Origin of the sequence: Salinicola avicenniae, assembly GCF_023736115.1 — a bacterium.
GTDB classification, from domain to species: domain Bacteria; phylum Pseudomonadota; class Gammaproteobacteria; order Pseudomonadales; family Halomonadaceae; genus Salinicola; species Salinicola avicenniae.
In genome coordinates this window covers 399,318-606,412 of sequence record NZ_JAKQZC010000004.1, presented here as the reverse complement: position 1 = coordinate 606,412, position 207,095 = coordinate 399,318, and the positions used below count along the sequence as shown (strand labels likewise).

Sequence of the window (207,095 nt, the reverse complement as noted above, 5' to 3'; positions counted from 1 at the left end):
CGGCAACCGCCACGGGCGCATCGTTGGTACCGGTGACGGTGATCGTCACCATCACCGGGGCGCTGCTGGCTCCGGCATTGTCGGTAGCGGTGTAGCTGAACGTAACATCGCGGCTTTCGCCTGCGGCGAGGACATCAAAGTCGGCGCCCGGATCGAAGGTGTAGGAACCGTCAGCATTGAAGGCGAGCGAGCCGTTGCCCTGTCCCACATCAGTCTCGAGAGAGTAGCTGGCGATGGTGCCGTCGACGTCCGTCGCCGCCGGCACCTGGCCGGTGAGAACCGTGTTCTCGCTGGTGGTCTGAGTATCCGCAACCGCAACCGGTACGTCGTTGGTGCCGGTCACCGTAATGGTGACGGTCTGCGGCGCACTGACCCCGCCATCGTTGTCCGTCGCGGTGTAGGTGAACGTGACGTCTCGACTCTCGCCTGTGGCCAGAGCATCGAAGTCCATGCCCGGCGTGAAGGTGTAAGAACCGTCGGCGTTGAAGGCCAGTGAGCCATTGCCCTGCCCCACGTCGGTTTCGAGCGAGTAGCTGACGATAGAGCCATCGACATCGATCGCGGCCGGGACCTGACCGGTGAGAGCCGTGTTCTCGCCAGTCGTCAGAGTATCCGCCACAGCGACCGGCGCATCGTTGGTACCGGTCACGGTAATCGTGACCGTCTGCGGCGCACTCACCCCACCGTTGTTGTCGGTGGTGGTATAGGTGAACGTCACGTTGCGGCTCTGACCCGCCGGCAGGGCGTCAAAGTCGGTGCCCGGCGTGAAGGTGTAGTAACCGTCGGCATTGAACGCCAGTGAGCCGTTGCCCTGACCCACGTCGGTGTCGAGCGCATAGCTGGCGATGGTGCCATCGACATCCGTTGCCGCCGGGACCTGGCCGGTGAGAACGCTGTTCTCGCCGGTGGTCTGGGTATCCGCCACAGCGACGGGCACGTCGTTGGTGCCGGTGACGGTGATCGTCACCGTGGCAGGTGCGCTGCTAGCTCCGGTGTTATCCGTCGCTGTAAAGGTAAACGTGACCTCACGGCTCTGGCCGACAGCCAGCGCATCGAAGTCCGCACCCGGCGTAAAGGTGTAGCTGCCATCAGCGTTGAAGTTGAGGCTGCCATTGCCCTGACCCACGTCGGTCTCAAGCGAGTAGCTGGCGATGGTGCCATCGACATCCGTCGCCGCCGGCACCTGACCGGCGAGGACCGTGTTTTCACCGGTGGTCTGGGTATCGGCAACCGCCACTGGGACATCATTGGTACCGGTGACCGTAATGGTGACGGTCTGCGGCGCGCTCACCCCGCCGTCGTTATCGGTCGCGGTATAGCTAAACGTGATGTCGCGGCTCTGACCGGCGGCCAGGGCGTCGAAGTCCGCACCCGGCGTAAAGGTGTAGCTGCCATCAGCGTTGAAGTTGAGGCTGCCGTTGCCCGTGCCAACGTCGGTGTAGAGCGAGTAGCTAACGATAGTGCCATCGACATCCGTCGCCGCCGAAACCTGGCCAGTGAGAACCGCGTTCTCGCCAGTGGTTTGGGTATCGGCAACCGCCACTGGCGCATCGTTGGTGCCGGTAACGGTGATCGTGACGGTCTGCGGTTCGCTAACACCGCCGGCGTTATCCGTCGCGGTGTAGCTGAATATGACATCGCGGCTCTCGCCCGTAGCCAGCGCTTCGAAGTCGGTGCCCGGCGTAAAGGTGTAGCTGCCGTCGCTGTTGAAGGCGAGCGAGCCATTACCCGCGCCGACATCCGTCGCCAGCTCGTAACTCGCAATCGTGCCATCGACGTCCGTCGCCGCCGGAACCTGGCCGGTGAGAACGGCGTTCTCTTCTGTCGTTACTGTCGACGCCTGAGCCACCGGCACGTCGTTGGTGCCGGTCACGGTGATCGTGACGGTCTGCGGTGCACTCACCGCACCGCTGTCGTCGGTCGCGGTGTAGGTGAACGTGACGTCACGGCTCTGGCCCGCGGCCAGCGAATCGAAGTCGGTGCCTGGGTTGAATCTGTAGGAGCCATCGACGTTGAAGACCAGCGAGCCATTGCCAGCGCCGACGTCAGTCTTGAGTGAGTAGCTGGCGATGGTACCGTCGACGTCCGTCGCCGCCGGCACCTGGCCGGTGAGAACCGTGTTTTCGCCAGTGGTCTGGGTATCGGCAACCGCCACGGGCGCATCGTTGGTACCGGTGACGGTGATCGTCACCATCACCGGGGCGCTGCTGGCTCCGGCATTGTCGGTAGCGGTGTAGCTGAACGTAACATCGCGGCTTTCGCCCGCAGCGAGGGCGTCGAAGTCAGTGCCTGGATCGAAGCTGTAGGAGCCGTCGGCATTGAAAGTCAGCGAGCCATTGCCCGTGCCGACATCGGTGTCGAGCGCGTAGCTAGCAATGGTGCCATCGACGTCGGTCGCGGCCGGCACCTGGCCGGTGAGGACCGTGTTCTCGCCGGTGGTTTGGGTATCCGCAACCGCGACCGGCGCGTCGTTGGTGCCGGTGACGGTAATCGTGACGGTCTGCGGCGTACTGACATCCCCGGCATTATCCGTCGCGGTATAGCTGAACGTGACATCGCGGCTCTGACCCGCGGCCAAGGCATCGAAGTCGCTACCCGGATCGAAGCGATACGAGCCATCTGCGTTGAAGCTGAGACTGCCGTTGCCCTGACCCACGTCGGTATCGAGTGAGTAACTGGCGATGGTGCCATCGACATCGGTCGCCGCCGGGACTTGGCCGGTGAGAATGGTGTTCTCTTCCGTCGTAGCCACCGCAGCCTGTGCCACCGGCGCGTCGTTGGTACCAGTCACCGTAATGGTGACGGTCTGCGGCGCACTCACTCCACCATCGTTATCCGTCGCGGTATAGCTGAACGTGACGTCGCGGCTCTCGCCCGCAGCGAGGGCGTCGAAGTCCGTACCCGGATCGAAGCGATACGAGCCATCGGCGTTGAACGTGAGGCTGCCATTGCCCGTACCCACATCGGTATCGAGCGCGTAGCTGGCGATGGTGCCATCGACGTCGGTCGCCGCCGGCACCTGACCGGCGAGGACCGTGTTTTCACCGGTGGTCTGGGTATCGGCAACCGCCACTGGGACATCATTGGTACCGGTGACCGTAATGGTGACGGTCTGCGGCGCGCTCACCCCGCCGTCGTTATCCGTGGCGGTATAGCTAAACGTGACATCGCGGCTCTGGCCGACAGCCAAGGCGTCGAAGTCCGTGCCCGGGTCGAAGGTGTAGGAACCGTCGGCGTTGAAGCTGAGGTTACCGTTGCCAGTGCCAACGTCGGTGTCGAGCGCATAGCTGGTAATCGTGCCATCGACGTCGGTCGCCGCCGGAACCTGGCCGGTAAGAACGGTGTTCTCGTCGGTGGTCTGGGTGTCGGCAACGGCCACCGGCGCATCGTTGGTGCCGGTCACCGTAATGGTGATGGTCTGCGGCGCACTCACACCGCCATCGTTATCCGTGGCGGTGTAGGTGAACGTGACATCACGGCTTTCGCCTGCGGCCAGCGCGTCGAAGTCAGTTCCCGGCGTGAAGGTGTAGCTGCCATCGCTGTTGAAGGCGAGCGAGCCGTTGCCCGTGCCAACATCCATCGCCAGCTCGTAACCCGCGATAGTGCCATCGACGTTGGTCGCCGCCGGCACCTGACCTGTGAGAACGGTGTTCTCAACGGTCGTCTGAGTATCCGCAACGGCCACCGGTGCATCGTTAGTGCCGGTGACGGTGATAGTAACGGTCTGCGGTTCGCTAACACCGCCGTCGTTATCGGTCCCGGTGTAGCTGAACGTGACGTCGCGACTCTCGCCGGCGGCCAGCGCATCGAAGTCTGTGCCCGGCGTGAAGCTATAGGAACCGTCAGCGTTAAAACTAAGGCTACCGTTGCCCGAGCCAACATCGGTGTCGAGCGCGTAGCTGGCGATGGTGCCATCGACGTCGGTCGCCGCCGGAACCTGACCAGTCAGAACGCTGTTCTCGCCCGTGGTCTGGGTATCGGCAACCGCCACCGGCGCGTCGTTGGTACCGGTGACCGTGATCGTGACGGTCTGCGGCGCACTGACACCGCCGTCGTTATCCGTGGTGGTGTAGGTGAACGTGACATCGCGGCTCTGGCCGGCGGCCAGGGCGTCGAAGTCGGCACCCGGCGTGAAGGTGTAGCTACCGTCGCTGTTGAAGCTGAGGCTGCCATTGCCCGCGCCGACGTCGGTGTCGAGCGCGTAGCTGGCGATGGTGCCATCGACATCGGTCGCGGCCGGGACCTGGCCAGTCAGGACCGTATTCTCTTCCGTCGTAGCCGTCGCAGCCTGCGCCACCGGCGCGTCGTTGGTGCCGGTGACGGTGATCGTCACGGTCTGCGGCGCACTCACCCCACCATCGTTATCCGTGGCGGTGTAGGTAAACGTGACATCGCGACTTTCGCCGGCGGCCAGCGCATCGAAGTCTTTGCCCGGCGTGAAGGTGTAGCTGCCGTCGCTGTTGAAGGCGAGCGAGCCGTTGCCAGTGCCCACGTCGGTATCGAGCGAGTAGCTGGCAATCGTGCCGTCGATATCCGTTGCCGCCGGGACCTGACCGTTGAGAACGGTGTTCTCGCCGGTGGTCTGAGTGTCGGCAACCGCCACCGGCACGTCGTTGGTACCGGTCACAGTAATGGTGACTGTCTGCGGCGCACTGACCCCGCCATCGTTATCCGTCGCGGTGTAGGTGAACGTGACATCCCGACTCTCACCCGCGGCTAGGGCGTCGAAGTCCGTGCCCAGCGTAAAGGTGTAGGAACCGTCGCTATTGAAGCTGAGGCTACCGTTGCCCGGCCCCACATCGGTGTCGAGCGAGTAGCTGGCGATGGTACCGTCGACGTCAGTTGCTGCCGGAACCTGGCCGGTAAGAACGGTGTTCTCGTCGGTGGTCTGGGTATCGGCGACCGCCACCGGCGCATCGTTGGTGCCAGTGACGGTGATCGTCACCGTCTGCGGTTCGCTCACCCCACCATCGTTATCGGTGGCGGTGTAGCTGAACGTAACGTCGCGGCTCTCGCCCGCGGCCAGGGCATCGAAGTCGGTGCCCGGCGTGAAGGTGTAGCTGCCATCGCTGTTGAAGCTGAGGCCGCCGTTGCCCGTGCCGACATTGGAGTCGAGTGAGTAGCTGGCAATGGTGCCATCGACGTCGGTCGCCGCCGGAACCTGGCCAGTGAGAACCGCGTTCTCCCCGGTGGTCCGGGTGTCAGCGACGGCAACCGGTACGTCGTTGGTGCCGGTGACGGTAATGGTCAGCGTCGAGGTGGCGTTGCCACCTTGTCCGTCACTGACCGTGTAGCGAACCTGCGTGGTTTCGGTCTGCCCCACCGCAAGACGATCGAACGCCGTACCCGGGTCAAAGCGATAGGCGCCATCGCTGCTTAGCGTGAAGGTACCGCCGTTGGAGCCGACGACCGGCTGGCCGATACCGCCGGCGGCGCCGTTAACAGCGCTGACCACCAGCGCCTCGCGAGCCGTATCGGCATCACGATCATTGGCCAGAACCCCTTGGTTGGCCGTCATGGAGAGAACGCCATTCTCGTCGATGCTACCGACATCCGCCGCCGCAACCGGTGGTGCGACATCGATACGATACCCGTGCGTCGTCTCCGCCTGGCCGATGTTCCCCGCAGCGTCGGCGTGAGAGACAGCGGCGCGAATGCTGCCAGCGCCGGCATTGGTCAGCACGCTGCCAGGGATATTGGCGGCGAAGGTGCCATTAGCACCGACCGCAACGGTATAGCTCTGTCCGCCCACGCTGATCGTGACGGTATCACCTTGAACGACATCACCGCCGACACGACCGGTAACGCTGACGCTGCCTCGCGCTTCGACGGCATTGACCAGGTTGTCGCTCGTCACACTGTCAAGCGTGATGCTGACTTGTGGTGCCTGGGTATCAACCGCATAGTTCGCGGCGATATTGGCGCTACCGTTATTACCGGCGGCATCGGTGTGAGAAACGACAGCGCTGATGGCGCTGTTCTGCGAAAGCTGGCTCCCCGGCACATTGATGCTGAATGCACCGCCAGCATTGAGCACGCCGGTATAGCTCTGGTTGCCAACCGTCACCGTGACGCTGTCGCCCGCGGCGTACTCGCCCGTCACGCGGCCGGTAACGGGGATCGTCTGATTGGCCTCGGCCGCGTTGATCACGTCATCGCCGCTAACGGCGTCCAGTGCGATGGAGAGCTGCGGGGCCGCCGTATCGACTGTATAGGCCCGGCTGCTGGTAGCGGTGCCGACGTTGCCTGCCGCATCGGCCTGCGAAATAACGGCGGTGACCGCGGCGCCCGAATTGGCGGCAAGAGTTGAGCCAGCCACGGCGACCCGGAACGTCAGATCGGCGTTCACAGTTGCCGAGTACGACTCGCTCCCAACCAGCAGAGTGACCGTATCGCCGACACGCGCATCCCCGCCGACGCGCCCGGACAGAATCAGGGATTGGCCAGCCTCGCTGGCATTCAATAAATCATCACTGGCAATAGCATCGAGGCTGACACTAAGCACCGGCGGCTCAAGATCGACAGCGTAAGGCCGGACGGATGTCGCGGTAACCGTCGTATCCCCTACCCCGTGCGTCAGCGTGGCAGTCGCCGAAAGGTTGTCGGCGAGCAGACCGCCGGGCACGGTGATCGAGAAACGCAGATCCTGGCCGAGCACGGTTTCATAGGCTACCCCGCCGATCGTCACAGTGACACGGTCACCCGCGATCGCGTCACCGCCTCCCTGCCCCGCAAGCACGAGTGGTTGACTGGACTCCGCGCGATTGACGATATCGTCCACCGCGATCGCATCCAGACGAATCGTGATCGTTGGCTGGACGCTGTCCTCTGGCGCGACGCTGTCCTCGTCATCGGGCAGCACTGGACTGGCCGATACGGGCGCCGCGCCACCCTGTGGAGAGAAGCTGGCAGGCGTGACGGTGATCTCGGGGACCGCCCCCTCGAACGCGGCGTCATAGCGATAGCTGCTGGCTTCCACACGCCCGACGCGGGCCAGATCGAAGGGCGACGAAAAGCCACCACCGTCTGCGAGACCGCCGCCACCTTCAGCGCCGGCACCGGCAGCCGGCGCTTCCTGAATGGCGCTAGGGTCGGCACCGGCCGCAATTGCCGCCTGCAGCGCGGCGACCTCTTCGTCGACAGGCATCCCAAGCGGCGCAGTCTCCCAGGTCGCCACACCATCGACAATCTGCAATGTCGCCGATTCCCCGGCAGCCAACGGCAGGACGCCACCATCAGCCAGGACAAGGCGCCCACCATCCGCAGACAGCAGCACGGCGCCCTCAGGTATGGCCATACCTTGGACTACCAGCTTTCTAGGTTCCGTCAGGAAAACGGTGCCATCTACCCGAACGACAGTAACAAGCGCAGCCATCGATATTGACCTCGGCAAACCAAAGAAGACGAATCCGGCCTTATGTCGCGAAAAGTAACCGTTTGGTGTCCCGTTTCAATACAATTTTCTTAATCAACCGGCACATTTTCATTAATCGTATCGCATGCTTTACAAGGCCTAGCAAATTCGAAGTGTTAATTATTGTTAGCGGCAACTTGACGTTCCCCGCGCCCGGTTAGCATGCCCATCGTGTCCGTTATATGATCGAGTCATCGCCACCTTCCCCCTGCCACCCGCTACGAGCCGCCCATGTCTGACGTTATCCCCGCTACGCTAAGTGCTTTCTGTTCTTCTCGTGTCCAGCACATGCCGGACAATCAGATTGTCGCGGTCGCGGACCTCGCGCGGCACGATGCCTCGGTGGTCAAACTCTGGATCGGAGAGGGAGACCTGCCGACACCGGATGTCATCAAGCAGTCGGCCGTGGATGCCCTGAGTGCCGATGACACGCGCTATAGCTATTCCCAGGGGACGCCGGAACTGCGCCGAGCACTGGCCGACTATCACCGGCGCCATTGGCAGGTCGACGTGGCGGCGGAACGCTTCTGCATCTCGATCGGCGGCATGAATGCCGTGGTCATGGCGATGCAGGCGATTCTCGACGAGGGCAGCGAAGTCATCATGCCGACCCCCGCCTGGCCGAACGCACGCCAGGTGATCGAGATCGTCGGTGGCGTCAACGTACCGATCGCCTTCGATTTCCATGATGACGGCGAGATCGTTCTAGACCTGGACAAGCTTTTCGCCCGCGTCACCGAACGCACTCGCGCCATCTTCATCAATTCGCCCTCCAACCCGACCGGCTGGCGCATGCCGAAGGCGGATATGGTGCGACTGAGAGATTTCTGTCGAGAGAAGGGACTGTGGATCGTCGCCGACGAGGTTTATAACCACTTCGTCTACGACGGAGGCGGCCCGGCAGATTCCTTCCTGCAGCTCTGCACTCCCGAAGATAAACTGCTGGTCACCAACACCTTTTCCAAGAACTGGTGCATGACCGGTTGGCGCGCCGGCTGGGTTGTCTTCCCCCTGGGCATGGATCAGCTGTTCGCGCGCCTCTGCCAGTACAACACCACCGGCGTCGCGCCTTTCATCCAGAAGGCGTGCTACACCGCCCTGACCCAGGGAGACGACTTCATCCGCCAACAGGTCGAACGCTGCCGGCAATCACGAGATATTCTGGTGAGCGGGCTGTCGGCGCTGGAGAACGTGACCGTATTTTCTCCTCAGGGCACCTTCTATCTCTTCTTCAAAGTGCATGGCCTGGTCGGCTCGAGCCTCGACATGGCCAAACGCATTCTCCGTGAAGCGAAAGTTGGCGTGGCGCCGGGCAGCGCTTTTGGTCCGGAGGGCGATGATTATCTCCGTATCTGCTTTGCGATCGATCCCGCACTCGCCGAGGAAGCGCTCGCGCGTCTGACACCGTTTCTTGCCGCGCTGTCGAGCCGGACCGAACAGCCGCTTGGCGTCGAGTGACGGCACGGCATCTTACCGCCCTGTACAACCGGTAACGACACGCTCGCGCTAATGGGCCTCGCCTAAGAACCGCAGAACGAAAAGGCCCGGCCGATTGGCCGGGCCTTGTGCTGTGTAACGGCAACGTATCAGCAGGCGGCGAGCTGCTTGAGCAATGCCTGACGCCGCGATTCCGGCATGAAGGCCACCTCGATGGCATTGCCTGCCAGCTGCCGGAAGGTGTCACGATCCCAGTCGAAGGCTTCCGCACAGGCCACGAAATTATCCAGCACGCCTCCCCCGAAGTAGGCCGGGTCATCCGAGTTCAGCGTGATCTTCACGCCATGGGCCAGCATCGTCGGCAGCGGATGATCGCGTAGCGTCTCGACCACCTTTAGCCGAACGTTGGAAAGCGGACAGACCGTTAACGGCACCTGGGACTTGCGCAGGCGCTCGACCAGCATCGCGTCCTCCAGGCAGGCGACACCATGATCGACCCGGCAGATATCCAGCACATCCAGCGCCTCGCTGATGTAGGCTGCCGGCCCCTCTTCACCGGCATGCGCCACCCGCGGAATGCCGAGTGCCTTGGCACGCTCGAACACCTCAGCGAATTTCGCCGGCGGGTTGCCCATCTCGGCACTATCGAGGCCAACCGCATCGATCACCTCATAATACGGCGCGGCCTTCTCCAGCACCGCCATCGCCTCTTCGGCATCGCGATCCCGCAGGAAGCTCATGATCAGTGCTGTGGTCATTCCCCAGCGACGCTCGGCTTCACGCATCGCCAGACGTAACCCCTCGAACGGCACCGCCAGCTCGACGCCACGACTCAGATGCGCCTGCGGGTCAAAGGAGAGCTCGACATGCACGACCCCCTCGCCATGGGCACGCTCGAGATAGGCCATCGCCAGATCGTAAAAATCTCGTTCGGTTCGCAGCACGCGCATGCCGAGATAGTAGAGATCGAGAAAGGATTGCAGGTCGCTGAAATCATAGGCGGCCTGGACATCTTCCACCGAGGCATAGGGCAGCGCGATATTGTTGCGTTCTGCCAGCGCGAACATCAGCTCGGGCTCCAGAGACCCTTCGATATGAAGGTGGAGTTCGACCTTGGGGAGAGCTTGCAACCAAGTCTTCACGAACGATCCTCGTCTTGTCGATGGTCGGCCGATGGTATACACGGCCTATTGAGTGGATGCGTCTCAGGATGCCGAAAACGGCGCCCAGGGGAAAGTCGACGGCATGAAATCCTTGGTGCTGATAGTTAGTACTTATAGTTAGTGCTTATAGTTAGTGCTTATAGTTGGTGTTTATAGACGGGTCGTCAGCACCTTGATCCCCAACGCGATCATTGCCACGCCGAGCACGCGATCGATCCAGTGGCTGAAGCGCTGAAAGGCACGATGGATCGGCGGCGTGGAAAGCAGGAGCGCCACCGCCGAGAACCAACCGAGCTGAAGCAGCATGATCCAGGCACCATAGATCGCGAGCTGATAAAGCGGCATGTCGGGCGACAGTACGATAGTGAACAGCGCGACGAAGTAGATCGGCGCCTTGGGATTGAGCGCATTGCACAGAAACCCCATGCCGATCACTCTCGGCACCGAGCGCGACGATCGACCGGTGGAGGCAGCAGCGGCCGGCTCAGCATCGGCCGGACGCGCACGCAGCCCCAAGATGCCCAGATAGAGCAGGTAGGCGCCACCCGCCAGCTTGATCGCCCACAGCAGCGATTCGGAATTCGCGATCACCGCGGCCAGCCCGAATGCCGAATAGGTGATATGCACCAACAGCCCCAGCGCGATGCCAAGACTGCAAAGCAGGCCAACGCGCTTGCCGTGATTGAGCGTCTGCTGCGTCACCAGCACGAAGTCCGGCCCCGGAGAGGCCGCCGCCAGCAGATGCACCAGGGTGATGACGATCAGACCATGCAGCATTTCCATAAGCGCTCCCGTGAAGCAGAGTGAAAAGAGAACCGGTGACCGCCGATGATCGCCCTTTTCCGTCAGCAAGCCTACGGCAATCCACGCCCCGATAACTGATCGCAGCAGCCTAGGCTGTAGGTTCAACCACCGTCGTCATCGAGCAGCCGCATCGCCACCTGTAGCTGCAGGCGCATCTCCGGGTCATTGAGATCCATGGCGAGGGCGGCTTCCAGCCGCTCGAGACGATAGCGGAGCGTGCTGATGTGGATATCGAGTGCGCGGGCCGCCTGGGCCAGCTGGAAACCACTTTGCGTCAGTGCGTTCAGCGTTTCCAGACGGCTCTGCCGCCGGCTCCCCTCTCCCAGCGCTCGCGAAAGGCGCGCCAGGAAGAGCTCCCTGGCGGCGTGATCGCCCTCCAGTACACGGGAAAACAGCAGCGCTTCGAAATCCCGTCGTTCCCCGGGACGAAGCGACGGCAGTAGCCGTGCCACATCATCGGCGCCTTCGGCGATCGCTGCGGCCCCCTGCACCTCACGGCTGACCGCCATTGCCGCCTCACCGTCACTGAGCTGCTGCCACAGGTCCGCGGTGGACATTTCCGCCCGCACCAGGAACAGCAGCTGATTTAGCGAGACCGAGATCAAGGGCGGCAACCCCAACGCCTGCAGACGATTGCCCAGCAGCTGTTCCCAGCGTTCACGTCGCAGCAGCCCATCGCGGCTGAGCGGCACCGGCTCGTTGAGCAGGATCGCGCAGACATGATAGCGGACCTCGGGGTCCCACCCCTGCAGCGCGGCGCGTTCGAGCGCCGCCGGGGTGGGCTCGAAACGCCCTTCGAGCAGGGAGTCGACGAAGGCATAGCCGAGCCGCGTCTCCTGCGCCTGCAGCGCGCGCTGATGAGACAGGTGCAGCGCGGAGATCAAGGCGGCCTGCTCCGCCGCCCGCTGCTCCAGCTCACTGACCCGGGAGTCGGACTCATCGATCCACAGCGTCGCGGCAGGGACCTCCTGAATGCGCACAGGACAGGCAAGCATGCGTTGATCGGGCGGTTCGCCAAGAGAACGCCCGGTCATATCGCGCGTCCGCCGGGCAGCGGCATGCATCGCTGCGCTCGGCAGACGCATCGCATCGCGTGCGGCGCTACCGCCCAGCCACTCGCCCTCCCAGCCGGTAAACAGGACGTCGCGCTCGAGCAGCCGACTGAGTGCCGTTGCGATATCCCCCAGATTGCGGGCGGTCAGGGCCGAACGCGTCAGATCCCGGTGAATCCGCTCCGCCCGCGCGATCAACTGTCCCTGACGCGCGATCAGCCAGGCGTGCACCTCCTCGGTGATCTGGCTGAACGGTACGTCCCAGGGAATCTCCAGCAGCGGGAAGTCGAGCTCCATGGCGGCCTGACGCGAGGCCTCGGGAAAGGCAGAGAGGAAGCGCGGTACGGCAAGTGCCACGCCGGCCAGCCCTTTCTCCACCAGCGCCTCGATCAAGGCGCGTTCGGCGGCGGGCTCTTCGGGCCAGTGATAGCCGGTCGTGAGCAGTAGCTGCCCCTGCCGTACCCAGGCGGTGATATCGGGATGATCGACCATGTGTACCCAGCGCAACGGCCGGTCCAGCGAGCGCTCGCCGGCCACCACGCGGGCATGGCGCAGGTTCGTCTCAACCAGCGCCGTCGCCAGATCGAGCGTCACCGGCAATCGTGCCGGTGACGTGTCGTCGTCCCTTCTGGCCATCAGCCGTCCAGACGCGTGGAGACGAACTTGGTATCGAGATACTCATCGATGCCGTAGCGACCGCCTTCGCGACCGATACCGCTGTCCTTGACGCCACCAAACGGCGCCTGCGGCACGGAGGGCGCACCGTCGTTGACGCCGACGATGCCATAGTCCAGCGCTTCCGAGACACGGTGCGCCCGTCCCAGATTGCGCGTCCACAGGTAGGCTGCCAGACCGAACGGGGTGTCGTTGGCAGCGGCAACCGCTTCCGCTTCGTCGTCGAAGACCACCAGCGGCGCCACGGGGCCGAAGGTCTCTTCCTGCATGATCTGCATGGCTGGGGTCACATCGGCCAGCACCGTCGGTGCCACGAAGAAACCCTCGAGATCGCGCGCCGCAGTCAGCCGGCGAGCGCCCTGCGCCAGGGCATCGTCGATATGCGACTGCGCCTTGTCGCGTCCGGCCTGACTGACCAGCGGGCCGACCTGGGTCGCCTCGTCCTCGGGCTGGCCGACGCGCAGGGCATCGGCGGCCGCTGCCAGACGTTCGGCGAAGGCCTCGAAGATGCCACGCTGCACATAGACGCGATTGGTGCAGACGCAGGTCTGGCCGCCATTCCGGAACTTGCTTGCCATGACCTCGGCCACCGCGGCATCGATATCGGCATCATCGAAGACTAGAAACGGCGCATGGCCACCCAGTTCCAGCGACATGCGCTTCATCGTCGCGGCGGATTTGGCGTAGAGATGCTTGCCGACCGGGGTGCTACCGGTGAATGTCACCTTGCGGATACGCGCATCCGCCATCAGCAGATCGCTGATCTCGGCCGGACGCTCTGCCGTGATGACCTGAAAGACCTCCGCCGGGCCACCGACCTGTTGCCACAACTGTGCCAGCAGAATCGCGGTCACCGGCGTCTGCTCGGCCGGCTTGACGATGACCGAACAGCCGGCCGCCAGTCCAGGGGCTACCTTGCGCGTGATCATGGCCGCCGGAAAATTCCAGGGCGTGATCGCGAGCACCGGGCCAACCGGCTGGCGCAGCACGGAGAGCCGCTTTTCCCGATGCTGTGCCGGCAGGATATCGCCGTCGATACGCTTCGCCTGCTCGGCATACCACTCGAGGAAGCTGGCAGCGTAGTCGACTTCGCCCCGCGCCTCGCTGATCGGCTTGCCCATCTCGCGGGCCATGGTCAGCGCCAGCACGTCCTTGGCCTCGAGCATGGCTCGGTGCCAAGCCTTGAGTAGCGTGGCCCGCTCGAAGGCCGTGGTCTGGCGCCAGGACTCGAAACCGCGCTGAGCGTTGTCGGCTGCCAGCTTCGCCTGCTCGCTGCCGCAATCGGCGATCTCGGCGATAACCTCGCCGGAGGCCGGCGAACGCAGTGCATAGCGGCCGACGTCAGCGGCCTCGAAGCCGACAATGGCAGCGGGATAGAAGGCCCCGTCGGCCGGCGCCTGGAGAGGGAGATTCTGTGTGGACATCGTTTTCTCGCTTAGTCTGTTCGATAGGAAGTCCGGCTATCCTACCCCTGCGACGCCCTGAATTCTCCATATTGAAAATAGGAAAAATGACGCAGAAAGACCTATTAAAAAACGAAGACCTAGACCACGGTCACCCGCGACGCGGGTGCATCGATGCCTTTTTCCAACCAGGCCCGTCCCGGCGCGCCGCTGATGAGGATATGATCGAAATCGACAAGATCGGCAAAGAAGGCCGCACGCATGACGTCGAGCTTGCTTTCATCGGCCACCAGAATGCGGCGCTGCGCATGCTCGATAGCCGCTTGCTTCGGCGCCACCTCATGAAAGTGAAAACAGCTGGCCCCTTTCTCGGCATCGACCCCGGCGGCGGAGATGAAAGCCTTGTTGATCCCCAGCCGACGAATCGCCGCGGTCACATCCTGTCCACCGAAGGATTGAGAGGCGGAATAGTAGAGCCCTCCCAGCACCACGAGGCGCATGTTGGGCATGTCGCGCTGACTGAGTACGTTGGCGACATTGAGCGCATAGGTGACGATGGTGACAGTCATCTCGCGAGGGAGGCGCGTACACAGCGGCATCAGCGTGGTGCCGCAGTCGATGAACAGGGTATCGCCCTCTTCCACCATCGCCAGCGCGGCATCGCATAGCCGCTGCTTGGCCTGCGCGTAGCGATCCTGCTGGGCACTGAAATTGTAGGCGGCCGCAAATTGCGGGTTGTCGGCCATGACCAGATGACCGCCGAACGAAACGATGGCGCCATTGCTCGCGGCGAGATCACGCCGAATGGTCATTTCCGAAACCCGACACAGCCGCGCAGCTTCCGCTAGTGGCAGCGCGCCCCGCTGTCGGAGTTGCTCACGTAGCTGCTCCAGTCGTTCGGCACTGCGTCCGTTCATCGCCCACCCACTGCCTGCATTTGGATCGAATCCTGCTGGAGATCGACCACCGGCTTCGGTCGAATTGTCTTTTGGGTCAAGATGTTGAGTCCTGCCATGGAAGACGCCAGTAGTGCATGGCTCCCGGGAGGAGTCAATGGCTCGGGCAGCGCCGCAGGCCAACCGATGGTGACGCACCCATAACAATCAAGGCGAGGAGCCTTACGGCGCCCCGCCTCTGTCGAACCGACGATGCATGAACAACGGAGAATCCATGCATCGAAAAGCGCCTGGGCTCAGAACTGCCAACCGACGCCGAAGTAGTAGCCCCAGCCCGTGGAGCGCAGTTCGAAACTGTCACCATGACCGTTAGGGAACGGCGCCATTTCACCGTCGTTCCACTGGCCGCCGTTGTGGAAGTAACGAGCCACGGCCATGAAGCGCAGATGCGTGAACTGATAGAGCAGCACGTTGGTCGCGACCGTCGACTCGTTGGTACGTGTCGGGTCGCCATCACCCAGGTCAGAGCCGAAATCGTGATTGGTGAAGCCGACATAGACCAGCGACGCACCGTTATCGAAAGTCCCTAGCGGGTAGGAGTAGTTGAGCTGTGCACGGTAGCCATCCCAGGAGTGCTCGTTGGCGGCGCCATAGTTTTCCCACTGACGGCGCTTGTAGAGATTGAACGAGAGCCCGAGCGGCGAGCCCGTCTCGATATCGGTACCCAGGCCGGCATAAAGCGTATTCTGGCGATTCTCGGTGTTGTGGCCCCAGTCGAAGATATAGTCGAAGGCGACGAACCACTCCTTGAACGGGCCAAAGCTCAGATCCTGCCCCGTCATGTCGTCGATCGACAGACGCGGTTCCAGCTCCATGAACACCGGCGACCCTTTATCGAAGATGCCGCTATCCGCCTGGTTGCCTACCCCGAAGAACTTCGGAAAATCGATATAGCCGTAGAGGTCCAACGGCCCCTTGCGGCCGAAAAACTCGTATTCGAGATAGATATCGTCGATCTGCTGCGGTCCGAAGCGAATGTTCTTGCTGCCAATGACCGTCAGGTTCTGGTGATACCAGTCGGAGAGATAGGGACCATCGGCGGTCTGGTCTTCGGCGCTCGGGCCCTCGGCGGGCGTTTCCTGCTCGATGACCGGCGCTTCGCCCTCTTCCTGCGCCCAGACGGGTAGCGCGACGCTTGCCAATAGCATTCCCAGCGTGAGCCGACGGGCTCTTCCGGTAAAGCGTGACGCGGACCGATAAGTCGCGCGCTCGGAACCTTCCATCATGCCATCCCCCTACTTGTTGTTGTGGCAGGTACGGTTGAGATTGTGATTTTTCTGACATCGCCATGATTGCCTTCTGGCATATGCGAAGCGCCTTGTCATAACCGCGCGTCGCCCCGCCGCCAGACATTCCCGCCATGACGCCCACAGGTCACGGCAGTACTAGCCAACTGACCAAAGTTGTCCGATCAGTCAACCTTTCGGTACTCTAAGTTTGGCTACCGTTAAAAACAAGAAGTGACTTTCAAAACACAAAAATGATAGAAAACTCTCACTATTGGTGAGGCCGACATCGCGTGTCGTTCCCAGGCTGGATGTCACGCAACATCGCAGCAGTCGCGAGCCAGATTTGACTCGCAAGCCGAGAGGCGAGCGGGTCGCATTGCCACCCACTTTTGTCGCCTAACGGTCTGAAGTGGCCAGGGTTCACCATGGCACTGTCGGAACATCCGCTTGACCAAGCGGTCCATTCACGAGTTTTACCAGCAAGGTCAATACCAAGGACAACAACATGACACTTCTCATGGGTCTGATCGGCGTGGTCGTACTCCTGCTGATCGCGCTGCTTTTCTCGAGCGCACGCAAGGCGATTCGTATTCGTACCGTGGCCGGTGCCTTTGCCATTCAGGCCGGCATCGGCGCTTTCGTACTCTATGTGCCCTTTGGGCAAGATGTGCTCGGCGCCATCTCCGGCGCCGTCAGTCAAGTCATCGGCTATGCCAACGACGGCATCGGTTTTCTGTTCGGTGATCTCGCCGATCCGGCCAATGTCGGCTTCGTCTTTGCGGTGAAGGTGCTGCCGATCATCATCTTTTTCTCTTCACTGACGGCCGTGCTCTACTACCTCGGCATCATGCAGTGGGTGGTACGCATTCTTGGCGGCGCCCTGCAAAAGGTACTCGGCACCTCGCGTACCGAATCACTCTCCGCCACCGCCAACATCTTCGTCGGCCAGACCGAAGCCCCTCTGGTCGTGCGCCCCTTCCTGGCCAGGATGACCCAATCCGAGCTGTTCGCCGTCATGTGCGGGGGGCTCGCTTCCGTCGCGGGATCGGTACTGGCTGGCTACGCCCAGCTCGGCATTCCGATGGAGTATCTGATCGCGGCCTCGTTCATGGCCGCGCCTGGTGGGCTGCTGTTCGCCAAGATTCTGATGCCCGAGACCGAAACGCCGGACGATCATACCGGCCAGGTAAAAGACGCCATGGATGCCGAAGACAAACCGGCCAATGTGCTGGACGCCGCCGCTTCCGGCGCCTCTTCCGGTTTGATGCTGGCCGCCAATGTCGGCGCCATGCTACTGGCTTTCATCGGCCTGATTGCGCTGATCGACGGTATCCTCGGCGGCGTCGGCGGCTGGTTTGGCGTCGATTCCCTGAGCCTGTCGATGATTCTTGGCTGGCTCTTTTCGCCGCTCGCGTTCGTGCTTGGCATTCCCTGGAACGAAGCCACGCTGGCCGGCTCGTTCATCGGTCAAAAGCTGGTCGTCAACGAGTTCGTCGCCTATATCAATCTGGCGCCCTACATCAGCGGTGATGCCATGGTCGCCGAGACCGGACAGGCGATGTCGGCGCATACTGCGGCGATCCTGTCGTTCGCGCTGTGTGGTTTCGCCAATCTGTCGTCGATCGCCATTCTGCTCGGCGGCCTCGGCATCATGGCGCCCAGCCGCCGACCGGAAATCGCCCGTTACGGCATGAAGGCCGTACTCGCCGGCACCCTTTCCAACCTGATGTCGGCGACGCTGGCAGGGATTTTCCTGTCGCTGGCCGGCACCGCCTGACCCTGGGGCGTCACGCCACGCCGCTACGCGGGTAGCGGCGCTTGCTCCCTGCCCGGCCCTGATGCCGCAAGGCGCGGCGCCCGAACCCACCTTACCGGGAGATAACGCAATGACACCCTTGGAGCACGCTGCTCGCCAGGCGCTCAGCCTGATGGACCTGACCTCGCTCAACGATGACGACACGGAGACACGGATCGCCGCGCTCTGTGCGCGCACGGCGACGCCTTTCGGCTCGCCCGCTGCGGTCTGCGTCTATCCGGATTTCATCGCGACCGCCGACCGAGCCTTGCGTCAGGCCGGTACTCGCGAGGCGGTCAAGATCGCGACGGTGACCAACTTTCCCGATGGCTGCGTCAACGTCGAGCGCGCGAGCCGGGAGACCCGGGCCGCTGTCACGGCCGGCGCCGACGAGATCGATGTCGTCTTTCCCTATAAGGCCCTGATTGGCGGTGACGCCGAAGCCGGCCGCGCACTGGTCAGCGCCTGTCGCGACGCCTGCGCGGGCCGGACGCTCAAGGTCATTCTCGAAACCGGTGAGCTGCAGACGCCGGCGCTGATTCGCCAGGCCGCCGATATCGCGCTCGACGCCGGCGCCGACTTCCTCAAGACTTCCACCGGCAAGGTCGCCGTCAACGCCACGCTTGAAGCCGCCGAGCTGCTGCTCACCGCGATCCGCGACAGCGGTCGTGATGTCGGATTCAAGGCCGCCGGCGGTATCCGCACGGCGGAAGATGCCCGCGCCTATCTCGATCTCGCCACCGATATCATGGGCGAGGGCTGGGCAACGCCGGCACATTTCCGCTTCGGCGCCTCGGGCCTGCTCGATGCCCTGCTGGCGACGCTCGATGGCCGCGACGCCGGCGCCGTCGATACGCCTTACTGAAGCCGCCCACACTGACGTTTCCGGCTACGGCGGTCACGCTTCCGCGATCGACCGCAGCCCACCGAGCGGAGGACACCATGCTGATCCAGGAGATTATTCGTCGTAAGCGCGACGGCCAGACACTCGATCGGCAAATGCTTGACCTGATGATGCGCGGCATTGCCGACAACAGCATCGGCGATGCGCAAATTGGCGCTTTCGCCATGGCGATCTATCTCAACGGCATGGCTCACGACGAAGCGGTGGCATTGACCGAGTCGATCCGCGACTCCGGCCAGGTGATGCGCTGGGACGGTCTCGATCGGGCAGCCCCCGTGCTCGACAAGCACTCCACCGGTGGCGTCGGCGATCTGACATCTCTGGTGCTAGGCCCCTGGATCGCGGCCTGCGGTGGCCACGTACCGATGGTCTCCGGCCGCGGTCTCGGGCATACCGGCGGTACGCTGGACAAGCTCGAATCGATTCCCGGCTACGACGTGGCCCCCGCCGACGACAGCTTCCGCCGTCTGGTCAGTGACGTCGGTATCGCGATCATCGGCCAGACCGGCTCGCTCGCCCCGGCCGACAAGCGTCTCTACGGGGTGCGCGACGTTACCGCCACGGTGGAGTCGATCCCGCTGATTGTCGCCTCGATCCTGGGCAAGAAACTCGCCTGCGGGCTGGGAACGCTGGTGATGGACGTGAAAGTTGGTAGCGGTGCCTTCATGCCGACCCCGGCAGCCTCCCGCGAGCTGGCCGACGCGATCGCCGCCATCGGCTGCGGGGCGGGGACACGTACCAGCGTCTTGCTCACAGACATGAATCAGCCGCTCGCCGACTGCGCCGGCAATGCACTCGAGGTCTCCGAGGCGCTGCGTCTCCTGCGCGGCGAGGGGCAGGACAGCCGCCTGTATCCGGTCACGAAGGCGCTCGCCGTGGAGATGCTGCTGCAGTCGGGGATGGCCCACGACGCCGACGACGCACAGCGGCGTCTCGATCACGCCCTGGATAGCGGCGAAGCGCTGGAGCGGTTCTCGCGTATGGTTCACGGGCTCGGTGGCCCCCACGATCTGGCGCAGCGTGCCGAGCACTACCTCACGGCGGCGCCTGTTGTCATCGATCTCGAGGCGGATCGCAGCGGCGTCATCCAGACGATCGACACGCGCCAGCTCGGCCTCGGCGTGGTCGAGCTCGGCGGCGGTCGGCGCAATCCCGGAGACGCCATCGATCACCGCGTCGGACTCTCGCGGATCGCCGAGATCGGCCGGAAGGTCGCACCCGGCCAGCCACTGCTGCGAATTCACGCGGCAAGCCGCAGTGACGCCGAGGCCGTAACCAGGCGCCTGAGGGCGGCCTTCACGCTGGGCGACGCACCTGTCGAATCGCCGCCACTGATTCACGCGACCGTCTCCCCCAACCCGCGTGCTCCGATGTCGCGTGACGTCCTCTCGCATGATCTCACTTCGCATCAAGAGGACCTGTCATGACATCATCCACATCACCCCGTCGCGCCACGCTCCTAGTGCTCGACTCCTTCGGCATCGGCAATGCCCCAGACGCCGCGGCTTTCGGCGACGACGGTGCCGACACCCTCGGCCATATCGCCCGCTTTCGCGCCGAGGCCGGTCGGCCGCTTGCCCTGCCCAACCTGGCCAAGCTCGGTCTCTTCCACGCGCATCGGCTGGCGACCGGCGAATGGGCGGCCGGCTTCACGGCACCGACGGGCGAGGGTCACGAAGCCGTCGCCGGCGCCTGGGCCTGCGCACGTGAAATCTCCTCCGGCAAGGACACACCCTCGGGCCACTGGGAGATCGCCGGCGTACCGGCGCTGTTCGAGTGGGGCTACTTCACCGAGCCGGAGAACAGCTTCCCACCGGCGCTGCTCGCGGCCCTGGTCGAACGTGCCGGACTGCCGGGCGTGCTCGGGAACTGTCACGCCTCCGGCATGCCGATCCTCGAGGCGTTGGGCGAGGAACACATCGCCAGCGGCAAGCCGATCGTCTACACCTCGGCGGACTCAGTCTTCCAGATCGCCGCACACGAAACCCATTTCGGACTCGAGCGGCTCTATGCCCTATGCGATATCGCCCGCGAGCTGCTGATGCCCTACAACATCGGCCGCGTCATCGCGCGCCCCTTTATTGGTGAACCCGCGGTCGGCGAGACGGCGAACACCTTCGAGCGCACCGGCAACCGCCGCGACTACGCGATCGAACCGCCCTCCCCGACCGTGCTGCAGAAACTCCATGACAGCGGTGGCACCGTGCTCGGCGTGGGCAAGATCGGCGATATCTACGCCCACTGCGGCGTCACCGAAGTGCGCAAGGCCCACGGCCACGACGCCCTCTTCGAGGCTACGCTGTCCGCGATGGACGATGCCGCCGCCTCGAGCCACCACACCTTGGTGATGACCAACTTCGTCGATTTCGACACCCTCTACGGCCATCGCCGCGATCCCGAAGGCTACGCCACGGCGCTGGAAGCCTTCGACCGTCGCCTGCCTGAGATTCAGGCGAAGCTCGCGCCTGGCGATCTGCTGATCCTGACGGCCGACCACGGCAACGATCCGACCTGGCGTGGCACCGATCACACCCGTGAACAGGTACCGGTGTTGATCGCCGGCGATGCCCTGCCTGCCGGTCGCTACGGCGCCCGCGACACCTATGCCGATATCGGCCAGACGCTCGCTGACTACTTCGGCTTGAGCGCGATGGACTACGGCCGATCACTCTTCGAATCCGCTTCACAGGGAGAAACCTGATGCCCACCCCGCATATCGAAGCCCGCGAGGGCGATTTTGCCGACACCGTGCTGATGCCCGGCGACCCGCTGCGGGCCCAATTCATCGCCGAGACCTTCCTCGAGGACGTCACCTGCGTCAACCGCGTGCGCAATATGCTGGGCTTCACCGGCATCTACCAGGGACGAAAAATTTCGGTCATGGGAAGCGGCATGGGCATTCCATCGCTCTCGATCTATGCCAAGGAGCTGGTGACTGAATACGGGGTCAAACGCCTGGTACGCGTCGGCTCCTGTGGCGCGGTGCGCGACGATGTCGCGGTCAACGATATCGTCATCGGCATGGGCGCCTGTACCGACTCCGGCGTCAATCGCACCCGTTTCAACGGTCACGACTTCGCCGCGATCGCCGACTTCGATCTCACCCGACACGCGGTCGATGCCGCTCGCGAGCGGGGCACAGCCGTAAAGGTCGGCAACCTGTTCTCGGCGGATCTGTTTTATACCCCGGACGGCGAGTTCTTCCAGACCATGAAGCGCCTGGGCATCCTTGGCGTCGAAATGGAGGCCGCCGGTCTCTACGGCGTCGCCGCCGAGTTCGGCGCACGCGCGCTGACGGTCTGCACCGTCTCCGACCATATCCTGAAGGAGGAAGCGCTCGACGCGCAGACGCGTCAGACCGGCTTCGCCGAGATGATGACGGTGACGCTGGAAGGTCTGTTGAAAGACGATGGGGAGCACAGCGCATGACTGACGCTATCCAGGTGCCGGATGCCATTCGTTGGGCCGCGCTCCGGGTGCGCGACAATGCCTACGTGCCCTACTCCGACCACCCGGTCGGCGCCGTGCTGATCAGTGAAAGTGGCACGCACTACGCTGGCTGCAACGTCGAGAGCGCCAACTACAAGGGGCTCTGTGCCGAAGCCAGTGCCATCGCCGGACTGATTTCCAGCGGCGAACGCCAGATTCGCGCGATCTACGTGATCGGCCCCGGCAGACATCTCTGCACGCCCTGCGGCGACTGCCGCCAGCGCATCCGCGAATTCGCTACCGCCGAGACCGAGATCATCGTGCTAGATGGCGATGGTGCTCCTCTCAAGCGCTACACCATGGACGCCCTGCTGCCCGATTCCTTCGGCCCGGAAAATCTCGACCGTTCCTCCGGTATGACCTGAGTCGATTCGCGCCACGCGCACGCGCGCAAAACGGGAGCGAACCCGGTGCTTCTCGGGAGACCATCTGGGCAACGGTTTGGTTATACTCGGTGACAAATAACCCTCATTCGATGTGTCCGCGTCACATCATTCGGGATCACCGATGGCCTTAGCCCGTTTTTCGCCCTTCGAAACGCTGCTGTTGAAAAGTCAGGATCAGCGCCAAAGCGCCGAGCTGCTGCTGCTTGCCTGGGTTTTCGTCAACAAGTACCAGGCTCTCGACGAGGATCGCCGCTACCTCGAGAGCCTCGCTCGGCGCGTGCACCACGTTCAGGATCTCGTGACCCTGATCGAAGCGGCAAGACGAACGGACCTGGGCGATATCCAACTTGCCGCCGAAGTCCTGCTGCGCGATAACGCGGCGACCCGGCCGGCCTTTCTGCGTCAGGCAATCGTGCTGGCCACCAGCGATGGGGCTCTGAGCCTACGCAATCACCATATCCTGCGGTTCCTGGCCGACCTGATCAGCGTCGCGCCCGGGGATTTCTCGCACCTCTATCAGGAAGTCACAGGCCATCCTCTCGAAGCGCCAGGGGACCCGAGCCGCCACGCCTACTGGGCCGACGCCCCGAGCGATAGCAACGAGGCGGCCTCAGCGGAATCCTCGAGCGCCACGGCAGACACCGAAAGCGCGATCCGCAGCGGCTGGCGCGAGCGGGCCCGGCAACGGGCGGAACGCCAGCGCGAAGCGCGTCAGCACAAGCGCGACCAGGAACGCCAGCAGGCCGAAGCGCGCCAGCGCCAGCAGGAAGCCGAGGCCCACGCCGCGCATGAGCGCGAACAAGCGCGCCTGGCACAAGAACGCGAGCGTCGGGCCCGCGAGGAGGCCCGGCGGCGAGAGGAGCAGCGCCAGCAGGATCAGAAACGCTACGAAGAAGCCCGTCAGCGGCAGCGCGAACAGGCGCAGAGCGGTGCCCATGGCGACCATCCGCCTTATCGGGTTCGGTTGGCACTACTAGAGCTTGAGCTCGACAACAGCGCCTCCCGCATCGATATCAAGCGCGCCTATCGCCGTCTGGCTCAGCGCCATCATCCGGATCGCTTCCACGGCCAGAGCGAGTGGCGCCTGCGCCTCGCCTCTCAGCGTTTCCAGCGTATCAAAAATGCCTACGATCTCCTGATGCGCGATGCGTGACCTTTATCGCCGGCTCGGTATTGCCAAGGATGCCTCGCCCGCCGCACTGGAAGCGGCGCTCAAACGCTGCGACCACCAATCGCTGAAGGCGGACGCCGCCGCAGTGCTCGGCACGACATCCCGACGGATGCAGTACGACGAGCTCCATGCACTGCTCAACGACCTGGGCAGCCTGCGTGTCGGCCTGGGCTTGACGCATGCGCCGCACTGGCAGGGGGATGTGGCCAGCGACTTCACCCAGCCACCACCCACCGTCTCCCGACAACAGCAGCTGATACAGAAACTCGAGGCCGTGCTTACTCAGCGCCAGCGACGCTGGCGCCTGAGACTGGGCCTGCTGGGCGTGGTCGCTCTGCTGATCGCCGCTTTTCTGTTGGGTCGGCTCACGGCGTAAAACCTTGCGTCGTTTCTATCGCTGCCGAAACCGGCAGACACGCCTTCGTTCTCCCGCCCGCCTCAACGCTTGACGCCATCTCGGCGTCCCCGCAGGGGCTCCAACAGCGGCGACAGGCCGTTATGGTCGATTTCCTGCATCAGGGCCAGCAGGCGACCTAGCTCGCCATTCGGAAAACCTTCACGCGCAAACCAGTTGAGATAGGGGCCGGGAAGATCCGCCAGCAGCCGCCCCTCGTACTTGCCGAATGGCATCTTCCAGGTCACCAGCTTCTTGAGGTCTTCAGGTTCCATTCGGACACTTTCCTTCGGGTGAATGACAACCAAGCGCCAGGCTTGTCGCGCTTGAGCTATGCGTAGAAATCATGACCCCATTCACATCCAGCGTTTGAAGTGTGGGGGCCATCAACGGTTAGGGTATAAAGCCATGACTCAGATGCATGCGCCCCCTTGCTGCGGGAACGCATGACGCTCAATGATAACGATAAGCAGGAGATGGGTAATGCAGACTTCGCTCCGGCCATTGGTCTTCTGGCCGACCTTCCTGGTGCTACTGGTGGCGGTGGTGGCCAGCTACATCGATCTGGACGCCTTCCTGGCGACCGCCAGCGCCCTCAACTCGGCCATTCTCGATAACTTCTCGTGGCTTTTCAGTCTCGGCAGCGTCTACCTGCTGGTGCTCGCGGTCATCGTCTACTTCTCGCCGCTCGGCCAGATCCGTATCGGCGGCCCGGACGCCACGCCGCTGCTCTCGCGCCTGCGCTGGTTCTCGATCACGCTATGCACCACGCTAGCGGTCGGCGTACTGTTCTGGACCACCGCCGAACCGCTCTACCACTTCATGGGGCCGCCCGCGTCCTCGGGTCTCGAGGCGGGGTCGGGCGACGCAATGCGCTTCGCGATGTCAACCATGTTCCTGCACTGGTCCTTCACGCCGTACGCGATCTACGCGGTGCCGGCGCTGATCTTCGCGCTCGCCTTCTACAACCTGCGTCTGCGCTTCTCGATCTCGAGCATGTTGGAGCCGATCCTCGGCCCCCGCGTGAAACGCTTCGGCGGGCTGATCGACGCCATCTCGCTCTACGCGCTGGTCGCCGGTATGGCCTCCTCGCTCGGTACCGGCGCGCTGACGCTGGCCGGTGGCGCGGGCCAGTACCTCGGCGGCGAAACCACGCCGCTCCGGCTCGGCGTCGTCATTGCCATTATCGTGGTGACCTTCGTCATCTCCGCCGCCAGCGGCCTGCAGAAGGGGATCGCCCGACTGTCGTCGCTCAACGCCGTTCTGCTCGCGATTCTGGGCATTTTCATGTTCATCGTCGGGCCGACCGTGTTCTGCCTCGCGCTAGGTGTGGAGTCGTTCGGTCTCTATCTCGATAACTTCTTCACCAAGAGCCTGTTCACCGGCGCCGCCGGAGAAGATCAATGGCCGCAGTGGTGGTCGATCTTCTACTGGGCGGTATGGTTCGCCTGGGCACCGGTCGCGGCACTGTTTCTGGGCAAGATCTCGCGCGGCTATACGGTGCGCGAGTTCCTGCGCGTCAACCTGCTTTATCCCGCGCTGTTTGCCTGCGTATGGATTCTGATCTTTTCCGGCACGGCACTCTATTTCCAGGCCCATCTCGACACGCTCGGCGGTACCGACCTCCACGCCGTGCTCAATGACCGCGGCGTGGAGAACGTACTCTATGAACTCTTCCGCCAGTTGCCGCTCTCCGGCGTCTGGATTCCGCTACTGCTGTTCATCGCCTATGTCTCTTACGTCACCGCGGCCGACTCCCAGACCGATGCCATCGGCAACCTCTGCACGCGCGGCCTGACCGCCGACTCCGACCTTAACGCCGGGGTCACCATGAAGGTGATCTGGGGCGTGATCGTTGGCGTGGTCTCCTGGGTGATGGTCAGCTTTGTCGGCATCGACGGCGTCAAGATGCTCTCCAATCTCGGCGGTCTGCCGGCGATGCTGATCGTGCTGCTGGCGACCGGTTCGATATGGCGTTGGTTGCAGAATCCCGCTCGCCTCGTCGGCCCCACGAACACCGCCGCCGACCCGACACCCGCTCGCAACGAGAAGCCTTCATGAAGATCAAGCAGGACTTTCCCCACCGCGTTCGCGAAATCGAAAACCAGTGGATTCCGCTCGCCGACGGCACCCGCCTGGCCGCGCGGATCTGGATGCCGGAAGGCGCCGAGAACCAGCCAGTACCGGCCATTCTCGAATATCTGCCCTATCGCAAACGGGATGGCACGGCGGTCCGCGACGAGCTCACGCACCCCTATTTCGCCGGCCACGGCTATGCCTGTATCCGCGTCGACATGCGCGGCAATGGCGAATCCGGTGGTTTGATGGAGGATGAGTACGCCCCGCAGGAACAGGCCGACGCGCTCGAGGTGATCGACTGGATCGCCGCACAGCCCTGGTGCGACGGCAAGCTCGGCATGATGGGCATCTCCTGGGGCGGCTTCAACAGCCTGCAGCTCGCCGCGCTGCGCCCCGAGCCGCTGAAGGCGATTATAACGCTCTGCTCCACCGACGACCGCTATGCCGACGATATCCACTACAAGGGCGGCAACATGCTGCTCGAGAATCTCGGCTGGGCCGCCACCATGCTCGACTTCTCCGCCGCGGTGCCGGATCCGGCCCTCGTCGGAGAGCGCTGGCGCGAGATGTGGCAGCATCGGCTCGACAACATGCCGCTGCTGGCCGAGCCCTGGCTCACCCATCAACACCGCGACGACTACTGGAAGCACGGCTCCATCGGTGAAAGCTATCACCAGGAGTTCGGCCGAATCGACGCCGCGGTCTATATGGTCAGCGGCTGGGCGGACTCCTACATCAACACTATCCCGCGAATGATGGAACACCTCTCCTGCCCGAAGAAGGCGCTGATCGGGCCCTGGATGCACAAGTATCCGCACTTCGCGATTCCCGACCCGGCGATCGGTTTCCTGCAGGAGGCGCTGCGCTGGTGGGATCATTGGCTCAAGGGTACCGAGACCGGCATCATGGCGGAACCACCGTGCACCTTCTATCTCCAGGATGGCGTGCCGCCAGCGCCGAAGTATCTCGAGCGTCCGGGCGAGTGGGTGCGCACTTCTGCCTGGCCAGCGCCGGCCGATGAAGTCGCGATCGAGCGACTGACGCTCGGCGACGACGGTCTGGGCCAGGGCTCGCTGACCGCCGCGCGCCGTATCGCCTCCCCGCTGACCGCCGGCTCGCTGCAGGGCGAGTACATTCCGCTATGGTTCGGCGCCGACTTCCCACCGGATCAACGCCGCGACGACGGCCTCTCGCTGACCTTCGACTCCGCTCCCTATCACGAGGGGCTCGACATTCTCGGGCAGCCGACGCTCGACGTGGAGATCGCCAGCGACGAGGATTGCGGCCAGCTCCACGTGCGCCTGTGCGACGTCGCGCCAAGCGGCGAAAGCGCGTTGATCACCTACGGCACTCTCAATCTCAATCTGCGCGACGATCCTGGCACGATCACGCCGCCGACGCCGGGCGAGACGATGCGCGTGCGCGTACCGCTGGACCTGATCGGCTACCGTCTGCCCAAGGGCCACCGGCTGCGCGTGGCACTCTCGAGCGCCTGTTTTCCGCTGGTCTGGTCGCCGCAAAAGCGCGCCGATCTGACGCTCGCGGCAGGCACGCCGACGCTCGAACTACCGCTCTGCAAGGCACCTTACATCCCGATGCCGTTCGAATCGCCGGAGAGCGCCACGCCCTGTCGCGTCGAGACGCTGCGACCGGGTCAACCGAAGCGCACGATCAGCGAAGACGTGGGCTCGGGCGAAGTGACCATCACCGTCGAGGACGACATGGGCGACATCCGCTTCGAGGACCACGGCCTGCGCGTCGAGCAGAAGGCTAAGGAGATCTATACCAGCCACCCGACAGAGGCCTCGCGTACCCGTGCGGAGATCGAGTGGGTCTACCGCGCCCGCCGCAACGAAGGCGATCCGGCAGCACAATTTGCGGTGGAAGTCATCAGTCGCTACTGGCTCACATGCGACGCCACGACGTTCTACCTGCGCGCCGAACAGATCGCCTGCGAGGGACACACAGAAGTGAGTCACAAGACGTGGGAAAGAGACATTCCGCGCACCGCGATCTGACGCCGAAGCGACGCACCGAGACGTCGAGGGGCGACAGCGGCCGAGCATGTTATGCTCCGGAGCCGATAACATCGGCTCCGGAGACACTCATGTCCACGCGCGACGCCCTCCCGCCGCTGGCGTGCCTGCGCGCCTTCGAGGCCGCTGCCCGTCACGCGAGTTTCACCCAGGCAGGCAGCGAACTGCATCTCACCCAGAGCGCTGTCAGCCGCCAGATCAAGCGGCTCGAGGATGACCTCGGCCGGCCGCTGTTCGAGCGTCAGTACGACGGGCTACGCCTGACACCGGCCGGCGAGCACTATTTCCGGGTGGTCCAGAGTCTGCTCCGCGAGCTGCGCGACGAGACCGCCCGCTTGCGACGGCGTGGCGACGACCGCCAGCTGACCCTGGCGTCCAGCCCGACCATTGCCTCGATCTGGCTCGCCCGCCAGCTGCCGGACTTCCAGCGTGCCCACCCGGGCATCGAGATCCGCATTCTCACCGTCGAAGACCCGCGTCGTCTCGACCTCGCCGAGTTCGACCTCGGGATCTACTACCACGTGCCCGGCGAAGTCGATCCGCCCGGCCTCCAGGCTGATGCCATCTTCGACAGCGAGACGGTCGCCGCAGTCTGCAGCCCCGCCTACCTGGCACGCCACGGCGGCATCGCCGATCCCGCCGACCTGCTCGCCCGTCATACGTTGATGGTGGTTGAAGATCATTATCACGACTGGCTGACGTGGGAACTGTGGTATCGCACGCTGAGACTGGAATGGCAGCCGCCGGCGCACACCCTGCGCGCCAACAGCTTTCAGCTGCTGATGAATGCGACGCTGGCCGGCCAGGGCGTGACGCTCGGCTGGACTCGATTGCTCGCCGCCGAACTCGCCCAGAACAACCTGGTCTACGCCTTGCCGCAAACCTTGCCCAGCCGCGGCCGCCTGTCCCTGCTGGCACCGCGCCACCGCCATCTGACCGAGCCGATGCGCGCCTTCCGCGAGTGGGTACTGCAGGGCGAGTCTCGCGACAACGCGGCTCGCTGAACCCCGCCCGGAACGACGCGCCAGACCTCGACGATCCGCCACCAACGTTCATGGATTCAGTCGACAATGAAAAGCGTCGCCCCCTGTTCGGTCGAGGAGCGGTGCGCCTCGGCGTGGTCGGCAACCTGATAGCTCTGCCCCGGCGTCAGTCGAAACACGCGGGCATCTTCCAGCTCGGTCACCAGCTCGCCTGCGAGGCAGAGCAGTATGTGTCCTTTCGAACACCAGTGATCGGCGAGATAACCCGGCGTGTATTCGACCATCCTGACGCGTAGATCACCGAAATGGCGGGTTCTCCACAGCGCCTTGCCGGTCTCGCCCGGGTGTTCGGTCGGTTCGATCTCGGACCAGTCGGTGGTACCGAAGGGAATTTCATTGAGTTGCATGCGGGCCTCCAGGCGATAATAGCGCCGTTACCTTGCCACAATTGGCCACCCGATGCCGGAAACGGCGCCGCCCCGGCGCTGCCACCAGCGGTTCCTGGCCCGGCGCCAGCTGTTCTTGCCCGGGAAAAGCGGCGACACTGATGCAGGCATAGAGACCGCGCGACAATTTCAACGAGAGATCGCCGCCAGCACCTGCAGGAGTCCGCAAGATGTCACCGAACACGCGGTCCACCACCGCCGGCCAGGCGATCTACACGCGCCGTAACCTGCGTCTTTACGATCTACTGGTCGTGCACGCGTCCAATCGCCTGCTCTGGCGCTGCCCGGCGACCGTCCTGCTGGCGGACTACCAGCGTCATGTCAGCGGCAACCACCTGGATATCGGTGTCGGTACCGGCTATTTCCTCGACCGCTGCCGCTTCCCCGTGCCGCAGCCGCGTTTGCACCTGCTCGATCTCAACGCCGACTCGCTGGCCCATACCGCCAGGCGGGTCGCGCGTTACCGGCCAACTTCGCATCGCGCGGATATCCTCGCCGGCCCCGTTCTTCCGGACGAAGCGCCCTTCCGTTCGATCGCCATGAACTACCTGCTGCACTGTCTGCCGGGGCCGATGAGGGAAAAGGCGCGAGCGTTCGATCCTCTTCGCCCGCTGATGACACCGGATAGTGTTCTGTTCGGCGCCACGATCCTGTCGGAGGGGGTTACCCGCTCAGCGCTGGCCAAACAGGTGATGGCCCAATACAACGCGCGCGGTATCTTCGACAATGCGTCGGACGACCTGACAACGCTGCAGGCGGCGTTGCATGAGCGTTTTCATCACGTGGAAGTCGCGGTGACGGGCTGCGTCGCACGCTTTGCCGTCAGCACATGGCGCTAGAACGCTCGTGGCCGCTGCCGAGAAAGGCAGGGACGGCACGACAGGAATCGGAACGACAAGGCAATAGAACGACGGGAAAGATAACGCGGGAGAACGATAGAAGAGCGTTGCGACAACACAGACGGCAGCGCTCTGGCTGCCGACCGATTATTGGGAGAGAACCGGGCAACGGACCCGTCAGATGCGATGCCCCACGCCGTCCGTCGGCGACACCGGCTCCTGCACCCGATCGCGCGCCGTCGGCGGTGCCTTATCGCTGCTGCACAGCCGCAGCGCGACAAACAGACCGAAAGCGACGAACCCCACGATGATGCCACCCAAGGTAAAAAGACTCATTGCGCACCTCACCTGTTTCAAGTCGTCAATGACCGGATGGGACCGCCTATGGCGCTGTTGTCGTCCGCTGCCGGCATGATTCGGGTTACCATGCGCCGCCCCTTCAAACGGTCGCTGACCACCTCGAAGCGGGAGACTCCCGCACTGTTCATCTTGGTGCTGCACGGCGCTTGGAAAGCCCGGCATCAAAACACTTCAGAAGACATACCTAAAGTTACATTTTGTCTATCTGAAAATCAATAGATACTTTCTGATTACCTAATAACACAAAGACTAATTTAGATGAGATCACCTCGCCATTGGCGATTGGTGGACGAGACCTAAGGCTAAACAAGGCTAAAGACGTGCGACACCGGGCAGGACCACGCAGCGACGAGAGTGCTGAAGACCGAGAGTACTTAAGACCGGAGAGTACTGAAGCGCCGGGGTAAGGACGATGAACATCAGTATGCAAGCCGTGCCAGCGGCGTAAAGACTGAAATCTCTCCGCCTCGCGACGGGAAACCCGTCATGATGTTCAGCGCGGCATCACCCTGACGTCGGACAGGGTCTCCAAGGGCTGGGGGCGGTCGATCAGATACCCCTGGGCAAAATCGACGCCTAGCTGCGCCAGTTGCGCCATGATGCCCGGCGTCTCGACGAACTCCGCGATCGTCCTCAGGCCCATGGTATGCCCCACCGTATTGATCGACTCGACCATTGCCCGATTGATCGGGTCGCTGTCGATATCACGAATGAAGGCGCCGTCGATCTTCAGATAGTCGACCGGCAATTGCTTGAGATAGGCAAACGAAGAGAGACCGGCCCCGAAGTCATCCAACGCGAAAAGACAGCCCCAGCGCTGCAGCCGTCGCATCAGCTGCGTCACCGCGCAAAGCCGGGCGATAGCGGCACTCTCGGTAATTTCGAAGCAGAGGGTGCCAGCGGGCAATGCGGCTTTCTCGACCCACTGCGCCAGGTCCGCGCAGAATCGCTCGTCGGAGAGCGATGCCCCCGACAGATTGATCGACCAGGTATCCCCGGACGTTGGCCCCTGGCGCCGGCAGCGATCGGACAGCCAGGCCAGCGTATTGCTCACGACCCAACGATCGATGCGCACGATCAGGTTGTAGCGTTCGGCGGCCGGCATGAAGCTGCCGGGGGCATAGAGGCGCCCGTTTTCCTCGAGACGTACCAGAATCTCGCGGTGATGCGGGGCCTGCCCGCCGGCCACCGACACGATCGACTGCGCGTAGAGCCGCAGTCGATCCTGATCCAGCGCGGCCTGCAGGCGAGGGACCCACTGCAGCTCACCGTGGCGGTCGAGCAGCAGGCGATCGTCCGGCTGGTAGACATGCACGCGATTACGTCCCGCCTCCTTGGCCGCATAGCAGGCGGCATCGGCGGCGCCCAGCAGATCGCCCAGTGTGGCGGTGCCGTTCGCGTCCAGCGCGACCAGCCCGATGCTCACGCCGAGCGAGAATGTCCGCCCCTGCCAGCCAAAGCGAAAGTCCTCGATCGCTTCGCGAATCGTCTCGGCGATGCCTACAGCCTTTTCTACCGGGCAGTCGAAGAACAGGATACCGAACTCGTCGCCGCCCAGCCGAGCCAATAGATCACACTCTCGCAACCTGCCGACGATCAGGACCGCGAGCTGACGCAGCAGCTCGTCCCCTGCCATATGGCCACAGGTATCGTTGACGATCTTGAACTGATCCAGGTCCAGATAGCAGAGCACGTGCCGGCCGGTGGACGGCACCAGCGCCAGCTGCAGGCGACGCTCGAACTCGCGCCGATTGACCAACCCAGTCAGGGCATCGTGACACGCCTGATGATTGAGCTTGCGCGTCAGCTCGCGGGTCTGGGTCTTGTCCTGAAAGACCACCACGGCACCGATGGTATAACCGCTGCGGCTGCGGATCGGCGCCGCCGAATCCTGTACGGGCCGCCGAGTGCCATCCCGCGCGACCAGCAGACGCGACTCATGTCCGACCAGTGGCTTGCCACTGGCCAGCACCTGGCGGGCAGTATTGTCGACATGGCGTTCGCTCGCTTCGTCGAGCAACGAATAGATCTGCCCGACCGGCTGCTGACGCGCCGCCGCCAACGTCCAGCCTGTCAGACGCTCCGCCTCGGCGTTGAGAAAAGTCACCAGGCCGCTGTGATCGGTCGTGATGACGCCGTCACCGATCGAGGCCAGCGTTACCAGCGCCAGTTCCCGCTCGCGATTCAGCTGCTCCTCGATTCGCTTGCGGTCGGTGATGTCTCGCACCATGCCGGCGAACTCCGCGTCCGACCCGGAGGCACCTTCACTCACCTGAATCTCCAGCGAGCGCGTGCCGCCTGCGGTACGGATACGCAGCTCCCGACGCTGTCCCGGACTGGGCACCTGCCCACGAATCAGGCCCGCGACCGGCTTGCCGATGGCCTCGCCGGCACTGACACCGAACAACGCCTCGGCGCCCGGGTTAAGGGCCGTCAGCACGCCGTCGGCGCGCCAGGTCAGCATGCCGTCGCGTAAATTGCGCATGATCACCTGCGTTCGGGCCGTGGCCCGCTCCAGTGCTGCCGAGACGCGATTGTAGCTGGATGCGATCTGCCCCACCTCGGTGAACGGGTCGGCAGCGACCCGCCCCCCGATCTCGCCGCTCTCCTCATGCTGACGCATGGTTTCGAGCAGCTCGAAAAGCTCAGTGCGGGCACCGTGCTCGGCCATGTTGAGCCCCATCTCCTCCGCCTCGCCGGACACGCGCAACGGTAGCCAGCGCCCGATCAGACCGAACAGCAGCCAGCTCACCAAAAAGGCCCAGAGTCCGCAGACGATGATCCCCAGCAGCTGCACGCCACACTGCGCCAGCCAACCTAACCCGGTGCCGAGCCGCTCAGGGTCGCCAAACAGCCCGACGGCGAGCGTGCCCCAGATCCCCGGCACCAGATGCGCCGGGATCGCCCCCACGGCATCGTCGATCTGCCACTTGAGCAGCCACTCGCTGGAGAGCACCATCAGCACCCCACCGAGCGCACCGGTCAAGACCGCCGCCGAGACAGACAGCTCATGCGCCCCGGCCGTGATCGCCACCAGACCGGCAATCGCGCCGTTGAGCGCATAGAGAACCTCCGCAAACCCGCGCAGCCGCCACCCCAGCAGCAGCGCGGCGGTGACACCCGCCACGGCGGCGATCACGGTATTGATCAGCACACCCGGCACGGTGGCATCGAACGCCAGCGTGCTGCCGCCGTTGAAACCGAACCAGCCGATAAACAGAATCAGCACACCGAGCATCGCCAGCGGCAGATCGCCGGCCGGCATCAGTTTCGCGGGTTCTCCGGCGACAAAGCGCCCGCGCCGCGGCCCGATGCGCAGCACTGCCGCCAGGGCGACCCAGCCGCCGACGCTATGGACCACGGTCGACCCCGCGAAATCGATGAAACCTAGTCGCGCCAGCCACCCGGGATCGCCGGTATAGGCCCCGCCCCAGGCCCAGTGACCAAAGACCGGATAGATGAGTCCACTGACCAGCAGCGCAATGACCAGATAGGCCAGGAAAGGCATGCGCTCGGCCACGGCACCGGAGACGATCGTTGCCGCCGTGGCACAGAACATCACCTGGAAAAGAAAGAAGACGGCAAGCCAGAAGGTGTCGCTGCCGCCGAACTCGGGAAAGTAGAAGCTGCTCCCGAACCAGCCGCTGTAGCTGGCGCCAAACATGATGCCAAAGCCGACACACCAGAACACCAGCATCGCGACCGCGAAGTCGCAGACGTTCTTCATCGCCACGTTGATGGCATTCTTGCTACGGGTCACGCCGGCTTCCAGACAGAGAAATCCGGCCTGCATCATGAATACCAGAATGGCACTCAGGATGACCCACAGCGCATCGATCGCCGCCACCGATTCGCCCATCATGTCGCTCCTGCCGAGCTTTTTTGTTGTTAATCGGCGAGTCTATCGACCGTTTGGCGCCAAACTTAAGGGTGCCGACCTATTCGGGGTCCGGCGCCCGGGGCGCCGTGACCGGCTCGCGCGTGCCACTGTCTCCCCCAGCCGGCTTCGCGTTCTGCTCCATGACCACGCTCATCCTCGGCATCGCCAGATCATAACCGGCCTCGTCGAAGTGCTGCTTGAGCCGAAGATTGAAAGCGCGCGCCACATCCCACTGCATGACCGGGGCGGTACGCATACGGATGCGCAGGATTGCAGCACCGGCATCGAAGCTCTCGATACCCTGCACCTCGAGCGCGGACCAGATGTGGTGACGCATCATCGGGTCGTTGCGCAGATCGTCAGCCACCTGGCGCACGATCTCGATCGCCTCGTCGATCCGAATGTGATGCGAAACACGCACGCGCATCAGCGCCACCCCGAACTCGCGCGAATAGTTCTGGATCCCCTGAATCTGGCTGAAAGGGATGATATGCACGATGCCGTCGAGATCACGTAACTTCACCGTACGAATACTGAGGGCCTCCACTGTGCCCATGTGAGCCCCCAGATTGACGAAGTCGTCGATCGCCAGCGAGTCCTCGATCAGGATGAACAGGCCGGTAATCAGGTCCTGTACCAGGGTCTGCGCGCCGAAGCCAACCGCCAGACCGATCACCCCGGCGCCTGCCAGCAGCGGCGTCACGTTGACCCCGAGGTTGGCCAGGGCAATGATCACCGCGATTACCGCAATGGTGATGAAAACGGTATTGCGCAGCAGCGGCGTGATGGTCTGAGCCCTCGCACTGGCGTTGACACGACGGCCGTGCCGCCGGCTGCTGCGAAGCAGCGCATGCTTGATGGCGGTATCCGCCAGAATCCACACCAGCCAAGCCAGCAGAAAGGTCACACCCAGCCCGATCACGCTCTTGGCGATCTGCTGGCTGATGCCCGCCGAGCCACCGACCGCCCACAGCGACGACCCCCAGACGCGCATGGCCAGTTCGGCGAAGACCAGCCAGCAGAGCAAATGCGCCAGCGTGAAACCGAGTCGCAGCAGCCGCGTCCAGTATTCGGAGGCGCTCTTGTCCATCGCGCTCTCTCGGCGCCGATGAATCAACCCCGCGACGACCAGCGTGGCAATCATCAGCCCCGCCGTGACCACCGCACGCAGGAAAGCGCTACGGGAGTCTTCCGCCGAGAAGATCATGGCGACCAGCGATACCGCCACCATGATCAGAATTGGAATGTGCCAGACGCGACTGAAAACGCGGATCAGCTCAGTGGTCGTGCGCCGCTCCTGGCGCTGGCTGTAGGGGCGATTGCGGATCAGATGGCGAATCGGGCGACGGAAGATAAGCACGAAGGCGCCCAGCAGCAGCGCGGCGCAAACGTTGGCGAACAGCGATAGAAAGGCCGTGATCCCCTCGCCCAGCGGCCCGACCAATGCCGACGCGTTCGCCGCATCGCCCAGCGCGACCAGTGCGCCGAGCGCGAATAGCCAGCGTGCCCCGCGCCGGCGTAGAATCCGCAGCGCCGTCTGGCGATGCCCGTTGGCGAACAGAGAAAAGACGATCTCGCAGATGGCCGCGAAGACCGTGCCGCAGAGCGTCACGTACGCCAGCACCATCGCCAGCGTCACACCGACCGAGTCATGTGAAAAGCGGTGCACGGCCACCAGCGCGACGGCGAAACCGATCCCCAGCGGCACGACACGCCGCACGATATGGCGGATCAGCATCCACGTCGACGGCTCGGCCGGCATCTCCAGCGAGACGCCCAGGCGGCGCACCACCGCGCGCCAGACCACAGCGAGCACCAGCGTCACCCCGACCCACAGTGCCGTGACCCAAAGCAGGTCGAGTAGCAGTCCGGGCAGGTGGTCACGGCTGCTCAGCAGCTCGACGATCTCATCGTTCGCCTGACCAGCCCGATCCGCCCAATAATAGAGCGGGCTTTCGACGCTCTCGGCCTCAAGCGAGGAGAACGATTGGGCAAGCGCTCCGAGCAGCCCACCAGCAGCGGGATCGCGTTCAGCCTCCGCCGCGGTGGCCTCGCGCAGCTGCTTGAGATTCTCCAGCAGCGCCTGACGCTGATCGCCGTCTTCCAGCGTGGCGATGATCTGATCGAGCGAAGCGCGCAACTCCTCGGGTGAAGCCACGGGCGCCTTGCCATCGCTGGCGCTGGCATTTTCACCGCTGCCACCGCCCATCAGCGACGTCAATGACTGCGCCATCACCGGCAGACTCACCGCCAGCAGCAGCACCACTAGGAGCGCGCTGCCCCAAGTCCGGATTCCTCTCACGTCGACTCCTGTCCCTGTCCTCGTCGTCACCGTCGATGATTGCCGTCCGCCATGATGCTACTCGAGACGACACACCACAACGGACAGGCGACAGCGTGAGACCTTGGTCCTGTGCGCCAAGCTGCTCTACCTTCAGAGAGAGGGCGCTGGAAAGACGGCACCCGTCGACGCGACGACCCGTGACTTGATAACCCATGGCGCGTGGGCCTCGAACCCGGTCGGACGCGGTCATCGCCGAAAGGCGCATACTACCCTTGTCACTTCCCTTCCGCGCTCACCACCGCGTGTCAGCCATGACGCCGTGGCGTGGGCGTCAACAGCAATCGGCAGCGGACTCAAGGAGAGAGCCATGCAGCTTACAGGCAAAGTCGCCCTGGTTACGGGCAGCACACAAGGTATTGGACGAGCGGTCGCTGAACGACTGGCCGCCGCGGGGGCCGATGTCGTTGTCAGTGGCAGCCAGCCCTCGGCACGTGCGGATGAGACGGCCGAGCGCGTGCGCGCCCATGGTCGTCGTGCGGCCATCGTCACCGGCGATATCGCCGACGTCGATACCAACCGGCGGTTGATCGCGGAGAGCATCAACGCGATGGGCCAGCTCGATATTCTGGTCAACAATGCAGGACTGGAAATCGAATCGCCGTTCCTGGCGGTCGAGGAGGCCGACTACGACCGGGTGATGCAGACCAACCTGAAAGGTGTCTTCTTCACGACCCAAGCGTTCGTGCACCATCTGAAAGACACCGGCCGCGGCGGGCGGGTGATCAACATGAGTTCGGTGCACGAGGATCTGCCCTTTCCCGGCTTCACCAGCTACTGCATGAGCAAGGGCGGTCTGCGCATGCTGACGCGCAACCTGGCGGTGGAACTGGCTCCTCTCGGCATCACCGTCAACAGTGTGGCTCCCGGCGCGATCAAAACGCCGATCAATGCGGCGCTGGATGAAGATCCCGAGAAATTGCGCCACCTGCTCGGCAACATTCCCCTCAACCGGCTCGGCCGGCCCGAGGATATCGCCGGTGTGGTGGCCTTTCTCGCCTCCGACGACGCCGCCTACATGACAGGCGCCTCGCTACCGGTGGACGGCGGCCTGCTATGGCAGTACGAAGAGTGAGGCAGTGGCCGGCCATCGACGGCCCTCTCGAGACACAGGGAACTTACCGATGCTAGACGCGCCCCACACGCCCTTTTCTCCGGATGCCCGCCACCAGGAGGCGGCTGTCACCCCCCATGACCGCTACGGCGAGTTGTTCGAGGCCGTGGCGCTTGCCCATATCTTCCAGGACTCCAAGACGTTCGCCGACTGCATCCCGCGCCGGTCACCGGCGGAGATCATGGCGGCCTACGAGGCGGCGCGCGACCGCCCCGACTTCGATCTCGAACGCTTCGTCGCCAGCCACTTCGACAGCGATCTGCTGCCCGGCCAGGGCTACGAATCGCAGCCAACCGACGGGCTTGCCACACATATCGACAAGCTGTGGCCGGTGCTGACACGCAATTCACACCAGCATCCACGCTGGTCGTCACTGCTGTCGCTGCCGCACGACTACGTCGTGCCTGGCGGTCGCTTTCGCGAGTACTACTACTGGGACTCCTACTTCACCATGCTGGGGCTGGCAGCCAGCAACCAGACCGAACTGCTGTGTGCGGTGACTGACAACTGCGCCGAACTGATCACACGCTATGGCCACATGCCTAACGGCAACCGCAGCTACTACCTGAGCCGCTCACAGCCACCTTTCTTTTCGATGATGGTCGAGCTGCTGGAGTCCCGCCACCTGCGACAGGCCCTCGACTATCTGCCGCAGCTCGAGCGCGAGTATGCCTACTGGATGAACGGCGAGGCCGAGCTGGCGCCGGGAGCGCGCCATCGACGCTGCGTACGAATGGACGAAGAGAGCTGGCTCAATCGTCACTGGGATGATCGAGATACGCCGCGCGAGGAGTCCTATCGCGAAGACATCGAGATGGCTCAGCGCTGTCGGCGCCCCCCGGAAACACTGTTTCGCGACCTGCGCGCCGGCTCCGAGAGTGGCTGGGACTTCAGCGGCCGTTGGCTGGACGACGTGCAGGACCTGAGCACGATTCGCACCACCGATTTCATTACACCTGAACTCAACGCCCTGCTCTACCACCTCGAGAACAGCCTAAGTCGTCTGCACAGTGCGGCCGGCGACGATACGCAGGCCGCGGCCTATCGCCGACGCGCCCGGCGGCGGCAAGCAGCGATGGATCGCTACCTGTGGAGCGAGGAACGTGGCGCCTACTACGACTACGACCTGGCACGCGGCGGCCACAGTCCACATCTGACCGCCGCTTGCGTCGCACCGCTGTTCGTCGGGGCGGCCTCGGACGTTCAGGCCGAGCGCGTCGCCAATATCATCGCCAACCGCCTGCTGTCCCCGGGCGGCCTGGTCACTACCGAGATCACCGAGAGCCATCAGCAGTGGGACCATCCCAACGGCTGGGCGCCGCTGCAATGGATGGCGATCGAAGGACTCCATCGCTATGGCTTCACCGCTCTGGCGGAGACGCTGACGGACAGCTGGCTCTCCCTGGTGCAGGAGCTGTACCAGCGAGAGCACAAGCTGGTGGAGAAGTATGTGCTCTACCCGGGCGCGGATTTCGCCACCGGCGGCGAATATCCACTCCAGGATGGCTTCGGCTGGACCAACGGCGTGACCCGAGCGCTACTCGCCCGCCGCACCGGCCGGCAGCAGTAGTACCACCCCCAGCGGCGGCAGGGTCACCACCAGTGACTGCGCCTCGCCATGAGCGGCCACGCGCTCGCTCTCGAGGCCGCCGCCGTTGCCCACGTTGCTGCCACCGTAGCGCACGGCATCCGTATTGAAGCGTTCCTGCCAACGCCCCGGCAGCGGCACGCCGATACGGTAACCTTCAAGGGTCCGCGGCGTCAGATTGGCCACGGCCAGCACCCGCCCACCGTCGGCGGCGTGACGCCACCAAGCGTAAACGCTGTTGTGACGGTCGTCGCCGATGATCCAGGAAAAACCATCGGACTCGCAGTCCCGTTCGTGTAGTGCCGGGCACTCGCGGTAGAGCGAATTGAGGTCGCCGACGAGCGTACGGATACCGGCATGTTCCGGCTGCTGCAACAGCTCCCAGTCGAGCTCGCGATCATGGCTCCACTCCCGCCACTGCGCGAGCTCGCAACCCATGAACAGCAGCTTCTTGCCGGGATGGAGCCACATGAAACCGAGATAGGCACGCAGATTGGCGAAGCGCTGCCAGATGTCACCCGGCATCTTCTCCAGCAGCGAGCCCTTGCCGTGAACCACCTCGTCGTGGGAAATCGGCAGCACGAAGCGTTCGTCGAAAGCGTAGATCAGGCCGAAGGTCAGCTGATCGTGGTGGTGCCCGCGATAGAGCGGATCGCGGCCGATGTAATCCAGGCTGTCATGCATCCACCCCATGTTCCACTTGTAGCTGAAGCCGAGCCCATTGGACGACACCGGAGCAGTCACGCCCGGCCAGGCCGTCGACTCCTCGGCGATCACCATGGCCCCCGGCACCTCATCGTGGACCACCTCGTTGAGGTGTTGCAGAAAGGCGACCGCCTCGAGATTTTCAGTGCCTCCATACCGGTTGGGTATCCACTCCCCCTCTTGGCGGGAGTAGTTGCGATAGAGCATCGACGCAACCGCATCCACGCGCAGGCCGTCGAGATGAAAGTGGCGCAGCCAGTGCAGCGCCGAAGCGAGCATAAAGCCGTGGACTTCGCGGCGGCCGAGATTGTAGATGTAGGTATTCCAGTCCTGGTGATAGCCCTCGAACGGATGCGCATACTCGTAGAGTGCCGTGCCATCGAAGCGAGCTAACCCATGCGAATCGGAGGGGAAATGTCCGGGCACCCAGTCGAGAATGACGCCAATGCCGGCCACATGACACGCATCGATGAAAGCGGCAAAGGCCGCGGGCGAGCCGAATCGCCCACTAGGCGCGAACAATGACAGCGGCTGATAGCCCCACGAACCGCCGAAGGGGTACTCCATGATCGGCATCAGCTCGATGTGCGTGAAGCCCATCTCGACCACATAGGGAATCAATGCCTCGGCCAGCTCCTGCCAGCGGTAGATAGCGCCATCGTCGCCGCCATGCTTGCGCCAGGAACCGGCATGTACCTCATAGATCGAGATAGGCGCCGACGCCCCTTGCCGGTCGTGACGCGATGCCATCCATGCCTCGTCGTGCCAGGTCAGCGGCGCGGCATCGGCGACCACCGAGGCAGTCAACGGTGGCGGCTCGGTCGACAGCGCCACCGGGTCCGCCTTGAGCAGGTGTTCACCGTTGACGTCGATCAAGGCGAACTTGTAACGCTCGCCGGGTCCGATGCCCGGCACGAAGATCTCCCATACGCCGGCCGGGAAACGACAGCGCATCCCATGGCGCCGAGTGTCCCAACCGTTGAAATCGCCGACAACGGCAACGCGCTGGGCGTTAGGCGCCCATACCGCAAACCTCACACCGTCGACACCCTCGAGACACATCGCCTGAGCGCCCAGACACCCGCCAAGCTGTCGATGGCTACCCTCGCCGATAAGATAGAGGTCGGTCTCGCCCAGCAGCAGTGGAAAGGCATAGGCATCGGCGACGACCTGCTCGTGATGCGGCCAGCAGATCTGCAGTCGATAAGGCGCACCGGGCTCGAGCTGGCCGACGAACAGGCCATCCAGCGACGTCGACTCGCACGCCCCTAGTAAGCGGTCACTCTCGCGCGCGAGCAGTGACACGGCACTGGCACCGGGCACGTAGACGCGCACCTCGACGCCACCGTTGGCGCGAGCGTGGGGCCCCAGTACCGAGAAAGGATCACCGTGGGTGGCCTGCGACAGCGCTACCAGATCCGCGGGATCGATCGTCGGCGCAGACCGTGTGTCCCGCGTGGAATTCGACGTTCGTGTCGACATCAGCAGCCCTCCGCATCGGTCGCAACGGCACGATCAGGCGTGTAGCGGGCCATCGCCGTCCTCCACCAGTTCGAACAGCGACAGGCTCCGCTCTCTCACCAGATACTCGCTGCCCATCGCACAATGCACATCGGCTGCCCCCGGGTCGAAGGTCTCTACCCGTCGTAGCCATTCGTTGCCGCCCGGCACATCCGGGAGCGTGAAGGTCACGTCCTCATCGCTGGCGTTGATCGCGAGCAGCACCGTGACATCGTTGCCGGGACGACAGATTCCGGTGGGCTGTGCGTGCCCGTTGAGAATCACGCCGATCGCCCGGCGAGCGTCATCGTGCCAGTGCTGGACCGCCATCTCCTCTGCCTCGGGCGTCAGCCAGGTGACATCCTTGATGTCCAGATTTTCGTTGAGCGCCCCGGTCATGAAGCGCCCTCGCTCGAGAATCGGATACTGGCGCCGCAGCCGAATCAGGAAGCGAGTGAATGCCAGCAGGCCTTTCCCTTCCTCGGAGAGATTCCAGTCCACCCAGCCGATCTCGCTATCCTGACAGTAGGCGTTGTTGTTGCCGCCCTGCGTGCGCGCGAATTCATCTCCCGCCAGCAGCATCGGGGTCCCCTGGGAGAGCATCAGCGTCGCCATGAGGTTACGCATCTGGCGCAGCCGCAACTCGCGAATCTCGGCATCGTCGGTATCGCCCTCGACACCGTGGTTCCAGGAGACATTGTTCTCGTGACCGTCGCGGTTCTCCTCGCCGTTGGCCTCGTTGTGCTTGTCGTTGTAGCTGACCAGATCACGCAGGGTAAAGCCGTCATGGGCGGTGATGAAGTTGATCGACGAGAACGCCTTGCGCCCGCGGTGATTGAACAGATCCGCCGATGCCGTCAGCCGGTTGGCGAACGCCGGCAGCTGGCCATTGTCGCCGCGCCAGAACGCGCGCATGTCGTCACGGAAACGGTCGTTCCACTCCGCCCAGCCTGGCGGGAACTTGCCGACCTGATATCCCCCGGGGCCGCAATCCCATGGCTCGGCGATCAGCTTGCACTGCGACAGCACCGGGTCTTGTCGGCAGGAGTCGAGAAAGCCGCCACCTTCATCGAAACCATCGTCCTCGCGCCCCAGAATGGTCGCCAGATCGAAGCGGAAGCCATCGACACGCATCTCCTCGGCCCAGTAGCGCAGCGAGTCGGTCACCATCTGCAGCACGCGCGGATGGGATAGATTGAGCGTGTTGCCGGTACCGGTATCGTTGATGTAGTGACGCGGCGAATCGGGCATCAGGCGATAGTAGGACGCATTGTCGATCCCGCGTAAGGAGAGCGTCGCGCCGTTCTCGTTACCCTCCGCCGTATGGTTGTAGACCACGTCCAGCAGAACCTCGATACCTGCGGCGTGATACCGTGCGACCATCTGCTTGAACTCGCTGACATCGTCGGTCGCCATGTAGCGCGGATGCGGCACGAAGAAGGAGAGCGTGTTGTAACCCCAGTAGTTATGTAGCCCGAGCTCCTGCAGGTGACGATCATCGACGAACGCGTGCACCGGCATTAGCTCCAGCGAAGAGACGCCGAGCGACTGGAGGTACTCGATCACCTCCGGGACCGCGAGCCCCGAAAACGTGCCGCGCAGCGACTCGGGCACCGCCGGATGGCGCATGGTATAGCCACGGACATGCGTCTCGTAGATAACCGTGTTGCTCCAGGGCACCAGGATTTCGCTCGACCGCCCCCAGGTGAAAGCGGGATCGATAACGCGGCAGCGTGGCATAAAGGGGGCGCTGTCACGCTTGTCGAAGCTCAGGTCGCCGTCGCGATGACCGATGGTGTAACCATAGACCGCATCGTCCCACTTCAGCTCGCCGACCAACTGCTTGGCGCAAGGGTCGATCAACAGCTTGTGTGGATTGAAACGATGCCCGGCCTCGGGCTCGTAGGGCCCATGCACGCGGTAGCCGTAGAGCTGCCCCGGACGGGCGTCCGGCAAATAGCCGTGCCACACTTCGTCGGTGTACTCGGGCAGCGTGATGCGCTCGATCTCCGTGTCGCCACTCTCGTCGAACAGGCAGAGTTCGACGCGGGTTGCATTGGCCGAGAAGAGGGCGAAGTTGACGCCCAGGCCATCCCAGGTCGCGCCCAACGGATACGGCAGTCCCTCGCGAATGCGCGAACGCTGCAGCACACCTCCCTGGACCGCCTTGCTCTCGGCCGACTCCCGGCCCCACCGCATGTCGCTCATATCGTATCTCCAAAACCTCGTCGGACAGCCCAATGCCGTCGACAGGCAACTGCCTAGACGTTCTTGTCACCCTCCCCCGAGGGCGACCGCTTGCGCGGTTTCGCCACGGGCTTGCGCTTCTCGCCGCCGCTTTCCTCTCCCGTCTTGCTTTTCATCGACTGACTCGCTGTCGACTTGCCTCGACCCGCGCGAGTCTTGCGTGGCGGTGTCGGCTCGACACCGGTATCCGCTTCCTTGCGCGCCTCCGTCTCGGGGTCGTCGAGCGGCAGCCGTGACTCGTCGATGCCGATCTCGTCAGGCTCCGCCGTGGGGTCCTCGCCCTCCAGCGGCGATGGCTCATCACGGACCGCTTGCCACTCCTGTTCCTCTTCGCGAGCGTTCTCGGCCTCGACGATGCGCTCCGCCATCACCCAGTGGCGCGCCTCCTGTCCATCGGGGCGGCCCTCCGACTCCCACAGGCGATAGGCCAACATCCGTACACGCTGTTCGCGACTGCTCATCATGATCGACTCCTCTGCATGGTGCGCTCCTTGGCAAGATCTTTAGCCATCCCTGTCGTTTCCCTATCGCGCTCCCCATATCGGTGTGCCCGGCCTCTCTGCCGGCTGGCTCACGCCGCCGAGACGCGGTGTTCGACATACCCGCTCTTTTCAGCGTCGCGGTTTCAACGCCTTGTCACCCAGACACCACAGGGAAAACGAGCCAGATGGCGTGACAAAGACAGTTCGCCGCCTGTCATCGTCCAGGCATCGTCGGTCAGCCATCCTTCGAGTTCACCGGCGGACATGCCCGCGGCGTCATGGAGCCCCGCTAGATCGATGACGGTGTCGCCCCAATCGAGCTGCCCGGCAGCAGATTCGTCTGCGATAACTTCGGGCTCGGCGCCCAGCAGGCCGCGGGAGAAACGCGGAGCGACCACGATCATCACGAGATCCTGCCAGCATCGGGCAAAGGCGATGACGTGTTGAGCTCGGCTGCCACGGGCTTCGAGTGCCAGGTAGTCGCCCGCGCGAAAGAGATCGGTATGATCCCGACGCAACGTCAACAGGCGCTTTATCACCGCCTGCTTGACGCCGCCATCCCGCCAGTGACGCCAGGCAGCGGCCGGCGATTCGGCCTGGCTCAGCGCTTCCCGGCGTGCCGCCATGTCGACGGGGCGGCGATTGTCCGGATCGACCAGCGAGAGATCCCAGAACTCAGTGCCCTGATAGAGATCCGGTACGCCGGGGGCGCACAGGCGCAGGACCGTCTGCGTCAGGCCATTGATCGCCCCCGGCAGATCCAGCCAGGCCGCGCGCCCGGCCAGGGCATGGGTCAGCTCATCTCCCGCCAGCGCCCGGCGCACGGCATCCTCGCCGGCCTGTTCGTAGGCCGCGTCCGGCGCCAGCCAGTGGCTTGCCAGCTTGGCCTCGCGCATCGCCTTGCGCTGCCAGGCCACCAGTCGCTCGGCAAAGGTCTCGAGCCCTTCCCGATCATCACGCCGGAGCCCGATCGGCCAGGCCGCCAACAACAGCTGTAGCAGCATCAGCCGGTCTCCGCCGCTTGGCCGCTCAGGCGCATCGTGAAGTCGGCCGTCACTGGCCCAGTCACGCAACTGCGGCGCCAGCTCGTCGGCATATTCACTGATCGCGGCAAGCCGGGCGCGAACGTCTTCGCCGCGCTTGTGATCGTGTGTCGCGGTGGTCAGCAGCGAGAGCGGAAAATGTGCCAGACGGTCCCGATTGGCCCGGTGCAGCCGGCTGATCGAATAGGCAAACGTGTCCCCTTCACAGCCAACATCGTTGCGCGACAGCAGAACCGCCGAGCGATAGCCGGCGGTATCCTCGACCGCCTTGGCCGCCAGCGGCGAGGTCAGCTGCTGAAACCGCACGATGGCCGTCAGCCGCCAGTCGCTTTCAGGTGCCTCGACAACCTCCGGCGCCCTGGCGCCGAGCCAGTCGTCGAGCGTCGGCAGCCAGGCGGCATCTGCCGCGGAGAGTGCCGCCTCGGCGCGGCGCAGCGCGACCTGAAAATCGCCTTCGTCCGCTGCCGGTCGGCCGTGTCGATCGGCATAGCCGCGGTAGACCGGGTAGCCGACCGCGAGTGCGCCCAGCACGCGCCGTATTGCCGGCACGCTGAACTCGCGTGTCGCCGGTTGCGACATGGCCAGCACAGCAATCGCCGCCACTGCACGCTCAAACTCGGCGGTCAACGGCCCGGCGATCATCTCGCGTCGTGCGCGTGCGATCTCGACGGCGAAATCCGCCGGCCGGCCGCTGACCGACTGCCACAACGCCTGCAACGGCGTCTGCCCGGCCGGGTCATGCTGCACCCCGGAGACGAGATCGAGAAATTCGTAGCCAGTCGTGCCATCCACGCCCCAGTCGTCATGAAGCGCCTCGTGCCCGCCGAGGATCTTCTCGACGAAGATCGGCAGCGAGTCACCGTCGCGGCGCTGCGCCGCGATACCATCCAGCCGCGCCCGCAGGCGACGACAGTATCCCTTCGGATCGGCAAGGCCATCGATATGATCGATGCGCAGCCCGTCGATCCAGCCACGTTCGACCAGCGACAGCAGATAGACATGAGAGAGATCGAACACGCTCTCGTCTTCGACGCGGACACCGGCAAGCTCCGTGATATCGAAGAAGCGCCGCCAGTTGAGCGCGTCGTTGGCCGTACGCCAGTGGGCCAGCCGATAGGCCTGGCGCTCGAGCAGCGCATGCAGGCGTGCGCGGCCCTCCGTGTGGCTCGCGTCGTGGCGCAGCAGCGCCGTCCGGATGCGAGGATCGTCCTCCCGCAGACCGGAAGCCGGCACCTCGGCGTCGATCACCTCGGCCATCTGGTCCGGGGCGATCGGGAAGCGATGGTCGTGATAGACGACCTCGAAACGCTGCCGGCTCGCCGCCCACGAGAGCACCAGCTCGCCCCGCGACAGCACCTCGGTGTAGCGGTCGCCGAGAAACGGCAGCAGCAGCTTGCCGTCGCAACCCGGCTGTGCCCAGTCGATATCGAAGCAGCCGGCGTATCGACTCTCGCGGCCCAGCGCCAGCACATCCTGCCACCAGGGGTTGTCCGCACCGACCGCCAGATGGTTGGGCACGATATCGGCAATAATGCCCATCTCGCGCGCATGCAGGGCTGCGACCAGTTGCTCGAGCCCGGCCTCTCCGCCCAATTCCGGATCGACGCGCGTCGGATCGATTCCGTCATAGCCGTGCGGCGAACCGGGTCTCGAGGCAAGAATCGGGGACAGGTAGTAATGGCTGACGCCAAGCGCCGCGTAGTAATCGACCTGCGCCTGTGCGGCGGCAAAATCGAACCCGGCATGCAACTGAAGACGGACCGTCGCCCGCAGCGCCCTCATCGCGTCGGACTCCGGTGTCGGTTCACTCTTGCCAGCCGCTCGCGAATACCGGGCTCGGCCAGCGAGCGCTCCGCGGCCACCGGCAGCCGACGCCGCCAGTTGGGATGAGTTTCCAGCGTTCCGGGCAGGTTCGCCTGCTCTTCCAGCCCCAGCACATCTTCCAACGGCAGCAGTGCCAGTGCCGTCGGCGTGGCCGCCACATGTTCCAGCGCGGCATCGACCACCGCCTCGGCCGGGCTCTGCGACTTCAGTCCGTGACCCAGGCAGCTCACCAGTTCCCGACGATCGCGCTCGCGCATCGCCTGCAGCGACTCGGCGCTCTCATCCGGCGCCAACAGGTCCAGGCGCTCGCGCCACGCCAGATCACGGCCCTCCCACCAACCGGCAACGGTCGGCAGATCATGGGTACTGGTCGTCGCCGCGGTATCGCGCCGCCAGGCCTCTCGAGGCAAATAGTGGTCGCCCTCGCGCTCGAACCAGAGCACGCTCATGCCCAGCACGCCACGCGCGGCGAGTCGCTCGCGCAGTCCCGGCTCGACCGTACCGAGATCCTCGCCGATCACGATGGCTCGATGCCGCCAGGACTCCAGCGCCAGCAGCCGCATCAGATCGTCGAACGGGAAACGTAAGTAGGCCCCGGCGTCGGCGGATGCCCCTTCGGGCACCAGCCATAGCCGCGAAAAGCCGAGAATATGATCGATACGCACGCCGCCGGCATGGGCAAAGCCGGCGCGCAGCATGTCGATAAAGCCACGGTAGCCCGAGGCACGCAGGCCGTCCGGCGAGAACGCGGCCACCCCCCAGTCCTGTCCCAAGGCATTGAAGGCATCAGGCGGCGCGCCCACGCTGAAGCCGCCAAGCAGCGTCTCCGGATGGCTCCAGGCCTGGCTGCCGGCAGGATCGGCGCCCACGGCGATATCCGCAATCAAGCCGATGGCCATGCCCGCCTCGAGCGCATTCTGCTGGACACGCTCGAGCCCAACCGCCGTCAGCCACTGCAAAAAGGCGACAAAGGTCACCGCCTCGCGATGCGTCTCGGCAAAGGCCTCGATCTCGGCGCTGTCGGGACGCCGCCAGGCATCGGGCCAGCGGCGCCAATCCGGATCGTCGGCATGGGCAAGCAGTACCTCGAAGCGGCAGTGGCGTTCCAGACTGTCGCCGCCATCGCGGCGAAAGGCGACGAAACGCGAGCGCCATTCGATCGCGGACTCGTCGCGCTGCAGCTGCACGAACAGGCGCTCGAGCACGGCCATTTTCAGCTTGACGCTGGCCGGCCAGTCGATCAGATCGCCTCTCGCGGCCGCCGCCATCTCTTCGACGAAGGGCGCCGTGGCCCGCGCCACCGTCTCGTCATCGAAAATGCCTTCGGGGGCGGCGTGCCAGACGTTGTAGAACAGCCGGCTAGAGGGGGAATAGGGACTGAAACGCTCCGGATGCGCACCGAACAGGGCATGAACCGGGCTGATGCCCAGCGCATCCGCGCCCTGCGCGGCCAGTGCCTGCGACAGCGATGCCAGGGCCTGCAGGTCGCCGATGCCGGCATCGTCATCCCGACGCAGCGCGTAGAGCTGAACCGTGATGCCCCAGGGTGCGCCAGCTGGCGATGGGGAAGCGGAAGAAGCAGAGGGAAGATCGGCGATCCCGAAACAGCGCGATGGCGCCACCGCCAGCGTCAGGTTCACACCCTCTTTACCATCGCCTTGCAGCAAGGTCAGCCGGTGGTAACCCGGTACAGCCACCGGTGGCAGGCATCCCGTCGCGTCCAGTCGCCCCTCCAGCGTCGCGCCATCCTCCTGGTGCAGGACGAAATGGATGCCCTCAGGGCGAGCCAGACCGATCCGGTAGCCGCAACCCTGGTCGGCGATCAACAGCGGCGGCAACTGCTGTACCTGCGTGGGATGCCGCGCGGCGTACCAGCGATCCAGACTCTCGGCGACCTCGGCATCGCTGCTCGCCGGCCAGCCGAGACGAGTCAGCATGTCACGCTGACGCTCCGGTGGCAGTTCGCGAGGCTGCTCGCTGCTGTCGGTCCACGTCAACATCAAACCCACGTTCTCGGCCAGCGTTCGCAGCGTATCGTCGCGCGTCGTCATGCGCCCTCCTCCGTCCGGGTTACCTGCCGCACCGACGCGGACTCGGCCGGCTGGGGTGCCAACCAGGCCACAGCACAGCGCGCCGGTAGACCGCCAGACAGCGAGACCGATGGCGCCGGTTCGCGCGAGCACGCCAGCAGGCGGCCTGCGCCGGGCTCGGCAGGTACCCGGTGGGCACTCAGATTAAGCGCAATGGTCAGCCGGCTGCCGTCGCCCAACTGCCAGCTCGCCTGAACCGCGTGCTCGTCCAGGACCGTCGCGCCCAGCGCGCGACTCCCCGCCAGGCGCGGCACGATTTCCGCGTGGCGCAATGCCAGCCAGGCGGCAAACCGGGTATGCCAGCGCCGATGTACCGGCAGCGCCGCTTCGCCCGTGTCGAGCCGCGAGGCATCGAAGGTTGCACCGGCGTTGGGATCGGGAATCCGCGCCCGCTGCTCGGGATCCTCGAAGGCGCTGAAATCGGCAAATTCGCGCCGTCGCCCTTCGCGTACCGCATCCGCGAGCGCATCGCGATGATCGGTGAAGAACAGGAAAGGACGCGTCGAGCCCCACTCTTCACCCATGAAGAGCAGCGGAATACCGGGCGAGAGCAGCAGCAGCAGGGTCGCGGCCGCCAGCGAATCCGGGTCGGCCAGGGTCGACAGCCGATCGCCAAGGGCGCGATTGCCGATCTGATCGTGGTTCTGCAGAAAATTGACGAACGCGGTCGGTGGCAGGTGGGCGCTCGGCTCGCCGCGCGCTTCACCCTTGCGTGACGGTTGCCCCTGAAACAGGAAGCCCTCGCCCAGCACCGTCGCCAGTTTGGCCGTGGCATCATCGGCAAAATCGATGTAGTAGCCTTCGCGCTCGCCGGTCAGCAGCACGTGCATCACGTTGTGCCAGTCGTCGGCCCATTGGGCATCGAACAGCGACGGATCGAGCAGGCTGGCCTGATTGTGCTCGTTCTCGAGAATCAGGTGGCAGTGCCGATCCTGGTCGACCCGCTCGCGCAGCGTGCGCGCCAGTTCGACCAGAAAATCGCGCTCGCTGATCGCATGGACGGCATCGAACCGCAGGCCGTCGAAGCGATACTCAAGCAGCCACATCAACGCGTTATCGATGAAGAAACGCCGCACCTGAGGCCGACGGAAATCGATCGCCCCGCCCCAGGGCGTCTCGAGATCGTCGCGAAAGAAGGCACTGGCATAGTGGGGCAGGAAATTGCCATCCGGCCCGAAGTGGTTGTAGACGACATCGAGGAAGATCATGAGCCCGGCTGCGTGCACATCGTCGATCAACGCCTTGAGCGCCGCCGGCGTCGCGTAGTGCGAGGCCACCGCGTAGGGCTGGACACCGTCGTAGCCCCAGTTGCGACGCCCCGGGCACTCGGCAATCGGCATCAGTTCGATCGCCGTGACGCCCAGCTCGCGCAGGGCGGGCAGGCGCTCGCGCAGTCCCTCGACCCCACCACCGGCGCCGAGATGAAACTCGTAGATCACGCTCTCTTCCCACGACCGACCTCGCCAGGCCGTCTCGCGCCAGACATGGGCCTGCGAATCGACCACCAGCGAAAAACCATCGACGTCTTCGCGCATCGCGCGGGAGGCCGGATCGGGAACGGCCATGCCGGCCCCGTCGGCATCGACATGCACGCGATAGCGATAGGCCGTACCCGGCTCGCACGACAGCGTCAGCTCGAAGTCGCCCTCACCGACGGGCCGCATCGGAAGCGGTCGTTCTCCTTCGCATTCGAGCTCGACCTTCACGGCGTCCGGCGCCCATAGCCGAAACCGGAACCGGCCATCGGCCAGTCGATTGGCACCATAGGTGGGTAGGAAGTCCGACACTGACGCTCCCGAAGGCAGGTTCATGATGCCGCTCCGTGCCATACCTCGTGACGCAGGAAGAGCGTCGCCATGGGCGGCACGCTCACATCGAGCGAGTGCGCATGACCGTGGCTGGGGATCGGCTCCGCGCGCACACCACGGCCATTGCCGATGTTGTCACCCGTATAGAAGACGCTGTCGCTGTTGAAGATCTCGCGCCACCAGCCGGCATAGGGCACGCCAAGGCGATAACGCTGATGCACGCAGCCCTGGAAGTTGCTCAGGCAGATCAGCGTGGCATGCCCGCTCTCGGCGTGGCGCGCGAACACGATGACGCTATTGTCGCGGTCGTCGTCGATCAGCCATTCGAAGCCGAGGCGTTCGTCCGGCGGTACCTGCAACGCCGGCTCGTTGACATAAAGACGATTGAGGTCCGCGACCAGCCGGAGCACACCGGCATGGGCATTCTCGAACAGCAGCGGCCAGTGCAGCGGACGATCGCTTGGCGGCGCCAGCACCTGTCCCAGTTCGACGCCCATGGCCAGCAACTTGTCGCCGGGCAACGCCCACATCAGTGCCAGACAGGCACGCAGCGCCGCGAACCGCTGCCACGAATTGCCGGCCACGGAGAGCCGCCACTGGCCCAGCGCCAGCGGTGTTTCCGGCAGCTGCATCAGGATGCTGCGGTCGGCATCGCCCGGCGTCAGCGCCGCGACCCACGCCTCGTGCTGTCGCGAACGCCCGCCCGGACCATCGGCCAGATAACGGAGACAAGCATTCGCCCAGCGGGAACGAACGCGGAGCGCGACCGTATCGCTGGCAGCGGCATCGAGAAACAGTCGATAGTGATCGGGTGGGGCACTCTCGGCGGCTAGAGCGCCCTCCCGCCCGTCGAGCCCGCTGTCGGCCGCCGCTTCCTCGCTACCATCGACATGGCACTGACGACACCAGCGCTGCCAGGCCAACGGCGCCATCGTGGTCGGGCGTCGCACCAGCACGCCGACACCCGCCACGTGGCAGGTTTCGACGAACTGGCAGACGATGGCGGGTGGCTGTTCGATCAGCGCCGCATCGAGCACGATATGCGTGAACCCGAGATCGGCGACGTAGGGCACCAGTTCCTGTGCCAACCGGTCCCAATCGAGCGGCAACGAGAAGCGCGAGGCATACCAGTCGGCGGCATCCAGGCGGTAGAGCGACAGCGGCAGGTCTCCGCCGTGCCGGCCCGCCCGCGAGCGCATCCAGGCATCGTCGTCCCACGGCCAAACGTCGCCCGCCTGGCCCGCCCCCGTCGGTACGCTCGCTGCCAGCAGCACGGAGATCGCCATCGCGCGGGCGTGACCTTCCCGACCGGGATCGCTGGTGGCGACAACGTCTTGCCTCATCAGCGTAGCTCGACGGTATCACCGCTACGTACCGTCGCCTCCGACAGCAGCTCCGCATAGAGACTTCGGTAGGGAACCACCGCCTGGCGCCAGTGCAGTCGGCCGGCCATCGCCGCCCGCCGCATGGCATAAAAGAGATCCGTGGCCCGGAATAGATCGAAGGCGCGCGACACCGTGGTGCGGTAGCTCTCGAGCGTCATCTCGTCGAACAGCAGGCCATTGATGCCATCTTGGATGGTATCGGCAAGACCGCCGGTACGGTGGGCCACCGGCAGCGAACCGAAGCGCTGAGCGTAGAGCTGGCTCAGGCCGCACGGCTCGAAACGCGATGGCATGAGAAGGAAGTCGCTGCCCGCATAGATCTGGCGCGCCTCGCCCTCGTCGAAGCCGATATTGACCCCGACTTGACCGGGGTAGCGCGCCGCCATCTCGATCAGCGACTGCTCGATGACGTACTCGCCGCGACCGATCACCACCAGCTGCCCGCCGCGGCGCACGATAGTCTCGGCAACCTGCGCGGTCAGATCCAGCCCCTTCTGGGCCACCAATCGGGAGACCACGGCAAACAGCGGACCGCTGCTGGGCGCGAGGCCGAACAAACGGCGTACGCGCTGGGTATTGGCGCGCTTGCCGTGCCAATCGTTGATGCCGAAGTTCGGCGACAGGTGCGGATCGGTACGCGGGTCCCAACGGTCGTCGATACCGTTGAGCAAGCCGCTGAGACGCCCTTCGAGCGCCCGTTTTGCCAGCAGTCCCTCGAGCCCGCAGCCAAAAGCCGGTGTCGTGATCTCGTGCGCATAGTTGCTGCTGACGGTCGTGACCTGGGAAGCGTAGGAGAGGCCGGCCTTCATGAAGGAGAGCTGGCCGTGGAACTCGACGCCATCGATATGGAACGCCGAGGCCGGAATCCCCAGCGCCGACAGCCGCTCGACCGGAAAGACCCCCTGATAGGCCAAGTTGTGAATAGTGTAGACCGAGGGAACGTAGCGCTTGCCCAACCACCTCACGTAACCGGCCGTGAGCCCCGTTGCCCAGTCGTTGAGATGCAGCAGGTCCACCTGCCAGTCCAGCAACGCAGGGTCGTTGACGATGGCTGCCGCGGCCATGGCCAGCCTGGCAAAGCGGATATCGTTGTCGTCCCACCCTTCGCCCAGTTCGTCGCCATAGGCATTGCCTTCGCGGTCATAGAGCGACGGGCAGAGCACCACATAGATCACCAGGCCGTCTTCGCAGAGCAGGCGACCGATCTCGCAAGCGGGGAGATCGTGAACGGCGGGCAGCCTGGCGACCGTCACGATGGGGCGGCCCGATGACAGCAGCTGTCGGTAGCCGGGCATCAGCACGCGAACGTCGTAGGTGGGTTTGAGCGCGCGCGGCAGCGCGGCGGAGACATCCCCCAGCCCACCAGCCTTGATGAAATCCGCGATCTCGGTGGTCACGAAGAGCACGTGACGACGGTGGGCCGACATCGGCGCGACCGAAGGGCCGGTCGATGAGCGCGGCTCCGCGGGGTCGGCGGGTATCGCGTAACCGGGTACGCTCTCCCCCTGCCGGCTGGTTTCCTTTCTTCTGACTCGAACTGCCGCCTGCGTCATGTCCAGCCTCCTGAACAGCCAGTCACCAGCATGTAAGTGCATTAGCCAACACCGATTCGACATCCTGCGCCGGCTGTCCCCACTCTTGCCATAACGCGCGTTAACACGTTGACAGGGTCCGCGTGGCGTCGACCTCGAGTGTCGCGAACGCGAAGAGGATCTCTTGTGCCCGTGGGCGCGCAGGTCGGATGATGTCGATCGAGACGGGCCGGCCTTAACAGCACCTTCCTCTGCGGCCCTCCTGAACAGATATATGCCAACGCTTCCGGGGCGTCAAAGCGCGCGCTGTCACTCGGTCCGCTATGCCTGTCGTCGGCACAAAAAAAAGGCAACCCATTTAGAGGGTTGCCTTGGCATGACCAGCCGAGTGGTTAATTTGTCGCACCCACTCGGCGGATCGCGCGGTACGGACGCGAGCGGATCAATGGCTTTCGATCTGCTTCTGGTCGTCGTCCTTGTGTGTTTTCGACCGTAGCCACATCGTGACGCGCATGATCAGCACATAGGCGCCCGGCACGAAGATCGTGGCCAGCAGGGTGATCGAGATCATGCCGCCGACCACCGGCGTACCGATCTGATTACGGCTTGCGGCACTCGCGCCACTGGCCAGTGCCAGCGGCAGCGTACCGCCAATAAACGCCAGCGAGGTCATGACGATCGGGCGGAAACGTTGGCGCGCGGCGGTCTTGGCCGCTTCGATCACCGAAAGCCCTTCGTTCTGGCGCTGCTGTTCGGCGAATTCGACGATCAGGATCGCGTTCTTCGCCGCCAGTCCGACGACCACGAGCAATCCGACCTGGAGGTAGACACTGGTCGTCAGTCCGGCCAGGTGTACCGCCAGCACGGCACCGATGAAGGCGAACGGTACTGCCGTCACGACCGCCAGCGGCAGTGTCCAGCTCTCGTACTGCGCCGCCAGGATCAGGAACATCATGACCACGCCGAACGTCAGGGCCAGTGCCGCACCGCTGGCAACGTTGACCTGCTGATAGGCCTCGCCGGACCAGCCCATGCCATAGTTGGCCCCGAGCGTCTCGGAGACCACTTCCTGCATGGCCTGGACAGCCTCGCCGGAGCTGTAGCCTGCCGCCGGGCCACCCGAGAACTGTGCGGCCGGGTAGACGTCATAGCGCTGCATGACGGTCGGCGCCTTGCTGCGGGTGAGCGTCACCAGCTCGGAGAGCGGGATCCGCTGGCCATCGCCGCCGCGCACGTAGACCTTGTCGATATCTTCCGGGTTGCGACGGAAATTGTCGTCCGACTGCAGATAGACCTGGAAGTTGCGGCTCGAGCGCGTGAAGTAGTTGACGAACGAGCTACCGAACGTGCTCGACAGCGTGGTGTTCAGATCGCCGATATCCACGCCCAGACTGCGTGCCTTCTCGATATCCACGTCAGCCTCGTAAGAGGGAACGTTGACGTCGAGCGTCGAGAACGCCTGCCCGATTTCCGGACGCTCGCCGGCGGCCTGCATCACCTTGTTGGCCGCATCCGACAACTCCTGCGGTGAGGCACCGTCGAAGGACTGCAGATAGCCGGTGAAGCCGCCGGTCGGCGATAGCCCCTGGATCGGCGGCATGTTGAAGGCGATAGTCTGGCCACCGGGAATCTCGGCGCCCATCTGCATGACCCGACCGATCAGCTGATCGACACTGATGTCACGCTCCTCCCACGGCTTCAAGGCAATGAAGATGACGCCCTTGGCCGTGTTTGGCGAACTCGACAGAATATCGTAGCCGGGCACGCCCACGGCGTACTCGACCCCGGGCACCTCGTCCTGCAGACGCTGGCTCAACTGCTGGATGTAGGCATCCGTCCGGGCCACCGATGAGCCGGCCGGCAGCGAGATCGAGGCGATCGCGATGCCCTGGTCTTCGGTCGGCAAGAGCCCGCTCGGCAGGTTGCTGTAGAGCGACCAGGAGATAACCGCGACCGCAGCCATGCCGACGACGACCAGCCACACCTGGTGAATGACCAGGTTGGTCAGCAGCATGAAGAAGTCGGTGATCTTGTCGAATATCTTGTTGAACCAGTCGAACGGCTTGCGAATGACCTGCACCAGCTTCGACTGCTTGGCCCGCTCCTGATGCTTGAGGAACAGGGCGCTGACCGCCGGGGTGAAGGTCAGGGCGACGATGGCCGAGATGGCGACCGACATCGCGATGGTGATCGCGAACTGCTGGTACATGCGGCCGGTCATGCCGCTCATGAAGCCGACCGGCACAAAGACGGCGGTCATGATAAAGGCGGTCGCGATGACGGCCCCGGAGACCTCCCTCATCGCCTCCAGACAGGCGCTGAACGGCGTCGCCTCCTCGTCCTCCTCGAGTATCCTCTCGACGTTCTCGATGACCACGATCGCATCGTCAACCACGATCCCGATCGCCAGTATCATGCCGAACAGCGACAGCAGGTTGATCGAGAAGTCGAGCAGGTACATGCCGGCGAAGGTGCCCACCACGGCGATCGGGACCACCGACATCGCCACCAGCGTGGAGCGCCAGCTCTGCAGGAAGACGAACACGATCACCGCGACCAGCAGCAGCGCCTCGACGAAGGTGTGTTCCACCGACTCGATCGACGCGTTGATGAACAGCGTGGTGTCGTAGGGAATCTGATAGTCGAGCCCCGGCGGGAAGCGCTCTTTCAGCCGCGCCATTTCGTCCTTGACTTCGCCCGCGACCTGCAGTGCGTTGGCACCCGGCTGCAGATAGATCGCGATCGGTGCGATCGGCGCGTTGTTGACGTAGGCCTGAATGCCGTAGCTGTTCTTGCCGAGTTCCACGCGCGCCACATCGCCCAGGCGCAACGACGAGCCATCGGCATTGGTACGCAAGACGATGTCGCGGAACTCGTCGACGTCGCTGAAGCGGCCCTGGGTGGTGATCGTATAGGTGTAAGGCGCCGGATCACGCTGCGGCTCGCCCCCCACCTTACCCGCGGCCACCACCGTATTCTGCACCTGGATCGCCGAGGAGACCTCCGCCGGCGTCAGGTCGTACTGAGCCAGCTTGTCGGGGTTGAGCCACACCCGCATCGCGAATTCCTGACTCCCCAATACCTCGGCCTGCCCGACGCCCGGCAATTGCTTGAGCGAGTCGGTAACGTTGATGTTGGCGTAGTTGGTCAGGTAGAGCGAATCATAGGCATCGGAAGTCGACGTGATCCCGATGAACATCAGAACGCTGGAGGAGCGCTGCTCGACCGTGACGCCCTGGGACTGGACCTCGCTGGGCAATTGCGACAGCGCCCGCTGCACCCGGTTGTTGACGTTGATCGTCGCCGTCTGCGGGTCCGTGCCTATCGCGAAGTAGACCGTCATCGACATCTGACCGCTGTCGGAGCTCGACGAGGTCAGATAGATCATGTCCTCGGTGCCGTTGATCTCCTGCGCCAGGGTCGAAGCCACCGTTTCGGACACCGTCTGCGCACTGGCGCCCGGATAGCTGGTCGATACGCTGATGGTCGGCGGGACCACCTGCGGATACTGCTCGATCGGCAGCACCCGCATCGCCATCACGCCGACCAGCGTGATGATGATCGAGATGACGGTCGCAAAGATCGGCCGCCTGATGAAAACGCTGGAGACATTCATGCGTTACTGGCTCCCGTCCTGCTGCGAACGCTCAGATGCCGACGCCTGACCTTCACTACCTTCGACGCCCTCGCCACCCTGGGCGCCGTCGACCTGTGACGGATTCTCGCCGGCGTTGTCCTGCGGCTCGGGCACGTCACCGCTGAACGACTGGGCATCGACCTTGTCACCCGGGGAGACGCTGGCAATGTTGGTCGCGACGACCCGATCGCCGGACTCGAGACCACCGGTGATGATCTGCCAGTCGCCAGCAACCTCGCCCAGCGACACGAAACGCGCCTCGACGTTGCCTTCGTCGTCGACCACATAGACCTGCGGGCCCTTCAGGCCCTCGGTGACCGCGATCGCCGGCACGGCAAAGACGTCGTAGCGCTTGACCTGCGGCAAGGAGACGCGCACGAACTGGCCGGGCAGAAACAGCTGCTCGTCATTCTCGAACACGGCTTCGGCCTGCACCGTGCTGGTCGCTTCGTCGACGCGCGACCCCAGAAAGTCGACCGTGCCCTCGAGCTCCAGCGCATCCTGTGTCGCGCTTTCGGTACCGGGCGCCGTCAAGACTGCCATGTTGGCCGCCTCCTCATCGCCCTGCTGACGCTGACGACGAAGCGCAGCGGCATCGCTGGCCGGCAGCGAGAAGCGCACTTCGATAGGATTCAACGGCGTGATCGTTGCCAGCTCCTGCGGCGGCTGGACCAGATTACCGACATTGACCTCGCTCAGGCTGATCATGCCACTGACCGGCGCATTGACTTCGGTATAGCTGAGATCGATCTCGGCACTGCGCAGTGCTGCCTGCGCCTGGGCCTGAGAGGCACGCGCGGTGCGCAGGTCGGCCTGGGCCTGATCGCGCTGCTGCTGACTCACGGAATTCTGGTTGTAGAGACGCTCGTAGCGGTCAGCATCACGCTGGGCACGATAGACTTCCGCCTGGGCGCTCTGTACGTCCGCCTGGCGCTGCTCGACGGTTGCCTGATATGGCGCCGGCTCGATGGTGAAGAGTTTGTCGCCCTCCTCGACCAGGCTGCCCTCGCGGTAGTGACGCGACTCAAGGATACCCTCGACGCGGCCCATGACGACGACTTCACGATTGCTGCGGATCTGCGCCGGATACTGCTTGGAAAGCGCGATATCCCGCGACTGTACCTGCAGGACCTCGGCCGGAGTGGGCGGCTGTTCCTGACCGCCTTGCTGCTGACTGCTTTGCTCCGACGGGTCGTCACCGCCACAGGCCGACAGAGCAAAAGAGAGCATTATCGCGCCACCGAGAGCCATGGCACGATTCATCTTGTAAGGGCGCATGTGTATCCGTCCTGGAAGGTTATACCTAGGTTGATGATAGAGAGCTTACAAGCATACATACGTGAATGTAAACTTGTGACGAATGCGGTATGCTGCTTCGACACGGCTGCAAGCACTATTCAACAATTCGCTGTCAGACGCCCTGTAGCCAGTCAACGCCACGCTCACGAATCGACAGCCCATGCCCAAACGCACCAAGGCCGAAGCCGAGGCCACCCGAGAAACGCTGCTGGACGCAGCGGAAGTCATCTTTCTCGAACGCGGCGTCTCCAAGACCTCGCTCGAGCAGATTGCGCGCCAAGCCGGTATGACCCGTGGCGCCGTCTACTGGCATTTCAAGAACAAGTCCGACCTGTTCCATGCCATGCTCGAGCGGGTCAAGACCCCCCTGCGCCAACTTCTTGACGAAGTCGAGGATCCCAACTGCCCTTACGTGCCGTTGGAAAGCCTGAGACGGGCCACGCTGCACGCCATCGAGCGACTCCAGCGCCCCCGCTCCCGCCGCGTTCATACCATTCTGTTCCATCGTTGCGAGGTCGCCAGCGACGTCGACGTGCAGGCGCTGCACGAAAAGCTCGCCAGCGAGTGCTACGACACCATGGTCGAACGCTTCGAGCAGGCCCGCGAGCGCGGCACGCTGACCGAGAGCATCTCGCCGGAGATCGCCACCCGCATGTTGATGTCGATGTTCGCGGGGCTCATGTACGACTGGCTGCGCGATCCGGAAAGCTATGATATCGGCGACGTCGGCCCGCGCATGATCGACACGTTCTTTGCCCGCATACTGCGCACCCCACCCACCGCCTGATACCCGGGCGCTAGCCTCACCTTGGCGCTAGCCTCACCTTGTAGGCCTGTAGGTCCTGGCTTCAACTCAGGCGTCGAGCACGCGCGACACCGCTCGCTCGACGCCACGTCGATAGCCTGTCCCGAACACAGATGAGGTGGTTGAGTAGCGGATAGAGCTGAAACAACGCTTCCCGGCGCGACCAGTCGTCCGGGCAATCACCATCCCAGTACGCTTCGTGAAAGGCCGCGCCGGGATCGCCGAACAGCGTCAGCATCGCCACGTCGACCTCCGCATAGTGACGATATACCGCCGGATCGATCATCGCCGGCCCCCGGGGCGTGAAGATCACATTGCCGGACCACAGATCACCGTGCACCAGACAGGCGGGGGTGTCGGGCAACCACGATTCGAGCGTCTCGGCGACCCGTGCTATCCGCGCCGCCAGGGCCGCATCGAGCAGACCGCGCTCCCGGCACAGGGCCATCAGCGGCCACAAGCGTCGCTCGCGCTGAAACCGCCGACCGTCGTCCAGCGGCGCATTGGGCTGCGGCGTCAACCCACAAGCATTGTCCCTGGGCCAGCCGTGCCCCTTTTCCGAGCTTCGCGAGTCGACGTGCAACTGACGCAGACCCTCGCCGAGCGCCACGGGATCCCGTCGGCCGCCGCGTTCCAGCGCAGTCATCACCAGCAGGTCCGCGTCCTCGGCGAGCACTTCCGGCACGATCAGGCATCGACTGGCGGCCGCCAGCGCCCGTAGCCCATCCGCCTCGCCGGCGATACGCGCGGGCTCGTCGCGCTTGACGACCAGGTCACGCTCGCCCTTGGCTCGCCACACGCTGGCACCGCTATCGCCGCCACCAAGCGGCGCCAGTTCATCGACAGGCAGCTCAAGCGCGGCGAGGCGTTGTATCAGCGTCTGCATCTGTCTCTGGGTCGGTTTCTGAGTCTGCGTGGTCATCATTGTCCTCCGAAGCTGCTGGCGGCGCCTCGTCGGTCACGCCTGCCATCGCTCCCTTCTGGCGCCCCCGGTTCAGTTCCTGCTGGAATAGCGACTTCAGCTCGGCCATCGCGGCCTTCTCGGTCGCCATCAACTGCTCGGTATCGTTTCGGTGCGTATAGGTGTCCTTGAGCAACTGGTTATCGAAATCGCGGAAGGTACGGACCGCGTTGATGGCGTTGCCACTTGGATAGCCCAGCCCCTTCAGCACCTCGACACTCATCTCCATGCTCGAGGCGAAGGTCTCGCGAACCACGCTGTCCACACCAGCCTCCATCAGCTGCCAGGCATGGTGACGATTACGCGCCCGCGCGCACACGGTGAGATGCGGAAAATGCGTCTTGGCCACCCGGGCAATCGTCAACGCCGCGTGCTCGCCGTCGACGGCAATCACCAGCAGCCGAGCCTTGTCGATTCCTGCCGCCCGCAACAGGTCGGGCCGCGTGGCATCCGCGTAGAAGATCCGCGAGCCGAAGCGACGAATGAACTCGACCTGGGCAATATTGGGATCGAGCGCCGTGAAGCTGACGCCTTGCATCTTGAGGGTACGCCCGACCATCTGGCCAAAGCGCCCCAGTCCGGCAATGATCACAGGCGGGGTATCGTCACCGAAATCGGTATCGTAAGGCCGGCTTTCGCGCAGCCGATTGCCGACCTTCTCGCCGAACTGATAGAGAAAAGGTGTCGCCGCCATGCTGATCGTCACCGCGGCGATACAGAGGCTGGCAATGCGCTGGTCGATCACGCCCGCCGTCACTGCCGCGGTCAGCAGCACGAAGTCGAACTCGCCGCCCTGGGCGATAATGGTAGCGAGTCGCGGGATCTCCGTACGCGGCAGTTTCGCCAGCCAGCCGATCAGCCCTAGTACCAGCATCTTGGCGATCGTCATCGCCACCGCGAGCCCGGCGACCAGCAGCAGATTCTGCATGACCAGCGACAGATTGACCGACATGCCGACGGCGATGAAAAACAGCCCCAGCAGCAGCCCCTTGAACGGCTCGATATTGGCCTCGAGCTCATGCCGATAGGGCGTATCCGCCAGCATCACCCCCCCCAGGAAGGCCCCCAGCGCCATCGACAGACCGGCCCATTCCATGACCATCGCCATGCCCAGCACCAGAAACAGCGCCGCGGCGGTGAAGATCTCGTGGGCATCGCTGCGTGCGATCAGCGACAGCACACGCGGAAAGACCAGTCGCCCAAAGGCGATCGCCGCGATCACCGTGCCGATGCTGCGGGCAATGACCCAGCCATCGTCCGGCGCGGCGTCGGCTCGGCCGGCCAGGAACGGCAGCAGCGCCAGCAGCGGAATCACGGCCAGATCCTGAAACAGCAGCATGGCGAAGGCGCTCTGACCATGCGGCGTTGCCAGCTGGCGGCGCTCGTTGAGCACCTGCAGCGCGAATGCGGTCGACGACAGCGCCAGCGTCAGACCGAGAAAGATCGCGATACTCGGCGGCAGATCCAGCAGCAGACCGATCGGCGTCAGCAGCGCTGCACAGCCGGCAAGCTGCGCGCTCCCCAGCCCCAGCAGCCGCTTGCGCATCGACCACAGCCGTCGCGGCTCGAGTTCCAGGCCGATGATGAACAACAGCATGACGACGCCGAACTCGGAAAAATGCAGTACAGCATCCGGTTCGGAAATAAAGCCGCTGATCGAAGGACCGACCAGCAGCCCGATGCACAGGTAGCCGAGTATCGAGCCGAGGCCTAGGCGCTGGAAGAGCGGAACCGCGATGATCGCAGCCCCTAGCAGCACCGCGGCTTCATTGAGAAAATCCATCGGGTTGGTGTCCTTGATCGCGACAATCCGCCTGGCACGGCGAGCGGCTATCGAGCATAGCATCCCGGCACACGTCTGCGCTCAGGCGTCGTGCGCCTTGAAGGGTAGCCGCTGTCGGCAGGCATCAAGGTAAGCCTCGACGTGGGCACGTTCCTCGTGACAGAAATCCTCGACCGCCTCGCGAAAGCCGCTGTGCTCGAGATAGTGCAGCGAACGGCTAAGCGTCGGTGCGAAACCGCGAAACAGCTTGTGTTCGCCTTGGGTACCGGGATCGAAGCGGACGAGCCCGCGCTCGAGGCAGTGCTCGATACCCTGGTAATAACAGGTCTCGAAATGCAGGAAATCGGCCTCCACCTCGCTGCCCCAGTAGCGCCCGTAGAGGGTATCGCTGCCTTCGAGACACAAGGCTGCCGCCACCGCCCGCCCGGCCACGCTGGCACGCACCAGTAGCAGGCGCGAGGCCATGGCGTCGCGCAGTCGCGTGAAGAACTCGAGGTTGAGGTAGGGGCGCTGCCCGCGCTCGAGATAGGTCATGCAGTAGCAGCGGTAGAACTGCGCCAGGGCCGCATCATCGATCGCCTCGCCACGCAGGCGCTCGAAGGCAAAGCCCTGTTCGGCGACCCGGCGTCGCTCACGCCGAATCTCCTTGCGCTTGCGCGAGTTCATCCGCGCCAGAAACCCGTCGAAGTCGCCATAGCCATCGTCGTGCCAGGCGAACTGAACGGCATTCCTTTCCATCAGCGGCGCGCCGAAAGCAGCCTGCCAATCGTCCACCTCGTCACCGTCGGCAAACAGCAGATGCCAGCTTGGCAAGCCACGTTCGCGGATCACGGGGGCCAGCGCCTCGACCACCGCACGCCGATCGACGCCCTCGGCCACCGCCAGTCTGGGGCCCGTCGCAGGCGTGAACGGAATCGCCGACAGCGACTTGGGGTAATAGTCGCCCCCCGCGTTTTCCCAGGCGTCGGCCCAGGACCAGTCGAACACGTATTCGCCGCGGGAGTGCGCCTTGGCGTAGCGTGGCAGCACCGCGACCGGCACTGCATTGGCGAGCACCACCAGATGATCCGGCGCCCAGCCGGTCGCCGCCGTGGCGCAACCGCAGGCCTCCAGCGCGGCAAGAAACTCGTGGCGCAGAAAAGGGTAGCGATCGCCGACCACGGCGTTCCAGCCCTCGGGCGCCACCGTGGTGAGACTGCCTATACGCTCCACCTGAAATGTCATGCCGTGCCTCCGCAGAATAGCGATTCCCGCCCACGCCCATCACACTTGCCATCCAGCGTGATTAGCCAGCTTAGCATCTTGAAAACTTCGAGCCCCGCGAGCAAGCATGCGATACTGTCGCGACAGTCAAGATCGAGAGATGCTCCGCCCATGACCCCGGCTCCGTCTCCCCCTCAGCCACCGGCCCCGGCCGGGCCGACCAATCTCATGGCACTCGCGGCCTTTGCCCTGAGCGTGCTGGGCACGCTAGTCCCACCTGCCGCCCTGGGCGGCGTGGTCTGCGGCCATCTCGCCCGCCGTCAAATTCGTCATCGTCGCGAGTCCGGCGACAGTTGGGCACTGGCGGGCTTGATCCTGGGATATCTGCTGATCCTGCTCTCGCTGGCCGGACTTTTGCTGTTCGGCGGTTTCGTGGCGACAATGTTCGGCGTCATGGCCTTTCTTTAAAGCCGCCCGGGACCGCGGGGTGCCCTCTCTTCTTACCCGCGCGACTTTCGCTCATGCTGATGACGAGTTTTCATGCTGACTTCGCTTCTCGATAACGATTTCTACAAGATCACGATGCAGAATGCCGTGATCAAGCGCTTCCCCTATGCGCAGGCCCGCTACGCCTTCATCAACCGTGGCGACCACGCCTTTCCGCCGGGGTTCGGCGAAGCCCTGCGCCGAGAAGTCGACGCGATGGCCGAACTCACGCTGAGCGACGCCGAGAAACGCTACCTCGAGGAGACCTGCCCCTACCTCGACCCGACCTATCTCGACTTCCTCGCCGGGTTTCGCTATAACCCCGCCGAGGTGGTCATCGAGCAGGAGGGCAGCGCCCTGTCGGTGGTGATCGAGGGGCTCTGGTATCGCACGATCCTGTGGGAAGTGCCGCTGATGGCGCTGATCAGCGAACTCTGGTATCGCCTGCGCGGCATCGAACGCACAGCCGATGACACCGTGGCGCAGCGCACGCGGGAGAAGATCGAACACTATCGTCGACTGGGCCTGAAGATCGCCGAATTCGGCACCCGCCGACGCTTTTCGTTCGATGTCCACGACCGCGTTGTCGGTGCCCTGCGTCAGTATGGCGGCAACGCCTTCAGCGGCACCAGCAACGTGCTGCTGGCGATGCGCCACGGCGTCAAGCCAATCGGCACGCATGCCCACGAGTGGTTCATGTTCCACGGCGCTCGCTTCGGCTTCAAGATGGCCAACAGCCTGGCGCTGGAGCACTGGGTCGACGTCTATCGCGGTGATCTCGGTATTGCACTGACCGACACCTTTACCAGCCGGGCCTTCTTCGAAAGCTTCGACAAGAAGTTCGCCAAGCTCTTCGACGGCGTGCGCCATGACAGCGCCGACCCCCTGGATTTCGCCGCCAGCACCATCGCCCACTACGAGCGCCTCGGCATCGACCCGCGCAGCAAGACGATCATCTTCTCCGATGCCCTGACACCAGAGCGTGTCGAGCGCATCCAGACGTTCTGCCAGGGTCGCATCGGCATGGCATTCGGTATCGGCACCAATTTCACCAATGACGTTGGCGTGACGCCGATGAACATGGTTATCAAGATGGTCGAGGCCAAGCCGGAGGGGCAACACTGGCTGCCGGTGATCAAGCTCTCCGACGTCCCCGACAAGCACACCGGCGAGCCGGAGATGATCTCACTGGCCAAGCGAGTGCTCGCGCTCAGCCATGCCCCCTGATCGCTCGACCCAGGGCGCTTGACGGCGGTCACGCCAACGCAAAACGCCAGCGACATCTGTCGCTGGCGTTATTTCGCGAGGCGCCCCGCTTCGCAAGGTAACCTCTAGGAAAACCTACTGATTCAGCGCCTTGTCCAGGGCCAGCAGCGCGGCCTGCCAAGAGGCGGCATCGGCAGCAGCATCGTAGCCAAGCGGCAGGTCGTACTCGGCCGCCAGCGCATCCGCTTCCGGATTGGTAAACGCATGCTTCGCCCCCGGGTACTGCACCACACGGACGTCGGCACCCTGCGTTTCCAGCTCGCCGGCCATGTCGGCGAGCGCCTGCGAATCGACCAGCGGGTCAGCGGCGCCGTTGTAGATACGCACTAGCCCCTCGAACGGCTGAGGATTGGAGACCGCCTGCGTCGGGCTGCCATGGAAGCTGATCACCGCGTCCAGCGGCATGCCGGCCAGCGCCATGTTCATCACCACGCCACCGCCAAAGCAGTAGCCGATCGCCGCCATATCGTCCTCGCGCACCGCAGGATGCTGGCGCAGCGCCTCCATGGCAGCTTCCAGGCGTGCGCGCGCCGAGGGCCAGTCCGACATCACTTGGCTGGAAAAGGCCTGCGCCTGATCCGGGTGATCGGCCACCTTGCCGTCCCCATACATATCGACCGCCAGCGCCACGAAACCCAATGCCGCGAGCTGGTCCGCCTTGTGTTCGATATAGTCGTTCAGGCCCCACCATTCATGAACCAGAAGCACCGCCGGACGCGGCTCGTCGTCGGCCGCGTTATAGGCGAGATATCCCTGATAGGTCTGGCCTCCGGTCGAGTACTCGAAGGTTTCTCCCTGAACATGGGGACCTTCGACTTCATCGGCCCAGACGGGCAGGCAGATCAGGCTCAACAGTGCGACCAGCAACAGTCGTCCCATGCATTTTTCTCCTTCATTCAGACTGTCACGACGCGGACGTCGACTCGGTTCAGAGCGCCTGTTGCACTCGATCACGCCCGTGCGCCTTGGCGCCACGCAGGCCACCGTCGGCCCGCTGCAGAAAGCTCTCCGCGGACTCGTCGGCACGCCGCTCGGCAACCCCCAGACTAACCGAGAAGGAGAGCCAGTGACCATGGAACTCGACTCGGGTGGAGGCGAACCGCTCGCGAAGGCGTTCGGCGATCGACGCGGATTCCTGCAGCGACTTGCCGCTCAGGAGCAGGGCGAAAGTATCGTCTTCGAGCCGGCCGAAGCTGAAACGCTCACGCAGCGTCGCCCGGCACATCTCGCCGATGCAGGTCAGCACGAGATCACCGCCCTCGCGGCCCCAAGCTTGATTGATATCGCATAGGTGGTCGACGTCGAACAGTATCAGCGTCAGGCGCAGCTTGCCCCCCTCGAGCGAAAGTGCATGGCGCAGCAGCCCCATGAAGGCTTCCCGATTGAGGGCGGATGTCAACTCATCGGTCGCGGTGTAGGCGTCCCACTGCAGCGACTGATGGCGACGCTCGGTAATGTCCCGGGCGATGGCGACCCAGCCTGGGGTAGCCGCCGAGACCGTGGCATACGGGGAGAAGTGGATCTCGAACCAACGATAGCCGCCACGCAAATGACGCAGGCGAACTTCCAGCATCGCGGATCGCCCCTCCGCCGCGTGGTCGAGCAGCGTACGCTGTACCCGCGCACCGTCCTCCGGCGCCATCAGGCCAAACAGCGACTGGGACTGCAGCTGTGCTGCCGGCATACCCAGCAGCTCGCTGGCGGCTCCCAGCGCCTCGACACAGTGAAGCTCGTCGTCGAGCGTCAGCACCAGATCGCCGACATGGGCCAGCAGCGAGCGCTCGTCCGGCGTATCGGCCTCGTCGTCGCTCCGCTCCGAGGCCTCTCGCAGTAGACCCACCAGGGCTGTGATGCCGCCGCCGGCATCGCGCTGAATGGAGAGCGAGTCCTCGATCTGGCACTCGGAGCCGTCCGGACGCACGAGCCGATAGCGCAGCGTCACCCGGGCTTCACCGGTGACCTGGGCGTTCTGCAGCTGCTCGAGCGCTGCCCGACGTGCCAGCTCCGGAATCTGATCCAGCCACCGTTCGGGATGCGCGAGGAACTCCTCGGAGGGACGCTGCGCCAGTGTCGCCACCGAATGCCCGAGGAACGAGACCTGCCCCAACCACCAGCCGGCGTCGGTGACATAGGCAGTCGCCGGCAGCGCCTGCAACCACTGTTGCGTCTTCACGCCCAGCGCGCTATCGCCGGTCTCGAAGGCATCCGATCGTTCCATGCACTCCGGTCTCATCAAGCCGCGGCATGGCGGCAGGGAAATGAACTGACGCCGCTAGCGGGAACCCACTCGGCGCCGTGAAAAAGTGCGGGAAGCGTCCGCGTCGTCGTGCTGATCGACCGTCGACTCGCGTCGGGCTCCTCGATCCTGTCTTTCGATGCAGGCCTCTGCCAACTGCCCCAGCTCGTCGAATGTCAGCTCGAAGCGGTGGATACCCTCCTGCCCCTGCCAGATCACAAAAATGACGGGCTGGGCGCGGTACTGATCCACCCCGACGATACGGCCACAGCGCGCCTCGCCGGGTTCACGAATATTCTCGCCGATCAGGCGATGGGCGTTGGTGATCGTGTCCTGCATGACGACGCCGACCTCGATGGAAAGAGAAGATAGATGGAAAAACCGGATCTTGCCGACTCCACCTTAGAGCGTCAGCCCGGTCAGTCCAAGCCCGCGGCACACTCGTCATGCGACATGGGCTCATATCCTACAGGGCTTATCGACGCTTGATCAGCCGACTTGAGCGCGAAAAATACACCACTTCGTCCGACGGGCAAAATCGTCGGCAATTGGCGACAGGCGGGCAGTCAATGCCAAGAGGGCTCACACACCCTTTAGCACCGTCGAGAACGGGCCAGTGGTGGCGATGAACAGGCGACAACAGAGGTTGTCGCCGGAGGGAGGCCGGAAAGGCTCGGCGGCCTTTCCAGCCAGGTATCGAATGGCGCTTAGTTGGCAGCCTGCATGGCCAGAGCGGTATCGAGCATGCGGTTGGAGAAACCCCACTCATTGTCGTACCACGCCATCACCTTGACCAGGCGCCCGTTGACACGCGTGTGGTTGGCGTCGAACGTCGATGAGTTCGGATCATGGTTGAAATCGATCGAGACCAGCGGCTGGGCGTTGACCGCGAGAACCGGGGAAGCCGCGGCCGCCTTCTCGACGATCTCGTTGATCTCTTCCTTGCTGGTGTCGCGCCCTGCGGTGAAGGTCAGATCGACCAGCGAGACATTGATCACCGGCACACGCACGGCCAGACCATCGAGCTTACCGTTGAGTTCCGGCAGCACCAGGCCAACCGCCGCCGCGGCCCCTGTCTTGGTCGGGATCATCGACTGGGTCGCGCTACGCGCCCGGTACGGGTCCTTATGATAGACGTCGGACAGGTTCTGGTCGTTGGTGTAGGCGTGGACGGTGGTCATCAGGCCGTTCTCGATACCGACCGAATCCTGCAGCGCCTGCGCGACCGGTGCCAGGCAATTGGTGGTGCAAGACGCGTTGGAAACGACACGATGCTCGGCCTTGAGCGTGTTCTCGTTGACACCGAAAACGATGGTGGCATCGGCATCGCCGCTGGGTGCGGAGATCAGCACGCGTCCGGCACCCGCCTCAATGTGCTTGGCCGCGGCGTCGCGCTTGGTGAAGAGGCCGGTGCACTCCATGACCAGATCCACGTCGAGCGATTGCCACGGCAATTGTGCCGGATCACGCTCGGACAGGATGCGGATGCTGTCACCGTCTACGCTCAAGGTATCGCTGTCGTGGGAGACCGCGAAGCCGAAGGGACCATGCACGCTGTCATGACGCAGCAGGTGGGCGTTGAGCGCGGGGTCCCCAAGGTCATTGATCGCCACGACCTCGACCTTGTCGCGGTAACCGTTTTCGTAAAGGGCGCGGAGCACGTTGCGGCCGATGCGGCCAAATCCGTTGATGGCGACACGCAAGGTCATGCTGCTCTCCTTATGATGACGTGACTACGGCAGTGAGATAGAGGCGGCACGCCGGCCGGGTCGGCCGGCGACAACCGCCAGACTACCCCCAGTCTAGAACATTGAAACGTGAAAGAATATTACTTCTAAAGCCTAAGACTAAGGACGTATCGGCAAACAACTGGGCATTTTTTTGGTAAGTTTACCAAATACCCTGACAGCTCGATGAGGCAGACCATGACGCTCAACCCCACCATCGACCGTGTGACGCGGCGTATCGAGGATCGCTCCGCGGATCGTCGTCGGCTCTATGAAGATCGCATGGCGCAGCAGCACCGCCGCGGCGTGCACCGTGGCGAGCTCTCCTGCGGCAACCTGGCACATGGCTTCGCCGCCTGCGGCGCTGCCGATAAGAACAGTCTGAAGCTGATGAACAGTGCCAACGTGGGGATCGTCTCCTCCTACAACGACATGCTCTCGGCCCACCAGCCGCTGGAACACTTTCCCGAGCTGATCAAGGAAGCGGCCCGCGGCATGGGCGGCACCGCCCAGTTTGCCGGTGGCGTACCAGCAATGTGCGACGGCGTCACCCAAGGCCAGCCGGGCATGGAACTCTCGCTGTTCTCCCGCGATGTCATCGCCATGGCGACCGCGGTCGCGCTATCCCACAACATGTTCGATGGCGCACTCTATCTCGGCGTCTGTGACAAGATCGTGCCAGGCCTATTCATCGGTGCCGCCCGCTTCGGCCACCTGCCGGCCATCTTCGTCCCCGCCGGGCCGATGCCCAGTGGCCTGCCCAACGCCGAAAAATCCCGTATCCGCCAGCTCTACGCCGAAGGCAAGGTCGGCCGTGACGCCCTGCTCGAGGCGGAGTCGGAGTCCTATCACAGCCCTGGCACCTGCACCTTTTATGGTACAGCCAACTCCAATCAGCTGATGCTCGAGATGATGGGCCTCCACCTGCCCGGCACCTCGTTCGTCAACCCCGGCACACCGCTGCGCGACGCGATCACCAAGTTCAGTACCGAGCAGGTGATCCGCAACAGCGAACAGGGCGGCGATTACCGGCCTTTCTATCGCCAGATCAACGCCCATGCGATCGTCAACGCGATGATCGGTCTGCTGGCCTCCGGCGGTTCCACCAACCATACCCTGCACCTCGTGGCGATGGCGGCGGCCGTCGGTGTGACCATCACCTGGGATGATTTCTCGGAGCTGTCGAGCGTCGTACCGAGCCTCACGCGCATCTACCCCAACGGGCAGGCCGACGTGAACCATTTCCATGCGGCCGGCGGCGTCAGCCTGCTGGTGCGCGAACTGCTGGACGCTGGACTGATGCATGCCGATGTCCACAGCGCCTTCGGCACCGACATGCGCGCCTACACGCAGGAGCCGTTCCTCGACGAAGGGCGCCTGACCTGGCGCGAAGGCACATCGCAGAGCCTCGACGAGGAGGTCGTGCGACCGGTGGCTCGCCCCTTCGCCCCCACCGGCGGGCTGGCGGTACTCGATGGCAACCTGGGGCGCGGCGTGATCAAGGTCTCAGCGGTCAAGCCGGCGTTCCGCCTGGTGGAAGCCCCGGTGCGCATCTTCGACGACCAGAGCCAGGTCAAGGCCGCGTTCGAGAGTGGCGAACTGGATCGCGACATCATCGTGGTGGTGCGTTTCCAGGGCCCCCGCGCCAACGGCATGCCGGAACTGCACCAGTTGACGCCTTTCCTTGGGGTCCTGCAGGATCGCGGCCACAAGGTCGCGCTGGTCACCGACGGGCGCATGTCCGGCGCCTCTGGTAAGGTACCCGCTGCCATTCACGTCACGCCGGAAGCTGTCGACGCTGGGCCGCTGGCCTACCTGCGCGACGGCGACGTCGTTCGGCTCGATCCGGACAACGGCGTGCTCGAGGCACTGGTAGATGCGCAGACCTGGTCCGAGCGGGAACCGGCGAGCTGCGATCTGGATCACTATCATCACGGCATGGGGCGCGAGTTGTTCGCCGGCTTCCGACAGCTGGTGGGCGGCGCCGAGGATGGGGCAGCCACCTTTGGGGGCTTCGACGCCGCCGATCTGCCCGGAGGGCATACATGACAACTCCCGCCTTGATTGGCGATATCGGTGGAACCAACGCACGATTTGCCCTGGTGATGCCAGGCAGCGTGGAACTGCAGTCCATCGAGACGCTGCCCTGCGCGCGCTACGCCGGGTTGGTCGAGGCCATCCAGGCCTATCTCGAGCGCGTCGGCGCCGAGACACCGAGCGAGGCTTGCCTGGCCTTCGCCTGTCCGGTGCACGAAGACAGGGTCAAGATGACCAACAATGACTGGGCATTCTCGAAGCGTGAAGTCGCCGAGACATTGGGCATGGCGACGTTCAAGGTGATCAACGATTTCACCGCGCAGGCGCTCGGCGTGCCCCATGTCGACGAGAAGGACCTGGTCAAGATCGGCGAGGGCGAGGCCGAACCACGCAACCCGCGCCTGGTGATCGGTCCCGGTACCGGCCTCGGTGTCGCCGGGCTGGTCCCCAGCCAGCGCCACTGGATTCCGCTGACCACCGAGGGCGGTCATGCCACGTTCGCTCCGACCGACGAGCGCGAGCGGCAACTACTCGACTACTTTCGCGCCCGTTACGGCCGGGTCTCGCTCGAGCGCCTGCTCTGTGGCCAGGGGCTTCTCGATCTCTATCTCGCCCACGCGGCCCTGCTCAACGTGACCGCGCACTACAACACCCCGGCCGAGGTGACCGGTGCCGCGCGCGCCGGCGACCGCGTCGCCCGGGAAACCCTGATGCGCTTTCTCAAGATACTCGGCAGCGCCAGCGGCGATGCGGCCTTGATGCTCGGTGCGCTCGGCGGCGTCTATCTGTGCGGCGGTATTCTGCCACGACTCCTCGAGTGGCTCCCGCGCAGCGATTTCCGCCGCGCCTTTGCCGACAAAGGGCGCCTGAGTGCCTACAATGCCGGCATCCCGACATGGGTGGTGACAGCGCCGTGGACCGGCCTACTGGGCGCGGCGGAAGCTCTGCATAACGAGGAAGTGACATGATCCCCGATACGCTCCGAGAGCTGATCGAGACGACCGATGGCCAGCGCGAGGCGGAGTGGGAAGGTCGCACGCTCCTGCTGATCAACGACACCTGGGGCGAACTCGCGATCTCGCTGCAAGGCGCGCAGGTACTGCATTACCGTCCGGCCGACGACGACCATGGCTGGCTCTGGGTGACACCGACTCCGCAGCCGCTGCCCAAGGCCATCCGAGGCGGCATTCCGCTCTGCTGGCCATGGTTCGCCGATGAATCTCCCGATGGCCAGGGGCCGATGCACGGACCGGCACGCACGGCCGACTGGCGTGTCGATGCGGTCGACGAGGACGTCAGCGGCGACGGCGTGGAGATCCATCTCTCGCCGCTGACTCGCCTGCACGACGAACTGACGCCTAGCGCAGTGGTCCATGCCAATGCGCGTCATCTCAGCGTCGAGCTGGTTACCCGCCACACCGGGACTACGCCAGTCAAGATGACCGGCGCGCTGCACACCTATTTCGCGGTTGCCGACACCCACCGATGCCGCGTGGAAGGGCTCGCCGGCGCCCGCTATCTGGACAAGCTCGAGCGCTTCGCCGAGAAGGATCAACTGGGCGAGCTCGGCATCCGTGGCGCCCTCGACCGGATCTACCAGTCGCATCGACCGGTCGTGCTCGACGACGGCCAGCGGCGCCTCACGATCACCAAGCAGGGCAGCGACTCGACGGTGGTGTGGCACCCCGGCAGCGACCTGCCGAGCGATACGCCAGCCGATGCCGGCCAGCGCTTTCTCTGCGTCGAGGCCGCCTGCACCCGACTTGACCCGGTGTGGCTGGTGCCGGATGCTCAACACTTGCTGGCCACCACCATCGCACGAGAGGCGACCTCGGCGTGAGCGACGACCTGATCTTCGACTCCCCCTTCATCCTCGGCATGATGCGGCTCAACGAACGCCCCGAGTTCGACGACGCCGACCGCTTCGGCGACTGGCTCGAGTCCCGCGTGGAGCGCGGGCTGCACTGGTTCGATCATGCCGACAGCTACGGCAATCACGAGGGCGAGAAGCGCTTCGGCGAAGCCTTGGCCCGCCGCCCGGGACTCAAGTCCCGCGTACGCGTGGTCACCAAGGGCGACATCGTGCTGCCCAGTCGCGACCGATCGCCGTTCGGGGTCAAGCACTACGACACCTCGGAGCGCTATCTGACAAGCGTCATCGACGGCTCGCTGTCGCGGCTCGGCGTCGAGCGTCTCGACCATTTCCTGCTGCATCGCCCCGATCCGCTGATGGATGCCGAAGCCACCGCCCGCGCGCTGGACGATGCCATCGATGCGGGCAAGGTCGGCGCCGTCGGCATCTCCAACTTTCTCCCCGAGCAATGGCGGCGGCTGCAGGCGACCATGCATCACCGCCTGGGCGTGCATCAGCTGGAACTGTCGCTCGCCCATCCGGACGCGCTGTTCGACGGCTTCTACGACGCCATCCTCGCCGACGGACTGGCGCCGATGGCGTGGTCGCCGCTGGGCGGCGGCTCGGTCTTCGAGGATGTGCTGGGCACGGCGCTGTCGCGCCTGGCCGAGCAGCTCAACTCCACGACCGCCGGGCTGGCGCTGGCGTGGCTGCGTCGCCTGCCGGGCTCACCGGTCCCCGTGATCGGCACGTTGAACGAGCGTCGTATCGACAACCTGCTATTGAGCAGTAATCTCGAGATCGATCGCCCCACCTGGTTCGCGCTGCTCGAGGAAGCCCGCAGCCACCGGGTGCCCTGACCGCGACGGCTTGCCGCCCCGTCTCGAGGGCCTGCGCGGTCATCCCGCATCTCGACAGCGGGACGTGACGCGCACCAGGCGACCGAAGTGCATCGATGCCGACCGCGATCACGACCCGGCCTCACGCGAGGCCTCGGTATCCAGACTGCCTCGGCATCCAGACAGAGAGAACACGGTGGTACTGCGCATCGCCGCACCGCGGGCCGGTGCCTTCACCGGAACGGAGGGCTCCGTTCCACCGGCAAGAGTCGAGGAGAGAGTCGACCTATCATGACCCCTATCATCGCTTTCGGCGAAGCCCTCGTCGACATGTTGTCCAGTCGTCTGGGCGACGATACCGCGCCCGAGACCTTCACCCCCTACGCGGGTGGCGCTCCCGCCAATGCCGCCGTGGCCTGCGCCCGCCAGGGGCTGCCGAGCTGCTTTCTCGGCATGATCGGCGATGACCGCTTCGGCGACTTCCTGGTCGAAGAGCTCGAACGCTACGGCGTCGATACCCAGCACATCGTGCGCACGCGAGAAGCGCGTACGGCACTCGCCTTCGTCTCTCGCGACGCGCATGGCGAGCGCCAGTTCGACTTCTACCGCCCCCCCGCGGCCGACCTGCTCTACCGGCGCGAACACCTGCCGGCCGGCATTTTCACCGAGCCGGCACTGGTGCACCTCTGCAGCAACAGCCTCACCGACACCCCGATCGCCCGCACTACACTGGATCTTGCCAGCATCGCCCGACGTGGCGGCTGTTTGATCAGCGTGGATGCCAACCTGCGCCCACCGCTCTGGCCGCAGGGGCAGGTCGATATCGCCCTGGTGGAGCAGCTGCTGGAGCGCGCCCACCTGGTCAAGCTCTCTACCGAGGAGCTCGACGCGCTGCGCGGCGAGCAGAGCGCCGAGGCGTGGATCAGCCTGCGCCTGGCGCGCGGCACGCGCCTCATCGTGGTAACTGATGGCCCGGGGCCGGTGGTGGCACACCTCGCCGACCGCCAGCTTCAGGTCACGCCACCGAGCGTTGCCGCCGTGGACACGACCGCTGCGGGAGATGCCTTCATCGGCGGCCTGCTCGCCTCCCTGTCGCGCGACGATGTCACCTGCGAGACCCTGACCGCCTGGCTGGCCGACGAGGCGAGACTCTCCGAGGCGCTGCGCTTCGCCGGTCGCTGCGGGGCGTTTGCTGCCACCCGAGCCGGCGCCTTCGTCTCGCTGCCCGGCGAGGCCGACCTGGAAAACCTGCCGACCTGATCCCGACCGACTCGACCATGGGGCGGCACCTGTGCCGCCCCATGCCGGGCCAGCGCTCGCCGTTCGCCCTCCCTACGACGCCCGCCGCATCGCCATTGTCGAACCCGCCATTCCCTGCCACCTTGAGATAGCGCCCTGCCGGCATGAAGCGCCGCTGACCGCCCAAGGTATAACGTCGTCGCTTCATGCAAACTCGTAAACTGGTTTGGCGCCATAATGCTCCTTGGCGACGCCGAGAACCCCAGAAGCGAGAAGCATGATGAACAAATGTTTTCCCAGCGCCGGCGAGGCGCTCGATGGACTGATCGAGGACGGCATGACATTGGCCGTCGGCGGCTTCGGCCTCTGCGGCATTCCCGAGGCGTTGATCGGCGCGCTGCGAGATAGTGGCAAGCGCGACCTGACCGTCGCGAGCAACAACGCCGGCGTCGACGGCTTCGGTCTCGGTCTGCTGCTCGAATCACGCCAGATCAAGAAGATGCTCTCTTCCTATGTCGGTGAGAACAAGGAGTTCGAGCGCCAATACCTTTCCGGCGAGCTAGAGCTCGAATTCTGTCCTCAGGGCACGCTGGCCGAGCGGCTACGCGCCGGTGGAGCAGGCATTCCGGCCTTCTTTACCCGCACCGGCTACGGCACGAAGATCGCCGAGGGCAAGGAGGTGCGCGAATTCGACGGCGAGCACTACGTGATGGAACGCGGCCTGCCGGTCGACGTGGCACTGATCAAGGCACAGGTCGCCGACCGCGCCGGCAACCTGCGCTTCAACAAGACCGCTCGCAACTTCAACCCGCTGGCGGCGATGGCCGGCAAAATCTGCATCGCCGAAGTCGAAGAGATCGTCGAGACTGGCGCCATCGATCCAGACGACGTTCACCTGCCGGGCATCTTCGTGCATCGTATCGTGCACAACCCGACCCCGGAGAAACGCATCGAGAAACGCACGCTCAGGGAGACGAACTGAGATGGCCTGGACCAAGGAACAGATGGCGGCACGCGCCGCCGACGAGCTGCAGGACGGTTACTACGTCAACCTCGGTATCGGCCAGCCGACTCTGGTCGCCAACTACATTCCCGAGGGCATGGATGTCTGGCTGCAGTCGGAGAATGGCCTGCTCGGCATTGGACCCTTCCCCACCGAGGCGACGGTCGACCCCGATCTGATCAACGCCGGCAAGCAGACCGTCACCGCCCTGCCCGGCTCCAGTTATTTCGATAACGCCGAGTCGTTCGCGATGATTCGCGGCGGCCACATCAATCTAGCGATTCTGGGCGCGATGCAGGTGTCTTGCCATGGCGATCTCGCCAACTGGATGATCCCCGGCAAGATGGTCAAGGGCATGGGCGGCGCGATGGATCTGGTTGCCGGTGTTCAGCGCGTGGTCGTGCTGATGACGCATACCGCCAAGGGCGAGCACAAGATTCTCGACGCCTGCTCCCTACCGCTGACGGGCGTTGGCGTGGTCGACCGCATCATCACCGACCTGGGCGTCATGGATATCACCGACGAGGGCCTGACGCTGATCGAACTGGCACCTGACGTCACGCTCGAGGAGATCCGCACAGCCACCGGCTGCGAGCTGCTCGATCAGCGGGAGGTGACACATGCCTGATGCCACTGCAAACAGTCATCGCGATGCCGTGATCGTCGCCGCCACGCGAACGCCGATCGGCACTTTCCAGGGCGGGCTTTCCAGCGTCCCCGCCGTCGATCTCGGCGCGACAGTCATTCGCCGCGTGCTCTCGGAGATCGACCCCACCACGGTCGACGAAGTCATCATGGGCCACGTACTGCGTGCCGGCCTGGGACAGAACACGGCCCGTCAGGCGGCGATCGCCGCCGGCCTGCCCGAGGGCGTTCCGGCCATGACCATTGATAAGGTCTGCGGCTCGGGACTGAAGGCGGTGCATCTTGCCGCACAGGCGATCCGCTGCGGTGATGCCGAGACCATTGTCGCCGGCGGCATGGAGAGCATGAGCCTCGCGCCCTATGTCCTGCCCAAGGCGCGGACGGGACTGCGCATGGGCCATGCCGAGCTGCTCGACAGCATGATCCACGACGGCCTATGGGACGCATTCAACGACTACCACATGGGCATCACCGCCGAGAACGTCGCCGCACGCTGGAACCTCTCGCGCGAGGCGCAGGATGCCTACGCCGCCGAGTCCCAGCGACGCGCGCTGGCCGCGCGCGATGCCGGACGGTTCGACACCGAAATCACCCCTGTCGACGTCCCGCAACGCCGTGGCGATCCGGTGACGGTCGCCCGCGACGAGCAGCCCCGCGACGGAATCAGTGCCGAATCGCTGGCCAAGCTGAAGCCAGCCTTCCAGCGCGACGGCACGGTCACCGCCGGCAATGCCTCCTCGATCAATGACGGCGCCGCCGCGCTGCTGATCATGAGCGCCGAGCGCGCCCGCGCCCTGGGCCTGCCGGTACTGGCCACCATACGCGCCTGCGCCAGCGCGGCCGTCGATCCGGCGACCATGGGCATCGGCCCGGTACCGGCGACCCGGCGTTGCCTTGCCCGGGCCGACTGGTCGGTCGAGCAGCTCGACCTGATCGAAGCCAACGAGGCCTTCGCCGCGCAGACGCTGGCGGTCGCCAGCGAGCTCGGCTGGTCGCCCGAGCGCGTCAACGTCAACGGCGGCGCCATTGCACTGGGACACCCCATCGGCGCTTCCGGTGCCCGCGTGCTGGTCACGCTGCTCCATGAGATGCAGCGTCGGGATGCCAAGCGCGGCGTGGCGACCCTCTGCATCGGCGGCGGACAAGGCGTGGCGACCGCAGTGGAGCGCACCTGATTTCGCGCAGGCCAGCGTCGATTCGCGACTGGAGCGTCGCGCCAGGATAGACCAGACTGTCTGCATCACTTCAGGCAAACGGCAGGAGGCCACTATGAAGCCAGAGACACTATGGACACTCGTGGGAACCGGCACGGCGGTACTGACCGGCGTGCTGGCGCGTCAGAGTCTCAAGCAGGGCGCACGCCGCGGCGCACTCGAACCGCCGGTCAACCCGGATCGCGACGACGTCCAGTGGCGCCAGGCGCTACTGTGGGGGGCCGCCTCCGGCATGGCGGTTGGCGTAGCCCGCGTCGTCGGCTGGAAAGTGGCATCCGCCGGGATGCGTCGCACGCGGCGATCGCGGCGCGGGCAAAGGATTCTGTCACGCCTGGAGGACTGACGGCAGGAACACGAGCGGTCGAGCGCGGCAGGGCCTCGTCGCCCATCACGGTCGGTCGCCGCTGTTCGGCCGGCCCGGCACCCGCGCCGGGCCGACCCGTTATCAGCGCGGGTAGCGCTGGGTAGCCTGGCGCGTCAGCTCGGTGATGCCGGCCCAGTCTTCCTGGTCGATCAGTGACTGAGGCGCCATCCAGGAACCGCCCACGCAGATCACATTGGGCAACGCTAGATAATCCGCCGCATTGTCCACCGTGACACCGCCGGTCGGGCAGAACTTCACTTCGGGCAACGGCCCACCGAAAGACTTGAGCGCCTTGGCGCCCCCATTGGCTTCCGCCGGAAAGAACTTGAAGCGACGAAAGCCGAATTCACGCCCCGTCACCACTTCGGAAACGGTCGCCACGCCCGGCAGCAGCGGCACCTCACTGTTGGCGGCGTAAGCGAACAGCGCCGGCGTGGTACCCGGCGTCACGACGAAATCGACACCGATCTCCTCGCACTGCCGATACTGATCGACGTCGAGGACCGTTCCCGCCCCGATCGTCGCCTGCGGCAGCGCCTCCCGGATCTGCTTCATGGCCTCGACGGCACAGTCGGTGCGCAGCGTGATCTCGAGCACACCGAGGCCGCCGTCGACCAGCGCCTTGGCCAGCGGTACGGCGTGTTCCAGCTTCTCGATCACCAGCACGGGAATAATGCTGGTCGAGGCACAGATGGCATCGAGACGTGCGGTCTGCGATGCGGGCAGTTGGGTAACGGATGACATCTTCGACTCCTTGTTGGCGAGACACGCAAAGGCGCGCGCCACACCGCGTTATGGTGCCCAGTAGAGCGTCAGCGGACAGGTCAGAAAGGCGCGGATCGGCAGCTCGCGCACATCGTCGCCAGCAAGAGCCTGACCTAGCACGGCTTTCTGGGCTTCGCCGACGATATGCAGGGCATGACGATGCGCCGAGTGCAAGCGCGCAGCGCTCAGGGTAATGCGCGGATGCGCCGCACTGGGGGAACGCGTCGCGACCACCGCTTCGTCACTGCTGAGCGCAAGCGACAGCTCGGCACTGTCCGGAAACAGCGAGGCGGTATGACCGTCGCTGCCCATGCCGAGTACCACCAGGCTGGCCGGCCACGGCAGTGCCTCGACCCGTGTCGCGATCGACGCCACGCCCTGCTCGGGGGTGGCGTCGTCGCTGATCAGCGAATGAAAACAAGCGGCGGCGGCGGGCCCCACCAGCAGCGATTCACGCACCCGGCGCGCCTGGCTGTCGGCATGATCCTCGGCGACCCAGCACTCATCGGTGAGCGTGATGTCGACCCGTGACCAAGCCAACGGCTGCTGCGCCAGATGGCGAAAGAAAGCCAGCGGCAAGGTGCCGCCGGCGACCACCAGCAGCACCCGCTCGCGTTCGGCGAGATCCTGACCCAGCGCCAGCGCGGCACTCTCCGCCAGTTGCCGGGCCAGTTGATCCCGAGCTCGCTCAGTAGTCTTCATACCAGGAGCGGCCGTCCTGGGTGATCATGGCGATCGACGCCACCGGCCCCCAGGAACCAGCCGGGTAGCGGCGCGGCGGAATATCGCGCTTCTCCCAGCCATCGATCAGCTGATCGACCCACTTCCAGGCGTACTCGACCTCGTCGCGGCGCACGAACAGATACTGCTGCCCTTTCATCACCTCCAGCAGCAGGCGCTCGTAGGCATCGGGGATACGCGCCTTGGGGAAGGCATGGTTGAAGTCCAGATGCAGTGGACCGGGGCGCAGGCGCATGCCCTTGTCGAGCCCGCCGTCCTTGGTCAGCACCTGCAGCGCAATCCCCTCTTCCGGCTGCAGTCGGATCACCAGCTTGTTGGCGGCCAGATTGCGCTGATCGGGATCGAAGATATAGTGCGGCTGCTGACGGAAGTGGATGACGATCTGCGACAGCTTCTCCGGCATGCGCTTGCCGGTGCGCAGATAGAACGGTACGCCCGCCCAGCGCCAGTTGGCCACCTCCAGACGCATGGCCACGAAGGTTTCGGTGGTGCTCGAGGTGTTGGCTTCGTCTTCATCGAGATAGCCAGGCACGTTCTCGCCATCGATGGCACCGGCCACATACTGCCCGCGCACCACATGTCGATTGAGCGCCTCGCCCTCGAGCGGCTTGAGCGCCTTGAGCACCTTGACCTTCTCGTCACGAATGGCGTCGGCGTCGAGATTCGCCGGCGGATCCATGGCCAGCATGGTCAACAGCTGCAACAGATGGTTCTGCACCATGTCGCGCAGCTGACCGGCCTTGTCGAAGTACCCCCAGCGCCCCTCGATACCGACCTGCTCGGCGACCGTGATCTCGACATGCGAGATCTGGCTCTGATTCCACTGATTGCCGAACATCGGGTTGGCGAATCGCAGCGCGATCAGGTTCTGGACCGTCTCCTTGCCGAGATAATGGTCCATGCGATAGATGCGGGACTCGGGGAAGACCGCACCGATGGCGTCGTTGATCTCGTGGGAGGACTCCAGGCTGTAACCGATCGGCTTCTCGACCACGACCCGTGACTCCTCGTCGAGGCTGCCGCTCTGCTCGAGGTTGGCGCAGATCGCGCCATAGATGCTCGCCGGTACGGCCAGGTAGATGGTCAGCGGACAGGTCTCGTCCGGGCTCTGCGCATGCCAGTCGCGAATCTTGTCGTAGCCGTCCACCGTGTCGAAGTCGAGCTGGACGTAGTCAAGCCGGGCGAGAAAGCGCTCGAGACAGGTCTGTTCGAGCTCGTGGCTCTTGACCCGCTTCTTGAGCATTCCCATGACGGTATCGCGGAAGCTATCGGCATCGTGCTCGCGCCGCGCCAGGCCGAGAATTCGAGTCTCGGTGCCGAGCAAGCCGTCCCGATCGAGGTGGTAGAGCGCCGGGTACAGCTTGCGCAGCGCCAGGTCGCCCAGCGCTCCGAACAGCGCCATGTCCACATTGGGCGTTGCCTCTCGAGTCATTGCCTCCCTCCGACAAAGTCGTTAATTTACGAATAAAATACGCCATTCCCGCACATTTTGACACGCGACCGCGTAACAAAATTACCGCCGCGCGCACCAGTATAGCGCGCGTCGTCGGCCTCGGGTCATGCCCCTGCCGCCATCGACTTGGCGCACCCCGCCTCGCAGGCTAGGATGCAGGGCCTGCGCCGCTCGATCCGACCATTCGCCTCTAGGAGAGACCCCGCCACATGGCCGTCCATGATCTCATCGCCCGTATCCGCTCGCGGGTCGACGAACTGAATCGCTCGGAGCGCAAGGTGGCAGACGTCATCCTGCAGGATCCCGACGCAGCGATTGGCATGAGCATAGCCACTCTGGCACAGGCTGCCACGGTGAGCGAACCCACGGTCAACCGTTTCTGTCGCAACTTCGACACCAAGGGGTATCCCGACTTCAAGATCCAGTTGGCGCAGAGTCTGGCGGGCGGCACGCCCTACGTCAGCCGCAGCGTCGAGAGCGACGACGATGCCGCCGCCTATACCGACAAGATCATCGGGGCGACCATCGCCGCGCTGGACGAAGCACGACGCGCCATCGATCCCAAGCGCATTGAGCGAATCGTCGATCATCTGTCGCAGGCGCGCCAGATTCACTTCTTCGCGCTGGGCGCCTCAGCACCTGCCGCCTTCGACGCGCAGAACAAGTTCTTCCGCTTCAACCTGCCTGTCGCTGCGCACAATGACGTCCTGATGCAGCGCATGATCGCCGCCGCCGCCCACACCGGCGACGTCATCGTCGTGATCTCCTACACCGGGCGCACCCGCGATCTGGTCGACGTCGCACGCCTGGCACGCGACAGTGGTGCGCTGGTCATCGGCCTGACCCGCGAAGGCTCGCCGCTGGCGGAGGTCTGCACCGAACTGCTGCCGATCGACCTGCCGGAAGACACCGAGGTCTACATGCCGATGACCTCGCGCATGATCCACATGGCCTTGATCGATGTGCTGGCCACCGGCGTCACCCTGCGCCGAGGCGAGTCCTTCCTGCCGCATCTGAAGACCATCAAGGAGAGCCTGCGGCCGACCAAGTTTCCACCGCCGACGCCATGACGGCAGTGCCGAACCTGTCAGCGATCACTTACAACCACGATCGGCTTAATCCGCGCGCAAGAATCCGGTTATCATAAGCCCCCCCCTGAACGGATCGAGGTTCCCTCCATGTTTCGCTGGATCGCTGTCTTGGCCCTGATGACCGTCGGCTCGCTGGCCCACGCCGACACGTTCCGCTTCACCGCCATTCCCGACGAGGACCAGTCGCGCCTGGTCGAGCGCTTCTCGAAGGTCGCCGACTATCTCTCGGCGCAGCTCGGTGTCGACGTGGAGTATGTCCCGGTCACTTCCTACGGCGCGGCCGTCACCGCCTTCCGCAACGATCAGGTCCAGCTGGCCTGGTTCGGTGGGCTCTCCGGCGTCCAGGCGCGCCAGCTGGTGCCGGGCTCGCAGGCGATTGCCCAGGGCGAAGAAGACGCCGCCTTCAGCAGCTACTTCATCGCCAACACCGAGACCGGCATCGAACCCGAACAGGACAACCTGCCGGACGCGGTTCGGGATCACTCGTTCACCTTCGGCGCCAAGACCTCGACCTCGGGGCGCCTGATGCCGGAGCACTTCATCCGCCAGCGCTTCGACGAGGCCCCGGAGGAAGTGTTCTCTCGCGTCGGCTTCTCCGGCGACCATTCGCGCACGATCGCGCTGGTCGAATCCGGCACCTACGATATCGGCGCGGTCAACTTCACCGTCTGGCAGGCCGCCGTCGAGGATGGCCGCGTCGATACCGACAAGGTCGAAGTCATCTGGGAGTCGCCCACTTACCCCGACTACCAGTGGACGCTGCGAGGCGACGCGGACGAGCGCTACGGCGAGGGCTTTACCGACAAGGTCCAGCAGGCACTGCTCGACATGACCGATCCGGCACTGCTCGAGAGCTTCCCCCGCTCCGGCTTTATTCCCGCCAGCAATGACGACTACGCGCCCATCGAGTCGGTCGGCAAATCGATCGGTCTGCTGCGCTGAACCAATGCCACTACTGAGGTTCGAACAGGCCGACCTGGGCCATGGCGCCCAGGTCGTGCTGCCCTCGCTCGACCTGACGTTCGACAACGGGGAGCATGTCGCCCTGCTTGGCCAGAGCGGCGCCGGCAAGTCGACCCTGCTGGGCGAAGTTCGTCGGCGTCTCCACGCGCGCGCAGCCTGGTGCCCGCAGGGTCACGGCTTGGTACCGCTGCTGTCGGTCTATCACAACGTCTACATGGGCCGTCTGGAGCGCCACGCTGCCTGGCGCAATCTGCGCAATCTGCTGCGCCCCTACCCGGCGGATTGGCAAGCGATCGAGACACTGTGCGATGAACTTGGCCTCGAGGGCCTGATACGCCGGCCGGTGGAGACGCTCTCCGGCGGTCAGCGCCAGCGCGTGGCCATCGCCCGCGCCTTCTACCAGTCCCGTGAGCTGTTCCTTGGCGACGAACCGCTGGCCAGCGTCGATCCGCACCAGGCCGTGCGCCTGCTCGAACGCATTCATGATCGCCACGCGACCAGCCTGATCGCCCTGCACCAGCACCGTCTGGCGCTGAGCCATTTCGACCGCGTCATCGGCTTGCGCGACGGCCAGGTCGTCCTCGACGCCCCCAGCCATGCGCTGACCCTGGCACAACTGGACGCCCTCTACCCGGATGCCGCCCCCGCGGCGTCGCACGACGGCGCCCGGGCAGTATCCCGATGAGCCGCGCGCCCGGCTGGCTGCGCGGCGACAGCCCCGGCCTCGTGCTCGCCCGCCGCTCGCTGGCGCTGGTGGCGCTCTGCGTGCTGCTGCTGCCGCTAGCCGATCTCGACGTCACCGCCGCAGACCCATGGCACGAGCTGCAGCGCATGGCGCTCGGCTTCGCCTGGCCGAACTGGCTGGCACTGGAAAGCCCACTGCAAGCCATCGCGCTCACGGTCAGTGTCGCCCTTTGGGGGACCTTCCTCGGCGCTCTGCTGGGCTTTCCGCTGGCGCTGTTGTTCCATCGGTCGCGACTGTTGCGGGGGTTCTGTGCTTTTATTCGCGCGATTCATGAACTGTTCTGGGCGCTGCTGTTCCTGCAGGTGTTCGGCCTCTCCGCCATCACCGCGCTCGCCGCGCTCGCCATCCCTTACGCAGGAATCTTCGCCAAGGTCTATGCGGAGATTCTGGAACTGACGCCGAAGGCACCCGGCGATGCGCTCCCGCCTGGCGTCGATCGGCTCTCGCGCTTTCTCTACACGGAGCTACCATTGGTGTGGGGGCGGCTGGCGAGCTACACCCGCTATCGCTTCGAATGCGCCATGCGGGCCAGTGTGCTGCTCGGCTTTGTCGGCCTGCCGACACTCGGGTTCTACCTGGAGAGCGCGTTTCGCGAGGGTCGCTTTGGCGAGGCCGGCGCCTTGCTGTGGCTCTTTTATCTGCTGATCGCCACGCTGCCAGTGTGGGGGCATCGACGCCTGCTGCCTTTGCTCCTGGTCGGGGCACTCTTCTGGCTAGGGCCTTGGCCGGCCGTCGATGGCGACCTGCTATGGCGCTTCGTCAGCCACGATCTCTGGCCAGCACCGCTACTGGAAGGCGATATCGTCGGAATGGGCGCCTGGCTCGCCGACATCCCCGATCTGCTACCGGCGATCGGTAACACCCTGCTGCTGGCCCTGATGGGAACGGTCGGAAGCCTGGTGCTCGCGCTACTGCTATGGCCGCTGGCCAGTCGGCATTTCGGCCACCGCTGGCAGCGGGCCGGCGGGCGGCTGCTGCTGGTCGTGCTGCGCTCGACGCCGGAACTGATGCTGGCGTTCATTTTTCTACTGATGCTCGGCCCATCGATGCTGCCGGCGTGGCTCGCGCTGGCGCTGCACAACGGTGCGCTGATTGCCTTTCTCGTTGCCCGCCACGCGGATGGACTGACGCCTGGCATGCCGGGGCTGCCCGCGAGTGGCCGCTACGCCTATGAGCTGCTGCCGCGACTCTATCCCAACCTGCTGGCGCTGATCTGCTACCGCGCCGAGGTCATTCTGCGTGAGACGGCGATTCTCGGCATGCTGGGTGTGGCCACGCTCGGGTTCTACATCGATTCCAGCTTCGAATATCTGATGTTCGACCAGGCCTTCTTCCTGTTGCTGATCACAGCGGCGCTCAACATCGCGGTCGACGCCCTCTCGCGTCGCTTCCGCCCGCGTGAAGCACCGCTGGACGACCCCTGCAGCCGCTAAGCCCCTCACCAGTAAAAAAAACTAAGCCCCTCGCCAATAAAAACAACGCCCAGCGGCTGCCGGGCGTGTCGGGGGCGTATCATCAAAAACGGCTTCCGATGCGAGTGTGTGGCGTCCTGCCGCGCGCCGCTTCCCTGCCGATACCACCTTCCTTGGTGATTGGCGTCCTGCCATCTGGTCATCCTGACCCGACGATACCTAACCAAGATTAGCAATCAGTACAGGAACTGTACAACTATTTTATTGCCTCGCTTGGCAAGGCCAGGTCGCGTCAGTAGGCTTGTCACTATCAACAGCAAGCCACGCACGCAAAATAACGCCCCCGAAAGTGCGCCACCGAAAGGGGCGGCTCTGGGAAAACGGCGAAAAAAGCCGTAGATTCACCGAGATAACTCAATAATTAGCATGGGTTAAATCAGTCGGCGGGAGCCGGCGGTACGCTATCCTGACTCGTGGAATCGTCCTTCCCGAGTGCGTCGGGCTCCGGTCCGGCGCTTTTATGTGACGCGCTCGGAACCTGCATCCCGGCGCAGCGATCCGCACCGCCCCCTCCCCGCCGACCATGACGACTGCCAATCTCGCCGAATGCATATTGCTTGCACGGCGTCGCGGCCCGAATCCGTTATGATGCGAAAACCCGTGACCACTGGATGTTCGATACGGCGTGATGACGGATCTTTATCTACAGGACTGGCGAGGCTGGACACCCCATCGCGATGCGGCGGGCAACACGCGTCTGGACACGCGGGACAAGCCCGCCGGTACGGCCATTCCCGCGATGCTGCGGCGGCGCCTGAACCTGATCGGCCGCGCGGTCTGCGACATGCTCCTCGAGCTCGACCCGGCGTCGAACCACGTGGTGCTGCACGCCTCCCGCCACGGCGACGGCGATCGCACGCTGGAGATGCTCTACGCGCTCGATGACGGGGATCCCCTGTCGCCTGCGCGTTTCGGTCTCTCCGTGCACAACGCCACTATCGGTGTCTACTCCATCGCCAGCGGCAACCGCCGCAGCCAGCAGGCGATTGCCGCCAGCGGTGCGGAGTGGGGTGCGCTGATGGCGGAGGCCCGGGGCTATCTGGCCGACGGCGAATCCAGCGTGCTGGTGGTCTTCGGCGATCAACCGGTGCCCGAACGCTTCGCCGCCTATGCCCCGAATACCCTTGCCGCCGCCGTGGCGTTGCGCCTAGGGCTCGTGCCCGGCGCCGATACCCGGCGTCTGGTCGACAGATCGCTCGAGACCGGCCCCGATCACGCGTTGCTGCCGGCGCCTCAACCACTCGATATCATCGACTGGCTGACCGGACAGCAGGCGTTCATTCGCTGCGCGCGAACGCACCGAGAATGGTGCTGGGAGCCCGCCAGCGACACGCAGTAGCGTACCGCAAGACGCCAGGTAACCAAGGCGCTAGCGGCAGCCTCCGAGCCAGGAGCCCCGAATCGGCCCGCGATCACCGGGCCCGGGGCTCTCTTCGGAAACAAGACCGGCAAGGAGCCGGCGGCGTGCCGGTGGTTGCATCGGCCCCGATCGATAACGACTCAATGAAGGACCGCAGATACGATGACGACGACCGCGCTGGAGCACGAACTCAAGGAACTGATCATCGAGACGCTTGAGCTCGAGGACGTTACCGCCGACGACATCGACCCACAGGAGCCGTTGTTCGTCGAAGGCCTGGGGCTCGATTCGATCGATGCGCTCGAGCTGGGACTGGCGCTACAGAAGCGCTATGGCATCACACTGGAATCGGACGCCGAATCCTCGCGTCAGCACTTCGCCAACCTGAAGAGCCTGGCCGCGCTGGTCGAAGCACGGCGCGTCAAGTAAGGCGTGTGAGACGCATGCTTGCCGAGACACCAAGCGACGGCCGCAAGCGCCTGCTGCTGATCGTGCTGGGCGCCCTGGGGCTGCTCTGGCCATTGCTGGTGCATTATCTGCTGCCCCGCTACGGTGCCTGGCCACTGCTGATAGCCTTGGCGGCGCTGGCCTGGTGGCGACTGCCGTCGGCCCATCGCCGCTGGGGCTGGGCGCTGGCAGCCCTGATCGGCCTGCTGCTACTGACGGGCAGCGCGGAGCTCGGTCTACGCCTGTGGCCGTTCGTGATCAACCTGGCCCTGCTGCTACTGTTCGCGCATGGGTTACGCCACCCGCCCCCCTTGATCGAACGACTGGCCAGACGCCAGGAACCGGACCTGCCGCCCCACGCCGTGCGTTATACCCGCCGCGTGACTCAGGCCTGGTGCCTTTTTTTCGCGCTCAATGGCGGTATCGCCTTGGCCACCGCGCTCTTCGCGGACATGGATCTGTGGACGCTCTACAACGGCATCATCGCCTACGGGCTGATGCTGTCGATGTTTGCTGGCGAATGGTGCATACGCCAACGCGTCAAACGCCGCGCCGAGGCTCACCAAGATGCCCTATAGACTCGACCAGCGCCCTTGGCGCCAGCGTCCTGCCGAAGACGCCTTTGCCTGGCAGCCACCCTCGCCGGGGCAGCCGGCAGCGACGATCACCGTCGCGACCTGGCAGAGGCGCATCGGCGCCTGGCAGCAACATCTCGACTCGCTCGCCAACCCCGATCGCACGTGGCTGCTGTTCGAGCCCGACCCGATCGAATTCAGCGCCGCGATGGTGGCGATCTGGGAGCGCGGCGATCAGCTGGTACTGCCCGCTGACAACCAACCGGCGACGCTCGCCTCCCTCGCGGCCAGCGGCGTCGCGCTGGGCAGTCTCGGCAGCCAACCCGCGCCGGGCTCGGGAACGTCACCCACCTGGGGCACGGCGCCCCTGCCCTCGGTCGCCGTCTCGCTCTATACGTCGGGGTCGACCGGCGACCCGCAGCGCCTGGACAAGCGCTTCGACCAGCTCGATGCCGAGCTCGAGGCGCAGGTCCGACTGTGGCCACTGGAGCAGCGTCGCGTCATCAGCCAGGTCAGTCATCAGCATATCTACGGCCTGCTGTTCGCGATCCTGCGCCCGCTGTGCGAGTCGAGCCCCTTCGCTACGCAGTCATGCCGCTATCCGGAAACGCTCTACGCCTGGCTAGAACAGTGTCGCGAGGATGAATGTGGCGTTGCGCTGATCAGCGCCCCGCCGGCATTGTCCCGACTGCCCGAGGCATTATCGTGGGTTGCCGTACGGGAGGCGGTCACTCGCATCCACAGCTCCGGCGCACCGCTCTCCCGCAACGCGAGCGACGCCGTGTTCGACAGCTTCGCCACGCCAGTGCATGAGGTCTATGGCAGCTCCGAGACCGGCGGCATCGCCTGGCGCACACAACAGCAAGGCGATGCCTGGACGCCCTTCCCGGCTGTCGAGGTGGACACCGACGCCGAGCAGCGCCTCTGGCTGCGTTCGCCGCACCTGGCCGAGCGTGCGTCATGGCAGCGACAGGCGGACCGGATCGAAACCATCGGGAGCGGTTTCCACCTCCTTGGTCGCGCCGACCGGATCGTCAAGATCGGCGGCAAGCGGCTGTCGCTGACCGCCATGGATCAGGCACTCGGTGCTCTCCCCAGCGTCGAACGAGCACTGACGCTGCCACTGGCCCGCCGGGAACTCCGGCTGGCAGCGGTGGTCCAGCTCGCACCCGAGGCGTTACCGCACGACCACGCCAGCCACCGCGCCATGGTCAAGCACCTGCGCCAGGCCTTGGGCGCCCGCTTCGAGACCCCGGTACTGCCGCGCTACTGGCGATTCGTCGCCAGTTGGCCGACCAACACGCAGGGCAAGCTCGATGTGGATATCCGCCAGCGTCTGTTCCAGGATCTCGACGACCGCCGCGCCCCGCGCTGGCTCGGCGAGCAGCCAACGGCGACAGGCTGGTGCGTCTCTCTCGAAGTGCCCGAGCACTGCCTCTATCTCGACGGTCACTTCGACTCCCAGCCGGTGCTGCCGGGCGTGACGCTGGTGCACTGGGCGATGCAGCAGGCGAGCCGTCTGTTCGCGCTTCCCGGAGGCTTCGGCGGCCTGGAGCGACTGCGGTTCCCGCTGCCGCTGCTGCCCGGTGACCGCTTCACGTTAACGCTTGCCCTTCGCGACGACGGCGAACGCGCCACGCTGCATGTCCAGTGCGACAGCCCCCGGGGCCAGCATGCGAGCGGCCGCCTCCCTCTGCGACGGGAGGTCACCGATGTCGATGGATAGCCCCGCGCGGACAGCGATTCTGATCCCGGTCTACAACCATGCCGAGGCTATCGGCCCGACGCTGATGCGACTGCGAACATTGGGGCAGCCGATCCTGCTCGTCGATGATGGCAGCGATCTCGCCTGTGCCGCGGTCCTCGACCGGCTCGCCGAGGCCGCCGATGTCGATCTGGTGAGATTGCCGCACAATCGCGGCAAGGGCGCCACCGTGCGGGCGGGACTCGAGCGTGCGGCGGCGCGCAACCTGAGCCATGTGCTGCAGGTCGACGCCGACGGCCAGCACGAGGTTGACGACCTGCCCCCTTTTCTCGGCGGGCTGCGCGCCGACGACGAGGTGCTACGCATCGGTTATCCCCGCTTCGATGCCAGCGTGCCGCGACATCGCTTCTATTCACGCTACATCACGCACTCGCTGGTGTGGCTGGCGACGCTCTCCTTCACGCTGCGCGACACCATGTGTGGCGTCAAGCTCTACCCGGTCGCGGCCACCAACCGCCTGCTATCGCGCTATCCTTGCGGCGACCGTATGCAGCTCGACAGCGAGTTGCCGGTACGCTGGTACTGGCAGGGCGGACGGGTGGAAAACCTGCCGGTTCGCGTTCACTATCCGGTCGACGGCATTTCGCACTTTGCCCTATGGCGCGACAACTGCCTGCTCGCCGGCATGCACCTGCGCCTGCTGGGAGGCATGCTGACGCGTCTGCCCGCGCTGCTCGCTCGCCACCGAATGCGCCCGCGGGCCTCGTCGGCCGACGGCCAAAGTCGCCAGTGAGTACCCACTTTCCTTCTCAACGCGTGGAACCGCGCCCATGACGCCGGCAAGCAGCAACCCTCACCACTGGTCAAGAATCCGCGAAACCGGCAGTGCCGCCGGCATCCGCGCCATGGTCTGGATACGTCGCCGGCTCGGCCGCCTGCCGTTCCAGATCATGCTGACGCTGGTCATCGCCTACTACTACGTCGCTCATGGCCTGCATCGACGTGCCTCGCACACCTATCTGAAGCGTCTCTGGCAGCACCGCCATGGCCAGCCGCCACGCCATCTCACCTGGCTCAGCCTGCGCCACTTCCGCAGCTTCGGACAGAGCCTGATGGACAAGATCGATGCCTGGAGCGGCATTCCGCCGAACGTGCGCTTCGACGACGAATCGCGTCGCCACTTCCTCGACGCCGTCGGCAGCGGTCGCGGCGGCGTGATGTTCGTCTCCCATGTCGGCAACATGGAGATCTGCACGGCGATGAGCGATCTGCGCGAGGACTTCCGCGCCACCCTCTTGATGCATACGCGCAACGCCCGTCAGTTCGACGAAGTGCTGGCACGCTCGACCCATCGCCCTCATCCGCCCGAGATCATCGAGGTCAGCGAAATCACGCCCTCGACGGCCATGACGCTGGGTCGCCGCATCGCCGAGGGCGGTTTCGTGGTCATCGCCGCCGACCGGGTGCCGATCAGCGACAGCGGCCGGGCCCGTACACTGTCGTTTCTCGACCATCCGGCCCGCTTTCCGGAAGGCCCGTTCTGGCTCGCCAGCCTGCTACGCTGCCCGGTCTACACCATCGGCTGCTTTCGTGACGACGACGGCTACCGCGTGGACTTCGCGCCCTTTGACGATACCAGCGCCCTGGGCCGACGCGAGCGCAGCGCCTGGCTCGACGCCGCCATGCAGCGCTACGTCGACTGGCTGACCCGTCAGTGCGAGACGACCCCGCTGCAGTGGTTCAACTTCTTTCCCTTCTGGCTCGACTGCGACGACGCACACCCCGACGGCGATTCGGAAACCACGCCGCCGCCTCGCTGAGCGACGCCGGCGCGCGAAATCCTCATGACGACAGACATCACAAGGACGTAGGCATGTCTCCCAGAATCCTGCTTTTGAGCCTGCTGCTGTGCCTGCTACCGGTCAGCGCCCAGGCCTTCGATCTCGGCGATCTCCAGCAGCGACTCGCGGCCACACCCTCGCTGGCCGGCAGCTTCGAGCAGCAACGCTATCTTGCCGACCTCGACAGCACCCTCGATAGCCGCGGGCGCTTCCGTTTCGTGCGGGGCGAACGCGTGGTCTGGCAGCTGGAGGCGCCCGTCGAGGAGCGCATCGAGCTGACGCCGGAAGCGATCACCAGCGGCAGCGGCGACCAGGCCCCGCCGGGCGGTGAGCAGGTCGCCCAGCTCTTTCTGCAACTGCTGGAAGGCGACTGGCAGGCGCTGGAGTCGCGCTTCTCGATCACGCTCTCGGGCGAGGCGGCGCAATGGACGGTCAATCTGATTCCGCGGGAGGCCGCCCTGCGCGAACGCATCGAGCGCATCATCCTGAACGGCGGTGAACGCTATCTCCAGCGTCTCGAGATGCAGACCCCGACGGGCGACAGACTCCACGTCCGCCTGTTCGATCAACACACCCTCGCGCCCGACGCATGAGCCATCCGGGTTCCCGTCGACTCGCCTGGCTATGGCTGGTCGTCCTGCTGGCCTGCGCCGTCTGGCTCGCAGTGATGCTGCGCCAGGGCGTGCCGGCGGATACCGATCTCACCGCGCTGCTGCCCGCCGATCGCCAGGCACCGCTTGCCGAGCAGGCGGACCGCTCGCTCGGGCGCGGCTTCGAGGATCGATTCCTGCTGCTGCTGCATAGCGACGACCGGCGCGAAACCACTCGCGCGCTGGCCGAGCGCCTGCAGGCACTCGAGACGCCGGGGCGCCTCGCCGGCCTGGACTGGCGCGAACTCGACCTCGCCGATGACGATCCGCACGACTGGATGGGGGCTTGGCGCTATCGGCTGCTCACCCCGGCGGTGCAGCAGGCCATTGACACCGATAACGGCGAGTCGCTGGTCGCCCCGGCCCTGCGCCGGCTCTTCTCGCCTGCCTCGCGGCCGGACCCGGTCGCCGATCCCTTCGCCCTGCTGGATCAGTGGCTGGCAACCCAGCCTGGCAGTCCGATCCGCGCCGCCGACGGCCTGCTGACGCTAGACGCCGACGGTGAGCGCTTCAGCGTGCTGATCGGTCAGCTCGACGGCTCTCCCTATTCACTGCCGCTACAGCAGGCGTTGCACGAGACGCTGACGGCGTTTCAGCAGGCCCATCCCGATGCCGAGCTGCTGCGCTCCGGACTGGTGTTTCACGCGGCCGCCGGCGCGCGCCAGGCACGCCACGAAATTTCCACCATCGGCGCGGCATCGCTCGTCGGCGTGCTGCTGCTGATCGGCTTCGTCTTCCGGTCACCGCGCGTGCTGCTGCAGCTGATGCTGCCGCTGCTAGCCGGCTCGCTGTTCGCCCTGACACTGACGCTCGGCGTATTCGGTCGCCTGCACCTGCTGACGCTGGCCTTCGGCGCCAGCCTGATCGGCATCGCCATCGACTACGTGCTGCACCTGCAGTGCGACCGCGCCATCCAGGGAACGGCCTTCCGCCTGCGCCGGCTGCTGCCGAGCCTGACACTGGGACTGATCTCCAGCGTGGTCGCCTACGTCGCCCAAGCGCTGACGCCCATGCCTGGCCTGCGCCAGATGGCCGCCTTCGCGGCCTTCGGGCTGATCGGCGCCTGGCTGACCGTGGTGCTGTGGCTGCCACGCTTCCGCCTGCGCGCCAATCCGGCGACCGCGCGGCTGGCCGAGCGCTGGTGGCGGCTCAGCCAGCCGCGGCGACGTCTCTCGCCTCGGGTCGCCCTGATCGCCGCTGTGCTGCTGATCGCCCTGTGTGCCTGGCGCCTCGACAGCGACGACAGTCTTGAGCTGCTCAACCCCTCGCCAGCCTCGCTGATGCAGAGCGAAGCCCGTGTTCAGCGCCTGCTCGACCGCGATACCGGTAGCCGTTACTTCCTGGTGCGCGCCGCCGACGAACAGGCGCTGCTGGCCCGTCTCGGCGAGCTCGATACGGCCCTCGACGCGGCCATCGCGGACGGCCTGGCGATCGACTATCAGTCGCTAGCCGACACCGTGCCGACACTGGCCGAACAGCAGCGCAATCTGGCGCGTGTCCGCACGCTCTACGCCGTGCCGCTGGAGACACTGGTCGCGCGCGCCGGGCTGCCATCGACACTACCCGAACGTGCCCGAGTGGCGCTCGACGAGAGCACGCCGCTGACGATAGCCGCCTGGCTGGAGACGCCGCTGGGTCAGTTTCAGCAGCGACTCTGGCTGGGCGAGACGCCGGCGGGAGACGTCGCTGCCACGGTGGTACTCCAGGGCGAGCGCAGTGCCGAGGTCGATGCCCGCCTGACGACCCTGGCCGAGACCCGCGACGGCGTGACCTACGTCGATCGTGTCGAGCGCATCGGCTTGCTGCTCGGCGAGCTGCGCCGCCACACCGCCGGCTGGGTCGCGCTGGCCATGGCGTTGATGAGCCTTGGCCTGGCCTGGCGCTATCGCCGGCGAGCGTGGCGGGTGGTGGCGCCCCCCTTCGGCGCTACGCTGATCGTGCTGTCGGTCTTCGCCATCGCCGGTGTCCCGCTCAACCTCTTCAACCAATTGGGCCTGCTGCTGGTCTTGGGGATCGGGCTCGATGCCGGTATCTTCAACGTTGAGCACGCCCGCCGGCCGTCGGCCTGGCTGGCGATCACGCTGTCCACGCTCACCAGCCTGCTGGCGTTCGGCACGCTGGCCTTCAGCGCTACCCCGGCACTGCACTACCTGGGCCTGACCTGCCTGATCGGCCTGGCCAGCGTCTGGCTACTGGTGCCCTGGGTGCGTCCCCCTTCGACCGACAGTCACGAGGAGCGCACACATGTCTGACGTCGACGTCATCGTCATCGGTGCCGGCCCCGCAGGCGCCGCAGCTGCAGCACGTCTGGCGACCCTCGGGCGCCGCGTCCTGGTACTCGAGCGCAGCCACTTCCCGCGCTTCTCCATCGGCGAGAGCCTACTGCCACAGTGCATGAGCCACCTCGAGGAGGCCGGCCTGCTGGAAACGGTCATCGCCGCCGACTACCAGCCGAAGAATGGCGCCGCCTTCACCCGGAACGGCCACGAAACGGCCATCGACTTTCGCGAGAAGTTCACCCCGGGCTGGGGCACCACCTTCCAGGTCGAGCGTGCCGACTTCGATCAGCGCCTGATCGACGCGGCGTGCGCCAAGGGCGTCGAGGTTCGGTTTGGCGTCAGCGTCGAGGCGTTTGTCGCCGACGCGACTCGCCCGACGGTCACGCTGCGCGACGAGACTGGCGAGACGCAAACCCTGAGCGCCGGATTCGTGCTCGATGCCAGCGGCTATGGCCGCGTGCTGGCGCGTCTCGAACAGCTCGAGCGCGACGCCCGCCTGGCGCCCCGCAGTGCGCTCTTCACCCATGTGCAGATACGCACCGACGACCCGCGGCACGACCGCGAGAAGATCCTGATCGGCGTGCATCCGCAGCAGCCCGACATCTGGTACTGGCTGATCCCTTTCCGCGACGGCCGCGCCTCGGTCGGCGTGGTGGGCGACGACGCGACGCTAGCCGCCGCCGGCGACACTCCCGCGGCCTGCTGGCAGGCGTGGGTCGACGCCGAGCCACGCTTTGCCGAACTCCTCGCCGACGCCGAGCCGCTGCGGGCGGTCGGCGAACTGCACGGGTACTCCGCCGATGTCTCCCGCCTGCACGGCCCGGGCTATGCGCTGCTCGGCAATGCCGGTGAATTCCTCGATCCGGTCTTCTCCTCCGGCGTCACCATCGCCCTGCGCTCGGCCAGCCTGGCGGCACCGCTGGTCGACCGCGTGCTCGACGGCGAAACCGTGGACTGGGAGGCGGCGTTCGAGCGCCCCCTGCGCGAGGGAATCGAGACCTTCCGCGCCTTCGTCGATGCCTGGTACGACGGCCGCCTGCAGACGATCATCTTCCACGACGATGCGCCAGCGGAGATCCGTGCCCGTATCAGCGCGATTCTGGCCGGCTATGCCTGGGACCGCAGCAATCCCTTCGCCAGCGCCTCGCGCCGACACATCGACACGCTGGCGGCGCTCTGCCACCTGCGCCGAAAGACGGGCGACGATAGCGAAACGCAGGGAGTCGGAACGTGATCGACCGGGTGACTGCCACCGCACAGGAAAGACATCGAACCACCCTACGTCGCAAGCTTGGCGGCCTGGGGCTCGCCGCACTGCTACTCGCCGTGAGTGCCTGCAGCCTGACACCGCCGGTCTCGCCCTCACCACCGCTGGCCGCTGCCGCCACCAACGAGACGCTGCGCGCCCGACTCGCCTTCACGCCCGACGACGGCGAGACGCGCACGCTGATGGCCGTGATCCGTATCACGCCGGCAGCCCTGCGTGCCGTGCTGGTGACGCCCTACGGCCAGCGTCTGACGACGCTGGTTCGCGATGCCGAAGGCGCCCGCTTCGAAGCCGGCGACGCCCCCGGCGAACCGCCGCTGCCGATACCGCCGGCCTGGCTCGCCTCACGCCTGGAGTGGAGCCTGTGGCCGCTGCCAACGCTCACCGAGGCATTTGCCGGCAGTGCCTGGGACGTCAGCGAAGATCGGCATGCCCGAGAGATCACTTATCACGCGCGGCTGGCCGCGCGCATCACCCCGCCGCCAGATCCCCGGCACCGCCAGCCGCTGACGCTGGATGACCGCCAGGGCGGCTACCGCTTGACGATCACGCCGCTGGAGGAGCACGGCAGCCCATGACATCGACCTTCCCCTGCCGCCTCTCTCGCCCGGGTGTGGTCTGCTCGCTCGGCAGCGACCTGGAGACCATCGCCGACGCCCTGTTCAGTGGCGAACGTCATCTGCCCCTCAGCGATGCCTTCACGCCCGGCCGCGCGCTGCCGCTGGGCCGGGTTGACGAGCCGCTACCCGACGCCAGCGCTTGGCCGCGCGACCATCGCTCACGCAACAATCGTCTGCTGGCGCTGGCGCTGGCCCGGCTCAGTCCCGCCCTGGAAGCGCTGCTGGCACGCGTGCCTGTCGAGCGGATCGGCGTGGTGATCGGTACCAGTACCTCGGGCATTGGCGAGACCGAACAAGCCATCGCCGCCAGCGGCCACGAAGGCGCGTTGCCCGAGGATTTCGCCTACGCGCGTCAGGAACTCGGCGCGCCGGCGCGCTTCGTTGCCGACCGGTTGGGTCTCGAAGGCCCCTGCTACGCCCTCTCCACCGCGTGCAGCTCCAGCGCCCGCGCCCTCGCCAGCGCACGGCGCCTGCTGAAAAGCGGCCAGTGCGATGCGGTGATCGCCGGGGGCGCCGACAGCCTGTGCCAGCTCACCGTCAACGGCTTCGCCAGCCTGGATGCAGTGAGCGCCCATCCCTGCCTGCCCTTCTCGCGCCAGCGCGACGGCATCAACCTGGGTGAGGCGGCGGCGCTGTTCGTGGTCACGCCGGAAGGCGGCGGCGTACAGCTCGCCGGCATCGGCGAGAGTGCCGACGCCCACCATATTTCGGCACCGCGACCGGATGGCAGCGGCGCCGTCGACGCCATGCGCCAGGCGCTCGCCATGGCCGGCTATGACGTCGACGACATCGACTATCTCAATCTTCATGGTACCGGCACGCCGCTCAACGACAGTATGGAAGCCGCCGCCGTGACGGCGCTGTTTCCGACGCCTCCGGCCTGCAGCTCGACGAAAGCCTTGACCGGACACACGCTGGGCGCCGCCGGCGCCCTCGAGGCCGCCTTCTGCTGGCTGACACTGGCTCGGGGACGGCTTCCGCTGCACCGTTTCGACGGCGACTACGACCCGGATCTGGCGCCGCTGCCGCTGGTGTTGGCCGCAGAGGTACCCGCGCGAGCTCCCCGCCGCACCCTGAGCAACAGCTTCGCCTTCGGCGGCAACAACGCCAGCCTGCTGTTAACCCTGACCGACGACGCGTGATCTCGACCTTTGGCTACTTTCGCTCCCCCCCCTCCCACGCCTGCACCGCTCGCCCCGGTCCTGCCGTGTCCCGTGGCACCGCTGGTCCCTCATGCCCGCGGCATGTGTCTGCTGGCGCAGCTGATCGCGGTCGACGATGACAGCGCCACGGCGACAGCGTTGACACAGCCCGAGGACCTGTTCGCCGAAGCGGCGGGCATCCCGGCCTGGGTCGGCATCGAGTGGATCGCCCAGACGGTCGCCGCCTGGGGCGGCTATCGCGCGGCCGCCAGCGGTGAGCCGGTCACGCCCGGGCTGCTGCTCGGCAGCCGCCGCTACCGCAGCCGCCTCGCACACTGGCCGTTCGGTCGCGAGATCGTCGTTGTCGCCTCACTCGACTTCGTTGCCGACAACGGGGTCACTCAGGTCAGTGGGCGGCTGGCGTGGCGCGATGACGATGAGGGCGCCGAACCGCTGGCCGAAGGCACCCTGACGCTTTATCGTCCCGACTCCCTGCCCGCGCTCGGCGATGCCTGAGCGCGGCGATTTCGTATTCGAGGCTGCATGAAAGAGACGACTTCCGACACCATTCTCGTGACCGGCGCCAATCGCGGCATCGGCGAAGCTATCGCCCTACGTCTCGCGCGTGACGGCTTCGACCTGGCGCTGCACTGCCGGCGACCCGGCGAGGACATCGAACGGGTGCGCGCGGCGGTCGAGGCCGAGGGTCGCCAGGCGCGACTGATCCACTTCGATGTCACCGACCGTGAGACGGTCAGGACACAGCTTGAAGCCGATATCGCCGAGCACGGCTGCTATCACGGCGTGGTCTGTAACGCCGGGATCACCGCAGACAAGCCGTTCCCGGCGCTAGAGGGCGAGGATTGGGACAGCGTGCTGCGCACCAACCTGGATGGTTTCTACAACGTGCTGCACCCGCTGGTGATGCCGATGATCCAGCGCCGCCGCCCCGGGCGCATCGTCACCCTATCGTCCATGTCGGGGCTAACCGGCAATCGCGGGCAGGTCAACTACAGTGCCGCCAAGGCCGGGATTATCGGCGCCACCAAGGCGCTGGCGGTGGAGCTGGCCAAGCGCCAGATCACCGTCAACTGCGTCGCGCCGGGCTGGATCGACACGCGCATGACCGATGCGCTGTCGCGTGACGAAGTGCGCAAGCTGATCCCGATGCAGCGTACCGGTCAGGCGGAGGAGATCGCCGGCACCGTGAGTTTTCTGTGCTCGAAGGATGCGGCCTACATCACCCGCCAGGTGATCGCGGTCAACGGCGGCATGTTCTAGTCGCAGCGGTCATCACAGGGAAATGGGTAGTCGCCGCGCCGACAGGCTCAAGAAACCTCAGCGCAAGCCGATAGATCACGCTATCGGCGGCTAACGCCTTCGCAATGGACTTGGCTATGAAATCCGGCGTCTCCATCGCCCTGATCGTGATCCTGCTGCTGGCCATGGCGGGCGGCGGGATTCTCGCCAGCGACCTGAGCTGGCCGCTGCCTGCCGAGGCGCTGGCGCCCCTGGGGCTCTATCTGCTGGCGCTAGTACTGGCAGGCTGGCTCTGCGTGCAGCTGGTCATTCTGGTTCGCGGGCTCTCGCGCCAGCAACAAGCGCTCACCGACAGTCAGCAGGCCGTGCGCCACCAGCTCGAGGCGGCGGAACTGTCGCAATTGATGGGGCAGTTCGTGCGCCACACCGAAGCACTGCTCGACAAGGAGAGCCTCGATCCCAACAAGCGTAGCGTGATGCGCTGCCTGGCGATCGATGCGCTACGCGGCAACCGCGGGCGCGGCGACGTCAACTACACGCGCCTGGCACGGCTGTTCGAGTGGCTTGACGACGAGGCCAAGCGCCACGAGCACGACCACCACCGGCTGCAGCTGATGCTGCCGACCTTGATGCAGTATGCCGATATCGCCTGGCAGCTCTGCCAGATCGGCGAAAGCCAGACGGATAAGCTCTCTCGCTTCCTCGCCCATCGCCCCGCCCCGCCGCCGCGCGACGACGAGTAACCCCCAGGCGCGACCGATGTTGCGAATTCAATACGGCGAATGACGACATACCGAGCGGGGCACGACACGCGCCCACCGCCGACGGCGAAGGCGCGTCCGACTGTCAGCGCAGGATCAGCGTCGCAGCACGAGACTGTTGCAGCATCGCGGTCGTGGTACTGCCGACAAGCAGATGGCGAATTCGCGAGTGGCCATAGGCGCCCATGATCGTCAGATCGATGCGCCGGCTATCGACGTAGTCCGATAGCTGTTCGTCGACGTCACCCGCGAGAATTTCCCCCTCCGCTTCGACGCCGCCTTCGCGTAGCGTCTCCAGCGCCCAGGAAAGCTGGGCGCGCTGGTCGTCGGTTCCCGCCCCGACCATCACCACGTGGCAGACCAGACCGTTAAGCAGCGGACTGTCGGCAATCATTTCGACGCCCTTGCGCGTGGTCCGGCTACCGTCGAAGGCCAGCATCAGCCGCGTCGGCGCTGCGAACGACTCGGGTACGACCAGAATCGGCGTATGCAGCGTGCGCACGACTCGCTCGAGATTGCTGCCGAGGTGACCCTGTGCCTCGTCGGCGGACTCGCCGCGCTTGCCCAGCACGACCAGTCGGGACTGCGGCTCGCGTTCGACCAGCGACTCGATCAGGTCGCCATGACGCAGGGCAATCGTGCTTGTCGTCGTCGGCGCGATGCGCTCGACCTGTGCCTGCGCCGCCGCCAGCAGCTCGCGACCGTGTTGCTGCGAAAGCTTCGCCCGCTGCGCATCGAGCTCGGTCAACTGCTCGCGCAGATGCTCGCGGCTGCCGAGACCGATCTGGCCGCTGGCGTCCGCTGGCCCGCTCGACTGCCCCTTGCTCAGCACGTGCATCAGCTCCAGCGGTACACCGAGGCGCTGTGCGGCCCAGGCCGACGCGGCACAGACCGCCAGCGCATGCCGGGAGTCATCGATACAGGCCAGTACCTGACGTTCGCTCATGGCGTTCTCCTTGGATTCATCGTGACGCCTGCCGGTGATCGCGCGCCGACGCGTCCCCCCTGCGATAATGCCCCGGATCACTCTCTCCGGGGCGTGACCGATGGCCGCTCAGTGCCCCATCAGTTTCTCGACCGCCTCCGGTTTGTCATGGACGGCGAAGCGGTCCACCAGCGTGGCACTGGCCTGATTCAGACCGACCACCTCGACTTCGGTACCCTCGCGACGGAACTTGATCACCACGTTGTCGAGCGCCTCGACGGCGGTAATATCCCAGAAGTGCGCGCGGGAGACATCGATGACCACGCGCTCGACGGCGGCCTTGAAATCGAAGCCGGCGGTGAAGCGGGTCGTGGAGGCAAAGAACACCTGCCCAACGACCGCATAGTTTCGCGTCCGGCCGTCGTCGTCCATGCGACTCCCGATGTAGAGGATCTGACCGACCTTGTTGGCGAAGAACAGCGAGGCCAGCAGGACACCGACCAGCACGCCGATCGCCAGATTATGCGTGGTGACCACGACGACGACGGTGGCCAGCATGACGACGTTGGTCGACAGCGGATGACGTCGCAGATTGCGGATCGACTCCCAGCTGAAGGTCCCGATCGAGACCATGATCATCACGGCCACCAGCGCCGCCATCGGAATCTGCGATACCCAGTCGCCGAGGAAGACCACCAGAATCAGCAGGAAAACGCCGGCCACCAGGGTCGACAGGCGCGTGCGGCCGCCGGACTTCACGTTGATCACCGACTGGCCGATCATCGCGCACCCGCCCATGCCGCCGAACAGGCCCGAGACGAAGTTTGCCAGCCCTTGTCCCTTGCACTCGCGGTTCTTGTCGCTGTCGGTATCGGTCAGCTCATCGACGATCGTCGCCGTCATCATCGACTCCAGCAGGCCGACAACGGCGATCGCCAGCGAGTAGGGGAAGATGATCATCAGGGTCTCGAGATTGAGCGGGACATCCGGCCACAGGAAGACCGGCAGCGAATCCGGCAACTCGCCCATGTCGCCCACCGCGCGGATGTCCATGCCGCTGAGCATGTAGACCGCCGTCAGCACCACGATGCAAACCAACGGCGATGGCAGCGCCTTGCCGATCACCGGCAGATAGGGGAACAGATAGATGATGCCGAGGCCGGCGGCCGTCATCGCGTAGACGTGCCAGGTCACTCCGGTCAGCTCCGGCAGCTGGGCCATGAAGATCAGGATCGCCAGGGCATTGACGAAGCCGGTCACCACCGAACGCGAGACGAAGCGCATCAGATTGCCCAGCTTGAGATAGCCGAACACGATCTGCAGTACCCCGGTCAGCAGCGCCGCCGCCAGCAGGTACTGCAGCCCGTGATCACGCACCAGCGTGGTCATCAACAGCGCCGTGGCACCGGTCGCGGCAGAGATCATCCCCGGACGGCCACCGGCGAAGGCGATCACCACGGCCATCGAGAAGGAGGCGTAGAGCCCCACCTTGGGGTCGACACCGGCGATGATCGAGAAAGCGATCGCCTCCGGTATCAGCGCCATGGCGACCACGGCGCCGGCGAGCACATCGGCACGCACGTTGGAGAACCATTGTTGTCTTATCGACTCGAGCATGGGAGTTCCCTTGTTGCTTTGGCGGCCTATCGTGGCGGGCCACGTCTCGTGATCGGCCGACGCACTCGCCTGACGGCAGAGGGACGGCACCGATGACGCGCAGCTTGGTGCGAGACAGGTCATGACGAATTGAACGTAAGATACGAGAATCATCGCCGCGAAGACCAGCGCTCCACGACGATCGGGACGACGACGCACGTCGCGAAGGGGGGCAAACCGCTAGGGTGGCGTAGTTCGGAGGTCAGCTTGCTGCATGTGGCCAGCCCAGGTGAGCACGTCGAAAAGGCCGACGCGCGGGGATTCAGTCAGTGTCGAGGGCGCGGAGTCTACCATCGAATCCGCAGCGGATCATCCGCCGAGGCTAGTTCTGCGTCTCCAGAAAACGCTTCATCGCCTCGACCGTGGCGTCGCTGCAGTGGTGCTCGATACCTTCGGAATCGGCTTCGGCCACATGCGGCGGCACGCCCAGTGCGACCAGCGTGGACAGCACCAGCTGATGTCTCGCCTCGACCTTCTCGGCCAGATGGCGACCCTTGTCGGTCAGGAAGACGCCCCGATAGGGACGGGCCTCGGCGAGACCGTCGCGCTTGAGCCGCGCGATGACCTTGGAGACGGCCGCGGCGCTGACGCCGAAGCGTTCGGCCAGATCGCTGGCGCGCGCTTCGCCGTGATCGCGATGCAGCTGGGCAATCTCTTCCACGTAGTCTTCCACCAGCTCCTGCTGGTGATCGAGACGCGTGCGCTCGAAGCGGGCATAACGTGGGCCTGGCGTGACAGACATGGCGCTCTCATCAAGGGCTATTGGTTGGCGCGGCGGCCGGAACCGGCCATTGTGCCACGACTAGCAGAGCCTACAGCAACTCGAAGGCCAACACATAACCATTCAACAGGATGATGATCGCCGCCGCGCCGCAGGCAAGCAGCGTCACCCCGCGCCGGTTGGTCAGATTGCCCATGATGCCGCGCTGCGCGGTGAACTGGATCAGCGGAATCAGCGCGAAGGGAATGCCAAAGCTCAGCACCACCTGGCTGGCGACCAGTACCTGCTGTTCGGGAAACCCGAGCATGATCACCACGATGGCCGGCAGCATGGTCAACAGCCGACGCAGCCAGATCGGGATGGTGAAGCCGACAAAGCCCTGCATCACGACCTGCCCGGCCAGCGTGCCGACGATCGACGAGGAGAGCCCGGCCAGCAGAAGCGTGAGACCGAACAGCGTGCTGGCGAGATCGCGATCCATCAGCGGCGCAAGAAGCTGATAGCTCTGTTCGATCGATGCCACGCCGGTCCACCCGCTGTCGAAGAAGACCGCGGCCGCGAGTGCCAGCATCGACAGATTGATGATGCCCGCAATCCCCATGCCGATGATCACGTCCCAACGGTAGTAGCGCATCGCACGCTGACGCTCGGCGTCGGTTCGGGTGGGGATGCGCCGCTGCGACAGCGACGAGTGCAGATAGATCACATGGGGCATGACCGTGGCCCCGAGGATGCCTGCGGCCAGAAAGACCGCATAACCATCCGGGAACTGCGGTAGCAACATGCCTTCCAGCGCCGGTGCGGCCGCCGGCCCGCCCATGATGATCTGGACCACGAAACCGGCCGCCACCGCCAGCAGCATGCTGCCGATGATCACCTCGAGCAGGCGGAAGCCGAAGCGCTGCATGTAGAGCGCCGCATAGGTGATAACGCCGGTCAGCAGCGCCCCTTCCAGCATCGATAGGCCAAACAGCAGATTGAACGCCAGCGCCGCGCCGAGAAATTCCGCCAGATCGGTGGCGATCGCCACCAGCTCCGCCTGCACCCAGTAGCACCAGACCAGCGGACGCGGATAACGGTCACGGATCATCTCGGCCAGATTGCGCCCGGTGGCGAGCCCCAGGCGCACGGAGAGCGTCTGGATCAGCATCGCCATCAGATTGGCCCACAGCACGACCCAGAGCAGCGTATAGCCATAGCGGGAACCGGCTTCGATATTGGTCGCGAAGTTGCCCGGATCGATATAGGCCACCGCCGCGATCAGTGCCGGGCCGAAGAAGGGCAGAAACCGTGTCAGCGCCGAGCGGCGCCGGCGCGCGTCGGGCGCGGCGTCGCTGTGACGGCGGGAGTCGGCGAGAATATCTGACACGTAGGCCTCTCGGAATGGATTGACCGACCGGCACTTTTATATGCCCCGGTTATCAAGTTAAACCTAGGTTGATAAATTACCCGCGAGGCGGCCGGGACGCAACGCTCCCGCTAGATGAGTTGTTTCAATCGAGTCGATAGCGACGCGCTTTGCCCCTTTCGATCGGGCCCTGGCTGGGGTCGTCGTTCAGCGCCACTGCCTCTGCATCAGCGCCACTGCAGTATGGGCCAGCCGCGCGCGTCGGCCGTCTCGCGCAGGCGCGCGTCAGGCTGGGTCGCGTGCGGATAGTCGACGAACTCCAGCAGCGGCAGATCGTTGAAGGAGTCGCTGTAGCCCCAGGTCTCCCAGCCGGCCGCGAAACCGGTATCGTGGGCGTCCAGCCAGGCGGAGAAGGCCTCCAGCTTGCCGCGCTGATAGGTCTGGATACCGATGGGCTCGCCGGTAAAGCGATCGTCGGCGTCGAACTCAGGCAGCGTCGCGAGCGCGCCGTCGGCGCCGATGGCGCGCGCGATCGGCGCGACCAGATGATGCATGGAGGCGGAGATCACCAGCGTGGCATGGCCATCGCGAGCATGCTGCTGCAGACGCTCGACGCCGCCAGCCATCAGTCGCGGACGCACCGACTGTGACACGAACGCTTCGACCTGGGTGCGCACCGAATCGCGCGATCGCCCCTTGAGCGGCGCCAAGGTAAAGCGTAGATGCGCGGTCATGTCGAGCGTGCCGGCGTGATATTGGCGATCGTGGTCATGCATCTGCGCCAACAGCGCCTCGCCGTCGGCGACCCAGCCGCAATCGATGATCCACTCGAGCCACAGCTGGGTGCAGTCGCCGTCGAGCAGCGTATCGTCGAGATCGAAGATCGCGAGCGCCGAGGGCGGATTCGCGGTAGACGATGACGCGGATGGTGAAGAAGAGGCGGATGGTGAGGTGGCCAAGCGGGGTCTCCGGATCGTGTCGTCGGGAAACCCTCAGCATACACATTCCGCATTGGCTCGAAAGCGCCCGGCGGCATCACGAGCAAAGGCCACTGGCGACGGCCCCCACGCTAGTCTTCGCCGGTACCACCCGCAGAAGGCCCTGCCGACGGCTCGTCGCGGTGGCCATCGTGCGTGTCGCCGCCCCTACCGCCCATTCCCTGCATCGCCTTGAACGCTTCCATGATGTCCAGCGGCAGCGGAAAGACGATGGTCGAGGCGTTCTTGTTGCTCATGTCGCTCATGGTCTGCAGGTAGCGCAGCTGCAGCGCCGCCGGGTTGGCAGACATCACATTGGCCGCCTCGAGCAGCTTCTCGGACGCCTGCATCTCGCCCTCGGCGTGGATCACCTTGGCCCGGCGCTCTCGCTCCGCCTCGGCCTGCCGGGCGATGGCCCGGATCATGCTCTCGTCCAGGTCGACATGCTTGATCTCGACGTTGGCGACCTTGATACCCCAGACCTCGGTCTGGGTGTCGATGATCTCCTGAATATCGTCATTCAGCTTGTCGCGTTCGGAAAGCATCTCGTCGAGGTCATGCTTGCCGAGTACCGACCGCAGCGTGGTCTGAGCCAGTTGGCTGGTGGCATTGACGAAATTCTCGACCTGGATGATCGCCCGCTCCGGATCGACCACGCGAAAATAGAGCACGGCATTGACGCGCACCGTGACGTTGTCCTGAGAGATGACGTCCTGCTCCGGCACATCCATGGTGATCACCCGGAGATCGACTACCTCCATCTTCTGTACCACCGGAATCAAGAAGAAGAGTCCCGGCCCCTTGACGCTCTGGAAGCGGCCGAGAAAGAAGACCACGCCACGCCGATACTCCGGCAGGATCCGGATCGAGGCCACCAGCAGCAGGATCAGCAGTACGACAGGAATCAGATAGGCCAACATCGGTCGTCTCCTCTATAGCGCGACGGTCCGCGCCATCGCATCGTGACGGTCCACACCGCCGTCGGACGCACTGCTCAACCGCCGGTATCGTCGTCGACTCGCGGGTTAACGCGACGAGACAAATCGCTCTCGAGCGTCTCCGTTTCGGCATAGACCGCCACATCGACGGTCAGCCCGTGAACGGCGAGCACGCGCAGGCGCTGGCGATCGCGTATCTCGAGCTCTTGCACCGGTACGATCGGTGCACCACTGCCAGCCACTTCCACAGCCCGGGCCTGCCAGCGCTCACCATGCAGCATGACCTTGCCACGCCCGTGGCGGAAGTCACCCAGCGCCCTCGCCTCGGCACCGACCATCTCTTCACGCCCGGTCTTGGGCAAGCGCCGGCGCACACTTACCAGTCGCAGTACGCACCACAAAAGAAAGCCCGCGGCGACGAGCGCCGTGCCGCCAACCAGTGGCCAGGCCAGCGCGCTGTTGGCTTCGTCCATCAGCAGTATCGAACCGAAAATGAAGGCGGCGATGCCACCGACGCCGAGCACGCCGAAACTGGGAAGGAAGGCTTCACCGACGATCATCGCCAACCCCAGCAGCACGAGCCCCAGCCCGGCGAGATCGATCGACAGCACCTGAAACGCGAACAGCCCGAGCAGCAGGCTGATCCCGCCGATGACACCGGGAAACAGCGTGCCGGGACTGGCCAGCTCGAAGATCAGGCCATAGATGCCGATCAGCAGCAGGCCGTAGGCGATGACCGGATCGGCGATCAACGAGAGCAGCGCGGTACGCCAGCCGGCCGGCTCGCGAGTCAAGGAAAGCGCCTGCGTCGACAGCTGGCGTTCACCGCTCGCCATCTGCACCGTTCGCCCATCGAGCTGACCGAGCAGGTCATCACGGTCGGCGGCGACCAGGTCGATGACGTCGCGTGATAGCGCCTCCTCGGCACTCAGGTTGGCGGCCTCGCGCACCGCCTCTTCGGCCCACGCCGCGTTGCGGCCGTGGTGCTCGGCGTAGCCGCGAATCTGCGCGACCGCATCCTCGACGACCTTGCGCCGCATGGCACCGGCGTTGGCCTGCTCGCTTTCGCCATCGTCACCGGTCAAGGAGACCGGCGTCGCCGAACCGAGGTGCGTGCCGGGCGTCATCGCGGCAACGTGACTGGCATAGAGCAGGTAGGTGCCGGCGCTCGCGGCCCGGGCGCCGGCCGGCGTCACCCAGGTGACTACCGGCACGTCGGCGGCAAGGATCGCCTGACCGAGACGACGCATTGACTCGACCTGGCCGCCGGGCGTGTCGAGCTCGATGATGACGAGCTCGGCCGCACTCTCTTCGGCATGCCGAAGGCCACGTTCGAGATAGTCTCGCGTGGCCGGGTTGATCGCGTCCGCTAGGGTCATCACGACCCCCTGCCGGGCAGAGGGGGCCTGCGCCAGGACCAGAGAAGCCCCCAGCAGCAGACAGAGAAGCCAGATCGCCCGGCTGCCAAGGCGGCTAGGCGCGGCGGGTAGTGAGCGTCGCATCTCTTGAGCGTAGCGCATGCAACGACAAGTAGCCGCCGTTAGCGTGCGACCGATACGCCCTCAACGCGCCAGCTCCAGACCCGAACGCTTGGCCGCTTACCCTGCGTCCTAGCCCGCCAGATGTCCCTCGCGCTTCAATTGCACCTGGAACTGCTCGGCCAGTGCTCCCAGGTCTGGCGCCATCATGTCGGGCGGGTCGCCCCAGGGCTCGAACGGCTGCTTGGGATTGCGCTGGATCCAGGCAGCGCGCAGACCGGCATAGCGAGCGCCGATAATGTCGAAGGGGTTGCTGGAGACAAGCCAGGTATTGTCGGGGCGGCTGTGGGTGCGCCGGCGCAGGTGCGAGTAGACGACCGCGTCCGGCTTGAAGCGCCTGACCTCCTCGACACTGACGATATCGTCGAACAGGGCCCGCAGGCCGGCGTTGTCGAACAGCATCTCGACGCTCTGGCGACTGCCGTTGGAGAAGGCCACGCAGCGCACGCCGAGCGCGCGAATACGCTCCAGCGCCTGTGGCACGTCATCGAAGGCGGGCAGACGGCGATAGGCGGCCATCAAGCTCTGCTTGAAATCCTCGCTGAAACGCGTGCCGCGCTCCTGGTCGACCAGATCGAGCGCCTCGCGCTTGCACTGGGCGAAGTCGGCATACGCCCCCATCAGGCCGCGCCGAAAGGCGAATTCGAGCTGTTTGTCGCGCCAGCGCTCGGCGAAAGCCGTCGCGTCCTGGCCGATCCGTGCGCTCAGCGTGACGGTGACGCCTTGCGTATCGACCAGCGTCCCGTACACGTCAAAGGCGAGTACCGGTGTTTGCATGTGTGAGATCCTTAGTCCAAGTGTTTCAGCGTGCTTTTTTTGTCACTATGAGCGCATGAAACCGGAAAAATTCCGAGACAAATCATTGTGTTGTTTTGTAAAACCGGGGTGACAAAACATGCGTGTCGATTACACCAGTCCGCTGCCGGAGCCCGTGGGTTTTCTGCTCGTACCGCGCTTCTCGATGATGGCGTTCTTCTCCGCCGTGGAGCCGTTGCGTATCGCCAACCGGCTGGCAGGGCAGGCGCTCTATCGCTGGACCTTGATCAGCGTAGATGGGCAACCGGTCACGGCCAGTAACGACATGACGTTACTGGTCGACTGCGGCCTGGCCGATGCCCCCAACCTGCCCACCGTCGCGGTCTGCGCCGGATTCGAACCGCCCCGCGAGCTCTCGCGCCGGCTGACGCAGTGGCTTCATCGTCAGGCAAGCGCCGGTTGCCTCCTCGGCGGTATCGACACCGGCCCGCTGCTGCTGGCCGAGGCCGGCCTGCTCGCCGGCCACCGTCTGACACTGCACTGGGAAAGTCTGCCCGCCTTTCGCGAACGCTTTCCCGATCTGGACGCGGTCGAGTCGCTGTTCGAGATCGACACGCGTCGCTTCACCTGTGCCGGCGGCGCCGCGGCCATGGAGATGACGCTCAGCCTGATCGCCCAGCGCCATGGCCAGGCGCTGGCCGACGATGTAGCCGAACAGCTTATCCACGCTCGGCTTCGCCCACGCCAGGACCCGCAGCGCCTGCCACTGACGCGGCGCCTGGGCACGCACCACCGCCCGCTGGTCGACGCCGTCGCCCTGATGGAGCAACACCTCGAACAGCCCCTCAGCATGGCCACGCTGGCCGCACGCATCGGCCTGTCACCGCGCCAGCTGCAGCGTCTCTTCCTGCAGGAACTGGGCAAGCGTCCGCGCGATCATTATCTCGAACTGCGCCTGGATCGCGCCCGTCACCTGCTAGAAGAGACCGACCGCGACGTGCTCAGCATCGGGCTCGGCTGCGGCTTTACCTCCGCCTCCAGCTTCTCGCGTGCCTATCGCCAGCACTTCGGCCACTCGCCTAGCGCCGCGCGCCGCCTGTCGGCACGACCGATCGATGGCCAATAAACGCAACAATCCGTCGATTGGTATCAAATCTCCAGCTCGGGCTTGAGCCACGCTGACATCACCTTTTCGATATCCGTCAGCCAGGAGCTCCGCATGAACGCCCCCTCCACCGCCCGCCTCGAACGCGACGCGGCCGACCTGCCCGCGACGCCGGACTACGATGCCTGGCCGGTCGACGTCGACATCGCCGACGTGCGTCATGACCGGCATCAATTGACGCTGACCTGGCAGGATGGCCGCATCAGCCGCTACCACAGCGTGTGGCTGCGCGAGAACGCCGCGGACGACACGACCGTCAACCCGGCGACCCGCGAGCGAATCCTCGACCTGTCGTGCCTCGCCGACTGGCCGACGCTGACCGACGCACGACTTGAGACCAACGGCGCAGTGACGCTGACGTTTGCACCGGAGAACCGCACGCTCTCGTTCCATCCCGGCTGGCTGCGCGCACACGACTACGACAACTCGCCCGTTCACGATGCACCGCTGGTCGCGCCCCAAATTTGGCATGGCGCTGATCGCCAGGAACCCGCCACGCTCGATGCCGCCGGCTGGATGGACAAAGAGAGCGATGTCGCCGATGTCGACCCGCTGCTGGAACAGGCGCTGGAGACGCTCTTCCGCGACGGCCTGGTCCGCCTGCGCGGTCTCCCGACCCAGCCCGGCAGTCTCGATAACATCGCGCGGCGGATCGGACCGCCGCGACCGACCAATTTTGGCCACCTGTTCGACGTGCGCGCCAAGCCCGATCCGGACTCCAACGCCTACACCTCGATCGCGCTGCCACCCCACGTCGACCTGCCGACACGAGAGTATCAGCCGGGCCTGCAACTGCTTCACTGCCTGGAGAACGACACGGTTGGCGGCGACGCCGTGATGATGGACGGGTTTGCCGTGGCCGCTGCGCTGCGCGAACGCCACCCCACGCATTTCGCGACGCTCACCCGCGTACACTGGTGCTACGCCAATACCTCGCGTACCAGTGACCATGTCTGGTTCGATCCGATGATCAAGCTGGACGCCAACGGTGATTTCAATGAGGTACGCATCGCCGACTTCCTGCGCGGACCGCTGATGGCGCCGTTCGACGATATCGAGCCGGCCTACGCGGCACTGATGGCGCTGCAGCGGCTGCTGCGCGAGCCCGAATTCGCACTTAGGTTCAGCTATGCGCCGGGCGATATGGTGATCTTCGACAACCGGCGCCTGCTGCACGCCCGCGATGCCTTCGACGTCAGCCAGGGCGGCAGCCGCTGGCTCCAGGGTTGCTATCTGGAGCGCGACGAAGCCCGATCGCGGCTACGTATGCTATGGCGCGCCAAGCGCCGGGCGACGCTCTCGTCCTGAGCCGGGCTGAAGCGTCAGAACCCAATCGCCCCGCCGAGTTCGGCGGGGCGATTGGGTTGTCGTCGATCATCCGCTGGCGGCCGCAGCGGATAATCTTCCGAGTTGACGGCCCCTCAGCGCCGAATGCCGATCCGGCGACCGGCCGCTGAAGGCCACTCGTCACCGGCCCGAGGCAACACCTCGATACCGGTGACGACCGGGGCAGGAAACGGCGCCGGCCGGCCGCTCTCGACATCGATACCCATCAGCATCTGCTCGCTGGTCGCGAGCACCTCGCCGGCAGCGTTGCACAGGGTGAAGAGCACATGCAGCCGCTTGGCATCGCTGTCGAGGAGCAGGCACGTCACGTCGAGCTGTTCGCCGCGATGCGCCTCCTGGCGATAGCAGAGATGCGTCTCCAGGGTGTAGATCGTGTAGCCGTGCGCGGTGCGCCCCGCCTCGTCGAGACCGAGGCGATCCATCAGCGCCTCGACCGCCAGCGAGAAGACGCGAGCGTACTCGGCATCGTTCATATGACCGTTGTAATCGACCCACGCTTCGGCGACCTCGGTGGTCAGCATCGTTGCTGTCATCAGATCCGTTCCTTTGTTCAAATCCGCCCGTCGAGCCCTTCGGCTTCCGGCCAGTACTTCTGGGTCAGTTCGAGCAGCTCGGTAAGGAACGCGTCTCGGCGCGTCTCCAGCTCGGCGACGCTGCGGCCGGCCGCCTGGTACTCACAGCCATCGGCGACACGATCGATCAACTCGTCGGTCAGCTCCGGCGCTTCCAGTTTGGTCCACGGCAGCTTCAGCGCCGGGCCGAACTGATGCAGCATGTGGCGCATGCCGCCATCGCCACCGGCGAGATGGAACGTCAGAAAAGTCCCCATCAGCGACCAGCGCAGACCGGCGCCGTAGACCACGGCGGCATCGACCTCTTCGGTAGTCGCCACGCCGTCATTGACCAGGTGCAGCGCCTCACGCCATAGCGCTTCCATCAGACGATCCGCCACATGACCCTCGATCTCGCGCCGCACCACCAGCGGGCGCATGCCCAGCGCCGCATACTGCCCGCGCGCGCGTTCGAGCGTCTCGGGGGCGCTGTGCTCACCGCCGACCAGCTCCACCAGCGGCAGCAGATAGACCGGGTTGAACGGGTGCGCCACGATCACGCGGCCCGGCGCAGTCTTGCAGACGCGCTGCAGATCGCTCGGCTTGATCCCGGAGGTCGATGAGCCGATTACCACCTCCGGCGCGGCCAGCGCATCTAGCTCGGCCAGCGTTGCGTGCTTGATCTCGAGGCGCTCGGGCACGTTCTCCTGGATCAGCTCGGCACCCTCGACCGCGGCGGCCAGCGAGTCGACAAAGGTGATCGCGCTGGGATCGGCACCTTCGGCCAGGCCCAGACGCTCAAGCGCCGGCCAGGCACGCTCAACGAAGGCGCGGGTGCGCGCAGGCGCCTGCGGATCGGGGTCGAAAGCGGTGACTCGACAGCCGGCCGCCAGGGCGCGGGCAATCCAGCCATTACCGATGACGCCAGTGCCGATGACGGCGATCCGGCGGGGAAGTTGGGGGGTACTCATCGAGACCTCGGTAAACGTTAGAAAAGGGGGAGTTCGAGATGGCGGCACGCCTCACGGCGACGCCGTTTCAGGCGTCGCGGGGGCGTTCTTGTGCCCTGTCAGGGCTGACGCAGCTTGAGGGTTTCCCGGGTCTGCTGCGGGGTCTGCACCTTGCCGCCGAGGTTCTCGGCGATGGTCACGGCACGCTCAACCAGCTGCGCGTTGGTCGCGAACACGCCCTTGCTCAGATAGAGGTTATCCTCCAGGCCCACACGCATGTGCCCGCCCAGGATCATCGACTGAGCGGCCATCGGGAATTGCTGACGGCCGATGCCGAACGCCGACCAGAGGGCGTTGGCCGGCAGCTTGTTGCGCATCGCCAGCATGGTTTCGGTGTCGGCTTCAGCGCCCCACGGAATGCCCAGGCAGAGCTGGAACAGCGGATCGCCGTCGATCAGCCCCTCTTCGACCAGCTGACGCGCGAACCAGACATGCCCCAGATCGAAGCACTCGAGCTCCGGCTTGACCCCGGCCTGCTGGATCAAACGTGCATGCTCGCGCAGCCAGTCCGCGGTGTTCAGATAGACCATGTCGCCGAAGTTGAGGCTGCCGCAATCCAGCGTGCAGAGCTCCGGCAAGAGCTCGCCCACGGGGTGGTGGCGCTCGGCGGCCGTCTGTAGATCGGTGCCTTCCAGACCGTGAATCACGCCGTCACGGATTTCCGGGAACAGGTCACCGCCGCCGCCGGCGGTGATGTTGATCACGGCATCCACGTCAGATTCACGAATGCGTTCGACGACTTCACGGAAATGATCCGTCGAGTGACTGATGCCACCGGTCTCCGGATCGCGTACGTGCAGGTGAACGATGCTGGCACCAGCGCGGGCGGCATCGAGGGCGCTCTCGGCAATCTGCTGAGGCGTGATCGGCAAATCCGGGTGCTTGCCGGCGGTATCGCCGGCACCAGTGACGGCGCAGGTCAGAATGACGTCGCGATTCATGAGGCTCTCTCTATCCGAGCTCGCCGACTGCACGACGAGCGACAGGGGAACACGTCCGCTCGGGACGTGACGATGGCCTCATTGTGGGGAGTGACGGATCGCCAAAGTTGACATTAAACGCCACCAAATTGACGTTTAGCGCTCACTCAATATCGAGGGTGATCCCCTAGCGATCCCGGGCTCGTCTCTCAGGTCGGCATGCGCCCGCGCTTGGCCGTGACGCTAGGTGTCTCGCCGAAACGCGTTCGATAGGCACGGGAAAAGTGGGCCAGATGGGGAAAGCCAGTCGCCAGCGCCGCCTGTGTCACGCTGGTCCGGCTGTCGGCGAGGAGCTGTTGCGCCCGGTCGAGACGCAGCGACAGGTATCGCCCCTTGGCCGTCTCGCCGCAGTAGCGCTGAAACAGTCGATTGAGCTGGCGCTGGGACTGACCGATCCGCGCACAGATTTCCGGAATCGGCAGCGGCTGCGCCAAGTTGGCGTCCATGATCGATTCGGCGCGCCGCACGCTACGGGGGCGGTAATCGGGTGCGGCGATGTCGGCCTCTGCCTCGCGTCGGGCATGCACGAGCTGCCGGCTCAGCGCCGCGACCAGGCTCGCCCCGTACTCGCGCTCGATGAAGGCCATCATCAGATCAAGGCTCGAGGCGCCGCCGCCGCCGGTCAGCCGCTGGCGATCAAAGCAGTAGCGCGCGTCGCTGACGCTGAGCGCGGGAAACTCCTCGGCGAACGCCGGCAGACTCTCCCAGTGCAGCGCGACCTCGTACCCTTCGAGCAGTCCGGCACGGGCCAGGATAAAGGCACCGGTATCGAGGGCGGCAAGCAGCCCGCCATGGGCCGCAACCTGGCGCAACATTGCCCACTGCGGTGCGGCGACCGTCGCCTCGGCCTCGTAGGAGGCGATGACGAAGAGATTGTCGAAGATCGCAGCATCGCCCAGCGCTGCGTCGACATCCACGGTGACACCATTGCTCGCCGTGACCGCATTACCGTCGGCAGAGCAGAGACGCCAGGCAAACAGCGGCCGCCCGAAGCGGTTGGCCACCCGCAGCGGTTCGAGCAGCCCGTAAAGCGAAAGCATCGAGAACTTGGGCAGCAGCCACAAATTCACCGTGACATCCGCTTCGGTGGGCGACAGGATCGGCGGTAGATCGGGTCGGGGATAGAGCCATTGCGGCGTCGGCTGATCGGTCATGGCGAATAACATCACAAATACGGCCAGAATAATCAAATTATAACCGATGAAGCCGCCTAGTGTAGTGCCAGACCCGAGAGTTCGAGAGAGCCGCCATGGACACGTTCGTCGAGATTATCCCCGGTACCGAAGGCCGCCAGCTGCGCCTGGTCCACGACAACCGAGAACACCACCTGCAGGCCCTGTGGCTGCGGGAACGCGCCCCGGACCCGGAAACCCTGGATCCACGCACGGGGCAGCGCCTGATCGAAGCGGCCGCGCTACCCCTGGATTTGCACCTTCTCGACGCCGGCTGCGACGGCCACCATCTGGCGGTAACGTTCAGCGATGGGCACGAGGCGCGCTTTACGCTGGAGGCGCTGGAGATCACCGCGGAATCGACACCCGCGCACCAGCACTGGGATGCCTCGCTCGAGACCCTGCCGGAAGCCGACTTCGAGGCCGCCGTCGCTGACGACGAGGCACTGCGAGACATGCTGGAATCGCTCGAGCGCTACGGCTTTGTCAAGGTACGTGGCGTGCCGCTCGAGGAGGAAGGCATGCTGCCGCTGGTCAGCCGTCTGGGGCCGCTGCGACGCACCAACTGGGGCGGCATTGCCGACGTCAAGTCGATCGCCGAGGCGTTCGACCTGACCATGACCCAGCGCGGGCTGGAACCGCATACCGACAACCCTTACCGCGACCCGATCCCCGGCTATATCTGGCTGCACTGCCTAAGCAACGCCGACAGCGGCGGCGACAGTACCCTCGCCGACGGTTTCATGGCTGCCGAGCGGCTACGCCAGCAAGACCCGGCGGCCTTCGACTGCCTGACCCGCACGCCGACCCGCTTCCGCTACGTTGACGACAGCGCCCATCTGGAGAGCGAGGGGCCGCTGATCGAGCTCGACAGCGCCGGTAATGTGGTACGCGTTCGCTACAACAATCGCACTGAACGCATCCCGGCCCTGCCACCCGAAAGCCTGGAGCGCTACTACGCCGCGCGGCAGCAGTTCTTTGCGCTGATCACGTCGCCGGCGCTGACACTGACGCCCAAGCTCGCGCCGGGCGAGATGCTGATCATGGACAACTACCGGCTGCTGCATGGGCGCACGGCGTTCCACCTGACCCAGGGCGTGCGCCATCTGCGCCAGGGCTACGTTGACCGTGATACGACTGCCAGCCGCCGCGAGGTGCTGCGCCGTTCCACTACCGCCCGGCAGGAGGCTTTCGCATGAGCGCCACCTTCACCCGCTTCGATCACAGCACGTCCGACGACTGGCGAGAAATCGACGGCCACTTCCGCGACTATCGCGAGGGCGTCGTCCCTCGCGTGGTCAATCACCTCAAACGGCTCGAAGGCGATACCCACGGCTACCCTGTAGACCGCTACACGCACTGCCTGCAGACCGCGACCCGCGCCGAACGCGCCGGCGCCGACGAGGAAACCATCGTCTGCGCCCTGCTGCACGATATCGGCGACGATCTGGCACCGGACAATCACGCCGAGATAGCCGCCGCGATCCTCGAACCTTTCGTCGATCCACTGAATCTGTGGATGGTGCGACATCACGAGCTGTTTCAGGGCTATCATTACCGCCACTTCTACGGCCTGGATCGCCACGCCCGGGAGGCGTATCGCGATCATCCCGCGTACGCGCGCACCGTGCGTTTCTGCGACGAATGGGACCAGGTCTCGTTCGATCCCGACTACGATACCCAGCCGCTCGAGCACTTCATGCCCATGCTCGAGCGGGTACTCGCACGCCCGCCCTTCGATGGCGCCGGGCTGCCCAGCGTTCAGGGAGCCTGATATCACGCCCCGAACGCCGACAATAAGAGAAGGAGTCTCCATGACACTGCGCAAAGCGCTCCTGGCAGCGACCCTGCTGCCCCTGACCATCGCTGCCCCGATCGCTGTCCAGGCTCAGTCCCAACCACAGGACGAAGCGGACAGCGCCAACTTCATCGTGCCCCCCTGGCCGGGCGTGACCGTCAAGACCGAACTCTTCAGCCAGATGCTCGACGCGCTCGGCTACTCGAGCGAGGTGCAGGAACTGAGCAGCACCGTGGGCTACCAGACCCTGCAGACCGGCGATAGCGATATTTTCCTCGGCGGCTGGATGCCGGCCCAGCAGGAGAGCTACGACCAGGCCGTCAGCAGCGGCAAGGTCGTGGATCTCGGCAACAACGTCACCGGCGCGCAGATGGGCTTCGCCGTACCCGGCTACGTCTATGATGCCGGCATACACAGTGCAGAGGACCTCGATGCGCACCGCGACCAGTTCGGTGGACGCTTCTACTCGATCGAATCCGGCGCCACCGTCAGCGAGTTCATCAACGACGCTCACGACAACGACACCTACGGCCTGGGCGACTGGCAAATTCTCGAATCCTCGACCCCGGGCATGCTGTCCGAAGTCAATGCTGCCTTTGACGCCGAGCGCTGGATCGTCTGGTACGGCTGGACACCGCACTGGATGGCACCGGCCTACGACATGCGCATTCTCGACGACCCCGAGGCGGTCTACGGTCCGGACAACGGGGCCAGCGACGTGCGCACCATCGTCAACAAGGCCTTCGCCGACGCCAACCCGAACCTGCGCCAGCTACTGGATCAGTTCGTGCTGACCGCCGACGAGCAGAGCGCGTTCATCGACGGCTACAGCCGCCAGGAGCGCGACGCCGACGAGGTCGCACGGGAGTGGCTGCAGAACCATCCCGAGCGTGTCGCGACCTTCCTCGAGGGCATCACCACCCGCGACGGCGAACCCGGCCTGGCCGCCGTCGAATCCAGTCTCGAAGAGTAGCGTCCCGACGCCAGCGGCCACGGTTGACCGAGGCCGCCTGTCGACGACAAGGGCCCCGTCCAGTTGGACGGGGCCCTTGTCGTTGGCCACAGCGGCTAATCGCTCAGACGTGGTCGTCCGCCACGGGCGCTGGCGTCGGCGTCGCCTCGACGACGCTGCGCATCGAACCGTCGCGACGGGCGGTGATATGCCAGGAGAGCGCCTGTTCCAGACAGTGCGGGGTGTGGCCGCCGCGCTCGCTGGCGGCCTCGAAGTATGCCGCCAGCGCCGGCCGGTAGTAGGGATCGGCACAGCAATCGATGATCCGCCGCGCTCGTTCCCTGGGCGCCAAGCCACGCAGATCGGCCAGGCCGTGCTCGGTGACCAGAATATCGACGTCGTGTTCGCTGTGATCGACATGGCTGACAAACGGCACCACGCTGGAGAGATCGCCCGCCTTCGCCGTGGCGGTGGTAATAAAGACCGACAGCTGGCCGTTGCGAGCGAAATCCCCCGAGCCACCGATACCGTTCATCATGTGCGTGCCGTTGACATGCGTGGAGTTGACGTTGCCGTAGATATCGAACTCCAGTGCGGTATTGATCGCGATGACGCCCAGCCGGCGGACAATGCCGGGCTGGTTGGAGAGCTCTTGCGGTCGCAGCACCACGCGGTCGCGGTAGCGCTCCAAATGGTTCCAGACGCGCTGACCACAGCTCGACGAGAGCGTGATCGAGCTGCCCGAGGCGAAGATCATCTTGCCGCTGTCGAGTAGATCGAAGGTACTGTCCTGCAGCACCTCGGAGTACATCGTCAGATTCTCGAACGGGCCCTCCATCAGCCCATGCATGACCGCGTTGGCCATGCTGCCGATCCCGGCCTGCAGCGGCAGCAGCGACGACGTCAGCCGCCCCTGCTCGACCTCGTGCTCGAAGAAACCGATCAGATGCCGGGCGATATCCCGCGTCGCCTCGTTGGGCGGCGTCACCGTGGAGGGGCTGTCGTGACCGTGGGTCAACACGATTGCCGCGATCTTGTCCGGGTCGACCGGAATATAGGGCGTGCCGATGCGCGAATCCGGCGCCGTCACCGGGATCGGCTGGCGGTCGGGGCGCATGCCCGGCACGTAGATATCGTGCAGTCCGATCAGCGCTTCCGGCGACGCGAGGTTGAGCTCCACGATCACCTTGTCGGCGAGAATCGCAAAGCTGGTCGAGTTGCCCACCGAGGCCGTCGGCACGATGCCCCCCTCGGCCGTGATGGCAGCAGCCTCGATCACCGCGACATCGAGCTTGCCAAGCTGCTTGTTGCGCAACAGCTCCACCGTTTCGGAAAGATGCTGGTCAATGAACATCACTTCGCCGCGATTGATCGCAGCGCGCAGGTGGCGGTCGACCTGAAACGGCATGCGCCTCGCCAGCACATGGGCGTCGCTCAGAATGCCATCGATATCGTTGCCCAGCGAAGCGCCGGTCATCAGCGTGATCTGGAGCGGGTCACGCTCGGCGCGACGCGCCAACGCCAGCGGTACATCCTTGGCTTCGCCAGCGCGCGTGAATCCGCTCATGCCGACGACCATGCCGTCTTCGATCAATGCCGCCGCTTCGTCTGCGCTCATCAGCCGCTCGCGCCAGTCCGGCAGCTGGCAGCGCTGCTGTGCAACCTCGTTCATGAATTCCTCATCGCTCTTACGTCGCGACACATCGACGTTTGTCGAATCCATCCTCCGACGATCTCGAGCCTTCAACTATAAAACTTTAGTTTAAGGCTTGAGTTTAAGGAGACCCCGCGGATCGCGTCACGCGCCATCGCCATTGGCGACTCAGAGCCCCCTTGCGCTGTTGCCAACGGCAAGGGCGCGATAGCCTGTCGGTGCCGTTTACCGCCTTCTCTTATTCGCCGATCACGACCGGAGTCCTCATGCACTACTCGTCACTGACGCAGCGAATCGCCGGCAAAGGCGCCAGCGCCTGGAACATCCACTTCCGTGCCCGCGAGCGCTTGGCACGAGGCGACGACGTGATCCTTCTCTCGGTAGGCGATCCGGATTTCGAGACGCCAGCTCCGATCGTCGAGACCGCTATCGCCAGCCTGCGCGGTGGCGCCACGCACTACGCGGAAGTGCAGGGCAAGCCGCTACTGCGCGAAGCGATCGCCCGCCACCACCGAGAACGCGGCGGCCATGCAGAGACCGACGCCGAGCAGATCATGGTCACGGCCGGCGCCCAGTGCGGCCTCTATGCCACGGCACAGTGCCTGCTCGAGACCGGCGACGAAGTGATCGTGCCCGAGCCGGCCTACGTCACCTATGATGCCGTGATCCGAGCAACCGGTGCCGAGCCGGTCTGGGTACCGCTTGCCGCCGAGGCCGACTTTCAGCCGGAGGCCGAGAGACTCGCCGCAGCGATCACACCGCGGACACGGGCGATTTTGCTCAACAGCCCGCACAATCCAACCGGGCAGTGTCTGTCCCCGGCTACCTGGGAAGCGATCGCCGCGCTCTGCCGCACACACGACCTCTGGCTGATCGTCGATGCCGTCTATGCCGACCTGATCTTCGATGGCGAGCATCGGAGCCCGGATGCGCTGCCCGGCATGCGCGAGCGCACCGTGATCGTCAGCAGCCTGTCGAAGTCTCACGCCATGACCGGCTGGCGACTGGGCTGGGTGGTCGGCCCGACGGCGCTAGCCGCACATCTCGTCAATCTCGCGCTCTGCATGCTCTACGGCAGCCCCGGCTTCATCCAGGATGCGGCCATCGCCGCCCTTCGCGAGCCCCCCGCGGTCCTGGACAACATGCTCGACACCTATCGTCAGCGACGGGATACGGTCCTGGACGCCCTGGCCGACAGCGACGTGGTGACAGCGCTGTCGCCCGCCGCCGGCATGTTCATGATGGTCGATATCCGTGCCACCGGACTCAGCGCCGAGGCCTTCGCCGACCACCTGCTCGACGCCTATGGCGTTTCGGTCCTTGCCGGCGATGCCTTCGGCGCCTCGGCGGCCGGTTTCGTCCGGCTCAGCCTGACCGTGGAGGCCAGCCGGCTGCAGGAGGCCTGCCGGCGCCTGACCCATTGCGCAGCAGCCTTGCAGGCACGCCACGCGATCGCGCAGCCGCGCCCCGGCGGCATGACAAGCTGATGCGAAATCCGCACAATAGGGTGATCGTCAACCGGCAGGAAATCAGGGCATGGCAACGCAGGACACATTCAAAGTCTACGTCGATGGGCAGGAAGGTACGACCGGCCTGCGCCTGTTCGAATATCTCGGCGCACGCGACGACATCGAGCTTTTGCGCATCGACAGCGACAAGCGTCGCGATACGGCCGAGCGTGCGCGTCTGCTGAATGCCGCCGACATCGCCTTTCTGTGTCTGCCAGATGCCGCCTCGCGCGAAGCAGCGGCCATGGTCGAGAATCCCGACACCTGCCTGATCGATGCCAGCACCGCCTTCCGCACGGCAGACGACTGGGTCTATGGCCTGCCGGAGCTGGACGATGCGCAGCGTGAACGCATCCGCGCGAGCAAACGCATCGCCAATGTCGGCTGCCACGCCAGTGCCTTCATTCTGCTGGTGCGTCCGCTGGTGGATGCCGGGGTGCTGCCGGCGGACCATCCGCTGACAGCGACCTCGCTGACCGGCTATAGCGGTGGCGGCAAGCAGATGATCGCCGACTATGAAGCGAACTCGAACGGCCAGCGGCTGGCACCGCGCCCCTATGCCATGAGCCAGCATCACAAGCATCTACCGGAAATGCGCCAGCACGCGCGGCTCGCCAGGGAACCGCTGTTCTCGCCGATCGTCGGCCCCTTCCTCAAGGGGCTCTCGGTGAGCGTGCCGCTGCACCTCACCGACCTGCCCCGCGCCCCCTCGCCGCAACGTCTGCTCGATATCTATCGGGCACATTACGCCGACGAGCCGTTTGTCCGTGTAATGCCGTTCGAGGATGAGGGCAATCTACAGGGCGGCTTCTTCGATGTGCAGGCATGTAACGACACGAACCGGGTCGATCTATTCGTCTTCGGCAACGCCGAGCGCGTGACGCTGGTCTCGCGGATGGACAACCTGGGCAAAGGCGCGGCAGGCGCCGCCGTGCAGAACATGAACGTTCATCTGGGGCTGGACGAGACCACCGGTCTCACCATCTGAACCCAGGCCTGACGCGCGAAGCGCTTGTCCCAAGACAAGCGCCCCGAGACAAGCGCTTCGCGATGCCCGCCTAGAGACGACCTCTTCGAGATACCCCCTCCGAGACGGTCAACGCGCGACGGCGCCCGGTTTTTCGCCGGGCGCCGTCGGTTGGCGCGAGCCCATACTCGCTCGCTGTCTCTGAGCTAGCCTCGCTTGGCCTTGAGATAGTCGTAGATCGCCGCGATATCCTCCTCGCCACGCCCGTCGCTGACCGCATCGGCCCAGAGATTGCGGATCTGTGCCAGCGAGGGCAAGCCGCGTTCCCCGCCCGCCTCCAGCGCCAGCCCAGCGTCTTTCAGGCCCCACTGCAGCGCCATCTGCGGATCGAAGTCGCCGCTGGCAATCATATCCAGCTTCACCTTCACGTAAGGGCTCGCCAGGGGCCCGCCATCGAGCACCTGCCACAGATCGTCGGAAGAAAAACCCAGTGTCTCGGCCAACTGTGTCGTTTCGGCGATGCCTTGCATCATCGCCACCAGCCAGGCGTTGACCACGATCTTCATGCGCGCGCCCTGGCCTGCCTCGCCCAACCAGTGCGTCTTCTTGCCGAGAACCTCGAAGATCGGGTCGACCACCGTCGCGGCAGCGCGATCACCGCTGGCAAGAATCGCCACCGTGCCCTGCTCCGCCGGCGCCTTGGTGCCGGAGACCGGGGCATCGATAAAAGTCACGTCATCGCGCACTTCGGCCACTTCGTGTATCAAACGGTCCGTCTCGGTCACCCCGAGCGTTCCCATCTGAATCAATACGCTTTCCGGCGCCATGGCGGCCAGCGCAGCGCCACCGCCCAGCAGAACCTCGCGCGTCACGGCCAGATCCGGCAACATCGCGATCACGGCAGCCGCCTCATGGACCGCTTCCGCCGGTGAAGCAGCTTCTCGAGCCCCCTGGGCGACAAGCTCATCGGCCTTGCCGGACGAGCGGTTCCAGACGCTGACGTTGAAGCCTGACTTCACCAGATTGGCGGCAAAGGCATGCCCCATGGCTCCCAAGCCCAGCACGGCAACATGACGAGAATCGGACATCGGTATCACTCCGGCTAGAAATATAGTCTCCTAACTATAGCCAACCCATGCCTTCGTCTAAAGTCGCAAACTGGTACGCTGATCATGCCGTTCGCCTCAAAGCAGCCAAAGCACGTTCAGCGATCCACCGACCGGATCATCCGGCGGTCGACTGACCGCCGCGACGCGAGCCTGTACTGCCGCCAGCCCGCCAGGGTCGCCCCGTTCCACCGCCCATGTCTGCCCAGGCGGATAAGCCCCCACCATGGAGAAGTCGCTTTCTACCTCGACGCCCGCATGCGCGACACCCGCCGGCAACACCAGGGCATCGCCGGCTTCGATCAAGAACATCCCTCCCGCCGGGCCTCCGAGCCGAACTCGCGCCGAACCACGAAAAACGCCCAGCGCCTCGTGGGCGGTCGAGTGGAAATGGTCGAACGCGAACAGGCCATAACGCCACTCGGGCACCCAGCCGTGAGCAGCAAACAGGGTCTCGAAACGCTCGGCCAGCGCTGATGACGAGGGTTCGAAAATACGACGGTAGATCAGCACTGGCAGCGACGAATTGGGATAACCGGCCGTCTCGTCGACCTCGAATACCTGGGTGTCGGGAGCGGTCATGAGTACCTCCTGCGATGCCGATATCGGCCACGGCCTTGCCTGCCGCCGCCTTCCACCCTACATGGCGTGCTTGATGCCACGATCGATCAGCAGCCAATTGGCAGGATAGGAGGTCGCAAAGCCGATCAGCATGGCTATCTGCATCATGAACCAGAAGTGGATGTTGAACGCGTTCATTTCTCCCAGCCAGGCGTTCAGGGCGATCAGCATCCACACGTACATGCCGATCTGGAACGCGATCAACGACAGCGTATCGGCCTTGATCGCGTCCTTGAACGCCTGCAGCGGACCGGCACCGCTCATCGCCCGGATCGGCAGATACTGAAACAGCACACCGAACAGATAGGCACCGATGAAGGCCAGCAGGAAATGACCGGCCGTGGTCGAACCGAACAGCGCAAAACCGGTGGCCGTGGCTAGCGGCGCCGTGACGACATCGCCCAGGGTACAACCGCCACCGCAGTGAGTGGCGGAAACGAACACACCCTGCCACTTGGGCTTGTCGGTGCCGTGATGATGGGCATGCGCCTCGCCGTGATGGGCCTGGTGCGAGTCTGCCTGGGGCGAGCGAGCCTGATCCGCGTGCCCCCGATGAGCGTGCGCGTCGTCGTGCGACGCCTGATCGGGTGCCTCGTCGCCATGACTGGCATGGCCCTGATGCTGCGGGGCTGAGCGCGAAGTACGTCCCATCTGCCGGTAGGCCCACCAGCCGATCACCGGCATGTAGAGCCCGGTGATCGGCCAGGTCAGATTCATGATGGCCATAGGCTGCGGACAGCGCCTCACGTCCAGCGCAATCGAGATGGCCGTGCCGATACCCAACAGTACAAACAACCATGACAGTAACGTCAGCATGGCGAACTTCTCCTTCTCTTTCCCTGAGTTGGTGACTGTCGCTGAAACAGGTATAGGAGGCGTCCGCGCAGCCGACAAGCGATGTCCTGGACAACGGTTTGGCGATCCTGAGGGCGTTTCTGCACCGACCTCACGACGCTATCAATCAGGATAGTAGCGTCGGATTTTGACAAATTCGCCGTGCGCCGTCGGGAAAGATGCCACTGCTTCACGTCGTAAATTTACAAATAAAAAGACTTCATAAAGCGCCCATTACAAATTTTCTCTTCTCTCACTTCCGCTATTTATGAAAGTTGACGAATAAACGCACACGCCGCTTCGAGATCGTCAATACCACCAAGGCCCAACCGCCGACTGGCGTCGATTCGTTTATCGTTCTAACTATTACTGGAACGCTTTATAAGCAGGCTCCCTTCGGGCATCATCGGCGCCAATCTTGGCGCTGACACGATTAATCTCGCGGCAACGAAGGCTGAACCACGGATAACGAACCGCCCTGATGCAGGGCCTCGACGGACGCACATTCAACAGGATTTTGACCATGACAGGCACGCAACGGCCCAACTATCGTAGTGCGCTGGTCGTCGTCACGACGATCTTCTTCATGTGGGGATTCATCACCTGTCTCAATGACATCTTGATTCCGCACCTGAAAGCGGTGTTCTCGCTCAACTACACCCAGACCATGCTGATTCAGTTCACCTTCTTCGGTGCCTACTTCATCATGTCGCTGCCGATGGGCAAGCTGCTGGCCAAGGTGGGCTACAAGAATGCGATCAGCCTGGGGCTTCTGATCGCTGCGGTCGGCGCAGTGATGTTCTATCCGGCCGCCAAGGCGCCGTCCTATCCGCTCTTCCTTAGCGCCCTGTTCGTCCTCGCCAGCGGCGTGACGATGCTGCAGGTCGCCGCCAATCCGTATGTCAGCCTGCTCGGGGCGGAGGACTCTGCCTCCAGTCGGCTCAATCTGGCGCAGGCGTTCAACTCGCTGGGGACCACGGTGGCCCCCTATTTCGGCGGCATGCTGATTCTCGGCGCGACCGTGCTGGGCGCAAGCGAGCTTGCCGAACTCTCCCAGGGCGACCGCCTGGCCTACCGCATCGAACAGGCCCAAAGCGTGCAGATGCCTTATCTGCTGCTGGCCGGTGTCCTCGCCATTCTCGCGATCGTGATCTACCTGTGTAACCTGCCCAACTTCAAGGACCAGGCAGGTGACGACACCCCGGCCGAGACGGTTTCCGCGATGGAGGCCCTGCGCCACCCCCATGTACTGTTCGGCGTGATCGGCATCTTCTGTTACGTCGGCGCCGAGGTCTCCATCGGCAGCTTCATGATCAACTACCTCTCGCTGCCGGAGATCGGCGGCATGAGCGAGAGCACGGCCGCGAGCTACGTCGCCTACTACTGGGGCGGTGCGATGATCGGTCGCTTCATCGGCTCCGCGCTGATGCAGAAGATCCGACCCAGCCTGCTGCTGGGGCTGTTCGCGATCGTCGCGGCGCTGCTGGTGCTGACCACGATGCTGACCTCCGGTCATCTCGCGATGTGGAGCATCGTTGCCATCGGCCTGTTCAACTCGATCATGTTCCCGACCATCTTCACGCTCGGCATCGCCAAGCTGGGGCCGCTGACCAGCAAGGCCTCGAGCCTGCTGATCATGGCGATCGTCGGCGGCGCCATCCTGCCCGTCGCTCAGGGCGCGATCGCGGATACCGTCGGCATCCATCACGCCTTCGTGCTGCCGCTGCTCTGCTATCTCTTCATAGCCTTCTACGGCTTCCGCGGTTCGCGGGTGATCAACCCCCACCCGGCCAGCGAGGAAGGTGCCCAGGCGCACGCCTGACCCGGCTTCGCCAGATAGCGCACTTTTGTCAGGTACCATACCTTCAAGTGCCGCACCGACGCCCCTCTCTCGAGGGGCGTTGGCGTTGGTCGCCAGGAATTTCATGACCTGATATCGGTTGCCGGGACGACGTGACCGGTGCCACACAGGCGTCAGCTTTGGGTAATGGCCCGGCAGTGGCGCTGGACCGATTCCTCGATCACCCGGCCAGCCTCGAGCAGGATCTCGCGACCGGCAAAGGCCGAATATGCCCGCTCTATCTGCAGCCGGCGCAGGCACGCGCCGATATGCTCCACCTCTCGGGCACCGAGAGGAATATTGTTGGGATAGGACCACATGAACGAGGCCATGCGATCCGGCGTGACAAGCAACGTATCGCCCGTCAGCAGCGTGCCGTGCTCGGGCCAGTGCAGCACGCAAGCCCCCGGGAAGTGGCCGCCCACACGATAGACATCGAGCCCGGCAAGCGGAGTGAACTGATCGCCTTCCCAGAAGATGATGTGCTGACTTTCGACGGCCACCCAGTCGCGGTCCGCGGCATGGACGTAGATCGGGCAGTCGAAGGCCTCTCCCCACGCCGCCATGGTGGCGAAGTAGTGTGGGTGCGACAGTACGATAGCGTCGATGCCACCCAACCCCTCGACAATCTCCAGCGTCGCCTCGTCCAGCAGCGACAGGCAGTCCCACAGCAGATTGCCGTGTGCCGTGCGCAGCAGAAAGGCACGCTGGCCAATAGCGAAGCGCGGCACGGTCGAGAGGGCCATCAACCCCTCGCTCATATGGCGAAAGGCATTGCAGTGCCCCGCCGCCAGCTCGCCCGGCGTGGTCCAGCGCTGCCCCTCGACCGGCACGAACTGGCGCTCGTCCTCGCAGACCGCGCAGTGCGCTGGCGGCGTCTCGCTCGGTGGATACTGGATACCGCAGGTGGCGCAGAGGAAACCGTTACTTCGCATCTCGACCTCCCGAAAGCACAGAGTGGGGAACGCCCCCTCTCAAGCTAGCTCGGTCGCTGAACGATGCCACTGTCGACGGGAGACGCATTGCCGCACTCGTCGATATCGAACAGCCGACGAGGCGCCGCCGCGATGTGCCGGCTACACGCGAATATCCGCAGGACCACGAATCTCGGCTTCGATTCGCGTGCCGGTTTCGCGCTCCTCGTTGGAAAATCCATCGAACTCGGCCAAATCGCCGAAATCGAGCTGCGTCAACGCTTCGATCCGGGCGACGCTGCGCTGATAGGTCTTGTACTGACCGAACATGAAGCCCAGCGCATCGAGGTCATCGGTCTGTTCGATCATGTAGGCCGTGGCCGAGAGTCGCCCGCTCTCGGCCATGAACGCCACCACCTTCCAGTAAGCCTCGGGGATCTGGACACCGCGATAACGACGGTCGCCCTCCCGGAACACCGGACCGGTAAAAATGCACAGGCGCTGGGCATCGGCGCGGGCGTGCCCGAGCAGGTAGTCCTCGAGCCCGAGCCAAGGTCTGCTGATTGAACCCGGCCATCTGCGGGGTGCAGTTGGTAAAGTGAAAGGTGTCGGCGTTGGCCTGTTCGGCTTCCGCTCCCCAGTTGACGGCAGTGCGCCGTACCAGGTGCCCGCGATCCAGCGGATTGTGGGCGTAGAGTGCGTTGTCGATCTGTTGCGCCGGCGCCAGCCGTGGGTCGAGACGCCAGTTGTCATCTCGCGGCACGCCGACCAGGGCACTGCCGTCCAGGTTGAGCGCGGTAAACATCGCCAGCCGGCGCGAGCGTGACATGACCAACGAGAAATGGGTGTAGTCGAGCCGGCCATCGTCGCGCCCCGGTATCGGTGTCACGTCTGCGGTCCGCTCGCCGGTCGGCACCGGCAACGGCACGACAGCGCCGCGCAGGAAACGCTCGGCGAAGCCGACACGATCCGTCAGCAGGTCGGCGCCTTCCCGCGCGGTAACAGGTCGTGCAGTGGCCGGCGATACGTCGGTCAGGCGCCGCATGCTACGCAGCGTCGGGCGGCCCTCATCAGGGGTCGGCATGCTCCCTCCTCCTCGGTCCAAGTGCTTGCCCGGCGCTGCCGCGGCAGCGCCGGGCCTGAGCGTCTTCCTGCGATCCGCCCGCGTCGGCCTCGTGCCATGAGCGCTGAAGGCGCTTCGCATCAGGCACGGCTCACTTCAGCCAGGTTTACTTCAGGAAGTTGTTCTTGACCAGGTCCACCACGTCGCTCATACGGCCGTCTAGCACCGCCTTGCCGGAATAGAGTGCCGTCGAGGCGACCTGCCCCGCCTCGACCTTGGGCGGCATCACCAACTCCATGCGATCGACCTTGACGTCGAGAACCGCCGGCCCGGGGTGCGCCAGCCATTCGGCGATCGCGTGATCCAGCTCATGGCCCTGTTCCACGCGGCGCCCCCACAGGCCGATCGACTGCGCCAGCAGGCCGAAATCCGGGTTATCGAGATCGGTGTAGCTGTCGAGCAGCCCTTCCACCTTCTGCTCGATCTCGACAAAACCGAGGGCGCTATTGTTGAACACCACGATCTTAACCGGCACCTGCTCCTGCTTCAGCGTCAGCAGGTCACCCATCAGCATCGTCATGCCGCCGTCGCCGCACATCGCGATCACCTGACGTCCGGGGAACGCCTTCTGGATTCCGATCGCCTGCGGGTAGGCGTTGGCCATGGTGCCGTGAACGAGGCTCGACAAGGTGCGCCGCTCGCCATGCGCATGAATATGGCGCAGCATCCAGACCATCGGACTGCCGGCATCGGCGGTGAACGCGGCATCATCACGGGCGGCGGCATTCAGCGCCAGCGTCAGCGCCTGGGGGTGAATCAGGTCATCATCGCGCGACTCGTGTTCGTCCTGGTGCAACGCCTTGTGATACTGCTCGCGGCAGCGTTCCAGCCACTGACGGTCCTCCTGCGCATCGACCACCATCGCCAGCGCCGCACAGGTATCACGCACGCTGCCGACGAGGCCGACATCGACCGGGTGACGCTTGCCGATCTGCATCGGATCGATATCGACCTGAATGATGGTCGCCTTCTCCGGGTAGAACTGACTCCAGGCAAAGCTGCAACCCAGCAGCAGCAGGGTGTCGCAGTCGGCCACCGCGTGATAGCCCCCGGCCAGACCGAAAACCCCGGTCATGCCGACCTCGAACGGGTTATCGGGCTCGATGAAATCCTTGGCCCGCGACGTCCAGGCAATCGGCGCATTGAGCTTGGTCGCCAGCGCCAACACCTCTTCCCGGGCGTGCTCGCAGCCGAATCCGGCATAGATCGAGATCTTGCCGCCGGCGTTGAGACGCCGTGCGGCCTCGGCCAGCGCCTCGGCGCTCGGCCTGACCACCGACTCGAAGCGGTGCGCCCGATAGGGCAGATCCTGACTGGGCGTCTGGGTGAACAGATCGCCATGCACGATCAGCACCGCCACTCCGTTCTTCGCCAGTGCCGCCTGGGCGGCCAGGGCCGCCATTCGACGCGCCTGGTCGGGATTGATCACCGCCTCGCAGAAGACACTGTACTGCTCGTAGATCGGCCGCGGGTCGACATCCTGCGGGAAACCGACACCTGTCTCTGCCGTCGCCACCTGTGAGGCGATCAACACCACCGGCGCGCCGCTGCGGTGCGCTTCGAACAGGCCATTGACGAAGTGCAGCGTTCCGGGGCCACAGGTCCCGGCACAGAGTGTCAGCTCGCGGGTCAGGTAAGCTTCGCCGCCGGCGGCGAAACCGCCGACTTCCTCATGGCGCACGTGAACCCAGTCCATGTCGCTGCGACGGATCGCATCGGTAAAGTGGTTGATGGTATCGCCGACCACGCCGTAGCAGCGCTTGGCGCCGGCCTGAGCAAAGGTCTCGACAAGAATTTCGGCAACGTTCTGGCTCATGCTGCGACTCCTTCCGCAGGGCCGCCAAGGCGGCCGGTAAAGCCCGTCGAACGGGCGATGACAAAGCAGCCGATGCCTCGCGTTCAGCGCACGGCACCGGCACGCTCATGAGAGACAACGCTCGGGTCCGAACGCCCGAGCCTATCGCAAGCCCCTAGGCCAGTTCCGCCGGATCCGGCACACGCGGATAACGCGGCGGATGCGCCTGCATATAGGCGTGACAGGCGCGCAGCACGCGCACGTCATCGTGCTTGCCGCCGGCCAGCTGGAAACCGACCGGCAGTCCGCGCTCGGTGAAGCCGCACGGGACGGAGGCGGCCGGCTGCTGGCTCAGGTTGAACGGGTAAGAGAACGGCGCCCACTCTTCCCAATCGCGCATGCCACTGCCCGGCGGCACCTCATGGCCGGCCTCGAAGGGCGCGATCGGCACGCTCGGTGTCATCAGCAGGTTATAACGCTGATTGAAACGCTCGAGACACTCGGTGAAGTTGGCGCGCTGTCCCAGCGCCTGGAACAGCTCGAGCGCGCTCCACTGCTCGGCGGTGCGCGCGTTGGCGACCAGCCCGGGGTCGAGCTGCTCGCGCTGCTTGTCGTTACACTTCGACCAGAAGTCCAGCGAGGCGGTAAACCAGAGTTTCTGGAAGATATCGATCGGCGAGTCGAAGCCCGGATTGATCTCCTCGACCTCGGCGCCCAGCTTCTCCAGGTTCTCGGCGGCCTCGCGCACGCGGGCCGCGATCTGGTCGTCGACCTCCGCGTACCCCAGTGTCGGCGAGAAGGCGATACGCAGGCCACGCAGATCCTGCCCGACATCCGCGCCCCAATCCTCCGGCTGGCCGCGCGTGGCGTAAGGGTCGCGATAGTCGTAGCGGCCGATCACATTGAGCATGCGCACGGCGTCTTCGACGCTCCGGGTAATCGGCCCGATGTGGGACAACGACGGCTCGGTCGCCGGCGGCCACTGCGGGGTCCAGCCGTAGGTGGGCTTGAAGCCGAAGACGCCGCAGAAGGCCGCCGGAATGCGGATCGAGCCGCCGGAATCGCCGCCCTGATGCAGCACGCCCATGTTAAGCGCGGCGGCAGCGGCCGCCCCGCCGGAGGAGCCGCCAGGCGTCAGGCGCGTATCCCAGGGGTTGTAACTGGCGCCGAAGACGCGGTTGTCGGTCACGGCCTTCCAGCCGAACTCCGGCGTATTCGTCTTGCCGAGGATCACCGCCCCCGCCTCGCGCAACATGCGTGCCGGCGGGCAGTCGGTTTCGCAGATCGCATCCGAGGTGGTCAGCGAGCCGTCGCGCGCCGGCATCCCGGCCACCTCGGCAAGGTCCTTCATCGACACGGGAATGCCATCGATGGCACTCAAGGGCTTGCCCTGCCCCCAGCGTCGTGCCGAAGCCTTGGCCGCCTGTTCCGCGCCTTCATGATCGACATAAACGTAGGCGTTCACGGCATCATTGAAGCGCTCGATGCGTGACAGCGCGGCGCGCGTCGCTTCCAGCGGCGACGCCTCGCCGGCCTGATAGAGAGCTGCCAGACGTCCGGCGTCCAGCGTGCCCAGATCGGTATCGCTCAAGAGACCTCCACATCCTGTGATTCTCGGGTTCCTGCTGGAAAGCCTAGTCAGGGATGAGGCGTACGCAACGTTACCGGTGATGCCTGTCTCAGAAATCATGTCCCGCCGCCGCCGCCGAACCCGGATTGAGACGCTGCAGGTGGACACGGCGCACCAGACGGATAAGCGGGCGAATCAGCATCTCGATGCTGCCGATGAGGAAGAGCCAGGTACCGGCGTAGGTGGTGGATTCCTGAAAGAAGAGCGCACTGCCAATGACGAACCAGAGGCCGATCAGAATATCGTTGGCAATACTCAACACTTCATAGCGCTGGCGGATCACCAGCTCGTCATGGCCGATGTGCAGCGTCAGTTCGCGTGGGTTCGTTGCCTGTCGTTGTGTCATGTCTCGCATGGTGTTCGTCTCCCGTTCTCGTTGCCGTCGTTCACGACGTCGCCGCCGTGGCGAGGACATCGACTCAGACTGTAGAAGACATCGCGCCATGGCGTCGGGCCGGCGATGCCGCGCCGCCTTGTCTACGCTTCAACCAGCGTTATCCATCTGTTGTCTGCCGATACCGCCCCTCACCTTCGCCCGGAGTTCAGCGCTCATGCCCGATACGCACGCGTCTTGTCCCATCGCCACGCCGGCCGCCGGTGCCACCACGTTGTTTATTTTCGGCGCCAGTGGGGACCTGGTGAAACGCCTGCTGGTGCCGTCACTCTACAATCTCGACCGAGACGGCCTGCTCGCCCGCGAGATGCAGATCGTGGGGATCGATATTGCCGACCATGACAATGCGAGCTTTCGCCGACACCTCAAGGCGTTTATCGCCGACAAGGCCGCGCGTGCCCATGCCGAGGGGCGTGACAGCGAACTGGACGAGACACAGTGGCAGCAGCTCGAGACACGACTGCATTACATCCAAGGCGACTTTACCGATACCGATATCTATCACCGTATCGGCGAGATCATCCGCGACAGCGGCAGTGACAGTGCGCTGTTCTACTGCGCCACCGGATCTCGTTTCTTCGGCGAGATCGCGCGCCAGCTCGGCCGTGCCGAACTCATGACCGAGCCCGAAGGGGCCTATCGCCGTCTGGTGGTGGAGAAACCGTTCGGGCACGACCTCGAATCGGCCAAAGCGCTCAACGCCCAGTTGCTTTCGGTCATGAAGGAGAGCCAGATCTATCGGATCGACCATTTCCTGGGAAAGGAGACGGTGCAGAACATCCTCGTCTCGCGCTTTGCCAATGTGCTGTTCGAGCCTTTCTGGAACAATCACTACATCGATCATATCCAGATCACCGCAGCCGAAACCGTCGGCGTGGAGAAGCGCGCAGCCTTCTACGATACCGCCGGCGCCATGCGCGATATGGTGCCCAACCACCTGTTTCAACTGCTGGCAATGGTCGCAATCGAACCGCCGGCGGCGTTCGGCGCCGACGCGCTGCGTACCGAGAAGGCCAAGGTTCTGGACGCCATTCGGCCCTGGCGTGTCGAGGAAGCCGCGGCCAACTCGGCCCGCGGGCGCTACGAAGCGGGGCGGATGGCGGACCAGCCCGTACCAGGCTATCTCGACGAGACAGGCGTCGCCCCCGAGAGCCAGACCGAAACCTTCGTCGCCATGAAAGTAATGGTCGATAACTGGCGCTGGATCGGCGTGCCGTTCTATCTGCGAACCGGCAAGCGCATGAGCGCCCGCGATACGGAAATCGCCATCTGCTTCAAGCCCGCACCGTACGCCCAGTTCCGCGATACCGAAGTGGATCGCATGGCATCGAACTGGCTGATCATCCAGATCCAGCCCAATGAAGGCATGTGGTTCGACTTCCAGGCCAAGCGGCCGGGGCCGGAGCTGGAGATGGATACGGTCAAGATGGGCTTCGCCTACCAGGACTTTTTCGATCTTTCTGCCGTCACCGGCTACGAGACGCTGATCTACGACTGCCTGACCGGCGATCAGATGTTGTTCCAGCGTGCCGATACCATCGAGAACGGCTGGCGTGCGGTGCAGCCGTTTCTCGATGCCTGGGATGCGTCCCCCGAGATCGAGGGCTATGCGGCGGGCGAAGACGGCCCGCGCGGCGCTTTCGAGCTAATCGAACGCGACGGCCGCCAGTGGCATCAGGTCGGCTCCGCCACCGGCCCCGGCATCGCGCCAGTGCCGATGAACGGTAAACGTCAGAAGGGCGAGGGCTAACGCTCCCCTGTCAGCCGCCCCAGTGCGAAGCCGGCAATGGCGGTGTCCTGCACGCCGGTACCGGTCAGATCGCAAACCGTGATGTCGCTGTCACGCCGGCGCAATGGCTCATCGCCGGCGATCACCGTGCCCAGCTCGTTGACCGTGAACGGCGGCTCGTGCGCGGCGTAGGCCTTCAATTCACCGTTGTTTTCGCTCTGGGCGCGGGTATCGGCAACGAAGTGATCGGCCCGTTCCATCACCGACGTATCGAGTTCGCGTTTCTCCGGGCTGTCCGAGCCCATCGCCGTGACGTGTACGCCCTCGCGAAGATGCTCTCCGCTCAATAACGGCGCTCGCGACGGCGTGGTGGTGACAATGATGTCCGCCCCCGCGCAGGCGGAAGCGATATCCGTGTGTACCGCGACGGTCAGGCCGTACTGTTCCTGCATTCGGGCGGCGTAGGCCTCGGCCTTGGCGACATCCCGCGCCCAGACGTCAAGTGTATCGATGTTTCGCACCAGCTTGAGCGCGGCGATCTGCAGCTCGGCCTGCAACCCGGCGCCGAGCACGGTGACGCGTTTGCTGTCGGTTCGCGAGAGGTGCTTGGCGGCAATTGCGCCGGCCAGCGCGGTGCGGATATCGGTGAGATAGCCTTCGTCGAACAGCACCGCCTCCACCAGCCCCGTCTTGGCCGAGAAGACAATCATCAGTCCATTAAGACTGGGCAGGCCGAGCTTCGGATTGTCGAAGAAGCCCGGGCTGACCTTGATCGCGAAACGTGCGTTGCCCTGAATATGGGCGGTCTTCACATCGACCTCGCCGTTGGCCTCCTCGATCGCCATCGACAGTATCGGCGGCTGCACGACTTGACCTTCGCCCAGCGCCCGGAAGCCGGACTCGACGGCCGCCAGCGCGGCATGATCGAGCGTGACGACGTTCTGAATCTGTTCGCGGTGATAGAGCTCCATGAGCGACTCCTGCGTCCTTTCGTTTGCGGTTTGCCGACGACGGGGCGAAGCGGTTCGAATCGCGCGCTTCAGCGCGACGGATAATCCAGCAACGTCTTGGCCCTGGCGAGCGTGCCGGCATCAACCCCGTTGCCGGAGACAATCAACGCGACTTTCTCGCCGCGGATGTCGATCTGGTGTGCCTCGAGGGCGGCCAGCCCGACCGCGGCCGCGCCCTCGACCAGCATCTTCTCGTGTTCGAAGAAGTCCCACATGGCGCGGGCGATCGCAGCCTCGGCGACCTGATGGTGATCGTCCATTACCTCGCGCACCAGTTCGAACGTGCAGCGGTTATCAAGCCCGATGCCGCCACCGAGCGAATCGGCCAAGGTCTCGACCTCCTCGACCTCGACGGGATGGCCGGCGTCGAGACTGGCGATCATCGCCGCGCCCGCCTCCATGCTGACCCCAGTGACGCGGACGGCCGGGTTGATGCCTTTCACACCGCGACCGATACCGCCGAGCAGCCCGCCGCCGGAGAGACCGACCAGCACGCGGTCGAGGCCAGGCAGATCCTCCATCAATTCGAGACCGATGGTGCCCTGCCCGGCGACGATCAGCGGGTCGTCGAAGGGCTCGATCAGCGCCATGCCCTCGTCACTCACCAGCCGGCGCGCCTCGACGAAGGCATCGTCCTGGGAGCGGCCGATCACGCGCGCGTCCGCTCCCAGTGTCTCGATGGCCGCCACCTTGTTGGCCGGCACCAGCTCGGATAAGCAGATGATCGCTCGCGCGCCGAGCCGCTTCGCCGCCCACGCCACCGCGCGACCATGGTTGCCGGTGGAGGCAGTGGTCACACCGCGTTCGAGCTGCTCGGGCGATAGCGAGGCTATCTTGTTGAGCGCCCCGCGTAACTTGAATGCGCCGCTCGGCTGCAGCGTCTCGAGTTTGAGATAGACCTCGGCATCGAAGCGTGCCGACAGACTCTGAGAGAGGATCAGTGGCGTACGCGCCGCCTGACCGGCGATGCGCTCTCGGGCCAGATAGATATCGTGAAGCGTGACGGGTTCCGACATGCAGACTCCCGGATCGGTCAAAAGACAACGGCAGGGTTTTCACCCTGCCGCAGGCGCACGGTCGCATCAAACCCGCGCGGTCGCACCAAGCCAATGCCGCCAACAGGCATCGCTCGCGGCTATAGCGCCTGTTCTCGTGTCAGCTCGTCGGTGACGCGGTCGATGGCGCGCTTGGCGCGCGCGATCACCTCGTCCACCTGGCCCCGGTCGATGACCAGCGGCGGCGCAAAGCCGAGGATGTCGCCGTTGGGCATTGCGCGGGCAATCAGATTCTCTTCCATCGCCGCCGCGGCGACCCGAGCGCCGACCTTGAGCGCGGGGTCGAACGGCGTGTACTCGCCCTTCTCCGGGGCAAACTCTAGCGCCGCCATCAGCCCTTCGCCGCGCACGTCGCCGACCAGCGGATGCTCGCCGAAGGCCTTCTTCAACTGCGCATTGAAGTAGGCGCCGGTTTCGGCAGCGTTACCCACCAGGTTCTCACGTTCGATGATGTCCAGGTTCGCCATCGCGGCAGCGGCGCCGAGTGGGTGGCCGGAATAGGTCCAGCCGTGACCGATCGGGCCGTATTCGCCGGTACCGGCTTCGAGTGCTTTCCACACGCGCTCGCCGACGATAACGCCGGAGAGCGGCTGATAGGCACTGGTCAGTCCCTTGGCGATGGTGACCAGGTCTGGCTCGATGCCGTAATGCTGGAAACCGAACTGGCTACCGAGCCGGCCAAAGCCGCTGACGACCTCGTCGGCAATCAGCAGGATCTCGTGGCGCTTGAGTACCGCCTGGATCGCCTCCCAGTAGCCCTCGGGCGGCGGGATGATGCCGCCGGTGCCGAGTACCGGCTCGCCGATGAAGGCACCGATGGTTTCGGGCCCTTCGCGCTGGATCAAGGCTTCGAGCTGCTCGGCGCAGTAGGCCGAGAACTCGTGCTCGTTCATCTCACCGCGCTCCCTTCTGTAATAGTAGGGCGCCTCGGTGTGCAGGATGCCGTCGATCGGCAGATCGAAATGCTGATGGAACGCCGGCAGACCGGTGAGCGAACCGGCGGCGATGCTGGAGCCGTGGTAGCCGCGCTGACGCGCGATGATCTTTTTCTTCTGCGGCTGGCCGGTGACGTTGTGGTAGTAACGCACCAGCTTGATCTGGGTCTCGTTGGCGTCGCTGCCGGAGAGACCGTAATAGACCTTGCTCAGCCCGTTGCCGGCGAGCCCGGCGATCCGCTCGGAGAGCGCGATCAACGGCTCGTTCGAGTGGCCGACGTAGGTGTGGTAGTAGGCGAGTTCCTTCGCCTGGGCGTAGATCGCCTCGGCGATCTCGGTGCGTCCGTAGCCGATGTTGACGCAGTAGAGCCCGGCGAAGGCATCGATCATTTCGCGACCGTCGCGATCGACGATGGAGATCCCCTTGCCGCCGGTGATGATGCGGCCCGGCGCATCGCCCTGAGCGTAGTCGCGCAGATGCGTGGAAGCGTGAAACACATGCTGGCGATCGTTATCGATCAGAGAGCGCGTATCGGTCATACCGTTTTCCTTAACCAAAGAGAAACGCCGCCTTGGATAACAATCAGAGTGTCCGGCGGCGATCCGTTGCGGGCGCAGCGGTCAGGATGACCCTTGGTAAATACCCGCATGAGAAGCCTCGCCCCTCAAGAGTTCGAGGCAGAAGGCATATTGCCGAGGCAGTAATACTTGGTATCGAGATACTCCTCGAGCCCCGCCGCGCCGCCCTCGCGGCCAAGCCCGGACTGCTTGATGCCACCGAACGGGATCGGCGCACCGGTCATCTTCACGCTATTGACGCTGACCATGCCGTATTCGAGTCCGCGCATCAGCTTCCAGGTTCGCCGCAGATCATTGGTGTAGACATAGGCGGCAAGGCCGTACTCGGTATCGTTGGCGAGCCGGATCACTTCATCGTCGCTGTCGAAGACACCGATACCCGCTACCGGCGAAAAGGTCTCCTCGCGGAAGACGCGCATCTCCGGGGTAATGTCGGCCAGCAATGTCGGCACGAAGAAGTTCGCTCCCGGCGCCTGGCGCTCGCCACCGAACTGACGCGCCCCCTTGGCGACGCCGTCCTCGACGATGCCCTGGGCTGACTCTACCGCGCGCTGATGGATCAGCGGGCCAATATCGTTGTTTTCCAGGCCGTTGCCCACGGTGAGCGCCTCCATATGCGCGACGAAGCGCTCGACGAAGGCGTCATAGATGCCGCGCTGGACGAAGATGCGGTTGGCGGCGAGACAATCCTGCCCCGCGGTCTGGAACTTGGCCGCGACCGCTTCCTTCGCGGCAGCATCGGGATCCATGTCGTCGCAGACGATGAATGGCGCATTGCCGCCGAGCTCCAGCGACATTCGCTTGACGCTCGACGAGCTCTGGCGCATCAGCAGCTTGCCGACGCGGGTCGAGCCGGTGAAAGAGATATTGCGGATACGGCTATCGCTGCAGAGCACTTCGGACACGGTCGCCGGGTCGCCGGTGACCACGTTGAACACACCGGCCGGAATGCCGGCCCGCTCGGCCAGTTCCGCCAGCGCCAGCGCGGAGTAAGGCGTTTCGTTGGCCGGTTTGACGATCACCGGGCAACCGGCGGCCAGCGCCGCACCCGCCTTGCGCGTGATCATCGCCAGCGGGAAGTTCCACGGCGTGAACATTGCCGCCACCCCGACCGGTTCCTTGATCGTGCCCAGGGCAGCGTTCGGGATATGGCTGGGAATGGTCATGCCATAGGCGCGTTTGGCCTCTTCGGCGAACCACTGAATAAAGCTCGCACCATAGTCGACCTCGCCACGCGCATCCTGGAGCGGCTTGCCCTGCTCGCGCGTCATCAGATAGGCGAGGTCTTCCTTGTGCTCGTGCAGCAGGCGATACCAGGCATTGAGCGTTTCGGCACGTTCGTGAACGTTGATCGCCCGCCACTCGGCGAAGGCGTTCTCGGCCGCGGTGACCGCCTCGGTGATCTGCGACGCCTCGAGCAGCGCACAGTGGCCGATCGTCTCCTGGGTGGCCGGATCGACGACGGCCTCCTCGCGGCCTTCGCTGCCGTGGGTCCATTTGCCATCGATGTAGGCGTACTGGCGGAACAAGCGCGGATCATTGAGTTTCATGTCGCCTCCTCGGTTTCAGCGGGACAGGACGCTCGGCGGAACGAGGCCATTGCCGGAAAAGAAACGACGAGGCACTTGGCCCCGTCGACTGCCTCCAGACTACGCCGATCCCCGCGCCGAGATTTTTTGTCCCATGCGGAAAAGGGTGCGTTTTTTTTGGAATGCCGCCGCGGGAGTGAGGTTTTTTTTGGCAGCTGCATCAGACGCGAGCGGCGCGCTGTACGACACCGTCGAAAGCCCGATTCGTTTGACACCGCTACCGGTCGCTACGATTTTTAGACGCGTTCTCCATCACCGGAGGATCGCCGCGTCATCGCGGCACTCGGCTCGAGCGACCGACCAGGCACCGATCCGATCCCCGGTATTGGCAATTCCCACGGAAGGAGTGAATTATGCAGATGCGTTCATTGGGCCACCCGGATATTCAGACCGCTCCGATCGTCTTCGGTGGCAATGTCTTCGGCTGGACACTCGACGACAAGCAGTCTTTCTCCATGATCGACGCCTGGCTGGATGCCGGTTTCAATGCCATCGATACCGCCGACGTCTATTCACGCTGGGCGGAAGGCAACCAGGGCGGCGAATCCGAGACAGTGCTGGGCAAGTGGTTCAAGCAGAGCGGTCGTCGCGACGAGGTGGTGCTGACCAGCAAGGTCGGCATGGATCTTGGCGACGGCAAGGTCGGTCTATCGAAGGCCTACATCATGCAGGCGATCGAGGCGTCACTGACCCGGCTGCAGACGGACTACCTGGATGTCTATTTCTCTCACCAGGACGACCAGGAAACACCGCTGGAGGAGACGCTCGAGGCCTACGACCGGCTCATCGAACAGGGCAAGATCCGCATGATCGCTGCCTCCAACTACACCGGCGGCCGTCTGGCCAAAGCGCTCGAGGTCAGCAAGGCGAAGAACCTGCCCGCCTACCGCTGTCTGCAACCTTTCTACAATCTCTACGACCGCGAGGATTTCGAGCGCGATCTGGCCCCGGTCTGTCGCGAGCACGACATCGCCGTGGTGCCCTACTTCTCGCTCGCCAGCGGCTTTCTCACCGGCAAATACCGCTCGCGGGAAGATGCCAAGGGCCAGGCCCGCGCCGACTTCGTCGACAAGTACTTCGACGACAAGGGCATGCGCATTCTCGAGGCGCTCGACACGGTCTCCAAGCGCTACGACACCCAGCCCGCGGCCGTCTCGCTGGCGTGGCTGCTGGCGCAGCCGGCGGTGACCGCACCGATCGCCAGCGCGAGCAAGCCGCATCATCTCGATGCGCTGAAGGTGGCATGCGATCTCAAGCTGGACGCCGATGCGCTCCAGACACTGGATGACGCCAGTCGCGGCTGAACGCTGGTCGCCAATGGCCCGCCAAGAACGACCCCACCCGGCCAGGGCCGGGTGGGGTCGGGTGTGGTCAGGTCATGGCGAGCAACCGCTAGTCATCTACCGTCGGCAGCGCCGGCGGTCCCTGCCGCTTGACGGCCTTGGTGACGATATAGGTGAAGTAGCGTTCGATACCGAGATCCGACACCAGCCAGGCGTCGATCAGGCGTTGATAGGCATCGATGGAGTCGGCTTCGGTCTTGACGAGATAATCCATGCCGCCACCAATGGCGAAGCACTCGACGACTTCCGGCGTCTCGTTCACACGCTGTTCGAACCGCGCCAGACTTTCGGCGTTATGCTGCTTGAGTTCGACCTGGACCCAGACCGGCGTGCGCTTGACCAGCGCCTCCGGGTTGAGTCGCGCGCTGTAACCTTCGATCACCCCCGCTTTCTCGAGCCGCTTGACCCGTTCCCAGCACGGGCTGACGGAGAGGCTGATCGCCTCCGCCAGCCGCGACTTGGTAATCCGGCCATCGCGACTCAGTATCTCGAGGATCTTCAGGTCGTAGCGGTCGAGCTTCATCGGGCGGGATCACGTTCCAGCGACTCGACCACCTCGGCCACCACGGCGATGGTGTCCCCCATACCGACCTTGGCCGGGAAGCGCCGGGCGATCACGACACCGTCGCGCTCGGCACGATACTCGACCGGCGGCACACCGGTACGCGTCATGTCGTAGACGCGCGCCAGCACGTCGCCCACCTCGACCATCTCGCCCAACGACACCGTCAGCTCCAGCAGGCCCGTGTGCTCGCTCTGCACGTAACAGCTGGCATCCGGCATATCGACGTTGATCAGCGGCTGGTCGGGCAGTTCAAGCTCACCCTCGATCAGGCCGTAGTGAATCAGGAAATTGCGCACGCCGCGGTCGGTGATGGCCAGACTCTGCGGCGTCGAGGTGCCACCGCCGCCCAGCTCGGTGGTCACGAAGGTCTTGCCCTGGGATTCGACGGCGGTGTCATAGAGCTTGGTCGCGTCGAGCTCGAACATCATCATGGCGTAAGGTGCCCCGAAAGCCACCGCGCCGGCGAGACTCGCCCCCTCCTGATCCAGGTCATCGAGCCGGTGCGCGGCGGCAAACGGCACGATATCCAGCGTGCGCCCGCCGGAGTGCAGGTCAAGCGCGACATCGCACATCGGTACCAGCACACGACTGAAATAGTCGGCGATCTGGCTGGTGGGGCCACCGTCGGGATCGCCGGGAAAGCTGCGATTGAGATTGCCGCCATCCAGCGACGAGGTTCGCTTGCCGGCTTCGGCCGCCGGCGTGTTCATCATCGGCACGATGATCACGCGGCCGCGCACGTCTTTCGCCTCCAGCGTGCTGGCCAGCTTCATCAACGACGTGATGCCTTCGTACTCGTCACCATGATTGCCGCCGGTCAAGAGCGCCGTTGGGCCCTCGCCGTTGGCGACCACCGTGATCGGAATCATCACGGCACCCCAGGCAGACGTATCGATGGAGATCGGCAGCTTGAGAAAACCGTGCTGCACGCCCTGGGCGTCGAAGTCGACGGTGGCGCTGATCGGGCTGGGACGCAGAGCGGCGGACATGATGATCTCTCCTGGCACAGTCGGTGAAGACGTCGGTGATAGCGGCCGACGATAGGAAATCGTTTACAACTGGAGGTCGGGGCGCGGGAGACACGTTAGCGCCCGGCCCGCTCCCCCCCGCTACTTGACGAACAGCTGGCGCGGAAAATTGCACAACGGCTCGGCACCATTCTCGGTGATCAATATGCTCTCCGTGATTTCGAGGCCCCAGTCGTCCATCCACATGCCGGGCATGAAGTGAAAGGTCATCCCGGGCTCGAGAATCGTCTCATCAGAGGGACGCAGACTCATGGTGCGCTCGCCCCAGTCCGGCGGGTAACTAATGCCGATCGGATAGCCGCAGCGAGCACCGCCGCGGTCGAAGCCGTACTTGTCCATCGCCGCGCCGAGTGCCAGGGCAATATCGGCGCAGCGATTGCCCGGCTTGGCCACGGCGAGGCCGTTATCGATGCCTTCGAGCAGCGCCGATTCTCCGCGAATGAAGTCCTGAGGCGGCTTGCCCAGAAAGACCGTGCGCGACAGCGGGGCGTGATAGCGCTTGTAGCAGCCGGCGATCTCGAAAAAAGTCCCTTCCCCTTCGCGGAACGGCGTGTCGTCCCAGGTCAGGTGCGGCGCGGCGGCGTCGCTGCCGGTCGGCAACAGCGGCACGATCGCCGGATAGTCACCGCCGTGCACCTTGCCTTCTCCATCGCTCCAGCCCTCGGTACCGACCCGGTAGATCTCCGAGACCAGCTTGCTCTTGGCCAGACCCGGCTCGATCATTTCGATGATCCGCGTGTGCATGCCCTCGACGATACGCGCCGCGGTGCGCATGTAGGCGATCTCCTGCGGCGACTTGATCGCCCGGCACCAGTTGACCAGCGCCGTGGCATCGGAGAGCGAGGCATGCGGCAGCTCCTTGACCAGGCTCATGTAAGCCTTGGCCGAGAAGTAGTAGTTGTCCATCTCGAGCCCGACACTGCCGGTGTGCCAGCCATACTCCGGCAGTACCGACTGCGCGAGATACTCCATCGGATGCATTTCCGGGTTCTGGACATAGTGATCCGGGTAGTAGCGCACCCGTTCGGCGTCCATCCAGCAGGTCCGCCAGGCGCCGTTGGCGTCCTGTCGACGACCGTACCAGACCGGCTCTCCCTCCAGCCCCACCAGTACGCACTGGTGTACATAGAACGACCAGCCATCGTAGCCGGTCAGCCAGGCCATATTGGAAGGGTCGCTGACGACCAGCACATCGAGACCACGACTCGCCATCGACACCCGCACCTTGTGCAGACGGCTGGCATACTCTTCACGTGTAAAAGGCAGGGAAACCTGAAACATGGGCCACTCGACTTACGGAACCGAATTGTAGGGCACCGGCGTCCGAGGGAAGGAACGGGACGGTGACCTGCCGCTTGCCGACCGGGTGTGAAATTGTCATGATTTATTCACTCTGAAACCATGACAATTATCGGTCAATGCATCGATACGATAGTAGCATCGTCGCGCAGCGCGCCGTCAAAGGCTTTATTGAATCATGACAATCGACCTGACGCCCTACCTCGACAGCCGGGGCCCGAAGTACCTCGCGATCGCCCGCGCCCTGACCGAGGCCGTGCGCCTGGGCGCCCTGGCGCCAGGCACGCGCCTGCCTACCCACCGTGACCTGGCGGAGCGTCTCGGGGTCAGCGTGCAGACGGTCTCCCGTGCCTACGACCAGGCCGAGAAACACGGGCTGCTACAGGCCCGAGTCGGCAGCGGTACCTGGATCCGGGATACCGGCAGCGAATCGGAAAACGAGTATCTGCGCGCACCGTCGACACTGGCCGACGACACCCTGATCGATCTCTCCATCGCCCACCCGGTCTGTCCGCCCTCCCATCACCTGCGCTTCCGCCGCGCGTTGGCGGAACTCGCGGAGAGCGCTCATGCCGATATCATCGCCGCCTGTCGCCCGATCGCCGGCCTGCCCCATCAGCGGGAGCGCGCCGATGCCTGGCTGCGCGAGCGTCTCAAGGTGCCCGGCGACGTCGAGGATCGCCTGCTCTGCAACGGCGCCGCCCACGGGCTGATGCTGGCGATCGCCACCGTCGTGCAGCACGGCGACGTGGTGCTGACCGAGACGCTGACCGACCACGGGCTGATCTCGCTGTCCCGCACTCTCGGCTTTCAACTGCGCGGCGTGGCGATCGACGGTCAGGGCGTGATACCGGAAGCGCTCGAAGCCGCCATTCGACGTTTCCGCCCGCGGGCGGTCTGCCTGACGCCGACGCAGCTCAACCCGACCGGCGCGACCATGGAGAATGCTCGCCGCGACCGCATCGCCGAGATTCTCGCTCGCCACGATGTCTGGCTGATCGAGGATGACGTCCACGCCCTGCTCGAACCCGAAGGGCTGACGCCGCTCGCCGCGCGTCTGCCAGAGCAGGCCTTTCACGTCACCAGCTTGACCAAGTCGACGGTTCCCGGCCTGCGCGCCGGCTATCTCAGCGTGCCGCGCGGCCAGATGCATCACGCCCTGCCACGGCTGCGCGCGACCAGTTGGATGGCCACACCGCTGGTCTTCGAGCTGGCCGACTACTGGCTGGCCAGCGGCATGGTCGATACGCTTGCCCACGAGCAGCGCCAGCTCCTGGCCGAACGTCAGTCGCTGGCCGCCCGCAAGTTCGCCGGCCACGGGATCGAGGCGCGTCCGAGCAGCCTGCATCTGTGGCTGAGTCTGCCCGAGCGCTGGCGCGCCGAGGAGTTGCAGCAGCAGGCTCTGCAAGAGGGCGTTGCCATCACCACCGCCCAGGCCTTCGTGGTCGAGCACGCCACCCCGCCGCGCCGCGTGCGCATCAGTCTCGGCGCCGAAAGCGATCTCGAGCGCCTGGAGAACGGGCTGGAGATTCTGGCACGCCTGCTGCAGGAACCCCCGCCGCCGATGCTGCAGATCGTCTACTAGGCGGGAGCGTCCCGCGATTTCTCTCGCGCCGCACGAGCTGCGATCATGTCGCTACCGGCCCCTTCCAGGCCATCAACAAGACCAATACCGAGACGGAGCCCCCATGCGCGTTCTTATCTATCATCAAGATGCCGACAACTGGCGCCGGATTCTCTCCGAGCGTCTGCCCGAGGCGGAATTCATCGTCGCTGCCGAGCGAGACAATCCGCAGGCCGACTATCTGGTCGCGTGGAAACCGCCCGCCAACATCTTCGACGAGCAGCGCACGCTCCAGGGCATCGTCAATCTCGGCGCCGGCGTCGACGCGCTGCTGCAGAACCCCTCGCTGCCACGCGACATCCCCATCGTCAAGCTGCGCGATGCCGGCATGGGCGAGCTGATCGGCGACTACGCGCGCTACGGCGTCATGCACTTTCAGCGCGATTTCGACTGCTACCGGCGCCAGCAGGCCAACCGCGAATGGCGCGAGCAGCCGCTGATCGACAAGCCCGACTGGGGGGTCGGCGTGCTGGGCCTCGGCGCCATCGGCACGCGTGTCGCGCAGATGCTGGCCGCCGATGGATACCCGGTTCACGGCTGGAGCCGATCCCCCAAGCAGATCGAGGGCATCAGCTGTCATCATGGCGACGCGGGGCTCGACACCCTGCTCGGCCAGGTGATGACCCTGGTCACGCTGCTACCCGACACGCCGGCGACGCGATACCTTATCGATCGTGAGACCCTGGCCAAGCTCCCGGCGGGTGCGAGCCTGATCAACCCCGGCCGCGGCACGCTGATCGACGAGACCGCTCTGCTCGAGGCACTCGGCAGTGGCGACGACGAGACCTCGGGTCGCTTGCGCGGCGCCCTGCTCGACGCCTTCCCCACGGAGCCGCTGGCGGCGGAGAGCCCGCTCTGGCGCCATCCGCGAATTCTGATCACCCCGCACATGGCCGGCCCGACGCCACTTGGCGCCGCCGCCGACCAGGTCGCCGACGCGCTGGACGCTCTCTCCATGGGCAAGCCCATCGCGACCATCGATCCCGAAGCGGGATATTGATCGCCAAGCATGAGCGGCGTTTCGGGAACCTTCAGCGGTATCACGCGTCAATCCGGAAAAGCGATCCGACCAGGAGGTAAGCGATGCCGGAGTGGCTGGCACGTCGACAGATTCCCCGTACCTGGCTATCGGGTAGCCTGGCGCTGCTCATCGGCCTGATGATGCCGCTCGCGCAGGCTGCCGAGCGCCCCGCGCCGTTCGCGGCGCAATACCATCTCGACATCAGCGGCTGGCCGGATGCCACCATCACGCATAGGCTCAGCCACGATGGTGACGTGTGGGAGAGCGAGATGCAGGCCAGCATCGCGATCGCCAGCGGCGAGGAACGCGGACGGTTTCGCCTGGAAGGCGACACCGTACAGGCGCTGGACTATCGCAGCACCTACTCGCTGGCCGGTATCGGTGATGAGTACCACCGCGATCGCGAACAACTAGCGGCGCTGCCGGATCGCCAAACCGCACTCTTCGCGCTCTCGCGACAGGCACCGGATGCCCGCTGCGCCAGTTCGCAGGTCTCGCCCTGCGAACTGCAGTATCAGAACCACAAGGGGGAGGAAGAAACGCTCTACTACCGTGTGGAATCGCAGGCAACGATTGCCACGCCGGCCGGCGACTTTCCCGGCGTGACCGTCGATACCTGGGATCCGGAGAAGCGCGATCGCCATCTCTACTTCTCGTTCCACCGCGAGATACCGGGGCTGCTGCTGAAGCTGCGCTACGTGCGCGACGGCGAAGAGAAGAGTCACCTGGACCTGACCCGGCTACAGCGAGAGGAAAGCACCGACGCACCGTAACCTCTGACGTAGTCTTCCCTGCCGACGGCAGTTATTCTAGCGTTTCCTGCTGCAACGGACGCCGAAACATCGGCGTCCGTTTTTGCGTTTCGATACCTCGCTGAAAAGAGACCGCCATGCTGCTCGGCCTGCTGTGGATCCTGCTGCCACTCATCGTGGGATATCTGATTCCTCTCCGTCACGAAGGTCTCAAGCGTGCCATCGATCGGGGCGTCAACGCTTCGGTCTACGTGATATTGCTGCTGATGGGCGTCGGCCTGGGTGGGCTGGAGAATCTGGCGGGGCAGCTATCGCGGATCGGCACCACGGCGATCACGCTATTTGCGGTGATTACGCCGCTCAACTTGATGGCGTTGGCCTGGCTCTGCCGACGTCCGCCGGGTCGGCCGCTCGAGCTGACCGAACAGGCGCACGACGGCCCCGCCGCCGGCAAGCTGCAGGCGCTGTTCGGGTCGTTGAAGCTCGCCGGCGTGGTCGCGCTGGGCATGGCGATCGGCGCGCTGGCCCTGCAATTCGACAGGCCGATCGCCGCCGGCGCGGATACGCTCGCCACCTGGACGCTCTATCTGCTACTTGGGTTGATCGGCTGTCAGCTGCGCAACTCCGGCCTGGGTCTGCGCCAGATTCTGCTCAACCGGCTGGGATTGGCCACCGCGCTGACGCTCTTCGTCAGTTCCATGCTCGCCGGCTTGATCGCCGCGCCGCTGCTGTCGCTGCCCTGGAACGAGGGCATGGCCATGGCGGCCGGCTTCGGCTGGTACTCGCTCTCCGGCATTCTGATCGGCGACCAGCTCGGGCCGGTGCTGGGCGGCGCGGCCTTCTTCAACGACCTCGCTCGTGAACTGCTGGCCTTCCTGCTGATTCCGCTGTTCATCCGGCGGCAGCCGCCGCTTGCCGTGGGCTACAGCGGCGCAACGGCGATGGACGTGACGCTGCCGGTCATCCAGCAATACGGCGGTATCACCGTGGTACCTCTCGCTATCGTCAGCGGGTTTCTGCTCTCACTGCTCTCCCCGCCGCTCACCCTGCTGCTGCTCTCGTTCTAAGCGCGTCCGCCGTCGTGCACCGCGGGCGCACGACGACCACCTCTGCGACCTTCGCACTACGGTGATGGCCTGACGGCCATGATAGGCTTATCGAAGTTACCGGTAACCTGCGTCGCGTTCGACGCGCCCCGTCGCAACGGGCTCTCCGGCAGCCACCAGACTCTCTGGCCAACCAGAACAACAGCGTCAAGGGAATGTCATGCCGCGTCGATCCTCCGGACGTGTCACCCTTCAGGATATCGCCGACCGGGTCGGCGTCACCAAGATCACCGTATCGCGCGCCCTACGCGAGCCTCAGCGCGTTTCCACCGATCTGCGCCTGCGCATCGAGGAAGCGATCGCGGCACTCGGCTATATCCCCAATCGCCATGCCGGCGCACTCGCCAGCGGCCGCAGCCACAGCGTGGCACTGCTGATCCCATCGCTCTCCAACGCGGTCTTCTCGGAGATCCAGCGCGGCATCGAGGAGGGCCTGAGCACGGCCGGGTATCAGGTGCTGATCGGGCATACCGGCTACTCACTGCTGGAGGAGGAACGCCTGATCGACACCTACCTGAGCTACGGTGTCGATGCCCTGATTCTGCCGGGAACGCGCCACACGGCACATGCCCTGGCGCTGATCGAACGCGCGCGGCTGCCGGTCGTGGAGACATTGGAGCTGACCGACACGCCGCTCGACATCAACGTCGGCCTGGACCAGCACGCGGCCGGCGCCGCCATGACGCAGGCGTTCCTCGACCGGGGACAACGACGGATCGGTTTTCTGGGCGCCCGCATGGACCATCGGGCGCAGCTGCGTATGGCGGGCTGGGAGGCAGCGCTGACCCAGGCAGGGCTCTCCACCGAACGCTGCCTGACCACACCGCATCCCTCGTCGTACCGGCTCGGTGGCGAGATGCTGGCGTCGATGCTGGAGCGCTGGCCGGATCTCGAGGGTATCTTCTGCGGCAACGACGATCTGGCTGCCGGCGCCCTGTTCGAGTGTCAGCGGCAACGCCTGGCAGTTCCCGCTCAGCTGGCGCTGGCCGGCTTCAACGGCCTGGATATTACCGAGGCGACGGCCCCCGCCCTGGCCACCGTGATGACGCCGCGACGGCGCATCGGCGACCGCATCGCGGCACGCTTGCTGACACGGTTGCAGGGCGGGCCCCGCGAGCCCTGTCGCGAGGATGTCGGCTTCGAGGTGCTGCATCGCGGCAGTCTATAACGAGCGTGATCCCGCGGATGCCCGCGCCACCCGCCTCTCGCCGATCATCACCACCGAGTGCCACGCGTTACACCGCCGACAGACGCCGCTCGCGGGTCTCCAGCTCGGATCGCGCCGTGGTCACGACTTCGTCCAGCGTGCCGGCAATGTCGACCGTGACCGCCTCGTCGTCGCCCGGCACCTCGAGCGTCGCCAATTGGCTGTCGAGCATCGCCTCGCCCTTGAAGAAGTGATCCTGACGCGCCTCGATACGTTTCAGCAGCAGCTCGCGAGCGCCGGAAAGATAGACGAAGGCGAGCGCCGGATCGCCCTTGCGCAACGTGTCCCGGTAGCGCCGCTTGAGCGCCGAGCAACCGATCACCAGCGTCTCGCCCTGGGCCCGCGACTCACTCAGGAAGCCCGCCAGTCGCGTCAGCCAGCCGGCACGATCCTCATCGTTCAAGGGTTCGCCGCGCGACATCTTGGCCACGCTCTCGGCCGAGTGGAAGTCATCACCATCGAGAAAGCGACCGCCCAGCGCCTGCGCCAGGCGCTTGCCCACCTCGGTCTTGCCACAGCTCGACACGCCCATCACGACGATGCGTCGTCCGCTTTTTGCACTCATGAGTTACTTCTCGCTCCCCGATCAGGTCTGAACAGTCATCTGACCACGGCCTAGACAATCGACTCGTGCTTGTCTCTACACCTTTAGGCGCATTGTTGGCCGCAATCTGTTACCGGTAACATCATTGTCGCCATAGCCAATGCGAAGCACAACGCCACTAAAGGCTAAGTACCGGCAAGCCAATGCCCGGCCGAAGGCCGCGATGCACCGGCTGGCCTTACCGCCCAACCTGGCGAACCCCGACAAAGGATTTCGAGCCGTCATGGATAGCCTTCTCGCCCCCCTGCAGAGCCTATGGAGCGACCCCACCTACCGGCTGATCGCGGTCGCCGCGTTCAGCATCGTGCTGCTGCTCCTGCTTGTCCTCGTGCTGCGCCTGCACGCTTTCGTTTCCCTGCTGGTCGTCAGTCTGCTGGCCGGCCTCGGCGCCGGCATGAGCGTCGATACGTTGCTGGATACCGTCGAAAAAGGCATGGGCGGCACGCTCGGTTTCGTGGCCACGGTGGTGGGTCTCGGCGCCATGTTCGGCAAGATGCTGGAAGTCTCCGGGGGCGTGGACCGGCTGGCCAACACCCTGCTGTCGCGCTTCGGCGAGGACCGCTCGCAGTGGGCCATGGGCCTGACCGGCTTCTTGGTCGCCATCCCGGTATTTCTCGACGTCGCCTTCATTATCCTGGTGCCGCTGATCTACGCCCTGACCCGGCGTACCGGTCGCTCGCTGCTCTACTACGGCATTCCGCTGCTGGCCGGCCTCGCCGTCACTCACTCGTTCATTCCGCCGACCCCCGGCCCGATCGCGGTCGCCGAGTTGGTCGGCGCGGATCTCGGATATGTCATCCTGTTCGGCGCGCTCACGGGTCTGCCAGCGATGATCATCGCCGGCCCGCTGTTCGGGCGTTGGATCAGTCAGCGTATCGATGCCCAGATCCCCGAGTACATGGAGCTGCCGGAAGCCACCACGGACACTACCAACCAGCCCAGCTTCACGCTGATCGTCTCGATCACCCTGTTGCCGCTGCTGCTGATCGTGCTGAATACGGTCTCCGGCGCCGTGCTGCCGGCGGACAGCCAAGTCACTGCCGTGCTCGGCTTCCTCGGTCATCCGTTCGTGGCGCTGATTCTGGCCACGGTGCTGGCGTTCTACTGCCTCGGCATTCGCCGGGGCATGGCCAAGGAAAAGGTGATGGAGGTCGCCACCAAGGCGCTGGAGCCGGCCGGCATCATCATCCTGGTCACCGGCGCCGGTGGCGTGTTCAAGCAGGTGCTGATCGACTCGGGCGTCGGCGATGTCATGGGCGACATCATGGCCAATAGTGCCCTGCCGCCGATCCTGCTGGCCTTCCTGATCTCCACCGCCGTGCGCGTGATCCAGGGCTCGGCCACCGTGGCCATGATCACCGCCGCCGGTCTGATGGCGCCGGTGATCTCCACACTCAACCTGGAAGGCCCGGTACTCGGCCTGATCGTGATCTCGATCGCCTCCGGCGCGACGGTACTGAGCCACGTCAACGACTCCGGCTTCTGGCTGGTCAATCGCTACTTCGGGCTGACCGAAGCCCAGACGCTCAAGAGCTGGACAGTGATGGAGACGCTCATCGGCCTGACCGGGCTGGCCATGGCACTACTGATCGGCCTGTTCGTCTAACCCGTCCGTTGGGCCGAGCCAGGGGCCCGACACCGGCAGACACTCTTGCTGCCGCCCCTGAAACCGGAACGCCCGCCGTGGGAGACCACAGCGGGCGTTCTGGCGTTCGCCATCTGCCGAACGCCGTCTCAAGGTGGCCGTCGTCGGCGCTTTCACGCCTCACGGCTCCGGTTACAGCGCCTCGCGAATGGTCTGCTCGCGCCGACGCACCAACTCCTCGCCCAGCGCTGGCCCACGAAACCCCTCATCGAGCAGCGCGCGCGGCAGCACTTGGGCGGCGAGACGCCAGGCCAGCGCGAGATCGTCCGCCAGTGGGCCATCGTCGTGAGCGATCAGCGCCAGCAGCGGCGGAACGCGCTCCGGTCGCCGCCAGGCATCGATGGCGTCGAGCCACGCCATGATGGCGGCCGCGCGCACTTCCGCCTCATGGCGGGCAGCGCCACCGATACGAAGCCGCAGCCGTCGCGAGCGCGCTGCCAGCTGCATCGCCTCGCGAAAGCCATTCGGCGCCTTCACGCCATCGTTGAGCATGTCGATGTTCTCGTCGTCGAGCGCTTCGCCCAACCGCGCCCAACGCCACTGTGCCTGGTCATCATCCTCGGCTACCTGCTGCAGGCGGATCAGCCCCGCGGGCAGCTCGGAGGTCGCCAGCGGCGGCATCAGCACGGCCAGCGCACCGCACGCAGCCAACGTTTCGAAATAGGCCGCAGGATCGACCTCCGACAGCGCCTTTTGCGTCTCGGTCCAGACCCGCTCGGCCACCAGATGAGCCACCTCACCGCTCGCCGCCAGTTGACGCATGAGCGCGAGCGTATCCGGCGCAATCTCGAAGCCCAGCCCACGATAGCGTGCCAGGAATCTGGCCGCCCGCAGCACGCGTAGCGGATCCTCGACAAAGGCCGGCGAGACGTGGCGCAAGCGCCGAGCTTCGAGATCCCGAAGGCCGCCATAAGGATCGACCAGCTCGCCCGTCGGGGTCTCTGCCATGGCGTTGATGGTGAAGTCCCGCCGTGCCAGATCCGCTTCCAGCGTCACGTCTGGGCTGGCATGCACTTCGAAGCCGGTGTAGCCATGCCCCTGCTTGCGCTCGGTTCGCGCCAGCGCGTACTCCTCCTGGGTCTGCGGATGCAGGAAAACCGGAAAATCGCGACCGACCGGACGGAAACCGCGACGGCGCATCTCTTCGGGTGTGCTGCCGACGACAACCCAGTCACGATCGCCGACCGGCCAGCCAAGACGCGCATCGCGTACCGCTCCGCCGACCAGATAGACATCGAGCCCCGCGAGCAGGGCATCGCTACTGGCATTCATGGCGTACTCCTCAGGTGAGCTGGCTCAGGGCTGCTCGACGCGGTCGGGATGACGGTGGGCCCAATCGACAAAGCCGCCGTCCAGGCTGTAGACCTCGTCGAAGCCCTGCGCCGACAGCCAGGCCGCGGCCTGCTGGCTGGAGTGGCCGTGGTAGCACACCACCACCAGCGGCGTATCGCTCGCGGTCTTCTCGACCAGCTCGGCAACGTTGGAGTTATCGAGGTGGCGACTGCCGGGAATATGGCCCTGGGAGTAGCTGAGCGGATCACGGATATCGACCAGCGTGAGCGCGCGCGCTTCCCCCAGCCAGTGGGCCAGCGTCGCGGAGTCGAGATGTTCGTAGGATGGCGGCATCATGCGCTCCCTGTCGGTGTTCATGGGTCTGGGTGTCGATAGTCTGCTGGGTGCCGATAGCCCGGGTATCGATGCCCCGGATCTCAATCGGCCGGATCTCAATCGCCGGGATAGCGATAGGTCGAGTCGGCATCGGCCTGTTCGGCCCTGAGGCGTTGGCTATCAGGCGCATGTACGGCTGGCGACCGACGAGCGGCTTAGGATGGGGTCCGACGCGCCGGCTCGGCGATCAGCTCTCCGCTCTCCAGGTTCAACGCGGTCAGTTCGCGCCCCCAGACGCAACCGGTGTCGAGCGCGCGGGCGTCCACCCGTGCACCCGGTGTCCGCCCCTCCAGGGCGGCCCAGTGGCCGAACAGCAGCGTCAGCTCATCGGCGCGCGGGTAAGTGAACCAGGGCGCAAACCCCGCCGGGGCGCTGTCTAGCCCCTCCTTGGCGGCGAAATCGAGCGTGCCCTCGGCGTCGATGAAGCGCATCCGCGTGAAGACGTTGACGATGGCTCGCAGGCGGTCGATACCGGCCAGAGCGGCGTCCCAGCGAGCCGGCACGTTACCGTACATCTGGGCAAGAAAGTCATCCACCGCGTCGCCGCGCAGCACCGCTTCCGCCTCCGTCGCCCGCGCGCGCGCCTCCTCGAGCGACCACTGCGGCGGCAGCCCCGCATGGGTCATCACCATACCGCGTTCAGCGTCGGCGACCAGCAGCGGCTGTTGGCGCAGCCACTCGAGCATGGGCTCGCGATCCGCGGCCTCGAGAATATCCATCAGGGTGTCATGGCGCTTCAACCGGCCATGCCCTCTCGCCACCGCCAGCAAGTGCAGGTCATGATTGCCCAGCACCACGCTCGCGGCGCCGTCGAGTGCCACGCAGCGTCGCAGACAGCCCAGCGAGTCGGGCCCACGGTTGACCAGATCGCCGGCCAGCCACAGATGATCCCGCGAGGCGGAGAAATCCAGCCGCTCGAGTAGTGCCTGAAACTCAGCGTAGCAGCCCTGCAGGTCGCCGATTGCGTAGGTGGCCATATCGCTCGCGTCTGCTCCTGGTGCGGATGAAAGTGTCTAGGGTGTCACCGCCGGTGCCAGGCAGCGCCGACCGTGTCAGTGAACCTGATTGGGGGAAGCCAGGCGGAACGGTGCAATGGCGACGTCGAATGACTGCTGGGTGCCAAGGTCGACGCAGGTGTAGCTGCCCTGCATGACGCCGACAGGACACTCGAGCACCGCTCGGCTGGTGTAGCGGAAGCTGTGGCCGGCGGTGATCGTCGGCTGCTTGCCGACCACGCCGTTACCGCGCACCTCCTGAACCTTGCCATGGCCCTGGGTGATCTTCCAGTAGCGTGACAGCAGTTGCACGCTGCGCTCGGAGTGGTTGTGCACGGTGATCGTATAGCTGAAGACGTAACGCTTGTCGTCGGTGGACGACTCCTCTTCACGAAACGTCGGTTCGACGTCGACCGTGATGGCCTCGGCCATCTCGTTCATGAAGCGCTCTCCGTCAGATGGTTGCTGATCGCGACCAGCTCGGCCACGCGCAGGGTCTGTGGCCGACGCGCCGGATCGATGCCAAGCGCTGTCAGCGCCTCGGCATCGATGATGCCCTTGAAGTTATTGCGCAGCGTCTTGCGGCGCTGGCCGAAGGCGGCCTTGACCACTTCGGCAAAACGCACCTCGTCGTGTGCTGGCGCGGGCAGTTCGGCATGCGGCGTCAAGCGCACGATGGCCGAATCGACCTTGGGCCGGGGCACGAAGGCCTCGGGCGGCACCACGAACAGGGATTCGACCTGGCAGTAGTACTGGGTCATGACCGACAACCGCCCCCAGTCCGGTCCGCCCGGCTCGGCCGCAAGACGCTCCACCACTTCCTTCTGCAGCATGAAGTGCATATCGGCGATCGCACCGCGCGCCGCCAGCAGATGGAAGATGATCGGCGTGGAGATATTGTAGGGCAGGTTACCGGCGACCCGCAGCGGTCGGCCATCCTGCGCGGCCAGCGCCTGAAAATCGAACTTGAGCGCATCCCCCTCGTGAATCACGAACTGCGGATAGTCGAAGAACTGCACGCGCAGACCGGGAATCAAGTCCCGGTCCAGCTCGATCACCTCGAGCGCGCCGGCGGCTTCGATCAGCGGTGCGGTCAGCGCGCCCTGGCCCGGGCCGATCTCGATCAGGCGATCTCCCGGGCGCGGCGCGATCGCGCGAACGATGCGCAGAATCACGCCCGTGTCGCGGAGGAAGTTCTGGCCGAAACGCTTGCGCGCCCGAGGCATCGGGGGTCGAGTGGACATGAAACTGGCTTTCCTTCAATGAGCGCGGGCCGACATCTGCCGGGCGACGTCGAGCGCCACCCGCAGGCTGCCCGCATCGGCACGGCCGCTGCCGGCAAGGTCCAGCGCCGTGCCGTGATCGACGGAGGTGCGGACCATGCCGAGGCCGAGAGTGATATTGGCTGCCTGACCGAAACCGGCGTACTTGAGCACCGGCAGCCCCTGGTCATGATACATGGCGAGAACCGCATCGGCGCGGTCGAGATGGTGTGGCGTAAACAGCGTGTCCGCGGGTAGCGGCCCCACGACGTCGATACCCGCCTCGCGCAGGCTTTCCAGCGCCGGCGTGATCGTCTCGATCTCCTCGCGGCCGAGGTGCCCCTCCTCGCCGGCATGCGGGTTGAGGCCGGCCACCAGAATACGCGGACGCTCGATGCCGAACGCGTGGCGCAGCTCGGCATCGAGCACGCGAACGATACGCGACAGGCCGGCCTGCGTGATGGCCTCTGCCACCCGTGCCAGGGGCAGATGCGTCGTCGCCAGCGCCACCCGCAGCGGCCGTGCCGTGCGCGTCGTCGCCAGCATCATGACAACGTCCTCGACGCCGCACGCATCGCGCAGATACTCGGTATGCCCGGTAAAGCCGGGATGCCCGCCGTCGATGATCGCCCCTTTGTGCAGGGGTGCCGTGACCATGCCTCCAGCGCGACCTTCACGACACGCGGCAATGGCCAAATCGAGCGTTCGCAGCACATAGCGGGCATTGGCGGGATCCAGGCGCCCCGCGGTGGCCGGCGCATTCAGCGCGACCGGCCAGACAGGCAGGCAGCCATCGACCGGCGCCGGCACCGGCTCGCCTGCCCGCAGTACCGGCAGGCGAATCGACCAGCCGAGCCGTTCGGCCCGCGCCGCAAGCAGCTCCGGGTCTCCCACCGCCACCACGGGGACACTCAAGCCCTGCCAATCGCGTGCGACGGCAAGCGCCAGCTCCGGGCCGATGCCGGCCGGCTCGCCGGTGGTCAACGCCAACACCGGGTTCCCCTTTCGGGGCCGCGGTGCGGCGTCTTCAGGCGCGTTTGCGGGCTGCGTCATCGGCCCTCTCCCGGTGGTGCGCGGCGTCAGCCGTTGTCGTCGTCGAGACGATTGTCGACGTAGGCGCTGGCCCGAATCTCCTGGGTCCAGGCTTCGAGCTCGTCGCTGACCTTGCGCTGGAAAATCGCCTGGCTCGCCTGCTCGCGCGTCAGCTGACCGCCGTCGCCGCCTCGGGTCCCCAGACGCTGGACCAGGTGGAAACCGCTCGGGCTGCGAATGGGCTCGCTCACCTCGCCATCGGCGAGCGCCGGGATCACGTCGGCGAAAATCGTCGGGATCTGGGTCGCCGGCCGCCAGCCAAGGTCACCGCCCTGCAGCGCCTGCGCGCCGTCGGACTCGGCCACGGCGAGCTGCTGGAAGTCCGCGCCCTGCTGCAGCTGACGATAGAGGTCCTGCGCTTCGGCCTGGGCCTGCGTGACCTGCTCCGGCGTCGGCGACTGAGGCACGGCGACCAGAATCTGGGCCAGATGATAGGCAACGTCACTGTTCTCGCTGCGCTGTTCGAGGAACCGGTCGACCTCGCGGTCGGAGACCGTCACGCGGCTAGCGACCTGACTCTGCTGGACCTGACGAATCAGCAGTTCGCGACGCACCTGCTCGCGCACCTCGGCCAGCGTCTGGCCCTGCTGCTCCAGACGATCGGCAAACTGGTCGAGATCGAGCCCGTTGCCCTGGGCGATGCCACGCATGGCCGTGTTGAGCTGGGTTTCGTCGACGCTCAGGTTGGCATCTTCGGCCATCTGCAGCTCGATCTGCTCGACGATCATGCGATCCAGCACCTGACGCTGCAGCGCCGCCTCGGAAGGCATCGCGATGTCGTTGCTCTGCAGCTGGCCGCGCGCCTGGGTGACGCGTGAACGCAGCTGGCTCTGCATGATCGCGTCGTCGTTGACCACGGCGACGATCCGGTCCAGCGGCACCACTTCCGCCATGGCCGACAGCGGCGACAGCAACATCACCAGCGCCAGGGGAATCCACATTCTAAGACGCATGCCTACCTCTCTTGCTTGCTCGTCGGGCGTACCGTCATGGCCACGCCCCCTGCTTGATTGACTGGCTATATCGACTGGCTATATCGACTGGCTATATCGACTGGCTATGGCCGCGCACCGAGGCACGCGGCCGGGAACGCGATCAGAACTCGGTCGCGCGGTAGCCGGGCACGGCCGTGGCGAAGTAGCTGTCAGCTTCCTGGCCGACACCGCCCAGCCCCTTGAACACGAAGCGCAGGAAGATCCCGCGATCGGTGTAGTCATCGTCGATGGTATTGGCCGTATCGTTATCCTTGACCCACTCGCGCCAGACGACCTGCACCGCGCTACAGCAGCTGTTGAACTGCACCCCGGCCAGATTTTCCAGATCGCGCTTGTTGGTGTTGTCGTAGAGATAGCGGCCGATCAGATCCAGCGACGGTGTCGCCTTGTAGGCAAACGACACGTCGAAATCCTCGCGGTTGTAGCCGAGGCGATCCTCGACATCATCCCCGGAGGGATCGAACCCTTCGAGTTGCCAACGGTAGCCGAGGTTCAACACATGCCCTGCCGTGCTCTGATACTGGGCGTAGGCGGAGACTTTTTCGGTACGCGACTCCTGCTCGTCGTAGAACCACTCGTAGCGCGTACGCCAGCTGTCGTTGATTCGCCATTCGAGCTGCGTGATCACCGGCGAGCGGTCCCGCGTGGCACGATACCAGTCGGCGTAGTTGTTCTCCTTGCTCGGCAGCGTATCGGGGTCGCCGTTCATGTCGATATTGCGATCCTCGAAATAGGCGCTCTGGCCGACCGACAGCGACAGTCGCTCGCGACCGGTGTCGTCCTCGAGAAAACGCGTCGACGCACCATAGGAGACCTTGTTGACGTCACCGACGCGATCGGAGCCGGTAAACCGATAGGGGGACCAGAGCTGGTTCCAGGAGATCGCCCGTTCGTCGGTGTCGAAGTCAGGAAACTCCGACTGGTCGCGTTCCGGCACGTAGGCATAGTAGAGACGCGGCTCGAAGGTCTGACGCCAGTCGCTGCCGAAGGCGGCCATGTCGCGTTCGAAGATCAGCCCGGAGTCGACCGAGTAGACCGGCACCGTGCGCGACAGCGTCTCGTCACGGTCGGTCTCGCGATTGTCGTAATCCAGGTTGTAATTGGTCTGCCACAGCTGGAAGCGCGGCTCGAGGAAGCCCCAGCTAGGCTGCGCCCGCCAGCCGATCGCCGGCGTCAGGTTGACGCGCGAGCCGTTGGCCGCCTCGCGCTCGCGAATCGTGCGGAAACGCTCGTCCTCTTCGTCGTACCAGCGCCCCTGGCTATCGACACCGTGCAGATCGCGCCAGAAGTAGGTCGCGTTGGAATTCCACTCCTGATAGAAACCGCTGTCCTGCTGCCAGCGCCCGTTGGCGGTCAAACTCGGCAGGCGATAATAGGGGCGATCGTCCTCGTCGAGCGGATAGTCCATGCGCTGGTAACCCTGGGCGCGAGCGTCCAGGTACCAAGTGGAATCCCGAAAGCTCAGGCGCGCGAGCCGGCTGAGGTACTCGGTATCCTTCTCGGTGAAGTCGCGCCCGAAGTCATCGAAGTAGCGGCCATCGCTGGCGGCGCCATACTCAAGGGCATAATCCACCCGGTCGTTGACGTAACCGTAGTGCTCGTAGTCGACGTACCAGCGATCCTCGCCGTCGAAGGCGTTGTCGGGATCGTTGGGGTTCTCGCTATCGCTACCGTTGTCGTTGGGCAGATAGGCGCCCTCGATGGAACCCTGATCGCTGCCGAACAGATAGCGGAATTCGCCGCCCAGCATGAAACCGTGTTCGGAAATCGTGCGCGGCGTGATCGTGGCGTCGTAGTTGGGCGCCAGATTGAGATAGTAAGGCTGGGAGTAGTCGAGCCCATCGCTGGAAATACCGACCGTCGGCCACAGGAAACCACTCTGACGCCGGTCGTCGATCGGGAAGCGCACCCACGGCCAGTAGAAGACCGGTACGTCGCCCATCTCGAGGCGCGCGTTGGTGGCCGTGCCGTAGCCCTGTTCCCGATCGATGGTGACGTCATTGCCGACCAGTTGCCACAGGCGACTGTTCGGGGCACAGGTCGAGAAGCTCGCCTCGGTCATGCGGTAGCGGCCGTCATCGAGCCGCTGCATCGCCTGAGCATCGCCACGGACGTGCTGGCCGTGGATCACGTAGTGCGCATCGTCGATCCGCGCGGCATCGCTGTCGAGCGAGACCTGGCCGTCGCCACCGCGCACCAGCATGCCCGGATAACGGATCGTGACCGGGCCGTCGGCGAAAGCGGTATCGCGGGCCGCATTGACGCGGACGCGCGGCGCCTCGAGCTGGCCATCGCCACGCCGCAGCACTACCTCGCCGCCGAGAATCGTTTCGCCGTTGTCGCCATATTCCGCGGAGGCCGAGTTGGACAGCACCTCTTCCGGTGTCTGCCCGGCGGGGAGCCGATAGCCCGGCTCGATGTAGCGGCCGCCGCACAGCGCGCCGGAAGGCGCCGCGTCACCCCAGGGAACCCAATCGAGCTGATCCGGGGGGAGCGGCGCTGGCGGTGCCGCCTGAGCCGTCGATGAGATCAGGCCAGTCAGGGCAGTCCAGACCAGTCGCTTGCCCATGTCCTCAATGTCCTTGCCGAGTGAAGTCGGTATTATACAGACCTCGCCGTGGCTTGCCGCGAGGTCGTTCCCTGTTCGTTCGCCTGCCATCGTCGACGCCACGATTTGGCGCCGCCGGGCAAACGCGACACACTGACGCCGGCGGCGCGCGGGTCTCGATTCATCTGCCGCGCTGCACCGACGCACGACGTGGCGCGCTTCTGGAGGGCTCCAGCATGCGGTGCCATGTCCGGCCCGTCAACTCGCCTTAAGACTCCTCGAAAGCAAACGGAAGGCTGCATGAATTCGCGTCTCGAAACCCTGCGCGCCTGGATTGCCGGGCACCATCGCCTGTCCCCCGAAGCGTGTCGACTGCAAAGCGTTGCCGGCGATGCCAGCCTGCGCAGCTACTGGCGTGTCGCGTTCCCCGACGGCACCACACGCATCCTCATGGACGCGCCGCCGGCACTCGAGGAGAGCCGACCCTTCGTCGAGATCGGGCAGGCGTGGCACGACGCCGGCCTTCCCGTGCCGGCGATCCACGCCGTCGATCTGGACCAGGGCTTCCTGGAGCTCGACGACCTGGGAGACGACAGCCTGCACCATCACTTCGACAGCGACAGCGGCGCCCACGATGGCACCGCCCGCGCCCTGGCACTGCTCGACGACATCCAGTGTCGGGCGCCGACGCACAGGCTGCCGCCCTACACGTCCGCCTTTCTCGACGAAGAGATGGAGCGTTTTCCCGACTGGGGACTGACCCGCTGGCTAGGCATCGAGACGCCCGAGAGCTGGCCCCGGGTCAAACAGCACCTGCTCGCAAGGATCGCCGAGCTGCCGAGCGTCACGGTACATCGCGATTTCGACGCCATGAACCTGATGATCCATGACGACGCGCTCTGGATCATCGACTTCCAGGGTGCGCTGGCCGGGCCGCTCGGCTACGACCTCGTCTCGCTGCTGCGCGGCCGCTATCACCGCTGGACGCCGGCGGAAATGGCAGGATGGATCGAAGCGTTTCGCCAGCGCAGCGTGGCCTCCGGCGCGCTCTCGCCCAGCCTGGACAGCGAGCGCTTTCGCGCCGCCGTCGAGGCAATCGGGGCCCAGCGCCAGCTCAAGATACTCGGCCAGTTCTGCCGGCTGTGCCTGCGCGATGGCAAGTCCGGCTACCTCGAGCGCCTGCCGCACTTTTATCAACACCTCGACGAAGGACTCGCCGCGCTGCCGGCTCTCGCCGAATTCCGCCAGTGGCTGCAGACGGTCTATCGCCCGGCGATGGAGGCCCGCCTGGCCAGCGCTACTGACGAGGCGCCGGGGCCCGCCTCAGACGACGCGCCGGGGACCGCCTCAGACGACGCACCAGGGACCGCCTCATGAAAGCGATGATTCTGGCCGCCGGACTCGGCACGCGTATGCGCCCGCTCACCGACCACTGCCCCAAGCCGCTGCTGCCCGTCGCGGGCAAGCCGCTGATCGTTCACCACCTGGAACGCCTGGCCGCCGCCGGCTTCCGCGACATCGTCATCAACGTAAGCTACCGCGCCGAGCAGATCATCGAGGCGCTGGGCGACGGCGGTCGCTACGGCGTCTCGCTGACCTTCAGCCTCGAGGAAACCCCGCTGGAAACCGCCGGCGGCCTGCGCCACGCGCTCGATCAGCTCGGCGACAGCCCCTTCGCGCTAGTCAACGGCGATGTCTGGACCGATTTTCCGCTCTCGCGACTGGCCCTCGCAGATGGCGATCTCGCCTCGCTCGTCATGGTCGATACCGCCGACTTCCATCGCCGGGGGGACTTTCATCTGGATCGGGCCGGGCGCCTGCACGCCGACGGCGAACCGCGATTGATCTATGCCGGGCTCGGCGTGATCCACCCCGCGCTGATCGCCCCGCTGCCGGACGGCGAACCGGTCAAGCTGGCGCCGCTGCTGGTCGAGGCAATGCAGGCCGGGCGCGTCGGCGGCTATCACCACCGAGGGGAGTGGGTCGATGTTGGCACGCCGGCACGACTGGCGGAGCTGGAAACGCGGCTGACACAGGCGTAGGTGGCGACGGCGATGTTATCCTTGCGCCATCGATCCCCACCCGTTTACTAAGGAATGTCTCTCATGAAAGCTACAGTCAAATGGACCGACGGTCGCCAGTTCGTGACGGAGTCCGGCAGCGGCCACAGTGTCGTGATCGACGGCAATCCGGATAACGGCGGCCGAAATACTGGCCCGCGCCCGATGGAAATGGTGTTGATGGGCCTGGGCGGCTGCACCTCCTACGACGTGATCCAGATTCTCGAGAAGGCTCGCGCCAACGTCACCGACTGCGTCGCCACGCTGGAAGCCGAGCGCGCCGACACCACGCCCAGCGTCTTCACCAAGATCCACGTTCACTTCACCGTCACCGGCAAGGGACTCAAGGACGCGCAAGTGAAACGCGCCGTCGACCTCTCCGCCGAGAAGTACTGCAGCGCCTCGCTGATGCTCGCCAATGGCGGCGTCGAGATCACGCACGACTACGAGATCGTCGAGGCCTGATCTCCTGCCCCGGGGTAACCGGGATGCCAGCGTGAGATGCCAAGGTAAAACGCCAGCGATGCGGACCTGCATCGCTGGCGTTTTGCGTATACACCACGAACACTCGAGCGCGATGCTCAGAGCCGATAGACGCTCTTGGTCATCACCTTCGAGACCAGACGCATGCCCCATTTCACCGGCAGCGGAAAGCGCTGACCGCCGGACTCCAGCGCCCACTGCTCATGCTGCGCTTCGTCGATGCGCATCTGCTCCAGCACGGCGCGCGAGCGTTTGTCATCGATAGGCAGCTTCTTCAGATGGGCGTCCAGATGATGGCCGACCTGCTCCTCGGTCGCGGCCACGAAGCCGAGGCTGACACGGTCACCGACGGCACCGGCGAGCGCGCCGAGACCGAAGGACGCGGCATAGAACATCGGGTTGAGGTAGCTGGTGCGGTCGTCGAGCTCCTGCAGGCGCTGATCGCACCACGCCAGGTGATCGATCTCCTCGGCCGCCGCCTCTTCCATCTTGGCTCGCGTTTCGGTCAGCTTGGCGGCCATGCCCTGGCCTTGGTAGAGCGCCTGGGCGCACACCTCGCCGGTATGATTGATGCGCATCAGGCCCGCCACGTGGCGGCGCTGCTCTTCATCCATCGCCCCCTCGGGCTGCGCATTGGCGGGCGAGGGCCGGCTTGGCTGCGCCGCCTTGGGCACGAGCGTGCGCAGCACGGTGTCGAACTGATGGATCAGGTTGTCGGCGTGGGTCATCCTGCGGTCCATGAAGGCCTCCTGGCAACGGCGTGAAGGATCGGTCGCGGGGCGTGTCAGCCCGGCGGCCACTGCATGGCCCGCCCGCCGAGCAGGTGCATGTGGATATGATAGACCGTCTGCCCCCCCTGTTCGTTGCAGTTCATCACCACGCGGTAGCCGTCATCGGCGAATCCCAGCTCCTTGGCCAGGCGGGCCGCGGTGTACTGCAGCCGCCCGATCAGCGCGAGATCGGCTTCCTCGATATCGTTCAGGGTGGCAATCGGCTTTTTCGGGATGATCAGGATGTGGGTGGGCGCCTGCGGGTTAATGTCGTTGAACGCCAGGACCTGGTCGTCCTCGTAGACGATATCGGCGGGGATCTCGCGATCGATGATCTTGCTGAACAGCGTCGGTTCCATGGGGTCCCTCCTCGATGGGGTGCGCGCGTGGCGCCCGGCCACGCGCGTCGAACGGTAAAAAGCGCCCGAACGGGCAAGCGTCAGCGAAATCGTCGCTGAGCGAGTAGCTGCCGCACCTGCGGTGCCAGGATCAGATCCATCGCCAGCGACAGTCGCGCGCCGGGGACGACCAGGGTGTTGGGCCGGCTCATGAAGGCATCATGGATCATCGTCACGAGAGAGGGAAAGTCGACCGCCCCCGGATCACGGAAGCGGATCACGACGAACGACTCCCCGTCGTTGGGCACGTCCTGCAGCTCGAACGGGTTCGACGTATCCACTGTCGGCACGCGCTGAAAGTTGATATGAGTGCGCGAGAGTTGCGGCTGGATATAGCGCACGTAGTCCTGCATGCGCCCCAGGATGGTGTCGATCACCGCCTCCTGGGAGTAGCCGCGCAGCTTGGTGTCGCGATCGATCTTCTGCAGCCATTCCAGATTGATGGTCGGCGCCACGCCGATCAGCATGTCGACGTGGCGGGCGATATCCACCTCGTGCGTCACCAGCCCGCCATGCAGGCCCTCATAGAGCATCAGATCCGTGCCACTGGGAATCGGCTGCCAGTCGGTGAAGGTCCCGACCTGCCAGCCCGCCTCGATCATGCGTTTGTCCTCGGCATGAATGTAGTGGCGGTAGGTCCCCTTGCCGCTCTCACCGTACTCCTGGAACAAGGTATCGAGGCGGTCGAGCTGGTTGGCATCGACCGAAAAATGCGACAGCGCGGCCTTGCGCTCCGGCTCCGTCTGCAGAATCTGCGCCAGCTCGGCACGCGAATAGCGGTGAAAAGCGTCGCCGTCGATGAACGCCGCGTGCACGTCCTCGCGGGCGAACATGCGCTCGAAGGTGCGCTTGACCGTGGTCGTGCCGGCCCCCGACGACCCCGTCACCGCGATGATCGGGTACTCACGCGACATGTCGCGTCTCCCCGTCGTCACTTGCCGGCGTGCCTTTCCTGAAAAAGACGGGCCTCGGCGCCCCTGCGTATGGCGTCATTCGCTGCATGGCGGCAGTTCCTTGTCGTTAAAGTCCGCGCCGGCGCGGCCGCTCAGTCGTCGCGACGCTCGCGAGCGATCGCGCGATGGGCAATGTCGCGCCGATAGCCGGCGCCAGCCCAGCGCACCGCTTCGACACCGACGTAGGCCTGCGCGGCGGCGGCACCGACCGTCTCGCCGAGAGCGGTCACACATAGCACACGCCCGCCGCTGGTGACGACGCGACCATCGTCGTCGGTCTGCGTGCCGGCATGGAAAACCTTGCAGCCGGCGGTCTCGGCAACATCCAGCCCGGTGATTTCGTCACCCTTGCGATAGCTGCCCGGATACCCCTCGGCAGCGAGCACCACGCCAACTGCCGCGCGCGGATCCCACGCACACTCGACCTGATCGAGCCGCTGCGCCAGCGCCGCCTGACAAAGCGTCACCAGATCCGACTGCAGACGCATCAGGATCGGCTGTGTTTCCGGATCACCGAAACGGCAATTGTATTCGATCACCTTCGGCGCGCCGTCGGCATCGATCATCAACCCTGCATAGAGGAAACCGGTATAGGGATGCCCCTCTGTCGCCATGCCGGCGACCGTCGGCCGGATGACTTCGTCCATGATACGACGGTCCACCTCGGGCGTGACCACCGGTGCCGGCGAGTAGGCTCCCATGCCGCCGGTATTCGGGCCGGTATCGCCGTCGCCCGCTCGCTTGTGGTCCTGACTGGTCGCCATCGGCAGCACGTGCTCGCCGTCGACCATGACAATGAAGCTCGCCTCCTCGCCTTCGAGATACTCCTCGATCACGACCCGCGCACCGGCGTCACCGAAGGCGTTGTCCTCGAGCATATCGCGAATCGCCGCTTCCGCTTCCGCCTCGGTCATCGCCACCACGACGCCCTTGCCGGCAGCGAGACCATCGGCCTTGATCACGATCGGCGCGCCCTGTTCGGCCAGATACGCCAGCGCGGGCGATACCGCACCGAACGTCTGATAAGCCGCCGTTGGAATGGCATGGCGCGCCAGGAAATCCTTGGTGAACGCCTTCGAGCCTTCCAGCTGCGCCGCCCCGGCCGTCGGTCCGAAGATCGCCAGGCCCGCCTGCGTGAAGGCGTCGACCACACCGGCCACCAGCGGCGCCTCCGGACCGACGATGGTCAGCGCAACCGCATTGTCCCGGGCAAAGGCGATCAGCCCGTCGATATCCATGGCATCGATGGCGACGTTGGTCAGTTTCGGCTCCCGCGCGGTGCCGGCGTTGCCGGGTGCCACGAAGACGGTTTCGACCTGCGCCGACTGCGCCGCTTTCCAGGCCAGCGCATGCTCACGCCCGCCACCCCCAATGATCAGAACCTTCATCGCTAACCTTCTTCTGCCGAGCCGTGGCGGCCCGCCGATCAAGAAGTGACGGCCCGCCTATGAAAATGAGAGACAAACAGGACCGCCATTATGTCAGAAAGGCGTGCCGCACGCCGCCGCCTTCAGGCACAATAACCGCCCGAAACGCCACCCGCATTCGCAACCGCACTGCCGTCGCCATGAACCTGATCCTGTTGCAGCCCGACGAGTGGCTGGACGAACACCACGCCTGCGTGCGCGACCCGCGCCGCCTACGCCATCTGACCGATGTCCACCGGGCTGCCGTCGGCGACCGCCTTACCCTCGGCGCTCTCGATGGCAAGCTCGGCCGCGGGGAACTGGTCGAGCTGACGACGTCGGCGGCACGCTTTCGCATCGACACGCTGGATCGCGATCCGCCGGCCCCGCTGCCCGTCCACCTGCTCCTGGCCCTGCCCCGACCGCGCATGCTGGCACGCTCGCTGGAACATATCGCTGCGCTCGGGGTCAAGCAGTTGACGCTACTGCACACGCGCCGCGTCGAAAAGAGCTACTGGCAATCTCCCGAACTGAAGCCGGAAAAGATCCGTCAGCATCTACTGCTGGGGCTCGAGCAGGCACGTGACACCCGACTACCTGACGTTCGCCTCGAACCCCGCTTCAAACCTTTCGTGGAAGACCGCCTACCCGCGCTGCTGGCAGGACGGCGTGGCCTGCTGGCACACCCCGGCATGGCTCAGACCTGCCCACGCGCCATCGCGACGCCGACGCTGCTCGCCATCGGCCCCGAGGGGGGCTTCGTCGACTATGAGGTGGAGCGCCTGCTGGCCATGGGCTTCGAAGGCGTGCATCTCGGCGAGCGCATTCTGCGTGTGGAAACGGCCGTCACCGCCCTGCTGGCTCGCCTCTTCTAGTCGATTCCCTAGACCGCGTGTGCCAAAGACTCGACAGCACACGCGCTCACCATGCCCGGTTTCTCTCCTGATTTTCTCATCAAAGCCGACACCCCGGCAGATGGGCTCACACACACACCAGCGACCAACCGCGCCGGCTGATGCCGTCTGGCGGCGGCGACCTCAAAAAACCACGCCAGAAGAAAGGTTTAGCCGCCGGCGCCTATCGACGTTCACGCCCGGCCGAATTGCAAACATTTGCAAGAATAGAAATTATTTGAAAAAAATGAATAACAAAACTTTACTTAGTGCCGTTATCTTGATGGGGTAGTCAACCTCGCCGGCGATTCGCAAGGAGTGCGATCCCGACTCACGCAAAAAGGGAGTTCAGCATGCTGAAACGCCTCAGGGGCTCCTCGCCCGACGCCTTTCTCGAAGCGCTTGACCGCTCGTCGCTGATCGTCGAGTTCGATACCGACATGAATGTCATCGCAGCCAACGACAACTTTCTGGCCCTGACGGGTTACTCCCGCGACGCGCTAATCGGTAAGCCACATCGGCTGCTATGCAGCGACGCCTACGCCAACAGCGAGGCCTATGCCCGGTTTCGGGACCAGTTACAGCGTGGGGAGTATGTGCGCGGGCGTTTCGAACGCCGGACTTGTACCGGCGAAACCCTCTGGCTCGAGGCCAGCTACAACCCGGTCAAGGACCGACACGGCCGGGTGACGCGCATTGCCAAGCTGGCCAACGACGCCACACCACGTGCGCGCCGTGCGGCGGATGACGAACGCCGCATGTCGGCCATCAATCGCTCGATGGCGAGCATCGAATTCGACCTCCAGGGCACCATTCTCGAGGCAAACGACAATTTCCTCGCAGTGACCGGCTACCGCCGTGACCAGTTGATCGGCAGCAACCACCGTCGCCTGTGCACGGAGACCTACGCAACCAGCGACGCGTACCGCGATTTCTGGCGCCAGCTCAACCAAGGGCAGTTCTTTACCGGCCAGTTCGAGCGCGTGCGCGCCAACGGCGAGGAGCTGTGGCTGGAAGCCACCTACAACCCGATTCGCGACGAGCGCGGCAACCTGGTGCGCGTGGTCAAGTTCGCCAGCGATATCACCGCACGCGTCCAGCAGCAGCAGGCGGAGTCGCAGAGTGCGGGCATGGCCTACGATATCTCGGCACAGACGAAAGAGATCTCCCAGCGCGGAGCCCAACTGCTGGAGGAGGCCATGCGCGAGATTCGCCGCATGGCAGAGACCATCGAGTCGATCTCGACGCACCTCTCGACCCTGCGTCAGCAATCCGACGAGATCGATACCCACCTGGGCGCCATCCGCCGGGTCGCCGAGCAGACCAACCTACTGGCGCTGAACGCCGCGATCGAAGCGGCCCGCGCCGGCGAGCACGGCCGCGGATTCGCCGTCGTTTCCCACGAAGTGCGCCAATTGGCCGAGCGCGCCGCGCAGGCCACGCAGGATATCAGCGGTGTGATCAGCGGTTTTCAGGGACTCACCACACTCGCCAACGACGATATGCAGGAGTGCCTCTCGCACGTCGATCAGGGCGTCTCGCTGGTCGGGGATACCGGCGAGATCATCCAGCAGGTGCATCGTCATGCCAGCGAGGTCGTGGCCGCGATCGGCCGCCTGACCTCGACGCTGGAGCAGGACGAGCGCGAAACGAGCCGTGCGTCGTCCCGCGCCCCGGCCCTATTGGCCGACGGCTGAGGAGAGTTGGCAACGAGTGGCGGTGACTCCGCGATACCAGCGGCCGACATCGCGGGTCAGGGCAAATCCCAGAAAGCGCTCGACGGTAACGCCGAGGTTGTCGATCAGACGATCAGTGGCGGCATCCGCCGATTGCGGAAGCCCCTGGCGACGTCCGTCGTAGAGCCATAGCAATACAGGGCCGGCCGGGCCCTGCTCTGCCTGTGCCAGCTTGAGCCGGCGATAGAGATCGGGGACGTCGAGCTGCTCGGCATCGAGCCAGGCCAACCAGGCCACCTTACCGGCGGTCCGCTCCCCCTGGCGCAGTACGCGCCAGCCGTGACTTGCGCGTGTTGGCATCATGGCCAGCGCCTGCATGAGGGCGTCGTCTCCGGGCTCGCCGATAACTCGCAGCGGCACGGCATCCGGCGACAGCCGCGCACGTAGCCCGGCAGCCTGGTCGCTCACGCCGCGACCGCCGGATCCACGGTCGTCGTCACGCCGGCACGCGCCAGTGCGTCGTGCGCGCTCAGCGTGTCCATCAGCGCCGACAGCAGCGCCTTGGGGCGTCGCCCGCAGCGCCGCTGGGCGATGCCGGAGAGCCGCGCCCTGACATCCATGGCCCAGGCGGCATCTTCGCCACCGAGACGTAGCGCCAGCGCCGCCAACGTCGCCGCCAGCTGCCAGCGCAGCGCGCGATCCTGGGTGACCAGGCCGCGTTCGGCGAGCAGCGTGTCGGCCTGGCGTGTCAGCGTGGGCAATCCCTCGACCAGCAGAACCTGCGGCAGTCGCGACGGCACATCGAGACCGGCCTGACTGCTGCTGATCCAGTAGCGGCGCGCCAGACGGCGACCGTCGTCGTGATCCACGATCTCGCCATACCAGGCCACCACCGGCAAGCTATGGGCGTCCTGACGACGCTGGCTCAGCCCGGTATCGAGTCGCGTCAGCTGTAACGCCGCGCGCCGCCCCTGATAACGCACGGTCAGCGTCTCGAGACGTTCGCCCAGCGTCACCGCCTGCGACAGCGGCAACCATTCGCCGGCGTGACGAACGCGCCGGCTACCGCTCGTCGTTGCCAACCAGCCGCGCCCGCGGGCATCGAGTCCAGCCAGCACGTCGACGGCCGGCAACTGGGTCAGCAGATGCCAGCCGACGTCCAGCTCCTCGGCCCAGGCCAGTCGCGCCGGTTCGCCCGCCGGCAGGCGGTGGCGTGGCCAAACCAGCGGCTGCGGCATGCCGTGATGATCCAGCGACACCAGCGGCATCGCCTGATCGGCGCCGCTGACACTGGCATCACGCGACCAGTAGAGCGCGTGCGCGGTCTCGGCCGAGGCGAGCAGCCCCTGCTGCGTCTTGTCCGCCATCAGACGACCGAAATCGCCGGCAGTCTGATCCGCGCGACGCCAGGCTTGCTCGAGCAGCGTCATGCCCAGATTGTGCTGACGCAGCGTTTCGAGGGTCGTCGACAACGCGTCACCCTGGCGCAGAATGCCGCGTGACAGTGCCTGCTGGCGCGCCTGCTGCGCGGGCAACTCGCGCGTCTCGGCGGCGACGAACGGGGACTCGTCCGCCAGCGAGAGCGCCTCGTCCAGCAGCGCTTCGGCATCGACGAGCGCCAGATCCTCCGGCACCCGCTGCCCGCGGGACACGTAGCAGAGACGCAGTCGATGACGCATGACGACATCGAGCACGTTGCCGAGACGCGCCGCCTCATCCAGCTTGGTCAGCACACAGCCCCAGAGCGGCTCCCCGGCCTCCACCGAGGCGCGCTGCCAGGCATCGATCACCTGGGCCAGCGTATCACCATGGCTGGCCGCATTGAGCACCAGTACGCGGCGGGCCGGCGCCGGTCCGGCCGCCAGCCGTTCGATCTCGCCCACCAGCCGCTGATCGCGCTGGCTCATGCCAACGGTATCGATCACGGTGAGCCGCTTGCCGCCCCCACGCGACAGCAACGAGCGGCGCGGCTGAGTCAGGCGGGTCAGCAGATCGCCAAGATCGCCCTTCTCCTCCAGCGCATGGACCTCGGTGCCGAGCAGCCGCGCGTAGATGCGCAGCTGCTCGGCGGCGCCGATACGATAGCTGTCGGTCGTGACCAGGGCGACATCGCGCGGGCCGTGGCGCATGACGTAGCGTGAGGCGAGCTTGGCGGTGGTGGTGGTCTTGCCGACACCCGTCGGCCCGACCAGCGCAAAAACGCCGCCCTCGGCGAAGAGCGCCTCTTCGTCCTCGAGCCGCGGCAGGCGTGCCAGCAGCTGGCGTCGCAGCCAGGCCTGCGCCGGCGCGCTGTCGGCCGCGGCATCGCGCAGCTCATCGGGTAGATCCTGCAGCAGTTCGTCGGCCAACGCGGCACTGAATCCGGCCTGGATCAGCTGCTGACGCAGTCCACGTCTCGGCGAGACGGACTGGCTTTCCCCGCGCGCGCCCTCGGAGCGGTTCGACTGCAGCATCTCGCGCACGTCGTCGAGCAGCTGACGATTGAGCGCCTGCAGCGTCTCCACCATCGGCGTCTCGCTCACTGGCGCTTCGGATTCGCCGGCCCCGGACGCGAGATCCGCCGCGGCAGGCTGAACGCTCGAGAGCGTCTGCTCGTGCTCCTGCTCCGCCATGGCAACGATCTCCACCCCGCCTTCGACAGTGCGGTTGGACAGGATGAGCACGTCGTCACCGAGCGCCAGGCGTACCTGACGCATGGCCTCACGACTGTTGCCGGCAATGAAACGTTGTACGCCCATGGCTTCCTCAGCGTGGCGCGACGAACCGATCGTCATTCGGTTCGGCACAGGGGGGAGTCGCGCCACAGTGTGCCATCGCCCTCCCGGTCACGATGGCCGGGAATGGCCGCAAAAGGCACGCCATTTCCGCCGGTCACACGTTCGCCGGCCGGGAGCGAGACTTCGGCGGCCCTCCCGCCGAACCGTTCGTCGAGCGCTCAGGTTTCGCTCAGTCGGGAGATCAGCGCCTGGGTGGGATAGCCATCCGGCGTGACGCCGATGCTGCGCTGATAGGCCCGCAATCCGGCGCGCGTATTGGGACCGACAAGACCGTCGGGCGTGCCCACCTCGAAACCGCGAGCGTTGAGGCCCTGCTGCAGCCGACGAATCTGCTCTCGCGAAAGCGCCGGTTCCGAGCGTGGCCAGTCGCCCTGGATACCCGGCCGGCCGGCGATACGATCGGCGAGCGTGGCCACCGCCAGCGCATAGCTGGTCGAGGCGTTGTAGCGCATGATCACGCGGAAATTGTGGCCGACTAGAAACGCCGGCCCCTTGGCGCCGGCCGGCGCGATCACGGATGCCTGCGTGAAGTCCGGTAGCGCCTGGCCGCCGACGGCCGCGACCCCCTGTCCACGCCAGGCCGCCGTATCGCGACGCACGGAAAGCTCGGTCTGCGAATAGTCGAAATTGGCCGGCAGCGTCACCTCGACACCCCAGGGCTTGCCGGCTTGCCAGCCAGAGGCGTCCAGATAGTTGGCGGTCGAGGCCATCACATCAGGGATGCTGCCCCAGATATCACGCCGTCCGTCACCGTCCTCGTCGACCGCGTAGGCAAGAAAGCTGCTGGGAATGAACTGGGTATGCCCCATCGCGCCGGCCCAGGAACCGCGCATGCGATCGCGGTCGATATCACCGTTCTGCAGGATCTTCAGCGCGGCCATCAGCTCACCGCGCGCGAACGACTGCCGACGACCGTCGAACCCCAGCGTCGAGAGCGCATCGATCGTCTCGAAATTGCCGAAGTTACTGCCGTAGTTGCTCTCGACACCCCAGATCGCGACGATGATCTCGCCGGGCACCCCATATGCCTGCGCCACCTGATCAGCGGTCTCCCGGTGCGCCTGCAGGCGCTCGCGCCCGTTGCTGATCCGCGAGGCCGACACGGCGCTATCCAGGTAGCTCCAGACCTGGCGGCTGAACTCCGGCTGCGAGCGATCGTACTCGAGAATTCGCGGCTGAAAGCTGGCCCGGTCGAAGGCTTCTGCCAGTGTGGCCTGGTCGATCCCCTCAGCGGCAGCGCGGCGACGGAATGCGTCGACCCACGCCTCAAAGCCGGCCGGATCGCGTGCGGTATCATCCGCGACACCGGTATCAGCCTGCGCCGAGCCAGTGACGTCGGCCGACGCGGTCTCGTCGGTCGACTCAGACGACGCTGGCGCGGACACCGCCTCGTCGGTATCGCGCGAAGACGTCGACGTATCGGCCATGCTCTGACAGCCAAGCAGGGCCAGAGAGAAACAGAGCGATAGCGTGACGGGGGCCTTGCAGGAGAATGAACGCTTCACGGGTAGCACTTCCTTGATGCTCTAGGTACTGGTGACAGATACGGGAGACGGAAACTGGGAGCAGAGTTCCTGAGCCGGCCGGAATGCCGACGTCAGGCGCCAGTGTAGCGCATCGCACCGATCGGAAAAGCCGCCTCAGTAGCGATCGTACCAGGAGCCGCGGGCGGCCGCGTCGGCGCCCTTCTCGGCGGCTTCGGCCGGTGCCTCTGTCGGCCTGGCCGGATAGCGTGCCACCAGACGACGCTCGAGCGCGCCGCCTGCAGGCGCCAGACCGCCCCCGAGCGGATCGACAACGGGGCGCGTGACACCGTGGCGTATCGATCCGGCGCCATGCACCCCTTGCAGATACTCCTGCCACAGCAGCGACTGCCGCAACCACTGTCGCGCCGCGTCGGACTCGCCGCCATCCGGCGAGACCTCCTGAAGGCTCGCCATGAGCTGTCTCGCCGAGAGGCATCCCAGCCCCTGCCAGCGCAGCAAGGCGCCTGCGGTGTCGACGCTCCAGCACCGCTCCCCCGTCTGCAACTGGCGTAGACACGCCCAAGCGGCATCCTCGCCGCCACGCGGCCCATTGACATCGCGATCCGGCCGGCGCGGCAGGGACAGCGTCTCCAGCGATGGCAAGCCTCTCGGTGCATCCTCGGGCCAGGGAGGCAAGGTAACCGGCAGGGTGTCGGAGACCGGCCGGCTCGCTGTCAGCTGCGAGGCACACGCGCTGAAGACTTCGAAATTCTCGGCATCGCCGATGCGGCGAGGCGCGTCATCGTGCACCCGGTAGAGCGACGAGCCGGCCAGCAAGCAGAGCTGGGACGCCGGCACGACCTGGCGAACACGCTGCGTGATCCGGCGTTCGTTGTGACCAAGCATCTCGTGGGCGATCAAACGCGTCGCCCCCATGCGCTGCATGAGATGGGGCAGGAGCTCGTCAGATTCACCGACACACACCAGCAGATCGCTCCCCCGTGTCAGCAGGTTGCCACGCAGATCGATCAGACTCTCCCAGAGGAAGCGCCAATGATCGGCATCCAGCGCGTCGTTCTGTAGCCAGTCGGGCGTCAGCACATAGACACAGGCCGCCGCCTGCGCTCGCGGTTGACACGCGAACAGGTCGTTATCAATCAGCCTGAGATCCCGGCGCAGCCAGATCAGATCACAGTTTTCGTCCATGCGCCTCCCGAAGCGGTCCGGGCAGTGGTATCGCTGCCAACAGTGAAAGAGGATTCCAGTGTAAGCCGGTCACGTTATTTGTACAAAACCTCGACTTACGACAACTCAATGTACAATCAGCGAGTCATTCCCCCCGGTGCACCATTGGGCACGGCCCCGTGAGCGACCCTATGGCTAGGCGCATACCGGCGTGATACAGTCGGTTCATCGCTATCGCTCGGGCCGTCAAAATAGCTAGTCTTTTCAACGGCTTTAGCTTCATCCAACAATGACCGAGCGTGTTTGAAAGGAGGAGAGACACCATGCCGGGCCACATGCCTAGCCAGTTGGCGCTGACATGCGCGACCTGTCGTATCGGTGCCCAGACTCTGCCGTTCGTTGCCGGCACGATTGCCGTTCAGGACAGTACCCCTGCCTGGATGCTGGCACCTCGCGGTACCCGCCGTCCCTATCTGACCGATCCGCCCCGGCACGCCTGAACGCGTAGCGGAAGCCTGCCGACACCTTGAAATGATGGCCGGACGCTCGCCGCTCGCTACCGACATTCGTTGACCGACGAATGCCCGTACCGCCTTGCGCGGATAAGATCACCAGGCCCATGCATCGGCCCGACAGCCGTTTTCGCGACTCCGTGCGCTGCCCAGTACATCGCATACACTGAGTCGGGCAGCGGCGACCCTCAGGCCGGTTGCATGCAAGAAACCGATACGCCCGAGCGAGACGGCACGCCGTGTGCCGTTTCCCCCGTGCGCGACCTCTGGCCCAAGCTATAGAGCGACAATTTCATGTCACTGCCGCTGATCGTGCTGCTGCCGCTACTGGGTAGCCTGATACCGCTGCTAAGCGACAATCGCCATCGCACCCTCAATGCCTGGAGCACGGCGTTGCTGCCGGCGATCGCGCTGGGCATCGTGCTCTATCACGCCCCAGGGGTGATCGATGGGCAGGTGGATCGCTTTAGCATGAGCTGGATTCCGCAGCTGGGGCTCGACCTCGCCTTTCGCCTCGACGGACTGTCGCTGCTCTTTCTGCTGCTGATTCTGGGCATCGGGCTGCTGATCATCCTGTATGCCCGCTACTACCTGTCACCGAACGACAGCATGCCGCGCTTCTACGCCTACATGATGCTGTTCATGACGTCGATGATCGGCATCGTCATGGCCGACAATCTGCTGTTGCTGTGGATCTTCTGGGAGATGACCAGCCTGTCGTCGTTCCTGCTGATCGGCTACTGGTATCAGCAGAGCGAGGCGAGGCGTGGCGCCCGCATGGCGCTGGCGGTTACCGGCATGGGTGGCCTGGCGATGCTGGCCGGCTTCCTGCTGATCGGGCATATCGTTGGCACGTTCGACATGCAGACCGTGCTGGATAGCCGCGAGGCGATTCAGGCCGACCCGCGCTATCTGCCCGCCCTGCTGCTGATACTGCTCGGCGCTTTCACCAAGTCGGCGCAGTTCCCGTTCCATTTCTGGCTGCCGCATGCCATGGCCGCCCCGACGCCGGTTTCGGCCTTCCTGCACTCGGCGACCATGGTCAAGGCCGGCGTCTTCCTGCTGGCACGCCTGCATCCCGCGCTGGCCGGCTCGCAGCTGTGGCTCTACATCGTGACGCTCACCGGCCTGGTGACGATGATCTACGCCGCCTACTTCGCCCTGCTCAAGTACGACCTCAAAGGGGTCCTGGCTTTCTCGACCGTCAGCCACCTCGGCCTGATCACCATGCTGTTCGGGCTCGACAGCCAGATGGCGGTGGTCGCCGGCCTGTTCCATATCATCAACCACGCGACCTTCAAGGCAGCGCTGTTCATGTCGGCGGGGATCGTCGACCACGAAACCGGCACCCGCGACATCCGCAAGTTGAGCGGGCTGCGTCGACAACTGCCGATGACCGCGACGCTGGCGGCACTGGCCGCAGCCTCCATGGCCGGCGTACCGCTGCTCAACGGCTTCCTGTCGAAGGAGATGATGCTGACGGAGACGCTGGACAGCAGCATCCTCGGCGGCCTGGCATGGCTGATTCCGGTCCTCGCGACCGTAGGCAGCCTGCTGTCGGTCGCCTATTCACTGCGCTACGTACGCAACGTCTTCTTCGGTCCCAAAGCGGAAGAGCTACCCAAATCGCCGCACGAACCGCCCTTCTTCATGCGCTTCCCGATGCTCGTGCTGGTGGCGCTCTGTGTGATCATCGGGCTGCTGCCGGCGTTGACCGTGACCGGCATTCTCGAGGCCGCAGCCAGGGCCACGATCCTGCCGCCGCGTCCGGAACTGCACCTGGCGATCTGGCACGGCTTCAACCTGCCTTTGCTGATGAGCGTGATCGCACTGGCCGGCGGGATCGCCCTGTACGCGGTCCGACGCAACCTGTTCGCCTTCCAGCGACAGTTCCCGCAGCGCGACGCCCTGATGACCTTCGAGTACAACGTGCGCCGGCTGTTCGCCTGGACCCAGCTGACGATCGACCGGTTCGAGAACGGTTCGCTGCAACGCTACATGCTGTGGTTGATCATCGCCGTGCTCTTCCTGACCGGTAGCGGTCTGCTCGATATCGACCAGCTCAAGGGGTCGCGTGAACTGCAATCGCTGGACGGCCTGCTGATGATCGGCGCCGCGATCACCATTCTCGCGGGTCTGGGCACGGCGGTTCTGCATCGCCGACGACTGGTGTCGCTGATGATGCTGTCGGTCGTCGGACTCATGGTCTCGCTCGCCTTCGCGCGCTTCTCCGCACCCGATCTGGCCCTGACCCAGCTGGCGGTGGAAGTCGTCACGGTCATTCTGCTGATGTTGGCGCTGTTCTTCCTGCCGCAGCGCACGCCAAAGGAGTCGAGCGGCGCGCGTATCGTACGCGACATGCTGCTCGCGGCCGGCTTCGGCGGTGTCGTGGCAAGCCTCAACTACGCACTCCTGACCCGCCCGTTGTCGAGCATCTCCGGCTTTTTCCTCGATAACAGCGTCAGCGGCGGCGGCGGCCATAACGTGGTCAACGTCATCCTGGTCGACTTCCGCGGTTTCGATACGCTGGGCGAGATTACCGTGCTGTGTATCGCCGCCATCGGCATCTACAAGCTGCTCAATCGCCTGCGTCTGTTCATGCCGTCGAGCGACAGCGAGGGCCGCCCGTGGTCGAACGACCTCCACCCCATGCTGCTGGCGACTGTCTCGCAGAGTGTGCTGCCGCTCGCATTGCTGGTGTCGGTGTTCATCTTCCTGCGCGGCCACAACGAACCCGGCGGAGGCTTCATCGCCGGTCTGGTCACGGCAGTCGCACTGATCCTGCTTTATATTGCCCGTGGCGTCGAATGGGCACAGCAGCGACTGTCGTTCCAGTACCAGCCGATCGCGGTGACCGGCGTGGTGATCGCCGCCCTGACCGGACTCGGTAGCTGGGCCTTCGGCCACAACTTCCTGACGTCGGCCTTCGGCCACTTCCATATCCCCTACATCGGCGATATCGAGCTGGCCACGGCCATGCTGTTCGACCTCGGCGTCTACCTGACGGTCGTCGGCGCCACGCTGATGATCCTGGCCAACCTGGGCAAGCTGACCACGCCGCACCGCCCCAGCAAAGAGAACGACAAGGAGACCGTCTGATGGAAGCGCTCTTCGCCACCGTGACCGGCTTTCTCGCCGCCAGCGGGCTCTATCTCGCGCTGCGCGGCCGCACCTTTCCCGTGGTGGTCGGGCTGACGCTGCTCTCCTACGCGGTCAACCTGTTCCTGTTCTCGACCGGTGGGCTGACCACCAACGGCGCAGCGGTGATCGAAGATGGCGTCGACTACTACGCCGACCCGCTGCCGCAGGCGCTGGTGCTGACCGCCATCGTCATCGGATTCGCCATGACTGCCTTCTCGGTGATCCTGGCCATGCGCGTGCGCGGCGATCAGGGCAGCGATCAGGTCAACGACCAGCGCGCGGAAGAGCCGAAGGAGGAGCGGTCGTAATGCAGCATCTGATTATCCTGCCGATCCTCCTGCCGCTGCTCAGTGGCCTGTTGATGCTGGTGCGACGCGATTCCGTCGTGCTGCCGCGACGTGCCATTGCCCTGGCCTCGACGCTGCTGCTCTTCATCGTCAGCGCCCTGCTGGTGCATCAAAGCGCCAGCGGCCAGATCACCTACTACGCCCTGGGTGACTGGCAGCCGCCGTTCGGTATCATTCTGGTGCTGGATCGACTCTCGGCGCTCATGGTCTGCCTGACCAGCTTCCTGGCGCTGGGCAGCGTGGCCTATGCCTGCGCCGGTGACGACCGCAAGGGCAGCAACTTCCACGGCCTGTTCCAGCTGCAGTTGATGGGCATCAACGGTGCCTTTCTGACCGGTGATATCTTCAACCTGTTCGTCTTCTTCGAGGTGCTGCTGATCGCCTCCTACTCGCTGCTGATGCACGGTGGTGGCAAGGATCGAACCCAGGCCGGCTTTCATTACGTGGCCCTCAACCTGGCCGGCTCGTCGATGTTCCTGATCGCACTGGGTGTGCTCTATGGCACCACCGGCACGCTCAACATGGCCGACATGGCTCAGAAGGTCGCCGCGCTCGATCCGGAACGCCTCGGCCTGCTCAAGGCCGGCGCCTTCCTGCTACTGGTGGTCTTCGGGCTCAAGGCCGCGATTCTGCCGCTCTACTTCTGGCTGCCGCGTGCCTATGCCAGCGCACCTGCACCGGTGGCGGCCCTGTTCGCGATCATGACCAAGGTCGGCGTCTACGCCATCCTGCGAGTCTATACCCTGATCTTCGGCGGCAGCGCCGGCGAGTTGGCAAACTTCGTGCAGCCGTGGCTATGGTGGTTCGCCCTGGCAACACTGGCCCTCGGCGGAGTCGGCGTACTCTCGGCACGCGATCTACGCGGCCAGGTCGCCTACCTGATCCTGATCTCGGTCGGCACGCTGCTGGTTGGCGTCAGCATGAACCGGGAGGCGCCGATCGGTGCCCTGCTCTACTACATGATTCACACCACGCTGGTCAGCGGCGGCCTGTTCCTGCTCGCCGATGCGATCGGCGAGCAGCGCGGCAAGGCTGGCGCGCGCATCGTACCCGGACGCGGCGTGACCCAGCCGGCGCTGCTGGGGCTGCTCTACTTCCTCGGCGCGGTCACGGTGATCGGCCTGCCGCCGCTCTCCGGGGCGATCGGCAAGGCGCTGCTGCTCGACGCGGCGCTACCGAGCGAACAGCCATGGCTGTGGTCGCTGCTGCTGCTATCGAGCCTGGCCGGGCTGATCGCGATGTCGCGCAGCGGCTCGACGGTCTTCTGGAAGGCAGGCAAGCGTGACAGCGACGGACCGCGCCTCAAGACCACCATGCTGATCGGACTGATCCTGCTGCTGGGCGCGTCGCCGCTGCTGTCGATTCTGGCCGGGCCGATCACTGCCTTCACCGATGCCAGCGCCGCGCAGCTGCTGAACCACGACGCCTACCTCGAGGCGATCCTGCCACCACCCGTCGACGGAGGTGAATCATGATTCCTCCCACTCGCTGGCTGCCGATGCCGGTGCTTTCGCTGCTGCTGCTGCTGGTCTGGCTCCTGCTGCAGCACAGCATCTCGCCGGGGCAGTGGATTCTCGGCGGCGTCTTAGCCATTGTCATTCCCCTGGTCGCGCGGCCGTTCTGGGAGCGCCAGCCGACAATCAAGCGCCCCTTGAAGCTGATTCACTACGTACTGCGCGTGCTCAAGGACATCGTGGTCGCCAACCTGCAGGTATCACGCCTGATCCTCGACCCGCGCGGCCGCATGCGCCCGGCCTTCGTCGAGTATCCGTTGACTCTCAAGGAAAACTTCTCGATCACCGTGCTCGCCAGCACCATCACCATGACTCCGGGAACGGTGTCGGCGCATCTGCGGCTGGATGGCAAGACGCTACTGATACACGCGCTGGATGTCGGCGATATCCAGGCGCTGATCGACGAGATTCACGAGCGCTACGAGCGCCCTCTGATGGAGATCTTCGAGTCATGATCGATACCGCCTTGTGGATCGCCCTCGCCCTCTTCTCGGCGGCGGTGGCGCTCAACTTCTATCGCGCCGTGATCGGGCCCAGCCTGCCGGATCGCATCCTGGCGGTAGACACCATGTACATGAACTCGATCGCGTTGATCGTGCTGTTCGGCATCTGGCTCGGCAGCAAGGACTACTTCGAGGCGGCACTGCTGATCGCCATGCTCGGCTTTGTCAGCACCATTGCGGTGTGCAAGTACCTGCTGCGCGGCGACATCATTGAATAGCGCCGACGGTCGCATCACCGCAACGGTCGAATCGCACTGACGATCGAATCGCACCGACAATCGAACCGCCGAGGCAACCGCACTGCCTTGGCAATCGGAGGGAACGATGCTGGACAGCATCCTCGAGGGCGTGATCGCCCTCACGCTCATCGCCGGTGGCGCCTTCGCCTTTATCGGCTCACTCGGCCTGACCCACCTGAAGGACTTCTACATGCGCCTGCACGGGCCATCGAAGACCACCACGCTGGGCGTCGGCTGCACGCTGATCGGGTCGCTGATCTATTTCAGCCTGCGCGAGGGGCCGGTCATCCAGGAGCTGCTGATCACCGTCTTCGCCTTCATCACGGCGCCGGTGTCGTCGCACATGCTGGCCAAGAGCGCGCTGCATCACAAGCTGAAGCCGGACCCGCGCACCCGCGGCAATCCGATCGAACTGCAAAGCGAGCGCCCCAAGCACACCTTGGAAGAGGAACCGCAAGGCGATTCGCCGCTTCCGTAAACGGCGAATCTGACAGGGCTGCTTTGGCAGGGCCGAGAAAGGGATGGCGGCCTGGCATCACAGCGGGCAGGCCGCCGCTCGTCGCCTACCAGCCGTCGGTATGCTGGCGGACCAGATTGGCCAGCAGCGTGATGTGCTCGGCCCGGTCGTTGAGCGCGGGAATATAGCGATAGCGGCCGCCGCCGGCCTCCTGAAAATAGTGCCGGTTCTCGGCATCGATCTCCTCGAGCGTCTCCAGACAATCGGCCGCAAAGGCCGGGCTGATGACGTCGACACACTCGGTCTTGTCGGCTCCCCACTGCTTGAGCGTCTCGTCGGTGTAGGGCTTGAGCCACTCCTCGCGCCCGAAGCGAGACTGATAGCTCTGGAACCACTCATCGTCGTTGAGCGACAGCGCCTCGGCCAATAGCCGACTGGTGGTCTCGCAGTGACGCGAATAGGGATCGCCGTTGTCGACGTAGCGCTTGGGGATGCCGTGATAGGACATCAGCAGACGGCCGCGATCCCCGTGCTGGGCCCAGTGGTCGCGCACGCTCGCCGCCAGCGCATCGATATAGTCCGGGTGATCGTGATAGTCACGCACGAAGCGCAACTCCGGCAGGTGCGGACACGGCGCCAGTGCCTTGGCCAGACGCTGGAACACGGCCCCGGTAGTGGTGCGCGAAAACTGCGGATAGAGGGGCAGTACCAGGATGCGTTCGACGCCGGCCTCGCGCAGCTTGAGCCCAGCCTCCTCCATGCTCGGCTTGCCGTAGGTCATCGCCAGCTCGACCGGAATCGCGTCTCCCGTCTCCTCGGCGAGGCGCGCCGTCAGTGCGCGCTGCTGTCGCCGGCCGATGGCGAGCAGCGGCGATCCCTCCTCCTGCCACACCGAGGCATAGGCCTTGGCCACCTTGGGCGGACGAATGCGCAGAATCACGCCGTGCAGAATCGGCCACCAGAGCCAGCGCGGCGCGTCGATGACCCGAGGGTCACCCAGAAACTCGGCCAGGTACTGCCTGACCGCCTTTGGCGTCGGCGCCTCGGGCGTACCCAGATTCGCCAGCAGGACTCCATAACGGGCTGCCATCACCACCACTCCTTATCCCTGCGTCTAAGGCCGGCATTCTACCACCGGCGACTTGCACTGGCCCGATAACCTTATACGATGATTTCTATATGTATAATTTATGGATAACTTCATGTCCCGACCGTTGATCCTGATACTGGGCGACCAGCTGACCGAATCGCTCGAGGTGATCGCCCAGGCGCCCGAGGATGCGGTGATCGCGCTATGCGAGGTCCAGCAGGAGGGCGAGTACGTACCCCACCATCCCCAGAAGATCCTGCTGATATTGTCGGCCATGCGTCACTTCGCCGATAGCCTGCGCGACAAAGGGTATCAGGTTCACTACAGCGGTCTCGAAGACGACGACAACCTGCAGGCCCTGATCCCCGAAGCCGAACGTCTCGCCGAACTGTACGGCTGCGACGAGATCCGCGTGACGCATCCCGGCGAGTGGCGTCTGCTCGCACAGATCCAGGCGCGCGGCACGCGCTGGCGCCTTCACGAGGACAATCGCTTCTACTGCTCTCTCGAGGAGTTCGACACCTGGCTCGAGGGACGTCGCCGCTTTCGCATGGAGGACTTCTATCGCGGCATGCGCAAGCGCACCGGCCTACTGATGGAGAACGGCGAACCCGTCGGCGGCCAATGGAACTTCGATCACGATAACCGCCAGCCCCTCAAAGACGATCTCGCCCCGCCGGCGGCGCCGAGACACCGCATGGATGAGACCACGCAGGCCACCAAGACCGTGGTCGAGACGCACTTCGACACGCACTTCGGCACTCTGGATGGCTTCAACTGGGCCGTCACGCGACGACAGGCGCTAAGCGACCTGCGCCATTTCATCGACCACGCCCTGGCGAACTTCGGCACCTACCAGGACGCGATCAGCGACAACGAGCCGCTGCTCTTCCATTCACGCCTCTCCGCCTCGCTGAATATCGGCCTGCTGCTGCCGCAGGAAGTGTGCGATGCCGCCATCGAGGCGTGGCGCAGCGGCAAGGCACCGATCAACGCGGTCGAAGGTTTCGTCCGTCAGATTCTCGGCTGGCGCGAATACGTGCGTGGCATCTACTGGCAGCGCATGCCCGGCTACAAGCAGGAGAATCGTCTGAACGCGCGCCGCGGCCTGCCGGACTTCTACTGGAGCGGGAAGACCGAGATGCGCTGTCTTCGCCGCGCGCTGGAAATGACCCGCGACAACGCCTATGCGCATCATATTCAGCGGCTGATGGTCACCGGCAACTTCGCGCTGCTCTGCGGGGTCTCGCCGGCGGCGCTTTGCGACTGGTATCTCGCAGTCTACGCCGACGCCTTCGAGTGGGTGGAGCTGCCCAATACGCTGGGGATGACACTCTATGCCGACGGCGGCTATCTAGGCTCCAAGCCCTATTGCGCCTCCGGCAAGTACATCGACCGGATGTCGGATCACTGCCGCCAGTGTCGCTACGACGTCAAGCAGGTGACCGGCGAGCACGCCTGCCCTTTCAATAGCCTCTACTGGCACTTTCTGGAAAAGCATCGGGATCGACTCAGGGACAATCAGCGCATGAAGCTGATCTACGGCAGCTGGGACAAGATGCACGACGATAAGCGTCAGGCCATCCTCGATCAGGCGGAACAGTTCCTGCGCAGCCTGAAGTTCGAAGCCCCCTACGGACAGGGCGCGCACGCTCAGGGCTACCAACGAGCGTGAAACGATCGCGATATCGGCACCGACAAGCGAGGAAAGATAGAGGGAGGATATTTCCCTCCACGGTAGGCAAGTGACTGCTCGACTTGCCGGAGGGAAAACCGCGCGTGGGCGAGCGGCGTCGGCCGGGGTTCGACCTAGAAGACCAGCGGCATCCGCGAGCGCAGCGGATCGTGATAGTGCGGCTCGTGGCCGACGATCTCGTCGTTGGCGACCTGCTGCACGAGATAGGCACGGTGAATACCGGCCCGCCGCAATTCCGCATAGACATCGTCCAGGGCGCGGAACAGCATCGGCTTGTCACGCTGGGTCAGCAGATGGGTCTTGCCCTCGGCCGACTCCAGCATCACCTGATAGTAACGGCTGCCGGCATGCGCGATCACGCGTATCTCGAAGCTGTCGTGGTGTCGGGCGTACTGTTTGAGTTCCTTGATTTCCATGGTTCCCTCCGATTGATGAACTGAGTGTAGACGGCGCTGCCCTCCTGCGCTGGGCGCTCGGCACTCCCTGCCGGACCGCCATCGATGCTCACCGGTCAGCACACGTCGTCACACGAACCGGCGATTCGGCCCATTGAGCCGCACAATTATTAAGATTATGTTTCAGTCCGCGTGTTCCGCGCCGAATCGGCCTCACCGACGGCTCGCAGGCTAGCCACGGCGCGACCATTGACGGCACGTGGCTACCGACTTGAAGCAACGCCGAAGAGTCCCGACGCATCGCTGAAGGGAGTGAGTTGAAGGACGTGAAGTGATCTCGGTCGAGATAGCTGGCAACGGCGCGCGGCATCTGGCGCGGACCGCACTCCAGCGTGTCACGTATCGGCCGATTGCCCGGCAACTGGGACAACGGGTTGGCCTCGCGCGACCTGAGACATCGTCGGGGGATGGACGATGGGAAAGGCTCGAGACCAGCGGGAAAGCGCGTCATAGGCCGACTCCCGCCCGCTGGCAGCCATCGATTAACAGTGCATGCCGATGAGACCCGCCCCGCGAGGCGCTCGTCAGCCCGGCAGGCTCACTGAAACTCGGAGGGATCGATCGCCTTGCCCAGGGAGTTGCGATCGATCCACTTGCCGGCCTTGGTCTCCTTGCAGCGGAAGACCACTCGGTCGCCGACGACGACCGGAAGTTCGGTGTCCTCGGTCTGATAGCTGTAGAGTTCACCATCGACCGTCAACCAGTGACGATACAGATCCGGCATGCCGAGCCACTCCTTGAACGGGCCCTCACGCTCCACTTTCTCCAGATGACCGCGAATCTCGATCTTGGGCGTGCGCTGTCGACGACCACGCTGAAAACCGCCTGCCATAACTCAACTCCTTGGGATTACGTGCCCGCCGCAGCGAACGTCATTCGTAGTGCTGGCCGTAGCTGTCCGGCGCCAGATCCTCGAAGCGGGTGTACTTGCCGATGAAGGCCATGTGCACCGTGCCGATCGGGCCGTTACGCTGCTTGCCGATGATCAGTTCGGCCAGCCCCTTGTTGTCGGGGTTGTCCGTATTGTAGACCTCGTCACGATAGACGAAGGCGATAACGTCGGCATCCTGCTCGATGGCCCCCGATTCACGCAGGTCCGACATCACCGGGCGCTTGTTCGGGCGTTGCTCCAACGAGCGGTTGAGCTGCGACAGCGACACCACCGGGCAGCCGAACTCCTTGGCCACCCCCTTGAGCGAACGGGAGATCTCCGAGATCTCGGCAGTTCGGTTTTCGGACAGCCCCGGCACCTGCATCAGCTGTAGATAGTCGATCATCACCAGGCCGATATTGCCGTGCTCACGGGCGATACGCCGCACACGCGAACGCAGCTCGTTGGGCGACAGGGCGGGCGTGTCGTCGATGAACAGCTGGCGGTCCTTGAGCAGATTGACCGCCGACGTCAGCCGTGGCCAATCCTCGTCCTCCAGCTGGCCGGTTCGCACCCGCGTCTGGTCGATGCGCCCCAGCGAGGAGAGCATACGCAGCATCAGCGACTCCGCCGGCATCTCCATCGAGAAGACAATGACCGGCTTGTCGTTGGAGACCACCGCGTGCTCCACCAGGTTCATGGCGAAGGTGGTCTTACCCATCGAGGGACGACCCGCGATGATCACCAGATCCGAGGGCTGCAGGCCGGACGTCATCTCGTCGAGATCACGAAAGCCGGTGGAGATACCGGTCATCTCGCCCTTCATGTTGAAGAGCTCGTCGATGCGATCGACCGCCTTGGTCAGCAGCTGGCTCATCCCCTGGGGACCGCCGAACTTGGGCCGCGACTCGCTGATCTGGAACACCAGCCGCTCGGCCTCGTTGACCAGTTCGTCGGAGGGGCGCCCTTCCGGCGAATAGGCGCTGTCGGCGATCTGCCGCGACGCTTGGATCAGCTTGCGCAGGGTCGCTCGCTCGCGGACGATATCGGCGTAGGCGCGGATATTGCTCGCCGACGGCGTGTTACGCGCCAGTTCGGCGAGATAGGCCAGCCCACCGACGCTCTCCAGCTGGTCGCGGCGCTCCAGCGCCTCCGACAGCGTGACCACGTCGAGCGGATGCGCCGCCTCGGCCAGTTCCGCCATCGCATTGAAGGCGAGCCGGTGCTCGTGACGATAGAAGTCATCCGCTACCAGCCGTTCGGAAACGGTATCCCAGCTGGAGTTGTCGAGCATCAGCCCGCCCAGCACCGACTGCTCCGCTTCCAGCGAGTGCGGCGGCAGCTTGAGCTGGGCGGTTTCCTGATCGTTATCGACGCGTTCGTTCATACCTGACGTTACCCTTCGCTGGCGCTTCGGTGCGCCGCTTCTCGGCGCTTATTCTACGCAGTCAGACACGAGACTGACCACGCCGAACCCGTCGCCAGACGCCAGCGACACGGGCTCAACGAAACGGCGGTCATGAAAAAGGCACGCAGGGCGTAAACCCTGCGTGCCTTGCACTCGGCGTTGCCGCGTGTCTTGTCGCGATTACTCGGCGACGACCACAACGCGCACGCTGGCTTCGACTTCGGCGTGCAGCTGCAGCGCGATGTCGTACTCGCCAGTCTGGCGAATCGGGCCTTCCGGCATGCGAACTTCGCTCTTGGCGACGTCGATGCCGGCCTGCGCCATGGCTTCCGCCAGATCGCGCGGACCAATGGAGCCGAACAGCTTGCCTTCGTCGCCGGACTTGGCGACCAGCGACAGCTCGATCTCGGCCAGCTGCGCAGCACGCGCTTCGGCTTGCGCCTTGCGGTCGGCAGCCTGTGCTTCGAGTTCGGCGCGCTGTGCTTCGAACGCTTCGACGTTTTCCTTGGACGCCGGCACGGCCAGGCCGTAAGGCATCAGATAGTTGCGACCGTAACCGGGCTTGACGGTGACCTTGTCACCCAGACCGCCCAGCTTGCCGATCTTATCGAGCAGAATGACTTCCATTCTCGTGAACCTCTCGTCAATCACTGCGTGTCAGGCGAGCGCGGAAATCCGCGAAGGTATCCACCAGCGCCAACAGCAGTACAATCAAAATCGTGGGCCAGGTCGTCAGCAGCAGTGCATAGAAACCGACCAACCAGAACCCGCTCATACCCTTCAAGCCGATAAACCCGTGAACCAGTGCCACGCCGGCGATCAGCAGCGGCACCCAGGCCAGCAACCCGGCAGCGGGAACGGCAAACACCATGCCCAGTGCCGTCACCCCGACCAGCAGCAGCAACTGCTTGCGGGAGAGCTTCAGCGCGTAAAACTCGTCGCGGAAGCCGCCGGGATTGTAGAGACCGGCCTGCCAGCTGCGCGCCAGCGCGAGACAGGCGATACCCGCCAGCAGCACGATCAACCCGGTCACGCCACCGATCACCAATGTCGCCATCAGCTCGGTGTCGATCCCCTGGGCAGCCAGCTGATCCAGCATGCTGGCGACCTCGCCGGAACTGCTACGCAGCTCGGCCAGCAGCGGCGCGGCACCGCCGGGCGGCACGAAGACCCCCAGCTGGACCAGCACCATGCAGGCCACGCTGCCGACGATCAGGGCTTCCGGCCAACGCATGCGCGCGCGCAACACCGTGGCCATCAGCGTCACCAGCAGGATGCTTGCCAGCGGTACCGCATCGCCCTGCATCCACCACCAGCCGGCAGGCAGCGCGGCGGCGAGCAGTACCGGCGTCGCCGTGGTCAGACCGCGACGCAGCGTGACCAGGCCGGCCACGGCCGCGCTGAACCAGAACAGCCAGGGCACCAGCGCTGTCAGTGCGGCCGCCGCTACCGCCTGGGGCGTTCCGCGCATGATCCAACGTGCCAGTGCCAGCATGACGCCTCGCTGTCTCTACCGTGATTCGGGAGTTATCGGCCCCGGACTTACTGGTGGCTGTCGGAGTACGGCAGCAGCGCCAGGTAACGCGCCCGCTTGATCGCGGTAGACAGCTGACGCTGGTAGCGCGCCTGAGTACCGGTGATACGGCTCGGGACGATCTTGCCGGTTTCGGTGACGTAGGCTTTCAGCGTATCGATGTCTTTGTAATCGATGTACTTCACGCCTTCGGCGGTGAAGCGGCAGAACTTGCGGCGACGGAAAAAGCGTGCCATGAGAGTCTCTCCTTAACGTGAAATCGAATCAGTTAGCTTCGGTCGTTGCTTCGGAACGTTCGGAACGCTCGCGATCGCCACGCTCGGAGGACTTGTCGTCACGACGACGGCCTTTGTCTTCGGCCGGCTTCATCATCGGCGAGGCTTCGGTAACGGCCTCTTTGTTGCGCACGATCAGGCTACGGATGATGGCGTCGTTGAAGCGGAAGATGTTCTCGATCTCGTCGAGAGTCTCGCCGCTGCACTCGATGTTCATCAGCACGTAGTGAGCCTTGTGGATCTTGTTGATCGGGTAAGCCAGGTGACGGCGGCCCCAATCTTCGAGGCGATGCACGGTGCCGCCGTTCTCGGTAACGAGGCTGGTGTAGCGCTCGACCATGGCCGGAACCTGCTCGCTCTGGTCCGGGTGGACCATGAACACGATTTCGTAATGACGCATGTTAGCTCCTTTCGGTTTGGCAGCTTCTGCGCGGCGTCACTGATGCGGGCCACGAGAAGCAAGGAGTCGATACCGGATCACCACCTCGCTTTCACGACGGTCGGTGCCGGATAGTCGGACCTCGGGACGTCTCCCTGCGCGCCGGATAACCCCGGACGCACGGAAAACGCGGCTCTGTCGGCAGAGCCTGCCCACAGAACCGCGTAATTGTAGAGATCGAGAAGGGGCAGTGCAAGCTCAACCGGTCGGGGCAAGACGGCGCTGACGCACGGCCTCGAACAGACAGATCCCCGCGGCCACCGAGACGTTGAGACTCGAGACGCTGCCAGCCATCGGCAGCTTGACCAGGCTGTCGCAAGCTTCCCGAGTCAGGCGGCGCAGCCCTTTGCCCTCGGCGCCCATGACCAGCGCGCAAGGGCCATTGAAGTCGGCATCGTAGACCAGCGTCTCGGCTTCACCGGCGGTGCCGCTGATCCAGACGCCAAGCTGCTTCAACTTCTCCATGCTGCGCGCCAGATTGGTCACCTGGAATAGCGGCACCGTCTCCGCTGCGCCGCAGGCAACCTTGCGCACGGTCGCGTTGAGCGTCGCCGACTTGTCCTTGGGTACGATCACGCCGTGCGCGCCGGCGGCGTCGGCACTGCGCAGGCAGGCACCGAGGTTGTGCGGGTCGGTGACGCCATCGAGGATCAGCAGCAGCGGCGGCTCGGGCTCACCCCACTGCTCCAGCCGCCACCACAGCGTGGTCTCGCTTTCCGGCAACAGCGGCTCGCAGAAGCCGACAACCCCTTGGTGGGCCGCCCGCCCAGAGAGCGCGTCCAGCGTCTCGCGCGGCACCGTCTTGACTACGCTTCCCGCACCCACCGCAGCCTCGAGCAGCGAGCTCAGACGCTGCTCGGCCTGCCCCTGCTGTATCCAGAGCTCTCGCGGCGCACGCTCTCGCTCGAGCAGCGCCTGAACCGCATGGACACCGTAGATCGGCTCTAGCCCGGCCGGCGTATCGATGGTCTCACGCGGCGCGGCGGCGCCACGGCGCGAGGGACGGTTGCCACCGCGCGCCATCAGCGCTTGCCCTTGCGCTGACGCGAACGACGCGAACGGCGCTGCCCGCTGCCCCCTTCATTCGTCTCTCCGCCCTGTTGGCGCTCACGCTTGCCGGGACGCTGCTTGCGCGCCGATGTCGACTCACCGCCGCTGGCGGCGGCCGCATCGTCGGCGCCGGTATCCGGCTTGCGGCTGCGCGGCGTGCGTCGATGGCGCGGCGCGGCATCGGCAAGATCGAAATCGATCTTGCGGTCATCGAGATCGACCCTCGCCACGCGAACGGTCACCCCATCGCCGAGACGATAGGCGACACCGCTACGCTCGCCCTTGAGGCGATGCTTCTCGGCTTCATAGTGGTAGTAGTCGGATGGCAGCGAGGTGACATGCACCAGCCCCTCGACATAAACCTCGTCGAGCCGCACGAAGATACCGAACTGTGTGACCGACGCGATGGTGCCTTCGTAGACCTCGCCCACCTTGTCGGAGAGAAACTCGCACTTGAGCCAGTCGGTCACGTCACGGGTGGCATCATCGGCCCGCCGCTCGGTCATCGAGCAATGTTCGCCCAGCTCCAGCATCTGCTCGAAGGTGTAAGGACACCAGGTCGAAGGCTTCTCGACCGGCGCCGCCTCGGCGCGCATCACAGTCTGCGTCTGGCGCGGCCCGCGCACCACAGAGCGGATGGCCCGGTGTACCAGCAGATCGGGGTAACGACGAATCGGCGAGGTGAAGTGAGCATAGGCCTGATACGCCAGGCCGAAGTGCCCTTCGTTATGTGGCGAATAGACGGCCTGACTCATCGAACGCAACATCACTGTCTGGATGATATCGGCGTCCGGGCGATCCTTGATCACTTCGCGCAGCGCCTGGTAGTCCTTCGGCGACGGCTCGTCGCCGCCACCCAGCGTCAGCCCCAGCTCGCCAAGGAAGACACGCAGGTTTTCCAGACGCTCCGCCGCCGGCGCTTCGTGGATTCGATAGAGCGCCGGCAGGTCGTGCTTGTCGAGGAAGCGCGCCGTGGCCACGTTGGCCGCCAGCATGCACTCCTCGATCAGCTTGTGCGCATCGTTACGGGTGCGCGGCACGATTTTCTCGATCTTGCGCTCGTCATTGAAGACGATCTGCGTCTCGGTGGTTTCGAAGTCGATCGCGCCGCGAGCCTCGCGCGCCTTGCGCAACACCTTGTAGAGACTGTGCAGATTCTCCAGCGACGGAATCAGGTCACGGTAGCGCTCGCGCAGCGCCTGCCCTTCCTCGCTCTCCGGTGCCTGCAGGATCGTGCCGACATCGTTGTACGTCAGACGCGCGTGCGAGCGCATCACCGCCTCATAGAACTTGTAGCGGCTGATGGTGCCGTTCTGAGAGATATTCATCTCGCACACCATCGTCAGACGATCGACGTGGGGATTGAGCGAACAGAGCCCGTTGGAAAGCAGCTCGGGCAGCATCGGCACGACCTGGCCCGGGAAGTAGACCGAGTTACCGCGGACGTAGGCCTCACCGTCCAGCGCACTGCCGCCTCTCACATAGTGCGAAACGTCGGCAATGGCGACGATCAGCTTCCAGCTGCCGGACTTGGTCTTCCAGGCGCAGACCGCATCATCGAAATCCTTGGCATCCTCGCCGTCGATGGTGACCAGCGGCGTGTCGCGCAGGTCGATGCGAGCAACCTTGTCCTCTTCCTTCACCTGATCCGACATGCCGTCGATCTGCGCCTTCACCTCGGGCGGAAATTCGGCGGGAATGTCATGCGTCCGGATCGCGATATCGATCTCGAGGCCCGGGTCCATCCGCTCGCCGAGAATCTCGACCACCTCACCGACGGGTTGCTTACGCGTCTCCGGCTGCTGGGTGATCTTCGCCGAGACAATCTGCCCGTCCTTGGCGCCCAGGCTGGCGCTGTGCGGAATGATCACTTCCTGGCTGATCCGCGACTTCTCCGGAATCAGGACGGCAAACTCGGCACTGTTCTGGCGGAAGACACCGACCAGCGACTGGGTGTTGCGTGCCAGGACTTCGGCGATGGTCGCCTCGTCACGGCCGCGGCGATCGCGGCCGCTGACGCGTGCCAGGACCACATCACCGTCGAACACACGCCGCATCTGACGCGGCGGCAGCACGAGGTCCGGCTTGACGCCATCGTGGCGAATCAGGAACCCCATACCATCGCGGTGCCCCTGCACGCGCCCCTTGATCAGATCGAGCTTGTCGATCAACGCATAGGCACCCTTGCGATCGCGCAGGATCTGGCCATCGCGCTCCATCGCGGCAAGGCGACGGCGCACCGCCTCCTGCTGGTTCTCGTCTTCGAGCCCCAGCATGGCGCTCATGTTTTCGTGGGTAATCGGCTTGCCATAGGCTTCCAGCCGAGCCAGCAGGTACTCGCGACTGGGGACCGGGTTATCGTACTTCTGCGCTTCGCGCGCCGCCTGCGGATCGTCGTCCAACGTCCATTGAGTCATGAAACTATCGTCCTTGCGTCGAGGTGGGGATCACGCGGCGGGCGGCCTGAGCCATTCAATCTTTTTGGATTCATGCGCCAAGTATAGCGGTCACGCCTGCGCGACCCAACCATGCCGTGAACGGTAACCATCGATTCGGCGCGGCAGATTGACGAAAGCGTTCGCCGGCATGCACGCGGCAGCCCGTCGTCACGCTGCCATGACGCGCCGATTCGACGACCAACGACGCCACATCAAAACAGGATATGCCGAGATAAAAGAGACGCTTGCATTCAGCCGCAGAGTCGGTATTATGCATCGCGCCTTGGCCCAGATGGCGGAATTGGTAGACGCGCTAGCTTCAGGTGCTAGTGTCCTTACGGACGTGGAGGTTCAAGTCCTCTTCTGGGCACCATCGACACACAGCTCGATGCGCCAAGGTGCCAGAGAGAGCCCGGATGGCGGAATTGGTAGACGCGCTAGCTTCAGGTGCTAGTGTCCTTACGGACGTGGAGGTTCAAGTCCTCTTCCGGGCACCATCCTCTCGAGATGCTCATGACACGCCCAGGTGGCGGAATTGGTAGACGCGCTAGCTTCAGGTGCTAGTGTCCTTACGGACGTGGAGGTTCAAGTCCTCTCCTGGGCACCATGTGTCATGTGACATCCCGCACGCTTGATCTCGATCCGAACGATCTCTTCCCAGCCGACCGGCAACCCCAACACCCCGCTCCCCAGGCTATCCCGTGTTTTTCATAACGATCACTGCCCAGCACTGGCCGCCGTCAGTCGATCGCTTCTGCCCGCCTGCAAGATAGCGAGGCAAGATAGCCCTGCAAGATAGCTCGCCGCGTTTCGACGCGAGGAAGCTCACACGGGGCATATACCTTCGGGAGAGCCGCCGGTCGAGATAGACGCCGCTGGAAGCAGCGCCTTGCCCGATTTCCTATCGCACTTACTGATAGCGCCCCGGCCGCCGCGACACCGCCTCGAGCCCCCAGCCCGACGCGTCGACGCGCCTTTCCAGCTCGCGCTCAGTCTCCGCCGGCAGCTGCGGGAAGAAATCCAGGCCGGTACGCGCCTCGATCTCGTCGATGGACACCAGAAAGCGATCGAGCGGCTCGTTGCCGGATACATCCTGCGGCATGAGAAACGCTAGTGCTCGCGGTGTCTCGCCGGGCACGATCAAAATCTTGTAGAAAGCGATCGGCACCTGAGAGAAGCCGATACGGTGAAGCCACTGGTCGTCGAAGACCGGACCGGCGATGACCCAGACGCCGCCGAAACGCGGCACAAAGTCATCGATCACCGCTTCCTCAAGCCGCTGCCACAGCTGTCGGTTGAGCTTGGGACGCTGCGGCGTGATATTGGTCATCTGAAAGCTGGAGAGCTGGGCCTCGCGCCCGTGGACCACGGACATCGCGTAGTTCGGGGCCAGATGCCCGCGATCATAGCCGCTACCGGTGTAATCTTCGCTGGTGATCGGCCACAGGCTGCGCCAGTCCTGAGTGAAACGGTCAGGACGTGGCTGACTGCGCGGATCCTCGACCCGATGCAGGCTATAGCCGACCCAGAGCGGCTCGGCCCGCAAATCCGACCATCCGACCAGAAATCCGTCGTTGCGCAGCACCCGGTTCCAGCCGCGAAAGTCATCCCACTGCCAGTCGGGAACGCCCATCCAGCTGATACGATCGCGCACGCCACCTTCGTGCCAGTACCACAGCCCGCTGACGACGACGACAAAGATCAAACCGACACGCGAGGAGCGGGCCAGCTGGCCGAGCAACCCCCGCTTTTGACGACGCGCCACCCCGCCCCCTAGAGACCGACGGAGAACATGGCGTCCAGATCATGGCGCGAATGCACCTGCAGCGCATTGAGCGTTTCGGTGTCACGAATGCCGTCAACGCTGTTCAATCGCTCGGTGACCAGCGTGGCCAGCGACTCGAAATCCCGGGTGCGGACAATGGCGACCAGGTCGTAGCGACCACAGGTCGAATAGACCTCGCTGATACCATCGAGGTCCGCCAGGCGTTCGGCGACGCTGCGAATAGCGCCTTTCTCGACGTTGATCAGAATAACGGCGTTCTGCATTTCCCTCTCCCACCGGCGGCGCACAAGCGCACGAAAAGCATGACAGCGTGACAGCATGACTGGCGGGAAGTATATCAGCTTCGCGGCACTGCGCCCTCCAGCGTCAGCAGCGCCTGCTTGAGAGACTCACCGCCGCGGTAGCCGCCCAGCCCCCGCGCCGCAACCACGCGGTGACAGGGAATCAGCAGTGGCAGCGGATTGGCCCCGACCGCGCCACCCACCGCCTGTGCACCGCCGGCCTTGCCGATCCGTTCGGCCAATTGGCCGTAGGTTACGGTCTCACCGTAGGGAATCCGCAGCAGCGCCTGCCAGACCTGCAGCTGAAACGCACTGCCGTGCGGCGCCAACGTCAGGTTGAAGCTGTGACGCCGACCGGCCAGGTAGGCCTGGAGCTCTGCACGCGCCCCGGCAAAGAGGGCATCATCGCGCACGCCATCCGACGGCGGTGTCGGCGAGCACGCGCCTTCGGGCAGGCGCAGTTCGTGCAGGCCTCGCGCGTCGCCAATCAGCAGCATCTCACCATACTCGGTCACGAGCGGGGCATAGCGCATCTTAACGCCTCGGTATCCGATGAAAGGAGCCATGCCCCGCGCCACGACCCGCTCAAGCCGACTCCCGCGCCGGCTCCGGAATCGGCCATTGATAGCGGCGCACGACATCCCCGCCTTCCACCGACTCGAGTCGAATCGGGAAGCCCCACAGCTGGTGGAGATAACGCAACACCGGGAACAGGCTCTGCCCCAGCGGCCGCCGGCGATCCTGGACGTGTCGCAGCGTCAGCGAACGATCGCCGCGAATATCCGCCTCCCACACCTGAATATTGGGCTCCCGGGCGGAGAGCGCGTACTGCACGCAGAGCGCCTCGCGAATTCGCCGATAGCCGCGATCATCGTGAATCGCCTCGACCTGCAGACTATCGTCACGGTCATCGTCGACCAGACTGAACAGTTTGAGATCGCGAATCACCTTCGGCGACAGGAACTGCTGGATGAACGACTCATCCTTGAAGTTCTGCATCGCGAAATGCAGCGTCTCGAGCCAGTCACTACCGGCGATCTCCGGAAACCATTCGCGATCCTCGGCGGTCGGCGTCTGGCAGATGCGCTGAATGTCGCTGAACATCGCGAAGCCCAGGGCATAGGGGTTGATGCCATTGAAGTAGGGGCTATCGAAACCGGGCTGGGTAACGACAGAGGTATGCGACTGCAGAAACTCGAGCATCACGCCTTCGTCGATCAGGCCGTCGTCATACAGGCGGTTCATCAGCGTGTAGTGCCAGAACGTCGCCCACCCCTCGTTCATCACCTGCGTCTGGCGCTGCGGATAGAAGTACTGCGCCAGCTTGCGCACGATACGCACGATTTCGCGCTGCCAGGGCTCCAGCAGTGGTGCGTTCTTCTCCAGGAAATAGAGCAGGTTCTCCTGAGGCTCACTGGGATAGCGCCCATGCCGATGCAGGCCCAACGGATCGTTCTCGCTATCCAGCGGCGGCTCCTGCGCGCGCTCGCTCATTGGCGTCGGTATCGTGCTCCACAACATATTGACCTGGGTCTGCAGGTAGGCCTCGCGCTCCTCCTGACGCTTCACTTCTTCCGCGGCGGAGATCGGCGACGGGCGCTTGTAGCGGTCGACACCGTAGTTCTGCAGAGCATGACAGGCATCCAGCAGCTGCTCGACCGCCTCGACACCATGACGCTCCTCGCACTGCGCGACATACTTGCGCGCGAAATCCAGGTAGTCGACGATCGCCGAGGCGTCGGTCCAGGCCCGAAACAGGTAGTTGCCCTTGAAGAACGAGTTGTGACCGTAGCAGGCATGGGCAATGACCAGCACCTGCATCATCAGCGAATTCTCTTCCATCAGGTAGGCGATGCAGGGGTCGGAGTTGATCACCAGCTCGTAGGCCAGCCCCATCTGACCGCGACGATAGGCCTGCTCGACGGACAGGAACTGCTTACCGAAGGACCAGTGATGGTAGCCGATCGGCATACCCACGCTGGCGTAGGCGTCCATCATCTGCTCCGAGGTGATGATCTCGATCTGGTTGGGATAGGTGTCCAGCCGATACTCGCGGGCCAGCTCGGCGATCGCATGCTCGTACTGCTCGAGCACATCGAAGCTCCAGTCCGAACCGGTGGCTATGGGCTTGCGTCGCGTCATCGATCTCTCCTCGGTGGCGGCACCGACGTCAGCTTTGCGTGCGCTGACGGAAAAGCTCGCGGAAGACAGGATAGATGTCATCCGCCTGAACGATCTGCTGCATGGCGAAACGCTCCGAGTAAGCCGACCTGACCGTGTCGTAGGCCTCCCAGAGTGCCTGATGCGCGTGCGGCGTAATTTCGACGTAAGTGAAATACTGCAGCTTGCGCATCAATGACTCGTCGAGCAGCTGAAGACAGGTCGACGAGTCATCATCCCAGTTGTCGCCATCGCTCGCCTGTGCGACGTATAGATTCCACTGCTCCGGCGAATAGCGCGCCGTGATGATGTCATCGACCAGCTGCAGGGCACTGGAAACGATCGTGCCGCCGGTCTCGCGGGAGTAGAAGAATTCCTCTTCGTCCACTTCTTTGGCCACGGTGTGGTGACGCACGAAGACCAGCTCGACCTTCTCGTAGTTGCGCTCGAGAAACAGGTAAAGCAGCAGGAAGAAGCGCTTGGCGATATCCTTGTGGGCCTGGGTCATCGACCCGGAGACATCCATGACGCAGAACATGACCGCCTGATTCGACGGCAGCGGCTGGTTGGTCAGGTGGTTGTAGCGCAGGTCGTAGGTATCGAGGAACGGAATCGCCTCGATCCGCTTTTCCAGCCGCGCGATCTCGGCTTTCAGCTCGTCGATTCGCGCCGGATTGCGCAGCACCGGGTCCTTGCGCTCCTCTTGCGACAGCGCCTCTTGCGCCTCGCGCAGCGCTCGCTTGAGCGGCGCCCGCATACCGATTCGACGCGCCTGCGCCTCGCGCATCGAGCGTACGATATTGATCCGCGCCGGCACGCCCTCGCGGGAAATCCCCGCCCGCACCGGTCGCGTCTCCTCCAGCACGCGCAGCTGCTTGCGCTCGAGATGCGGCAGCTCCAGGCCGTCGAAGACGAAATCGAGGAACTCTTCTCGCGACAGCGAGAACACGAATTCATCCATTCCCTCGCCCTGGTTCGACGCCTGCCCCTCGCCGCTGCCACCTCCACCACTGCCACCGGGACGCCGCAGTCGGTCGCCCTCGGCAAATTCCTTGTTGCCCGGACTGACAATCGTGCGTCGCCCGCCAGGCCCGTGCTGGAATGACGGCTCGGAAATATCCTTGGTGGGAATGGAAACCTTCTCGCCACGCTCCATGTCAGTAATCGAGCGGCGATTCACCGACTCCTCGACCGCACGCTTGATATGCGAACGGTAGCGCTGCAGAAAGCGCTGCCGATTGACCGCACTCTTGTTGCGCGCATTGGGGCGTCGATCAATGAAATAGCTCATGGCACCTCCTGCAGACTGGCCGCAGACTGGCTGCGACAGGCGCCTGACCGCGGCGCCCGTCTCTGGTGACGGCTGCGAAGGCCAGCCGTCACGATGACATCGACACGCTTACTGCGACTTGCGCACCCGCAGATACCACTCGGAGAGCAACCGAACCTGTTTCTCGGTATAGCCGCGACTCACCATGCGGTCGACGAAATCTTCGTGCTTGCGCTGATCCGAGGCCGACGCCTTGGCATTGAACGAGATCACCGGGAGCAGTTCCTCGGTGTTAGCGAACATCTTGTGCTCGATCACCCCCCGCAACTTCTCGTAGGACTGCCAGCTCGGATTCATGCCATTGTTGTGCGCCCGCGCGCGCAGCACGAAGTTGACCACCTCATGCCGGAAGTCCTTGGGATTGGAGATGCCCGCCGGCTTCTCGATCTTCTCCAGATCCTCGTTGAGCGCCTGACGGTCGAACAGCTCGCCAGTCTCCGGATCGCGATACTCCTGATCCTGGATCCAGAAATCGGCGTAGGTGACATAGCGATCGAAGATGTTCTGGCCATACTCGGTATAGGACTCGAGATAAGCGGTCTGAATCTCCTTGCCGATGAAATCGACGTAGCGCGGCGCCAGGAACTCCTTGATAAAGCGCAAATAACGCTCGTGCGTCTCCTTGGGCAGCTGCTCACGCTCCAGCGCCTGCTCCAGCACATACAGCAGGTGTACCGGGTTGGCAGCGATCTCCTGAGCATCGAAGTTGAAGACCTTCGACAGGATCTTGAACGCGAAACGGGTCGAGAGCCCGTCCATTCCTTCATCGATGCCGGCCGCGTCACGATACTCCTGGATCGACTTCGCCTTGGGATCGGTGTCCTTCAGATTCTCGCCGTCATAAACCCGCATCTTGGAATAGATACTGGAGTTTTCCGGATCCTTGAGTCGCGATAGCACCGAGAACTGGGCCAGCATGCGCAACGTATCCGGCGCGCAGGGCGCCTCGTCGAGCGAGGAGTGCTCGAGCAGTTTCTGGTAGATCTTGATCTCTTCGGAGACGCGTAGACAGTAAGGCACCTTGACGATGTAGACGCGATCGAGAAATGCCTCGTTGTTGCGATTATTGCGAAACTGCTGCCACTCGCTTTCGTTGGAGTGGGCCATGATGACGCCGTCGAAGGGGATCGCCCCCATGCCTTCGGTGGGGTTGTAGTTACCCTCCTGGGTTGCAGTCAGCAGCGGGTGAAGCACCTTGATGGGCGCCTTGAACATCTCGACGAATTCCATCAGCCCCTGGTTGGCCTTGCACAGGCCGCCGGAGAAGCTGTAGGCATCGGGATCGTCCTGGGAGTAGAGCTCGAGCTGGCGAATGTCGACCTTGCCCACCAGCGAGGAGATATCCTGGTTGTTCTCGTCACCCGGCTCGGTCTTGGAGACGGCAACCTGATTGAGGCGCGAGGGATGAAGGCGCACGACGCGGAACTGGGAGAGATCGCCACCGAACTCCTTGAGTCGCTTGGCGGCCCACGGCGACATCGGCCCCCGCAGATAGCGCTGGGGAATGTCGTACTCCTTCTCGAGCAGCTCGCCATCCTCTTCCGGCGAAAACAGCCCCAAAGGCGACTCATAGATCGGCGAGTCCTTGATCGCGTAGAACGGGACCTGCTCCATCAGCAGCTTGAGACGCTCGGCGAGAGAGGACTTGCCGCCACCCACCGGTCCGAGCAGGTAGAGAATCTGCTTGCGCTCTTCGAGCCCCTGCGCGGCGTGGCGAAAGTAGGCGACGATCTGCTCGATCGCCTCTTCCATGCCGTAGAACTCGGCGAAGGCAGGATAACGACGGATGACCTTGTTGGAAAAGATACGCGAAAGACGGGGGTCCTTGGCCGTGTCGATCGTCTGCGGCTCGCCGATCGCGGTGAGCATGCGTTCGGCCGCGCTGGCATAGACGCTGGGCTCCTTCCGGCACAGCTCTAGGTATTCCTGCAGGCTCATTTCTTCCTGTTGAACCCGCTCGTAACGGCTCTGCACGTGGTCGAAGATGCTCATGGAAGCCTCCTGGTCGTGACCCCCAACCGTACAAGGCATATGCCCTGCCAGCCGGGCTAGCTGACTATCAGCCTAGACAGATGCACGAAGCGTCGGACAGACCCATTTTGCGAGTCTTTTCAACGCAGCGTCGGAATATACGCTTTTAGAACACGCTACCACGATCCGGTTTCGATGCACGGGGAATTTGCGCCGAAAAAGCCGCCATTTGACGCTTTGCATTCATAAGCAACGGAAAAAAAAGAAGAATCCGACGAGCATTAATTCCAAGACCGACCTGGGCCTCGTCATTGGGTGCCGCCCGCCAACCGAGCCGACGGCACCGAACGATCAGACGTTCTCGAACGCCGTGCGAGCATCGGCCAGCAGCTGATCGAGTAGCTCGGTGGTCGTGTTCCAGGAACAGACGAAACGCGCGCCACCGGCGCCGATAAAGGTATAAAAGGTCCAGCCGCGAGCACGCAATCCGGCGATCACCGGCTCGGGTAGACTGACGAACACACTATTGGCGTCGGTGGGAAACATCAGCGAAGCGCCCGGCAGCCCCGCCAACCCTTCCGACAGGTAGCGCGCCATGGCATTGGCGTGTTCGGCGTTGCGCCGCCACGCGCCGCTTTCCAGCAACCCAAGCCAGGGCGCGGCGATGAACCGCATCTTGGACGCCAACTGCCCTGCCTGCTTGGCGCGATAGGCAAAGTCTTCCGCCAGGTCGCGATTGAAGAACAGAATCGCCTCGCCCATCGGCAAGCCGTTTTTGGTACCGGAGAAACAGAGCACATCGACACCCACCTGCCAGGTCAGCTCGGCCGGCGACGCATCCAGCGCGCAGCAGGCATTGGCAAAGCGCGCCCCATCCATGTGCACCCGCAGGTCGTACTTGTCCGCGACCGTGCGAATCGCCAGCAGCTCCTCGCGGGTATACACCGTCCCGACCTCGGTCGCCTGGGTAATGGAGACGACGCGCGGTTTGGGGTAGTGAATATCGCTGCGCCGGGTCACCAGGCGCTCGATCCCTTTCGGCGTCAGCTTGCCATCCTCGCCCGAACTGGTCAGTAGCTTGGAGCCATTGGAGAAGAATTCCGGGCCGCCACACTCGTCGGTCTCGATATGCGCCAGCTCGTGGCAGATTACGCTGTGATAGCTCTGCCCGAGTGCCGCGAGCGACAGCGAGTTGGCGGCGGTGCCGTTGAAGACAAAGAAGACATCACAATCGTAGTCGAACAGTTCGCGGAAACGGTCAGCGGCACGGTGAGTCCAGACGTCGTTGCCGTAAGCCAGATCGTCGCTGGCATTGGCCTGGATCAGGTAATCGAGGGCTTCGGGGCAGATACCCGAAGTGTTGTCACTCGCCACGAAGCGAGGGCTGCAATCAGAGGTCATGGGGCGGGTCCTTGTACGATCCCTCCATCGGGAGACCGTCGACGACCAGCGGTAGATGGCCGCGCCGACGATGTCCGAGGGCCAGGTCGGATGGCCTGAATCACGAAAAGCGCGATCGCCACTGACGACGGGGTGGCCGCCGCGGGCACGCGCTCCTTGGTCGGCAAGTCTACCATCTGCCCCGGGGGTGCCCCAGCACGGCCGGCGTTTGCCTCCACGCCTTCTCAACGCTACCCGGGCGCCCCTGAACGAGCCATGCCAGCACTACGCCACCATTAAAGCCTGGCGGCCAGCCGCACGCCTTCGTCGATGGCGCGTTTGGCATCGATCTCGGCGGCCAACCGCGCCCCGCCGATACAATGGGCGCTGGCTCCGGCCGCCAGCAATGTCTCGAAGAGCGCGTTGCGCGACTCCTGCCCGGCGCAGATCACCACCGTGTCGACCTCGAGCAGGCGTGGTTCGCCCGCCACCGACAGATGCAACCCTCGATCATCGATTGCGACATACTCGCAACCGGCCAGCGTCTCGACCCGACGCGCGCGCAGCGTCGCCCGATGCACCCAGCCCGTCGTCACTCCCAGTCCGCCGCCCGGCTTGCCCGAACTACGCTGCAGCAGCGTGATCCGGCGCGAGACCGGTGGCGCCTCTCGCGGCTTCAACCCGCCCGGCCGGCTCACCTCGAGATCGACGCCCCACTCGTCGCACCAGGCCGGGATCGTCTGCGCCTCGCCGGTGCCGGAAGCCCCGGGAGTGACATGCGACAGCAGCTCCGCCACGTCATGCCCGATGCCGCCGGCACCGATGATCGCGACACGCGACCCGACGCGAGAAGGCTCGCGAATGGCGCTCGGATAATCGATCACGCTCGGATGGTCGATTCCCGGCAACGCCAGCGTGCGCGGCCTGACGCCAGTCGCGACGATGACCTCGTCGAAAGGCTCGAGCATCGTCGACGTCACTGGCGTGGCCAGGCGCACATCGATCTCTAGCTGGCGCAGCCGGGTCGTGAAGTAGCGCAGCGTCTCGGCGAATTCCTCCTTGCCCGGAATCCGCCGCGCCAGGCGAAACTGGCCACCGATCGCCGCCTCGGCCTCGAAGAGCGTGACGCGATGGCCTCGCTCGGCGCAGGCTACCGCGGCCCCCAGACCGGCCGGCCCGGCTCCGACTACCGCGATCGCCTTGGCCTCCGCCTCTGCCACCGGCGCCAGCACCAGTTCCGTCTCGTGACAGGCGCGCGGATTGACCAGACAGGAAGTCAGCTTGCCCTGGAAGGTGTGATCGAGACAGGCCTGATTGCAGGCGATGCAGGTATTGATCTCGGCCTCGCGCCCCTGCTCGGCCTTGACCACCCACGCCGGATCGGCCAGAAACGGGCGCGCCATCGACACAAGGTCGGCATCGCCGTCGGCCAGCACGCGCTCGGCCACCGCCGGCATGTTGATGCGGTTGGTGGTGATCAGCGGCAACGCCACCGCCGCCCGCACCGCTCGCGTTGCCACCGCGAACGCCGCTCGCGGCACGCTGGTGACGATCGTCGGCACACGCGCCTCGTGCCAGCCGATCCCACTGTCGATGACATCTGCCCCCGCCGCCTCGATCGCCCGGGCCAACGCCACGATCTCTGCTCGGGTACTGCCCTCCTCGACCAGATCGATCATCGACAGCCGGAAGATCAGCAGGAAATCATCGCCACAGCGCACCCGGATCCGGCGCACGATCTCGACCGCGAACCTTCGGCGGCGCGCCGCATCACCGCCCCAGGCATCATCGCGCCGATTGGTCCGCGCGCACAGAAACTGATTGATCAGATAACCTTCCGACCCCATCACCTCGACACCGTCGTAGCCAGCTTCCCGGGCGAGCGCGGCACAGCGCACGAAGTCTTCGATCTGCGCCTCGATCTCGCCGGCCTCCAACGCATGCGGGGTAAAACGGCTGATCGGCGCCGCGATCGCCGAGGGCGCTACCGATTTCGGTGAGTAGGCGTAGCGCCCTGCATGCAGAATCTGCAGACAGAGCCGACCGCCCTCGCCATGCACCGCTTCGACGACCTCGCGATGTCGCATCGCTTCGGCGGCGTCGGTCAGCTTCGCTGCCCCCTCGAATACCCCGCCTTCCGGATTCGGTGCGATCCCGCCGGTCACGATCAGCCCCACGCCCTGACGCGCACGCTCGGCATAGAACGCGGCGAGCCGCGCGAAGCCATTAGGCGCTTCCTCGAGATTGGTATGCATCGACCCCATCACTACGCGATTGGGCAGGGTCAAATGACCGACCTTGAGCGGCCGGAAAAGATGGGGAAAACGAGACACGGCAGTAGCCCTCTCCGACTGGCGGCAGACACGCGAAAGCGAGGTGCGCAATGCATTTTCAAACGCATGTATGAATGCCAGTCTAGCGCACGCCACGCCGAGCACCATTCCACCAAAGCGGCATCGTCGTAATGACATTCGGGAAACGGAGGCGCGACACGTCGAATCGAGGCTGATAGCCATGTGACGGGAACATAGCAATACCGTAGCTCGACCGAGGTGGCCGTTACGGGATTCGGAACGCCGATACAGAACTCGGAAAAACAAAGGAAAGTGACCGAGATGGCCAACAGATCAAACCAGGAAGGAGGGAGACGTCGATGGCGGACCGGACGGGACTCGAACCCGCGACCTCCGGCGTGACAGGCCGGCATTCTAACCAGCTGAACTACCGGTCCGCATAAACACCATCTTGATCAAGATGGTGGGTGGTACAGGACTCGAACCTGTGACCCCCAGCATGTGAGGCTGGTGCTCTAACCAGCTGAGCTAACCACCCAAACGTCAAACCCGGGCAAACGCGAAGTGTGGCGGACCGGACGGGACTCGAACCCGCGACCTCCGGCGTGACAGGCCGGCATTCTAACCAGCTGAACTACCGGTCCACTCGAAGCATCGGGTCTGAGTCGAAACGCACACCAACGATACCAACTACGCGACTGCAAATGACACTTTAAAAAGTGTCGGTGGAACTGGCGGACCGGACGGGACTCGAACCCGCGACCTCCGGCGTGACAGGCCGGCATTCTAACCAACTGAACTACCGGTCCGCATCATTCCATCACGTGATCCAAAACACCTCGAAAGGTGATGGTGGGTGGTACAGGGTTCGAACCTGTGACCCCCAGCTTGTAAGGCTGGTGCTCTCCCAGCTGAGCTAACCACCCGTCTGGTCACGTGGCGCTGCATTCTACCTGTGACCGTTTGAAAGTCAACAGCTTTTCTTGGCTCGATCGATCATTTTCCGAAGTCCGCTCTCGCCAGCCGTGAGGCCACGCGATCGACCGCCGCCGCAAGCAGCGAAGACTGGGTTTCCGACTCGCGGCGAGGCGTTTTCCAGTCATGATCGCCTCCGGCCAGGAAGTGCAGCTCCGTGTGTGCCGGCAGGGTATAGCCCTCGACCTCCTCGCGACGCCCGAAAGGGTCTCGGGACCCCTGCAGCACCACCAGCGGACAGCGGATTGCCGGCCAGTGATCGAGACGCGTACGCTCGGGCTTGCCCGGCGGGTGAAACGGATAGCCGCACAGCACCAGCCCGGCCGGATCCTGACCGGGAGCCGGCGCCGCGGCCAGCAGGCTCGCCACACGCCCACCCATCGACTTGCCGCCGAGCCACAATGGCGTTCGGGGCGCGAGCGACAGCAGCGCGTGCTGCCAGATCGCCAGCTCGTTGACCAGCGACTCGACCCGGGGCGGCGGACGACGGCGCCCTTCCCGGCGTATCCTCGCCATGTAGGCAAACTCCACGGCGATGACCTGAACACCCTTCGCGGCGAGCCCTTGGCGTAGCCGCGTCAGGAACTCGCTATCATGGCCGGCGCCCGCACCGTGGCACAGCATCAGACGCCCGACATGCGGCTTGCCGGCCACGCGAAAGCCACCCAGCGTGGGGACCTCGGCGCCCTCGTCCACACCGCCATGCAGGCGATCATCGCCGTTGGCAAGCGCTTCACGCAGCCCGTCGCTCGATGCCAGCGCCTTGCTGGCACGCTCCGCCACACTCGCGCCACCGCTATCGCTCGCCGCTTTTTCGTGCATCTGTCATTCGCTCTTTGCTGTCAGTTTCGCGTCATGAACTCGATCCCGCGCATCGGCGGGGATTCCCTCTGGAGACCGTTTATGCGTAGGATGATCAAAACCTGAACGATCGGTCAGGTCGCCGATCGCCGACGTCCTCCCGGCGTCCGTGGCCGCGTACCTGATGCCTGAGTCCACCTGCCCGGCGACAGGCCAACGGCGATATTCCAACGACAACACTATTCCAACGACAACACTTCAGGACACTTTCCCATGACGTTGAACGTACTCGTCATTGGCGCCGGCATGGGCGGGCTTACCGCCGCGCTGGCGCTCCAGCAGGCCGGCCATCATGTCGAGGTCGTCGACCGCGTCGCCGAACTGCGCCCGGTTGGCGCCGCCATCTCGGTCTGGTCCAACGGCGTCAAGATACTCAAGGCGCTCGGTATCGGCGACGCTATCGAGCAAGCCAGCGGACGCATGAACCGCATGCGTTACCTGACGCGCGACGGCACGCCGCTGACCGATTTCAGCCTGCAGCCACTCTATGACGATGTGGCACAACGCGCCTGCCCGATCGCCCGGGCCACGCTGCAGCAGACGCTGCTCGAGGCCGTCGGTCCCGACAATGTCACCCTGGGACGCGCCTGTCTCGACTACACCGCCGATATCGACGGCATCAGCGCCCGCTTCGACGACGGCTCGACGCGCCGCGCCGACCTGATCGTGATCGCCGACGGCACCCGCTCGAAACTGCGCGAGCGAGCCCTGGGCCGCCCGGTCCCGCGGCGCTACTGCGGCTACGTCAACTGGAACGTGCGCGTGCCGGCCACGACGGACCTGGCGCCGCTGGAAGATTGGGCACAGTACGTCGGCGACCATCAGCGCGTCTCGCTGATGCCGATGAGCGGCGATGCCGACAAGCCGGAGTTCTACTGCTTCTTCGACGTGCCGCTGCCGCCCGAGACGCCCAACGATCCGTCACGCTACCGCGAGGAGCTGAGCACCCACTTTGCCGGCTGGGCAGCGCCGGTACAGAGGCTGGTCGAGCGCTTCGATCCGGCCGCCATGGCCCGCGTCGAAATCCACGATATCGAACCGCTGGAAACGCTGATCGGCGAGCGCGCCGCCATTCTCGGCGACGCGGCCCACGGCATGGCACCGGACCTGGGCCAGGGCGGCTGCCAGGCGATGGAGGACGCCTGGGTACTGGCTCGCGCCCTCGATGCCGCCGACGGCGATCTCGCCGCCGCACTGACGGCCTACGACACCGCGCGTACCGCACGCGTGGGGGAGATCGTCACGCGCGCGCGCAAACGCGCCGAAACCACCCATGGCGCCGACGCGATGGCCACGCAGGCGTGGTATGCCGAGCTCGCGCAGGAGGATGGCACCCGTATCATGGATGGCATGCGCAAGACGATAAGGGGAGGTCCGCTGGCCTAACGGCCGGCGAGCCTACGCGATCTGACAACACGCGCGACCTGACAATACGCTGCCGACGACAAGCCCGCCGACGATTATGCGCCGGCGGGCTTCTCTCACGCCATCTTGGCCGCGCACCAACAAGCCGCTCGGCACCACCCGCCGCTTCGACGCGTCAGGCTTCGCGGGCCAGCAGGTCGAATGCATCTATCCGCGTCTCCTGAAGTCGCTGCTGCTTCGCCTCCAGGCCTTCGAAATCGAATAGCTCGCGATCGGCCAGCTGCGATGGGGCCACATTGGTCACCGCTTTGAACATCGTCTCCAGACGACCCGGGTATTTCGCTTCCCACTCCGCCAGCATCTCCTTGACGTTCTGACGCTGTAGATTGGGCTGCGACCCGCACAGGTTACAGGGGATGATCGGAAAGGCCATCTGGCGCGAAAACTCGGCGATATCGGCTTCACGGCAGTACGCCAGCGGCCGGATGACCATGTTCT

Annotated in this window: 172 protein-coding genes, 8 tRNA genes and 1 pseudogene (1 of these 181 only partly in view); 78 read left to right on the top strand and 103 right to left on the bottom strand. The window is 64.8% G+C overall.

What is annotated here, in order from left to right:
- Window positions 1-7,276: cadherin-like domain-containing protein (locus tag MC381_RS12070; protein WP_251977996.1), on the bottom strand; the 7,276-nt coding region annotated here is incomplete at its 3' end.
- Between the two features lie 369 nt (window positions 7,277-7,645).
- On the opposite strand from MC381_RS12070, the gene MC381_RS12065 reads away from it, so the two are divergent.
- Window positions 7,646-8,872 carry a pyridoxal phosphate-dependent aminotransferase gene (locus tag MC381_RS12065; protein WP_251977995.1) on the top strand — a complete coding sequence of 409 codons (1,227 nt, stop codon included), beginning with the start codon at window positions 7,646-7,648 and terminating at the stop codon, window positions 8,870-8,872.
- 128 nt (window positions 8,873-9,000) lie between these two features.
- On the opposite strand, the gene MC381_RS12060 is transcribed toward MC381_RS12065, so the two are convergent.
- The 6 genes from MC381_RS12060 to MC381_RS12035 form a co-directional block, all read right to left on the bottom strand.
- On the bottom strand, window positions 9,001-9,993 hold the full coding sequence (locus MC381_RS12060) for an adenosine deaminase (protein ID WP_251977994.1): 993 nt from the start codon (window positions 9,991-9,993) through the stop codon (window positions 9,001-9,003).
- Between the two features lie 171 nt (window positions 9,994-10,164).
- Window positions 10,165-10,797 carry a LysE family translocator gene (locus tag MC381_RS12055; RefSeq protein ID WP_251977993.1) on the bottom strand — a complete coding sequence of 211 codons (633 nt, stop codon included), beginning with the start codon at window positions 10,795-10,797 and terminating at the stop codon, window positions 10,165-10,167.
- Between the two features lie 122 nt (window positions 10,798-10,919).
- Window positions 10,920-12,506 (bottom strand): PucR family transcriptional regulator, encoded by a 1,587-nt coding sequence (locus tag MC381_RS12050; RefSeq protein ID WP_251977992.1) that lies wholly within the window; start codon window positions 12,504-12,506, stop codon window positions 10,920-10,922.
- Window positions 12,506-13,969, bottom strand: coding sequence for an NAD-dependent succinate-semialdehyde dehydrogenase (locus MC381_RS12045; RefSeq protein ID WP_251977991.1), 1,464 nt, complete (start codon window positions 13,967-13,969; stop codon window positions 12,506-12,508). The genes MC381_RS12050 and MC381_RS12045 overlap by 1 nt, the downstream gene beginning before the upstream one ends.
- 119 nt (window positions 13,970-14,088) lie before the next feature.
- Entirely contained in the window at window positions 14,089-14,865 is a 777-nt protein-coding gene (locus MC381_RS12040) for a DeoR/GlpR family DNA-binding transcription regulator (RefSeq protein WP_251977990.1), read from the bottom strand.
- A 275-nt stretch (window positions 14,866-15,140) separates the two neighbouring features.
- Window positions 15,141-16,130 carry a nucleoside-specific channel-forming protein Tsx gene (locus MC381_RS12035; protein WP_251977989.1) on the bottom strand — a complete coding sequence of 330 codons (990 nt, stop codon included), beginning with the start codon at window positions 16,128-16,130 and terminating at the stop codon, window positions 15,141-15,143.
- Window positions 16,131-16,638: 508 nt separating this feature from the next.
- Here MC381_RS12035 and MC381_RS12030 point away from each other — a divergent pair.
- The 8 genes from MC381_RS12030 (at window position 16,639) to MC381_RS11995 (ending at window position 24,254) form a co-directional block, all read left to right on the top strand.
- Entirely contained in the window at window positions 16,639-17,910 is a 1,272-nt protein-coding gene (locus MC381_RS12030; RefSeq protein ID WP_251977988.1) for a NupC/NupG family nucleoside CNT transporter, read from the top strand.
- 109 nt (window positions 17,911-18,019) lie between these two features.
- Window positions 18,020-18,793, top strand: a complete 774-nt coding sequence (gene deoC, locus MC381_RS12025) for a deoxyribose-phosphate aldolase (RefSeq protein ID WP_251977987.1) — start codon at window positions 18,020-18,022, stop codon at window positions 18,791-18,793.
- A gap of 77 nt (window positions 18,794-18,870) precedes the next feature.
- Window positions 18,871-20,259, top strand: a complete 1,389-nt coding sequence (deoA, locus tag MC381_RS12020; protein WP_251977986.1) for a thymidine phosphorylase — start codon at window positions 18,871-18,873, stop codon at window positions 20,257-20,259.
- Window positions 20,256-21,533: a phosphopentomutase gene (locus tag MC381_RS12015; RefSeq protein WP_251977985.1), complete on the top strand. Its 1,278-nt coding sequence runs from the start codon at window positions 20,256-20,258 to the stop codon at window positions 21,531-21,533. Before deoA ends, MC381_RS12015 begins: the two co-directional genes overlap by 4 nt.
- Window positions 21,533-22,261 carry a purine-nucleoside phosphorylase gene (gene deoD / locus MC381_RS12010; RefSeq protein ID WP_251977984.1) on the top strand — a complete coding sequence of 243 codons (729 nt, stop codon included), beginning with the start codon at window positions 21,533-21,535 and terminating at the stop codon, window positions 22,259-22,261. The genes MC381_RS12015 and deoD overlap by 1 nt, the downstream gene beginning before the upstream one ends.
- On the top strand, window positions 22,258-22,686 hold the full coding sequence (gene cdd, locus MC381_RS12005; protein WP_251977983.1) for a cytidine deaminase: 429 nt from the start codon (window positions 22,258-22,260) through the stop codon (window positions 22,684-22,686). Before deoD ends, cdd begins: the two co-directional genes overlap by 4 nt.
- A gap of 142 nt (window positions 22,687-22,828) precedes the next feature.
- Window positions 22,829-23,860 (top strand): J domain-containing protein, encoded by a 1,032-nt coding sequence (locus MC381_RS12000; RefSeq protein WP_251977982.1) that lies wholly within the window; start codon window positions 22,829-22,831, stop codon window positions 23,858-23,860.
- Window positions 23,853-24,254 (top strand): hypothetical protein, encoded by a 402-nt coding sequence (locus tag MC381_RS11995; protein ID WP_251977981.1) that lies wholly within the window; start codon window positions 23,853-23,855, stop codon window positions 24,252-24,254. The genes MC381_RS12000 and MC381_RS11995 overlap by 8 nt, the downstream gene beginning before the upstream one ends.
- Window positions 24,255-24,316: 62 nt before the next feature.
- Here MC381_RS11995 and MC381_RS11990 read toward each other — a convergent pair whose 3' ends face one another.
- A complete protein-coding gene (locus MC381_RS11990) occupies window positions 24,317-24,547 on the bottom strand; it encodes a DUF3820 family protein (RefSeq protein ID WP_251977980.1) in 231 nt (76 codons plus the stop codon).
- A 208-nt stretch (window positions 24,548-24,755) separates the two neighbouring features.
- Here MC381_RS11990 and MC381_RS11985 point away from each other — a divergent pair, with 208 nt between their 5' ends.
- From MC381_RS11985 to MC381_RS11975, 3 genes are all read left to right on the top strand, one after another.
- On the top strand, window positions 24,756-26,333 hold the full coding sequence (locus MC381_RS11985) for a BCCT family transporter (RefSeq protein ID WP_251977979.1): 1,578 nt from the start codon (window positions 24,756-24,758) through the stop codon (window positions 26,331-26,333).
- Window positions 26,330-28,369, top strand: coding sequence for a CocE/NonD family hydrolase (locus MC381_RS11980; RefSeq protein ID WP_251977978.1), 2,040 nt, complete (start codon window positions 26,330-26,332; stop codon window positions 28,367-28,369). Before MC381_RS11985 ends, MC381_RS11980 begins: the two co-directional genes overlap by 4 nt.
- Before the next feature lie 89 nt (window positions 28,370-28,458).
- Entirely contained in the window at window positions 28,459-29,391 is a 933-nt protein-coding gene (locus tag MC381_RS11975) for a LysR substrate-binding domain-containing protein (RefSeq protein ID WP_251977977.1), read from the top strand.
- Window positions 29,392-29,447: 56 nt separating this feature from the next.
- On the opposite strand, the gene MC381_RS11970 is transcribed toward MC381_RS11975, so the two are convergent.
- The gene (locus tag MC381_RS11970) at window positions 29,448-29,777 is read right to left on the bottom strand and encodes a DHCW motif cupin fold protein (RefSeq protein ID WP_251977976.1); all 330 of its coding nucleotides are present in this window, start codon (window positions 29,775-29,777) and stop codon (window positions 29,448-29,450) included.
- A 209-nt stretch (window positions 29,778-29,986) separates the two neighbouring features.
- Between MC381_RS11970 and MC381_RS11965 the strand changes: the two genes are divergently transcribed.
- Window positions 29,987-30,655: a class I SAM-dependent methyltransferase gene (locus tag MC381_RS11965; protein WP_251977975.1), complete on the top strand. Its 669-nt coding sequence runs from the start codon at window positions 29,987-29,989 to the stop codon at window positions 30,653-30,655.
- A 177-nt stretch (window positions 30,656-30,832) separates the two neighbouring features.
- On the opposite strand, the gene MC381_RS11960 is transcribed toward MC381_RS11965, so the two are convergent.
- The 3 genes from MC381_RS11960 to MC381_RS11950 all read right to left on the bottom strand — a co-directional run bounded on the left by MC381_RS11960 (window position 30,833) and on the right by MC381_RS11950 (window position 37,197).
- Window positions 30,833-30,991 (bottom strand): hypothetical protein, encoded by a 159-nt coding sequence (locus MC381_RS11960; protein ID WP_251977974.1) that lies wholly within the window; start codon window positions 30,989-30,991, stop codon window positions 30,833-30,835.
- A gap of 517 nt (window positions 30,992-31,508) precedes the next feature.
- Window positions 31,509-34,874 (bottom strand): ammonium transporter, encoded by a 3,366-nt coding sequence (amt, locus tag MC381_RS11955; RefSeq protein WP_251977973.1) that lies wholly within the window; start codon window positions 34,872-34,874, stop codon window positions 31,509-31,511.
- 79 nt (window positions 34,875-34,953) lie between these two features.
- A complete protein-coding gene (locus MC381_RS11950) occupies window positions 34,954-37,197 on the bottom strand; it encodes a mechanosensitive ion channel family protein (protein ID WP_251977972.1) in 2,244 nt (747 codons plus the stop codon).
- Window positions 37,198-37,546: 349 nt separating this feature from the next.
- On the opposite strand from MC381_RS11950, the gene MC381_RS11945 reads away from it, so the two are divergent.
- Together MC381_RS11945 and treF are read left to right on the top strand one after the other, a co-directional pair.
- A complete protein-coding gene (locus MC381_RS11945; RefSeq protein WP_251977971.1) occupies window positions 37,547-38,311 on the top strand; it encodes an SDR family NAD(P)-dependent oxidoreductase in 765 nt (254 codons plus the stop codon).
- A 49-nt stretch (window positions 38,312-38,360) separates the two neighbouring features.
- On the top strand, window positions 38,361-39,920 hold the full coding sequence (treF, locus tag MC381_RS11940; RefSeq protein WP_251977970.1) for an alpha,alpha-trehalase TreF: 1,560 nt from the start codon (window positions 38,361-38,363) through the stop codon (window positions 39,918-39,920).
- Here the strand turns inward: treF and glgB are convergent.
- The 10 genes from glgB to MC381_RS11890 form a co-directional block, all read right to left on the bottom strand.
- A complete protein-coding gene (gene glgB, locus MC381_RS11935) occupies window positions 39,888-42,125 on the bottom strand; it encodes a 1,4-alpha-glucan branching protein GlgB (protein ID WP_251977969.1) in 2,238 nt (745 codons plus the stop codon). The genes treF and glgB overlap by 33 nt on opposite strands.
- A 33-nt stretch (window positions 42,126-42,158) precedes the next feature.
- The gene (glgX, locus tag MC381_RS11930) at window positions 42,159-44,351 is read right to left on the bottom strand and encodes a glycogen debranching protein GlgX (RefSeq protein WP_251977968.1); all 2,193 of its coding nucleotides are present in this window, start codon (window positions 44,349-44,351) and stop codon (window positions 42,159-42,161) included.
- A 53-nt stretch (window positions 44,352-44,404) separates the two neighbouring features.
- Entirely contained in the window at window positions 44,405-44,854 is a 450-nt protein-coding gene (locus MC381_RS11925) for a DUF2934 domain-containing protein (protein ID WP_251977967.1), read from the bottom strand.
- A gap of 161 nt (window positions 44,855-45,015) precedes the next feature.
- Window positions 45,016-47,697: a malto-oligosyltrehalose synthase gene (gene treY / locus MC381_RS11920; protein WP_251977966.1), complete on the bottom strand. Its 2,682-nt coding sequence runs from the start codon at window positions 47,695-47,697 to the stop codon at window positions 45,016-45,018.
- Complete coding sequence (gene malQ / locus MC381_RS11915; RefSeq protein WP_251977965.1) at window positions 47,694-49,790, bottom strand: 4-alpha-glucanotransferase; 2,097 nt, start codon at window positions 49,788-49,790, stop codon at window positions 47,694-47,696. The genes treY and malQ overlap by 4 nt, the downstream gene beginning before the upstream one ends.
- Window positions 49,787-51,640, bottom strand: a complete 1,854-nt coding sequence (gene treZ / locus MC381_RS11910) for a malto-oligosyltrehalose trehalohydrolase (protein ID WP_251977964.1) — start codon at window positions 51,638-51,640, stop codon at window positions 49,787-49,789. The genes malQ and treZ overlap by 4 nt, the downstream gene beginning before the upstream one ends.
- The gene (locus MC381_RS11905) at window positions 51,637-52,980 is read right to left on the bottom strand and encodes an alpha amylase C-terminal domain-containing protein (RefSeq protein WP_251977963.1); all 1,344 of its coding nucleotides are present in this window, start codon (window positions 52,978-52,980) and stop codon (window positions 51,637-51,639) included. The genes treZ and MC381_RS11905 overlap by 4 nt, the downstream gene beginning before the upstream one ends.
- The gene (glgA, locus tag MC381_RS11900; RefSeq protein ID WP_251977962.1) at window positions 52,980-54,575 is read right to left on the bottom strand and encodes a glycogen synthase GlgA; all 1,596 of its coding nucleotides are present in this window, start codon (window positions 54,573-54,575) and stop codon (window positions 52,980-52,982) included. Before glgA ends, MC381_RS11905 begins: the two co-directional genes overlap by 1 nt.
- 421 nt (window positions 54,576-54,996) lie before the next feature.
- Window positions 54,997-58,170 carry an efflux RND transporter permease subunit gene (locus MC381_RS11895; protein WP_251977961.1) on the bottom strand — a complete coding sequence of 1,058 codons (3,174 nt, stop codon included), beginning with the start codon at window positions 58,168-58,170 and terminating at the stop codon, window positions 54,997-54,999.
- A 3-nt stretch (window positions 58,171-58,173) separates the two neighbouring features.
- Window positions 58,174-59,469 carry an efflux RND transporter periplasmic adaptor subunit gene (locus tag MC381_RS11890; RefSeq protein ID WP_251977960.1) on the bottom strand — a complete coding sequence of 432 codons (1,296 nt, stop codon included), beginning with the start codon at window positions 59,467-59,469 and terminating at the stop codon, window positions 58,174-58,176.
- Window positions 59,470-59,650: 181 nt separating this feature from the next.
- On the opposite strand from MC381_RS11890, the gene MC381_RS11885 reads away from it, so the two are divergent.
- A complete protein-coding gene (locus MC381_RS11885) occupies window positions 59,651-60,277 on the top strand; it encodes a TetR family transcriptional regulator (RefSeq protein WP_251977959.1) in 627 nt (208 codons plus the stop codon).
- Window positions 60,278-60,338: 61 nt separating this feature from the next.
- On the opposite strand, the gene MC381_RS11880 is transcribed toward MC381_RS11885, so the two are convergent.
- From MC381_RS11880 to MC381_RS11870, 3 genes are all read right to left on the bottom strand, one after another.
- The gene (locus MC381_RS11880; RefSeq protein ID WP_319022842.1) at window positions 60,339-61,217 is read right to left on the bottom strand and encodes a fructosamine kinase family protein; all 879 of its coding nucleotides are present in this window, start codon (window positions 61,215-61,217) and stop codon (window positions 60,339-60,341) included.
- Entirely contained in the window at window positions 61,147-63,039 is a 1,893-nt protein-coding gene (locus MC381_RS11875; protein WP_251977958.1) for a monovalent cation:proton antiporter-2 (CPA2) family protein, read from the bottom strand. Before MC381_RS11875 ends, MC381_RS11880 begins: the two co-directional genes overlap by 71 nt.
- A gap of 81 nt (window positions 63,040-63,120) precedes the next feature.
- Window positions 63,121-64,263, bottom strand: a complete 1,143-nt coding sequence (locus tag MC381_RS11870) for a GNAT family N-acetyltransferase (RefSeq protein WP_251977957.1) — start codon at window positions 64,261-64,263, stop codon at window positions 63,121-63,123.
- Between the two features lie 150 nt (window positions 64,264-64,413).
- Between MC381_RS11870 and MC381_RS11865 the strand changes: the two genes are divergently transcribed.
- A complete protein-coding gene (locus MC381_RS11865) occupies window positions 64,414-64,710 on the top strand; it encodes a DUF4190 domain-containing protein (protein ID WP_251977956.1) in 297 nt (98 codons plus the stop codon).
- Window positions 64,711-64,782: 72 nt separating this feature from the next.
- Complete coding sequence (pncB, locus tag MC381_RS11860; RefSeq protein ID WP_251977955.1) at window positions 64,783-65,955, top strand: nicotinate phosphoribosyltransferase; 1,173 nt, start codon at window positions 64,783-64,785, stop codon at window positions 65,953-65,955.
- A gap of 114 nt (window positions 65,956-66,069) precedes the next feature.
- On the opposite strand, the gene MC381_RS11855 is transcribed toward pncB, so the two are convergent.
- From MC381_RS11855 to gap, 4 genes are all read right to left on the bottom strand, one after another.
- The gene (locus MC381_RS11855; RefSeq protein ID WP_251977954.1) at window positions 66,070-66,873 is read right to left on the bottom strand and encodes a dienelactone hydrolase family protein; all 804 of its coding nucleotides are present in this window, start codon (window positions 66,871-66,873) and stop codon (window positions 66,070-66,072) included.
- Window positions 66,874-66,922: 49 nt separating this feature from the next.
- A complete protein-coding gene (locus tag MC381_RS11850) occupies window positions 66,923-68,212 on the bottom strand; it encodes a sensor domain-containing diguanylate cyclase (RefSeq protein ID WP_251977953.1) in 1,290 nt (429 codons plus the stop codon).
- A 54-nt stretch (window positions 68,213-68,266) separates the two neighbouring features.
- Window positions 68,267-68,569 (bottom strand): hypothetical protein, encoded by a 303-nt coding sequence (locus MC381_RS11845; RefSeq protein ID WP_251977952.1) that lies wholly within the window; start codon window positions 68,567-68,569, stop codon window positions 68,267-68,269.
- A gap of 368 nt (window positions 68,570-68,937) precedes the next feature.
- Complete coding sequence (gap, locus tag MC381_RS11840; protein WP_251977951.1) at window positions 68,938-69,939, bottom strand: type I glyceraldehyde-3-phosphate dehydrogenase; 1,002 nt, start codon at window positions 69,937-69,939, stop codon at window positions 68,938-68,940.
- 216 nt (window positions 69,940-70,155) lie between these two features.
- Here gap and edd point away from each other — a divergent pair, with 216 nt between their 5' ends.
- The 9 genes from edd (at window position 70,156) to MC381_RS11795 (ending at window position 79,129) form a co-directional block, all read left to right on the top strand.
- Window positions 70,156-72,006: a phosphogluconate dehydratase gene (gene edd, locus MC381_RS11835; RefSeq protein WP_251977950.1), complete on the top strand. Its 1,851-nt coding sequence runs from the start codon at window positions 70,156-70,158 to the stop codon at window positions 72,004-72,006.
- Window positions 72,003-72,962, top strand: a complete 960-nt coding sequence (gene glk / locus MC381_RS11830) for a glucokinase (protein ID WP_251977949.1) — start codon at window positions 72,003-72,005, stop codon at window positions 72,960-72,962. Before edd ends, glk begins: the two co-directional genes overlap by 4 nt.
- Complete coding sequence (locus MC381_RS11825; protein WP_251977948.1) at window positions 72,959-73,834, top strand: D-hexose-6-phosphate mutarotase; 876 nt, start codon at window positions 72,959-72,961, stop codon at window positions 73,832-73,834. The genes glk and MC381_RS11825 overlap by 4 nt, the downstream gene beginning before the upstream one ends.
- Window positions 73,831-74,706, top strand: a complete 876-nt coding sequence (locus MC381_RS11820) for an aldo/keto reductase (RefSeq protein ID WP_251977947.1) — start codon at window positions 73,831-73,833, stop codon at window positions 74,704-74,706. Before MC381_RS11825 ends, MC381_RS11820 begins: the two co-directional genes overlap by 4 nt.
- Before the next feature lie 270 nt (window positions 74,707-74,976).
- Complete coding sequence (locus MC381_RS11815; RefSeq protein WP_251977946.1) at window positions 74,977-75,945, top strand: carbohydrate kinase family protein; 969 nt, start codon at window positions 74,977-74,979, stop codon at window positions 75,943-75,945.
- Window positions 75,946-76,201: 256 nt separating this feature from the next.
- On the top strand, window positions 76,202-76,906 hold the full coding sequence (locus MC381_RS11810; protein ID WP_251977945.1) for a CoA transferase subunit A: 705 nt from the start codon (window positions 76,202-76,204) through the stop codon (window positions 76,904-76,906).
- Between the two features lies 1 nt (window position 76,907).
- The gene (locus MC381_RS11805; RefSeq protein WP_251977944.1) at window positions 76,908-77,555 is read left to right on the top strand and encodes a CoA transferase subunit B; all 648 of its coding nucleotides are present in this window, start codon (window positions 76,908-76,910) and stop codon (window positions 77,553-77,555) included.
- Window positions 77,548-78,747 carry an acetyl-CoA C-acetyltransferase gene (locus tag MC381_RS11800; RefSeq protein WP_251977943.1) on the top strand — a complete coding sequence of 400 codons (1,200 nt, stop codon included), beginning with the start codon at window positions 77,548-77,550 and terminating at the stop codon, window positions 78,745-78,747. Before MC381_RS11805 ends, MC381_RS11800 begins: the two co-directional genes overlap by 8 nt.
- A gap of 94 nt (window positions 78,748-78,841) precedes the next feature.
- Entirely contained in the window at window positions 78,842-79,129 is a 288-nt protein-coding gene (locus MC381_RS11795) for a DUF4235 domain-containing protein (protein WP_251977942.1), read from the top strand.
- 102 nt (window positions 79,130-79,231) lie between these two features.
- Here MC381_RS11795 and MC381_RS11790 read toward each other — a convergent pair whose 3' ends face one another.
- The 3 genes from MC381_RS11790 to zwf (MC381_RS11780) are packed head-to-tail and all read right to left on the bottom strand — an operon-like array spanning window position 79,232 to window position 82,088.
- Entirely contained in the window at window positions 79,232-79,894 is a 663-nt protein-coding gene (locus MC381_RS11790) for a bifunctional 4-hydroxy-2-oxoglutarate aldolase/2-dehydro-3-deoxy-phosphogluconate aldolase (RefSeq protein ID WP_251977941.1), read from the bottom strand.
- 48 nt (window positions 79,895-79,942) lie between these two features.
- Window positions 79,943-80,617 (bottom strand): 6-phosphogluconolactonase, encoded by a 675-nt coding sequence (gene pgl / locus MC381_RS11785; RefSeq protein WP_251977940.1) that lies wholly within the window; start codon window positions 80,615-80,617, stop codon window positions 79,943-79,945.
- Complete coding sequence (gene zwf / locus MC381_RS11780) at window positions 80,604-82,088, bottom strand: glucose-6-phosphate dehydrogenase (RefSeq protein ID WP_251977939.1); 1,485 nt, start codon at window positions 82,086-82,088, stop codon at window positions 80,604-80,606. The genes pgl and zwf (MC381_RS11780) overlap by 14 nt, the downstream gene beginning before the upstream one ends.
- A 230-nt stretch (window positions 82,089-82,318) precedes the next feature.
- Here zwf (MC381_RS11780) and hexR point away from each other — a divergent pair, with 230 nt between their 5' ends.
- The 18 genes from hexR to MC381_RS11690 all read left to right on the top strand — a co-directional run bounded on the left by hexR (window position 82,319) and on the right by MC381_RS11690 (window position 100,269).
- On the top strand, window positions 82,319-83,179 hold the full coding sequence (gene hexR, locus MC381_RS11775) for a transcriptional regulator HexR (protein WP_251977938.1): 861 nt from the start codon (window positions 82,319-82,321) through the stop codon (window positions 83,177-83,179).
- 108 nt (window positions 83,180-83,287) lie between these two features.
- Window positions 83,288-84,142 carry a putative selenate ABC transporter substrate-binding protein gene (locus tag MC381_RS11770; protein WP_251977937.1) on the top strand — a complete coding sequence of 285 codons (855 nt, stop codon included), beginning with the start codon at window positions 83,288-83,290 and terminating at the stop codon, window positions 84,140-84,142.
- 4 nt (window positions 84,143-84,146) lie between these two features.
- The gene (locus MC381_RS11765) at window positions 84,147-84,848 is read left to right on the top strand and encodes an ATP-binding cassette domain-containing protein (RefSeq protein WP_251977936.1); all 702 of its coding nucleotides are present in this window, start codon (window positions 84,147-84,149) and stop codon (window positions 84,846-84,848) included.
- Window positions 84,845-86,341: a PhnE/PtxC family ABC transporter permease gene (locus MC381_RS11760; protein ID WP_251977935.1), complete on the top strand. Its 1,497-nt coding sequence runs from the start codon at window positions 84,845-84,847 to the stop codon at window positions 86,339-86,341. Before MC381_RS11765 ends, MC381_RS11760 begins: the two co-directional genes overlap by 4 nt.
- Before the next feature lie 667 nt (window positions 86,342-87,008).
- Complete coding sequence (locus tag MC381_RS11755) at window positions 87,009-87,719, top strand: beta-ketoacyl synthase chain length factor (protein WP_251977934.1); 711 nt, start codon at window positions 87,009-87,011, stop codon at window positions 87,717-87,719.
- A gap of 183 nt (window positions 87,720-87,902) precedes the next feature.
- Window positions 87,903-88,169, top strand: a complete 267-nt coding sequence (locus MC381_RS11750; RefSeq protein ID WP_251977933.1) for a phosphopantetheine-binding protein — start codon at window positions 87,903-87,905, stop codon at window positions 88,167-88,169.
- A 14-nt stretch (window positions 88,170-88,183) separates the two neighbouring features.
- Complete coding sequence (locus tag MC381_RS11745; protein WP_251977932.1) at window positions 88,184-88,765, top strand: COG4648 family protein; 582 nt, start codon at window positions 88,184-88,186, stop codon at window positions 88,763-88,765.
- On the top strand, window positions 88,755-90,488 hold the full coding sequence (locus MC381_RS11740) for an ApeI family dehydratase (protein ID WP_251977931.1): 1,734 nt from the start codon (window positions 88,755-88,757) through the stop codon (window positions 90,486-90,488). Before MC381_RS11745 ends, MC381_RS11740 begins: the two co-directional genes overlap by 11 nt.
- Window positions 90,475-91,260, top strand: a complete 786-nt coding sequence (locus tag MC381_RS11735; RefSeq protein WP_319022841.1) for a glycosyltransferase family 2 protein — start codon at window positions 90,475-90,477, stop codon at window positions 91,258-91,260. Before MC381_RS11740 ends, MC381_RS11735 begins: the two co-directional genes overlap by 14 nt.
- 37 nt (window positions 91,261-91,297) lie before the next feature.
- Window positions 91,298-92,287, top strand: a complete 990-nt coding sequence (locus MC381_RS11730) for a lysophospholipid acyltransferase family protein (protein ID WP_251977930.1) — start codon at window positions 91,298-91,300, stop codon at window positions 92,285-92,287.
- 53 nt (window positions 92,288-92,340) lie between these two features.
- A complete protein-coding gene (locus MC381_RS11725; protein ID WP_251977929.1) occupies window positions 92,341-92,901 on the top strand; it encodes an outer membrane lipoprotein carrier protein LolA in 561 nt (186 codons plus the stop codon).
- The gene (locus MC381_RS11720; RefSeq protein ID WP_251977928.1) at window positions 92,898-95,210 is read left to right on the top strand and encodes an MMPL family transporter; all 2,313 of its coding nucleotides are present in this window, start codon (window positions 92,898-92,900) and stop codon (window positions 95,208-95,210) included. Before MC381_RS11725 ends, MC381_RS11720 begins: the two co-directional genes overlap by 4 nt.
- Entirely contained in the window at window positions 95,203-96,471 is a 1,269-nt protein-coding gene (locus MC381_RS11715; protein ID WP_251977927.1) for an NAD(P)/FAD-dependent oxidoreductase, read from the top strand. The genes MC381_RS11720 and MC381_RS11715 overlap by 8 nt, the downstream gene beginning before the upstream one ends.
- Window positions 96,468-97,082: a DUF3261 domain-containing protein gene (locus MC381_RS11710; protein ID WP_251977926.1), complete on the top strand. Its 615-nt coding sequence runs from the start codon at window positions 96,468-96,470 to the stop codon at window positions 97,080-97,082. Before MC381_RS11715 ends, MC381_RS11710 begins: the two co-directional genes overlap by 4 nt.
- A complete protein-coding gene (locus tag MC381_RS11705; protein ID WP_251977925.1) occupies window positions 97,079-98,266 on the top strand; it encodes a beta-ketoacyl-ACP synthase in 1,188 nt (395 codons plus the stop codon). Before MC381_RS11710 ends, MC381_RS11705 begins: the two co-directional genes overlap by 4 nt.
- A gap of 72 nt (window positions 98,267-98,338) precedes the next feature.
- Window positions 98,339-98,782, top strand: coding sequence for a hotdog family protein (locus MC381_RS11700; RefSeq protein ID WP_251977924.1), 444 nt, complete (start codon window positions 98,339-98,341; stop codon window positions 98,780-98,782).
- Window positions 98,783-98,809: 27 nt separating this feature from the next.
- Window positions 98,810-99,547 carry a 3-oxoacyl-ACP reductase FabG gene (gene fabG, locus MC381_RS11695; protein WP_251977923.1) on the top strand — a complete coding sequence of 246 codons (738 nt, stop codon included), beginning with the start codon at window positions 98,810-98,812 and terminating at the stop codon, window positions 99,545-99,547.
- A gap of 116 nt (window positions 99,548-99,663) precedes the next feature.
- Window positions 99,664-100,269 (top strand): hypothetical protein, encoded by a 606-nt coding sequence (locus MC381_RS11690; RefSeq protein ID WP_251977922.1) that lies wholly within the window; start codon window positions 99,664-99,666, stop codon window positions 100,267-100,269.
- Window positions 100,270-100,372: 103 nt separating this feature from the next.
- On the opposite strand, the gene MC381_RS11685 is transcribed toward MC381_RS11690, so the two are convergent.
- The 8 genes from MC381_RS11685 to MC381_RS11650 all read right to left on the bottom strand — a co-directional run bounded on the left by MC381_RS11685 (window position 100,373) and on the right by MC381_RS11650 (window position 109,167).
- A complete protein-coding gene (locus MC381_RS11685) occupies window positions 100,373-101,233 on the bottom strand; it encodes a universal stress protein (protein WP_251977921.1) in 861 nt (286 codons plus the stop codon).
- A 108-nt stretch (window positions 101,234-101,341) separates the two neighbouring features.
- Window positions 101,342-102,829, bottom strand: a complete 1,488-nt coding sequence (locus MC381_RS11680) for a SulP family inorganic anion transporter (RefSeq protein ID WP_251977920.1) — start codon at window positions 102,827-102,829, stop codon at window positions 101,342-101,344.
- Window positions 102,830-103,190: 361 nt separating this feature from the next.
- The gene (gene mntR / locus MC381_RS11675) at window positions 103,191-103,610 is read right to left on the bottom strand and encodes a manganese-binding transcriptional regulator MntR (protein ID WP_251977919.1); all 420 of its coding nucleotides are present in this window, start codon (window positions 103,608-103,610) and stop codon (window positions 103,191-103,193) included.
- Between the two features lie 70 nt (window positions 103,611-103,680).
- Window positions 103,681-104,958: an Nramp family divalent metal transporter gene (locus MC381_RS11670; RefSeq protein WP_251977918.1), complete on the bottom strand. Its 1,278-nt coding sequence runs from the start codon at window positions 104,956-104,958 to the stop codon at window positions 103,681-103,683.
- A gap of 206 nt (window positions 104,959-105,164) precedes the next feature.
- Window positions 105,165-105,896: an HAD family hydrolase gene (locus tag MC381_RS11665; RefSeq protein WP_251977917.1), complete on the bottom strand. Its 732-nt coding sequence runs from the start codon at window positions 105,894-105,896 to the stop codon at window positions 105,165-105,167.
- A gap of 110 nt (window positions 105,897-106,006) precedes the next feature.
- A complete protein-coding gene (locus tag MC381_RS11660) occupies window positions 106,007-106,834 on the bottom strand; it encodes a slipin family protein (protein WP_251977916.1) in 828 nt (275 codons plus the stop codon).
- A gap of 74 nt (window positions 106,835-106,908) precedes the next feature.
- On the bottom strand, window positions 106,909-108,372 hold the full coding sequence (locus tag MC381_RS11655) for an NfeD family protein (RefSeq protein WP_251977915.1): 1,464 nt from the start codon (window positions 108,370-108,372) through the stop codon (window positions 106,909-106,911).
- Between the two features lie 90 nt (window positions 108,373-108,462).
- Window positions 108,463-109,167: a haloacid dehalogenase type II gene (locus MC381_RS11650; protein WP_251977914.1), complete on the bottom strand. Its 705-nt coding sequence runs from the start codon at window positions 109,165-109,167 to the stop codon at window positions 108,463-108,465.
- Window positions 109,168-109,285: 118 nt separating this feature from the next.
- Between MC381_RS11650 and MC381_RS11645 the strand changes: the two genes are divergently transcribed.
- Window positions 109,286-110,272 (top strand): GlxA family transcriptional regulator, encoded by a 987-nt coding sequence (locus MC381_RS11645; protein WP_251977913.1) that lies wholly within the window; start codon window positions 109,286-109,288, stop codon window positions 110,270-110,272.
- A 93-nt stretch (window positions 110,273-110,365) separates the two neighbouring features.
- Window positions 110,366-111,619 (top strand): TauD/TfdA family dioxygenase, encoded by a 1,254-nt coding sequence (locus MC381_RS11640; protein ID WP_251977912.1) that lies wholly within the window; start codon window positions 110,366-110,368, stop codon window positions 111,617-111,619.
- Window positions 111,620-111,732: 113 nt separating this feature from the next.
- Here the strand turns inward: MC381_RS11640 and MC381_RS11635 are convergent, their stop codons facing one another.
- The 4 genes from MC381_RS11635 to MC381_RS11620 all read right to left on the bottom strand — a co-directional run bounded on the left by MC381_RS11635 (window position 111,733) and on the right by MC381_RS11620 (window position 115,353).
- Window positions 111,733-112,191, bottom strand: a complete 459-nt coding sequence (locus tag MC381_RS11635) for a thioesterase family protein (RefSeq protein WP_251977911.1) — start codon at window positions 112,189-112,191, stop codon at window positions 111,733-111,735.
- Window positions 112,192-112,208: 17 nt separating this feature from the next.
- Entirely contained in the window at window positions 112,209-113,180 is a 972-nt protein-coding gene (locus MC381_RS11630) for a 3-hydroxyacyl-CoA dehydrogenase NAD-binding domain-containing protein (RefSeq protein WP_251977910.1), read from the bottom strand.
- 98 nt (window positions 113,181-113,278) lie between these two features.
- The gene (locus MC381_RS11625) at window positions 113,279-114,160 is read right to left on the bottom strand and encodes a beta-keto acid cleavage family enzyme (RefSeq protein ID WP_251977909.1); all 882 of its coding nucleotides are present in this window, start codon (window positions 114,158-114,160) and stop codon (window positions 113,279-113,281) included.
- Between the two features lie 188 nt (window positions 114,161-114,348).
- On the bottom strand, window positions 114,349-115,353 hold the full coding sequence (locus MC381_RS11620; protein ID WP_251977908.1) for a GlxA family transcriptional regulator: 1,005 nt from the start codon (window positions 115,351-115,353) through the stop codon (window positions 114,349-114,351).
- A 95-nt stretch (window positions 115,354-115,448) separates the two neighbouring features.
- Here MC381_RS11620 and tmpA point away from each other — a divergent pair, with 95 nt between their 5' ends.
- The 3 genes from tmpA to MC381_RS11605 are packed head-to-tail and all read left to right on the top strand — an operon-like array spanning window position 115,449 to window position 118,142.
- Window positions 115,449-116,570, top strand: coding sequence for a 2-trimethylaminoethylphosphonate dioxygenase (gene tmpA, locus MC381_RS11615; RefSeq protein ID WP_251977907.1), 1,122 nt, complete (start codon window positions 115,449-115,451; stop codon window positions 116,568-116,570).
- Window positions 116,567-117,145 (top strand): HD domain-containing protein, encoded by a 579-nt coding sequence (locus MC381_RS11610; protein ID WP_251977906.1) that lies wholly within the window; start codon window positions 116,567-116,569, stop codon window positions 117,143-117,145. The genes tmpA and MC381_RS11610 overlap by 4 nt, the downstream gene beginning before the upstream one ends.
- Before the next feature lie 40 nt (window positions 117,146-117,185).
- Entirely contained in the window at window positions 117,186-118,142 is a 957-nt protein-coding gene (locus MC381_RS11605) for an ABC transporter substrate-binding protein (RefSeq protein ID WP_251977905.1), read from the top strand.
- A 103-nt stretch (window positions 118,143-118,245) separates the two neighbouring features.
- Here MC381_RS11605 and scpC read toward each other — a convergent pair whose 3' ends face one another.
- Window positions 118,246-119,793 (bottom strand): succinyl-CoA:acetate CoA-transferase ScpC, encoded by a 1,548-nt coding sequence (scpC, locus tag MC381_RS11600; protein WP_251977904.1) that lies wholly within the window; start codon window positions 119,791-119,793, stop codon window positions 118,246-118,248.
- A gap of 248 nt (window positions 119,794-120,041) precedes the next feature.
- Here scpC and MC381_RS11595 point away from each other — a divergent pair, with 248 nt between their 5' ends.
- Together MC381_RS11595 and argC are read left to right on the top strand one after the other, a co-directional pair.
- Entirely contained in the window at window positions 120,042-121,262 is a 1,221-nt protein-coding gene (locus MC381_RS11595; protein WP_251977903.1) for a pyridoxal phosphate-dependent aminotransferase, read from the top strand.
- 49 nt (window positions 121,263-121,311) lie between these two features.
- Window positions 121,312-122,271 carry an N-acetyl-gamma-glutamyl-phosphate reductase gene (argC, locus tag MC381_RS11590; RefSeq protein WP_251977902.1) on the top strand — a complete coding sequence of 320 codons (960 nt, stop codon included), beginning with the start codon at window positions 121,312-121,314 and terminating at the stop codon, window positions 122,269-122,271.
- 185 nt (window positions 122,272-122,456) lie between these two features.
- Here the strand turns inward: argC and MC381_RS11585 are convergent, their stop codons facing one another.
- From MC381_RS11585 to MC381_RS11575, 3 genes are all read right to left on the bottom strand, one after another.
- Window positions 122,457-123,338 carry an NAD(P)-dependent oxidoreductase gene (locus MC381_RS11585; RefSeq protein ID WP_251977901.1) on the bottom strand — a complete coding sequence of 294 codons (882 nt, stop codon included), beginning with the start codon at window positions 123,336-123,338 and terminating at the stop codon, window positions 122,457-122,459.
- A gap of 96 nt (window positions 123,339-123,434) precedes the next feature.
- Complete coding sequence (locus MC381_RS11580; protein ID WP_251977900.1) at window positions 123,435-123,938, bottom strand: cupin; 504 nt, start codon at window positions 123,936-123,938, stop codon at window positions 123,435-123,437.
- 57 nt (window positions 123,939-123,995) lie between these two features.
- Window positions 123,996-124,793, bottom strand: coding sequence for a DUF4396 domain-containing protein (locus MC381_RS11575; RefSeq protein ID WP_251977899.1), 798 nt, complete (start codon window positions 124,791-124,793; stop codon window positions 123,996-123,998).
- Window positions 124,794-125,334: 541 nt separating this feature from the next.
- Here MC381_RS11575 and fucP point away from each other — a divergent pair.
- Entirely contained in the window at window positions 125,335-126,633 is a 1,299-nt protein-coding gene (fucP, locus tag MC381_RS11570) for an L-fucose:H+ symporter permease (protein WP_251977898.1), read from the top strand.
- A gap of 152 nt (window positions 126,634-126,785) precedes the next feature.
- Here the strand turns inward: fucP and MC381_RS11565 are convergent, their stop codons facing one another.
- The 6 genes and pseudogenes from MC381_RS11565 to MC381_RS11540 all read right to left on the bottom strand — a co-directional run bounded on the left by MC381_RS11565 (window position 126,786) and on the right by MC381_RS11540 (window position 132,468).
- A complete protein-coding gene (locus tag MC381_RS11565) occupies window positions 126,786-127,586 on the bottom strand; it encodes an MBL fold metallo-hydrolase (protein WP_251977897.1) in 801 nt (266 codons plus the stop codon).
- Window positions 127,587-127,727: 141 nt separating this feature from the next.
- A complete protein-coding gene (locus MC381_RS11560; RefSeq protein ID WP_251978006.1) occupies window positions 127,728-128,063 on the bottom strand; it encodes a DNA/RNA non-specific endonuclease in 336 nt (111 codons plus the stop codon).
- A gap of 70 nt (window positions 128,064-128,133) precedes the next feature.
- A pseudogene (locus MC381_RS11555) lies at window positions 128,134-128,610 on the bottom strand (DNA/RNA non-specific endonuclease); the annotation flags it as partial.
- A gap of 184 nt (window positions 128,611-128,794) precedes the next feature.
- Complete coding sequence (locus MC381_RS11550; RefSeq protein WP_251977896.1) at window positions 128,795-130,504, bottom strand: thiamine pyrophosphate-dependent enzyme; 1,710 nt, start codon at window positions 130,502-130,504, stop codon at window positions 128,795-128,797.
- 154 nt (window positions 130,505-130,658) lie between these two features.
- Complete coding sequence (locus tag MC381_RS11545; protein WP_251977895.1) at window positions 130,659-132,074, bottom strand: amidase; 1,416 nt, start codon at window positions 132,072-132,074, stop codon at window positions 130,659-130,661.
- 88 nt (window positions 132,075-132,162) lie between these two features.
- The gene (locus tag MC381_RS11540) at window positions 132,163-132,468 is read right to left on the bottom strand and encodes a YrhK family protein (protein ID WP_251977894.1); all 306 of its coding nucleotides are present in this window, start codon (window positions 132,466-132,468) and stop codon (window positions 132,163-132,165) included.
- Window positions 132,469-132,664: 196 nt separating this feature from the next.
- Between MC381_RS11540 and zwf (MC381_RS11535) the strand changes: the two genes are divergently transcribed.
- The gene (zwf, locus tag MC381_RS11535) at window positions 132,665-134,257 is read left to right on the top strand and encodes a glucose-6-phosphate dehydrogenase (RefSeq protein WP_251977893.1); all 1,593 of its coding nucleotides are present in this window, start codon (window positions 132,665-132,667) and stop codon (window positions 134,255-134,257) included.
- Here zwf (MC381_RS11535) and MC381_RS11530 read toward each other — a convergent pair.
- From MC381_RS11530 to MC381_RS11515, 4 genes are all read right to left on the bottom strand, one after another.
- On the bottom strand, window positions 134,254-135,207 hold the full coding sequence (locus MC381_RS11530) for a cyclodeaminase (protein WP_251977892.1): 954 nt from the start codon (window positions 135,205-135,207) through the stop codon (window positions 134,254-134,256). The two genes, zwf (MC381_RS11535) and MC381_RS11530, sit on opposite strands and share 4 nt — an antisense overlap.
- A gap of 68 nt (window positions 135,208-135,275) precedes the next feature.
- Complete coding sequence (gene eutB, locus MC381_RS11525; protein ID WP_251977891.1) at window positions 135,276-136,262, bottom strand: hydroxyectoine utilization dehydratase EutB; 987 nt, start codon at window positions 136,260-136,262, stop codon at window positions 135,276-135,278.
- Window positions 136,263-136,381: 119 nt separating this feature from the next.
- Window positions 136,382-137,776, bottom strand: coding sequence for an aminotransferase (locus MC381_RS11520; RefSeq protein WP_251977890.1), 1,395 nt, complete (start codon window positions 137,774-137,776; stop codon window positions 136,382-136,384).
- Window positions 137,777-137,901: 125 nt separating this feature from the next.
- The gene (locus MC381_RS11515; RefSeq protein ID WP_251977889.1) at window positions 137,902-139,365 is read right to left on the bottom strand and encodes an NAD-dependent succinate-semialdehyde dehydrogenase; all 1,464 of its coding nucleotides are present in this window, start codon (window positions 139,363-139,365) and stop codon (window positions 137,902-137,904) included.
- A gap of 392 nt (window positions 139,366-139,757) precedes the next feature.
- Between MC381_RS11515 and MC381_RS11510 the strand changes: the two genes are divergently transcribed.
- Window positions 139,758-140,708 carry an aldo/keto reductase gene (locus MC381_RS11510; RefSeq protein ID WP_251977888.1) on the top strand — a complete coding sequence of 317 codons (951 nt, stop codon included), beginning with the start codon at window positions 139,758-139,760 and terminating at the stop codon, window positions 140,706-140,708.
- A gap of 88 nt (window positions 140,709-140,796) precedes the next feature.
- Here MC381_RS11510 and MC381_RS11505 read toward each other — a convergent pair whose 3' ends face one another.
- The 3 genes from MC381_RS11505 to doeA all read right to left on the bottom strand — a co-directional run bounded on the left by MC381_RS11505 (window position 140,797) and on the right by doeA (window position 143,621).
- Window positions 140,797-141,270 carry an Lrp/AsnC family transcriptional regulator gene (locus MC381_RS11505; protein ID WP_251977887.1) on the bottom strand — a complete coding sequence of 158 codons (474 nt, stop codon included), beginning with the start codon at window positions 141,268-141,270 and terminating at the stop codon, window positions 140,797-140,799.
- Window positions 141,267-142,301 carry a N(2)-acetyl-L-2,4-diaminobutanoate deacetylase DoeB gene (gene doeB, locus MC381_RS11500; RefSeq protein WP_251977886.1) on the bottom strand — a complete coding sequence of 345 codons (1,035 nt, stop codon included), beginning with the start codon at window positions 142,299-142,301 and terminating at the stop codon, window positions 141,267-141,269. The genes MC381_RS11505 and doeB overlap by 4 nt, the downstream gene beginning before the upstream one ends.
- 120 nt (window positions 142,302-142,421) lie before the next feature.
- Window positions 142,422-143,621 carry an ectoine hydrolase DoeA gene (gene doeA / locus MC381_RS11495; RefSeq protein WP_251977885.1) on the bottom strand — a complete coding sequence of 400 codons (1,200 nt, stop codon included), beginning with the start codon at window positions 143,619-143,621 and terminating at the stop codon, window positions 142,422-142,424.
- 196 nt (window positions 143,622-143,817) lie between these two features.
- Between doeA and ehuR the strand changes: the two genes are divergently transcribed.
- The 5 genes from ehuR (at window position 143,818) to MC381_RS11470 (ending at window position 149,310) form a co-directional block, all read left to right on the top strand.
- Window positions 143,818-145,224 (top strand): MocR-like ectoine utilization transcription factor EhuR, encoded by a 1,407-nt coding sequence (gene ehuR, locus MC381_RS11490; RefSeq protein ID WP_251977884.1) that lies wholly within the window; start codon window positions 143,818-143,820, stop codon window positions 145,222-145,224.
- 103 nt (window positions 145,225-145,327) lie between these two features.
- Complete coding sequence (locus MC381_RS11485) at window positions 145,328-146,263, top strand: 2-hydroxyacid dehydrogenase (protein ID WP_251977883.1); 936 nt, start codon at window positions 145,328-145,330, stop codon at window positions 146,261-146,263.
- Between the two features lie 83 nt (window positions 146,264-146,346).
- Window positions 146,347-147,057, top strand: a complete 711-nt coding sequence (locus tag MC381_RS11480; RefSeq protein WP_251977882.1) for a hypothetical protein — start codon at window positions 146,347-146,349, stop codon at window positions 147,055-147,057.
- Between the two features lie 116 nt (window positions 147,058-147,173).
- The gene (locus MC381_RS11475) at window positions 147,174-148,103 is read left to right on the top strand and encodes a LysO family transporter (protein ID WP_251977881.1); all 930 of its coding nucleotides are present in this window, start codon (window positions 147,174-147,176) and stop codon (window positions 148,101-148,103) included.
- A 199-nt stretch (window positions 148,104-148,302) separates the two neighbouring features.
- Window positions 148,303-149,310: a LacI family DNA-binding transcriptional regulator gene (locus tag MC381_RS11470; RefSeq protein WP_251977880.1), complete on the top strand. Its 1,008-nt coding sequence runs from the start codon at window positions 148,303-148,305 to the stop codon at window positions 149,308-149,310.
- 67 nt (window positions 149,311-149,377) lie between these two features.
- Here MC381_RS11470 and MC381_RS11465 read toward each other — a convergent pair whose 3' ends face one another.
- A complete protein-coding gene (locus MC381_RS11465; RefSeq protein ID WP_251977879.1) occupies window positions 149,378-149,914 on the bottom strand; it encodes a gluconokinase in 537 nt (178 codons plus the stop codon).
- A gap of 262 nt (window positions 149,915-150,176) precedes the next feature.
- Here MC381_RS11465 and MC381_RS11460 point away from each other — a divergent pair, with 262 nt between their 5' ends.
- Window positions 150,177-151,559 carry a GntT/GntP/DsdX family permease gene (locus tag MC381_RS11460; RefSeq protein ID WP_251977878.1) on the top strand — a complete coding sequence of 461 codons (1,383 nt, stop codon included), beginning with the start codon at window positions 150,177-150,179 and terminating at the stop codon, window positions 151,557-151,559.
- Window positions 151,560-151,730: 171 nt separating this feature from the next.
- Here the strand turns inward: MC381_RS11460 and MC381_RS11455 are convergent, their stop codons facing one another.
- From MC381_RS11455 to MC381_RS11420, 8 genes are all read right to left on the bottom strand, one after another.
- Window positions 151,731-152,870, bottom strand: a complete 1,140-nt coding sequence (locus MC381_RS11455; protein ID WP_251977877.1) for a tRNA nucleotidyltransferase/poly(A) polymerase-related protein — start codon at window positions 152,868-152,870, stop codon at window positions 151,731-151,733.
- A gap of 24 nt (window positions 152,871-152,894) precedes the next feature.
- Window positions 152,895-153,248: a thiosulfate sulfurtransferase GlpE gene (gene glpE / locus MC381_RS11450; protein WP_374708172.1), complete on the bottom strand. Its 354-nt coding sequence runs from the start codon at window positions 153,246-153,248 to the stop codon at window positions 152,895-152,897.
- Between the two features lie 173 nt (window positions 153,249-153,421).
- Entirely contained in the window at window positions 153,422-154,243 is an 822-nt protein-coding gene (locus MC381_RS11445) for a symmetrical bis(5'-nucleosyl)-tetraphosphatase (RefSeq protein WP_251977876.1), read from the bottom strand.
- A 75-nt stretch (window positions 154,244-154,318) separates the two neighbouring features.
- Entirely contained in the window at window positions 154,319-154,702 is a 384-nt protein-coding gene (apaG, locus tag MC381_RS11440; protein ID WP_251977875.1) for a Co2+/Mg2+ efflux facilitator ApaG/CorD, read from the bottom strand.
- Window positions 154,699-155,505, bottom strand: a complete 807-nt coding sequence (rsmA, locus tag MC381_RS11435) for a 16S rRNA (adenine(1518)-N(6)/adenine(1519)-N(6))-dimethyltransferase RsmA (protein WP_251977874.1) — start codon at window positions 155,503-155,505, stop codon at window positions 154,699-154,701. The genes apaG and rsmA overlap by 4 nt, the downstream gene beginning before the upstream one ends.
- A 15-nt stretch (window positions 155,506-155,520) precedes the next feature.
- A complete protein-coding gene (gene pdxA / locus MC381_RS11430) occupies window positions 155,521-156,576 on the bottom strand; it encodes a 4-hydroxythreonine-4-phosphate dehydrogenase PdxA (RefSeq protein ID WP_251977873.1) in 1,056 nt (351 codons plus the stop codon).
- Window positions 156,577-156,602: 26 nt separating this feature from the next.
- Window positions 156,603-157,568 (bottom strand): peptidylprolyl isomerase, encoded by a 966-nt coding sequence (locus tag MC381_RS11425; RefSeq protein ID WP_251977872.1) that lies wholly within the window; start codon window positions 157,566-157,568, stop codon window positions 156,603-156,605.
- A 142-nt stretch (window positions 157,569-157,710) separates the two neighbouring features.
- The gene (locus MC381_RS11420; protein ID WP_251977871.1) at window positions 157,711-160,179 is read right to left on the bottom strand and encodes an LPS-assembly protein LptD; all 2,469 of its coding nucleotides are present in this window, start codon (window positions 160,177-160,179) and stop codon (window positions 157,711-157,713) included.
- A gap of 279 nt (window positions 160,180-160,458) precedes the next feature.
- On the opposite strand from MC381_RS11420, the gene MC381_RS11415 reads away from it, so the two are divergent.
- From MC381_RS11415 to MC381_RS11405, 3 genes are all read left to right on the top strand, one after another.
- The gene (locus MC381_RS11415; protein WP_251977870.1) at window positions 160,459-161,535 is read left to right on the top strand and encodes an aminoglycoside phosphotransferase family protein; all 1,077 of its coding nucleotides are present in this window, start codon (window positions 160,459-160,461) and stop codon (window positions 161,533-161,535) included.
- A complete protein-coding gene (murU, locus tag MC381_RS11410; RefSeq protein ID WP_251977869.1) occupies window positions 161,532-162,200 on the top strand; it encodes an N-acetylmuramate alpha-1-phosphate uridylyltransferase MurU in 669 nt (222 codons plus the stop codon). Before MC381_RS11415 ends, murU begins: the two co-directional genes overlap by 4 nt.
- 63 nt (window positions 162,201-162,263) lie before the next feature.
- Window positions 162,264-162,683, top strand: coding sequence for an OsmC family protein (locus MC381_RS11405; protein WP_251977868.1), 420 nt, complete (start codon window positions 162,264-162,266; stop codon window positions 162,681-162,683).
- 116 nt (window positions 162,684-162,799) lie between these two features.
- Here the strand turns inward: MC381_RS11405 and coq7 are convergent, their stop codons facing one another.
- From coq7 to purD, 4 genes are all read right to left on the bottom strand, one after another.
- Window positions 162,800-163,441, bottom strand: coding sequence for a 2-polyprenyl-3-methyl-6-methoxy-1,4-benzoquinone monooxygenase (gene coq7 / locus MC381_RS11400; protein WP_251977867.1), 642 nt, complete (start codon window positions 163,439-163,441; stop codon window positions 162,800-162,802).
- A 44-nt stretch (window positions 163,442-163,485) separates the two neighbouring features.
- Complete coding sequence (locus MC381_RS11395) at window positions 163,486-163,830, bottom strand: histidine triad nucleotide-binding protein (RefSeq protein WP_251977866.1); 345 nt, start codon at window positions 163,828-163,830, stop codon at window positions 163,486-163,488.
- A gap of 80 nt (window positions 163,831-163,910) precedes the next feature.
- Window positions 163,911-164,783 carry a phosphoribulokinase gene (locus MC381_RS11390; RefSeq protein WP_251977865.1) on the bottom strand — a complete coding sequence of 291 codons (873 nt, stop codon included), beginning with the start codon at window positions 164,781-164,783 and terminating at the stop codon, window positions 163,911-163,913.
- A gap of 131 nt (window positions 164,784-164,914) precedes the next feature.
- The gene (purD, locus tag MC381_RS11385) at window positions 164,915-166,210 is read right to left on the bottom strand and encodes a phosphoribosylamine--glycine ligase (RefSeq protein ID WP_251977864.1); all 1,296 of its coding nucleotides are present in this window, start codon (window positions 166,208-166,210) and stop codon (window positions 164,915-164,917) included.
- Window positions 166,211-166,389: 179 nt separating this feature from the next.
- Between purD and MC381_RS11380 the strand changes: the two genes are divergently transcribed.
- The gene (locus MC381_RS11380; RefSeq protein ID WP_251977863.1) at window positions 166,390-167,103 is read left to right on the top strand and encodes a 16S rRNA (uracil(1498)-N(3))-methyltransferase; all 714 of its coding nucleotides are present in this window, start codon (window positions 166,390-166,392) and stop codon (window positions 167,101-167,103) included.
- A 371-nt stretch (window positions 167,104-167,474) separates the two neighbouring features.
- Window positions 167,475-168,818: a methyl-accepting chemotaxis protein gene (locus MC381_RS11375; protein ID WP_264297434.1), complete on the top strand. Its 1,344-nt coding sequence runs from the start codon at window positions 167,475-167,477 to the stop codon at window positions 168,816-168,818.
- On the opposite strand, the gene MC381_RS11370 is transcribed toward MC381_RS11375, so the two are convergent.
- The 4 genes from MC381_RS11370 to MC381_RS11355 all read right to left on the bottom strand — a co-directional run bounded on the left by MC381_RS11370 (window position 168,801) and on the right by MC381_RS11355 (window position 174,246).
- Window positions 168,801-169,265 carry a hypothetical protein gene (locus tag MC381_RS11370; RefSeq protein WP_251977862.1) on the bottom strand — a complete coding sequence of 155 codons (465 nt, stop codon included), beginning with the start codon at window positions 169,263-169,265 and terminating at the stop codon, window positions 168,801-168,803. The two genes, MC381_RS11375 and MC381_RS11370, sit on opposite strands and share 18 nt — an antisense overlap.
- Window positions 169,262-171,535 carry a flagellar biosynthesis GTPase FlhF gene (gene flhF, locus MC381_RS11365; protein ID WP_251977861.1) on the bottom strand — a complete coding sequence of 758 codons (2,274 nt, stop codon included), beginning with the start codon at window positions 171,533-171,535 and terminating at the stop codon, window positions 169,262-169,264. Before flhF ends, MC381_RS11370 begins: the two co-directional genes overlap by 4 nt.
- Window positions 171,536-171,732: 197 nt before the next feature.
- A complete protein-coding gene (locus MC381_RS11360; RefSeq protein WP_286009738.1) occupies window positions 171,733-173,001 on the bottom strand; it encodes a lytic murein transglycosylase in 1,269 nt (422 codons plus the stop codon).
- Window positions 173,002-173,214: 213 nt separating this feature from the next.
- Window positions 173,215-174,246 carry a deoxyribodipyrimidine photo-lyase gene (locus MC381_RS11355; RefSeq protein ID WP_251977859.1) on the bottom strand — a complete coding sequence of 344 codons (1,032 nt, stop codon included), beginning with the start codon at window positions 174,244-174,246 and terminating at the stop codon, window positions 173,215-173,217.
- A gap of 302 nt (window positions 174,247-174,548) precedes the next feature.
- Here MC381_RS11355 and MC381_RS11350 point away from each other — a divergent pair, with 302 nt between their 5' ends.
- The 7 genes from MC381_RS11350 (at window position 174,549) to MC381_RS11320 (ending at window position 180,959) form a co-directional block, all read left to right on the top strand.
- A complete protein-coding gene (locus MC381_RS11350) occupies window positions 174,549-174,725 on the top strand; it encodes a hypothetical protein (protein WP_251977858.1) in 177 nt (58 codons plus the stop codon).
- 306 nt (window positions 174,726-175,031) lie between these two features.
- Window positions 175,032-177,836 (top strand): monovalent cation/H+ antiporter subunit A, encoded by a 2,805-nt coding sequence (locus MC381_RS11345; protein ID WP_251977857.1) that lies wholly within the window; start codon window positions 175,032-175,034, stop codon window positions 177,834-177,836.
- Complete coding sequence (locus tag MC381_RS11340) at window positions 177,836-178,186, top strand: Na+/H+ antiporter subunit C (protein ID WP_251977856.1); 351 nt, start codon at window positions 177,836-177,838, stop codon at window positions 178,184-178,186. The genes MC381_RS11345 and MC381_RS11340 overlap by 1 nt, the downstream gene beginning before the upstream one ends.
- Window positions 178,186-179,700 carry a monovalent cation/H+ antiporter subunit D gene (locus tag MC381_RS11335; protein WP_251977855.1) on the top strand — a complete coding sequence of 505 codons (1,515 nt, stop codon included), beginning with the start codon at window positions 178,186-178,188 and terminating at the stop codon, window positions 179,698-179,700. Before MC381_RS11340 ends, MC381_RS11335 begins: the two co-directional genes overlap by 1 nt.
- Window positions 179,697-180,194, top strand: a complete 498-nt coding sequence (locus MC381_RS11330) for a Na+/H+ antiporter subunit E (RefSeq protein WP_251977854.1) — start codon at window positions 179,697-179,699, stop codon at window positions 180,192-180,194. Before MC381_RS11335 ends, MC381_RS11330 begins: the two co-directional genes overlap by 4 nt.
- Window positions 180,191-180,460, top strand: a complete 270-nt coding sequence (locus tag MC381_RS11325) for a K+/H+ antiporter subunit F (protein WP_251977853.1) — start codon at window positions 180,191-180,193, stop codon at window positions 180,458-180,460. The genes MC381_RS11330 and MC381_RS11325 overlap by 4 nt, the downstream gene beginning before the upstream one ends.
- A gap of 106 nt (window positions 180,461-180,566) precedes the next feature.
- Window positions 180,567-180,959 (top strand): Na+/H+ antiporter subunit G, encoded by a 393-nt coding sequence (locus MC381_RS11320; protein ID WP_251977852.1) that lies wholly within the window; start codon window positions 180,567-180,569, stop codon window positions 180,957-180,959.
- Between the two features lie 85 nt (window positions 180,960-181,044).
- Here MC381_RS11320 and hemH read toward each other — a convergent pair whose 3' ends face one another.
- Window positions 181,045-182,028, bottom strand: a complete 984-nt coding sequence (gene hemH, locus MC381_RS11315; protein WP_286009718.1) for a ferrochelatase — start codon at window positions 182,026-182,028, stop codon at window positions 181,045-181,047.
- A gap of 112 nt (window positions 182,029-182,140) precedes the next feature.
- Here hemH and MC381_RS11310 point away from each other — a divergent pair, with 112 nt between their 5' ends.
- Window positions 182,141-183,703: a cryptochrome/photolyase family protein gene (locus tag MC381_RS11310; RefSeq protein ID WP_251977850.1), complete on the top strand. Its 1,563-nt coding sequence runs from the start codon at window positions 182,141-182,143 to the stop codon at window positions 183,701-183,703.
- A 134-nt stretch (window positions 183,704-183,837) separates the two neighbouring features.
- Here the strand turns inward: MC381_RS11310 and MC381_RS11305 are convergent, their stop codons facing one another.
- The 9 genes from MC381_RS11305 to rnr all read right to left on the bottom strand — a co-directional run bounded on the left by MC381_RS11305 (window position 183,838) and on the right by rnr (window position 192,173).
- Entirely contained in the window at window positions 183,838-184,140 is a 303-nt protein-coding gene (locus tag MC381_RS11305) for a DUF6482 family protein (RefSeq protein WP_251977849.1), read from the bottom strand.
- A gap of 577 nt (window positions 184,141-184,717) precedes the next feature.
- Window positions 184,718-185,011: a hypothetical protein gene (locus MC381_RS11300; RefSeq protein WP_251977848.1), complete on the bottom strand. Its 294-nt coding sequence runs from the start codon at window positions 185,009-185,011 to the stop codon at window positions 184,718-184,720.
- Window positions 185,012-185,051: 40 nt separating this feature from the next.
- The gene (dnaB, locus tag MC381_RS11295) at window positions 185,052-186,437 is read right to left on the bottom strand and encodes a replicative DNA helicase (protein WP_251977847.1); all 1,386 of its coding nucleotides are present in this window, start codon (window positions 186,435-186,437) and stop codon (window positions 185,052-185,054) included.
- A 201-nt stretch (window positions 186,438-186,638) separates the two neighbouring features.
- A complete protein-coding gene (gene rplI, locus MC381_RS11290; RefSeq protein ID WP_251977846.1) occupies window positions 186,639-187,085 on the bottom strand; it encodes a 50S ribosomal protein L9 in 447 nt (148 codons plus the stop codon).
- A gap of 16 nt (window positions 187,086-187,101) precedes the next feature.
- Window positions 187,102-187,953 (bottom strand): hypothetical protein, encoded by an 852-nt coding sequence (locus MC381_RS11285; protein WP_251977845.1) that lies wholly within the window; start codon window positions 187,951-187,953, stop codon window positions 187,102-187,104.
- A gap of 47 nt (window positions 187,954-188,000) precedes the next feature.
- On the bottom strand, window positions 188,001-188,228 hold the full coding sequence (gene rpsR, locus MC381_RS11280) for a 30S ribosomal protein S18 (protein ID WP_035472385.1): 228 nt from the start codon (window positions 188,226-188,228) through the stop codon (window positions 188,001-188,003).
- 28 nt (window positions 188,229-188,256) lie between these two features.
- Window positions 188,257-188,667, bottom strand: a complete 411-nt coding sequence (gene rpsF, locus MC381_RS11275; RefSeq protein ID WP_251977844.1) for a 30S ribosomal protein S6 — start codon at window positions 188,665-188,667, stop codon at window positions 188,257-188,259.
- 237 nt (window positions 188,668-188,904) lie between these two features.
- Entirely contained in the window at window positions 188,905-189,729 is an 825-nt protein-coding gene (gene rlmB, locus MC381_RS11270; protein WP_251977843.1) for a 23S rRNA (guanosine(2251)-2'-O)-methyltransferase RlmB, read from the bottom strand.
- On the bottom strand, window positions 189,729-192,173 hold the full coding sequence (gene rnr / locus MC381_RS11265; RefSeq protein ID WP_251977842.1) for a ribonuclease R: 2,445 nt from the start codon (window positions 192,171-192,173) through the stop codon (window positions 189,729-189,731). Before rnr ends, rlmB begins: the two co-directional genes overlap by 1 nt.
- 307 nt (window positions 192,174-192,480) lie before the next feature.
- Between rnr and MC381_RS11260 the strand changes: the two genes are divergently transcribed.
- From MC381_RS11260 to MC381_RS11250, 3 genes are all read left to right on the top strand, one after another.
- Window positions 192,481-192,567: transfer RNA gene (locus tag MC381_RS11260), tRNA-Leu, on the top strand.
- Window positions 192,568-192,604: 37 nt separating this feature from the next.
- Window positions 192,605-192,691 (top strand) — tRNA-Leu (locus tag MC381_RS11255).
- A 23-nt stretch (window positions 192,692-192,714) separates the two neighbouring features.
- Window positions 192,715-192,801: transfer RNA gene (locus MC381_RS11250), tRNA-Leu, on the top strand.
- Between the two features lie 303 nt (window positions 192,802-193,104).
- Here the strand turns inward: MC381_RS11250 and MC381_RS11245 are convergent.
- The 14 genes from MC381_RS11245 to MC381_RS11180 all read right to left on the bottom strand — a co-directional run bounded on the left by MC381_RS11245 (window position 193,105) and on the right by MC381_RS11180 (window position 205,193).
- Window positions 193,105-193,959 carry a DNA/RNA non-specific endonuclease gene (locus tag MC381_RS11245; protein WP_251977841.1) on the bottom strand — a complete coding sequence of 285 codons (855 nt, stop codon included), beginning with the start codon at window positions 193,957-193,959 and terminating at the stop codon, window positions 193,105-193,107.
- An 8-nt stretch (window positions 193,960-193,967) separates the two neighbouring features.
- Window positions 193,968-194,243, bottom strand: a complete 276-nt coding sequence (locus MC381_RS11240) for an Lrp/AsnC family transcriptional regulator (RefSeq protein ID WP_251977840.1) — start codon at window positions 194,241-194,243, stop codon at window positions 193,968-193,970.
- Window positions 194,244-194,317: 74 nt separating this feature from the next.
- Complete coding sequence (locus MC381_RS11235; protein WP_251977839.1) at window positions 194,318-194,794, bottom strand: methylated-DNA--[protein]-cysteine S-methyltransferase; 477 nt, start codon at window positions 194,792-194,794, stop codon at window positions 194,318-194,320.
- A gap of 52 nt (window positions 194,795-194,846) precedes the next feature.
- On the bottom strand, window positions 194,847-196,403 hold the full coding sequence (locus tag MC381_RS11230; protein WP_251977838.1) for a SpoVR family protein: 1,557 nt from the start codon (window positions 196,401-196,403) through the stop codon (window positions 194,847-194,849).
- A gap of 28 nt (window positions 196,404-196,431) precedes the next feature.
- Window positions 196,432-197,712 carry a YeaH/YhbH family protein gene (locus MC381_RS11225; RefSeq protein ID WP_251977837.1) on the bottom strand — a complete coding sequence of 427 codons (1,281 nt, stop codon included), beginning with the start codon at window positions 197,710-197,712 and terminating at the stop codon, window positions 196,432-196,434.
- 108 nt (window positions 197,713-197,820) lie between these two features.
- On the bottom strand, window positions 197,821-199,743 hold the full coding sequence (locus MC381_RS11220; protein WP_251977836.1) for a PrkA family serine protein kinase: 1,923 nt from the start codon (window positions 199,741-199,743) through the stop codon (window positions 197,821-197,823).
- Between the two features lie 330 nt (window positions 199,744-200,073).
- Window positions 200,074-201,123 carry a threonine aldolase family protein gene (locus tag MC381_RS11215; RefSeq protein WP_251977835.1) on the bottom strand — a complete coding sequence of 350 codons (1,050 nt, stop codon included), beginning with the start codon at window positions 201,121-201,123 and terminating at the stop codon, window positions 200,074-200,076.
- Between the two features lie 275 nt (window positions 201,124-201,398).
- Window positions 201,399-203,435 carry an NADPH-dependent 2,4-dienoyl-CoA reductase gene (locus MC381_RS11210; RefSeq protein WP_251977834.1) on the bottom strand — a complete coding sequence of 679 codons (2,037 nt, stop codon included), beginning with the start codon at window positions 203,433-203,435 and terminating at the stop codon, window positions 201,399-201,401.
- 321 nt (window positions 203,436-203,756) lie between these two features.
- Window positions 203,757-203,833: transfer RNA gene (locus tag MC381_RS11205), tRNA-Asp, on the bottom strand.
- 24 nt (window positions 203,834-203,857) lie between these two features.
- Window positions 203,858-203,934, bottom strand: a tRNA-Val gene (locus tag MC381_RS11200).
- 29 nt (window positions 203,935-203,963) lie between these two features.
- A tRNA-Asp gene (locus MC381_RS11195) sits at window positions 203,964-204,040 on the bottom strand.
- 88 nt (window positions 204,041-204,128) lie between these two features.
- A tRNA-Asp gene (locus MC381_RS11190) sits at window positions 204,129-204,205 on the bottom strand.
- 41 nt (window positions 204,206-204,246) lie between these two features.
- Window positions 204,247-204,322 (bottom strand) — tRNA-Val (locus tag MC381_RS11185).
- A gap of 70 nt (window positions 204,323-204,392) precedes the next feature.
- Window positions 204,393-205,193 (bottom strand): alpha/beta family hydrolase, encoded by an 801-nt coding sequence (locus tag MC381_RS11180; RefSeq protein WP_251977833.1) that lies wholly within the window; start codon window positions 205,191-205,193, stop codon window positions 204,393-204,395.
- Window positions 205,194-205,445: 252 nt separating this feature from the next.
- On the opposite strand from MC381_RS11180, the gene hpxO reads away from it, so the two are divergent.
- Window positions 205,446-206,618 (top strand): FAD-dependent urate hydroxylase HpxO, encoded by a 1,173-nt coding sequence (gene hpxO / locus MC381_RS11175; protein WP_251977832.1) that lies wholly within the window; start codon window positions 205,446-205,448, stop codon window positions 206,616-206,618.
- 154 nt (window positions 206,619-206,772) lie between these two features.
- Here hpxO and ttcA read toward each other — a convergent pair whose 3' ends face one another.
- On the bottom strand, window positions 206,773-207,095 hold the end of the coding sequence (ttcA, locus tag MC381_RS11170) for a tRNA 2-thiocytidine(32) synthetase TtcA (protein ID WP_251977831.1). 586 nt of this gene lie beyond the right edge of the window; the window shows 323 of its 909 coding nt (coding positions 587-909); the start codon falls outside the window, past its right edge; the stop codon is at window positions 206,773-206,775.

Coding starts and splice junctions, on each gene's coding strand:
- MC381_RS11755 (WP_251977934.1), top strand. CDS start 87,009: ATGACGGATCTTTATCTACAGGACTGGCGAGGCTGGACACCCCATCGC.
- MC381_RS11540 (WP_251977894.1), bottom strand. CDS start 132,468: ATGCGAGACATGACACAACGACAGGCAACGAACCCACGCGAACTGACG.
- hexR (WP_251977938.1), top strand. CDS start 82,319: ATGGCCGTCCATGATCTCATCGCCCGTATCCGCTCGCGGGTCGACGAA.
- rsmA (WP_251977874.1), bottom strand. CDS start 155,505: ATGTCCACTCGACCCCCGATGCCTCGGGCGCGCAAGCGTTTCGGCCAG.
- MC381_RS11325 (WP_251977853.1), top strand. CDS start 180,191: ATGATCGATACCGCCTTGTGGATCGCCCTCGCCCTCTTCTCGGCGGCG.
- MC381_RS11305 (WP_251977849.1), bottom strand. CDS start 184,140: ATGGAAATCAAGGAACTCAAACAGTACGCCCGACACCACGACAGCTTC.
- MC381_RS11605 (WP_251977905.1), top strand. CDS start 117,186: ATGACACTGCGCAAAGCGCTCCTGGCAGCGACCCTGCTGCCCCTGACC.
- MC381_RS11220 (WP_251977836.1), bottom strand. CDS start 199,743: ATGAGCATCTTCGACCACGTGCAGAGCCGTTACGAGCGGGTTCAACAG.
- MC381_RS11865 (WP_251977956.1), top strand. CDS start 64,414: ATGACCCCGGCTCCGTCTCCCCCTCAGCCACCGGCCCCGGCCGGGCCG.
- MC381_RS11705 (WP_251977925.1), top strand. CDS start 97,079: ATGACATCGACCTTCCCCTGCCGCCTCTCTCGCCCGGGTGTGGTCTGC.
- MC381_RS11685 (WP_251977921.1), bottom strand. CDS start 101,233: ATGAGCGAACGTCAGGTACTGGCCTGTATCGATGACTCCCGGCATGCG.
- zwf (WP_251977893.1), top strand. CDS start 132,665: ATGCCCGATACGCACGCGTCTTGTCCCATCGCCACGCCGGCCGCCGGT.
- MC381_RS12035 (WP_251977989.1), bottom strand. CDS start 16,130: ATGATGGAAGGTTCCGAGCGCGCGACTTATCGGTCCGCGTCACGCTTT.
- MC381_RS11770 (WP_251977937.1), top strand. CDS start 83,288: ATGTTTCGCTGGATCGCTGTCTTGGCCCTGATGACCGTCGGCTCGCTG.
- edd (WP_251977950.1), top strand. CDS start 70,156: ATGACGCTCAACCCCACCATCGACCGTGTGACGCGGCGTATCGAGGAT.
- MC381_RS11505 (WP_251977887.1), bottom strand. CDS start 141,270: ATGAAGCTCGACCGCTACGACCTGAAGATCCTCGAGATACTGAGTCGC.
- MC381_RS11750 (WP_251977933.1), top strand. CDS start 87,903: ATGACGACGACCGCGCTGGAGCACGAACTCAAGGAACTGATCATCGAG.
- MC381_RS11815 (WP_251977946.1), top strand. CDS start 74,977: ATGACCCCTATCATCGCTTTCGGCGAAGCCCTCGTCGACATGTTGTCC.
- MC381_RS11395 (WP_251977866.1), bottom strand. CDS start 163,830: ATGGAACCGACGCTGTTCAGCAAGATCATCGATCGCGAGATCCCCGCC.
- doeA (WP_251977885.1), bottom strand. CDS start 143,621: ATGTTTCAGGTTTCCCTGCCTTTTACACGTGAAGAGTATGCCAGCCGT.
- MC381_RS11360 (WP_286009738.1), bottom strand. CDS start 173,001: ATGGCCGATACGTCGACGTCTTCGCGCGATACCGACGAGGCGGTGTCC.
- MC381_RS11425 (WP_251977872.1), bottom strand. CDS start 157,568: ATGCGTCTTAGAATGTGGATTCCCCTGGCGCTGGTGATGTTGCTGTCG.
- MC381_RS11580 (WP_251977900.1), bottom strand. CDS start 123,938: ATGACCGCTCCCGACACCCAGGTATTCGAGGTCGACGAGACGGCCGGT.
- MC381_RS11895 (WP_251977961.1), bottom strand. CDS start 58,170: ATGAATGTCTCCAGCGTTTTCATCAGGCGGCCGATCTTTGCGACCGTC.
- MC381_RS12000 (WP_251977982.1), top strand. CDS start 22,829: ATGGCCTTAGCCCGTTTTTCGCCCTTCGAAACGCTGCTGTTGAAAAGT.
- MC381_RS11475 (WP_251977881.1), top strand. CDS start 147,174: ATGCTGCTCGGCCTGCTGTGGATCCTGCTGCCACTCATCGTGGGATAT.
- treF (WP_251977970.1), top strand. CDS start 38,361: ATGCTAGACGCGCCCCACACGCCCTTTTCTCCGGATGCCCGCCACCAG.
- MC381_RS11180 (WP_251977833.1), bottom strand. CDS start 205,193: ATGCACGAAAAAGCGGCGAGCGATAGCGGTGGCGCGAGTGTGGCGGAG.
- MC381_RS11460 (WP_251977878.1), top strand. CDS start 150,177: ATGGATAGCCTTCTCGCCCCCCTGCAGAGCCTATGGAGCGACCCCACC.
- MC381_RS11300 (WP_251977848.1), bottom strand. CDS start 185,011: ATGGCAGGCGGTTTTCAGCGTGGTCGTCGACAGCGCACGCCCAAGATC.
- MC381_RS11640 (WP_251977912.1), top strand. CDS start 110,366: ATGAACGCCCCCTCCACCGCCCGCCTCGAACGCGACGCGGCCGACCTG.
- MC381_RS11465 (WP_251977879.1), bottom strand. CDS start 149,914: ATGAGTGCAAAAAGCGGACGACGCATCGTCGTGATGGGCGTGTCGAGC.
- MC381_RS11855 (WP_251977954.1), bottom strand. CDS start 66,873: ATGGGACGACTGTTGCTGGTCGCACTGTTGAGCCTGATCTGCCTGCCC.
- MC381_RS11445 (WP_251977876.1), bottom strand. CDS start 154,243: ATGGCCACCTACGCAATCGGCGACCTGCAGGGCTGCTACGCTGAGTTT.
- MC381_RS11800 (WP_251977943.1), top strand. CDS start 77,548: ATGCCTGATGCCACTGCAAACAGTCATCGCGATGCCGTGATCGTCGCC.
- MC381_RS11890 (WP_251977960.1), bottom strand. CDS start 59,469: ATGCGCCCTTACAAGATGAATCGTGCCATGGCTCTCGGTGGCGCGATA.
- MC381_RS11850 (WP_251977953.1), bottom strand. CDS start 68,212: ATGGAACGATCGGATGCCTTCGAGACCGGCGATAGCGCGCTGGGCGTG.
- MC381_RS11225 (WP_251977837.1), bottom strand. CDS start 197,712: ATGAGCTATTTCATTGATCGACGCCCCAATGCGCGCAACAAGAGTGCG.
- MC381_RS11485 (WP_251977883.1), top strand. CDS start 145,328: ATGCGCGTTCTTATCTATCATCAAGATGCCGACAACTGGCGCCGGATT.
- MC381_RS11990 (WP_251977980.1), bottom strand. CDS start 24,547: ATGGAACCTGAAGACCTCAAGAAGCTGGTGACCTGGAAGATGCCATTC.
- MC381_RS11630 (WP_251977910.1), bottom strand. CDS start 113,180: ATGAGTACCCCCCAACTTCCCCGCCGGATCGCCGTCATCGGCACTGGC.
- fucP (WP_251977898.1), top strand. CDS start 125,335: ATGACAGGCACGCAACGGCCCAACTATCGTAGTGCGCTGGTCGTCGTC.
- MC381_RS11455 (WP_251977877.1), bottom strand. CDS start 152,870: ATGAATGCCAGTAGCGATGCCCTGCTCGCGGGGCTCGATGTCTATCTG.
- rplI (WP_251977846.1), bottom strand. CDS start 187,085: ATGGAAGTCATTCTGCTCGATAAGATCGGCAAGCTGGGCGGTCTGGGT.
- MC381_RS11235 (WP_251977839.1), bottom strand. CDS start 194,794: ATGCGCTATGCCCCGCTCGTGACCGAGTATGGTGAGATGCTGCTGATT.
- MC381_RS11995 (WP_251977981.1), top strand. CDS start 23,853: ATGCGTGACCTTTATCGCCGGCTCGGTATTGCCAAGGATGCCTCGCCC.
- MC381_RS11350 (WP_251977858.1), top strand. CDS start 174,549: ATGCCGGGCCACATGCCTAGCCAGTTGGCGCTGACATGCGCGACCTGT.
- MC381_RS11595 (WP_251977903.1), top strand. CDS start 120,042: ATGCACTACTCGTCACTGACGCAGCGAATCGCCGGCAAAGGCGCCAGC.
- MC381_RS11960 (WP_251977974.1), bottom strand. CDS start 30,991: ATGAGTCTTTTTACCTTGGGTGGCATCATCGTGGGGTTCGTCGCTTTC.
- MC381_RS11660 (WP_251977916.1), bottom strand. CDS start 106,834: ATGTTGGCCTATCTGATTCCTGTCGTACTGCTGATCCTGCTGCTGGTG.
- MC381_RS11875 (WP_251977958.1), bottom strand. CDS start 63,039: ATGGATTTTCTCAATGAAGCCGCGGTGCTGCTAGGGGCTGCGATCATC.
- MC381_RS11390 (WP_251977865.1), bottom strand. CDS start 164,783: ATGTCGCGTGAGTACCCGATCATCGCGGTGACGGGGTCGTCGGGGGCC.
- MC381_RS11690 (WP_251977922.1), top strand. CDS start 99,664: ATGAAATCCGGCGTCTCCATCGCCCTGATCGTGATCCTGCTGCTGGCC.
- MC381_RS12065 (WP_251977995.1), top strand. CDS start 7,646: ATGTCTGACGTTATCCCCGCTACGCTAAGTGCTTTCTGTTCTTCTCGT.
- MC381_RS11355 (WP_251977859.1), bottom strand. CDS start 174,246: ATGGACGAAAACTGTGATCTGATCTGGCTGCGCCGGGATCTCAGGCTG.
- pncB (WP_251977955.1), top strand. CDS start 64,783: ATGCTGACTTCGCTTCTCGATAACGATTTCTACAAGATCACGATGCAG.
- MC381_RS11965 (WP_251977975.1), top strand. CDS start 29,987: ATGTCACCGAACACGCGGTCCACCACCGCCGGCCAGGCGATCTACACG.
- glgB (WP_251977969.1), bottom strand. CDS start 42,125: ATGTCGACACGAACGTCGAATTCCACGCGGGACACACGGTCTGCGCCG.
- gap (WP_251977951.1), bottom strand. CDS start 69,939: ATGACCTTGCGTGTCGCCATCAACGGATTTGGCCGCATCGGCCGCAAC.
- murU (WP_251977869.1), top strand. CDS start 161,532: ATGAAAGCGATGATTCTGGCCGCCGGACTCGGCACGCGTATGCGCCCG.
- MC381_RS11725 (WP_251977929.1), top strand. CDS start 92,341: ATGTCTCCCAGAATCCTGCTTTTGAGCCTGCTGCTGTGCCTGCTACCG.
- MC381_RS11740 (WP_251977931.1), top strand. CDS start 88,755: ATGCCCTATAGACTCGACCAGCGCCCTTGGCGCCAGCGTCCTGCCGAA.
- ehuR (WP_251977884.1), top strand. CDS start 143,818: ATGACAATCGACCTGACGCCCTACCTCGACAGCCGGGGCCCGAAGTAC.
- MC381_RS11925 (WP_251977967.1), bottom strand. CDS start 44,854: ATGATGAGCAGTCGCGAACAGCGTGTACGGATGTTGGCCTATCGCCTG.
- MC381_RS11620 (WP_251977908.1), bottom strand. CDS start 115,353: ATGACCGATCAGCCGACGCCGCAATGGCTCTATCCCCGACCCGATCTA.
- MC381_RS11845 (WP_251977952.1), bottom strand. CDS start 68,569: ATGCAGGACACGATCACCAACGCCCATCGCCTGATCGGCGAGAATATT.
- MC381_RS11420 (WP_251977871.1), bottom strand. CDS start 160,179: ATGGGCAAGCGACTGGTCTGGACTGCCCTGACTGGCCTGATCTCATCG.
- hemH (WP_286009718.1), bottom strand. CDS start 182,028: ATGGCAGCCCGTTATGGAGTCCTGCTGGCGAATCTGGGTACGCCCGAG.
- MC381_RS11870 (WP_251977957.1), bottom strand. CDS start 64,263: ATGACATTTCAGGTGGAGCGTATAGGCAGTCTCACCACGGTGGCGCCC.
- glgA (WP_251977962.1), bottom strand. CDS start 54,575: ATGACGCAGGCGGCAGTTCGAGTCAGAAGAAAGGAAACCAGCCGGCAG.
- mntR (WP_251977919.1), bottom strand. CDS start 103,610: ATGTCTGTCACGCCAGGCCCACGTTATGCCCGCTTCGAGCGCACGCGT.
- MC381_RS11680 (WP_251977920.1), bottom strand. CDS start 102,829: ATGCTCGAGTCGATAAGACAACAATGGTTCTCCAACGTGCGTGCCGAT.
- MC381_RS11480 (WP_251977882.1), top strand. CDS start 146,347: ATGCCGGAGTGGCTGGCACGTCGACAGATTCCCCGTACCTGGCTATCG.
- apaG (WP_251977875.1), bottom strand. CDS start 154,702: ATGAACGAGATGGCCGAGGCCATCACGGTCGACGTCGAACCGACGTTT.
- MC381_RS11610 (WP_251977906.1), top strand. CDS start 116,567: ATGAGCGCCACCTTCACCCGCTTCGATCACAGCACGTCCGACGACTGG.
- MC381_RS11645 (WP_251977913.1), top strand. CDS start 109,286: ATGCGTGTCGATTACACCAGTCCGCTGCCGGAGCCCGTGGGTTTTCTG.
- MC381_RS11520 (WP_251977890.1), bottom strand. CDS start 137,776: ATGACCGATACGCGCTCTCTGATCGATAACGATCGCCAGCATGTGTTT.
- MC381_RS12055 (WP_251977993.1), bottom strand. CDS start 10,797: ATGGAAATGCTGCATGGTCTGATCGTCATCACCCTGGTGCATCTGCTG.
- pgl (WP_251977940.1), bottom strand. CDS start 80,617: ATGAAGACTACTGAGCGAGCTCGGGATCAACTGGCCCGGCAACTGGCG.
- pdxA (WP_251977873.1), bottom strand. CDS start 156,576: ATGACGCAGCCCGCAAACGCGCCTGAAGACGCCGCACCGCGGCCCCGA.
- deoC (WP_251977987.1), top strand. CDS start 18,020: ATGACACCCTTGGAGCACGCTGCTCGCCAGGCGCTCAGCCTGATGGAC.
- MC381_RS11970 (WP_251977976.1), bottom strand. CDS start 29,777: ATGCAACTCAATGAAATTCCCTTCGGTACCACCGACTGGTCCGAGATC.
- coq7 (WP_251977867.1), bottom strand. CDS start 163,441: ATGGACCGCAGGATGACCCACGCCGACAACCTGATCCATCAGTTCGAC.
- glgX (WP_251977968.1), bottom strand. CDS start 44,351: ATGAGCGACATGCGGTGGGGCCGGGAGTCGGCCGAGAGCAAGGCGGTC.
- MC381_RS11715 (WP_251977927.1), top strand. CDS start 95,203: ATGTCTGACGTCGACGTCATCGTCATCGGTGCCGGCCCCGCAGGCGCC.
- MC381_RS11215 (WP_251977835.1), bottom strand. CDS start 201,123: ATGACCTCTGATTGCAGCCCTCGCTTCGTGGCGAGTGACAACACTTCG.
- MC381_RS11885 (WP_251977959.1), top strand. CDS start 59,651: ATGCCCAAACGCACCAAGGCCGAAGCCGAGGCCACCCGAGAAACGCTG.
- MC381_RS11795 (WP_251977942.1), top strand. CDS start 78,842: ATGAAGCCAGAGACACTATGGACACTCGTGGGAACCGGCACGGCGGTA.
- MC381_RS11470 (WP_251977880.1), top strand. CDS start 148,303: ATGCCGCGTCGATCCTCCGGACGTGTCACCCTTCAGGATATCGCCGAC.
- rlmB (WP_251977843.1), bottom strand. CDS start 189,729: ATGGCGCGCGGTGGCAACCGTCCCTCGCGCCGTGGCGCCGCCGCGCCG.
- MC381_RS11375 (WP_264297434.1), top strand. CDS start 167,475: ATGCTGAAACGCCTCAGGGGCTCCTCGCCCGACGCCTTTCTCGAAGCG.
- MC381_RS11625 (WP_251977909.1), bottom strand. CDS start 114,160: ATGAATCGCGACGTCATTCTGACCTGCGCCGTCACTGGTGCCGGCGAT.
- MC381_RS11320 (WP_251977852.1), top strand. CDS start 180,567: ATGCTGGACAGCATCCTCGAGGGCGTGATCGCCCTCACGCTCATCGCC.
- MC381_RS11765 (WP_251977936.1), top strand. CDS start 84,147: ATGCCACTACTGAGGTTCGAACAGGCCGACCTGGGCCATGGCGCCCAG.
- treZ (WP_251977964.1), bottom strand. CDS start 51,640: ATGAACCTGCCTTCGGGAGCGTCAGTGTCGGACTTCCTACCCACCTAT.
- MC381_RS11730 (WP_251977930.1), top strand. CDS start 91,298: ATGACGCCGGCAAGCAGCAACCCTCACCACTGGTCAAGAATCCGCGAA.
- dnaB (WP_251977847.1), bottom strand. CDS start 186,437: ATGAACGAACGCGTCGATAACGATCAGGAAACCGCCCAGCTCAAGCTG.
- MC381_RS11575 (WP_251977899.1), bottom strand. CDS start 124,793: ATGCTGACGTTACTGTCATGGTTGTTTGTACTGTTGGGTATCGGCACG.
- MC381_RS11335 (WP_251977855.1), top strand. CDS start 178,186: ATGCAGCATCTGATTATCCTGCCGATCCTCCTGCCGCTGCTCAGTGGC.
- MC381_RS12015 (WP_251977985.1), top strand. CDS start 20,256: ATGACATCATCCACATCACCCCGTCGCGCCACGCTCCTAGTGCTCGAC.
- MC381_RS11720 (WP_251977928.1), top strand. CDS start 92,898: ATGAGCCATCCGGGTTCCCGTCGACTCGCCTGGCTATGGCTGGTCGTC.
- glpE (WP_374708172.1), bottom strand. CDS start 153,248: ATGAACACCGACAGGGAGCGCATGATGCCGCCATCCTACGAACATCTC.
- doeB (WP_251977886.1), bottom strand. CDS start 142,301: ATGTCCGCCGCTCTGCGTCCCAGCCCGATCAGCGCCACCGTCGACTTC.
- MC381_RS11745 (WP_251977932.1), top strand. CDS start 88,184: ATGCTTGCCGAGACACCAAGCGACGGCCGCAAGCGCCTGCTGCTGATC.
- MC381_RS11790 (WP_251977941.1), bottom strand. CDS start 79,894: ATGTCATCCGTTACCCAACTGCCCGCATCGCAGACCGCACGTCTCGAT.
- glk (WP_251977949.1), top strand. CDS start 72,003: ATGACAACTCCCGCCTTGATTGGCGATATCGGTGGAACCAACGCACGA.
- MC381_RS11285 (WP_251977845.1), bottom strand. CDS start 187,953: ATGCTGGCACTGGCACGTTGGATCATGCGCGGAACGCCCCAGGCGGTA.
- deoD (WP_251977984.1), top strand. CDS start 21,533: ATGCCCACCCCGCATATCGAAGCCCGCGAGGGCGATTTTGCCGACACC.
- argC (WP_251977902.1), top strand. CDS start 121,312: ATGGCAACGCAGGACACATTCAAAGTCTACGTCGATGGGCAGGAAGGT.
- malQ (WP_251977965.1), bottom strand. CDS start 49,790: ATGACGACGCGCGACGATACGCTGCGAACGCTGGCCGAGAACGTGGGT.
- MC381_RS12050 (WP_251977992.1), bottom strand. CDS start 12,506: ATGGCCAGAAGGGACGACGACACGTCACCGGCACGATTGCCGGTGACG.
- MC381_RS11565 (WP_251977897.1), bottom strand. CDS start 127,586: ATGCGAAGTAACGGTTTCCTCTGCGCCACCTGCGGTATCCAGTATCCA.
- MC381_RS11975 (WP_251977977.1), top strand. CDS start 28,459: ATGTCCACGCGCGACGCCCTCCCGCCGCTGGCGTGCCTGCGCGCCTTC.
- MC381_RS11230 (WP_251977838.1), bottom strand. CDS start 196,403: ATGACGCGACGCAAGCCCATAGCCACCGGTTCGGACTGGAGCTTCGAT.
- MC381_RS11510 (WP_251977888.1), top strand. CDS start 139,758: ATGCAGATGCGTTCATTGGGCCACCCGGATATTCAGACCGCTCCGATC.
- MC381_RS11380 (WP_251977863.1), top strand. CDS start 166,390: ATGAACCTGATCCTGTTGCAGCCCGACGAGTGGCTGGACGAACACCAC.
- MC381_RS12040 (WP_251977990.1), bottom strand. CDS start 14,865: ATGAACGGACGCAGTGCCGAACGACTGGAGCAGCTACGTGAGCAACTC.
- MC381_RS12045 (WP_251977991.1), bottom strand. CDS start 13,969: ATGTCCACACAGAATCTCCCTCTCCAGGCGCCGGCCGACGGGGCCTTC.
- rnr (WP_251977842.1), bottom strand. CDS start 192,173: ATGACTCAATGGACGTTGGACGACGATCCGCAGGCGGCGCGCGAAGCG.
- deoA (WP_251977986.1), top strand. CDS start 18,871: ATGCTGATCCAGGAGATTATTCGTCGTAAGCGCGACGGCCAGACACTC.
- tmpA (WP_251977907.1), top strand. CDS start 115,449: ATGGACACGTTCGTCGAGATTATCCCCGGTACCGAAGGCCGCCAGCTG.
- amt (WP_251977973.1), bottom strand. CDS start 34,874: ATGGGCGAATCGGTGGCGGCGATCGATGCGCTGTGGGTCATCCTGAGT.
- scpC (WP_251977904.1), bottom strand. CDS start 119,793: ATGAACGAGGTTGCACAGCAGCGCTGCCAGCTGCCGGACTGGCGCGAG.
- MC381_RS11825 (WP_251977948.1), top strand. CDS start 72,959: ATGATCCCCGATACGCTCCGAGAGCTGATCGAGACGACCGATGGCCAG.
- MC381_RS11985 (WP_251977979.1), top strand. CDS start 24,756: ATGCAGACTTCGCTCCGGCCATTGGTCTTCTGGCCGACCTTCCTGGTG.
- cdd (WP_251977983.1), top strand. CDS start 22,258: ATGACTGACGCTATCCAGGTGCCGGATGCCATTCGTTGGGCCGCGCTC.
- MC381_RS11945 (WP_251977971.1), top strand. CDS start 37,547: ATGCAGCTTACAGGCAAAGTCGCCCTGGTTACGGGCAGCACACAAGGT.
- MC381_RS11585 (WP_251977901.1), bottom strand. CDS start 123,338: ATGTCCGATTCTCGTCATGTTGCCGTGCTGGGCTTGGGAGCCATGGGG.
- MC381_RS11330 (WP_251977854.1), top strand. CDS start 179,697: ATGATTCCTCCCACTCGCTGGCTGCCGATGCCGGTGCTTTCGCTGCTG.
- eutB (WP_251977891.1), bottom strand. CDS start 136,262: ATGTCGGAACCCGTCACGCTTCACGATATCTATCTGGCCCGAGAGCGC.
- MC381_RS11880 (WP_319022842.1), bottom strand. CDS start 61,217: ATGACCACGCAGACTCAGAAACCGACCCAGAGACAGATGCAGACGCTG.
- MC381_RS11760 (WP_251977935.1), top strand. CDS start 84,845: ATGAGCCGCGCGCCCGGCTGGCTGCGCGGCGACAGCCCCGGCCTCGTG.
- hpxO (WP_251977832.1), top strand. CDS start 205,446: ATGACGTTGAACGTACTCGTCATTGGCGCCGGCATGGGCGGGCTTACC.
- MC381_RS11905 (WP_251977963.1), bottom strand. CDS start 52,980: ATGAGGCAAGACGTTGTCGCCACCAGCGATCCCGGTCGGGAAGGTCAC.
- MC381_RS12030 (WP_251977988.1), top strand. CDS start 16,639: ATGACACTTCTCATGGGTCTGATCGGCGTGGTCGTACTCCTGCTGATC.
- MC381_RS11340 (WP_251977856.1), top strand. CDS start 177,836: ATGGAAGCGCTCTTCGCCACCGTGACCGGCTTTCTCGCCGCCAGCGGG.
- rpsR (WP_035472385.1), bottom strand. CDS start 188,228: ATGGCACGCTTTTTCCGTCGCCGCAAGTTCTGCCGCTTCACCGCCGAA.
- MC381_RS11650 (WP_251977914.1), bottom strand. CDS start 109,167: ATGCAAACACCGGTACTCGCCTTTGACGTGTACGGGACGCTGGTCGAT.
- MC381_RS11515 (WP_251977889.1), bottom strand. CDS start 139,365: ATGAAACTCAATGATCCGCGCTTGTTCCGCCAGTACGCCTACATCGAT.
- MC381_RS11635 (WP_251977911.1), bottom strand. CDS start 112,191: ATGACAGCAACGATGCTGACCACCGAGGTCGCCGAAGCGTGGGTCGAT.
- MC381_RS11530 (WP_251977892.1), bottom strand. CDS start 135,207: ATGGAGCTCTATCACCGCGAACAGATTCAGAACGTCGTCACGCTCGAT.
- MC381_RS11655 (WP_251977915.1), bottom strand. CDS start 108,372: ATGCGCTACGCTCAAGAGATGCGACGCTCACTACCCGCCGCGCCTAGC.
- MC381_RS11805 (WP_251977944.1), top strand. CDS start 76,908: ATGGCCTGGACCAAGGAACAGATGGCGGCACGCGCCGCCGACGAGCTG.
- MC381_RS11980 (WP_251977978.1), top strand. CDS start 26,330: ATGAAGATCAAGCAGGACTTTCCCCACCGCGTTCGCGAAATCGAAAAC.
- MC381_RS11810 (WP_251977945.1), top strand. CDS start 76,202: ATGATGAACAAATGTTTTCCCAGCGCCGGCGAGGCGCTCGATGGACTG.
- MC381_RS11240 (WP_251977840.1), bottom strand. CDS start 194,243: ATGCAGAACGCCGTTATTCTGATCAACGTCGAGAAAGGCGCTATTCGC.
- MC381_RS11405 (WP_251977868.1), top strand. CDS start 162,264: ATGAAAGCTACAGTCAAATGGACCGACGGTCGCCAGTTCGTGACGGAG.
- MC381_RS11735 (WP_319022841.1), top strand. CDS start 90,475: ATGTCGATGGATAGCCCCGCGCGGACAGCGATTCTGATCCCGGTCTAC.
- MC381_RS11550 (WP_251977896.1), bottom strand. CDS start 130,504: ATGAGCCAGAACGTTGCCGAAATTCTTGTCGAGACCTTTGCTCAGGCC.
- MC381_RS11310 (WP_251977850.1), top strand. CDS start 182,141: ATGTCCCGACCGTTGATCCTGATACTGGGCGACCAGCTGACCGAATCG.
- MC381_RS11415 (WP_251977870.1), top strand. CDS start 160,459: ATGAATTCGCGTCTCGAAACCCTGCGCGCCTGGATTGCCGGGCACCAT.
- rpsF (WP_251977844.1), bottom strand. CDS start 188,667: ATGCGTCATTACGAAATCGTGTTCATGGTCCACCCGGACCAGAGCGAG.
- purD (WP_251977864.1), bottom strand. CDS start 166,210: ATGAAGGTTCTGATCATTGGGGGTGGCGGGCGTGAGCATGCGCTGGCC.
- flhF (WP_251977861.1), bottom strand. CDS start 171,535: ATGGGCGTACAACGTTTCATTGCCGGCAACAGTCGTGAGGCCATGCGT.
- fabG (WP_251977923.1), top strand. CDS start 98,810: ATGAAAGAGACGACTTCCGACACCATTCTCGTGACCGGCGCCAATCGC.
- zwf (WP_251977939.1), bottom strand. CDS start 82,088: ATGACTCGAGAGGCAACGCCCAATGTGGACATGGCGCTGTTCGGAGCG.
- MC381_RS11345 (WP_251977857.1), top strand. CDS start 175,032: ATGTCACTGCCGCTGATCGTGCTGCTGCCGCTACTGGGTAGCCTGATA.
- treY (WP_251977966.1), bottom strand. CDS start 47,697: ATGAGGGCGCTGCGGGCGACGGTCCGTCTTCAGTTGCATGCCGGGTTC.